Genomic DNA, 230,686 nt, shown 5'->3' with positions numbered 1-230,686 from the left:
CGCTAACACCACGGAAGTCACGTACACGTGGTAGAGCGATGTTAATCAAACGCTCTAAGAAATCCCACATACGTTCGCCACGCAAGGTTACTTTACAACCGATTGGGTAGCCTTCGCGGATTTTAAAACCAGCAACAGATTTACGCGCTTTAGTGATAAGTGGCTTTTGACCAGAGATCGTTGCCATATCAGAAGCTGCGTTTTCTAGAAGCTTTTTATCGTTGATTGCTTCACCCACACCCATATTAAGGGTGATCTTTTCGATTCTAGGGACTTGCATGACGCTTGTGTAGCTGAACTCTTTGGTAAGTTCAGCGACTACAGACGACTTGTAGTAATCATGCAGTTTCGCCATAGTTCACTCCAAATTACTCTATTCTTAGTTAGAAACGGTTTCGCCGTTAGACTTGAAGAAGCGAACCTTCTTGCCATCTTCGAAACGGAAACCGATACGGTCTGCTTTACCTGTAGCTGCGTTGTAGACTGCAATGTTTGAAGCATCAATTGCTGCTTCTTGCTCTACGATACCACCTTGAACATTCATAGCCGGTACAGGCTTCTGATGTTTCTTAACAAGGTTGATACCTTCAACGATAACTTTACCAGTTGTCAGAACCTTAGTTACTTTACCTTTCTTGCCTTTATCTTTACCAGCAAGAACGATTACTTCGTCATCACGACGGATTTTAGCTGCCATTTTACTGCTCCTTATAGTACTTCTGGAGCCAGTGAAACAATTTTCATGAATTTCGCATTACGAAGTTCACGAGTCACTGGGCCAAAGATACGAGTGCCGACTGGTTGCTCAGTAGTGTCGTTCAACAATACACAAGCATTACGGTCGAAGCGAATGACAGAACCGTCTGGACGACGTACGCCTTTACGAGTGCGCACAACAACCGCCTTCAGTACATCACCTTTTTTAACTTTACCGCGAGGAATTGCTTCCTTCACTGTAACTTTAATGATGTCACCGATATGTGCATAACGACGGTGTGAGCCACCCAGAACCTTAATACACATTACCTTGCGCGCGCCAGAGTTATCTGCAGCGTCAAGTGTACTTTGCATTTGGATCATTGTTAGTGCTCCGCTAAATATTAAAAACTAGACCCTCTCGGGTCGGGCTGCCTCTTTAAAGGGATGCGAATTGTAACACCCTTTTACCCAATTGGGTAGGCAAAAAATAAGCGGCTCCCAAAAAATCCTGGAAGCCGCTTTAAGTTGTTAAAAACTAACGAAAATTAAACTTTCGCTTTTTTTACAACTTTTACCAAAGTCCAAGATTTAGTCTTAGACAGTGGACGACACTCTTGAATTTCAACGGTATCGCCTAGGCTACACTCGTTGTTTTCATCATGTGCGTGGATCTTAGTCGTGCGCTTTACGAACTTGCCGTAAATAGGGTGTTTAACCATGCGCTCGATAGCAACAACAATAGACTTATCGCCTTTGTCACTTACGATACGACCAAGTGAAGTACGGATTTTGTCGCTCATTATGCGCCTGCCTTCTCAGTCAATATGGTTTTAACACGTGCGATATCACGACGTACAGCTTTAAGAGTATGTGTTTGCTGTAGTTGACCAGTCGCAGCTTGCATGCGCAAGTTGAACTGTTCACGTAGCAAATTCAATAGCTCAGCGTTAAGTTCTTCAACGCTCTTTTCACGTAGCTCTTGTGCTTTCATTACATCACCTGCTTAGTTACAAATGTTGTTTTGATAGGCAGTTTACGTGCCGCTAGGCGGAACGCTTCACGTGCCAACTCTTCAGGTACGCCATTCATTTCGTACATAACCTTGCCAGGTTGGATTTGAGCAACCCAGTACTCAACGTTACCTTTACCTTTACCTTGACGAACTTCAAGAGGTTTTTCAGTAATCGGTTTGTCTGGGAAGATACGAATCCAAATTTGACCTTGACGTTTAACATGACGTGTCATAGCACGACGTGCCGCTTCGATTTGACGAGCAGTAATACGTCCACGACCAACAGCTTTAAGACCGAATTCGCCGAAGCTTACTTCAGTACCTTTAGCTAGGCCACGGTTACGACCAGTCTGAACCTTACGGAACTTAGTACGTTTAGGTTGTAGCATCTGTCGACTCCTTACTTACGGCCTTTACGCTGCTTCTTAGGCTTGTCAGCCTTTGGCTCTACTGCGTTAGCAGCTGGCATTCCGCCTAGGATTTCACCTTTGAAGATCCAGACTTTAATGCCGATCACACCGTATTGGGTGTGAGCCGAAGAAGTTGCGTAATCGATGTCAGCACGAAGGGTATGTAGTGGCACACGGCCTTCACGGTACCATTCAGTACGCGCGATTTCAGCACCGCCAAGACGGCCGCTTACTTCTACTTTGATACCTTTAGCGCCAAGACGCATTGCGTTTTGTACCGCGCGCTTCATAGCACGACGGAACATAACACGACGCTCTAGCTGAGACGCGATGCTATCAGCCACTAATTGACCATCTAGCTCAGGCTTACGTACTTCAGCGATGTTAATTTGCGCTGGTACACCTGCGATTTTAGCTACAGCTGTGCGTAGCTTCTCAACGTCTTCACCTTTCTTACCGATAACAACGCCAGGACGAGCAGTGTGAATAGTCACACGGATGCTCTTAGCTGGACGTTCGATAACGATACGTGAAAGAGACGCTTTTGAAAGTTCCTTAGTAAGGAACTGACGTACCTTGAAGTCGCCGTCTAGGTTGTCAGCGAAATCTTTGGTATTAGCAAACCATGTAGCATTCCAAGGCTTAACGATGCCAAGACGAATACCATTAGGATGTACTTTCTGACCCATTGCTTATCTCCTAGTCTTAAGCGTCTGCAACAACAATTGTGATGTGGCAAGAACGCTTCAAGATACGGTCGGCACGGCCTTTAGCACGAGGCATAATACGCTTCATGATAGGACCTTCATCTACGAAGATTTTAGCGACATTTAGATCGTCGATATCTGCACCTTCGTTATGCTCAGCGTTCGCGATTGCTGATTCAAGAACTTTCTTAACTAGTACAGCAGCTTTTTTGTTGCTGAAAGTTAGGATTTCTAGTGCTTGATCAACATTCTTGCCGCGGATTTGGTCCGCTACAAGGCGCGCTTTCTGTGGAGAAATACGAGCAAAGTTATGTTTAGCTAAAGCTTCCATCATCTACTCCTTATTTCTTCTTAGCTTTCTTATCTGCAGCATGGCCGCGATAAGTACGAGTTGGCGCAAATTCGCCCAGTTTGTGACCGATCATTTCTTCGGTTACGAATACTGGTACGTGCTGACGACCATTATGGACAGCGATGGTCAAACCAATCATTGTTGGGATGATCATTGAACGACGGGACCAAGTCTTAATAGGCTTTTTGTCTCCGCTTTCCACCGCTTTCTCTACCTTCTTCAGCAAGTGCAGGTCAATAAAAGGACCTTTCTTGAGAGAACGTGGCATGGCGATTCCTCTTTATAGATTACTTGTTACGACGACGTACGATGTACTTGTCAGTGCGCTTGTTCTTACGAGTCTTAAAGCCTTTAGTAGGCTGACCCCAAGGTGATACTGGGTGACGACCACCAGAAGTACGACCTTCACCACCACCGTGTGGGTGATCTACCGGGTTCATTACAACACCACGTACGGTTGGACGTACGCCGCGCCAGCGTGAAGCACCAGCTTTACCTAGTTCACGTAGCATGTGCTCAGAGTTACCAACTTCACCGATCGTTGCACGACCTTCAGAAAGAACTTTGCGCATTTCACCTGAACGTAGGCGTAGAGTTACATATGCACCATCGCGAGCGATGATTTGTGCGTATGCACCTGCAGAACGAGCAATTTGTGCACCTTTACCAGGCTTAAGTTCAACACAGTGTACAGTTGAACCTACTGGGATGTTGCGCATCGGCAGAGTGTTACCTGCTTTGATTGGCGCATCAACACCAGACTGGATTGAATCTCCAGCTGAAATACCTTTTGGTGCGATAATGTAGCGACGCTCACCGTCTGCGTACAGAACTAGAGCAATGTTTGCGCTACGGTTTGGATCGTATTCTAGACGCTCAACTTTCGCTGGAACACCATCTTTAGTACGTTTGAAGTCAACTACACGGTAATGATGTTTGTGACCACCACCGATGTGACGTACTGTGATACGACCGTTGTTGTTACGACCACCATTCTTAGAGTTTTTCTCTAGAAGTGGAGCGTATGGCTTACCCTTGTGTAGGTCAGCGTTAACAACTTTAACTACGTGACGACGACCAGGGGAAGTCGGCTTACATTTAACAATAGCCATTCTTAACTACTCCTGTTATTCCGCACCGCCAACGAAGTCAAGATCTTGACCTTCTTTCAAGGTAACGTAAGCTTTTTTCACGTCTGAACGACGGCCTTCACGCATACCTTGACGTTTGGTCTTACCCTTAAGAACAAGAGTATTTACAGACTTAACTTCAACTTCAAATAGCTTTTCTACAGCTGCTTTGATCTCTTTTTTAGTTGCATCTTTTGCTACTTTGAAAACGATAGTGTTCGCTTTCTCTGCAGCCATAGTTGCTTTTTCAGAGATATGTGGAGCACGTAGAACTTTTAGTAGACGCTCTTCAGTGATCATGCCAGCATCTCCTCAACTTGCTTCACTGCATCAGCAGTAATTAGAACCTTGTCGAACGCGATTAGACTTACTGGGTCAATACCAGCAACGTCACGTGCGTCAACTTTATAAAGGTTACGAGCAGCTAAGAATAGATTCTCATCTACTTCACTAGTCACGATTAGAACGTCGTTAAGCTCAAGATCTTTAAGCTTAGCTACTAGCTCTTTTGTTTTTGGTGCTTCTACTGAGAAGTTATCAACAACGATTAAACGTTCTTGACGTACAAGCTCAGAAAGAATGCTTTTCATAGCACCGCGATACATTTTTTTGTTTACTTTTTGGCTGTGATCCTGTGGTTTCGCAGCAAAAGTAACACCACCTGATCGCCAGATTGGGCTACGAATTGTACCAGCACGTGCACGGCCAGTACCTTTTTGACGCCATGGCTTAGCGCCACCGCCAGATACTTCAGAACGAGTCTTTTGAGCACGAGTACCTTGACGAGCACCTGCTGCATAAGCAACAACTACTTGGTGTACAAGAGCTTCGTTGAAGTCACGTCCGAAAGTAGTCTCGGAAACAGTTAGTGCATCAGCACCTTTAACCATCAATTCCATTACTTACTCCTAGACGTTATGCTTTAATAGCTGGTTTTACGATAACGTTGCCGCCGATTGAGCCTGGTACTGCACCTTTAATAAGAAGCAGATTGCGCTCAGCGTCAACACGTACGATCTCTAGGTTTTGAGTCGTTACACGCTCAGCACCCATGTGACCAGCCATTTTCTTGCCTTTAAATACGCGACCTGGAGTTTGACATTGGCCAATTGAACCTGGTGCGCGGTGAGACAAGGAGTTACCGTGAGTCATATCTTGAGTAGAGAAATTCCAACGCTTAACAGCGCCTTGGAAGCCTTTACCTTTAGAAGTACCAGTAACGTCTACTTTTTTTACTTCATTGAAAAGTTCTACGTTTAGCTCAGCGCCAACTTCAAACTCTTCACCGTTTTCTAAACGGAATTCCCAAAGACCGCGACCTGCTTCAACACCTGCTTTCGCAAAGTGACCAGCTTCGGCTTTATTAACGCGGTTAGCTTTCTTAGCACCAGCTGTAATCTGGATTGCAGAATAACCATCAGTATCAAGAGTACGAACTTGTGATACACGGTTGTTTTCTACTTCCACTACAGTTACTGGGATAGAAACGCCTTCTTCGGTAAATACGCGGGTCATACCCACTTTACGTCCGACTAGACCAATCATTCTTCTAATCTCCCTTAACCTAGGCTGATTTGAACATCAACACCAGCAGCAAGGTCTAGACGCATAAGAGCATCTACAGTCTTGTCAGTTGGTTCTACGATGTCGATCAAACGCTTGTGTGTACGAATTTCATACTGGTCACGCGCGTCTTTGTTAACGTGTGGAGAGATAAGAACAGTGAAACGTTCTTTACGAGTAGGTAGTGGAATAGGACCACGAACCTGCGCGCCGGTACGTTTTGCTGTTTCAACGATTTCCGCAGTTGAAGCATCGATTAGTTTATAATCGAAAGCTTTAAGGCGGATACGAATACGTTGGTTCTGCATGAGACAGAGCTCCAATTAATAATTAAATACACAAACAATATCGCCACTCACTCTTAAATTAATAAGGGAATGCCGATTGATTTATGTGAAACCGTAGCTTCCAAAATCAGGAAGCATTGTCAGCTAATTTTCGATTAACTTATAGCATAAAGCTAGTTTATTAATTGTATTAACCGCGAACATAAGCTGAGTATACGTTACCTAGGTTTCCCTAGCTCCTCAGTGCTCATTGGTTCACAACCGACTTAAGTCAGTGCGAAGGATTATACAGATCGTAGAGGGGGATGCAAGAGGTGCGCGAAAATTAATCGTAATTTACACAAAGCCACTAAAAACTGGCATTAAAAAGCGCCCTTCCCTGTACTGTTTTCTCTATTTCTTGTTTCTCTATTTTTCGCATAAAAAAAAGGGAAGCCTAAGCTTCCCTTTTAAATGCAGTTTCTTCTGACGAAGAAGTGTGCAAGATTTTAACTAAATATTAGTCAAAGATCTTAGCAACAACACCAGCACCAACAGTACGGCCACCTTCACGGATTGCGAAGCGTAGACCTTCGTCCATTGCGATTGGAGCGATTAGCTCAACAGTCATTTGAACGTTGTCACCTGGCATTACCATTTCTACGCCTTCAGGTAGAGTGATATCGCCTGTTACGTCAGTTGTACGGAAGTAGAACTGTGGACGGTAACCTTTGAAGAAAGGAGTATGACGGCCGCCTTCATCTTTTGAAAGAACGTATACTTCTGACTCAAATTTAGTGTGTGGGTTGATTGAACCTTTAGCAGCAAGTACTTGGCCACGTTCAACGTCATCACGCTTAGTACCACGTAGTAGTGCACCAACGTTCTCACCAGCACGACCTTCGTCAAGCAGTTTACGGAACATTTCAACACCAGTACAAGTAGTAAGAGTTGTTTCTTTAATACCAACGATTTCTACTTCGTCACCTACGCGTAGGATACCACGCTCGATACGACCAGTAACAACAGTACCACGACCTTGAATTGAGAATACATCTTCAATTGGTAGTAGGAACGGTTGGTCAACAGCACGCTCTGGAAGTGGAATGTAAGAATCTAGTGCTTCTGCAAGCTCAACGATCTTGTCTTCCCACTGCTTCTCGCCGTTTAGTGCGCCAAGTGCAGAACCTTGGATTACTGGAAGATCATCTCCTGGGTATTCGTACTCAGAAAGAAGTTCACGAACTTCCATTTCTACTAGTTCAAGTAGTTCTTCGTCATCAACCATGTCACATTTGTTCATGAATACGATGATGTAAGGAATACCAACCTGACGGCCAAGTAGGATGTGCTCACGAGTTTGAGGCATTGGACCATCAGTTGCAGCAACAACTAGGATACCACCGTCCATTTGAGCAGCACCAGTGATCATGTTTTTAACATAATCGGCGTGTCCTGGACAGTCTACGTGTGCGTAGTGACGTTCTGGAGTATCGTACTCTACGTGAGAAGTAGCGATTGTGATACCGCGCTCACGCTCTTCTGGAGCATTATCGATAGATGCGAAGTCTTTAGCTTCACCACCGTATACTTTTGAAAGAGTAGTACAGATAGCTGCAGTTAGAGTTGTTTTACCGTGGTCAACGTGGCCGATAGTACCAACGTTTACGTGCGGTTTCGTACGTTCAAATTTTTCTTTAGACACGATCGTGTTCCTTCCTAGTTATGATTCGCCGCGACCGAACATAGTCGAGGCGCGCCAGAATTTGCTATTTTAAGCATCAAACGCCTTTAGCGCAATATTTAGGCGCACTGATTTTAAAAAATTCATCAGCTCTATTTAGCGCCTAAATGATTAACCACGCTCGGCAATAATAGCATCAGCCACATTCTTCGGCACTTCAGCGTACTCACTAAACTCCATAGAGTAAGAAGCACGGCCTTGTGTCGCTGAACGTAAGTCAGTTGAATAGCCAAACATGACAGACAATGGCACCTGCGCACGGACAACTTTAAGTCCTGCAGTTCCGTCTTCCATGCCTTCAATAATGCCGCGGCGACGGTTTAAGTCACCTACTACACTACCCATCCAGTCTTCTGGCGTGGTTATTTCAACTTTCATCATTGGTTCAAGGAGAACTGGTTGTGCATCAAGTGCACCTTCCCTGAACGCCATTGAGGCAGCGATTCTAAACGCTATCTCACTTGAGTCGACATCATGGTAAGAACCATCAACTAAGGTCGCTTTGACATCCTGCATAGGATAGCCAGCAAGCACACCATTAATCATTTGCTCTTCGATACCTTTCGATACCGAACTGATGTATTCGCTAGGAACTACACCGTCCACAATATCGTTCACAAAAACAAAACCTTCGCCCGGTTCTGATGGCTCAAGCTCAAGCCATACGTGACCATACTGGTTACGTTCACCTTGACGAATAAATTTACCTTCAACTTTGGTCTTGCCACGAATTGCTTCGCGGTAAGCAACCTGAGGGTTACCTACGTTACAACCAACGTTAAATTCACGCTTCATACGGTCAACGATGATATCTAAGTGAAGCTCACCCATACCAGAGATCAAGGTTTGACCTGTTTCGTTATCCATTTCCACGTGGAAAGAAGGATCTTCGGCAGCTAGCTTCTCTAAAGCGATGGCCATTTTATCTTGGTCTGCTTGAGATCTAGGTTCTACCACAATTTGAATTACAGGGTCAGGGAATTCCATACGTTCTAGAATCACCTTGTGATTCTGATCGCACAATGTATCACCTGTTGTCACATCTTTTAGGCCGATAACGGCCGCGATGTCACCTGCGTAAACTTCTTTCACTTCTTCACGCTTGTTCGAGTGCATTTGTACAATTCGACCAAGACGTTCTTTTTTCTCTTTAACTGAGTTGTAGACTGTTCCAGCCGATTTGACAACACCAGAGTAAACGCGCATGAAGGTTAAGGTACCTACAAACGGGTCTGTTGCTATCTTAAATGCTAATGCAGAAAACGGTTCTTTGTCGTCGGCATGACGCTCAACAACATTTTCGTTTTCATCAACACCTTGAATTGCCGGCACATCAACAGGTGATGGTAAGAAATCAACAACTGCATCAAGTACTGCTTGTACACCTTTGTTTTTAAAGGCACTACCACAAGTTGCAAGTACAATTTCGTTGTTAAGAGTACGGATACGTAGACCTTGTTTGATCTCAGCTTCCGTTAACTCACCTTCTTCAAGGTACTTATCCATCAGCTCTTCGTTAGCTTCAGCAGCAGCTTCTACTAAGTTAGTACGCCATTCTTCAGCAGTTTCAAGCATATCAGCAGGGACATCTTCATAAGAGAAAGACATACCTTGATCAGCTTCATTCCAGCTGATGCGCTTCATCTTGATCAGGTCTACAACACCTGCAAATTCGTCTTCAGCACCAATGTTTAATTGGATAGGCACTGGAGTTGCGCCAAGACGCTCTTCAATTTGATCGACAACGCGTAGGAAGTCAGCGCCTGTACGGTCCATTTTGTTTACGAACACTAAACGAGGAACATGGTACTTATCCGCTTGACGCCACACTGTCTCAGATTGAGGCTCAACACCCGATGCGCCACAGAAAACGACAACGGCACCATCAAGTACACGCAATGAGCGTTCTACTTCGATAGTAAAGTCAACGTGTCCAGGGGTATCGATAATGTTGATGCGATGATCTTGGAATTGAGCTTCCATACCGCGCCAAAAGGTGGTGGTCGCCGCAGAAGTGATAGTAATACCACGTTCTTGCTCTTGCTCCATCCAGTCCATGATAGCTGCGCCGTCATGAACCTCACCAATTTTATGAGAGAGACCGGTATAGAATAGAATACGCTCACTTGTGGTTGTTTTACCTGCATCTACGTGAGCTACGATACCGATATTACGGTAGCGCTCAATAGGAGTTTTACGAGCCACGATTCTATCCTCTTATTAGGGACTATTAATGTTTTAAAAATATGGGCTTTTAAAATATGAATAGACCCTATTTTTCCTTTCTGAAAAATAGAGAAATGCAGCGAGCAAGGCTCGCTGCATTAAAGGTCTTACCGAGGGATTACCAGCGGTAGTGAGCAAACGCTTTGTTAGCGTCAGCCATGCGGTGAACGTCTTCACGTTTCTTAACCGCAGTACCTTTGTTCTCAGACGCGTCTAGCATTTCAGCAGCTAGGCGTTGAGCCATAGATTTTTCACCACGCTTGCGCGCAGCTTCAACCAACCAACGCATAGCAAGTGCGTTACGGCGAACCGGACGTACTTCTACAGGTACTTGGTAAGTTGAACCACCTACACGGCGAGATTTAACTTCTACCGCTGGGCGAACATTTTCAAGAGCTTCTTCAAATACAGCTAAGTGGTCTTTACCAGACTTCTCAGCCATAACTTCTAGTGCAGTGTAAACAATTTTTTCTGCAGTAGATTTTTTTCCGTCAACCATAAGGATGTTAACGAATTTTGCCAGCAATTCAGATTTGAACTTAGGATCTGGAAGGATCTTACGCTGACCAATAACGCGACGACGTGGCATAGGAATTTCTCCGTTGTCTTCTTCAGGTTATCCAAAACTTTACAGTTTCTTCAAAATTAATATGTAATTTTAATGTTTGGCCTTACTTAACGCTTCTTTATGACAAGAAGGGCATTAAGACTTAGGACGCTTCACACCGTACTTAGAACGACCTTGTTTACGGTCATTTACGCCTGCACAGTCAAGTGCACCACGAACAGTGTGGTAACGTACACCAGGAAGGTCTTTAACACGACCGCCACGGATAAGAACAACACTGTGCTCTTGAAGGTTGTGACCTTCACCGCCGATGTACGAAGTCACTTCAAAGCCGTTCGTTAGACGAACACGGCAAACCTTACGAAGTGCTGAGTTAGGTTTTTTTGGTGTAGTTGTGTAAACACGAGTACATACACCACGTTTTTGTGGGCACGCTTCTAGTGCAGGCACGTTGCTTTTAACAACTTGCTTTGCACGTGGCTTGCGTACCAACTGGTTAATAGTTGCCATTAACTAGCTCCTGATTACTTAAAATAAGCTTTGTGAAAAATCTAAGCCCTATCACACTAGTGCAATTAGGGACGCGAAATTCTATTCGGGGACGGGAGGGGTGTCAAGAAATATACAGATCTTTTTTAACATCTGAGCCGATCCGCGACAGATCGATACTATATTCGCTATCTAGAATAGTTTTTAGGGGGTATTTACCAAGTTAAGGATTTACTGTGCTCTGCTGTAAGGTCAACAAAACCGGCAAAATCGACACATTCAATATGCACCGCGCACACTGCTTCTAATCCTCTTGCGCTCACATCAGGCTGCAACGCCTTAATGGTCACTTGTGCAGGCAAACAAGCATGCAATTTATGCTTAGGATTGATGGCATACACCGCCTCTTCAACCAGCAATATACTGTCTTTATCTAACACATACGAAGATAGAGTCTCTACAAAGTGCAGACGAGTTACTATGTGCAACATAATTTAAAACCTTAATACCACATCGCAAGCGGCCAGTTTTTGGGCGATTTCAGTACCGCTGAGTAACCGCGCATCCAAAAATAGGTCATCCGCAGAAAAGCCAAATTCTTGAAGGCTAGTCTCACAGACAAACAGATCTTCTACCTCATATAAATCCAGCAGTCGAAATGCTGAGATATAGTCACGGCTCAGTATTGATTGCGGTTGTTGATGCTTCAATAACTGACTAATGCCATCACCAATAAAAAACAGCGACAGGTTTTCACTGTAAGCTGAGGTAGCTAATACGGCATCCAGTGCTTCACGCCCACTGGCTGTCGTGTGTGGTGAGGTAGTAAATACAAAGGCAATACTTTTCAAAACTGCACTACCCTATCTTGACTCAATAGTGACTCAGCTAAACTGCCTAATCCAGACTGCTCAAAACCGTCAGCAAGATTAGACTGTGCTAACTGGTGTTGCTCGGCTTCTTGTTGCCCGACCATACCTCGGCGCAAGGCAGCCGCTACACATGTTTGCAATAACACCCCATGCTCTGCTGCCAACTGCTGCCACGCTGAAACCAAATCAAATTCGTCATTGGCAGGCACAGTTAAACCGTTACCGTTAGTCACGCCTTGTTGGTAAAAGAAAACATTCACTAAACGGTGCCCTTTTCCGATCAAGGCTTTGGCAAACTGATAAGCATTCAAACTTGACTGCTCACCATATACCTCACCATTCACCACTAAGGTGTACGTTAAGCTCAAATTACTCGTCCTCAGTCTTACGCTGACGAATATACAAATATACGGTATGTTTTGAGATGTTTAAGCGATCGGCCACACTACTGATAGCATCTTTAATATCAAAGATGCCTTTGTCGTACAGCTCCATGACGATTTGACGGTTTTTAGTGTTATTCGACACCATTTTATCCGCGTTCACTTCATCAATGGTACGTTCAACCGTTTGATCCACCAGCTCTTCAACATCACTGGCAAAGTTCACCGATGAAGCCGCTGCTTGCGCTTCTTCGGTTGGCATAAAGGAAGTCAGCACTTGCGAGAAAGGAGCATCTAGATTGACATTGATACAAAGAAGCCCAATCACTCGATTATCACCATTGCGAATAGCCACAGTGATCGATTTCATTAATACCCCACCCTTAGCGCGAGTAAAGTATGAGCGAGAGAAGTTTCTTTCTGAACCCTCAATGTCTTTTAACATTTTAAGAGCAAGGACGGTAATCGGAGAACCGACCTGACGACCGGTGTTTTCGCCATTGGCTATGCGAATAGCCGAAGTGTTGAGATCTTCTAATGAGTGCAGAACAATTTCACAAAACTGTCCTATCAAACTGGCAATACCATCAACCACAGCTTCATACGAGCGTAGGATGATTTTGTCGTGCTCTGTAAAAGGCTTGATATCAACAGAATCCAACTCTAATAGCGATTCAGCATCAATAATTTCAGTGTTCACGTGTCTATCCAGTTAACATTTCAAATAATAAGTTAAAGTTTATCAGATTATTTGAAAAAAGAGAGGGCTAGCTGAATTAACACTTTAATATTCTGATCTAAATCATAAACAAAATGCAAAAAACCGAGGCAAGCCTCGGTTTTATATAGCCTATTTACTATTACTTAGTAGCAGGCTGTGCAGCTGGAGCTTCAATACCTAGTAGCTCAACTTCAAACACTAAAGTAGAGTTTGCAGGGATAGCAGGAGACTCTTGGTCGCCGTATGCTAGCTCTGGTGGGATAACAAATTTGTATTTAGAACCCACTTTCATAAGTTGCAGACCTTCAGTCCAACCAGGAATCACACGGTTAAGTGGGAATGTTGCTGGTTCGCCACGGTCGATAGAGCTATCGAACTTAGTGCCGTCAGTTAAAGTACCTGTGTAGTGAACTTTAACTACGTCAGTTGCTTTAGGAGTCGCGCCGTCACCTTGTTTTTCAACTTGGTAAAGGATGCCAGAATCAGTTTTGGTTACGCCATCTTGCTTAGCAAAATCAGCACGGAAATCTTCGCCAGCTTTCAATGCTGCTGCTGATTTAGCCGCGGCTTTTTCAGCCATTTTCTTGCTAACGCGAGCGTCTAGACCTTCAAGAACAGTACGGATTTCATCTTCTTTAAGACCAGCGTTACCGGCAAATGAATCTGTAATACCTTTCAGTACCATTTCGTCGCTAAGCTCAATACCAATCTCTTTTGGTTTCTCTACACTTGCTTTTAGGTAAGTTGCAAATGAAACGCCGATTGCGTATGCCGCTTTATCGTCGTCAGATTTAAATTGCATTGCGCTAGCTTCTGCTGGAGCGGCTGCTTCAGTTGCAGCTGGGGCTGCGTCTGTCTTTGGTGCTTCTTCTTTTTGACAACCAACTGCTAGGGCAACTGTTGCTGCAAGCAGAGAAAGTTTTAGCATTGATTTCATTTATTTCTCCAAATCATGGCGTAGCCATTGCTATAAGCACTATTAGGTGCAAATTGTTTCCGTTAATATTTTATTAAAATTAACAAATTACAGGTCAGTGTGCGAATTATAATTACGCCTACACAACCTTTAATTGTCATTTCTAAGTAAAAATGTGTGAGATAGGGACTTAGACCCTACTCTTTAGATTAGTTCCCTAGTAAACAAGTTAAATCACTTGATTGGCTTCTATAACTGTTTATTTCCTGCCAACCCTACGGGTATTTGTGGCTATTTCTCTGTCAGTATTCAGCTATAGGATTGGGATATAGAGATGAAGGCACAGGTAATCTAAGGTAAACTGCACGCCGTTATCGATTTTATAGGCTCAATGCAATGTCAGATGCAACAGAGGTTTCAATACTAATTCAACAACTTAACCAGAAAATTGATGATCTTGAGTGTAAAGCGGCATTCCAAGAACAAACCATCGATGAACTCAATGATGCGTTAAGCCAGCAACAGTTACTGATTTCAAGAATGCAAACGCAAATGAAATACGTAGTAGGTAAAGTGAAAAACATGGATACCTCTAACCTTGCTGATCCATCAGAAGAAACCCCACCGCCACACTATTAATACCTATTTTGTGATAAAGCCTGTAAAACGAAAAAAGCCTCCGATTAGGGAGGCTTTCTAAATTACGTCTAAGTGATTTAACTTTTAGTAGTTAAAGCAGCAGTCTAGTGGTTAGAGCAGCAGTCGTCGCCTTTACCACACTCACCTTTACCACCACAGCATTCATGATCGTCATGGTCATGAGCACCTTCTCTGTGGATATGGCCGTGGGCGATTTCTTCTTCTGTTGCTTCACGAATAGCCACTACTTCTACGTCAAACGTTAGAGTTTGACCTGCTAGCATGTGGTTACCATCAACAACAACTTCGTCGCCGTCAACTTCTGTAATTTCTACAGGGATTTGACCTTGGTCTGTATCCGCTAAAAAGCGCATGCCGACTTCTAGTTCATCTACACCTTGGAATACATTAGCAGGAACACGTTGCACCATAGCGTCGCTATGCTCACCGTATGCTTCTTCAGGGCTTACAGTCACGCTGAACTTGTCGCCAACTGCGCGGCCAGCAAGTGCTTTTTCTAAACCAACTACTAGGTTGTTGTGTCCGTGTAGATAATCCAATGGTGCATCCACACCGGCTTGATCAACAACTACGCCTTCTTCAAGCTTAACTTGATATGCAAGACTTACTACTGAGTTATTGTCGATTTTCATAGTCACTCCAAAAAGTTGGTTATTCAACTGTTCAAAAAAGAGGCGCAATAATACAGACTAACCTTTGCCATGGCTAGCGCTTAATTCTATTCTGGTTTAAAGATCCCAATCATATCCTGATCTTTTGCTTTTTGTTGCTTTTCTGCCGGCAAGCGAGGCTGTTTATAATCACAACTCACACATTCTACCCATTCGATATTATTCACTTCCCACCAGCGCAAGCTATCCATATCGTGACATTCTGGGCATTCGGCGCCGGCAATAAATCGTTTTCTAGTTTTCATCATTTCTATTCCAGTAATTGCTCGACTGACGTTCGTTTTCTATTTCTCGACCGAAGATCTCTTCTAGCTCTTTACGCGCTTCTTTAGCTCGCAATGCCAAATCACTTTCATCACTATGCTGAGGCAACAACTCTTTCAGCATGGTGTTATCTAACTTATTAAAATGCTTGGCGGCGCGAGTGGCTTGGTGAGGGTGCATACCTAAAGCGACCAACAATTGTCGTCCTAAATCTAGTGCGCCCAGAAAGGTCTCTCGCGAATAACCTGGTACGCCATGATTGAGTAATTGATAGGCTTCTACGCGACTGCGTGCTCGAGCAAAAACTTTTAAATTAGGAAAGTGTTGCTGGCACAATTCAACGGTGCGAATGATCTCATCAGGGGCATCGGTACACAGCACTATCGCTTCTGCATTTTCAGCGCCCGCCGAACGCAATAAGTCAATATTGGTCACATCTCCAAAATAGACTTTATAGCCAAATTTACGTAATAGTTTTATCTGGCTTGGGTCGCTTTCTAAGATAGTCAGCTTTACTTTATTGGCGTACATCAAACGGCCGATCACTTGTCCAAAACGACCAAAGCCTGCCACGATAACTCGCGGCTCTCGATCGCGTACCTGTTCGTGAGATTCAGCTTCATCACTGCTATTAATGCTGCGAGAGTAAATCCACGACTGTACTTTTAATATTAGCGGCGTGGTCACCATAGACAGGCTGACCACCACCAATAAAAAGCTAGCCACAGAATTAGATAACAAACCCAGTGCTAGGGATGCAGTAAAGATAACAAAAGCAAACTCGCCTCCTTGACTTAAAATTGCCGCCATTCGACTGCGCGATTTAGACTTGATGCCAAATAGGCGCGCCAGTACATATAAAATCAGCCCTTTGGCGGTGACTAACCCAACCACAGTTGCCAGAATCAATGCTGGATTTTCAAACAATAAGCCTAGATTGACCGACATCCCCACCGAGATAAAAAACAGCCCTAGCAATAGACCTTTAAAAGGCTCAATAGTGATTTCTAGCTCATGTCGGTATTCACTTTCAGCCAACAACACTCCGGCTAAAAATGTACCTAACGCCATTGATAAACCAAGATGTTGCATGGTTACCGCAATGCCAAAGACCACCAGCAATGCCGCGGCGGTAAATAACTCACGCGTTCCAGTGGACAGTACGAATCGAAACAAGGGTCTAAGTAAGAAATGACCAGCAACTAACAAGCCAACCACAGCTAACAATGTCATCCCTACATCAGCCCAATTACCGGCTACCCCTCCTGCCAATAAAGGCAATAAAGCCAACATAGGAATCACCGCGATATCTTGGAACAGTAATACCGCAAATCCTGACTGGCCGGTTTCACTTCCCGCTAACCCTTGCTCATCAATCACTCGCAGTGCAATGGCGGTTGATGACAACGCCAAGCCCATACCAATGGCAATACTGCTCATCCATGATTGGCCCAATAGAAATGCCACCATAGAGATAAACAGTGTCGATATAAGCACTTGAGCTCCGCCTAAGCCTAAAATAGGGATGCGCATCGCCCACAGTTTTTTAGGATTCAGCTCCAAGCCAATTAGAAACAGTAGCAGCACCACCCCAAGCTCAGAGAAGTGCAAAATGGCGTCGACATCATTAATTAAAGACAGTCCCCACGGGCCAATCACCACTCCCGCCAGCAGATAACCCAATACCGAGCCAAGCCCCAATCGTTGCGCCAAAGGCACAGCGATAACGGCGGCGCCTAAAAACAACACACTGCTTTCTATGAGTTCATTATTTAGCGCCATTACTGCCCCCTTCTACATCTGCTTGCTCAGCCAGAGGATTTGCCAACCATTGTCGATATTGCAAAGCATGTTGCGCACGCTCGGTGTCAGGAATCGTACGTGACCAGTATAAAACCATAGGTTCAATCCAATGCATCTGACACAGTAAAGCGGTCAACTCAAACGGTTGTAATATCTGCTCTAGAGGGTATTTATTATAGCCTTGGGGAGAGAAGGCTGACTTTTGCCCTCCGGTCGTAATCACACTGCGCCAATGCTTTCCTTGCAGCGCACAGTGAGAGCCAAAAGCAAATCCTTTATCCAATACACGATCCATCCACTCTTTAAGCAAGGCAGGGCACGAATACAAAAACATAGGGTGTTGAAACACGATGACATCGTGCTGTAGCAGGCGTTGCTGCTCTAACGCGATATCAATAAAAAAGTCGGGATATTCAGCGTATAAATCGTGAACAGTGACATTGGGCAATTCTTTGATTTGATCAATCATGCACCGATTAGCCACCGAGCTATCCGGTTCAGGGTGAGCGTATATCACCAACACTCGAGGGACACTTGAGGGGTAAGCAGACAGCTTTGTCATTCCTTGACACTTTCCTTAACTGTTACATTGCCCTCATCCTATCATGTCAAGGGATCGACTTTTACCCCTATTCCCCCTAATATGCGAGCAACATATTCGATTAACGCTTAGCATTTTCATGATTACGATTTCAGACATTCAATTATTGCGCGGCGGTAAAGCACTTTTGCAAGATGCTTCTGCCACTATTCATCCGGGAGACAAGGTGGGCCTTGTCGGCAAGAATGGATGTGGTAAATCCACCTTATTCGCTTTAATGAAAGGTGAATTAAGCATTGATGCCGGCGACTTCAAACAGCCCAAACACTGGGAACTGGCTTGGGTTGCCCAAGAAACCCCTGCTTTAGAGCGTACTTCAATCGAATATGTCATTGATGGCGATAGAGAATACCGCCAACTTGAAGCCGATTTAGCCAAAGCTGAACTGGCTGACGACGGCAACAAGGTGGCTGAACTGCATGGCAAAATTGAAACCATTGGTGGTTATTCAATTCGCGCTCGCGCGGCGGAGTTACTGGATGGTTTAGGTTTTTCTCAAGCGCAAATGCAATGGAATCTCACCCAGTTTTCGGGGGGTTGGCGCATGCGCTTAAACCTTGCCCAAGCACTGCTGTGCCGCTCTGATCTATTGCTACTTGATGAACCAACCAACCACTTGGATTTAGACGCGGTAATGTGGCTGGAACGTTGGCTGCAAAACTATCGAGGCACTCTAGTGCTCATTTCCCATGATAGGGATTTTCTCGATCCTGTCGTGGGTCGTATCATTCATGTTGAAAACGAACAATTGAATGAGTACACAGGTAACTACTCATCATTTGAAAGCCAGCGTGCGCAAAAACTGGTGTTGCAACAAGCCATGTATCAAAAGCAACAAAAGCAAGTTGCTCACATGCAAAGCTATATTGACCGCTTCCGTTATAAAGCCTCAAAAGCGCGCCAAGCACAAAGCCGTATTAAAGCCTTAGAGAAAATGGAGCAAGTACTGCCTGCGCAGTTTGATAATCCATTTAGCTTCCAGTTTCGTGAACCTGCGGCGCTGCCAAATCCAATCGTCATGATGGATCACGTATCAGCGGGTTATGACGACATGCTGATCTTAGAAAAGATTCGCTTAAACTTAGTCCCAGGTAGTCGCATTGGCCTACTTGGTCGTAACGGCGCAGGTAAATCAACACTAATCAAATTACTGTCTGGCGAACTGGCTTCTAAGAGCGGTGACTTTACCTACTCGCAAGGGGTGAAAATTGGTTACTTTGCTCAGCATCAGTTAGAAACACTGCATCCTGATGAAACTCCGCTTCAGCATTTAATGCAAATTGCGCCCAAACATACAGAGCAGCAGTTGCGTGACTACCTAGGTAGCTTTGGTTTCCAAGGCGATAAAGCGCTCGATAAAGTTGCGCCTTTCTCTGGCGGTGAAAAAGCCCGTTTGGTACTGGCGTTACTGGTGTGGCAAAAACCTAACTTGCTGCTACTGGATGAGCCAACCAACCACCTTGATTTAGACATGCGCCAAGCTTTGACTATGGCTCTGCAAACCTTTGAAGGCGCCATGGTTATCGTCAGTCACGATAGATATCTACTGCGCGCGACCACCGATGATCTTTACCTAGTTCACGACAAACAAGTTGAACCTTTTGATGGTGACTTAACCGACTACTACAAGTGGCTAACCGACCAACAAAAAGAGATCAAAAAAGCGCAATCGAGTGATGAGCCTAAATCTTCCGTGCATTCAGCGGCAGCAAAAAAAGATCAAAAACGCAAAGAAGCCGAGTTTCGTAAACTCACCGCACCTATTCGTAAAAATATCACCGCTTTAGAAAAGAAAATGGATAAGCTCAACAAGGTGTTAGAGCAATGCGAAGAGCAACTTAGCGACACCGACCTGTATCAGGCGGAAAACAAAGCTAAACTTACTCAAGTGCTCAGCCAGCAAGCCAGTGCAAAATCGGAACTTGAGGAAGTAGAAATGGAATGGATGACAGATCAAGAAACTCTAGAAGAAATGCAACAAGAGCTGGATAACGAATAACAACGGATGAACAGCACGCCGAACCATCTTTTGACCCTAGATAGTTTGTGGCAATTTAGTTTGCGCTACTACTGTGTGCAGGAGATCAAAGAGGCGTGCTTACACCTACAAAACCATTTTCACGGCAATGTAAATCTGTTACTCACGGTCAAATGGCTTGATGAACAGCACCTCTCTTTTGCCGATTCACAGTGGCCAAAGGTGCTACAAAGCCTAGCTCGCACAGAGCCTTTATTGCTGCATTTCAGAGAATTAAGACGAAAATCCAAAGCGCATTTACCCGACTCTTTATATCGAGATTCTCTACAATTTGAGTTGCAGCTCGAACGCCAACAACAAGCCGATATTGTCGCGGTACTTCATCAATTGCCACTGACAGCAGTGACTCAGCCTCACTTAATCAACGACTATTGCCACCAGCTAGGTGCGCAGCAACTCGCCGAGATATTTAATAAGCAAATTCATGATTAATCGCTTTTCTCCGCACTGGAGCATTCAAAACCCACACATCCAAACGCTCATGCCTAGATTTATTCGTCGGCAACCTCTGTTTACTCCGGTTTGGGAAACATTAACCACCGCCGATGATGATTTCCTTGATTTGGCATGGAGTGAACACTGGCAAGCACCATCTGCGCAGAATAAGCCCATATTTATTCTCTTTCATGGTTTGGAAGGAAGCTTTAACAGCCCTTACGCCCACGGACTGATGCATGCCTTTGCCCAAAAAGGTTGGCTATCAGTAATGATGCATTTTAGAGGTTGCAGCGGTAAACCGAACAAACAAGCGCGAGCCTATCATTCAGGGGAAACCGAGGACGCACGCTTTTTTCTCCAGCAAATCCATCAGCGTTTTCCCAATAACCCTAAAGTCGCGGTTGGAATTTCGCTTGGCGGAAACATGCTAGTGAATTATCTCGCACGTTATAACGAGCAACCTTTGGTTGATGAAGCGACCGTGATCTGTGCGCCACTGGATTTAGCGGTATGTTCGCAACGCATTGAACAAGGCTTTAGTAAGCTCTATCAAAACTACTTACTAAACTCGTTAAAAAAGCATTCATTACAAAAGATTGAGTTGCTAAAAGAAGCCATCGGCATCGATATTGACACCATCAACAACATGCAACTGCTGCATCAGTTTGATAACGCGATTACCGCCCCCTTGCACGGTTATATTGATGCTCAAGATTACTATACTCGATGCTCAGGACTGCCAAGGCTAAATGAGATTCAAATTCCAACTCATATAATTCATGCCAAAGACGATCCCTTTATGACCGATGAAGTGATCCCAACCTTCAAGCTAAACCCTAATCTCAACTACCATTTAGTCAATAATGGCGGGCATGTGGGCTTTGTTGGGGGCTCGCTACGCTCCCCTCATTTTTGGTTAGAGATGGCGGTACCTAGCTTTTATGATAAATTTACGCCTCAACAATAACTTAAATAAGTATCCAGCATGATTGTACCGTGGAAAGAGATTGCCCCAGAAACACTAGAAAGCCTGATTAAAGAGTATATTCTGCGAGAAGGCACCGACTACGGAGAAGTTGAAATCTCTCTTGCAGATAAAGTGGATCAAATCAAGCAACAGCTTCAACAAGGAACAGCCGTTATTGTTTACTCTGAATTACATGAAAGTATCGATATAAAAGTAAGTCATAACTCGAAACCTTTATAACACTGAAATAAGCAGATGTTATTTGTATACTATTCATTCGCACTTAAACACAGACAAGGAAAGTCATGTCAGCTAAACATCCGATCATAGCGGTAACTGGCTCCTCTGGAGCAGGCACCACCACCACCTCTGAAGCCTTCCGTAAAATGTTCAATATGATGAACACTAAGGCGGCTTGGGTTGAAGGAGATAGCTTTCACCGCTTTACTCGCCCTGAAATGGATGTTGCTATCCGTAAAGCCAAAGAGCAAGGGCGACACATTAGCTACTTTGGCCCCGAAGCCAATGACTTTCCTGCCCTAGAAAACTTCTTTAAAGAATATGGCGAAAAGGGAGAAGGCAAAGTACGTCGCTACCTGCATACGTTTGACGAAGCCGTACCCTACAACCAAATGCCCGGCACATTTACCCCATGGCAAGAACTTCCCGAAAACAGCGATGTGTTGTTTTATGAAGGCTTACACGGTGGTGTGGTGGATAGCACTTGCAACGTCGCCAAGCATGTTGATTTGCTAATTGGCATGGTGCCAATTGTAAACTTAGAATGGATTCAGAAGTTTGTCCGCGATACTCGCGACCGAGGTCACTCACGAGAAGCGGTGATGGACTCGATCGTGCGTTCTATGGATGACTATCTAAATTTCATCACTCCACAGTTTTCGCGCACCCACATTAACTTTCAGCGTGTGCCTACCGTAGACACCTCAAACCCACTTAACGCCAAAGGCATTCCAAGCTTAGATGAAAGCTTTGTAGTGATTCGTATGCGCGGCTTTAAAAACGTCGACTTCCCTTACCTTCTCGCCATGATTGATGGCTCATTTATGTCACGACATAACACCTTAGTTGTGCCCGGCGGTAAGATGAGTTTCGCCATGGAACTCATTATTCGCCCTATATTGCAACAACTGCTAGAGACAGGAAAGATAGGCTAAGGTCCGACCTTAATCACACTCTTTAATAAGAGTGTGATTAAGGGCACGCTTTTGTGTGAAAATTCAACAGGTCATGACGATCAAAATCAAGAAATTTCGCTAAAAAAAAGTTACTATTCGTACTGCAAAAAATTAAACGTAGTAGCAGCAACTACACCCCTCGCCCCTTAGATGGCGATGTCTGGGGACATAATTATACTCGCTGAGAGAGGAAGATAAGAATATGGTTTTAGGTAAACCTCAAACAGATCCAACTTTAGAGTGGTTTTTGTCACATTGCCACATCCACAAATACCCTTCAAAAAGCACATTGATCCACGCTGGCGAAAAAGCGGAAACTCTTTACTACATCGTAAAAGGTTCTGTAGCAGTACTGATTAAAGATGAAGAAGGGAAAGAAATGATTCTTTCTTACCTTAACCAAGGTGATTTCATCGGTGAGCTAGGTCTTTTTGAAGATGATCAAGAGCGTACCGCATGGGTTCGTGCTAAATCTCCATGTGAGGTTGCTGAAATCTCATTCAAGAAATTCCGTCAGCTAATCCAAGTTAATCCAGACATCCTAATGCGTCTTTCTTCGCAAATGGCTAACCGTCTGCAAGTGACAAGTCAAAAAGTAGGTGACCTTGCGTTCCTAGACGTGACTGGTCGTATTGCTCAGACTCTGCTTAACCTTGCAAAACAACCTGACGCAATGACTCACCCAGACGGCATGCAAATTAAGATCACTCGTCAAGAAATTGGCCAGATCGTAGGTTGTTCTCGTGAGACTGTAGGTCGTATCTTGAAGATGCTTGAAGAGCAAAACCTGATTTCTGCACACGGTAAAACTATTGTGGTTTACGGTACTCGTTAATCAACTTTAGCTTCAAATACTAAAACCGCTGTTATTCAACAGCGGTTTTTTATTGCCTGCACTTCTAATATTCCATTTAATAACGTGTTATTTACCACTATTGGTGCTTTCAAAAATCTTATCGGCTGACGCCTCGACAAAGCCTTGATAAAGCTGACCTTGTCTATCTTTATAACGCTTGGCAAACTCATAAAACCCACCCGGTACGGTTTGTATACCATCGGTAAACGTAACCTCTACCTTATCTGCCATGGTTGAAGATTGTTCTAACAACACCTCAGGTGTCCCTTTCACTTCACCGCCAGAAGCATTGATGGCGAACTGCTTTTCTTGCAAAAAGGCATTCACCTCACTCACCTCAGCAAACTGCGCCAGTTGGTTAACACTAACGGTAAAGTGATTTGCCCCATAACCATGTGCGGCAACCCATGCGGCGTATTCACTCTCTTGTGCTAATTGCTGATATTGCTCAAAGCTTAAATCCCACAAGCGTCCGCCATGCAAAAAGTTAGAACCCACAAGTTGTTGTGACTCTATTTGCTCAATCAATTGCCTGACAATGGCCTGCAATTCATCTGAGCACTGCTCTAGTTGTAATTGACTAATAAAGACTTTGGGAAAGTCAGGCTGTGGGTGCTGATAGTGCTTCGCCACCAATTTTTTGGCTTTGAACACATAGTCTCCGCCTTCTTGATAACCAAGATCGAGAAAGGGCTGTGCTAAAGCATCTAAGCCAACGGGCGAACAAGCAAAAGTTCGCAATGCAATATGATCATTAATCAAAGCTTTATCTTGCTTTAATAATTCGTGGATCACCTGCGACGATGGGCAGAGCCTGCCATTAAAGTCATCCCACAATAGGTCAAATAGCTTTTGTACACCCATAACCCCTCCTTGTAGCCAAACGCAATTACTAGTCAAACAAATGGTTAGTTGAGCAGATGGTTAGTCGAACTCAATTCCCGGAGATAATGTTTCCGGGAGAATTGGCGCATCACCTTGGATAGACGCCATTGGATAAGCACAATAGTCTGCAGCATAGAACGCACTCGGTCTTAAATTACCCGATGCTCCCGGCCCGCCAAATGGTGCATCGCCACTGGCTCCTGTAATGGGGCGATTGCGATTCACAATGCCGGCACGGATTTCATCTGAGAAAAATTGCCACTCATCATCACGAGTCGAGATAAGCCCAGCAGAAAGCCCATATTGGGTGTTATTGGCCTGCGCAACTGCATCCTCAAACCGAGTAAAGCGCGCCACCTGCAACAGTGGGCCAAAGTATTCTTCGTCTGGTAAGTCAGCAATAGCACTCACCTCTAGAATCGTTGGCGAAATAAACGCATCATTGAGCAACTGCCCATCAAGTAATGGTTTAGCGCCAAGCTCAATTAAAGATTGTTTAGCCGCAATAATTTGCTCGGCGGCAGTTCGAGAGATCAATGTCCCCATAAAAGGTTGAGACTGAGCAAACGGCTGATCCATTTTCAGCTTCTTAGTCACCTCAACAAGGCGAGCAATAAGAGCGTCTCCAGCCTCGCCTACGGGTATATACAAACGCCTTGCACAAGTACAGCGCTGACCGGCACTGATAAACGCAGATTGGATTATGGTATGTACAGCGGCATCTAATTCACCAAACTGCTCACTGACAATAAGAGGGTTATTACCTCCCATTTCTAGCGCTAACATTTTGTCTGGTTGCCCCGCAAATTGACGATGCAGAATATGCCCAGTATTGGCACTGCCAGTAAACAGTAGACCATCTATTTGCGTCGACTCCGCCAGCGCTATTCCCGTTTCTTTAGCGCCCTGCACCAAATTGATAACGCCAGCAGGCAATCCCGCTTGATGCCAAAGTTTGATGGCTAATTCGCCACATAATGGCGTGAGATCGGACGGTTTAAATACAACGCTATTCCCTGCCAATAAAGCTGGAACAATATGTCCATTTGGCAGATGAACAGGGAAGTTATAAGGCCCAAAGACCGCCAACACACCAAGCGGGCGATGCTGTAGCGTGACATCATTTCCCGCAACTTGTTTGTGTTGAGTACCCGTTCTTTGATGATAGGACTTAATCGACAGGGCAATTTTTCCCGCCATCGCCGCCGCCTCAGTGCGCGTTTCCCACAAAGGCTTGCCCGTCTCTTTCGCCACAGTTTCAGCAATAAGCTCGGCGTTTTCTTTCACTAGCTCAGCAAATCGCACTATGATTTGTTCTCGCTCAGCATAGGGACGCTTCTTCCAACTAATAAAAGCATGTCGCGCACTGGAAACCGCCAATTCAACCTGCCCTTTACTGGCGGCATGCCCTTGCCAAATCACTTCGCTGTTATAGGGAGATAAAGAGCAAATTTCATCACCTTGTCCTGAAATCCTCTCACCGGCTATAAAATGCGTTTGCATACAATTCATCCTTGTTATTCGAGTTATACAGCGGCCATGCGAACCCAGTCACCCACTTCAACTTGAAGGGCTTTGGCAACTTTAGGGCTAATGATGACGGTTTGGCTTGCTGCATCAAATGCAGCTTGTTGAGCGACGGCTCGGAAATGTTCAAACGAGGTATTACAAATCAAATAGTTGGTCGAACTGCCGTGTTCGGCAATAGATACCTTAGCTCGAAAAGAGTGACGCACAGTATCAATATTACGCAGGTCACACTCTACCGTTGGTCCAGCATCAAAAATATCGACATAGTCTCGACAAGTAAACCCTTCATTTTCCAGTAGCTTCAAGGCAGGGCGAGTATTGTCGTGTACCTGACCGATAACCGCTTGCGCCTCTTTACTCAACAGATTGATATAAATGGGTAGTTTAGGCATCAAATCGGCAATAAAGCCCTTTTTACCTATCCCTGTCAGGTAATCGGCCATCGTAAAGTCGATGGAAAAGAAGTGTTCTTGCAACCAATCCCAAAATGGCGAGTTGCCCTTATCATCAGAGACTCCGCGCATTTCAGCAAAGATGGTTTTAGAGAAGCGATGTGGATGCTCTGCTAACATAAGAAAGCGAGATTTAGACATTAGGCGGCCGTTGAGGCCACCTCGGAATTTAGGGCGTAAAAACAGGCTACAGATTTCACTACAACCTGTGTAGTTGTTGCCAAACGTTAAGAGTTTGACCACATTATTGACCCCTAGCTTTGGCGAGGAATGCACCACCTTACTGATATGGTAAGAGTAAAAAGGCACATCCCAACCAACAGACGCTTCAATGGCGGTAGTACCTGCCACTTCACCGGTATCGCAATCTACCCCAACCATCAAATAGCCTTCGTTACCCGGTTGGGTAACGTCTGGCTTTAAAAAGCTATTGACCGAATGTTCGATTCGATTTTGCAACAACTCTTCATTGACGGGCAAAGAAGTAAAACCGTGACCAGACTCTTCTGCACATAAATACAGAGCCTCATTATCATCCTTGAAAATTGGGCGTACTACCAACATCTGACTATCCTCCCTGATAGAAAGCTAGGCGTTATATAATTTTGCTACCGCTGCTTCGAAGCGTTTCAGTCCTTGTGTAATTTCTTCTGTCGTGATCACGAGTGAAGGCGTAAAGCGAACCACATTCGCTCCTGCAACCAACACCAATAGACCCTCTTCACCTGCCGCAACTAATACGTCACGAGCACGACCTTTCCAGTTGTCGTTAAGCTCAGCACCTAGCAGTAATCCTTTACCTCTAAACTCAGCAAACATTGGATATTTCGCATTGATGCGCTCAAGCTCAGCACGGAAAATGGCTTCACGATCTTTCACACCTTGCAGAACTTCAGGCTGTGAAATGTGATTGACTACCGCTTCTGCGACAGCACACGCCAATGGGTTACCGCCATAGGTTGAGCCATGAGTGCCCACTTTGAAATGCTGCGCTAGCTTATCGGTGGTTAGCATAGCACCGATAGGGAACCCGCCGCCTAACGATTTGGCTGTACTCAAGATATCAGGCGTCACACCTAATCCTTGGTAAGCATAGAAATCACCGGTACGACCATTACCTGTTTGTACTTCATCAAAAATCAGCAGTGCATTGTGTTTATCACACAGTTCACGCACTGTTTGTGCAAACTCTGGTAATGGCGAAATAATGCCGCCCTCACCTTGTAGAGGCTCCATCATCACCGCACAAGTCTCATCGGAAATTGCCGCTTTGAAGGCTTCGATATCATTGTAAGGAATATGCTCAACATCACCCGGTTTAGGACCAAAACCATCAGAGTAAGCAGCTTGCCCACCCACGGTCACAGTAAAGAAAGTTCGGCCATGAAAACCTTGATTAAAAGCGATGATTTTTGATTTTTGACTACCAAACTCATCGGCAGCGTAACGGCGTGCCAATTTCAAAGCGGCTTCGTTCGCTTCTGCGCCTGAGTTAGCAAAAAAGACTTTATCAGCAAAGCTCAATTCAACCAGCTTCTTACCTAATCGAAGTGCCGGCTCATTGGTCATGACATTACTTAGATGCCATAACTTATTGGCTTGCTCAGACAAGGCTTCAACCATGATTGGATGACAGTGCCCTAAACAGCTCACCGCAATCCCACCCGCAAAATCAATGTATTCGTTGTCCTGCTGATCCCAGACTCGCGCACCTTGCCCTCGAACAGGAATAACCGCCATTGGGTTATAGCAAGGAATCATTACTTCATCGAAGTCTTTACGCGTTACATCTGTCATATCCATCACTCCTTTATGCATTTTCCCTGCAACGGTAAAATTCGTTATTTATGCATTGCAGAAGACTTTTCGTCTATATAGGCATTGTATTAACAATTTATTAACCATTTCAAGCTAATTATCTGTTTTATTGACCTAGTATACCGAACAAATCGCGCACAGTGTGACTCTATCGGGATAATAAAGAGAAAAAGATATCATTGAACATAACAAACACCCGTACAGCACTAAGATGAACAGATAAATATTATGCAAGTAATCTCAATAGATATGCGTTTTTACTTGTGAGTTATGAGTTGTGAGTTGTGAGTTGTGAACTATAGACAAGCAGTATGCTTTAAGAAGTTAGCTAAGATCTCTAGTCCCTGCTCTGTCTTAATCGACTCTGGATGAAACTGCACCCCTTCGATAGGTAGGGTCTTATGACGATAGCCCATGATCTCTTTGGCTTGTCCATTTTCATCAACCGTCCATGAAGTCATTTCAAGGCAATCAGGTAAAGAAGTTTTTTCTACGATCAGAGAATGATAACGAGTGACCGTGAGTGGATTGTTTAAATCAGTAAATACGCCTTGGTTGGTGTGGCGAATTGGAGAGGTTTTTCCGTGCATGACTTTATCCGCACGAATGACTTTCCCACCCAGCACTTGAGCAATCGCTTGATGCCCAAGACAAACACCAAGTAAGGGCACTTTCCCCATAAACTCTTGAATAACCTGTAGCGAAATACCCGCTTCGTTAGGTGTACAAGGCCCAGGAGATATCACAATGGCTTGTGGTTGTAAGGCATGGATTTGGGCAAGGGTAATAGCATCATTGCGTACAACTTTAGTCTCGCAACCTAACTTACAAAAGTATTGATAGAGGTTGTAAGTAAAAGAGTCATAGTTATCAATGATTAACAGCATACAAAAATCCAAACAAATAAAAAATGCCACCACCTTTGAGGCGATGGCATTCTATCACAACTGATTTGAGCCCGCGTTTAAAAGCGGACTTAAGTAAGGCGTTTAAAACGGACGCTTAACAAAGCCAACCGCTTGGTAAACTTTATCCAGTGTTACCGCAGCTCGGGCTGATGCTTTTTCAGCGCCCGCTTTCATGACTTCGTTAAGATAAGGCATGTCCTGACGAACACGACGATATTCAGCTTGAATTGGCTCTAGCATTTCAACTAAAGCTTCGCCCACATCTTTCTTGAATGGGCCGTACATCTCAACACCTTGGTATTGAGCTTCAATTTCAGCAAAGGTTTTATTGGTTGCTGCAGAGTAAAGGCCCATAAGGTTTGCGATACCCGCTTTGTTTTCTACATCATAAGCAATGCGCGGTGGGTTTTCTGGATCCGTTTGCGCTTTGTTGATTTTCTTGATGATCGATTTAGGGTCTTCAAGAAGCGTAATCACGTTCTTACGGTTATCATCCGACTTCGACATCTTCTTATTCGCATCTTGTAAGCTCATAACACGAGCATTCACAGTTGGAATGTGCGGTTCTGGGATTTGGAAGATTGGCGATTCAGGCGTTGCGTAGATGTTGTTAAAGCGGTTTGCGATATCACGAGCTAACTCAAGGTGTTGCTTCTGATCGTTGCCCACCGGCACTTGGTGCGCACCGTATAGTAAGATATCAGCTGCCATCAATACTGGGTAATCGTATAAGCCCACATTTACGTCATTTGCGTAGCGTTGCGACTTATCCTTAAACTGAGTCATACGATTTAACTCACCCATTTGAGTGTAGCAGTTTAGAATCCAACCTAGCTGAGCGTGTTCTGGCACGTGAGATTGAACAAACAAAGTGCTCTTCTCTGGAGTTACGCCTACTGCAAGACAAATAGCCAGAGCGTCTAGCGTTGCCTCGTGCAGAGCTTTAGCATCTTGACGTACCGTGATGGCATGTAGGTCAACAACACAGTATTGGCAGTCGTAATCATCTTGCATCTGATTCCATTGACGCAGAGCACCAAGATAGTTGCCAATGCTTAATTCACCAGACGGCTGAACACCGCTTAACACTATTGGTTTAGTGGTCATGATAATTACTTCCTCAATACTTCTAAAATTAATTTTTTATACGATAAAACAGTGTACTCATCGACAAATATATTGGAAGAAAAAAAACAGTAAAACGAGCCTAAGTTGACAATTCAGGCTCATTCATTGTGCATCAATGACAAGATGGCAGCAGTTCAACCAACTGGGATAAGTCGTCAATCAGATAATCGGGTTGAGAAGACTCGATAGGCTCACCGTGATTATAACCATACGGTAAAGCGACGGATGTCACTCCGGCATTTTTCGCGGCCAGAATGTCGTTTTTAGAATCGCCAATCATGATCATCTCATCCGTTGAAAGCTGATGCTTTTCAAGCAAGTGATTCAATGGCATTGGATCGGGCTTTTTCTTTTCCAGTGCATCGCCACCTAATACGTCAATGAAAAGGTCGCTAAGACCATGCTGAGACAAGATCTCTGGTACAAACTGATAAGGTTTATTGGTCACAATCGCCAATAAATAACCGGCTTGATGAAGCTTATTTAGCGATTCTGCAACGCTAGGGTATAAGTTGCTTTGCGTGTGTCCACATTCGGCATAAAAGCGATCAAAATACTGGCGTGCTTGTTGCTTAGTTTCATCACTCAATGCTGGGTCAATGTGCATACTTCGACTTAAAGCACGCGCCACTAATACATCTGCGCCATTGCCTACCCACTCACGCACTTGCGCTTCAGAGACACTTGGATGCCCCATGGCTTGTACCGCTTGATCCGTTGCAATGGCAAGATCTGGAACACTGTCGAGAAGCGTTCCATCGAGATCAAAAGCCAATAACTTAGTTAGATTTAGAGCCACAGTTATTTCACCTTAATTATTTTACGTTCGCTAATTCGGCGCGCATTTCATTAATCACCTGTTGATAATCAGGTTGATTAAAAATCGCCGAACCTGCCACAAACATATCCGCACCCGCTTCTGCAATTTCACGAATGTTGTCGACCTTAACTCCACCATCGATCTCTAAACGAATATCACGACCGCTTGCGTCAATACGTTCACGCACAGCGCGCAGCTTATCTAAAGTGTTAGGGATAAATGACTGACCACCGAAACCAGGGTTTACAGACATCAATAAGATCATATCAACCTTATCCATGATGTAGTCTAAGTGAGTCAAAGGAGTGGCTGGGTTTAATACAACACCCGCTTTACAGCCGTGTTGCTTGATGAGTTGCAAAGTGCGGTCAACATGCTCAGACGCTTCGATATGGAAGGTAATCATGCTGGCACCCGCTTTAGCAAATTCTGGAACAATAGAATCAACAGGCTTCACCATCAGGTGAACATCGATAGGGGCGGTAATGCCGTAATCACGCAGTGCTTTACAGATAGGTGCGCCAAAAGTCAGATTTGGCACATAGTGATTATCCATTACATCAAAATGCACTACATCGGCACCGGCGGCTAATACACGCTCAACATCTTCGCCTAAACGAGCAAAATCTGCAGATAAAATAGATGGTGCAATAAGAAAGTCGTTCATAGCTGTTCCCTAGAATAATGCGTTCAATTTGCGCGCAATTCTACAAAAGCAAACCATAAACTAAAAGGACAATTTACAAATGAATGTCAATGTTGCGACTGATGTTAAGCATCACGATTAAACAAGGCTAACAATTCGTCCACCTTATTACGTCCTGCGCCATTTCGGCTAATGGTGCGCTTCACTTTCACCACATTCAGTTGCGCGCCATGATATAAGCGACGCGTTAATACTGTGTCATGGTTCGAGATCAGTACCGGGATGCCACGCTTATTGGCAGTGCGCTCGGCAACATCCGCTAACGCGGCTTGGTCATCCAGAGAAAAGCCATTGCCTGAATAAGTAGTAAAGTTTGAAGTGGTCGATAACGGCGCATAAGGTGGATCGCAGTAGATAACACTGCCTTTTCTGGCGCGCTTAAAGGTATCTAAATATCCTTCACAAACAAACGTCGCTTTACTGGCTTTTTCAGCAAAAAACTCCAGTTCTTGTTCTGGGAAGTAAGGCTTTTTATACGAACCAAACGGCACGTTAAAACCGCCTTTTTTGTTATAGCGACACAAGCCATTAAAACCGAAGCGGTTCATATACAAAAAGGCCACCGAGCGAAACTGAATATCATCGCTGGCATTAAACTGTTTGCGAACGTCTAAATACACCTCTTTTTGATTGTATTCAGCGGTGAACATGCGTTTTGCCTCATTGATATAAGGCTGCGGATCATGCTTTAACAGATTGTACAGATTGATAAGATCTGGATTGATATCAGCAAGCAGGTAGTGTTCATAGTCGGTATTTAAAAATACCGAGCCTGCCCCAACAAAAGGTTCAACTAGCTTTTTTGCTTGTGGTAGATGACGCTGAATATCATCAACGAGTCCATATTTACCACCTGCCCACTTTAAAAAGGCTCGTTGTTTTTTCATTGCTGGTCTTCACTACCCATAGTTTCTAGGACGCGGAATGTATCACAAAATGACATATGTCTCAGTGTTATTTTCCTGCCACAACCTCTTTGTGCACTTGTGACATCGACTTAACCCAAGGGCCGACACTTTGTACCGCATCGGGTAGCTGTTCAATTGCTTCACTGGCTTGCTTTACAAAGCGGAAGTCTTGATAGGTAATAATGTACCAAGTTTTACCTGAACGAGGCGTCGGATAAATGCGTACTTGGTTTTGCAATTGGTGTTCATCAATAAACGCCTGCACCTCTCCCATACTGCGCAATGCGCCAAGTTGTACCGTATAGCGCTTACTACTGATAGCCAGCAATTCATCTCGCGCAAAGGAGAAATGAACTCTTGGCTGAGTGTTATTGTCTTGTTCTGCAGATGCTACCGATGGAGTCGCAGCGACTGAAGTTGACGACTTCACTGTCGGCTTCACTACCTGCGTTTCGGTATCAATTAAAGAATCAACCACCTGATCTGGAACCACGACTCGCTCTTGACCACGACTATTGTCATCTAAAGTGATGGTTTTCTTGGTCACCGGTGGCGGCAATTGATGAGCATCGTCAGTCAGAGTTTGCTCTTCTTTTGCCGAAAAATCCGCAACCTGCTGGCTTTGCCCACTGAGAGATTCAGTGTTGGCTTTCTCAACATTGCTCGTTAATGCCTGATCGGGTGCATCGGGCTGCGAAGTGGAGTTGGAGCCAGATAATACCCACCAAGCAATTAACGCAATCACAATAATAAGAATGATCACAACAACGCCAGATTTGGCTGAGCCATTGTGAGAAGATAATGCAGTTTTCATTGGTTTCACTTTACTTCCTAATGCCATTAGCTCGCCCGGATACTGAGGGCAACGATTTGCTTTTTTACGAATACTGTCGCGCTTGTTCAAGCTTTCAAATTTTCTAAGCACCATCAACTCTAAGAAAAATTCCACTTCTGTTTTTGGCAGAGGCTCAATATTGAGTTGTACAGGTTGAGTATTAAATTGATGACATAGGGGCAGGATTTTCTTTGACAATAAGTCAGGGCCACATGCCATGATTACATTGATAGTCCATGTAGGGTGAGCTTGAATGCGCTCAACCAAATTCCACAAGGACAAAAGAATTTCTTCGGAGAATAAGCCAGCATCATCCACCAAAATAGTGAACTCAGCCGCCTGTAAGCCAAATGCTTGATCTAAATTTTCAAAAAGGGAGTGCTGCGCAGAATACGCCTGTTCAGTGGTCAGTTGTGCGAACAAGGATTCAGCCATGTCTTGTTCTGACATTGCGGAATCACCAAGCAACTTGGCTTTGTAACCAACAACACATTGTGAGAAATGACGCTCAAGAAGCCAGGATTTCCCTGCCCCTCTTGAGCCAATTAAAGTAACGAGATTCGAGCCAAAACGAGTCATTAGACGCAATTTATCTAACAATAACGCCTGTGATTGCAACTCCAATGTTCTGGCCTTATGAGATTGACTCATCCACTATCCCTGTATGTTACTTTTATTTACGTCCGTCCTCGATAGCTTGATAAACATGCGTAAGGTCGAGATCGCTAATCACTTTGGCACTACCAATTGCATCTGGTAACACTAAGCGTAAATGTCCCGCCAATACTTTTTTATCGCGCATCATATGCTTCATGAAGTCCTCACCAGACATGCTCTCTGGTGTGTGCACAGGTAAATCACAGGCAATAAGCAATGATTCAATTCTGTCGACATCAATGCTATCAAGCATTCCAGCATAAGCGGCTGTTCTTGCTGCCATTACGGTACCTGATGACACAGCTTCTCCATGTAGCCAGTTACCATAGCCCAATTCAGCTTCAATAGCATGACCAAAAGTATGACCAAGATTCAATAACGCTCGAATACCTGACTCTTTTTCATCTTGAGCAACAACATCAGCTTTAATTTGACAACAGGTAGCCACTGCTTTGATAACAGCACTACTTTCTAGCTCTGTCAGTGATTCGATATGTTGTTCTATCCATTCAAAAAATGGCTTATCTACAATCACACCGTATTTCACTACCTCAGCCATACCCGCCGAAAACTCTTTATCAGGCAAAGTGGCTAATGTATTGATATCAATAATCACGGCTTTAGGTTGATAGAACGCGCCTATCATATTTTTACCTAAAGGATGGTTAACCGCAGTCTTGCCACCAACAGAAGAATCTACTTGAGACAGTAAAGTTGTCGGAATTTGTACAAAGTCCACACCGCGCTGGTAACACGCAGCCACAAATCCCACCAGATCACCAATGACACCACCACCTAATGCAACTAAAAGTACGTCGCGGCTGTAGTTATGCTCAAGCAAAAAGCTCATCACATCATTAAAGGTTTCTAGGGATTTATATTGTTCACCGTCAGGCAGTTCTAAGACTTTTGTATTGCACCCTAACTCAACAAATTGTTGTTTCACTCTATCTGCATAGAGAGGACCAACGGTTGTGTTAGTGATAATAACCACTTGTTGCTGTGATAAATCTTTTGACGACGGGAATAGACTTGAAAAGAGGGCCGGGTTACCCAATAACCCAGCACCAATTGAAATTGGGTAGCTTCGCTCCCCTAAACTTACCGTGATCCGTTCCATGGGATGCTCTCCTCAGTAAGATTAACGTTGGAAGATTAACGCTCTTCCAACATTTTAACGATTTGATTTGCAACTATTTTTGCACTTTGATCGTCAGTTTTAACCGTATAGTCTGAAACTTCTTCATACTGTGGGTTACGCTCTGCAGCTAAAGCCTCAAGAACCTCACGAGGTTCATCAGTTTGCAAAAGCGGACGCTTTTTATCGCGATTAGTGCGAGCAAGTTGTTTTTCGATAGTGGTCTCTAGATACACTACCACGCCACGAGCAGATAGACGGTTGCGGTTTTCTTTACTCATTACTGAGCCACCACCGGTCGCAAGAACGATACCCTGTTCTTGGGTAAGGTCATTGATCACACCTTCTTCACGCTTGCGGAAGCCTTCTTCGCCTTCCACATCGAATACCCAAGCGATATCAGCGCCAGTGCGCTCTTCGATTACCGTATCAGAATCAACAAACTCCATATGAAGTTGCTGTGCTAGGTGTCTACCTATTGTGCTTTTGCCGGCGCCCATTGGGCCAACAAGGAAAATATTACGTTTTTCAGCCATGTTAAGCAGTATTTTACAACGTTAAAGTCAAATTACACCGCCACCTTCATTTTACCGCTAAATAGTCGGTATAGAGAAATGACGCCAAGTTCCTCACATATGAATCGTGATAAGACCCGAAATTATCTGGATTTGATCACTACATTGCAAATTATATTTTATCTTTTTTTGGAAAGAGGATGGATGGAGTAACAAATATCAACAACTCACTGCGTCCAAACTTGTCTGAAGTTCGCTTAAAAAAGCGACCAAACCAAGGAATATCAGAAAGATACGGCACTTTCTCTACATTTCGCGTAATGCTTTTCTGATAAATTCCACCCAGTACGATAGTTTCACCATTTTCAACCAAAACTTGCGTTTGCACACGTTGAGTGTCGATAGCTACCGATTCACCGATGCCAGTTTTGACCACTTGCCCAGGTCTGTCTTGGGTCACTATCAAGTCTAAAACCAGATGATTATCTGGCGTTATCTGCGGAACTACCTTCAAACTCAGCACCGCTTTACGAAATGAAATAGATGTCGCGCCACTAGACGCCGCTTCTAAATAGGGGATTTCAGAGCCCTGCTCAATATAGGCTGCCTGTTTATTGGTGGTGACTAACCTTGGACTGGAAATAATTTCGGCTCTTGATTCAGCCTGCAGAGCAGAAAGCTCTAAATCCAGTAAGGTATCTGAACCTAGTTTTGCCAATTGAAAAGCAACTGTGGAGGCATTCGGGTTGGCTAGTCCCAAGTTCACATTTAAATGGTCTGCCAAATCCGTACTGCCCTTTGATGCTTCAATACTAGGGGTGATTTTGCTATCCGTATTGATATTGCTAAAGCCCCAACGCACGCCAAGCTCATCCAATTCCCCCTCATTAATAGTGACGATTCTGGCCTCAATTTGTACTTGTTTAACTGGGATATCTAAAGATTCAATAATCTCAACGATGCGCACTAAATTGTCGGGATGGTCATAAATAAGTAGTGAGTTAGTTCTCTCATCGACCGCGATAGAGCCAAATTCTGAAACTGTCCCTACTCGGCGATGATGATCCAAAATATCGGCAATGTCTGACGCTTTAGCGTATTTAATTGCGAACAGTTGTGAGGATAGCGGTGGATGAACAGCTAAAGTATTTAATGTCTCTAGTGGATTAGTAGGCTGTGGTTTACTTGGTGTTAGGGTCACCACTTTAGCTGAGCTGTCGCTCGTCTTAACCACAGGTACCGAGAACCACTGCTGTTCCTCGGCCTGCTGTTCCTCAGACAGAACTGGGCTAAAAAAACCACACAAAATAAGGATGAAAGAAATACGTTGCATGTGATTACTCCCCTATTTCATCCCCAATAAAAAAGGCAAACACAAACCGCCCATCAACTCTATCGCTATGCACCGAATCCCGCGTTAGTGCCAGACTCTCTAGAGCAACAAAGTCTGAATATCCCATCACCTTTTGCACTAGGCTTCGCAGGGCAGAAAACTCTCCTTGCAACTCAATGGTAAGGTGATGGCTATGAGGTGCTTTATGCCACTGCCACACACTAAGTAGCGCCGCAGAATGTTGTAAATCGGCGGAGACATAATTAAACAGGTGCACTTTTGACAGTGTTAAGGGGCGGCTCATCATCAGCTGTTGATACTGAGCTTGATAATCTTGTTGTGGCTGAGCCAGTAATTCTAATTTCTTTAAAAAGATAAGATGCTCATGTTGCTTGGATAACAACTGCTGTTTAAGTTGTTGCTGTGTTGGCTGCATAAACCCAACCCAAACTCCCCACGCACCCAGCGCGCAGCAACTTGCAATCAATACACTTACCCCGTAAACCCAAGCTTTAGGGAAATAAAGCCAACGACTCCAGTCGTAAAACAGTAACCAACTCACAGTGCTTCATTGACCAATTGAAATGAGATCAAAAATAGAGTGCTACTTTGCCTATCATCGCGGGTCTTTGGCTGCAGTTGTTCAATCTGTAGATACTTTAAGAAAGGGGACGAGGCTAACTCATCCATAAAAGGGCTGAGTTGATGGATATGCTGAACCATTCCTTCAATTGCGCATTCTGAGTGTTGGCAAACAAAGCTCAATAAACTGATGCCTTGCATGGTTGGCTTATGCGGCAAAATATCGATAGGTAAAGGACGTTCACCTTGAGCATGATAACTCTGCGCTAACAGCAAGCGTTCGCGCCAGTTATTCTGCTGCTCAGCGATACTAGTCGCCTCAAGATGAATACGCTTCGCAGAAGTGACTTCCGAGGTTAATGCTTGTAGATCAGTGCGTAGCTGTTGTTGGTATTGCGCAGCAAACCCAAACCCTATCAGCGCGCCAACTAACACTAACAAGGGCAACAAAGTAAGACGTAAGATAAAAGCCCACTTTTTACGGCGCGCTATTTGCTCTCGCCAAGGAAGAAAATTAATCATTAGAGCATCTCACACCACGACATTGCCCCAAGCGCACAGGCAAGTGCAGGATAATACGAGCTAAATGCCATCAGTTCCGTCTGTTCAACTTTATCCTGCAACAATTTAGAGGCATCAATACAATCAAGGTTTGAATCGTTCGCGGTTTCATCTTGGAAGTGAGTTACTTGTGCTTGAGTCCCAAATAACAATAAACACAAATTAGAACTTTCTGGATGCAAGTTCAGCGCAGATTCATGTTGACGTAAGCTCTGGGTCAGCTCAGAAAAACTATACGGATTGGCATCAAGTGTGTGAGTGGCGAGTCGCCCATCAAGAGATAAGGCGGTGATTTTGTCATCGCTGATTTGTACGGCGTAATCAGCCTTTAACCGCTTATTTGCTAACAAGTGCTGACTCAAGATAACTAAATCCGTCAGTGCCCACCCCACCACATTAATGGTTAAGCTAGTTTCATTTAGTAAGGTATCCAATGTCTCCTTTTTACAGATAAATAAGTCGAGATCCTCTGCTTCGCTTTGATCGACACTGCGCTTATAGTCATAGGCAAGTGGGTCTTGCCCTAACACTTGAGATAGCTGTTCACGCACATAAGATGACTCTTCATCGGCGGATAAAGGTGAATTTATAACAGAACTCTTACGTAACACCTCTTCAAATTGTAAGCTTATTGCGACACAATTCCGCCATTTTGGTAAATGCTTATTTAGCTCTGCGCTAACGGATTTCCAATCATTTTTACTTTTAATCGGATAAGTCAGGCAATCCTGTATTTTCCATCCCGATTTACCGTTCTTCAGCACAACACAAATCAGTTTGTTTTGACGTATGGAAATACCGGAAAATATGGAATAAAGCATACAAATCCCTGTTAAATACAGTAAATATCAAAAATTTAGGTAGCCAACTAAAAAAGCGGTTACACTAAGTTAGTGTTTATGCTCGTTGTTAATATGAGCAAATTTAAATCTTTCAAAAACAAGGAAACTTGGGTGAAGTTCATAAAGATTACATTAGTCCTTGCACTGATTTGCATCGTTCTTGGGCTAGGTACAATTTTTGGTTTTTACTATTATCTGAAGCCCCAATTGCCGGATGTGGCAACGCTGAAAGATGTTGAACTGCAAACACCAATGCAGGTGTACACACACGACGGTAAACTGATCGCCCAGTTTGGTGAGAAGCGTCGTATCCCTTTAAAACTTGATCAAATCCCTCAAGAACTGATTGATGCTGTTATCTCTACCGAAGATAGCCGCTTCTATGAGCACTATGGTTTTGACCCTATTGGTATTACTCGCGCCGCTGTCGCTGTAATCTCAACAGGTTCAGCCAGCCAAGGGGCAAGTACCATTACTCAGCAGTTAGCTCGAAACTTCTTCTTATCCAATGAGAAGAAAGTAATGCGTAAAATTAAAGAGATATTTATCGCCGTTCACATTGAGCAGTTATTAAGTAAACAAGAGATCCTCGAGTTATACCTTAATAAAATCTACCTAGGACATCGCTCCTATGGTGTAGGTGCCGCTGCCCAAGTTTACTTTGGTAAAAGTCTACAAGACCTTACGCTAGGTGAATTGGCAGTTATTGCCGGCCTACCAAAAGCGCCGTCAACCATGAACCCTATCTATTCTATCGATCGCGCCACCACGCGACGTAATGTGGTACTGGGCCGAATGCTTGCTGAGCAAAAAATCACTCAACAGCAATTTGATGATGCGACAGCAGAAGATCTGTTAGGTGAGACTCATGGCGCACAGCCACAAGTAAGAGCGCCATACGTGGCAGAAATCGCTCGTGCTTGGATGGTGAAAAAATTTGGTGAAGGAGCGGCTTATACCTCAGGTATGCGCATCTACACCACGGTAGATTCAAAACTGCAAAATGCAGCTAATATTGCGGCTGTCACTAACCTTGTGAACTACGACGAACGTCATGGTTACCGTGGTGAAGAGAAAGTCGTTTGGGCTGCCAATGCAACCGCTATGGATCAACCCGCTCTAGAGAAATACCTACGTACCCAACCAAGCTATGGTGCTATGCGCCCGGCAGTGATCACTAACATTGAGGGTAAAACGGCTCAAGTCTTCATTAAAAGTTATGGTTACCAAACTATAGAATGGGATGGCATGAGCTGGGCTCGTCGTTATAAAACCGATAAGAGCCAAGGTCCTGCACCGAAAAGCGCATCTGACATTCTAGAAGTTGGCCAGCAAGTTTGGGTTCGTCCAACGGACATAGCTCGCGCACTGACTCCTGTAGAAACGCCTGTCGTTGATACAAAAGCAGATACTGAGCAACAACCAGCAGAAGAACCAGCGCCGATTGTTTGGCGACTAAGCCAAATCCCAAGCGCGAATACGGCAATGGTTTCTATTGAACCAACCTCAGGACGTATTACCTCATTGGTTGGCGGGTTTAACTTTGTACACAACAAGTTCAACCGTGCTACTCAATCGTTACGTCAGGTAGGCTCAAGTATTAAACCATTTATCTATTCGGCTGCGATTGATGATGGCATGACTTTGGCAACCTTGATCAACGATGCCCCTATCAACCAATGGGATGAGAGTGCTGGCACTGCGTGGCGTCCTAAAAACTCACCACCGACTTATCTTGGTCCAACACGTCTTCGTATCGGGCTTGCTCAATCGAAAAACGTAATGGCGGTGCGTGTATTGCGTGCTGTGGGTCTGGATAAGACTCGTGATTATCTGACTCGCTTTGGCTTTGCTAAAGAGAACACGCCTCGCTCAGAAACCATCGCACTAGGTGCCGGTAGCTTGACGCCGGTGCAAATGGCGCAAGGTTATTCCGTGTTTGCCAACGGCGGTTACTATGTAGAACCTTTCTACATTGAACGTGTAGAAAACCCATATGGTGAAGTTCGTTTCCAAGCTAACCCAACGGTTATCTGTAAAACTCACTGTGACAACACCTTAGTAACTGACGTGACTAAACACGCTCAAGATCATGAAATGAAGCTAACAGAGCTAACCAATGACAAAGGTGAAACTATTCAGGCTGAGCATACTCAACCAAGATACGCACCAAGAGTGATTACCCCACAAACCGCTTTCTTAGTCAGAGAGTTGATGTACAGCAACATCTGGGGTGGTGGTAACTGGTCTAAAGGTACAGGCTGGAATGGCACAGGTTTCCGTGCGCAAACCCTAAAACGTCGTGATATTGGCGGTAAAACAGGTACCACTAACTCATCGAAAGATGCTTGGTACAGTGGCTTTGGTCCAAATGTTGTTGCCGTTACTTGGGTTGGTTTTGATAATCACAACCGCAACCTAGGACGTACTAGCAAAAACGCTAACCTAGGCTCTAAACAAGCCTCTGGCGGTGAAGCGGGGGCGAAAACAGCACAACCTGCGTGGATTGACTTTATGCGTGTGGCATTGGCTGATAAGCCAATTAAACGTAAGCATGTGCCTAGACACATCATTCAAGCACGTATTGATCGTAGTTCTAGCCTACTGACACAAAAAGCCGACGAAACATCTCGCTTTGAGTATTTCCTAGAAGGCACAGCGCCGACAGAATACGAACCTGAAAACACTAGCAATGGATTCTACGGCGAAGATATTTTCTCCAGTGACTCCTCTGATAGTGAGGATGGCGAAGATAGCGGAAGCTTATTCTAAGCATTAGAAACACAAAATCCCCAGACAATGTCTGGGGATTTTTTTATCTCGCTTAATCAAGACTCTTGCAAGCTAGTGGCGATATACTTTGCTAATGCCTCAAACCTTGGTTTGAATGGTGAGCCCGGTCGATAAGCCAAAACCAATTTTCTACAGGGTTGAGGGTTGACCGCTTCAATATAGCTTACGCCATCTTTGGATTTTTCCTGTGGCACAGCTAATTCTGGTAACAGAGTAATACCCGAGCCCGCAGAAACCATATTTCTCAGTGTTTCCAAGCTGGTTGCTTTAAAGCGTTGATCTTCCACTGCGCCAGAAGCAAAGCAAAACCCTAGTGCTTGATCTCGCAAACAGTGCCCATCCCCTAAAGAAAGTACGGTACTGCCTTGCAACTCCTGCATATCCAGTTGTTGTAACCCGCCCCATCGATGATTTTCAGGAACCGCCAGAACTAATGGTTCTTCATAAATATCTAACTCATTAAAAGGTTCGGTTTCTTTTACTGCGGCCAGAATAAGACAATCCAGTTTTCCCTCTTCCAATTGTGAAACCAGCTGATGCGTTTGCGCTTCATACAGGAACATTTCCAAATCAGGAAAATCATGTTTTATCTTAGGTACAATCAGCGGCATCAGGTATGGGCCTACCGTAGGGATAAAGCCTATATGTATCGGCCCATGCATTGAATCACCCTGTGCGCTGGCCATTTCAGTAAACTGCTTAATTTCAGCAAGTACCTTCTTGGCTTGTTCGACAAGTAACAGTCCAGCATCGGTAAACAACACTTTACGACTGCTTCTTTCAAGTAAAGCGGTACCTAATTCATCTTCAAGTTTACGAATTTGACCACTTAACGTCGGCTGACTCACAAAACAGGCTTCAGCGGCCTTACGAAAATGTTTGTGCTCGGCCAAAGACACTAAATATTCAAAATCTCTAATATTCAAAAGTTGTTCTCAATAATATTTACCTATCAATAAGGTAACACCAAACGTTAATACCTATCAAAATAGTTTTTAATAACGTGGGGAACCCTTCAAAAATAAGATTAGATTGAGTTATTTTTCTGCAGCAATCACTGAGATTTCAACTAACAGAGCTTCACGAGCCATATCAGCAGTGACACACGCTCGTGCCGGTGCATGACCTTCTGGTACCCAAGCATCCCAAACGGCATTCATTTCTTGGAAATCTTGCATGTCTTTGATGTAGATGGTGGCAGACAGCATATGCTCTTTATCACTGCCCGCTTCGAGTAGCAATTCTTCTACTTTATCCAGCATAGTTTGGGTTTGCTCAGTAATGCCTTTAGTGGCATCGGCACACACCTGACCACATAGGTAAATCGTTCCGTTGTGCTTAACAATACGGCTCATTCGTTGTTTGGTTTGTTGACGTTCAATCATGGTATTTTTATCCCCTTAAAATAGAGACGGCATTGTAAATAAGTTCATGTTTATGGGGCTAGATGAATGATTAGAAAGTGTCTATGAGATCGAATAGCAAATGACAGAAAATCGCTACCGCGCATAAAAACAAAGGGCCCCTGAACAGATTTGCTCAAGGGCCGTCTTAGAAATGGTCTAAGAAAAGCAGTGGTATTGTTATAGACACTGCTTTTTTAAACTAGTTCCTGATATTTAGCATAGTGCTGTTATTTAGCATAGTGCTGTGCAACATTAAGCGACGTTGACCGTAGCTATTATTTGCTCATTAAGGTTCAGCTCCAATGCCACTTCATCACATGCGTGTTGACGTGGACATTGTTCACAGTCTTTTAGCACTTTCTCTGGTAGTAGCATTTTTGAGGTCGGAATGAAGTGATGCTTCATAAAGAACTCTGGCGTTCTAGTCAGTACAAAGACTTTCTTAATCGCCATTTGACGAGCTCGTTCTACCAAGTGCTGTACAACCGCTGTGCCTTGACCTTGTCCCTGCCAACCCGCCTCTACACCTAGAGAGCGAATTTCAGCTAAGCCTGAGTCATACACATACAGAGAAGCACAACCTGTCACTTCACCAAGATGCTCTGCGACCGCAAAAGAGCCAATATCACGGATCAGTTCACTGCGGCTACGCGGCAAGTTTTCACCTAAGCCAGCCCAGTAAGCCACCATACCTTCTAAGGTATCGATATCAGTGAGGCGAGCAGCGCGAACTTTAACGCCAGAGGTGTCTCTTTGCTCTAAACGTTGCTGTGCTTGTTCAACCGCATGCGCCACCTGTTGCGGGCTTACACCGCCCAGTGCTGAACGCTTCTCAAGACAAGAATCTATGGTCAGAATCTCATACACGTCATGCTCAATAACATCAGAGAACTGTTTCAGCTCTTCAATGCTCAACTCTTCCAGTGCGCAACCTTTAGCAATGGCCGCCACGACCGCAACCCCAACAATATGGTGCGCTTCACGGAATGGAATGCCTTTCGCTACTAGGTAATCAGCAAGCTCAGTAGAGTTCGCATAGCCTTGTTTCGCCGCTTCAAGTGTACGTTCACCGTTCACTTTAATGCCTTCAAAACACAGACCCGCCATTTCCATACAATCATTCCAAGTGTCTAAGGCGTCAAATAGACCTTCCTTATCTTCTTGCATGTCTTTGTTGTACGCTAGTGGCAATGCTTTAACTGTCATCATCATGCCCGCCAGTGAACCGTACACACGGCCACACTTACCACGAATCAACTCTAGTGCATCTGGGTTTTTCTTCTGTGGCATCAATGAAGAACCTGAAGTCACAGTGTCAGCCAATTCAATGAAGTTAGACTCACCTGAGTTGTAGAAGATCATATCTTCTGCCAGACGAGACAGATGCAACATTGACAGTGATGCAATCGACATCAGCTCCATAACATGGTCACGATCAGAAACAGAATCTAGACTGTTACGGGTTGCACGACGAAAGCCCAATGAATGCGCGAGTTGCTCTCTATCCATTGGATAAGCCGTACCCGCCAATGCGCCAGAACCTAGCGGACAAGTATCCAAACGCTTGATTGCGTCACTCAGTCTTGAGTAGTCACGCTCTAGCATTTCAACGTAGGCAAGACACCAGTGTGCAAAAGTTACCGGCTGAGCACGCTGTAAGTGCGTGTAGCCTGGCAATACAGTGCCTTGATGTTGCTCAGCAACAGAAACCATTTTGGTTTGCAGTTTATCTAGAGCAATCAACAGTTGATTACCTTGCTGACGACACCAGAGTTTAAGATCCGTTGCTACCTGATCGTTACGTGAACGACCGGTGTGTAGCTTCTTACCCAGATCCCCGACTTTGCCGATTAACTGTTGCTCTACCCATGAGTGGATATCTTCAGCATCAGATTGAAGGATCTGTTCAGGATCCTCCATCACTTCCAGTTTTAGCTCGTTAAGTGCTAACTCAAGTTTCTGTTGCTCTTCTTCTGTTAGAACATTGACCGAATGCAGAGCCTTAGACCAAGCGATCGAGCCAACAATGTCTTGCTCAGCCAATCGGTAATCAAAGCGAAGTGAATCGTTGAACTGTTTAAACCGAGTGTCTGCTGCTTGGGTAAATCTACCGCCCCATAATGCCATTGTGTTCTCCTGAAATTCCTTAGTCTAATGCTGCTTACTTTATTCTATTTTTAACGCTATTTCTTTAATTCATTAAGAGCGCGGATTCTGCTTGAAAGCGAGTACAGACGGATAAAGCCTTCAGCATGGCTTTGGTCGTATACTTCGTCTTCGCCGAATGTAGCAAACTCTTCAGAGTAAAGGCTGTTGTCAGAACGTTTCTGAACAACGGTTGCTTGACCTTTATACAGTTTAATCACTACTTCACCATTCACATCTTGAGCCAGTTCATCTGAAGCAGCAAGGATTGAACGACATAGTGGAGTAAACCAACGGCCATCATAGACAAGGTGAGACGCTTTTACGCCCAACTCTTCACGGAATTCAAAAGCGGCTTTATCAAGCACAAGTTGCTCAACAGCACGTAGCGCTTCCATGATGATAGTGCCCCCTGGAGTTTCGTAACAACCACGAGATTTCATACCAACAAGACGGTTTTCTACGATATCAATACGACCAACACCGTGTTTAACGCCTTTTTCATTTAAGAATACTAGCGCGTTGTATGGCGTCATTTTCTCGCCATTGATCTCAGTCACTTCGCCTTTTTCAACTTTAACAGTCACTGTTTCTGATTCGTTTGGCGCTTGCTCTGGATCGACTGTCCATGCCCAGCAATCATCGTTTGGCGCATTCCATGTATCTTCTAGAACGCCACCTTCTGTTGAGATGTGCCATGCGTTTGCATCACGAGAGTAGATTTTAGTCAGTGATGCAGAACAAGGGATGTTACGCTCAGCTAGGTAATCTAGACACTCTTCACGGCTTACTAGATCCCACTCACGCCAAGGCGCAATCACATGTAGGTCTGGTGCTAGTGCTGCAAATGCGCCTTCAAAACGAACTTGGTCGTTACCTTTACCTGTACAGCCGTGACACAGTGCGTCTGCACCTACTTTACGTGCCACTTCAACTTGAGCCTTAGCAATAATAGGACGTGCCATAGAAGTACCTAGTAGGTACTTACCTTCGTAGCATGCGCCTGTTTTTAGTGTTGGGAAGATGTAATCTGCTACCATTTCTTCTTTTAGGTCAGCAATGTAACAAGCCGATGCACCTGATGCTTTCGCTTTTTCTTCGATGCCTTGTAGCTCTTCTTCGCCCTGACCTACATCAGCCACAAATGCCACAACTTCACAGCCGTAGTTTTCTTTTAGCCAAGGGATAATAACTGATGTATCTAGGCCACCAGAGTAGGCTACAACAACCTTGTTTACTTTAACTTTGCTCATACTAAATTCTCCGATAAATAGGAACGTTGCTTGTGGAACATTCCTAATAATTGTTATTTACTAAATGTAATTGCCTACTATTCAGGCTGAAAAAGGGTGCCAACATTTTGTCCGGCAAACAGTTGTTCTAATTTTTCTGGGTAGCGCCAAGAAGCGACTTGGATAGGTCGACCTAAATCGCTAGCCGCTTGCAGTGCAGCTTGAACCTTGACGATCATTCCATCAGTGATCACTTGCCCATGAATTAATTCATCCGCATGAGATTTATCTAAACTCTCAAGTAGATGTCCTTTGCCATCCAGTACACCACTCACATCAGATAGCAATGCCAATTCCGCATCCAAAGCACCCGCAACGGCTACGGCGGCTTGGTCGGCATTAACATTCATCATTTGCCCAGCTGTTGTTAAACCAATTGAGCTAATGATCGGTAATGTGTTGGTTGCCAAAATGGCTTGTAATAAACTTGCGTCACCAGGCGTTGCTTTACCAACTGCGCCCAATTCTGGATCAAGTTGTTCGATATGACACAATCCGCCATCGGCAAGACATAAGCCTGCGGTTTTTAAACCCGCTTTAATCGCTTCGCCTTGTAGCATTTTGTTGGCTGTGCCCGCTAGTGCGCCTGTAATTAGAGGGATCTGCTCTTGTGGAGTCACACGCAGTCCATCTTTTTTAGTGGAAGTAAGCTGTAAGCTATTTAGCAATTCATCCACTAAATAACCGCCCCCATGTACCACAACAATTGAGCGTTGAGATTGTTGAGATGTTTGCTCAATCGCCTTAAATAACTTAGACAAGGTTTCGCTGCATTCAAGTGCTGCTCCACCTAATTTAATCACTAACGGTAATGTGCTCATAAATGACTTCCTTTGCGACGACTTAAAACAACGCTGTTGTTTCAGGGAATTGATTACGAATATTCAAACATTGCATTGCTTGCGCAGATGCCCCTTTCAATAGGTTATCAATCGCAGAAACGACGATAAGATGTTGACCTTGTACTTTCCAACCAATATCGCAGAATGGTGTGTATTCCACGTCTTGTATTTTAGGCATATCTTGATGCTTTAGCCTTACTAACTCAGCGTCGTTGTAGGCTGCAATAAAGGTTTGCTCTACTTGTTCTGCGCTCACGTTGTCAGCTAGCTTGAGGGTAATTGTTGCTAAAATACCGCGTTTAAAATTACCTAGGTGAGGAGTAAAGATCACCTCTTGTCCTAAATGATTAGCAATTTCAGGTTGATGACGGTGAGTAAATACACCATACGCCTGTAAGCTCACTTCGCAAAAGCTATTGGTTTTGCTGGCTTTGATACCTGCGCCAGAAACGCCACTCACTGCATTGATAACCGGCCATTGCTTGCTATCTAATAAACCCGCTTCAATAATTGGCTTAATCGCCAATTGCGACGCAGTTGGGTAACATCCTGCTACAGCCACTAGGTCAGTTTGTGCAATCTGCTCTTTATTCCATTCTGCTAGGCCATACACGGCTTGTTCAAGTTCTGCTAAATGTTCGTGCTCAAAACCGTAGTATTGAGTGTAGAAATCATCGCCTTGCACTCGGTATGCACCAGACAAGTCAAACACCTGACAATGATGGCTTAGAAATACTGGCGCTAAGTCGTGACTCACTTGGTGAGCAGTAGCAAGGAAAACAATATCAGCCTGCTGAGCGACCGCATCCACATCGTTAAGTGGTAGCAGTGGCATATCAATTTTACCAAGTAACTTGCCATGTAACTGACTAATAGGCTTATTTGCGTCTAGACTGTTGGCTGAAACATACAAACCTGATAGCGTGAGACTAGGATGTTTAAGTACCATATTGGCAAGTTCAGCGCCGGTATAACCGCTAGCTCCAATAATCGCTACTTTAAGTTGTTTTTCGTTAATCATCAGCCGACTCTATAAAATTGATTATTAATGTAACTAAAAAGGCTTATTTTGCTTTTTTATTCATTCTTTGTGACTTAGTATGTGTTTTAACCTTTCATTAGTTATCTGTCAATAGTGGATGCAAAGATAATATGCCTATACCTAAATTTGTTGATATTTATCAAGGCTTGATAAGTACTTCTTCCATCAGCTCTACCGACCCAAAATGGGACCAGGGAAACGCGCAAGTTATTGCCAAACTTGCCACTTGGTTTGAAGACCTTGGTTTTACCGTAACTACAGAAGAAGTTGAGCCCGGAAAATTAAACCTAATGGCGCAATTGGGCAATGGTGAAGGTGGACTGTTACTTGCGGGACACACGGATACTGTTCCCTTTGATCAAGGTCGTTGGAATTTTGACCCTCATCAGTTAACTCTGTCAGATAATCGCTATTACGGTTTAGGCACTGCGGATATGAAAGGCTTCTTTGCTTTTATCTTAGATGCAGTAAAACAAATGCAAAAAAACGGCACTGATTGGAGCACGCAAAACAAGCCTTTGTATGTTCTTGCCACTTGTGATGAAGAAACCACCATGCTCGGTGCTAAGCATTTTGCCAAAGAAGCTCCCTTTAAGCCTGACTACTGCATTATTGGTGAGCCCACCAATTTAGTGCCGATACGTGGCCACAAAGGACACATGGCAAACGCTATTCGTATTACCGGCAAATCAGGGCACTCATCAGATCCTGCGCTAGGGATAAATGCTATAGAAATCATGCATGAAGTGATGTATTCGTTGATGCACCTAAAACAACAGCTGATCAAAGACTACCACCATCCTGGGTTTGCCATCCCTAGCCCAACTATGAATTTGGGGCACATTCACGGTGGTGACAGTGCCAACCGTATTTGTGGCTGTTGTGAATTGCATTATGATCTTAGACCGCTTCCAGGGTTAAGCCTTGAGAGCCTAGATCAGTTGCTGCACGAGCATCTACAGACCGTGATGCAAAAGTGGCCCGGACGAATTGAAGTCAAACCACTGCATCCGCCAATTCCAGGTTATGAATGTCATGCCGATCACCACTTTGTGCAAGAGATGCAACTCATCTGCGATACGGAATCACAAACGGTCAACTACTGTACAGAAGCGCCTTATTTACAAGAGTTATGCCCGACTTTGGTGATGGGACCGGGCTCTATTGACCAAGCGCATCAGCCGGATGAATTTTTAAGTCTAGATTTTATTAATCCAACAATTAATATTTTACAAAAATCGATTAACCAATACTGTTTTGCGAGCTAATTTCAACGATTAGTGAAATTAAGTTTCAACATCCAAATTGTTAGAGTCAGCTATTATGATTCAAATCAATTCAAACGTTGGTTTTTCAATCAAATTTGTTCAAAGTTTGACTCTTACCCCTTTTCTTGGATAGATTGGATCTTAACTCAAGGAAAGGTGTGTAATTTAATTACGAGGCTCAATGAAATGAATAAGAAATATTCTGCACTTACCAGTAACGTGAAGATGCTTGGTAATCTACTTGGCAGAACCATTAAAGACGCCCATGGAGAGGAGATTTTTAATAAAGTTGAAACTCTTCGTAAGTTGTCTAAGTCGGCTCGTAGCGGTCATCAAGAAGATAGAGAGGCTCTCATCCATGAGATTGAGAACCTGCCGGACGAGCAATTTATCCCAGTCGCTCGCGCATTCAATCAATTTTTGAATCTGACTAATATAGCCGATCAATACCATACAATTTCTCGTCATTGCGAAGAGCATGTTTGCGAACCTGATGTACTTCAGACTCTCTTTAGTAAACTTCATTCTAAAGAGATTTCTAAAAAAGAAGCATCGGACGCAATCAAGAACCTCAATATTGAATTAGTGCTAACTGCGCACCCTACCGAAATCTCTCGTCGTACCATGATCAACAAGCTACTTAAGATAAACGATTGTTTATCTAAACTAGAGCTTAGCGATATTGGTCACTCAGAACGAATTAAAACAGAGCGCCGTCTAGAGCAACTTATCGCTCAAAGCTGGCACTCAGATGTTATCCGTCAGCAACGCCCTACTCCTCTTGATGAGGCTAAATGGGGTTTTGCCGTTGTTGAAAACTCGCTTTGGGAAGCAGTACCTGATTTCTTGCGTGAGTTAGACGAACGAGTATCGACTCACCTAGATGAGCCTCTACCTATCGATGCTCGCCCAGTGCATTTCTCTTCTTGGATGGGTGGTGACCGCGACGGTAACCCGTTTGTCACTCATAACATTACTCAAGAAGTATTGTGGTTATCTCGCTGGAAAGCCGCTGACCTATATTACACCGATATCGAAGAGCTAATCACTGAGCTATCAATGATCGAGTGTAATGCAGCCGTACGTGAACTTGCGGGTGATAGTCACGAACCGTATCGTGGCATCCTAAAAGAAATGCGCACTCTGCTTAACAATACGCGCAAATCGATTTCAGCAAGACTGGCTGGCGATATTATTCCAAATGTCAGCATCTTAGAAACGGCTGAGCAACTATGGCACCCACTACATACCATCTACACCTCTCTACATGAGTGCGGTATGGGTGTGATTGCTGAAGGCTCACTGCTTGATACGCTTCGCCGCATTAAATGTTTTGGTGTGCACCTTGTTCGACTAGACATTCGCCAAGAGAGCACCGAGCACTCGAAAGCTTTGTCTGAAGTAACACGTTTCTTAGGTCTAGGTGATTACGACCAGTGGAGTGAACAAGATAAAGTTGCATTCCTAGTTAAAGAGCTTAGCGATAATCGACCTCTTATCCCACACAACTGGGAACCATCACCAATGGTTAAAGAGGTGATTGAAACCTGTAAGACTGTTGCTGCTCACCCTAAAGAAGCTTTTGGTTCTTATGTTATTTCAATGGCACGTACAGCGTCTGATGTACTTGCTGTTCACTTATTGCTACGTGAAGCGGGCTGTAAATTCCGTTTAGGCGTTTGTCCATTATTTGAAACTCTAGAAGATTTAAATAACTCAGAAGCCGTCATGCAACAGCTGTATAGCATTGATTGGTATCGCGGATTTATCCAAGGCGAACAGATGGTCATGATTGGCTACTCTGACTCAGCAAAAGATGCTGGCGTAATGTCTGCAGGCTGGGCGCAATACGACGCAATGGATAAGCTAGTTAAAGTCTCTGAAGCAGAAAATATCGACCTGACCTTGTTCCATGGTCGTGGCGGTACTATCGGCCGTGGTGGCGCTCCTGCACACGCAGCATTGTTGTCTCAACCACCAAAAAGCTTGAAAGGTGGCCTACGTGTTACTGAGCAAGGTGAGATGATTCGCTTTAAACTTGGTCTACCACAAGTGGCAGTCAACAGCCTGAACTTGTACGCTAGCGCCATTTTAGAAGCTAACCTGCTTCCGCCTCCAGAGCCAAAACAAGATTGGCGTGACCTTATGGAAGTGCTATCACAGGTTTCTTGTGAGTCTTACCGTAATGTCGTACGCGGTGAAGCGGACTTTGTTCCTTACTTCCGCGCGGCTACACCTGAGCTTGAGCTAGGCAAACTGCCGCTAGGCTCTCGTCCTTCGAAGCGTAACCCGAAAGGTGGCGTAGAAAGCCTACGTGCTATCCCATGGATCTTCTCATGGAGCCAAAACCGTCTGGTGCTTCCTGCTTGGCTTGGCGCGGGTGAAGCGATTCAATACTCAATTGACCAAGGTCATCTAGAATTACTAGAAGAGATGTGTCGTGAATGGCCGTTCTTCTCTACCCGCTTAGGTATGTTAGAAATGGTGTACTACAAGTGCAGCATGGATATCTCTAAACTGTACGACGAGAAGCTTACAGACCCATCACTATGGCGTTTAGGTGAGAACCTTCGTGGACAACTACAAAAAGATATCCAAACGGTTCTAAAAGTAGAGAACAACGAGAACCTAATGCAAAGTGACCCATGGGGTCTAGAGTCCATACGTCTACGCAACATCTATGTTGATCCATTGAACATGTTGCAAGTAGAGCTTCTAAAGCGTACTAGACAAAAAGAAGAGAATAACCCTGAACTGGAAGAAGCTCTGATGATTACCATTGCTGGTATTGCAGCAGGAATGCGTAACACAGGTTAAGCTCGACAAGCGTCTATCATGCTTAGCATTCAAGCCCTAGCTCATTGAGCTGGGGCTTTTTTGTATCCTTAGCTTATCTCACGGTATCCTTGGCTTATCTCACGCAAAAATATAAAACAGTGATAGATCCGGCATTTTACCCAACCGATAACAGCACTTGTTAGGCTTTTTGAGCAAGTTGGCAATATGAGACAAAAAGCAGTAAACATGTTTTTGTAATACTTATTTTTCGTTAATCTAACGCCAAAAAATGATAGTAAACTGTTAGCTTATAGGTAGGGGATCTTGGGTTTCACAATAAAAATAACGAGACACAATATTCCCTATTTATTGGACATAATAAAATAAATTATGGTCGGGTGAGAATGGCTTAAAAGGTAATACATGCACTCATGAACTTCTTGAGTGGCTCGCACTCTTCAATGATGACCAACTAGAGTCTGAACTGTGCGTTGTTTTTTATATGCAGTAATTTGGAAGAACAACATGTCATTACCACACGTTATATTGACCGTACTAAGCACAAAAGATGCTACCGGTTACGACATTACAAAAGAGTTTTCTTATAGCATTGGCTACTTTTGGAAAGCAAGCCACCAACAGGTTTACCGTGAGTTAAATAAACTGGCAGAAAACGAGCTCGTTACTTGTCAGCTATTCCCTCAATCAGGCAAGCCTGATAAAAAGATTTACTCAATCACAGAGCGCGGCCGTGAGGCACTGGCTAAATGGTTTGAACAACCTATTTCGCACCCAACAGTGAGAGATGAGTTTGCAGCTAAACTTTATGCATGTGAAGTTCAGCCTGCTGAAGGTTTTTCTGACCAACTGCAACTTGCACTAAGCGATTCACGTAAACTGGTTCAGTTTTACAAAGAAATCGAAGATACGCATTACGCTGATACACGCATTTTGAGCCACAAAGAAAAAATTGAGCGACTAACCTTACGTCGTAATCTTTTGACTCGCGAAGCTTGGAATGAGTGGGCGGAAGAAGTGTTACGCGAGATTGCTTAACAGAAAAACAAAAGGACCTAGCTTTTTATGCACTGGGTCCTTTGTTTTATTTGGCTTAGAGAACAATATCAACGCTGGTTAAATTCTTATTAACCGTATCCCTATCTAGCAATACTTTTCCGTAAATTCACTCTCTCTACCAATGTATTCTCAGATGAGAACTATGGGCGAACACCTAATGTGTGGCACAAAGCGTACGTCATTTCTGCACGGTTCAAAGTATAGAAGTGGAAATCCTTTACCCCTTCACGACTTAAAATACGCACCATATCAATAGCCTGACTGGCACCGACTAGTTGGCGTGTCAAAGGATCATCATCCAACCCTTCAAACTGTTTTGCCATCCATCCCGGTACTTTCACGTTATTCATCGCTGCAAAGCGAGACGCTTGCTTGAAATTAGACACTGGCAAAATACCCGGAATAATTTCGACATCGATACCCGTTGCCGCACAGCGGTCACGGAAGCGAAGGTAGCTTTCAACATCAAAGAAAAACTGCGTGATAGCGCGGTTTGCGCCCGCATCAACTTTACGTTTTAGGTTTAATAAATCAGATTGCGCACTTTTCGCTTCTGGGTGTACTTCAGGAAAAGCGGCTACCGAGATATCAAAGTCATGGCGAGATTTTAGTAACTCAACTAAATCAGAAGCGTACATATCTGGCGTACCACCGTTTGGCGGAATGTCACCACGCAGTGCCACAATGCTCTCGATGCCATTCTTCCAATAATCATCGGCAATGGTGATCAGTTCATCACGAGAAGCATCGATACAAGTTAAATGCGGCGCCGCAATTAGGTTGGTTTGGCTTTTGATTTCTTTGATGATTGAGTGAGTACGATCTCGCTCACCTGAGTTAGCACCGTAGGTCACAGAGACGAATTTAGGCTTTAACGTTTTTAAGCGATGTACAGAGTTCCAAAGGGTCTCCTCCATTTTTTCACTGCTAGGAGGGAAGAACTCGAAAGAGACATTGATATTATCAGAAAGCTCAGCGACGTTTTGATTGAGTGCATCAATGTGGCTTGCGTGTGTGTAACCCATATTTCTTCTCCCTGTGCATCAGCACAATCACATAGTTTTGAACGTTTAGACGTCTATATGTCTAGATAATGTAAATTTATGAGAGGGATGTCAACAAAAATTCGTACAAAAGTTGAGTCTTTTTAGATAAGAAGCATCCAACGCGGACACGTTGGATGCTTTAGATAAGAATTATAATAGACTAGATAAGCGATTAAGATCAGACTGCAAGGCGCCTGCCGTGACTTCTCGACCCGCACCAGGGCCACGTATAACCAATGGGTTATCTTTGTACCACTTACTCTCAATAGCAAAAATATTGTCACAAGGCAGTAAGTTAGCCAAAGAGTGGTGCGCTTCAAGCGCCTCTACGCCCACTGTCGCCTCTCCTTCTTTTGAAAGACGTGCAATGTATCGTAAAACCTTTCCTTCGCTTTGTGCTTTATCTAAGCGCTCTGCTAGCGCTTCGTTCAACACGTTAGCCTGCTGGAAGAATTCATCCACAGATAAAGCCAATAAACCCTCGGGAACTAAAGATTCAACCTTCACCCCTTCAGGTTCCAGTTCTAAACCTGATTCACGTGCCAAAATCACTAATTTACGCATCACATCGGTGCCGTCTAAATCGGCTCTAGGATCAGGCTCTGTTAGCCCTTGTTGCCAAGCTAGGTCAACCAACTCACTAAATGGAATAGAGCCATCATACTGTTGGAACAGCCATGACAAGGTGCCTGAGAAGATTCCAGAGAGTGCTACGATTTCATCACCGCTTTCTCGCAGGTCTCTCACTGTGTGGTTTACCGGCAAGCCAGCACCCACAGTGGCGTTATACAGCCAGTGACGCCCTGTTTTAGCAAATACATCCTGCACCTGATGGTAAAACTCACTTGGCGCAGAACCTGCCAGCTTATTTGCTGAGATTAAGTGCATGCCATGTTCAGCAAACTCTAGGTAGCGATCAGACACCTGCTGACTAGCCGTTACATCCAATACGATGATTTCATCAAAGCTTGATTGACGCTTGATTAGCGGTAGCCAATCTTCTTCGTTACTAACCGCATTATCAGCGAACTGGCTGTTTACCTTGCTGGCATCTATGCCATTTTCATCAAACCAATAACTCTGGCTCGCAATTACCCCGATAAGGTCAAAGCTCATGCCGCGACGCTTTTCTAGCTGGTCTTTTTGCGTAGCAAATAGCTCCAACCAATTCGAACCAATATTACCTTTACCACACAACACAATGCCGACACGCTTTTGCGCTTGGAACAGCTGGTTATGCAGCACTTTAAGCAGTGACGGAATTGCGCTGGTTCTTACTATGGCAACAATGCTCAACTCAGATTCGGTTTCAAACATGAACTCAACATTGACGCTTTTCAGTGTTTGGTAAAAACCAAAACAATGATTAGCATTGTTAGTCACACCAGCTCCTACCGCAGCCAGCATGGATAAATCGTTTTTCACGGCCACGGATACATCAAAGTTTGCCGCTTCAATGCAGGCTAAGGCACCAGCCAATAGTTCACTGGTATAAGCCAAACGTAAGCAGTGTTTATCTGATTGTGACTCATAGGCCAGTGGCGCAAGCTGTGCTTTATTCAGCAGAGCTAACACTTGTGGCTCTAAACTTTCAAAATCATGTGCAGAGCTTAAAGTCAGCTCAATCAAGTTCACATCATCTAATGAGGTCACTATTTTAGCGCCTCGACCAGAAGCTAATACACGTTCGATACGCGTTGAACCTGACTCTGGTTGATGACTGCAACGCAACTCTAAGTCCATAGCACTTTGGGCGACGGGCTGTAGTGTACGGCTGTGCAGTACAGGAGCGGCAAGACGCGCCAATTCACTGGCTTCATCAAGACGAAGCAGTGGCAGTAAGCAAGCATCTTCAACAATGCGCGGGTCTGCGCTATATACGCCTGCAACATCACTCCAAATGGTAACTTTAGCCACTTCGGCCAGAGCACCGACTATGGTCGCCGAATAATCCGAACCATTACGTCCAAGAAGTACTGTCTCTCCTTGTTGGTTATGTGCCATAAAACCAGTAATCACTAAGCGTTTTTGAGGATGCTGAGCTAACACTGATTTCAATAGTGGCCAAGAAAGGTTGCGATCGATTTCTGGCTGAGTGCCTGCTTCTGCACGTAAGAAGTCGCGAGAATCAAGAGCTGCACTTGGCATATCTCTATCACAAAGCACCGCACTAAGGAGGCGAGATGACCACACTTCACCATGACCTAATACCGCTGATTTTTGTGGCTCGCTTAACGGAGCATTTAAGGCACTTAATGCGGTAAACTCTCGGTTAAGTTGCTCTTGCAAAGCCGTCGCCGTTTGTTGAGGAAGCAAGTCGCTAATCAATTGATTCTGATAGCTTCTTAGCTCAAGTAAAATCTCATGCGCAATACGTCCATCTTTTTCTAAAGCCGCTAACCAGCGCAACAAATTGTTGGTCGTTGAACCGGCAGCAGAAACAATCACTAAATCACTCGCGTTGGAGTACTCCGCCAAAATATTGGCTACGCGATCAAAGCATTCTGCATTTGCCAGACTACTACCACCAAACTTATGCAGTTGCGTTGCGTTGTTCATAATTAACCCTCGACCGAATCAAATGCTTGGGCAAGATCATCAATAAGATCGTCACTATCTTCTAGCCCAACAGACAGACGTAATAAGAAATTAGACACACCAGCCTCAGCCAATGCTTTTTCACCCATAGCTCTATGAGTCATAGTCGCAGGGTGACAAATCAAGCTCTCAACCCCACCCAATGATTCTGCCAAAGAGAATAGTTTTAAACTGTTAATAAAGGTTTTTAGCTGCTCTAAATCGCCATCAAACTCAAAGCTAAGCATGCTGCCAAAACCTGACTGCTGACGCTTAGCAATGTCATGGCCTGGATGATCTGGCAAGCTTGGGTGATAAATAGTTTTCACACGCTTTTGAGATTGTAGGAAGTTTAAAATAACTTGTGAGCTTTCTTCATGCACGCGCATACGTGCACCTAAAGTGCGAATGCCGCGCAGTGTCATGTAGCTATCAAAAGGTGTACCCGTCGCACCAATACAGTTGCCCCACCAGCCAAGTTCTTCAGCATGCTGTTCGGTTTTAGTGATCACTACTCCGCCAATCACATCTGAATGACCATTAATGTATTTAGTGGTGGAGTGGATAACAAAATCAGCACCCAGCTCTAGTGGTCTTTGGTAAATTGGGGTTAGAAATGTATTGTCGACGCCCACTAACGCACCCACAGCCGCCGCTTGCTGACACACTTTCTCTATATCCACTACTCGCACCAATGGGTTCGATGGCGTTTCAATAAGAATCAGTTTTGGCTTTTTGGCAATCGCTGCAGCAAGGGCTTGATCATCTGATTGATCGACAAACTCGACTTTAAAGTCACCTTTTTGCGCACGAGTGTTAAATAAACGGTAAGTACCGCCATAACAATCGTGAGGCGCAATAATTAAATCGTCTGGGCTTAAAAATGCCGAAACCCATAAATTAAGTGCTGATGTACCACAGTTGGTAACAACAGCGCCTTTACCTGACTCCAACTCAAACAGTGCCGTCTCTAAAAGCCCACGATTGGGGTTTCCAGAGCGGGTGTAATCATACTTTGGTACATCTCCAAATGAAGGAAAACCATAGTTTGTGGACAGGTAAATAGGGGGAACAACAGCATGGTGCTGGGTATCAGACTCTATACCGGTGCGTACGGCAATGGTCGATGACTTATGTTTACTGCTCATTTTCTTGTCCTTCCTTTGGCAGTGACTGGTGGAGTTTGTAACCAATCAAATTAATCTGAATCTAATACTAGATTACCGTGATCAGTATTAGACTTCAACACATCTAGACGTCTAAATGCCTTTACATATAGCAGTAAATATCGCTAGAATTGGAAATTAACTTCTTAAAACTAAGTAATAAAGGTTTCCAATGGCAGACTGGAATGGCGAATACATCAGCCCATATGCTGAACACGGTAAAAAAAGCACTCAAGTCAAAAAGATCACTGTGTCTATTCCACTTAAGGTTCTCAAAATTCTAACTGATGAGCGAACACGTCGTCAGGTAAACAACCTCCGCCATGCAACCAACAGTGAGCTTTTATGTGAAGCTTTCTTACACGCTTATACTGGCCAACCACTCCCTACCGACGAAGATCTGCGAAAAGATTGCCCAGATGAAATTCCAACTGAAGCAAAAAAAATTATGTCTGATCTCGGTATTGAATTAGAAGTCTTCGACGACTAACACTAGTACTAAATTAGCACAACGCTCAGATTTAACTCATAAAAAAAGGGGCTAGAGTGATCACACTCTAGCCCCTTTTTCACTTTCGGTTATTAACCCTGCATTCTGCTATTAGCTCTGCATATAGTTTTCTGGAAGCTCTATGCGAGCAACGCCAGAAGCAACCGCAGCTTCTGCTACCGCTCTTGCTACGCGAGGCAACAAGCGTGGGTCCATTGGTTTAGGGATAATATAGCCATTACCAAACTCTAATGATGTTACTCCAGCCGCCTTCATCACTTCTTCTGGCACTGGCTCTTTTGCTAACTGGCGAATCGCTTCCACCGCCGCTAATTTCATTTCAATATTAATCTCGCTGGCTCTCACATCTAAAGCGCCACGGAAGATAAATGGGAAACAAATAACGTTGTTCACTTGGTTTGGATAATCAGAACGTCCCGTGCCCATAATCAAATCACTACGCACTTCATGAGCACGCTCTGGTTTAATTTCAGGATCAGGGTTAGAACAGGCAAACACCACGGGTTTGTCCGCCATCAAGGCCAATGCCTCTGGTGACAGCAAGTTAGGGCCAGACACACCAAGGAACAGATCCGCGCCTTCAATCACATCTTCTAGGGTACGTTTGTCGGTATTGTTGGCAAACAGCTGTTTGTATTCGTTAAGATCGTCACGGCGAGTATGAATAACGCCTTTACGATCTAGCATGTAGATTTTTTCACGCTGTGCGCCACATTTAATGAGTAGCTCCATACACGCAACTGCTGCAGCACCAGCGCCTAAACATACGATAGTAGAGTCACACAGTTGTTTTCCTTGTAGCTCTATCGCGTTAAGCATGCCGGCAGCGGTCACAATCGCGGTGCCGTGCTGATCATCGTGAAATACCGGCACATCACATCGTTCGATAAGACGACTTTCAATCTCAAAACAATCTGGCGCTTTAATATCTTCTAGGTTAATTCCGCCAAAAGTATCGGCAATCGCCGCCACGGTATCGATGAACTCATCAATAGTGCGGTGCTTTACTTCAATATCAATAGAGTCCAAACCGGCAAAGCGTTTAAACAATAACGCTTTACCTTCCATAACCGGCTTAGAAGCCATTGGCCCTAAGTTACCTAACCCCAAGATAGCCGTGCCGTTTGAAATAACCGCAACCATATTCCCTTTGGCTGTGTACTTGTAAACATTATCAGCATTTTGGGCGATTTCACGTACTGGCTCTGCAACACCTGGGCTATACGCTAGCGCAAGATCATGAACTGAATCAGCAGGGGTCGTTAATTCAACAGCTATTTTTCCTGGTTTAGGAAACTCGTGGTAATCGAGAGCTTGTTGGCGGAAATCATTTATTGGTTGGTCATCTGACATCAAAGAGCATCCCTTCGTGGATATTAGGAGAAAGTAAATAATTTTTGATTGTAAATAAAAAACAGGCAATGTACTACAAAGTAACCAGTGTAAAAAAGACAATAGCTTAGATTGCAGGATAAAAATGAAGGTAAATAGGCAGGAAAGTCACTTTGTTATGGGATCAAAAAAGGCCGCCTAGGCGACCTTTTTTCTGTATCTTTACGACTAAGATTATTTCTTAGAAGAAAGAGCACCGAAACGCTTGTTAAAGCGATCAACACGGCCGCCAGTATCAACGATACGTTGCTTACCAGTGTAGAACGGGTGACATTTGTCACATACGTCTAGGTGGATAGATTCTTTAGCTAGAGTTGAGTTGAACTCAAAAGTATTTCCGCAAGAGCAGTTAGCTGTTACAGATTTGTATTCAGGATGGATACCTGGTTTCATGGGAAAACCTCATTTATAGGCCGCGTCGCTATCCAAATCTAAGGTTGGACACCACACGTAGTTTCTAACAGTGACACCGCGTAATACAGCATCTTCAAGGCGCAGTATAGTAATGAATTAGTCTTTAAGGATCAACTGATTTGTCCCTTTTTTCGCCACATTCACCATAATATTCCTATATATAGCCATATGCGAGACAACACTTGGCTAGGAGGTCAATATTTTTCATCATCTCCTTGCCCTTTTTCTAGTATCATCATCTGTGTAATTATCTGATTGCAGAAACATCAAAGAGATCCCATGCGCCCAACAATTGCTAGAGTTGCCCTGCCCGTACCTCTAGATAAAGAATTTGAATACCTCATCCCGTCACACTTATTTCCTGTTGTGGGTGTGCGTGTATGGGTGCCGTTTGGGCCAAATAAGCGACTTGGCGTTATCACTGCCCTCACCCATCAATCAGAATACGATATCAATAAGCTCAAGCCTTTAATGACAGTGCTTGATGTTGAGCCTATATGGCCAGATAAACTTTATAAACTGATTCATTGGGCTAGCCGATTTTACCAATATCCACTCGGTGAAACATTAAATGGGGCTATGCCTGGCGCTCTGCGCAAAGGTAAACCAGCACATAAGCAGCCACAGAAAATATGGCAACTCACCGATGCTGGTCGTAACCAGTTAATGCAGGGCTTTGGACGAGCAGTTCAGCAAGCTAAAGTGATGCATGCTTTGCAATATGGGGCACTGGCTCAACATGAACTTGCCACTTTAGATATCTCTAGCTCTGTTTTAAAAACTTTAGAGCAGAAACAATGGGTAGTTTGCTCAGAAAGTATTGAAATCAATGACCAGTGGCCAGCTGAGCTCATTAATGAAGACGACAAGCGTCAACTCAACCATGAACAAATGCTGGCCGTAGTCACAGTCAACCACATTGAAGGTTATGAATGTGCGCTTCTTGATGGAGTTACAGGTTCAGGTAAAACCGAGGTTTATCTTCAACTTATAGAGTCGGTCATCCAGCAGGGTAAGCAAGCGTTAGTCTTAGTTCCCGAAATAGGCTTAACGCCACAAACCATCAACCGATTTAAACGACGCTTTAACGTGCCTATTGAGACCATTCACTCAGGTCTTAATGACAGTGAACGCCTAAATGCATGGCTGGCCGCCAAAAATAAAGAATGCGGCATCCTGATTGGTACTCGCTCGGCATTACTGACCCCCTTTGCCAACCTTGGCATTGTCATTGTCGATGAAGAGCATGACTCTTCTTATAAACAGCAAGATAGCCTACGCTATCACGCTAGAGACATCGCAATAATGCGCGCCCACTCAGAAAGCGTGCCGGTTGTTTTAGGCTCGGCCACACCATCTCTAGAAACCTTAAATAATGCCCTTTCAGGAAAATACCTGCATCTTAAACTGACTGAACGTGCTGGCGGCGCTAGCCCGACCAAAAACAGCGTGATTGATGTAAAAGGCTTATATCTAGAAAGTGGTTTGAGCGCGCCGCTGATTGCGCAAATGCGTAAACACCTGCAACAAGGCAATCAGGTGATGCTGTTTCTAAATCGCCGCGGTTTCTCTCCCGCATTAATGTGCCACGAGTGTGGCTGGATTGCCGAATGTGCTCGATGTGACGCTTACTATACCTTCCACCAAGGAAGCAGTGAGATGCGCTGCCATCACTGTGGCTCACAAAAACCCGTTGTTCATCAATGCCATAGCTGCGGTTCAACTCATTTAGTGACCGTCGGGGTTGGTACAGAACAGCTTGAAGCGCACTTAGAAACCTTATTTCCAGAGTTTAAAACCATTCGTATTGACCGAGACAATACGCGCCGTAAAGGCAGTCTAGAGAGTGCATTAGAATCCATTCGTAATGGTGAGTATCAAATTCTGATTGGTACACAAATGCTTGCTAAAGGGCATCACTTTCCAGACGTGACGTTAGTGGCTTTACTTGATGTGGATTCATCATTATATAGCAGTGATTTTCGGGCTTCAGAAAAGCTAGCGCAATTGTTTATTCAGGTGGCAGGACGTGCGGGACGCGCCAGTAAGCCTGGACACGTGGTGCTACAAACTCATCACCCAGAGCATTCACTGCTACAAGCTTTATTACACAAAGGCTATCCAGAGTTTGCCCAAAGCGCCTTAATGGAACGTAGAGTGGCACAATTGCCTCCCTATGCCAGCCTGTCTTTGTTTCGAGCTGAATCGAATAATTCGCAACTCGCGGAAGATTTTTTAAGGCAAGTAAGGCAAACCTTAGAAGCTCACCCTTTGTTTGATGAACAATGTTGGGTACTTGGCCCAACACCAGCGCCGATGGCAAAACGAGCTGGAAAATCTCGTTGGCAACTTATTTTGCAGTGCCAACTACGTTCAACCATGCAAAAGCTACTTTTGAGCGCAAAACCGGCGTTAGATATGTTGCCAAACGCAAAAAAAGTCCGTTGGAACATAGATGTAGAGCCAATCGACTTAAGTTAAACCACACGCATATGACAAAATGCGAGTCACTTCACAGTAAGTTGTGCAATTTTGCTACATGTCCCTTAAACTGTTTAACGAAAACTCGTTAAACTTATTTTTCACTCGCAATTAAGCTTAGGCAGTTGAAATAAGTTTGCGTCATGGATTGAATCAAACACTCGCTAAATTTCATAGAGGACGACGTACTATGGCGACGATGAAGGATGTTGCTGGACTTGCAGGAGTATCAACAGCAACAGTATCAAGGGCATTAATGAACCCGGAAAAAGTCTCCTCTTCCACTCGCAAACGAGTAGAAGATGCGGTCATTGAATCTGGCTATTGCCCTAGCACTATCATGCGCAGCATGAAGCGTAATGAATCGAAAACTCTCGTCGTTATCGTCCCTGATCTTTGTGACCCTTACTTTTCTGAAATTATTCGTGGCATAGAAGAAGCGGCCTCAAAGCAAGGCTACCTTGTATTGCATGGTGACAGTTCACAACAAAAATGCCGTGATAATTCATTAGTTAACTTGGTGTATTCAAAACAGGCTGATGGGTTGATTCTGCTCGGTACCGACTTACCTATCGATGCCAGTATCGCTGAGCAAAAAAATCTGCCGCCAATGGTGATGGCGTGTGAATACGCCCCTGAATTAGAACTGCCGACTGTTCATATCGACAACCTTACAGCCTCGTTTCAGGCGGTGAACTATCTTGCTAAGTTAGGACACAAACGCATTGGTGAGATCTGTGGCCCTGGCAATGCACCACTGTCTAGCTTCCGTAGCCAAGGTTTCCAACAAGCATTACGTCGCGCTGGATTAAGTATTGATCTAAGCAACACTGCTAGCGGTGATTTTAGCTTTGAATCTGGCGCAGCCGCACTGCGTAAACTTATGAACGCCGGTTCTCCACCGAGCGCTATCTTTTGCCACAATGACATGATGGCCATTGGTGCAATCAAAGAAGCCAAAAATATGGGGCTTAGAGTCCCACAAGATATTTCATTTATCGGCTTTGATAATATAGAGTTCTCAGAATACTGCGATCCTCCACTTACAACCGTCTCTCAACCTCGTTATGATATAGGCTATCAAGCCACTCAAATGTTGTTTGAGATACTAAGTGGCAACGAGATCAGTTCTGACTCACGACTATTAGAAACAGAGCTGATCATTCGACAAAGTACCCTACCACCAAGTTATTAGGGTCTGTTATCTGAACGTTTTCTGCATTACCATAGAAAACGTGAGCAATGGAATAGATTAATTCGAGTGGCAAGAAAAGACTATGTAAAGGGTGGCCGTACGCAACCGAAAAAAACGCGTAAGCCAGCCCCATCAAAACAATCCAAAAAACCTTGGAAGATGATCGTCTTTGCTGGCGCATTGATTGGTGCATTTAGCTATGGGTTATATTCCCTAAGTAAAACCCCTGAACCTCAACAACAGCCCGTAGACGTTGACCTAACAGCAAAAGAGGCATCAACGACGAATAAGAGCGCAGAAAACCTGCCTCCTCCTCCAGAAGAGCAGTGGGAATATGTGAAAACATTGCCTGAGCGTGAAATTAAAGTCGTCGCCAAAGAAGAGAAGCTACCTAAAGTACCTTATATAATGCAATGTGGCGCTTACCGCACGCTTGCGCAAGCAAAGTCGCGCAAAGTAGATATTGCTTTTCAAGGTATCAAAAGCGGAATACGACAAAAGCCGGGAAGTCATTATCATCGTGTCATTCTCGGGCCTTACCCTCGTAAACGTGATGCCGTGCGAGATATGCACAAACTGCAACGTGCCAAAATTGAACCTTGTATGATCCAAAAAGATCCCGGTTACTAATCTAACAGCCTTGGTTAACATTTTAACCAAGGCTGTTTTTTTGATTTGCTTTGATTAGATTTTCTATAAGCCAACACTCCTCTCTACCATCACCTTGAATTTCCCCACGTCCGTCCCCACTTCATTTTAATCTCACTGGTGAAATTAAAATTAGAAGGAAACCTCGTGACTACCATAGTATCCGTACGCCGAAACAATAAAGTCGTCATCGCTGGTGATGGACAAGTTTCTCTAGGCAACACTGTAATGAAAGGCAACGCACAGAAAGTTCGCCGACTCTACAACGACAAAGTACTTGCTGGTTTTGCTGGCGGTACCGCTGACGCATTCACCCTATTTGAGCGACTAGAAAGCAAGCTGCAAATGCACCAAGGCCACCTGACTCGCGCCGCTGTAGAGCTGGCTAAAGATTGGCGTAGCGACCGCGCCCTGCGTCGCCTAGAAGCACTGCTTGTGGTAGCCGATGACACCGCCTCTTTCATCATTACCGGTAATGGCGATGTTGTTCAACCAGAACACGACCTTGTTGCTATTGGCTCTGGTGGTAACTTTGCTCAAGCAGCCGCAACCGCATTACTGGAAAATACAGATCTAGACGCAAGAGAGATTGCAGAAAAAGCTCTCAAGATCGCAGGCGACATCTGTGTATTTACTAACCATCATCACACTATTGATGAACTTGAGTACTAAGGAATTAATATGTCTGAGATGACTCCTCGTGAAATCGTACATGAACTTAACCGACACATCATCGGTCAAGACAATGCCAAGCGTTCTGTAGCTATTGCCCTGCGTAACCGCTGGCGCCGCATGCAATTAGACGAAGATTTGCGCGCTGAAGTAACACCCAAAAATATCCTAATGATCGGCCCAACTGGTGTCGGTAAAACAGAGATTGCTCGCCGTCTGGCAAAACTGGCCAACGCACCTTTCATGAAAGTGGAAGCGACTAAGTTCACTGAAGTGGGCTATGTAGGTAAAGAAGTCGAAACCATCATTCGCGACTTGACCGAAGTTGCAGTGAAGATGACTCACCAACAAGCGACAGAAAAAGTGAAGTTCCGCGCTGAAGAACAAGCCGAAGAACGCATTCTCGATGCCTTATTGCCACCGGCGCGTGATGCATGGGGTGAAAACGAAAAGCCACAAGATAACAGCTCAAATACTCGTCAAATCTTCCGTAAAAAACTGCGTGAAGGCAAACTGGACGACAAAGAAATTGATATCGAAGTTGCTGCGCCACAAATGGGCGTAGAAATCATGTCTCCTCCTGGCATGGAAGAGATGACGAACCAGTTACAAGGTATGTTCCAAAACCTTGCCGGTAATACTAAGAAAAGCCGTAAGCTGAAAATTAAAGAAGCATTCAAAGCGCTAGTTGAAGAAGAAGCGGCTAAGTTAGTCAACCAAGAAGAGCTTAAAGAAGACGCTATCTTCAACGTTGAAAACAACGGCATCGTTTTCATCGATGAGTTTGATAAAATCTGTAAACGCGGTGAAAGCTCAGGCCCTGACGTATCTCGTGAAGGTGTGCAACGTGACTTGTTGCCACTGATTGAAGGAAGCACAGTATCGACCAAACACGGCATGGTGAAAACTGACCATATCTTGTTTATCGCCTCGGGCGCATTCCAAGTAGCTAAGCCTTCTGACCTTATCCCAGAATTACAAGGTCGCCTGCCAATCCGTGTAGAGCTAGAAGCACTTTCAAGCCACGACTTTGAACGCATTCTAACCGAGCCTAGAGCCTCTTTGACTGAGCAATACGTTGCCCTTCTAAAAACCGAAGATGTAAACGTAGAATTTACCGAAGATGGTATCAAGCATATCGCGGAAGCCGCATGGCAAGTCAATGAAACCACAGAAAATATCGGTGCACGTCGCTTATATACAGTGATGGAACGTCTAATGGATGAAATCTCTTATGACGCCACTGAAAAGTCAGGCTCTGAACTTAAAATTGATGCTAGCTATGTTGAAAGTAAACTAGGTAAGCTGGTTGAAGATGAAGATTTGAGTCGCTTTATTCTGTAGCTCAAAATCCTTCAAGTTGGCTACCAAAAATAGAAAAGGCGCCCAAAATGAGCGCCTTTTCTTGTATTTAATATCGAAAGCAATTAATCGCTGCCAAATAAATCACGAGTGTAAACTTTATCAGCTACGTCCTTGATCTCTTCAACCATACGGTTAGACACAATCACATCAGACACCGCTTTAAACTCTTCTAGATCGCGAATATTACGTGAGTTAAAGAAGTGCTCTTCTTGCAACACAGGTTCATACACAACCACTTCAATACCTTTGGCTTTCAAGCGTTTCATGATGCCTTGAATGGAAGAAGCACGGAAGTTATCGGAACCCGCTTTCATGATCAAACGGTAAATCCCAACAATTTTAGGGCTACGCTTAATAATGGAATCGGCAATAAAATCTTTACGAGTACGGTTAGCATCAACGATCGCGCCAATAATATTGTTTGGCACTTCCTGATAGTTTGCTAGTAACTGCTTAGTATCTTTAGGTAAGCAATAACCACCGTAACCAAAAGAAGGGTTATTGTAGTGATTACCAATGCGTGGGTCTAAGCCTACACCTTCAATGATTTGACGAGAATCTAGGCCAATAGCTTCAGCGTAAGAATCCAACTCATTAAAGTAAGCTACGCGCAATGCTAAATACGTATTAGAAAATAGCTTAACAGCTTCGGCTTCTGTTGAATCAGTAAACAAAACATCGATATTCTCTTTTTGCGCACCTTCAACCAATAGGCCCGCAAAGGTTTCAGCACGTTCACTGCGCTCACCAACGATAATACGAGATGGGTACAAGTTATCGTACAAAGCTCGGCCTTCACGCAGAAATTCTGGTGAGAAGATAATATTGTCACAGCCAAACTCTTGCTTAATGCGAGCAGTATAGCCCACAGGGACTGTTGACTTAATCACCATGACCGCTTGCGGATTAATCGCCATGACATCTTTAATGACAGCTTCGACTGACGAAGTATTGAAATAATTCGTTTGTGGGTCGTAGTCAGTTGGCGTCGCAATTACGACAAACTTAGCGTCTTTGTATGCCAGTTCTTTATCCAACGTCGCTACAAAGTTCAGCTCTTTTTCAGCAAGAAACTGCTCTATCTCTACATCAGCAATTGGGGATTTTTTCTTGTTTAGCAACTCAACCTTCTCAGGGATGATATCCACTGCAACCACTTCATTGTGCTGCGCTAGCAACACTGAGTTTGACAAGCCTACGTAGCCTGTTCCTGCGATAGCTATTTTCATGCTTTTTTCTCTTAAATTAATTATCTTCTTTGCGGCCAAAGGCAAAACGGACTAGAACAATACCCACCCCAAACATGCCGCCAAACAGAACACCTAATACCGCAATCAGAGCTCGTTTCGGTGCATCACGATTAATCGGTTGTTCTACATCTTCAATAAAACGATATGATTTAAAGTCGATGTTTTCATCAATAGACAACTTACTCAATAAATCTAATTTGGCATCAATCTGTTGCAGTCTTGGCTCAATAACAGCTAAGTTTTTAACGCTCTCAAGAGCCGTTATTTTCGCTTTAATCGCTTTTGCCCCTAAGTTTATGGCAAATAGTTCTTGGTCACCTAGATTCTGAAGCGGTGAGTTCACTGATGCAGCTTTTGCAATATCATAGGCATATTTAGCTCTTTGCAACTCAACACTCAAAACCTGCTTTGCTTGAGACTCTAAAATGGTTTTTTGTTGCTGCAACTGCACTTGCTTAGCATCTAATGTCGCTTGTAAGTTTCTAAATGCATCGGCTTTTACTTTCTTTTCGATCATTGCGACATAATCATTCAGCAGCTTATAGCTGTCTAATTGAGTCGTAGCTTGCAATGATAATCTGTATTCATCACGATGCCCTTTCTCCGTAGGTGATGCGGAGATTTTCTGATACCACTCACTATATAGACGTCTTTGTTGCACATCTGTATCGGCATCAGCATCTTGCTCAAGTTGCTCTTTAAACGCTAAAAACGTTTCATTGTTATCAAAGAAAGTTTTCTTATTTGCAGTGGCATTAAATGAACGAACGAACTGCGCAAAAATCTGACTTGGATTAACCAAGTTATCCAACTCCTTACTAATGCGCACAGTGCCGTCATCTTGATAAGTATCAAAAATTGGCTGGAAGGATTTTACTTGTTGGCGATAAATCGCAAAATCATTGACTTGAGGCTCGACAATTCTCGCTTTAGAACTCCACCACTCTTGCGCATTCAGTGCATACACAACAGCTACGCAAGCAAAGATAAAGGTAGAAATAATAATTAGAAACTTGCCCTTCCAGAGCGCTACAAACAAATCACGAAGATCGATTTCATCATCTTGGTAATAAGCATCCATTGCAGGCTGCTGATTGGATGATGTCGGGTGGTTAGATTGATTCAAGTTCATTCCTCTATAACTTTATCTTATCGTTTCTACGGGAGTAATAATCAACATCAATAATCTAGGCTATTGATCATCTGCATTGAATTTAAGTTTCTCATAAATCGAGCTTTAATTCCCTAGATTTTAGTTCCTTGTTATACTCAGGAATAGTTGAATTTGAAGGAAAATACAAAATGATCATAGTAACCGGTGGTGCTGGAATGATTGGCAGCAATATTGTGAAGGCCCTAAACGATAGAGGCATAAACGATATTTTGGTTGTTGATAACCTTAAAAATGGCAAAAAGTTTGTCAATCTGGTTGATCTTGATATCACAGACTATATGGATCGTGATGATTTCCTGACTCAGATTATGGCCGGTGACGATTTTGGCCCTATCGATGCAGTCTTCCATGAAGGTGCTTGCTCAGCAACTACCGAGTGGGACGGCAAATATATGATGCTGAATAACTATGAGTATTCGAAAGAATTGCTTCACTACTGCCTAGAGCGACAAATTCCATTTTTGTACGCTTCATCAGCGGCTACCTATGGCGAAACTGACACCTTTATTGAAGAAAAACAATATGAAGGTGCGTTAAATGTATACGGTTACTCAAAACAACAGTTTGATAACTATGTACGCAGACTCGTTGCAGACGCCAAAGCACATAATGAAACCCTGTCGCAAATCACCGGCTTTCGATACTTCAATGTCTACGGTCCTAGAGAGCAACATAAAGGCTCAATGGCATCTGTTACCTTTCATTTGAACAATCAATTAAATGCTGGCGAAAATCCAAAACTGTTTGCAGGTAGCGAACACTTTAAACGCGATTTTGTTTATGTTTGCGATGTGGCTGCGGTAAACCTTTGGTTCTTAGAAAATGAAGTATCCGGTATCTTTAACTTAGGTACAGGCAATGCAGAATCTTTTGATGAAGTGGCAAAAGCTGTCATTAAACACCATCAAAAAGGACAAATTGAAACAATTCCTTTTCCAGAACACTTAAAAGGTGCATATCAGGAATATACCCAAGCCGATCTTACTAAGCTAAGAGCGACAGGTTGCAACCACACCTTTAAATCAGTAGCCCAAGGCGTTGCTGAGTATCTAGATATCATTAATAAGTAGTTGCGAAGAACAATGAAAGAAACTCGTAATGATTTTGATCCTAAAGCCTATAACCCAGAATTTAAATGGTCTTTTCTTGCCCCTAAATTCTGGACGACTTGGCTAGGGATTCTGTTTTCTATTCCATTTAGCTTTTTACCTATTGCACTGCATCGCAAGTTAGCTTCGTATGCAGCTAAAAAAATCAGCTCGAAAACTCGCGGACAAGCACAAAGAGCAAGAGTCAATCTTAGCTATTGTTATCCTGACATGCCTAGCAGAAAAAGAGAGCAGATTATCTCTAAGATGCTGACTACTGCAGGAACCTATTTAATGCGCTTTCCATTACTAACATTGCGTAGCCGAAGCTGGTTAGACCGTAATACAGTAGTTAATGGTATAGAGCATTTCACCAAGCTAAAAGAAGCTAAGCAAAATGTCATTTTTTTGGTTCCTCACACTTGGTCTGTTGACGTATTCGCAATGCTACTTGCATCAAAAGGATACCCAATGTGTACCATGGTCAAGAGTCAAAAAAATCAGCTGAGCGAATGGGCAATGTCTAAGCAGCGCAAGCATTATGGCGGTCGCCTTTATGAACGCTCTGGAGGCATAAAACCTTTCATCAAAGCAATTAATGATGGCTATACCGGATATTTTTTACCAGACCAAGATCATGGCCCAGATAAAAGTGTTTTTGTTGATTTTTGTGCCACAACTAAAGCGACACTGCCAGTTATGGGATTCTTGGCTAAAGCCACAAACTCTCAAGTTATCCCGCTATGGACTGAATTTAATGCTGAAACTGGGAAATTTGAAATTGATGTATACCCTGCCCTAGAAAACTTTCCCACAACTTCACCGGAAGGGGATGCTTTAGCGATGAATAAATTTATAGAGCAATGTTGTGAAGATAAGCCAGAGCAGTATATGTGGAACTTGAAGTTGTTACTTTCGCAGAAGGATGGCAGTTATATATATGCTAATAAGAAGCCTGAAGTAAAATGAGGCTTTTAAAAAAGAGAATATCAGAGAACCTAATTTATATTCCATTACTCTGGATTGCTACGGGGATGTTTGCTTTTAGTAAAGGGGATAAAATTTTACTTATTATACTAGGCCTTTGTATTTGTATATCTTTGATAACTGATGGATTATCAACAATAAAGCATAATTGGAGTAACAATCCATGGCTAAAATGGCTTCTAGTTTTGGCATTATTTGGGGTTATTTCAGATAAAGTACATGGTTTTGGTAGTCGTGAAATAAGAGCGTTGTTAACCGCTTTACTTTTATTTACCTTTTTAAATTTAAAAAACTTACGTCTTATTAATATTGTAATTCTACTTTTAGTAGCATCTAGCAGTGCTACTTTTATTAGTTATTTTTATCAAAATATTCATATTATAGACCGTAGATATTGGCCCGTAAATGCCATTCCTTTTGCATCTTATATTACACTGTTAATTAGTATTTCTTTGCTACTCAGTCGTTATGTTAGTAACAATATGGCGAAAGCTATTCTCATTCTATCGTCATTCCTTGGGTTTATTGCACTCTTGATAACGGAAAGTCGAGGACCTCTAATAGCCTTAGTCTGCACATTTTTTTCTTGTGCCCTATATTTAATATGGTATAAAAAAATTAATTGGAAATTCATTATCTATTGTTCAATAGTCGTTGCTATAGCGATTATTTCTACTCTACCTTACTTACAGTCAAGATATAATGAAACTGTCACCGAAGTGAATCAAATCCAAAAGGGAAACTATAATACCTCTGCAGGTTTGAGGCTATCAGTCTATGCCATTGGCCTCAATATGATGAAAGAGAAACCTATTTTTGGTCACGGAAAAGATAATCTACACGCTCGCTGGGACTTAATGCTGAAGAATAAAGAAATAAATTCGTACGTACATCAAGTTTTAAGCTGGAATTTCCATAATAATTTCATAGAAAAAGGGGTTACTTCTGGGCTTATTGGTATCGCAACTATGTTTTTATGGCTCGGTATGCCCATAATTTATGGTTGGAGATTATACAAAGAATATTTTCTTTTATTTTCAGCCCCACCCATGCTTTATTTCTTTGCTAGTTTAATGGATACTCCGGCGACAAACGGTAGTAGCTACGTCACGTATTTGATTTTTGTGGGCTTAATATTAACCACAGTTAAGAACCACACAGATAGAAAAAATAAAACGGTTGAGGAGTCCCATCTTGCCTAATTCACCTATGAAGATATTAATCATTGGACCATCATGGGTTGGTGATATGGTTATGTCTCAAAGCCTATATAAAAAACTCAAAGAACAACATCAAGACGCAGAAATTCATGTTCTAGCGCCTGCTTGGTGCAAACCTATCCTAGACCGAATGCCCGAAGTGCATAGCTCAATAGAAATGCCGTTGGGACACGGAGCCTTGGATATTGCAACTCGTTATAAATTAGGCAAAGCCCTAAGAAAACATAACTTTACTCATAGTTATATTCTGCCAAATTCAGCTAAATCCGCACTGATCCCATTCTTTGCAAAAATACCTAACCGGATTGGTTGGAAGGGAGAAATGAGATTTGGACTCCTTACTGATATAAGAACTAACCGTAAAGACTTTCAATACATGATTGAGCGTTATTGTGCTTTATCACAACCAAAAGTCGCCATGCTCTCGAGCGAATCTTTAGGGGGATTAAGCTCTCTTCCATATCCAGAGCTTAATGTTTCTGATGCACAAAGAGATGAGGTTCTAACTAAGTTTAAGTTAAACCTAGAGCGACCAATTGTTGGACTTTGCCCCGGTGCTGAATTTGGACCGGCTAAACAGTGGCCTCCAGAATATTATGCAGAGCTCACTAATTATTTAATCCCGTTAGGTTATAGTGTTTGGATATTCGGTTCTAAAAATGATGAGCTAACCTCATCTCAAATACTAAATAATGTCGACTCCAATTTACAAAAAGAGGTGGTGAACCTTGCAGGAAAATCCAGTCTTGTCGAAGCTACAGATCTATTAAGCTGTTGTGATACTGTGGTCAGCAACGACTCTGGAGCTATGCATATTGCTGCGGCTGTAGGCTGTTCAGTCATAGGTATCTATGGTTCAACCTCTCCTGACTATACTCCTCCACTATCTGACAAAGTGGCGATTTTACACACTGATATCTCTTGTCGACCATGCTTTAAAAGAGAGTGTCCTTATGGGCATCTTAAATGCTTAAAAGAACTGGCACCTAAACGAGCAATTGAAGCATTTAATACGCTACACGCATAATTGAGGCTACTTTTTAACTATTATGAAAACTTCTCTTATAATAACGACTTACAATTGGAAAGAAGCACTCGAAGCTGTGCTGAATAGTGTTTTATTGCAAACACGCTTACCTGATGAGGTTGTTATTGCTGATGATGGATCTCGTGCTGACACGGCGAAGTTAATCAGTAAATTTCAAAGTAGCTTCCCTATTCCACTAATACACTCTTGGCAAGAAGACGATGGCTTTCGAGCCTCCATGAGCAGGAATAGAGCAATCGCTAAATCAAGCGGTGATTATATTATTATTATCGATGGTGATATTGTTCTAAATAAACACTTCATCCAAGATCACATGCTTAATGCAAAGGTAGGATGGTTTATTCAAGCTGGGCGAGTATCCTTAGGCAAAGAAATCACAGCCACTCACTTTGCGTCAGGTCAGCTTCCCACACTATTTTCTAGCGATATAAAAAATAGAAAAAACCTCATTTGGAACCCTGTGTTCTCTAAAATCTTTTCTCGAAAATGGAATAGCTCAAAATCGACAAGAAGCTGTAACATGTCATTCTGGAGGAACGATGTATTCTCTATCAATGGGTTTAATGAAGATTTTGTTGGCTGGGGACGAGAAGATAGCGAGTTTGTTCATCGACTGCTTAATAGCAACTTGAACCGTTTATATCTAAAGTTTGCCGGTATCGGTTACCATCTTTACCACAATGAAAACTCTAGAGAACAACTGACACAAAATGATAAGATCCTAGAGAATACAATAAGTAATAGCCTCAAACGCTGTGAAAATGGTCTAGATAAACATAAAGAAAATATCTCATGAAAATATTGGTTCTCAGCTCTTATATTGGCCCAATGAACACAGTTAGACCCGAAGCCGAAATGTTTATCTCTATGGCTAAAAAGGGGCATGACGTGACAATCATGACCCAAGAACATGCTGGATATGCTGAGGTTTGTAAGCAAAATGGGGTGAAAATCATTGATAACTACCCAACTAAGAAAATTTGCTTAAAAACCATTAAGCTTGTCAAACAAGAACTTATCTCAGGTAATTATGATATCTGTTATGCCTTTGATTCAAAGACTATTCCTAACGCAGCATTTGGGTGTATCGGTACAAAAGCAAAAATGGTGACATACCGAGGGACTACTGGTGGCTTATATCGCCATGATCCTACGGCATATTTAACTCACCTGCACCCTAGAGTAAACGCTATTATTTGCAACGCCGATGCCGTGGCAAAAGATGTGCAATCTAGAGTTTGGAGCTCAAAAGTCGCAGTAAAACGAATTTATAAAGGACATAAATCGGCTTGGTATCAAACAACTGCAACTCAACGTGCCGATTTTAATCTTACTGACGAGCATATTATTGGACTATGTGCATGTAACGTTCGTCCAAGTAAAGGGATCTCGGTACTACTGAAATCTTTAGAGAAAGTCACAAACCCCAATTTTCATCTATTTCTCGCTGGCAATGGATTTGAACAACACGCTGAAGAAATAAAGCGAAGCCACATGTCAGAACGTATTCACCTACTAGGTAGCAGAAGTGACGTTCCTTCACTATTAAAAATGGTGGATATTCAATTACAACCATCTATTAGCGGTGAAGGTTTCTCAAGGGCAGTAATAGAGGCGATGGCCGTTGGAACCCCTTCTATTGTTACCACCACAGGTGGTGGACCAGAGCAAGTTGAAGATGGTGTGTCAGGCTATGTTGTAAATACAGGTAACTCTAATGAACTGGCTGATGCTATCAACAAATTAATTGATAACCCAGATCTTATCCTTGCTATGGGACAGAATGCTCAACAAAGAGTTGATAGCCTATTCAGTAATGACACCACAGTGAAAGAGCACCTTCAATTTTTTAACACTATTACAAAGAAATAGTAAGATGCAATTATATATATGTTCAACATTACGTCACTTGCTATTTAGCTTATCGAGAGCTTGTGTTGAGAATACAAAATCGCATGTTGTCTTTTTAGTCGATCATCAAAATATTGATGAGTCAAATTTAGATTTCGAAAACTTACCTGAGCATATTACTGTATCTAAGGTCTCTAGAAGACACCTAGCAAATGAAGTGAAGTATACTCTATTAGGCAAACTCACTTATTTTTTGTCTATGAGAGAACTAACTGCCCCTACGTATATCAAAAACTCACTTATTGATCTTATTGAAAAAGAGGTTGATACACTAAAGTTACATGACGTCACTGCCCTTTTTGTTTTTAATGAAAGAAACAAAACGGCTAGGCTATTTAGGCTGATATTTGAAAAGTACAGCATCATTGAAGATGGGTTATTGAACTATGCAAGAAGAACTCTACCGCTTGCAAAGACAATTGCTAATTATCTTAATGGTAATTTTTCTAATAAAAGGATTGCTGGTGAAGACCCCAATTGCATCGCGATTTATGCAATTAATCCTGTAGGTTTACCGAGTGAAATATCAGATAAGGGGATTAAAGTTGACTTCTTAAGTCACGAAAAATCTCTTAAAGTAATTCATGATACGTTTAAATTAGAGTCACTGCCAAAGCAATATGTGATCTTAGCAACCCAACCTGTTATTGGTTACTTTGAAAGACTCTCTTTACCAACAAATCTGCATATTGAAATATATAAAAAAATAATTTCTTTTTATAATAAAAAAGGATTAGAAGTAATCGTTAAGCCACATCCTCAAGAAAGCAAAGATGACTACATTGAACTTTCCCAGCAGGCGAGAATTATATCTGAACAAACACCGCTTGAAGCCTATGTGATTGGTCAAAAAGAGAAAACAGATATTATTTCTCTTTTCTCTTCTGCGGGTATGGGGTTTGAGGAATACTGTGCTAGGAAAACATTAATTGGTGATGATGAGGCAAAGTATATCAATGAAAGGTTAAAACTCTGGTACGCTTCAAGTGATGCTTTAGATAGCGTTATCATAGATAAGCTATCCTAACTAAGATTATTACTGGCTCAGAATAAAGCTTGCAAAATCAAAGTCCAGTTGATTATCAATATCAATAGAACTTTCGTTATTCATAATATAAGCGTACGAATTATCAGTATAAGCTAGTTTTTCCAGTATCTTTAACTCAGAAACATCAAATATATAAATAGCACCATTTAATCGGTAATAATCACCTAGTTCCTGAGATCTTTTATTTGCATTGTCAGAGATAAAACTACCTAAACAGTGATCTTCAGGAAGCGTATTGGACCATAAAGGCGAATGTTCACATGGTGTTACAGACACAATTGAAAACGCCTCTTTCTCTATAAATAGATCGAGTGCTTGCTCTATATGCTTAGCCTGTCTTAGTGGTGATGTTGGCTGCAATAGAATCAATATATCCGCATCCTGAGCGAATTTCTCTAGTGTATAAAATACGACATCTTCTGTTTTAGCTTCATCGCTTGATAATGCCTTAGGTCTTAACTCTGGAACCACAGCTCCGCAATCAACCGCAACATCCATAATATCTTGATCATCGGTACTAACAATAATCTCATCAATATATGAACATTTACGAGCAGCTTCAATTGTCCAGTTAATTAAGGGCTTTCCCGCTAATGAGAGTATATTTTTTCTTGGTAATCGCTTACTTCCGCCCCTAGCAGGAATAAGAGCTATAACCTTTTTACCATCTATCACTATAAGACTCCTAAGCCTAAAATATCTGACTGTGCCCTATTAAAATCATCCATTCGGCCAATATCTAACCAATACTCATGTATAGGGAACATTAGTACGTCACTATCTAGTGCCATATGCTGTTCTAGTAATGTAGGCATATCTATTTTATGATTTTTAGGTACTGATTTGAAAATCTTAGGTGATACTACATATATCCCTGCATTAATAAAGAAACGTTGCACAGGCTTTTCAACCATACTGGTTATTTTATTACCTTCACCGTTTATGACTCCATAAGGGATTTGGTAGTCATACTCCCTGACACACATGGTAGCATCTGCATTATTATCAATATGAAAATCTAATAAGCGTTGAAAGTTAACTTTAGTCAGCACATCACCGTTTATCATGATTAACGGTAAATCATCTGGTAAATCATGAGGTAACAAACCTAATGCACCACCAGTACCAAGTGGGTTCTCTTCGTAAACATATTCAATATTTACTCCTAAATCACTACCATCCCCAAAATAGCTCTCTATTTGTTCTGGCATATAGTGAGTAGAAATATAGAAATTCACAAATCCGGCTTTTATAAAACTATTAATTACCGTTTCTAAAATTGGTTTTCCACCAATTTTCAGCATTGGTTTAGGACAAGTATCTGTTAATGGCTTTAATCGCGTGCCAAATCCCCCCGCCATAATAAAGATAGGGTTTTGATGGCACTCTTTACGCATTGCACTATGCAGAGTTTCTAAGCCTAGAATCACACCATCTTCATCGATTAATGGAACTGATAAGATCTGATGATTATCCATTAAAGCAACTAATTGCTCTTTTGAGGTTCCGACTACTGCAGTTACTGGGTTAGAGTTCATTATTTTCGCAACAGGATCTGTCAATGTTAAATTATTGAGCAGACCTCGTCTAATATCGCCATCAGTCACCATTCCTTGTAGTCTCTTATTTTCATCAACTACGACAGCAACACGCAAAGCTTCACTATTAATAATTTCCAATGCTTGTTTAATTGTACTTAATTCGGTAATTAGCGTTTTTTGCCAGGAATGACTCATTCTGTACCTTTCACTTTAATGAATGTTATTTAGTCGTTATCTTTGCTGGGTAAGCTATCATATCAGAAGCAAGGTCTCTTGTTAGGCAAGCCCCAGCACCAACTACAGCTCCATTACCTACAGAAATCCCCTGAATCACAGTTGCATTAGCTCCAATATATACATTCGTTTCTGTTTCAACATCACCACAGAGTGTTGCTCTTGGTGCAATATGATTATATGAGCCAACGCTACAGTCATGCTCAACGATAGCACCAGTATTAATTATGCTATGACTGCCGATAGTTGCTCCTGCCTGAATAACTGACATAGGGAGAATCTGAGCTCCAACTTCGAGCCTACAAAAAGGAGAAACTATAGCACTATCAGATATTACTGTTTCAAAACGATAGCCAAGAGAAAGAAAAGTTTCATTTAGTTTTCGCCTGAAACTAGACTTAGGCATCAAACCTATCCCATTAACTAAGCTCACGCTATCTGCTGAGAAACGAGAGATATCGGCATCTCTTTTAAGGTGTGTTATTCCGGAGAATATCGCTCTTTGGTTAATATCATCAGGGCATACTATCGCAACAATTTCTCGTTGTTGCTGCAATAGAATATCCGCTAAAACTGATGCGTGACCTCCGCCACCAATAATAACAATTGGTAACTTGGCATTATCACAATCACTCAATGATCAGCTCTCCAGCTTTATAATTTTTAGCCGCCTTACAACCCAGAAGATCCCAATATTTATAAGGTGACAAACCTGTACCAGGTCGTTTTATAGTGAGATTTAAATCAGAAAACACGTCACCAGACTTTATATCTACAGCTGCCACTAAACTCTTCCGTGCCACTACTTTATTTTTTATTTCAGATTTAGTTGGCGTTTTTACACTACTTCCTAAAGCCAGTTCAATTTGCCTAATAGCCTTAACCATTACGGACAACTCACTTGGCTCTAAAGAGGCTTTATGATCTGGACCTTCCATGTTTTTATCTAATGTAAAATGCTTTTCAATCAATACTGCGCCACGTGCAACAGCGGCAATAGGAATAGTGATACCTTCGCTATGATCTGAATAACCAGCCGCTAAATCAAATGCTCTGCCAAGGGTATCCATAGCCTTCAGGTTAATCTCTTCCATTGGGGCAGGATATTCAGTTGTACAATGAAGTATCGTCACTTTCTCTTTTAATGCTTTTTGTCCTGCTTCTGACGCATAAGCTTCTTGAAAACCTAGTATTGAAGGCTCTGCATTTATATCCGCGGTATAACCGAAGGCAATGACACCCAATGCCGTTTCAATATCAGAAAGTGTAGCCATGCCTGTAGAAACAATAAGATCGCACCCCGTACGAGCATGCCTTAATACCAGAGGCGCATTAGTGAGTTCGCCTGAAGGTAATTTCAATCGAGTTAATCCTAAATCATTTACTAGAAAATCTAAGCTCTCAAGGTCAAATGCTGTTGATAAAAACTCAATACCTAAAGAGTTGCAATATTTAACAAGTTCGTGATGCACTTCATATGAAAGCTCTAAACGGCTCAACATGGCTAACTGCGATTCTTGTTTCTGCGTATTTGCTACTTGATATTCAGCTTGCTTGGCTTCTTCTGTAACTAAATTTTTAGCTTTAAATGTTTGAAATTTAACAATATCTGCACCTGCTTTATGAGCGGCATCAACTAACGAAAAAGCTAATTTTTCTTGGCCATTATGATTTACACCCGCTTCTGCGATAATTAAAGTCATAGTTATCTCACTCAATTTCTACATTCAAATCAAAAAATGATTTACAAGGTTCAAACTGCAATGTCTTAATCATATCAATCACTTGAGCACTAGTATCACCTTGTCCGTATGGATTAACGATCAATTCACCATCACTCTTATACTCACGACTTACCGCCATTTTTATTGCACGAATGATAGATTCTTTCGTTGCATCAACATTAAGAACACTTTTAGCCGCCAAACGTCCTTTTTGTCTCAAACCGATATTCACGGTCGGGACATCAAATGCAGGTACCTCAATAATCCCACTAGACGAATTACCAATGACTGCTGCAGCATGCTTTATCGCACTTAAATAGCGAACCTGCCCTAAAGATGGAATAGCTAATACCCGATTAGGCCGCTTAGCAGCATAGTTTTCTAATAATGGAATAATACGGCGCCCACCATCATCAGCATTCGGATAGGTCAATATCACTTGGTGTTCTGGATACTCATCTAAAGCATCAAGCAAAGACTGAAAACTCTCTTCCGGTGATTCATCACCGAGAGTCACCGGATGATACGTCACAACAAAATAAGGATTAACTAATTGAAATTTTAAGGATTCACTTAGCTCCAATATACTCATAAAAGAAGCTCGGTTTAGATGATCCAATCCAATAGCGCCTACATTTCGTACTCTATCTGGAGATTCCCCTAGTTGAATAACTCGCTGCCGATATTCATCGGTAGACGTGCCATGAAGATAGCTTAATTTAGTAATTGCATGGCGAATCGCATCGTCATAAGCACCTTCCGTTATTTCACCACCATGAAGGTGTATAATTGGAATACGTAATATCATCGCGGTTTGCGCAGCCGCTAGAGCTTCAAAGCGATCGCCCAAAACAATCAATACATCGGGCTGCATTCGAGCTAATGCATCGGCAAAACCTAAAACACCAAGCCCCATGCTTTTTGCCGTTCCAACAGCAGAGTCTGATGATAATAATATCTCTATTTTTTCATCAATCTTAAAGCCATCACTCTCAATCTGCTGGTAGGTGTCACCAAAGTCGGGCGACAAATGCATCCCAGAAACCAATAGCTGGAGTGTTAACTCTGAATCACTTTCTATATCTTTAAGTAACCAAAAAAGCAGACCGTATTCTGCTCGTGTACCAGTAAAAACCGCTACATTTTTATGAGTCTGCATCATAAATATCTCACTTAGATACGAAAGAAACTGGCGTGCTTGGAATATTAATTAAGTGCGCTTCAATAAATTCTGAATAGCTTAAGTCTCCACGCATGGCATTTTTAAACATAGGTAAACGATGCATTAATTGCCAAATTGGACGAGTCATCACACCAGCAGCATTGGTAACGCTTAACATGCCCTCTCTACTTTGCTTATCTGGACAAATTATGGCATTCAACCAATAGTTAGACTGTGCATACTCAGGTTCAACGACAAACTTAAACTCTGACTTCTCGAAAAATGCTTTATATGCGTCAGCAAGTCGTCTTTTTTTCTCTAAATAATTTTCAAGTACTTCCATCTGAGCACAACCTAAGGCCGCATTCAGGTTAGGCATTCGGTAGTTAAAACCGGCTTCATCATGAAAAAACTCATAAGGATGAGGGACTTTCGCTGTTGTAGTGATGTGTTTCGTTCTTTGGCCTAGCTCCAGGGTCTTACAAAGCACCATGCCGCCACCACCAGTGGTAATCACTTTATTACCATTAAAACTGACAGCGCCAAAGTCACCAATCGTACCTGTGTGCCTACCTTTATAAAAAGAACCAAGGCTTTCCGCTGCATCTTCAACCAAAGTAATATTCCACTTCAAGCAAACCGCAAGCAATTCATCAAGCTCAACAGGGTGCCCAAAGGTATGCATAGGTACAACCGCTTGGATACGTTGACCTGTCGTCTTATGAACGCAGCCTGCTTCTGTTTGCTCAGCATACTCATTAAGATACTCATCCACCGCTTTCGGACAAAGTCCTAAACTTACAGGGGAAACATCCACAAATATCGGCTCTGCTCCCATGTGGTGAAGCGCATTACAAGTGGCCACAAATGTCAGAGCTTGAGTAATAACAAGATCACCCTGTTTAACACCTGCCATATATAACGCTGCGTGCAAAGCAGCAGTGCCATTAACTGTCGCTACTGCTTTTGCTGAGCCTGTATATTCTTCAATCTTTTTTTCAAAATCATCGACAAATTTGCCTACGCTAGAAACAAAAGTACTGTCTAACGTTTCCATTACATAGGCTTTCTCATTCCCGTTAAAAGTAGGGGCATGCAATGGAATAAAGTCATTGGTTTGGTATATATCTCGTACAAACTCAACAATTGATGTTTCTTTCATGACGCGCTCCACTTACATCTTACTATCTAAATATTTTCCCGTTTCTTTATGCCCAAAATCAGGGATCATGGTAAAGAAGAGATCAACTATTTGCTCTTTACTCCAAGCTTTATTCTTTTTCATTGTCGCGATGCTGTTTTCAAATAAAGTTAGTAGTTCTTGCTCATAGAGCGGATCATTTTTAATGATTCCTAGATTTTCAAATCGAGACATATCTAGGGTTTCTTGATCGGTAAAGAATTCCTCAAAATCCTTCTCACCAGTAGTATCACTCTCAGTAAACAAACATGGCCATTTGCCTTGTTGAGGCAAAGTTTTAGCAAGTTCACGAGCTTCTTCTTCGGAGCTACAAAGGTGAGGTTCATACCCCAGCTTCTCAAGATATTTAATAGCGATATTAGCAAAAGAAATTAGATGCAGAGCTTCACTCAATTTCGGAAAGAAAATATCTCTATTTTCACCAAAGATACAAGACATCAAACAGAGCTCACCAGATTCTTGAGGAGTCACAAAGTAGCGCTTGATATCATTTGGGGCAACAATAGGCTGATGCTTTTGTATGCGTTGGTTAAAGCCATGTAGTAGTGAGCCATCAGAAAACGCTACATTAGCAAAGCGAGCGGTTGAAATAGCAATATTCTCACTCTTACGCATCAAAAACATTTCCATAATGCGCTTAGATGCCCCCATCATATTTACTGGGTTGGCGGCTTTATCTGTAGAAACACAGAAATACTTTTTAACCCCAGCATCTATTGACTGCTGGATAGTTTTATCTGTATTAAATACGTTTACATCTATCATTCGCATCAAGGTAAAAGGATCTTTTTCACTTCGAACGTGCTTCAAAGCTGATAGGTTCAACACATAATCAAATTTACCGTCGGCTTTTATAAATGCGTCATACTCTAATGAGCCAATATCTAATGCGAAGGTTTGAAAATCTCCATCGATATAACCAAATGAACTGCGAATATCTCGAACGAGTTCAACCATGTTGTTTTCACTAATATCAACAACATGCAACTTTTTCGGGTTACGTTTGAAAATCTCTTTCGTTACCGCTTGGCCGATTGAGCCCGCACCGCCGAGAACTAAGAATCGAGATTCAGAAACAATCTGACTCAACTCTTTAGCTTTTGATTCGATATCACCAGAAAATAACTCTTTTTTTCTGCCTATTAAGTCCAAAACACTGTTCATTTAGTTACTCATTAATATTCAAGTTGGGATGTGTCATAAGCAGCACATCAAATTTTGAAATGTCTTATCTATGTTACACTGCATAAAGTCAGCTTTAGTCAAACAAGTGACAATTGCACTAGCAAATATCCAAGTTATTGATATCACCAGTGTACTCTTACAGTATACGGATGTATGCAATTTGAAAAAGCTGTCTTAATACATATAAATAGTATAGATTTTTACTCATCACTTACCTGATCTCACTTATGTATTGTAACTTAAGATGTTGCGTAAATGCGCCTATCTTAACCTCACTGCATAGATACTAAGCTGCAAATGACCATGAAATATTTTATCAGAGCGTTCTATACCACTCTTCTTACACTTTTAAGCCCTTTGCTTTTCATGTCGCTGTTAAGAAAGAAAGAAGGTAAGCCAAGTGTAGGAAAACGTTGGATAGAATATTTTGGGATTACCCCAAAATTATCAGGCTCGCAGCCCATTTGGATTCATACCGTTTCGGTCGGGGAAACCATCGCCGCTATTCCCTTGATTCAAGCCATCAAAAATAAATATCCTGAACGAAGCATTCTGATCACCACCACCACAACTACGGGTGCGGAACAGGCAAAAAAACTGTCCGATATTGCTGAGCATAGATATATGCCCGTAGACTTTAGCTGGTGCATTAGAGGCTTTATAAAAAGAGTAAAACCAAGCTGTATGTTAATCATGGAAACTGAGCTTTGGCCTAACACGCTGAATACTGCTTCCAATTCAGGTATTCCAATAGCACTGATAAATGCTCGTTTATCGGAGCGCTCAAGTAAACGCTACAAAAAATTTCAGTCCGTATTTAATCTTATGTCACAGAGCCTCAATCAAGTGCTTTGCCAACACTCAGATGATGCCGATAGATTCAATCAACTCGGAATTACTGCAAATAAACTTACGGTAACCGGTTCATTAAAATTTGATATTTCAATACATTCAAATATTACCCATAAAGGCAAAGAACTGCGTAAACAACTAGGAACTAAAAGACCTATCTGGATAGCAGCAAGTACCCATGAAGGTGAAGACGAAATTATCTACAAAGCACATCAAGACCTGCTTAAGGAAATCCCTGATGCTTTGCTCATATTGGTACCTCGCCACCCAGAAAGATTCGCCTCTGTCGCTAAGCAAGCGTTAGAGTACGACTTCAAAGTGGTTTCCAGAACAGAGAGGGCCGCGGTTTCTGCCGATACTCAAGTTTATCTTGGCGATACTATGGGAGAAATGCTGACTCTGATCAGTGCTGCTGATGTATGTTTTATGGCAGGTAGCCTTATTGGTGATAAGGTGGGTGGACATAATATGCTAGAACCTGCGGCTCTAGAAAAACCAATCCTTAATGGCCCCAGTTTCTTTAACTTTAAAGATATAACCCATCAGTTGATTCAAGAGCAGGCATTAATCATTTGCCAATCTGAAAACGAAATCACTGATAATCTTGTGCAATTATTTAAAGATTCAACCTCTCGCATTCAGATGGGTAAAAATGCTTATCAAGTCGTCGCGCAAAACCAAGGCGCGGTAGCCAAAACCTTAGACGCTCTCTCTAGCGTGATAACCAAGCAATAACTGCTCCCAATCACTCCCTTGCCAGTGAATCGAAAAGCGCTGTACTTCCTTTAGGAATGAGCGCTTTAATCTTTCTAAATTCGCCTGCTTCCAATCATCACCAGCCTGTTGATAGCATTTATCAAAATCTATGATCCATACCTGATCACTGCTATCAAGCAAGATATTGTGAATATTAAGATCGGTGTGATTAACTTGTGCTTGATGAAGCTTGTGTATTTGCCTGCCAATAGACTGATATATATCAGAACTTAACGGTGAGTGTTGTAGTTGTGCCACTAAGTCTTGAGCATTTGGTATTCTTTCACTCAATAAATCCGCGGTATAAAAAGGGCCAAATTTATCGGCCTTAGCGGCAATAGGTCTGGGGACGTTAACTCCTTGCTCACGCAGATGCTGTAGCAACTTATACTCTTGATAACTACGGGTGTTCTGCCAACCAGAAAACCAGTACTGATCTTTAACTAATTTGCCAAATAACCCGCCACGACGATAATGGCGCAGTGCAGCTTGTAAACCATCAAGTTGTACAAACCAAGTGGTGCCTCGTCCTTTTGCACTACCGGTTATTTTGTCCTGCACAAACCAATATGGGGCTTCAAAACACATTTCTGGTGGGACATTGAGTAAGCTAGGCTCATACCAAATGAATTCTGACCCATTGTTTAATGTTTCCAATCTGCAACCCCAATAAATTCAATTCTTTCCTGATTTTACAATTAACTCTAGCACCTGCATAATTTATCTATCTCCTTTATGAGCCAATTGCATGACACTGTTTAAATCACCACCAAAATCACTCTGTATTCTTCGCCTTTCTGCCATCGGTGATGTTTGCCATGCTATCGCTGTTGTACAGGCAATCCAAAACTATTGGCCAAGCACTAAGATCACTTGGATTTGCGGTAAAATTGAAGCTCAGCTTATCGGTGATTTACCCAATATTGAAATTGTGGTGTTCGATAAAAAACTCGGATTTAAAGGCATGAAAGCGGTGTGGAAACAGCTGTCATCGACTCGCTTTGATGCTTTGCTGCATATGCAAGCCGCACTTCGAGCAAGCGCCCTCTCCTTTGGCATTAAAGCGGATTATAAAATCGGCTTTGGTAAGAATAGAACCAAAGAAGGTCAGTGGTTGTTTACTAACAAACACATTCCAAACTCACAAAGCTTTCATGTTTTAGATAATTTTGCTGATTTTGCACGATACATTGGGGTTCCATTTCAGGCTCCGCAATGGCACATTCCCGTTAGCCATGACGATACTGAATTTGCTAAGAACGTTATCAATAACCAGCCAACATTAGTCATTTCAGCCGCAGCGAGTAAAGATAGCCGCAATTGGCTAACAGAGCGCTACGCTGCCGTCGCTGATTATGCGATAAACAAAGGCATGCAAGTCATACTGTGTGGCTCGCCTACTGACAGGGAAATCAAATTAGCCGAAAACATTGCCCAATTGATGCAAGGTGATGTGAATAACATGGTGGGGAAAACCTCATTAAAACAACTGACTGCAGTACTTAATGAAGCGAGCGTAGTACTCGCACCCGATTCAGGGCCCGCTCATTTAGCCACTACGCAAGGTACGCCTGTGATAGGGCTTTATGCTCACAGCGATCCGCGACGCACTGGTCCTTATAATAGTCTGGAACTGGTAGCGAATGCCTATGATGAGCATATTCAACAGCAAACTAATAAGTCACTGTCAGACATTCCTTGGGGAACTCGCGCGAAAGGCGATGATCTAATGTCTGCAATTAGTACCGAACAAGTCTGCCACCTACTCGATAAAGCATTAGAGAAGAATTAATTTATGAAAAACCATGTCCTCTACCCTGGCACTTTTGATCCATTAACCTATGGTCATTTAGACATTATTACCCGCGCGGCTAATCTTTATGAGCAAGTCACTGTATGTGTTGCTGCCAGTCCAAGTAAAAATACAATGTTCACCCTAGAAGAACGGGTAGCCATGCTTCAAGAGTCTGTCGTGCATCTAAACAATGTCAAAGTGGAAGGCTTTTCTGGGTTACTTATTGAGTTTGCCAAGCAAAAGCAAGCGAACCTGCTTATTCGAGGTTTGCGTACTACGATGGATTTTGAGTATGAGTTTGGTCTTACTAGCATGTACCGAAAACTGATGCCGACATTAGAAAGTATCTTCTTAACGCCGTCTGAAGAGTTTGCTTTTCTTTCGTCAACCATTGTCAGGGAAGTTGCGATTCACGGTGGGGATGTGGAAGGTTTTGTGCCGTCTTCGGTATTTAAACGAATTAAAGAAAAGGTTTAGCTCTTCTGCTTTTTTATTCTAACTAAAAGAACCAAGAACTAAACCTAATACCAGACTATAGGGTGTAGTAAGCTTTGTACCAATCAACAAAGGCCTGTACGCCCTCTTTTACCTTCACTTCTGGCTTGTAACCGGTCGATTTAAACAAGTCTGCTGTATCAGCGTAAGTCGCATACACATCACCTGGCTGCATTGGCATGAAGTTTTTCTTCGCTTCAATGCCCAGAGCCTCTTCTAGCGCTTCGATATATTCCATTAGCTTCACCGGACTGCCGTGACCAATGTTATACACTCGGTATGGCGCAGAGCTGGTTGCAGGAGAACCTTGTTCAACATTCCAATCAGCATTCGCCTCGGGGATTACGTCTTGGATTCGCAGGATACCTTCAACGATATCATCAATATAAGTGAAATCACGCTGCATATCGCCGTTGTTGTACACGTCAATTGCTTCACAATTTACGATCGCTTTGGTGAACTTAAATAGCGCCATATCAGGACGTCCCCATGGGCCATAAACAGTGAAGAATCTTAATCCTGTTGTAGGTACGCCATAGAGATGCGAGTAAGTATGAGCCATCAGCTCATTGGATTTTTTAGTTGCTGCATAAAGAGAAATTGGGTGATCAACCGAATCTGCAGTGTTGAACGGCATTTTTTTATTTAAGCCATATATTGAGCTCGAAGAAGCGTAAATAAGGTGTTTGATCTTATGGTGACGACAACCTTCCAAGATAGTCAAATGACCGATAAGGTTACTGTCGGCATATGCTAGCGGATTATCAATGGAATAACGCACGCCTGCTTGCGCGGCCAAGTGAATCACTTTATCAAATTGCTCTTCAACAAATAGCGCGGCAATGCCTTCACGGTCAGCTAAATCAAGCAGCTTAAAGGTAAATTTGTCATGCTCAATACGTTTTAAGCGATCTTCCTTTAGAGAGACTTGGTAATAGTCATTCATATTATCGATACCGACAACATCATGTCCTGCCTGCGTTAAGCGCTCTACGACTGCACTACCGATGAAGCCAGCAGCCCCAGTGACTAAATATTTCATGTTGTTACCTTCTGTTGGCATGTTTCACACCAAAATGTATTTCTTTGCCCAACCATCTTTTGGCTAATGTTCGTTGCGCAGACCGGGCATTCTTGTCCAGCTCTGCCATAAACTTGTAGCTCTTGAGCAAAATAACCAGGCTTACCATCTGGCTGAGCAAAATCATTAAGCGTGGTTCCGCCTTGTTTTATGGCGTTGCTAAGCACTTGTTTTATTTCTTTAACCAGCTCATCCCACTCTTTATGTGTCAATGAGTTAGCGGGTCTTAATGGGTGAATTTTAGCATTAAACAAAGATTCGTTAGCGTAAATATTACCTACGCCCACCACAACCTTATTATCCATAATGAATTGCTTTACGGCGATGCGCCTTTTCGCCGCCAGAGCAATGATATATTCAGAGCCAAAGTCATCACTAAGAGGCTCCGGCCCAAGGTTATCTAAAATAGACAGTGATTCACCGGCTTCGATCCACAACCAAGATCCAAAACGCCTCGGATCGTTATAACGCAATAACTTGCCATTTTGCAAAATAAGATCAACGTGATCATGTTTGCTAGCCTGCACACTGTCATCTTGAATTCTTAATGAGCCCGACATACCTAAATGCACCACAATACAACCATTGGCGGTATGCAGTAGAAGATATTTAGCACGGCGAGTGACCGCTTCAATCACCACACCACTGAGTTGTTGCAGTTGCTCTGGCACAGGCCAACGTAGTTTTGGCTGACGCACTACAATTTTTTTGATCGTTTGACCTGTAATGTGCGGACTGATCCCCATGCGGGAAACTTCAACTTCTGGTAACTCTGGCATGCATCGCTCAATTCATTCTATGGAATCATTATTCTAACGTTTTCTAGGCATAAAAAAACCCAGCAACAAGTGCTGGGTTTTTATGTTCTGCGTAAAGAAGTGTTAAATCAATTACTTGATTTTAGCTTCTTTGTACATAACGTGTTGACGAACAACTGGATCAAATTTCTTGATCTCAAATTTGCCCGGCATGTTACGTTTGTTTTTATCTGTAGTATAGAAGTGACCTGTACCAGCAGAAGAAACAAGTTTAATTTTTTCGCGAATGCCTTTAGCCATTGCTCAATTCCTCTTAAACGTTTTCGCCACGTGCACGGATATCAACAAGAACAGCATCGATGCCTTTCTTATCAATAATACGCATGCCTTTAGCAGTTAGACGTAGTTTAACAAAACGTTTTTCGCTCTCTACCCAGAAACGATGAGTTTGTAGGTTCGGCAGAAAACGGCGCTTAGTAGCGTTGCGTGCGTGAGAACGGTTGTTACCCGTTACAGGACGCTTACCAGTTACTTGGCATACTCGGGACATGAATGTCTTCTCCAAATCGTTTCAGCTCGATATCAACCTTGGTGGCCGAACCTCTCTAGTGAGGCCGAAAACCATTATGGAAAATCCATACAAGGCTATCAAAGGTCGCGTATTATACTAACTTGACGAGAATTGCTCAAGACCCGAACAGATCCTTTTTACAGAATTTGGTGATCTTTTTTGAGCAGAGCTGATTTTTGTTCAAAAATAGTGCGCGTATGTTACCAGAAATCCTACACCCTACAACCACTAATTAGCTATCAGACCTATATTTAATTTAGCTTGACGACTATTTGTGTTTGGCTAGCGTAAATTGTTAGCCTAATATAGCTTGGAATTCATCATCATACTGATATAAATCATTCACTTACCGAGGTCAGAATGTCGCAACTCTTATCTGCAATCCCACTGACTTCCTTAAATGGCGTTGGGGCAAAGGTCGCTGAAAAGCTAGCTAAGGTCGGCCTTATCTCTATTCAAGACCTTTTATTTCACCTTCCGCACCGTTATGAAGACCGAACTCGCGTTTATCCGATGATAAGTTTGCACGCTGGGCTATGGGCGGGAGTGCAAGGCAAAGTCATGACGGTGGATACCGTTTTTGCTCGAAGAAAAATGCTCACCGTAAAAATCAGCGATGGAAATGGCACTATCACATTGCGATTTTTTAACTTTACCGCCGGAATGAAAAATAATTTCAGTGAAGGCAAATGGGTACATGCTTATGGCGAGATCAAACGCGGTAATCAAGGTTTAGAGATCGTTCACCCTGATTTTTCATTTTTTAATGAAGGTAAAGCGGTGACGACCGAATCCAGTTTGACCCCAGTTTACCCAACAACCGAAGGGCTGCGCCAACTCACTTTACGCAACCTCACCGATCAAGCGTTAGAGCTGTTAGATAAATCAGCGGTGAACGAGTTACTGCCCGACGGATTGTATGATGCACAATTATCCCTAAATCAAGCTCTGCACATTGTGCATCGCCCCTCTCCAGAGATAGACATGGAACAGTTTGATTTAGGCCGTCACCCCTCACAGCTACGCTTGATCATCGAAGAGTTGTTAGCCCAAAACCTATCGATGCTAGCGCTCAGAAGTAAAGGACAGCTTGATGATGCAATTGCACTGCCCGCATCAAATCGCTTAAAAGCGCAACTACTGGATTTACTGCCCTTCTCTCCAACCAAGGCGCAAGCTAGAGTTGTTAACGAGATCGAAGGCGATCTTCTCAAACCCCATCCGATGATGCGTTTAGTACAAGGCGATGTGGGATCAGGCAAAACACTGGTAGCTGCACTTGCCGCCGTCACCGCCATCGAACAAGGCTATCAAGTGGCAATGATGGCACCAACCGAGCTATTGGCTGAGCAACACGCCATCAACTTTACCGCTTGGTTTGAACAACTGGGTATCAAAGTTGGTTGGCTGGCGGGGAAAGTCACCGGCAAAGCCAAACAAGCACAACTGGACGCCATCGCCAGTGGTGAAGCACAAATGGTGATCGGTACGCATGCTTTATTTCAAGAGCAGGTGAAATTCCATAACCTCTCTTTAGTGATCATTGATGAACAGCACCGTTTTGGCGTCCACCAGCGTCTAGAGCTTCGAGAAAAAGGCGCGGTTGCTGGATACTACCCTCATCAATTAATCATGACTGCCACGCCAATTCCAAGAACCTTAGCTATGACCGCTTATGCCGATCTTGAAACCTCGATTATTGATGAACTACCACCGGGAAGAACGCCCATTCAAACCGTTGCCATACCCGATACCAAGCGCGCCGATATTATTGAACGTATCCGAGTTGCTTGTGCGCATGAAGGTAAGCAAGCGTACTGGGTGTGTACGCTAATTGACGAGTCCGAAGTGTTAGAAGCTCAAGCCGCTGCTGAAATAGCTGAAGAGCTCACGGCTAAATTACCGGAGCTAAAAGTAGGACTGGTGCATGGACGAATGAAGCCCGCTGAAAAACAAGCCATCATGCAGCAGTTCAAAGCCAATGAATTACAACTTTTGGTCGCCACCACAGTGATTGAAGTGGGCGTAGATGTGCCAAATTCCAGCTTAATGATCATTGAAAACCCAGAACGCCTCGGGTTGGCACAATTACACCAATTACGCGGCCGCGTTGGGCGTGGAACCGTCGCCAGTCATTGTGTGCTTCTCTATCATGCGCCTTTATCTAAAACTGCTCAGAAGCGTTTAGGGGTACTACGAGAAAGTAATGATGGTTTTGTGATTGCGCAGAAAGACTTAGAAATTCGCGGTCCGGGTGAGCTACTTGGCACCAAGCAAACCGGTATCGCCGACTTTAAAATTGCCGATCTAATGCGCGACCAACATTTAGTGCCACAAGTGCAAAAAATGGCGCGCTATATTCACCAGCAATATCCAGAAAATGCCCAGCAGATCATTGAGCGCTGGATAGTAAATAGCGATGAGTATGCGAAAGCTTAGCGAACGTTAAACAAATCACTATCGAAATAATAAGAGCCTCAATTGAGGCTCTTATTAAGATCTAAAAGTAAACGATTTAGCGGCGCTTCTTATCTGCATTGGCAAATGCTGCCGCCATCGCGCCACCTAAACCGCCACCCAGACTAGAGCCTGCAGACGAACGGTTATCACGGCGCTCATTACGCTGTGGACGTTTATTGTCTTTATTAGCCTGCCCGCGACTGGTGCGATTATCTTGACCCGGCTGATCATTTAAGCGCATAGACAGTGCAATACGCTTACGCTGAATATCCACTTCCATTACCTTAACCTTCACAATATCACCCGCTTTTACCACCTCACGAGGATCAGAAACGTATTTATCGGTCAGTGCCGAAATATGCACCAATCCATCTTGGTGTACGCCAATATCCACAAAAGCACCAAAGTTAGCCACATTGGAAACCACACCTTCGAGCACCATTCCCACTTCTAAATCAGAAACCTTGTCGATTCCCTCAGCAAAAGTCGCGGTTTTAAATTCAGGTCTTGGATCGCGTCCCGGCTTATCCAACTCTTTAATAATGTCGGTAACCGTAGGCAAACCAAACTTATCATCAATAAAGTCGATGGCATTTAGCTTACCTAAAAAGCCACTATCGCCAATCAAGTTTGAGATTGGCTTACTGGTTTTCTCAGCAATATTTTTAACTACTGGGTAAGCTTCTGGGTGAACAGAAGATGCATCTAATGGATTACGACCATTCATAATGCGCAAGAAGCCTGCACTTTGTTCAAAGGCTTTTGGCCCCATACGCGCCACTTTCTTAAGGCTAGCACGGCTTTCAAAGCGACCGTTTTCATCACGATGAGCCACGATGTTTTGTGCCAATGTCGTCGATAAGCCCGCCACACGGTTAAGCAGAGCAGCAGAGGCTGTATTCACATCCACACCCACCGCATTCACACAGTCTTCAACAACAGCATCTAGACGTTTTGCCAGTGAGGATTGACCCACATCATGTTGATATTGGCCCACACCGATAGATTTAGGATCAATCTTAACCAGTTCCGCCAATGGGTCTTGCAAGCGTCTGGCGATAGAAACCGCACCACGTAAAGAAACATCCATATTCGGAAATTCTTTGGCGGCGAGCTCAGAAGCGGAATACACCGAAGCGCCCGCCTCACTCACCACTATTTTTTGCACCTTAGTGCCGTTTTTAATCAGCTCACCAATAAAGCTATCGGACTCACGAGAAGCGGTGCCATTACCGATTGCCACCAAATCAACATTATGTTGTTTGATTAATCGGTCGATGATTTGCAACGATTTATCGTATTGCTTTTGCGGTGCGTGCGGATAAATCACCTCTGTAGCTAATACCTTGCCTGTGCCATCGACCACGGCAATTTTACAGCCTGTTCTTAAACCAGGATCTAAACCTAAAGTTGCGCGAGGCCCTGCCGGTGCCGCCATCAACAAATCTTTTAAGTTAGTCGCAAACACTTCAATCGCATCAATTTCAGCGCGCTCTTTCATCGCCGACATCAGCTCTGTTTCCAAATGCATGGACACTTTTACGCGCCACGCAAAGCTAATCACCTGCTTACGCCAAGTATCAGCAGGAGCATCACTCAATGAAATGCGGTAGTGGTCGGCAATGATCGTTTCGCAATATGAACTGCGAATAGAAGGGTCTTGCGCAGGGTCGGCATTTAATGACAACTGTAAAAAGCCTTCATTACGACCACGAAGCATAGCTAACGCACGGTGCGATGGAACGCGACTAATGGCTTCATCATGCTCAAAGTAATCTTTAAATTTCTCACCTGCTGCTTCCTTTCCAGATACAACGCGAGATTGTAATTGAGCATGTTTATTAAGATACGCTCTTAGTTTTTCCAATAGATCGGCATCTTCAGCGATACGCTCCATCACTATGGCTCTTGCACCATCTAACGCCGCTTTAGTATCTGCAATACCTTGCTCTGGGTTTAAGTAATCCTGCGCCACGGTTTCTGGCACCAAAGAAGCGTCATTCCAGATAGCATCCGCTAGCGGCTCCAATCCAGCTTCAATCGCAATTTGACCTTTGGTGCGACGCTTTGGTTTGTACGGCAGGTAAAGATCTTCAAGACGAGTCTTATTGTCAGCCTGATTGATCTCTTTTTCTAATTCTGTCGTCAGTTTCCCCTGCTCAGAAATAGATTTAAGGATCGCTTGTCTGCGATCGGCAAGCTCACGAAGGTAAGTCAAACGGCTGTCTAGAGTACGCAATTGGGTATCATCAAGCCCACCGGTCACTTCTTTTCGATAACGAGCAATAAACGGTACGGTATTTCCCTCATCAATCAGGTTGGCCGTAGCCGTCACCTGTTGGGTGGAGACGTTTAGCTCAGTGGCAATAATCTGAAAAATCGTCTGACTCATCTTAATTCACTTATTTCCTTAATGTTTGCAACTAACTATGGGGGCAAATGTCAGAAAAACCAGATCTCAAAACAATGATTAGCCCCAATAAACTGTGGTCAACGAGTTAAATTAAAGATTTAACCTAACATTTGCCTGCAAGTTACTGATTGTTGGTTAGAATTAAACAAGGTTACTCTTCAAATACTCAGTTACTAGAAACTGGATTAGACATGGATGTTGATAATGAAAAATATAACCAAGCCGCTATCATTGCTCATTGCCTCTTTAGCGAGCCTACCTGTGCTGGCCGAAGGGGACGACACTTCAATCATGATGAATGAGAATAAGCAGGCTTATACCACCGCCAGCCCCGCCTTAAAATGGCAAGATAAGGTCGTATTAGGGCGTGTCGAAAACGTGTATTACCAAGATATTGATGCCCTTGAAGGACAAGCCTTTATTGGCAAAATCGATACCGGTGCCGATACCACCTCTATGCACGCTGAAAATATCCACGTATACAGCAACAACCCCAAATATAAAGGACTGCAAGATACCGAGTTGATGCAAGCCATCGTCGATGAGTTTGGCGGCCCCAAAAGTAACTGGTGGCTAGAAAGTTTTGATACCCCTGAAAGAAATATCCAAGGTATTGTGAAGTTTGATCTTCGCCACCCCACCACAGGGGAAGTGATTGCTCTTGAAAGACCACTGGCTCGCACTAGCGTTATCCGCAGTCGCACCAGTGAAATCCCTTTATATCGCCCCGTAATTACTATTCCTCTGCAAATTGCGGGGGTAACGGTAGATACCGACGTCAACTTAACCGACAGAAGTAACTTCTCTGCTCCTATTCTGATCGGTAAGACTTTCCTTAAACAAAATGCATGGGTATTTGCCGGTTATGACTATCTGCAGTCACAAAATGACGCGCACATTGTCGGGCGCAGCGAAACCTTTTTTGTCGATGATATCTCGTTAAAAACCAGCTTCTCACTGGTCAATAGCTATAGCCAAATACACGCGACTAATATCAAGGTCAATCAAGATAAACACACCGTCACCTTCGACACAGGCAATAAAGAAACCAGTACTACGCTGACTCTGCCATTAGAGCGCATGCTCAGAGTAGGTGGAGAAAAACGTCCTTTAGTATTTGTACCCGTAACAGCCGGTGATTTTAAAACGCCAATTTTGGCTTACCTTAAAGACCGCTCTAAATACAGCTCACAACTTCGTCTTGGCAAAAACACCCTGAGTAAATATTTTGTGATTAACACCGGCGACAAACATGTGCTCCACACTCAAAGCAAAAAACTGAGCTCGCTGCTGGATAGCAAAAATCCATTAATGGTAACCCCGCACGAAGTGATTTATATCGACAACACGCCTGTCGATGCGAAACCCTCTTTTGCCATCAATACTCCAGTATTATTTGTGGACAGCTTTGAGCTAAGCAAAGGAAAAAGTGGTGAGCAAGCCAGCTTCTACATTCCAAGTACTAACGGTAATGACAGGAAAGTCATCAAAAAAGTGGAGCGAAAAATACGCATTGGCGATAACGTCCGCCCGGTACTTAAAGAGGCTGTCACTATTGGTGGCAAAGAGGTGACATTAGAGTTTGCTTTAGAAGCCACTGATAAAGGCAGTGATCCGTACTTTGCCATGGGTCGTGCTTTCCATAAACAAGGGGTACTGATTAACACCCGAACCGAAGACTTGCTCACTCCACACCCTCTATTTCACGCCGGCTTTATCGAAACCGCGCAAGTGGAAAACCTAACCTTCCCCGTAAAACTGGATACCGGTGCCGACATTAGTTCAATCAATGCTCTTAACATCAAACGCTTTGAAGAAAATGGCAAACCTATGGTGAGCTTTGATTACCAAAATTCAGACGGGCTTACGCAAAACTTTACCAAACAAGTGGTTGATGTAATGCGTATTCGCGCCAAAGCGGGAGAAAAACCCAATGAGCGCCCAGTGGTACTCATGAATGTCAAACTTGGTGAGGTAAATCAAAGCGTGCGTGTTAACCTGCAAGATAGAAGCCGCTTTGAATACAGCATGATATTAGGTAAAAACTTCCTTAAATATGGGGTTGTAGTCAGCAGTGACCAGACCTATTTATTAGGTAAATAAGGCATTTATTACTAACGACACTATTAGATGAAAACGAACTTAATCACTCGAGAAGGCTTTAACAAGCTACAACAAGAACATGACTACCTTTGGCACGAACGTCGTCCAGAAGTCACCAAAATTGTCACCTGGGCGGCGAGCCTAGGTGACCGCTCCGAGAACGCTGATTATCAGTACAATAAGCGTTTATTACGCCAAATTGATCGTCGCGTTCGCTATCTACGCAAAAGACTGCCCGACCTTAAAGTGGTCGACTACGCTAGCGCTCAAGATGGTAAGGTTTTTTTTGGGGCTTGGGTGGAAATAGAAAACAAGCAAGGTGAGCTAAAACGCTTTCGCATTGTTGGGCCCGATGAGATTTATGGCGACGATGTAAAGCAGTATATCTCCATTGATTCTCCTATGGCGCGCGCTCTATTAAAAAAAGAAGTGGACGATGAAGTGCAGGTTAGAACCCCAGAAGGCACAAAAGAGTGGTTTGTGAACAAAATCAATTACCAAATACCTGATTGGTACAAAATCAAGTAAAAATAATGAGTTACATCAATAAATATATTTTTTATTAGATACTGTTAATATTATCTAACACTTTATCTCTCTATAATCGATTCAGCTTTGTTACATTTCCAAGAGTATTATCATTCAGGTGTGATAAGGAGCGAATTTGCAAAAGTGACGGACTACTTGCTCGCACTCGCCAACTCCCACTTTTAAATTTAAAAATTGGATTAAGTAGGTTCTATACAATGCAAGAAAACTTCAAAATTTTAGTTGTCGATGACGACGCTCGCCTTCGTTCATTACTTGAACGCTACCTTTCTGAGCAAGGGTTCCAAGTTCGCTCTGTCGCTAACGCCGATCAAATGGATCGCCTGTTAACTCGCGAAAACTTTAACTTAATGATTCTCGACCTCATGTTGCCGGGTGAAGATGGTCTATCCATCTGCCGCCGTCTGCGTAGCGCAAACAACACGTTGCCAATCCTAATGCTAACGGCAAAAGGTGATGAGATTGATAGAATTGTCGGGCTAGAAGTTGGTGCCGATGATTACTTACCAAAACCATTTAACCCAAGAGAACTGCTAGCACGTGCTAAAGCAGTACTGCGCCGTCAATCTGTAGAAGCTCCGGGGGCTCCAAGCTCAGAAGAAGCCATTGTAGAATTTGGCGAATTTGCACTCAACCTAGGTACTCGCGAAATGTATCGCGGTGAAGAGCTTATCCCTCTTACCTCTGGTGAATTTGCGGTATTAAAGATCCTAGTGACCAATGCTCGTGAACCTATGTCTCGTGACAAGCTCATGAACCTTGCTCGCGGACGCGAATATTCAGCAATGGAACGTTCGATTGATGTGCAAATCTCTCGTCTACGTCGTATCCTTGAAGAAGATCCTAGCCACCCTCGCTACATTCAAACCGTATGGGGCCTAGGTTATGTATTTGTTCCAGACGGTAACAAAGTATAATTTTTAGGATAATTTAATGCGATCGCGTAGTTCGATAACTCAATCAATCATCGGCTTTATTGCTCTTTTGATTGCTAGCCAAGCTTTTTCTTACTACGCGATTTTTAATTACGCATTACTTCCCAGCCTTAAACAGTTCAACCGTATACTCTCGTACGAAATCAACCTCGTCACCGAAGAGTACGCTCGAATTCGTCAAGAATCCGAACTTGGCATCCCTGAAAGTGAACGCACTAGCCCCCTAAGACAAGCCCTTTTGCTTAGGCTTGGGGTGAGTGTTCACCCTATGGCAGGCATGGCTGAAGAAGAGTTTCAAAAAGCCTTCTATCTTGATTTTATGAGTGATGAAATCACCGAAGAGATTGGCTCACCCGCAGAAGCGCGCTTAGCAAGAGACAGCAAAAGTTACCTGCTATGGATCAAACTTGATGTTATGCCTAACTGGATTTTAAGGATCCCGTTAACAGAGCTCACTCAAGATGAATTCAAACCTCTATTTATCAATAGCTTACTCATAACCATCTTCTTTATATTAGGTGGTTGGGGCTTTATTCGTTGGCAAAATAGACCTCTTAAAGATCTTGAATCGGCGGCAATTAGTGTTGGTAATGGCGTTATCCCCGACCCACTACCGGAAAATGGCACAACCGAAATTCGCGCGGTAACCAAGTCCTTTAACAAAATGGCGCGCGGCATTGAAGAGCTCGAAACCGATAGACGTTTAATGCTGGCCGGTGTCAGCCATGATATTCGTACGCCGTTAACACGCATTCGTCTCGCCACAGAAATGATGTCTGATCAAGACAGCTATTTAGCCGATGGCATGATTCAAGATATCGAAGAGTGTAATGACATCATTGCGCAGTTTATCGATTATTTAAAACCGGTTGATCGCAACGACTTTACTAACCTCAACCTCAATAACATGGTTGAAGAGCTTGAATGGGCGCTAAAAATCTACCAATCTGGTGGCTCTATTGAAGATGAGACGCTGGACAGCGAGCTGAATAAAGACATTGTTAATTACACCTTTGATGTTCAGCTTCAACCGGATTTGCCGGATATTTACGCCAGTTATATTCCGATAAGACGGACTTTGAGCAACTTAATCGTTAACTCTAAGCGCTATGGCAATAACTGGATTGGTATCAAGACTGGCTTTTTGCACAATAAAGTATGGGTAACCATCGAAGATAATGGCCCTGGCATTGATGATGAACAGATGCAGAAAGTGTTTGAACCCTTCACCCGCGGTGATACATCGCGTGGCAGTGAAGGCACAGGTTTGGGACTATCTATCGTTAAAAGAATTATCGCTGAGCACAATGGCACGATAGACATGAGCAACCGTAGCGAAGGCGGATTGATGGTAAGACTAACCTTTGATGTCTACAGCAAGAAACACAAAAATAATACCAATCGTACTAAATAACTGGTCATTCTAGCTTGTTGAAAAATAAGCATTAAAAAAGCGGAGTTCAACCATGTTGAACTCCGCTTTTTACTAATTCTATCTAGAACTACTCACTATTATTGATAGTAAGAGTGCTCACCTTGTTCATGTTCAGTCGCATCTTTAACCGCAACTAATTCACCAGAGAACTCTTCTAGTAGCTGCTTTTCAATGCCGTCTTTTAGCGTTACATCTACCATAGAACAGCCGTTACAACCGCCACCAAACTGAACCAGTGCAATGCCATCATCAGTGATTTTAACTAGGCTTAGGTGACCACCGTGGCTGGCAAGCTGCGGGTTCACTTGAGTTTGAATCACGTACTCGACACGTTCTAGCAAAGGGGCATCGTCAGATACTTTACGCATTTTTGCATTTGGTGCTTTCAACGTTAATTGAGAACCCATTTTATCCGTCACATAATCGATCTCAGCATCCTCTAAGAATGGTAAGCTCAATTCGTCTACGTATGCAGAGAAAGCCTCAAATGATAGCTCTGTATCAGTTGCTTCAATGGCTTCTGGTGGGCAGTAAGATACGCCACACTCTGCGCTTTGAGTTCCGGGATTGACCACGAATACTCGAATGTTTGTTCCCTCTGCTTGCTGCGACAACAAGTTAGCAAAGTGCGCTTGAGCAGATTCTGTAATAGTGATTTTATTAGACACGATAAATACCTGAGTAATTCTGTAGGTTATTATGGGCATTCTACTCTGTTCGATTTATTTTTCAAACATGTATTAGCTGTAGATCATTGTGACAATTTGAGTTGATAATCACCAACATCAAGCAAACTTGACTCGATACTGTCAAATAATCCTTTTATAAAATAGGTCGAGATGCCCTACAAATGCAATAAATATCAATCCGTTGTACGCCTTTCTCTTTAAGCAGCACACAGATTTCGGCCACGGTACTGCCCGTAGTGACTACGTCATCCAATAAAGCAACATGAGGTTGGTCTTGCAATTTAGCTAGATACTTAGGTGATAACAAAAATGCTTTTTTTAGATTAATCAGACGTTGTCGACGATTTAATCCCATCTGATTTTTCGTCATTTTACTGCGCGTAATAGCTTTAGGTAAGAAGCAAATTGGCACTTGAGTACGCTCTGTAAGGCACTGATATAAAGACTCCGCAAGATAGTCACTTTGGTTAAATCCGCGCCATAAATGTCTGCGCCAGTGCAATGGGATTGAGAGTAATATAGGAGCGGGTGACTCGATTTGCTTTGCCAGTAACGCGGCTAACTCTTTGGCGTGCCACACTTGTCGACGATACTTTAGTTTCTGAATAAATCCAGACAGCGGAGCTTGATACTCCCCTACACAAATCAGCTTATCCCAAGGTGGAGGGTCGGTAATGCATTGTCCACACCGCTCCATTGGCGTTGCCGTATTCACCCCGCACATCTGACAACGAGCCACCGGTTTAAGTCTCTCCAGACATTCATCGCACCATTTACTCGTCCCACCTTCCTTGAGTAGATTGTCACAAGCGTAGCAATAAGAACCCAAAAGCGTAAATGCAACTCTAGAGAGTCGCTGAACAAGCAAACTCAACCATTGAGTTAATGAAGGATTTCCAATAATCTTCCCCTTAATGTTAAGCAGTGTTTACTGTTATTTTTAGCTCATCGACAACAACTAAAGGGCTGAAAAGAGTATGACATGGCTACGGTATAACTTTCACTCGACAACTCAGCGGGCTATACCAATCACACTAAGTAAGTGTTCAGAACTAGCGCAGGAAAAATGCTCGAGAACAAGGCAGAATTTTTCGATAAGTAGTTATTCTACAATCAAAAATTCTAACGCCGTTATCGAGCATTTTAACAAGCTAGAATGACCAGTTATTTAGTACGATTGGTATAAGTAAAAGCACTCAATAAATAGGTACAATGGATGAGCTCAGAAACAAAACTGCATTGGGATGTATTTGGTAAAGGTGAAAACCTGATTCTGATCCATGGTTGGGGCATGAACGGTGCGGTTTGGCATCAAGTGGTTGAGCAATTAAGCCAACATTTTTGTGTACATGTGGTCGACCTACCGGGATATGGGCACAGCCATCAAGTTGCAAGTGCTTCCATTGCTGATATTGCACAAGCGGTATTAGAAGATGCGCCGCAACAAGCAATATGGCTAGGCTGGTCTTTAGGTGGATTAGTCGCAACCCACGTTGCTCTCCATCAGCCGCAACGTGTCTCTAAACTCATTACCCTTGCCAGTTCACCGCGCTTCTCCGCCGAAGGTCGAGTATGGCGAGGTATTGCCCCTAAAGTGCTAGACGACTTTACTAGCCAACTAACCGATGATTTTCAAGGCACTATCGAACGATTTATGGCGTTACAAGCAATGGGAAGCCCATCAGCAAGGCAAGATGTAAAACAGTTAAAGAGCGCTGTTTTATCGCGTCCTATGCCCAATCCTGATGCATTGCACCTTGGATTAGAATTATTAGCCAGTGTCGATTATCGCCAACAATTAAATGAGATTAGCGTGCCACTGCACCGTATATACGGTCGTCTAGATGGACTGGTACCGGTTAAGGTTGCGACAGTATTGGATAAACAATTACACACAGAATCACATATATTTAAGGCCTCGTCGCACGCTCCTTTTATGAGCGAAAGACAGGCCTTTTGTGATTTGATAACCCAGCTATAGAACAATTAATCTTGGGTTAGGATCTCATTCCAAGGAAGGTTGCGATCACCGATAACAATGAAGTTGGGGTTCTCCAAGGTTTCACGCAAATTATAAGAAAGAGGCACAAGTTGTGTATCAAGGATAGTACCGCCCGCCTCTTCCACAATGCATTGTGTGGCCGCAGTGTCCCACTCACCTGTTGGACCTAAACGCAGATAACAATCGGCGCTACCTTCGGCAACCAAACACGCTTTTAGCGCAGCCGAGCCCAACGGAATCAATTCATAGTTCCACTTGTTGCTCATTCGCTCAGTAATACGATTGATGTCTTGGCGGCGACTGATGGCAATCGCAATATTTTGCTTAGGTAATTCATGAGTATGGGTGTTGATACGAATGTTCTCATCCATATCGGGAATTTTCCACGCCCCTTTTCCCTGATAAGCATGATAAACCACGCCAGAAACCGGCGCATAGACCACTCCCATAATCGGCTTGTTGTTCTCAACTAACGCAATGATGGTGGCAAAATCACCGCTACGGGCAATAAACTCTTGAGTGCCATCTAAAGGATCGACTAGCCAGTAACGTTCCCACTGTTCACGCTCAGCTAAGCTAATATCAGAATCTTCTTCGGAGAGTACAGGGATATCAGGAGTAAGTTCAGACAAGCGTTCCATAACCAGTTTATGAGCGGCTAAGTCGGCGCTGGTAACAGGAGTATCGTCAGACTTAATAAACTCTTCGTAATCTCGCTTTAGATAAATATCAAGGATGAGCTGACCAGCGGAACGGGCGATTTCTATAACATTGGGCAATAAGTGGGAAAAGTCTTGTCTCATTACTGTTAATCCTTTAATTGAGCAAAGTATCGCTGTGCTAGCATCAGAGCGCTAATACTGCGTGCCTCACAAAAATCCATATGTGAGAGTAACTCATCGGCTTGAGCCAGAGGCCAACGAATCAATGTCAGAGGTTCAGGTTCATCACCGACTAAAGTTTCAGGGTAAAGATCTTGAGCAATAAACAGCGTCATTTTGCTAGAAAAGTATGACGGCGCCAGAATGACTTGTTTTAACGGTACAAAATCCTTCGCACCAAAGCCAATTTCTTCTTTTAACTCACGATTGGCCGCTTCTACTGGTGTTTCTCCAGCATCAATTAAGCCTTTCGGAAAGCCTAGCTCGTAGCTTTCTGTGCCTGCCGCGTATTCTCTAACCAGTAACAGGTCCCCATCAGCGGTCAGGGGAACCATCATTACGGCATCGCGACCAGAAGGACGCATTCGCTCGTAAGTACGTCGCTCACCGTTAGAAAACTCTAGATCCAAAGCCTCAATGCAAAACAAACGCGAACGCGCAACTTCTGCCTTGTGTAAAATCTGTGGCTTTTTATTACCTGCCATTCTAATTAGCCTCTTCGTTAATTCACGAAATTAACTTTACACCAACTCAAGCAAATGTCTGAATATTCTTACCCGTTAAATCATTTATGAAGCTAAACGTACTTATAAAACGGCCGACTATAACCGACCAGAATAAACAAACGGATAGTGCCCTTGTCCGTTCGGTTCGCCCAACCATTTTAGCTGTTGTCCCAATTTTTGCGGGAACTCAGCACCAGGCTTAAACCATGCATCGAGATCGTAGCTCATATCCGAATGCAGCGACGCGGTAAATTGGCTCGATACTTGAGCGGTTTCTTGATTGCCTTTGGCGGTTAATTGATTGTCAGTACAGGTCACATCAGAAACGATATTGCCAAGATCTAAATCGCCTAATGGAGAGCTAGCTTTGCTGTTATTCCACACCAGTTTTGCAGAGCCTGATTGACACCATGGGCTTGCATACTGGTAATCTTTCACCGCTAAGTCTAGTTGACCGTCAACAGATACCGGAGCAGGTACATTAACGTATTTAAGCACTTGCTTAGCTGGCATCGATAAAATCAAACTGCTGGCATAAGGGCCATCAAAGCTGTATCCCACCGTGCCTCTGCCGGTTAAATCAAGCGCACTGTTGCGACCCAATCGAACATTTAGCTCAGCCTTTCCTTGCAACAGCTTCCACCCTTGCAGATCCCAGTTTACTTCGCCAAGACCATATTGCTGCCAAGTCACATCTTTGGCCGTGCCTTTCCATAATGTTCCACTCACACCAGAGATGCTTAGACCATTAATACGCGGCGCTTGTTCTAAGGCGAACTTTGCCGGTAAATGCACGATAACACTGCACAAAAATACGATTAATAACAAAAAGCTGTAGCCAAACAGCTTTTTAAAACTGATACCAAACATTAACTACCTACTCTCTTAAACTGTAAGCGACTGACTTCAACAACACCGGGCTTTTCCGTCTCAGTGATGTCTAAAAAGGCCACATCAACGCCTCTTTCTTGACGCAAAAATAATAGCCAGTTCATCAGTTGATTAAAGGCAACCGGTTGTACCCAGACCTGAACCATATCGTCGCGAGGTTGCAGTCGAATCAACTCAATATTAAAGCGACGTGTCGAAGTTGATAGTACTTGGTTTAATGGCTGATTAGAGATGGTTGGCGCATTACTGGTTTTACGTAATTCCGTGATCTCATTGGCTTCTTTTTGCACCCAGCTTAACAGCTGCGTTTCACGAACCAAACGTGTTTGAGCAAGTTCACTTTTCTCTTTTAACGGGGCAAAACCGCCCCAGTAAAGCAAACCCGCTAAACCAAAACCAATGGCAATAATGAGCATGCGTTGCTCTCGCAAACTAATGCCGCTCCAATAACCAAGGATGGATTCTTGTAATTTTCGCATTATTTCACCTTCAGCACGTAGCTACTGCTGACCAAATCACCATCACGATTTATCTGGCCTTGCTGTACAGAGAATTTGTCAGATAAAGCCACGCGCAGTTTTTCAAACGTTTGGAAATCACTGGCTTGAGCTTGAATTCGTAACTCTTCACGGTTGCTATCAAATTTCACACTCTGGATTTTCACTTTATCAGAGCCTTTCAATGACTGCTGAACTTCAAGCATCCAAGTGATCAATGGCGCATCAACTGTGCCACCGCTCAATCGCGTTTTTTCATCCGTCATTTGACGTTTCAGATAACTAACCGTTGGAATGCGGCGCTTTTCAGGGAAAACGGCTCGGAAAATACGTTCGCTTTCCGCGCGGTAGGCAGTTGCTTTTGACTCAATTTGACTGACGTTCATGTAAGTATTAACACTGAACACAACCAATAAAATTAAAGCGGCAATTGCAGGCGCACGCCATAATTTAATGTTCTTTAGCCAAGATGCTTGTCGCTTAAACTCACCGCTCAGCAAGTTAACGGTGGAAAGCTGAGCATTTTTTGCCAGCAATGCCATTGGCAATTCAGCGGGCTGCTCATCAATGGTTGCCGTCACTTGCTGTTGCAGTGCTTCAGGAAGCGCGCCAAAAGATTGAATCGTCACTTGCTCAACAGGAGTCGCTTCTTGCTCTACGTCTTCATCAGATTCTGTCGCTGATGACATCTGCGTCACAGCAAAAGGCACCAGTTGCTCTGGTAAGGTCATACCTTGAAATTGATTCTGACGAATCAGGTAATGATCATCCCAAGGAAGTATGCTGATGGCATTTTCTTGCAAAGGCAGTGATAGTACATCGGGCAATACTTTGTGTAATTCGATGCCCGCTTCCGCAAAACGTGCAATACATTGCTTGAAGTAGCTCTTATCTACCGCCGCAATCCACGCTTTATCACCCGCTAACTTAAGAATAGAAAAATGAAGCTCATCAATATCTTGTGCTAGCTCTTCTTCAAGAAGAAAAGGCAACATGGTGGCAAACTGACGGGTTGCACCCGCAGGAACATTAACCTCTTTCAAGGCTATATCTTGCCCATCCAGTAGTAAGGCAACGTTGCGGTCGGTTACATAACTGGCTAGATCTTCTAGCTCATGTAAACCGTTGAGTTCTCCACTCGCGATAATTTCGTCTTCGGTTGAAGACCAAACCAGCCATGGGATTGTATTTAAATTCTGCCTACTGAGCCGAACTGTCAGGATTTCGCTCACTAATTCCTCCAAATCGACGGCGTATTACCCGCGATTCGTCTTTATTTTCACTATAAAGCAGGCTTCTCAAGCGAACTCGAGCTTCCTGCACAAATACTTCTGTATCCAGTTCAAAGTACTTACTGTCTACCGATAGATAAGCTTTAGCTTTGTTTTTGATGTCATCACTAACGCCAGCAATATCGGGTTCAGATAAAAATTCGTCCGTACTTTCCCAACCGTCATATGGACGGTCTTCGATAACTTTTTGTGCTTGTTCTTCACTGATTTCAGAGTTAAACAGAGCCACAATTAACTTAGCTTGCCAAGCTCTGATGGTATTCACATTAATACGCAAATCATCGGTTGGTAACGCGCACGCTAGCCAAGAAATTTGTTTCATTGCAGGGCCCGTCATTTGATAGACACTTCTTAGCTCACTAAGATCGGCAATTAAACCATTCGGTGCCATATACGCAGGAGAGAGCCCCTCATAGGTGGCATCTTCCACTCCAGATTGAGTGGTCACAACATCATTTTCGTCTAGATATTCCCACGTAGAATCAGCAACCACTTCAGCTTGATAATTATCTAGGCCTGCTTCTTCTAATAGTGTGCGCCATACTTCTAGCAAGTAAGGGCGAGCACTGGTGGTTGCGTCCAACTGAACAGCAGCCAGAGCGTTAACATTGAAACACGCCTGCATATCACGAATCACGCCGCGAGCTTCACCGTATTCCAATGGGTATGTTTGTTCGTCTAAAGCCCAAGGCTGGCTCAAGTTTACCGTTTCGCCGTCTTCCAGACTCTGCTGAATACCATATTTTGCTAATGCTTCAACACCAATTGCGTACCAGTAGGCTTGTTGGTTATTCACCTGATTACCCGCTCTGTCTACGCTGAGCATTAAACGCTCAGACATAGTGGCAGCAATAGCGGTCATAACCGCTAATAGTAACAATACAATGATCAAAGCAACGCCTTGTTGTTGCTTGTGACCTTTATATGTTCGACCAAAAAGCTGGGATGGATTATTCTGGCGTATCTTCATTGATCCTCTCAAACTTACCGTCTGCAGTAAGGTAGATACGCTCTAACTTGCCATAATCTTCCAGTGTTAAATCCACCGCGATAGCTTTTGGCAGCGCATCACTGTCGACCCACTCTTTTACCCAAGCTTCGCCATTGTAAAAACGCATATCGAACTTCTCGACCTTATCCAGAAGTGGCGTCACTATGCCTTCTTGTGCGGCTGGGGTATCTGGGTATCGCCACCAGACACGCTCTAATTTGTCACCCTGAATCCGATAACCCACTTTGGTAATTTCACCACGGGGAAATTGCTGTTGCGGGTTAATCCAGCCTAGACGAGTAAACAACACGCCTTTTGCATCAGAGTCGAGTAAATTGTCTTTCCAATACAACAGTGACTGTCCTGATTCTTCCTTGCCGGCTTCCTCTCCATCATTACGGAAACGGCGCACGGCAATTTGACGAAAATCACTGTCTAAATAAACTAATGTGGCTTGTAATTGCTGTAAGCGGCCCAATTTTTCTTGAGACTGGGTATTGCTCAACTGAACCTGAAATACCACTTGATACGCAGCAATACTTAAACTGGCAAAAACCGCAATTGCGACCAGCACCTCTATTAAGGTAAAGCCTTTCGCTTTATTGTAACGAGCCATACTATTGCAACGGAACATAACTTCTCACCGTTACTAGAGGGTTATCCCCGTTTTGATTTAATGACACGCTAATATCAATCGCACGCAAATAATCATTACCGGTTGCTACCGGAGTCTGCGTCCAAAACCATTCTTGCCCAGCCAACTCAGAAGTGCCTTTACGCGGGCTTTTCGGTGGCTCACCGAGCATCATCAATGTCATTTGATTATCTGCAACCATACCGGCAAAGGTTTTTTGCTCTAAATAGCCAATGCTATTAATGTGCTGAGTGACCGCTCGAACGACACTCATTGAAGCGGTAGCAAAAATAGCTAGAGCTATGAGAACTTCCAACAAAGTCATGCCTTTAGCGGACTTCATCTTTCAGCTCCTCACCCGGTTTAAGTAACTTAACACTGCCGTTCTCTAACGCCACAACTCGCCAATTATCATCCCCTTGCGCTTCTGAGCTTGGGTAGATGTACACCTCAAATGGGGTTAACTCACCACTTGAAAGAATAAAGGCTTGCGGAGGCGGTTCTTGTTTTTTCTTTTCTTCTTTGGCAAACATCTCTTCATCAAACAATGATTCTTGTTTAAATAAAGAGTCTTGCTTACCCCAAGTGCCGTCACCTAACTCCCAAGTGAGTGTTAGGCCGTCCTCAAGTTCCGTATCAGCGGGAATTCTGCGATGATCTAACGCTTGCCAACCGTCTTTGGTCAGTTTCAATAAGCGATACTTTTTCCCCGCTGGATCAAAACGAATACCAAGATCCCAACCATTAAGAATTGCATCTTGATGCAACATGGTCAGACGCTGAAAAAGCTGCTGTGAGCGCGTTTGCGCGGCATCAGAACCACTTTGAGGTAAGTTTATGACAACAGCAATGGCGCTTACCGAAACTAAAACCATGACTAACATGATTTCTAGCAGGGTAAAGCCACGCTGTTTTTTAGGCTGTTTCACCACGAGTTAAGGCTACTAGAAGTCTTGTAGGTTCCAGTTACCAATATCAGTTGATGAACCTTCGCCTCCATCTTGACCGTCAGCACCAAGTGTGAAGATATCGATATTGCCGTTATCACCAGGGCTTAGGTATTGGTAATCATAGCCCCATGGGTCTTTTGGAAGACGACGAATGTAACCGTCTGCACGGTAGTTACGAGGCTCTGGTGAACCTGTAGGACGGCTTACCAATGCATCTAAGCCTTGGTCTGTGGTTGGGTAAACACTGTTGTCTAGCTTGTACATGTCTAGCGCATTTTCTAGCGCTACAATGTCGGTAATCGCTTTTTGTTGGTCAGCTTTCTCTTTGTTGCCTAACAAGTTAGGAACAACAAAGCTGGCCAAAATACCTAGGATTACTACAACAACCATAACCTCTAGCAAGGTAAAGCCTTGTTGTTTCTTATTTCGTTTCATTTTTTTCTCCATACACTCGGGTCAATATGACTAAGCACCCGATACCAAGTTATTCAATTCAAGCAGTGGCATCATAGTTGCAACTACAATAAATAATACGATCCCTGCCATAAAGACAATCAGCAGCGGTTCAAAAACGCCCAGTGCCATGTTCACCTGAGACTCAAAATCTTGGTCTTGGTTATCGGCAGCGCGAGTCAACATTTGTTCAAGTTCACCCGATTGCTCACCACTGGCAATCATATGTAACATCATAGGTGGGAACAGTTTGCTCTGTTGCAAAGAGTGGCGCAAACTTCCGCCCTCTCGCACTTTATCTGAAGCTTCAAGGACTTGCTTCTTAAAGAACTTATTACCCATAACGTCTGCCGCCACAATCATCCCATCTAAAAGAGGAATGGCACTTGCCGAACATATGGCTAAGGTACGAGCAAAACGTGAAGTATTTAAGCCTCGAGCAACACGACCAATCACAGGAACATTTAATACACGACCGTCCCAACGCAGTCTCAACTCTGGCTTTTTCAATAACAACTTAATGCCAACAATCAGCACCACAACGCTAACGACGACTAGCACACCATAGTCTTGAACAAAGCTACTGGCATTGATCAAGATCTGAGTTGAGGTTGGCAGTTCTTGTCCCATTTGTACAAATTGATCGACAATTTTTGGCACAACGGTAGCCAACAAAAAGCCAATAACCGCGACCGCAATCAAGGTCAGCATAATTGGGTAGATCATAGCTTGTTGTAGTTTTGAACGTAATTTTTGACGTTTTTCGGCGTAATCGGCAAGACGCTCTAGAACCGCGTCTAAGTGTCCGGATTTTTCACCCGCCGCCACCATGGCACAGAATAGGTCATCGAAAACGGCAGGGTATTCACTCATACTGTCAGCCAAAGTGTAACCTTCAACAACCTTAGAGCGAACACTCACTAACATGCTGCGAATGTGCGCTTTTTCAGATTGTTCCGCAACCGCTCTTAAACACTCTTCTAAGGGCATGCCGGCTTGAACAAGGGTCGATAATTGACGCGTCAATAACGCAAGATCGGGCGTGCTGATACCGCGCTGAAAACCACGAGACTTTGATGACTTTTTCTTAGTCTGAGTTTCGTTGATCTCAACCGGCATTAAGCCTTGCTCTTTCAAGCGTTGCCTAACTTGTCTGGCGTTATCACCTTCGGTTACGCCTTTCTTTTGGCGACCTTTTGCATCTAGCGCTTTATATTCAAATGCAGCCATTATTCTTCCCTAGTTACTCGCATAACTTCTTCTAGGGTCGTTTTGCCAGCCCTTGCTTTGTTCAAACCGTCTTGGCGAATACTTGGCGTAGATTGACGCACGACGTGTTCAATCTCTTGCTCGCTTTGCTCACCATGAATCAATGACTGGACGCTTTCGTCAACCACCAGCAATTCATGGATACCAGTACGGCCTTTGTAACCTTTGTTATTACAATGCTCACACCCTTTTGGTCGATAAAGCACTAAGTCGTCATCGGCTGCAAGGTGGAACAGTTTTTTCTGCTCAGCATCGGCTTGATAAGGTTCGCGACACTCTTTACACAGCGTACGCACCAATCGTTGCGCCAAAATACCCAATAGAGAAGAAGAGATTAAGAAAGGCTCAATGCCCATATCTCTTAAACGTGTGATAGTACCGACAGCGGTGTTGGTGTGCAGTGTAGACATTACCAAGTGACCGGTTAAAGAGGCTTGTACCGCAATCTGAGCAGTCTCAAGGTCACGAATCTCACCAATCATTACTACGTCAGGGTCTTGACGCAGAATTGCTCTTAAACCACGCGCAAAGGTCATATCAACCTTAGGGTTTACTTGCGTTTGACCAATGCCATCAATATCAAATTCAATCGGGTCTTCAACCGTTAGGATATTACGCTCAGCACTGTTAAGTTCCTGCAAGCCTGCGTACAAGGTGGTGGATTTACCTGAACCTGTAGGGCCGGTTACTAAGATAATACCGTGCGGTTTTTGAATTAAGTTTTGTAGACGCACGTGGTTGTTCGAGGACATACCTAAGCTGTCGAGATCAAGCTGAGTGGCATTTTTATCCAATAGACGCATAACCACACGCTCACCATGAGAGGAAGGCATAGTAGAAACACGCACATCCACCGCTCGTCCACCAATCAATAGTGAAATACGACCATCTTGTGGTACACGCTTCTCGGCGATATCCAGTTTTGCCATAACCTTAACCCTAGACACCAACAAAGGTGCCAGTTTACGGCTAGGTGCTAAGACATCACGCAATACGCCATCCACACGGAAACGAATAGAAAGGTGCTTCTCAAAGGACTCGATATGAATATCCGAAGCCCCTTCTTTGATTGCTTCACCCAACATGGCGTTGATCAACTTGATAATTGGCGCGTCATCTTCGGCTTCTAATAAATCCTCATTGTGCGGAATTTCTTCCGCCAACGAGAAGAAGTCGTCGTTGTCTGCACCAATGTCTTCCATTAGCTGTCTAGCTTCTGAAGAATCGCGCTGATAAGAATCTGAAAGTTTCGATTCAAAATCATGCTTATCCATCTCAACCAATTGGATTGGCAGAGGTGATACTCGCATCACCTCTAACAGTGTCGACGTGTGCATTGGATCGACATAAAACAACTGGTATGCGTCGCCTTTATCGTTCGGCTCAAGCACTACACTAAAGCGCTTAGCAAAGCCAAACGGTAGACGTGTAGTACCTGCTTTATATGTTGAAAATGCTTCGTCCATTACTTATGGTCCACTTGCTCAATAAAGGCTTGTAGCTCTTTTGGACGGCTAGCTTCATCACCAAACTTAGGCATTACCGGAATCAAGTCATCCGGTAGCAGTTTCAAGCCTTCTTCGGCTTTGTACAATTGCTCAGCTCGGATGTAGTTGTATTTACGCTGAGTAATACCATCGGCTGTCATACCATCACGAATAATGGTTGGTTTGATGAATACCATTAGGTTTTTCTTTTCTACCTGAGTGCTGGTTGATCTGAACAATTGTCCCAACCAAGGAATATCACCCAGTAGCGGTACTTTAGATTCACTCTCCATTGCACGCTCATCAATCAAACCACCCAACACGAGCATTTGTCCGTCTTGGATCATAACGGATGTATTTAATTGACGTTTCGCAAAACGAACATCCACCGCACCGTTAGCGCCAAGTACGTTAGAAACTTCTTGTTCAATCTTCAACTGAACAGAGTCACCTTCGTTAATTTGTGGCACAACCTTAAGTTTGATACCCACTTCTTTACGATCAACAGTTTGGAATGGGTTTTCATTGTTTGAGCCAGAAGTAGAACCCGTTAGTACCGGTACCTCTTCACCCACAATGAACGACGCTTCGCCGTTATCCATAACCGTAATGCTAGGAGACGATAGAATGTTTGAGTTTGAATCTGTTGCAACCGCGCTAATCAACGCCGTCCAGTCACCCATAGCTAAACTCACTGCCGCGCCATTTACGCCGCTTAGTGCACTTGCAAGCGTTGAGTAGTCACCTGACTCATCAATGGTTTTAGTAGTAGTTAGACCGGTTGATGGGTCTGTGTATGTTTCAGTACGAGAAGTATCTTTCGCTTCTTCTCTACCAACCATAACCTGACCAATAGACGCACCACTGTTACCGTATTGAACGACAGCACCCGTTTCTAGGTTACCCCATTGCACGCCAAGGTTAACGCCATCACCTTCTGACATTTCAACGATCAAGGCTTCAATCAATACTTGAGCACGACGAATATCTAGCTGAGCGATCACATCACGCAATGCTTTCATGATGTCTGGCGGAGCAGTAATAACGAGGGAGTTGGTACCTTTATGCGCTGAAATCATCACTTCAGATTTAGAGTTTCGAGCCGCTGCGCCGCCCTGTGCTGTTTTCTTAGCCGCGGCTAAGTTATCTGAAACACCTTTAAGAACTTCAACTAAATCTTCTGCGTTAGCATTTTTTAAGTAAATAACTTGGTTGTTGCCTTTAACTTCCATCTCTTTATCAAGTTGCGATACCACGTTTTTCAAGCGCTTACGCACTTGTGGATCGCCAGAGATTAATACGGAGTTAGTACGTTCATCAGCAACCAGTTTTGGTTGTAAGAAAGCCGGAGTATTTTTCGCTTCTGTGGTTTTGTTTAGCGCTTCAACGATACGCACCATCTCAGCCGCAGAGGCAAATTTTAGTGGCACAACTTCAATTGATTTATCGCCCGCTTTATCCACACGTTCAATAATCTCAGCTAAACGGTTTACTACAGCAGCACGACCTGTAATCAAGATAATATTTGCAGGGTCATAGTGAACAACGTTACCGGCACCCGCATTGTCGTTCAATTGGCGAAGTAGTGGCGAGAGTTCACGTACCGATACATTACGCACCGCTACCACACGAGTTACTACCGCATCACCTTTGATTTTGTTGTCCCCGACTACAGGAACAGCAGAGGTTTTCGCATCCTTAGATTTAATAACCTTGATGACGCCGTTTTCCATTTCGACAACGGCAAACCCATACACCTCAAGGACACTAAGGAAAAACTGATAATACTGCTTCTCGTTCAAAACATCATAGCTACGCACATCAATCTTGCCCCTAACCGAAGGGTCAACAATAATGGTCTTTTCTAAGTTTCGTCCGACAATATTAATAAATTCGCCAATATCAGTGCCTTTGAAGCTGGCGCTAAATTCATCGGCACTAAATGCTGGTGTGCATACCAAGCTACCTAACAGTAGCCATGCACTCTTGCTAAACCAACCTTTCACGTGATACTCCCAAAAATCAATGGCACAAAGTGCCTAGCATGGCTCATATAATCAGACTCATGCTCTCGCAATGATAGCTAGACTGCTATCAAACTATAGTTGTAAATAAATATCGTAACGTTGACCGTTTCGCTCAACCGTGAGGTTAAGCTCACTTAAATCACCTAAAGACTTCCAAATGGCGCCCATTGATGCTGGATTTTTTAAATCTGCACCATTTAGTTCTACAGCAATATCGCCATCTTGCAGACCGATAGAATCAAACAAAGTGCGTTCTCGTCCCGGACGAACACGATAACCGATTAATTTTCCATCACGGTTTACCTGAGAGAGGCGAATATATTTAAGAAGCTGTTGAGGATTCTCAGAAATTTCTGCTTTGATTTTATCTAGGCTAGCAGTATCTACTTTAGGATTGTTACCTTGAACATTAGATTGCGGTTGTTTTTTAACCGACCCTGCGTTATTTGCTACACGCTTATATTCTATACCTTCTAGCATTAAGGTTTCGTTACGGCCCTGATTTTCAATAATCACTCGGTCGCTTAAAACATTGCTTAATTTCGCACGAGTACCATCAATTGTCTCACCAACGCCATAAGTATCTTGGCTGCCTTTGTTAGCAATAACCGCTAGACTGTTTTTCTGAACTGAACTTGCTACCACACCCACTAGCACAAGGTTTAATCTTGTCTTTGGTGCATCAACAACTTGCTGTGTTACTTTCGGTGTGCTTTCTTTCGATTCAACCCCAAATAAATTTGCGTTTACTAACGAAGAAATATCCATACCTTGATGCGGTGACGAAGCGACACCGCTGCCGGAGCCTGCAACAGGTCTCCAATGCTCAACATCTGATTCTGAACCCATTAGATGCCATAATAAATGACCACATAACCAAGCTGTGCTGACGAGCAAAATAAACGTCAACACTTTAGCTATGATCGCCTGTTGATTCACGACACTCGTCAATAATTGATTGGCTTTGTGCGAATATGTGGAAAACTTAGACAAGACAAGTCCCTATTGATATACCGATTTTTATACAATATGCCACGCAGGCATTGGTGTTACTGGGTTAAATGGATGAGCAAGACTACCATACATATTATTACCAATAATTAAACAGGGAATAATTTCGATTGTAAATAAAGACATTTACTTGAAAAATGCTATATACGTCACCATTACCCTCCTGCCAGACATCACTTAGAGAGCAAAGATCATTATGAGTTCCACGACTGAGTCTGTTCGGCTCGACAAATGGTTATGGGCTGCGCGCTTTTACAAAACCCGTTCAATCGCTCGAAATATGATCGATGGCGGTAAAGTTCATTATAATGGGCAGCGTAGCAAACCAAGTAAAATGATAGAACTAGGGGCTACAATTACCCTGCGACAAGGACTCGTTGAAAAAACCGTCACGATAGAAAAAATATCGGACCAAAGACGCGGAGCACCTGAAGCACAACTACTTTACACCGAAACTGTGGAAAGTATAGCGAAGCGAGAACGCACAGCACTAGAACGCAAGATGCACGCACACAATCCAAGTCCTGATCGCCGTCCAGACAAGAAGCAACGACGTGATCTGATTAAATTTAAGAACCAATAAGCTGGAGTTTCCTAATGGAAAGCAACGTATTAAATCGTTATTTATTTGAAGACCTATCTGTACGTGGTGAGTTAGTACAGCTAGATACCGCCTACCAAGCCATCCTAGATAGCAAACAATACCCAGTTGCGATTCAAAACTTACTTGGTGAACTGCTTGTTGCAACCTCATTGCTCACCGCTACCTTAAAATTTGAAGGCTCAATTACTTTACAGCTGCAAGGTGACGGTCCTGTGACTCTTGCGGTAATAAATGGTGACAATAACCAAAAAGTCCGTGGTGTTGCTCGCTTTGAAGGCGAAATTGCCGACACAGCCTCTTTGCACGATATGCTAGGCAAAGGTCACCTAGTAATCACTATCTCTCCAAATAAAGGAGAGCGTTACCAAGGCGTAGTTGGTTTAGAAGGCAATACACTTTCAGAAGTACTAGAAACTTACTTCGAACGCTCAGAGCAGCTAAAAACTCGTTTATGGTTCCGTATTGGTGAATTCGATGGCAAAGCACATGCCGCTGGTATGTTGCTACAAGTCGTTCCTGATGGTACAGGTTCTGCGGATGACTTTGAGCATTTAGAGCAGCTTACTGATACGGTCAAAAATGAAGAATTATTTGGCTTAGAAGCGAATGAATTGCTGTATCGCTTATACAACCAAGAAACCGTTAAAGTTTTTGAGCCACAGCCTGTTGAATTTTTCTGTGGTTGTTCAAGAGAACGTAGTGGCGCCGCTATTATTACCATTGCAAAAGAAGAAGTTAACGACATCTTAGCCAGCGAAGGTCGCATAGGTTTACATTGTGATTATTGCGGAACAACTTACGACTTTAATGCCGCCGAAGTTGAAGAATTATTCGCTCAAGTAGACAAGCCAACACTGCACTAAGCTCACAAATTTATAATTAAAAAACCGGCTCTAAATAGCCGGTTTTTTATATTCATTAGACTTCATAGCATAAAAAACTCAAAAACCTGCATTATCCCTATTTTTTAACAACAAAAAGCGGTGAAAAACCGTTTTTACAAATCACTTCAATCCCCATCCAACCTAGCATTCTGAACTACAAAAACGTGATCCTTGTTTATAAAACATTCAATAAAGCCATATATAGTCAATAATGTTACAACTACTGATTAAATCAAATACTTATAAATTCGGTAGCTTCACAAATTTTTAACTAAAAACACCCTACACAAGGAGCACCTATGACTGTTATAGAACATACTAAGGTTGCAAACATCGATCTGACTCAATATGGAATCAGCGACGCTACTGAAATTATTCGTAATCCAAGTTATGAAATGCTTTTCGCTGAGGAAACTAGCGACACATTAGAAGGTTATGAGAAAGGAATTATAACTGAACTAGGTGCAGTTGCCGTTGATACAGGCATATTTACAGGTCGTTCCCCCAAAGATAAATTCATTGTGAAAGATGACACTACGCGTGAAAACATGTGGTGGACGACAGATACAGTGAAAAATGACAATAAACCTATTAATCAAGAAGTATGGACAGACTTGAAACAGCTAGTCACTACTCAGCTGTCGAATAAACGTCTTTTTGTTGTGGACGGTTATTGCGGTGCTAACCCCGATTCTCGCTTAGCGGTGCGAATCATTACCGAAGTAGCTTGGCAAGCGCACTTTGTAAAAAACATGTTCTTGCGTCCCTCAGCGGAAGAACTGGCCACTTTCGAGCCCGATTTTGTGGTAATGAATGGCGCTAAGTGCACTAACAGCAAGTGGAAAGAGCACGGCCTGAACTCCGAGAACTTTACCGTTTTCAACCTCACTGAAAAAATGCAGTTGATTGGCGGTACTTGGTACGGCGGTGAAATGAAGAAAGGTATGTTCGCTATGATGAACTACTTCCTTCCACTGCAAGGAATGGCATCCATGCACTGCTCGGCCAATATGGGTGAAGAAGGCGATGTTGCAATCTTCTTTGGCCTCTCTGGCACAGGTAAAACAACTCTTTCGACTGATCCTAAACGCGCCTTAATTGGTGACGATGAGCACGGCTGGGACGATGACGGTATCTTCAACTTTGAAGGTGGTTGCTACGCCAAAACCATTAAACTGTCTAAAGAAGCTGAGCCTGATATCTATAATGCTATCCGTCGTGATGCCCTACTAGAAAACGTCACCGTACGTAATGATGGTTCAATCGATTTTGATGATAATTCAAAAACGGAAAACACCCGAGTTTCGTACCCGATTGAGCATATCGAAAATATCGTTAAGCCAGTCTCCAAAGGCGGTCATGCAAACAAGGTGATTTTCTTGTCAGCGGATGCGTTTGGCGTTCTACCTCCAGTATCTAAGCTCACACCAGAACAAACCAAGTACCACTTCCTTTCTGGATTTACCGCTAAGTTAGCGGGTACTGAGCGCGGTATTACCGAGCCAACTCCGACTTTCTCGGCTTGTTTTGGCGCGGCATTCTTAACCCTTCACCCAACCAAGTATGCAGAAGTGTTGGTGAAACGAATGGAAGCGGCTGGCGCAGAAGCTTATCTTGTCAATACCGGTTGGAATGGCTCTGGTAAGCGAATTTCCATTCAAGATACTCGCGCCATCATTGACGCTATCTTAGATGGCTCTATTGAAAACGCACAAACCAAAACTATCCCAGTATTTAACTTAGAAGTGCCAACTTCGTTGCCAGAAGTACACCCTGAGATTTTGGATCCTCGCGATACTTACGTTGATCCTCTGCAATGGGAAAGCAAAGCCAAAGATTTAGCCGAGCGCTTTATCAATAACTTTGAGAAATACACTGACAACGATGATGGCAAAGCTCTCGTAAAAGCAGGGCCTTTGTTAGATTAATTGCATCAATAACCAACCAAGCCCCTGCTTTTAGGGGCTTTTTATTGATAAACAAATAGATATAAGTCATCTTTACCCCTACGCGAAAAACCTTTTGGGACACAAGATGAAAGCAGTACTTAAAATCTGTGGCTGGCTCCTACTGCTATTAATTGCGGGAGGCTTGGCTCTATTTTTATTCTTACAAACCTCTCATACCGCTTGGTTAACCCAACAGGTATTATCACGCGTCACCAGTGAAGACATTCATATTGGTCACTCTCATTATCAATACCCAAATACTCTGGTTTTATCGGATATCACCATCAAGCAACCCAACGATACCGTTGCTAGGGTAAACAATTTACAAATCACTCTAGATTCCCACCTAGATTGGGCAAAACCTGTTTCGGTCACCAATGTCACTCTTTCTGGCGTAAATCTGCCGCACGGCATTCCAGATTCGCAAGAGGTTAATTCTTGGGTTAAACAATGGCAACCTCAACACATTGAAGTTCGCGGTATAGATTTTGCCGACCACGACTTAATCGCTCGCGATCTACAACTGAGCTATTCACCGAGTAATGCCTTTCCCGAAGGGTACCTCAATATCAATGGTGAGCAGGTGTATTGGAAAGGTGAAGCCTTTAACCACTTCAAAGCCAACCTAAACTACCGTAAAGAGCATATTCAGCTCGATCTACTGAGCTTTGAATGGCGTAAAGGGAAAGTACAACTTATTGCCGAGCAAGATGGTGATAGCTGGACTCTCAACGATGCCTTAGTGCGAGACCTGCATTTATCGGCACCTTTAACTACCCAGTCTGGCCCTTCACCTGTGTTAAGTCTGATCGATAAAATCCATCATATTGAGCATTTGACTGTCGAACAATCTAGCTGGCAACAAGCTCAATTTGCCGTCAACCAAATGCGTTTACAACTGAGCAATTGGGATGTAAATAAAAGCATCTGGGCGCAAGAGAGTGAACTTAGCTTCTCTGCTGAAAGTGTTGATTGGCACAAACAACTGTTCCTAGAGCCGCAACTTTCCGCTCAACTGCAAGCAGGGCATATTCAATTAGAACAACTGGATTTTCTATTTGAAGAAGGACAGATTTCGACTCAAGGACAAGTATCCCCTGAGAAAATCGCACTGGATAACCTCAGTATTAAAAACCTTAAGTGGAGCATCAAAGACGCACAGGTGCATGCTCTTATCGAGCAACCTCTCAAGCAACTGCAACAGCTGCAAATCAACAAGCTCAAAATTGAACGTAGCCAAGTCATCGACCTTGCCACTGATAAGCATTGGCAAATTTCTAACTTGAACGCCGAAGGCGATAACTTGAGCCTGAAAAAAGATCATCAGTGGGCACTTTGGAATGGCAGTTTAGCCGCCAGTGCCAACAGCCTTACCCTACTGGGTGTGACTTCGATTAACCCTTATATCGAAGCCTCTAGCAAAGATGAGCAGTGGAACATTAAACAGCTATTCTTGCCAATTGATGACGGCTTGATCAAGGTACACTCAAATGTGAACCTAGCTCTACCAAGCATGCCGTGGGATCTCTCTGTACAAGCCTATGGCATCCCATTACAAACGGTCACTGCACCGCTGAATATGGCAATACATTGGAATGGCGTAACTGACTTAACGGCGGATCTGAACGGCTTAGGTGGTGATGATTTAATGTTTAGACATAGCTTAGACGGCACCATGAAGATTGCGCCGCATGATGTACAAGTACAACTACCTTTTGCCACGCAAGGGTCGCAATCTCTTATCATTCCAGAAATTAAGCTCACAGCACAACGAGGCGTGTTAAGTGTCGAGAATACTCAATTTGTCAGTGACCACCTTGCGGGCAATATTCAAGGCCGCGTCGACTTAGTAAAACCCAACGATGGCAATATTATGTTTAACTTGACCACCGACTGCGTCTCTTTTTCTTCAGCGCAACCTAAAGGCCGCAGTCATATTGCCGTTACTTGTACCAAACCGGATAACGAAGATGAGAGTAACGAGCTAACCACTACACACTCAGAGTCTCATTAGCCTGAGAGCTAGGTAATAGTACGTAAGTTCCAGTAAACTCAACCGCCTCTTGAGTACCGCTGTAAATAAACACTTTAATGATGATTCGGGCACGGCGACCACCCTCTAATCGGTCCAAGTCGCCGCTAATACCATCTAAAGAAGTACTGGCTTTAGGGCTTTCTTTGACGGGGTGACGATAGCGTATGTTACTGTCCGCTAGCACAATATCAGCATGCAAATTGCGCTCTTTCATCAGTAGCCATGCCATGCCCCACCCGGTCAGAGTGGCTAAAGTAAAAGCAGAGCCGGCAAACATAGTGTTATGAGGATTAAGGTTGGGGTTTAACTGCGCCACACATTCAAACTTATATCCTGTGTACTGATTGATCTTAATACCCATTTTATCGCTAATCGGGATTTGTTCTTCCCAGCGACGTTGCAACTCATTACACCAATCGGGGCGACGCAGAACATTCGCCATAGGGTCAATGGTTTTAACCATTTGTTGATGACGCATTGGGCCGCGCTCATCACTCAATTCGCCCTGACTTTCAAAGCCATTATTTCGATAAAACTCAATAGCGTCTTCACGCGCATTACACACCAGTCGCTTTACCCCTTCCTCGCGCGCGAGCGATTCAAGAGCGACCATAATCAAAGAACCAACCCCTTTGCCTTGGCGGTTTTTCTTCACCGCCATATAGCGGATCTGGCCATCATCATCGGCCGTCACATATAAACGACCAATCGCCACAGGGCGACCTCGACCGTCTACAATCATGCGGTGGTGACTCAACTCATCGTATTCATCTCTTTCGGAGCCTTTTGGTCTTTGCCAAGGTTCACGTAGCATCTGCCAACGAAAGTGATAATACTTCTGTAATTGATTTTCGGTACTGGGAGTAATTAGTTTAAACATAGTGTTTCAGGTCCATTGAATCCATTAGTTATGGGGCGCAACCCTAGACTTGCAGCCAAAAAGTCACCGGTCCATCATTGACCAAAGAAACTTTCATATCGGCGGCAAATCGACCGCGCTCAGTGGGCAACACTTCTTCGCATCTGTCCGAGAAATATTCATAAAGTCGCTTCGCTTCATCGGGCGCAGCGCCACGCGAGAAACCCGCTCGAGTGCCTTTTTTAGTATCCGCTGGCAAAGTAAATTGAGAAACCACTAGCACGCTACCATCAACCTGCTTCACATTCAGGTTCATTTTATCGTCCTCATCACCAAATACACGATATGTGGTGACGCGCTCCATTAAGCGCTTAGCTTTGGCTTCGTCATCGTCTTTTTCAACTCCGAGCAATACCAGCAAGCCTTTGCCAATCTCACCCACCACTTCACCATCGACCTTTACGGCCGCTTCACTCACTCTCTGTATCAGAGCTATCACGTCGAATCCTTTTTCTCATTAATATATTTTGGTAATGCAAAAATGAGCTCATATCAAATGGCTTATCCACTCGCCAAACTTCATCTTCACCAAGACTTGCGGTAATTTCCGCACCGATTAATACGATCATCCAACACAGATAGATCCACATAAAGAGCAAAGGTACAGCGGCTAAAGCGCCATAAATTAACTGATACGATGGAAACTGCGACACATAATAAGCAAACAGCTTTTTACTGACTTCAAACAAGCAGCCTGCCACTAATGCGCCCGCCAGCGCATGATTAAAGCGAACCTTAATATTAGGCACTAATAGATAAAGCCCAAAGAATGCGATGAAAGAAAAAATAATCGGTAGCAAACCGTACACCAGATGGACGGTATCTTCACTCCACACTTTGAGTGAGGCGATGTAAGAAGAAAACACTAAGCTAGTGCCCATTAAGATTGGGCCTAAGGTCAATACCATCCAATAAATCGACAATGAATACACGGTGCGGCGCTTCTTGCGCACTCGCCAAATGTAATTCAGATTCTTATCAATTGCTGAAATCAACAATACCGCTGCCACAAACAGAAAGATCAATCCAATCGACGTCATCTTACCTGTATTGGCAATAAACTCATTTAAGGTGTGCTGAATTGCCTCACCCGCTGTAGGAACAAAATTGCTAAACACAAATTGCTGAACGGTATCACCAACCCCGTCAAACATCGGTACTCGAGACAGTGCCGTTAACGTTACAGTGGTCAGTGGCACTAAAGATAACAAAGTAATATAGGCCATATAGCCGGCATTGACGGGCAACCTATCGTGCTTTGCTCTTTGGTAAAGGTAGCTGAAATAGTGCAGTAACACATGCACCCAATTTGGAAAGTTTGGAAGATTTGGAATTTTCTGCATCCTGCTGTAACACCGAACTTAGTTTCTAGCCTACTCGATCTGAGGCTGAGAAAGTTAAAAGACTTAGGGTGAATTATACCAATCCCTTGTAGTGACCCTTATATCAATCCTGATACACATTTCACTATGTGAACGTTTCCTCGAGTCATTTTTGACACACTCAGATATTAGATTGATATCAAAAAGTCGTCTCAGTTTAGCAAAACTAATTCGCCGATAAAAGAAAGCCCCACTGAGGTAAGTCAAATGACAACTTCAGTGGGGCTTAAATAAGTTAGATAACTAGCGAAACGCTAATTGTCTCTTATTTTGCTGGGCGACTCGCACGTTTACGTTCGTTTTCAGTAAGAAGTTTCTTACGGATACGAATGCTTTCTGGAGTTACTTCTACTAGTTCATCTTCATCGATAAACTCTAGAGCTTGCTCTAGTGTGTGTTTGATCGGTGGTGAAAGAACCTGAGCTTCATCCGTACCAGAAGCACGTACGTTAGTTAGCTGCTTACCTTTAAGACAGTTAACTGTTAGGTCGTTAGAACGGTTATGAATACCGATAATCTGACCTTCGTATACTTCATCAGCGTGCTGAGCAAATAGACGACCACGCTCTTGTAGGTTAAACAATGCGTAAGTCAGTGCTTTACCTGTTGCGTTAGAAATTAGAACGCCGTTGTTACGTTGACCGATTACGCCACCTTTGTGCGGGCCGTAGTGATCAAATGTGTGGTACATCAAACCAGAACCAGAAGTCAGAGTCAGGAACTCAGTTTGGAAACCGATAAGACCACGAGAAGGCATCATAAAGTCCATACGTACACGGCCTTTACCATCTGGAGACATATCTGTTAGCTCACCTTTACGTAGGCCGATATTTTCCATGATGCCACCTTGGTGCTCTTCAAGCACATCGATGGTTACTGTTTCGTATGGTTCTAGAAGTTGACCGTCTTCTTCCTTCAGGATTACTTCAGGACGAGAAACTGCTAGCTCGAAGCCTTCACGACGCATGTTTTCAATCAGGATAGAAAGGTGAAGCTCACCACGACCTGAAACGCGGAATTTATCTGGATCGTCAGTTTGTTCAACACGTAGTGCTACGTTGTGAACCAATTCTTTTTCTAGACGCTCTAGGATATTACGTGAAGTAACGAATTTACCTTCTTTACCAGCAAACGGAGAAGTGTTTACTTGGAAAGTCATGGTTACTGTTGGCTCATCTACAGATAGAGGAGTCATAGCTTCAACGTTGTTTTGGTCACAGATAGTGTCTGAAATTTTCAGCTCGCCTAAACCTGTGATTGCGATGATATCGCCAGCGTTTGCTTGATCAACTTCATGACGCTCAAGGCCAAGGTAACCAAGAACCGTACCCACTTTACCGTTACGTTTCTTGCCATCAGCACCAACGATAGTCACTTGTTGGTTTGGTTTGATGCTACCGCGAGTAACACGACATACACCAATAACACCAACGTAAGAGCTGTAATCAAGTTGCGATACTTGCATTTGTAGATCGCCATTAATGTCAACATTAGGCTTTTCTACGTTATCAACGATAGCTTGGAACAATGGTTCCATATCTTCGCCAACTTCACCTTCTTCAAGTGTTGCCCAACCGTTTAGAGCTGATGCGTAAACAACTTGGAAGTCTAGTTGATCATCAGTTGCACCTAGGTTATCAAACAAATCAAATACTTGATCCATTACCCAATCAGGACGAGAACCAGGACGGTCAATCTTGTTGATTACAACAATTGGTTTAAGACCGTGTGCAAATGCTTTTTGTGTTACGAAGCGAGTTTGAGGCATAGGACCATCAACTGCATCAACAATAAGTAGCACTGAGTCAACCATAGACATAATACGCTCTACTTCACCACCGAAGTCTGCGTGTCCAGGAGTATCAACGATATTAATACGGTAATCGTGCCAGTTGATGGCGGTGTTCTTCGCCAAAATGGTGATACCACGTTCCTTTTCGATATCGTTTGAGTCCATCACGCGCTCTTCAACTTCGCCGCGGGATTCAAGCGTACCTGATTGTTGAAGCAGCTTATCAACCAAAGTTGTTTTACCGTGGTCAACGTGCGCAATGATGGCGATGTTTCTTAACTTATCAATCTGTGGAGTAGACATGAATAGAGTTCACTCAGTAGAGTCTCGGCAGTGTGCCGATGACAGGGAATAAAAATTTCGCGCTAATGTATCAGATTTTAGCCAAAATCCCAACTAGATGTGATCTATCCCCCAACTTATTTCCTAATTTATTTGTTATATATTAAGAAATCCCGCCAAATCAGCCACTGCTAAACAGCAAAAACACCTCAGCGAAAGCCGAGTTTGGGAGCGCAATAAAGTCTCATACTGAGTATTAAGGTGTCATACTAAAAAGGCGGCAATCACATCGGTACGCTACCTTTTCTAAAACATTTATGTCCCAATATCATTTTCAGGTTGCCAGATAGAAAGGTCGCCAAGATCTGACCAGCCAATAGCTATCCGTCCTCTTTGGATTATTTGATCTAATGCTGTTTCTGATTCTTCGTGATGTGTAACTAACCGCCAAATGTCCATCAATGCCCATTCCGTTAATGATTTTGCAAGCTCAGAAATAAAACAAACGTATTATAGTTGAACCGTGGCTTCACAGAAATAGAGTCTCAAAGGGGAAGTTGCTCATTATGTCCTGCGACGAGTTTGACTGGGCTTCTCGGTCGAGGTAGGGACAAAAGCAAATTAGTGCTACACATTGCTTGAAGATCCAAAATGAAGCTCTCGGTGGCAATTAGGGCAAAGTGCTTGTGCGTTATCAATACTATCAGTGCCACCATCAGCCAATCTTATAATATGATGCACTTCTAATAAGTAGGGAGTATTGCCTTTACGTTTTAGAAAAGGAGCTTGTTGCTTGCAACGCTCACATACACCATTTGCCCTCAGCAATACTTCAACTATGACATCTGGGTTTCTCTTAAATGTTGTAGTGACGGTTTGAATTTTTTCAGGGTATTTAGGGGAGGATTCTAGCCTTTTCTTGCGATTTTTAAGGGTGTCCTTCATAGACTCAGCTATGGCTTTATCCAGATCAAATCTTACTTTATCAGCAGAATAGATATCCTCCACATCTTGCTCATGTTGTAAATACTCTGGAAGTTCATGAAGTTTGTTCGCAAGCATCCGGATACTATCAGCTAGAGGAATGACATTTTGCTTATGAGCAAAAAAATTGGCGGTCGTATTCTCGCTTTTGATGAGCTCTTGAAATGTTTGATTTGACATTGGGCCTTTTGCTAAGCGGTCTAAAAACACTTCGAAATTAACCCGTTCTCCATGAATGAAATCACTCTCTGGAAAGGCCTTGCCTCGGTCCCTGTAGGGTATACTGTGATGAATCGCATTCAGATAGTGCATTATAGGCTGATAGTGTGACAGTTCGTGCCGACGGACATTCTCGCTTGAGTTTGTCATAATAAAACGAAATTCGTCCTTCGACATCGGCCCAAAATTAAAGAGCGTTAAAAAAGGCTTGTTAACATCTCCACCCTTAAAATGACGCCAACTCAAGATATCTGAACGCATTTGCACCCCTAACGTAAAAATCGACAGTTTAACTACATATTACCGTAAACAAAGTAGTTTAAGTCGCAAATGATGCGCAAAGGGATAAGAGCGACTTAGAGCTACTGCTCTAAAATACTTTTGATGGCAATAGTGTTACCGCAAATGGCTTACTGCTTCGTTGATCTGAGTGTGTAGTTTGACGGCAGATAGTAAAGATCCGCAGTCTAGTGCTCAAGCCATTACACTTTTCTAGAGTTTAGCTTTCGCGTTTGCACAATCTTTTGTCAAATGGATAGTTTCGGCTAACTCATTTGCGTCCACAGACGTGTTGACGGGGTTTGTGTTAACACGTCTTTGACCCAAAGTTTGTTGGTGTGAGTTTTTATCTCAATAGAGAAGAGGCGGAGGGATTACGTAAAGCAGCGCTGAGGCGAAGGGAGTCAGTCTGCAGTTATATCCGATTGATTTTAAACGTGTGATTGAGATGGTTTTGAATGGCAAAACTTGATCGAGTCGTATGCAATTAATGCTTAATATGGCTAATATGTTCATCGTAGTTACATAGTATCTTTATAGGGAATGATTAAGTTGTGGAGTTTCTGATTTTTATAGGTGTCTGTTGGTTAGTTTCTGCATTATTCGGTGGGAGTAAATCAAACTCATCTTCTACAAATAACACGAGAAATACTTATAATCAAAATACACATTCCTCACCGCCACAAAAAAAACCTAATACACCTCCTCAATCGTTTAGACCATCGACTAGAACTCAAACGCCTACTAGCGCAAGACCGACGATTAAGTTTTCTACAGAGACTTCCAGTTCTAATTCCTTTAGCAGTGAAAATCGTAGTGGACTTTCAGGCATAGACCTGTCTGGTTTACATGATGCGTTTACAGGGGCTCCTTTAGATAAGAGGTTAGGGTTACATCAATGCCACAATTGTAAAGTATTTTATCACTCTGAGAGTGTTACCGTCCTTTTAGAGGCAAACGCAGGTCAATGTGTTGCCTGCCAGTCAACGCAAATCCAATCAGTTAATGTTGATCAGGGGCAAAAGTCAGGACGAGACTACACTCCAGATGTAATTACTTTGAGTAATTACAAGGATCATGTAGGTTCAGTTGTAACGTTCGAAGCTAAGGTTGTAGAGGTAAAAGAGAGTCGTCGCGGTAATGACTTTGCAGTTATGTTTGAACGTAAGTCATGGACTCGTGGGTTTAAGCTTGTGTTCTTCCGTAGTGCAGTGAGAAAGGTTGGTGGTAAACCATATATCTCTGGCTTGAGTGGTAAAACTGTTAAGGTTCGTGGTCTAGTCGTTAATCATCCACAGTTCGGCTATGAGATCATCGTTTCAGAAAAATCAATGATATTGAGTGCTCGTTAATGAAATGGACAGATTTAGATACATCACAAAGTGGTTATAAGAGTGAACTAGAGCTGCTCGAAAGCCAAACTCCACATGAGCGTTTAGGTATCCCGACAGGTGCCACCCTGGCTCAGGCGAAAAAGGCATATAAAGAGAAAGTTAGGCTTTACCACCCTGATCGCACTGATGGCTTTATGTCGCAATACAGTTCTGAGGTTGTGAAAATGTTGAATGATGCGATAAAAAGGATAAAAAAGCTCCATGGGAAATAGTACCGAGAGATACCAGCGACATGAGTTAATTGATTGGTTTCCACAACAAGCGGTCCACAATGCCAAAGTTGCTGTTATTGGCTGTGGGGCTGTCGGGAATGAGGTCGCAAAAAATTTAGCTTTGCTTGGGGTGGGTTATATCGACCTCTATGATTTCGATACGATTGAAATACATAACTTAACTAAAAGTGTTCTCTTTAGAGAGTGTGATGTTGGTGAGCGAAAAGTTGAAGTTGCTAAACGGCGACTTATTGAACTAGAGCCCAATATTACAGTAAATGCTTTTCATGGTGATGCTTGGGAGCTTATAAACTTCCAGAAACTTGGAAGTTACTCTTGCGTCTTGTGCTGCGTAGATAATTTTGAAGCTAGAATAAAACTCAATAAGCTATGTCTTTTAGCCGGCATTCCTCTTATTAATACGGGAATAGATAGTAAGTATTGTCAAATTGAGGCTTATCCTTTTGGTGAGCATGGCTCTAATGCCTGCTATGAGTGCGCTTTACCTTTATCCGTGTATGACAAAGTTCAAGAACGATACTCGTGTGGTTGGCTAAAAAAAGTAGCATTCAAAGAGAAAAAAATACCGACCACGATTATCACGTCAGGTATTACAGGTAGCTTGGCTACCTCTTTTGCTATGAGTTTTATCAAAGGAGACTTTGAACACGATGCTGTTCGCATCCTCCAAAACTCGATGACAGGTCAAACTTCTATATCGAAGTTAGTTAAAAGTGAACAGTGTCCCTGCTGCTCAGAGATATCTGAAGAACCAGTAATAATTTCTGGAACACGTAACATTGTCCAGTTGAGTGATAACTTTGATGGAGTGCAGGATTCGCTGATCACAAGTAGTGAACCGATTATTGTCTCGGCCGTTTGTTCTATCTGTGGTGCTAGTAATGAGTCAGTCGAATTTACAAAGGCTTCTAATTCGGATTCAAGCCTTATGTGGTGTAACAACTGCAAAACTGAATCTGTACTGGTAGACATCAAGGACTACTTTACATTGAGAGAGATCAAAGAACACTATTTAAAAGAAACCTTCCCTGGGAAGTTTGTACAGATGCAAACTCGGGGGAAAACTGTAATTATTGAATTGAGGGATAGTTAATGTCTGAAATAAAGGTAATCATTAGAACAGCTGACCAGACACGTAAAGCTGAAGTTGTATTGGATTCGTCAAATACTGGTGCTGATGTTATCCAAGCTTCTGTAGATAACTGGTCTCTTCCAGTGGATACAGATTACAGTTTGGTAAGTACAAATTCAGGTAAAACACTAACACCCGCATCTACGCTCCAGAGTGCTGAAGTTAAAGATGGTGATATTTTAGAAGTTCAACCCGTTTTAGTCGCAGGTTAAAGTAATGAGTGCATTCGCTACAAGAGTTCAAGAAGATCTACGTAAGATTGAGGTTTTGAGTCGAGAAACTAACGGGCTCGTTAAGGTTGTATCGACGGTTGGTAATCCTGTTAGAGAACTAGTGATTGAGTTGGGTTACCCCACTGCTGGTTCAAGTGATTTTCCTACAGTTATTCAAAACAAAACAACAGTCAAAATTGAGTTATTGAGTCGATACCCGTTTCAAGAACCGAGTGCTAAAATTACGACGCCGATATACCACCCTAACGTGTACTCTTCAGGTCAAATTTGTTTCGGTACAAAGTGGCTTCCGTCTCAAAGTCTAGATTTGTTGGTACGTCGGATTATCAAAATTATTACTTTTGATGAAAGCCTACTTAATGAAGCATCTCCAGCCAACGGAGCTGCATTAAGGTGGTATCGAATGGCTGTGGCAACTAACCCTAATAGTTTCCCGACGACAAAACTGAGCCAGGATGTACAACCGAAAAAAACGATGTCGTGGAGTAATGTTGAAAGTAAGGTTTTAGTTAATTGTATTCATTGCCATACTTCTTTGCGCTTACCTAGCGGTAAGCGAGGCAACGTTAATTGTCCAAGTTGTAAAAAAGGATTTTATGTTGAAACATGAAATGGATAGATAGAAAACCGGATATTTCCGCCAAATCTGTCACTGAGTTTCTTTCTGGGTTATCAGTTTTACCTGTATTAGATTTGTTGTCTAGTAGTGTCGAAAGCCCTCATGTACTCATTTCTGATAGTGTTAGAAAGACCGTGATGGAACACATCTCTAGTAATCGTACAGAGTCAGGAGGTTTGCTCATAGGTGAAGTATTTAGTTTGGATGACTTAAACTCGGGTGTAGTTGCTGTGAGTATTACGAAAGCTGTTCCCAGTCAAGATTTTGATGCTACAAGTGTTTCATTAAGTATGGGGCCCGCTGTATGGGATATAGCTCGTTCTTACGTTACTAAACATCGTTTCGTGGTGGGGTGGTATCATAGTCATCCAGATTTAGGGGCATTTTTTAGCGGCACAGATCGTAAGACTCAAGCGGAATTTTTCAACCAAGAATATCATCTAGGCTTGGTTATTGATCCTGTAAGGGATGAAGAGTTATGGTTTGTCGGTAAAGATTCCTTAACTATCCCTTTTAGCCACGTATGGGGAGGCTTGAGTGAGTTGGCAATGGTTTAAGTCGTTTAAGCTTCCTGCAGGGTTGAGGGCAAACGTCTCGCAGAGAGGTATAGCGTACTCTATTGGCTTTGGGATCATTAGAGTTGGAACTTCACCCTCAGGAAAGCGATGGTTTTCAATTAGGGTTCCCATTATTGGATTAAGATTTTTCCGATATATAGATCAAAAACCGCGCCAACGACAGCAAACTGAAAGTGGGCATGGCAGTTATTCTGGTGGGCAACATCGAAATAAAGAGACTAAGAACATTCGTTGGAATGATTTAAAGTAACATCATCTGCTCTGTTTGGTGTGATTGGTGTGTGTTTGCAACTCATAGTAATTGAAATAAGGAAGTTATTGACTCTAAATAGGTCGGTATAGATCTTATTCCCTCATAGTTAAAGCGACACTTTATAAATCAGTGTACTGTAGCGGTACGCTGAATTTGGCCACCTTTATATCTGCCGATTGCATGGTTTGAAATACCTGAGGTAATCCCAATAGTCATAGTATGTTTTGGCTCGTAACTCGGTTTTGCCCAGAAATATGTTTCAACGAATGATGAAGACAACCAGTATGATACTTTAATACTCAGCGGTAGCCCGATTCAGACTTGGTTGTAGAAATTAGTATGAAACTTCATTCCTCTCCCACACCAAGAATTCGCATCTATATAGTAAGAAAACGTTATTTTCGTATCCGTCCTCTGTTTGCTGTTTGTCGAAAACCACAAATTTTTAAGCAAAAAACCCCACCAGTGCCATCCAAGCCTGTCTCTCTGTATTTGTAATCACGCACCAACATTGGGCGAATCGGTTCTACATGCTGATGAATCTCTCAAAATCAACTTGCAACGATACATAAATCACTAAAACCAGCCTTAAATTTGCACCAAAATAAAGCAAATGCGGATCATTTTGGTGCAGTCAGTGCTAGAGAATGCTATTAAAACATCGTCAACCCATTGAACAATAAGGGAATATAAAAGTTGGCACAGCTTTCGCATAAGAGAGTGTATTAGAGAGAACAATCGAAAAATATTCATTGTTCGATGACTAAAAAAGAGTGTAGATTGTGTTCTAGGACTTTACGCTCACCATTATCGAGCAATCACGTTTACCAACACTGGAGGTTATCCAACATGTCAGTAGAAAATGTATTATCGCTGATTCAAGAAAACGAAGTTAAGTTTGTAGACTTACGCTTCACAGATACTAAAGGTAAAGAGCAACATATCTCTATTCCTTCACATCAAGTTGATGCTGACTTCTTCGAAGAAGGCAAAATGTTTGACGGTTCATCTGTAGCTGGTTGGAAAGGTATTAACGAATCTGACATGGTTATGATGCCAGATGCAGCAAGTGCTGTCCTTGACCCATTCACTGAAGATTCAACGCTAAACATCCGTTGTGACATTCTTGAGCCTGCGACTCTGCAAGGATACGACCGTGACCCACGTTCTATCGCTAAACGCTCTGAAGAATACATGCGTTCTACAGGTATTGCTGACACCGTATTAATCGGTCCAGAACCAGAATTCTTCCTATTTGATGACGTGAAGTTTAACACTGACATGTCTGGTTCTTTCTACAAGATTGATGACATCGAAGCTTCTTGGAACTCAGGTACTGATTACGAAGAAGGCAACAAAGGTCACCGTCCTGGCGTTAAAGGTGGTTACTTCCCAGTAGCTCCTGTTGATTCTTCTCAAGACATCCGTTCTGCAATGTGTCTGATCATGGAAGAAATGGGTCTAGTTGTTGAAGCGCATCACCACGAAGTTGCTACTGCGGGTCAAAACGAGATTGCTACTCGTTTCAACACGCTAACAACTAAAGCGGATGAAACTCAAATCTATAAGTATGTTGTTCATAACGTAGCTCACGCTTACGGTAAAACAGCAACTTTCATGCCTAAACCACTAGTTGGCGACAACGGTTCTGGTATGCACGTTCACCAATCTCTAGCAAAAGACGGTGTAAACCTGTTTGCTGGTGACAAATACGGCGGCCTTTCTGACCTAGCGATCTACTACATCGGTGGTATCATTAAGCACGCTCGCGCAATCAACGCATTTGCTAACCCTGCAACTAACTCGTACAAGCGTCTAGTTCCAGGATTCGAAGCTCCAGTTATGCTTGCATACTCTGCACGTAACCGTTCTGCTTCTATCCGTATCCCAGTGGTACCAAGCCCTAAAGCACGTCGTATCGAACTTCGCTTCGGTGATCCAGCGGCTAACCCATACCTAGCATACTCTGCAATGCTAATGGCTGGCCTTGACGGAATTAAGAACAAGATTCACCCAGGGGAAGCTATGGATAAAGATCTATACGACCTACCTGCAGAAGAAGCAGCTGAAATCCCAACAGTTGCAGCTTCTCTACAAGAAGCTCTAGAAGCTCTTGATGGTGACCGTGAGTTCTTGACTGCTGGCGGCGTATTCTCTGACGACTTCATCGACTCTTACATCACTCTAAAATCTAGCGATGTAGAGAAACTGAACATGACAACTCACCCAGTTGAGTTTGAACTTTACTACTCAGTTTAATCTGTAAATAGTCAGTTTAATTAAGTAAGGGCCTGCCAATTTGGTAGGCCCTTTTTCTTGCTCTGCTATTATACCAATCGTACTAAATAACTGGTCAGAACTAGCTTAGTGTGATTGGTATTAATCAAAAAGCATTTTGTCTGCACTATTTCTGAACACAGGCTTGTAACAAATTAAGCCTCAATAAAACCAAAAACGGCAAGGTTTTTGCATCATTTAGATTATGGGCGAATAACTACATTCACAAGCTCTCATTGCACCAAATTTGTGCAATAATTTAACTGAATTGACCCTACGCACTAAAAAGGACTTTCTGTGAGTAAACCATTAGCTGAAACTGTCTTAGAGCAACTTGTTACAGCCACCTTGTTGCTCGATGAATCGTTGACCGTTTGCTACTTGAACCCATCAGCCGAACAGCTATTTGGGCAAAGCAAAAATCGGTGTATTCATCAGCATCTACCTGAGATGGTTGAACACTCCTCGATAGACTTTTCAGTCTTTGAACAGCCCCTTATTTCTGGGCAAGGAATAACGGACAGCGGCGTAACCTTTGTTATCGATGGCAAACCACTGCTGCTTGAACTCACTATTAGCCCTATTTCTTGGGACAAGAAAGTCATGCTGTTGGTAGAGCTTCGTCAAGTGGAGCAACAAAGAAGGCTCAATCAAGAACTCAATCAACACGCTCAGCAACAAGCGGCCAAATTACTGGTACGCAGTCTTGCACATGAAATTAAAAATCCGTTGGGCGGATTACGTGGTGCGGCACAATTGCTTGAAAAAATGTTGCCTTCAGAATCACTGCGTGAATACACACAAATCATCATTGAGCAGGCCGATAGGCTAAGAAACTTAGTGGACCGACTGCTTGGCCCGCAAAAACTGGGCACTAAAGAACCCGAAAATGTTCACGTTATCTTAGAAAAAGTGCGTCAATTGGTCAGTTTAGATTTGGGAGAGAATGTTCGCATCGAGCGAGATTACGACCCTAGCCTTCCTGATATCGCCATAGATAGTGAACAAATAGAACAAGCACTGTTAAATATCGTCAGCAATGCCGCGCAGATTTTACAAGGTAATGAGGATGCCCGAATTACCTTAACCACTCGCACCGAGCATCAAGTAAACATTCACGGTAAACGCATCAAACTGGCAGCCAGAATTGAAGTGACTGATAACGGACCGGGCATTCCACCCGAGCTGATAGATACCTTGTTCTACCCCATGGTCAGTGGACGAGAAGGAGGAACAGGACTTGGATTGTCTATTTCTCAAAATCTCATAGACCAGCACCAAGGCAAAATTGATGTGGACAGTTGGCCCGGAAAAACCACCTTCACCATTTATCTACCCATTTTAGATTATTAGAAAACAGCGCTAGGAGACAGAATTATGAGTAAAGGCTATGTATGGGTCGTCGATGACGACAGTTCTATACGCTGGGTTCTAGAAAAAACCTTATCTAACGCTAATATCAAATGTGAAACCTTCGCTGACGCGGAGAGTGTGCTTTTAGCACTAGAGCGTGAAGTGCCTGATGTCATCATTTCCGATATCCGCATGCCCGGCATGGATGGCTTAGAACTGCTTAAACAAATCCACAAAGCCGACCCTATGCTACCTGTCATCATAATGACGGCGCACTCTGACCTTGATGCGGCAGTAAATGCTTATCAAGAAGGGGCTTTTGAATACCTACCTAAGCCTTTTGATATTGACGAAGCGCTGGCATTGGCAACTCGCGCCATTACTCACAGCCACGATCAAAAGCAAACTAACAATGCCGCTAACACCCTGCATACGGATACCCCTGAAATTATTGGTGAAGCACCTGCCATGCAGGAAGTGTTTCGCGCTATAGGACGTCTGTCTCGCTCATCAATCTCGGTGCTTATCAATGGCGAATCGGGGACAGGTAAAGAATTGGTTGCGCACGCTTTGCACAAGCACAGCCCTCGCAGTAAAAATCCATTTATTGCCCTAAACATGGCGGCCATTCCAAAAGACTTAATAGAATCAGAGCTTTTTGGACATGAAAAAGGCGCGTTTACCGGTGCGAATAGCGTACGCCAAGGACGCTTTGAACAAGCCAATGGCGGTACTCTGTTTCTTGATGAAATAGGCGATATGCCGCTAGAGATCCAAACTCGCTTACTGCGCGTACTGGCCGATGGACAGTTTTACCGCGTGGGCGGACATTCCGCGATAAAAGTGGATGTACGAATCATTGCAGCTACTCACCAAAACCTTGAGTCACTGGTAAAAGATGGTGATTTTCGCGAAGACCTTTTCCACCGCTTAAACGTGATTCGAGTGCACATTCCAGCCCTTAGAGAGCGCAAGCAAGATATCGCTAAATTGGCTCAACACTTTTTAAACTTAGCCGCCGAAGAATTAGCGGTGGAAGTGAAAACCCTCTCCAAAGAAGCGACCGAAATATTAACTCGACTTAGCTGGCCGGGAAATGTACGTCAGTTAGAAAATACCAGTCGTTGGCTAACCGTCATGGCAAGTGGTAGCGAAATATTGCCAGCCGATTTACCACAAGAATTAGTCGAAGAGCGCAGCCTCGCCTCCACTAATGAAGGCTCTGATTGGCAAGAACTATTAGAGATGTGGGCGCGTTCGGCGCTTGCTTCGGGGGAAACCGAAATCCTCGCACACGCACTGCCAGAGTTTGAGCGTATCTTATTAAAAGTGGCTCTTAACCACACCAATGGGCACAAACAAGATGCGGCTAAAGTTTTGGGTTGGGGAAGAAACACCCTCACTCGCAAGCTAAAAGAGTTGAGCATGACTTAACCCTCTACATTGTTCATCCTCTAAAGAAAAGTGGTCACCTTCTGGTGACCACTTTCACTCTCCAAAACCCAAACACAGCCGTTATTTCATCTATCCCAGCCACGCTAGCTAGCCTTTCGTTTATTCTCTCTATCTAGTATTTTTTTGCTTAAACCATACTGCATACGCAAAAATATTAACACTACCGCAACCAATCGGTAAACATACAGATCGTTAAGCTGTTGCCTGTTTACATTTGACTGCTTATTTAATAGCTAATGATTAGATGTAAGATTGTACTAATCCATAATTGTGCATTTTTTTATAGAATCGTTTTTGATTATATGAACCGCTGAGCTTAATACGGCTATGAGTATGTTAATAACTCACCGTTAATAAGTAACAGCGGAGACCTGCGTGATAAAGTTTGGGTGAATTATGAATAAAACGGTTTCGATAGTTATACCTTGTTATAACGAGAGTGAAGTCATTGATACGACAGTGCAAGAATTGCTTTCTGTCACCAGCAATATTGCCAATTATCAATTTGAGCTGATCTTTGTGAATGATGGCAGTGCTGACGATACGGAAGCAAAATTGCTGGAACACAATAAGGCTCATGACAATATCCGTGTAATTTCTTTTTCGCGTAACTTTGGTCATCAGCAAGCGGTCAGTGCCGGTTTAGATGTCAGCACAGGTGATGCTGTCGTCTTGATTGATGCTGATTTACAAGATCCACCTAAACTCATTGAAGACATGATTGCCAAATGGGAAGAAGGTTTTGATGTGGTGTATGGCACCCGCGCAAGCCGCGATGGTGAATCTAAATTTAAGCTCATCACCGCAAAATGGTTTTACCGTTTATTAAATTACTTATCAGAAGTAAAAATCCCTCTCGATACTGGCGACTTTCGCTTGATGGATCGCCAAGTGGTTGATCACTTAATTGCAATGCCGGAAAAATCACGCTTTATTCGCGGCATGGTCAGTTGGATTGGCTTTAATCAAACCTCAATTAGCTATGAGCGTAATGCTCGTTTTGCTGGTGAATCCAAGTACCCACTTACTAAGATGTTGAAGTTTGGCATTGATGGCATTTTATCCTTCTCCGTCAAACCACTAAAGCTCTCCATTATGATGGGCTTTATGTGCTCGGGTGTGGCTATGTTGATGATGCTTTACTCTGTTTACATTCGCTTAATGACCGACCATTGGGAATCTGGCTGGGCATCGTTACTGGTTGCGATCTTGTTTATCGGCGGAGTGCAATTGATCTCTATTGGCATTTTGGGTGAATACATCGCACGTATTTACAACGAATCGAAAGATCGCCCACTGTATATCATCAAGAAAAACCGAGAACACGATGTTGACCAAAACCACTCGACTGCTGAGTAATCTGCTGTATTCAGATTTACGCCAAAAAATTCGTTTTGCTTTGGTTGGCGGAGTCAATACCGTCGCCGCTTATCTGGCCTTTATGGCTTTGTATGAGCTGTCTGGACGTTACTTAGTGTGTTCGGTTTTATCGTATCTTATTGGCATGCTGATCAGCTATGTCTTAAATCGCACCTTTGTATTCAACAGTGAGAAAAAAGGCGGTCAATTCATCCCTTTTTGTGTGGTGAATTTAGCCTCCTTATCCTGCTCAACCGGCGCTTTATTTGTATTGGTGCATTATGTTGGATTGCACGTTTACGTCGGACAGGCGCTCGCCGTGTGCGTTTCAATGGCAATTAACTACCTTGGCTACAAGAAAATATTTACTGAAGGGGTCTCAATGCCAACTTTGCTACAAGGCTTATATGATGACGATGGTCATTTAGACCTGTTATCTGTACTGCAGTGGCTACTGATTGCTATTTTTGCCTGTGTGACTGTATTCAATTTGCACTTAGCTATGTCGTCCAATATCGCACATGATGCCTTACCGTATATGGACGGTTACAGCGGAAAATTTGTCACCGAAGGACGCTGGATTAACTTTGCTTTATATCCTGTGCTAAAGGAACTGCCTGCTGTAGTGGCGGCTTCTTTAGCTAATCTATTTATCTTTATCTTTGCTTATAAAGTTGTGATGGGTGTTAAAAAAGAGCGCTGGTTAGCCATTGCGATTGCCTTACTCATCGTCAATGTCCCATCCTTTACTATGCTACTCAAATGGCCAATGACGCTTGTTACTGGCTGTTTTATGTTGGCATTGTTTGCATGCTACAAAGATAAGTTTAATCGTCATGCCCTGCTTGTTGTGGCAGGCATTTTACTCTTTGCCACCTACCCGGCCTTTTACTTTTTAATTCCGCTGTTGTTTGTAGCCGAGTTAGGTAAGTCTAGCTATGCCGATATCTGCAAATTTCTGTGCTTTTGGGTTTTAGGTTATGTATTGGGGTACGCAGTTGCCAATGGTTTGGTGTATCTATACACCTCAATATTTACCGACCACGCCACTCTGATTCATTTTGTCAGTTGGCGACATGAAACGCCGTCCAATAGCTTATCTGCGTTGCTGGCAAATATTGGCAAAAGTGCTGGCAACCTTAACTATGAAGTGCAGTACTTAGCCAAGTTAAGCCCGTTATTTTATGTTCCCATTGCACTGACCTTTATCTGGGCGCTGGTAAAGCACTTCAAATACACAGCGATAGTGTTGATTGTGGTGGTGTCATTGTATGCCAGCGTTGTGCCACTAGGGGTTGATGTGCCATTGCGCTCAGGAGTCACATTGCCGATTGGGATGGCAATGCTGCTGTTATTGATTACCAATAAACACTGGCGACTGCTGACTTTAATCTGTTTGTTTATACCGTTTTCATACCAAATGCATAGCTACAATTACCACTATGCGTTTAACCGCAGTGTGATTACCCATATTTTAGAAGAGCACGATCCACACCATTATCTTCGTCAGTCACAAGCGTTTGATAAGGTCACAGTCAACGTGGATGAAGAGAAAATGACCCAATATATGCTCGATAAAACTGGCTCAAGATCGTTTACTAATTCATCCAATTTACGCTACCACTATATTCGGCCTTATCTGTATCAATATGGATGGCGCGGAGAAAGGATTGTAGTAAATAACGTCTCTAGAAGTGCGGTGATCGGTGAAGCTAGAGTGGAGAAGAAAGGTCGAGAGCTATTTGTCTCAATGGAATAACATGCAATCAATCAGGGTAAGAAGGCTTCTTACCCTGATTTTTTTGTAATGAATAGATTAGAATTAACGAATTAGATTACGCGTGAGAACTGTTGCTGACGCGCCTTCGCTCTGAAGTATTTATCAAAACACATACAGATATTTCGAATCAGCAAACGACCGCGTAAATTCACATGAATTTCAGAGTCAGACACTTCCACCAAACCGTCAGTCACGAAGGTTTGTAGCAAGCCTAAGTCTTCATCAAAATACTTATCGAAAGTAAGCCCAAACTGTTGTTCAATCTCGCTCTTGTTCAAAGTGAAATTACAGATCAATTGCTTGATAACTTCACGGCGGATCAGATCATCGCTGTCTAAAGAAACCCCTTTCCATAAGGCATGACGCTTCTCTTCCATTTGTGCGTAATACAGCTTCAACTCTTTTTGGTTCTGCGCATAAGTATCGCCCACCATAGAGATGGCCGACACCCCAAAACCAATTAAGTCACAATCACCTTGGGTGGTATAACCTTGGAAGTTTCGGTGTAGCTCACCATTGCGCTGGGCAATCGCTAGTTCGTCTTCTGGAAGGGCAAAGTGATCCATACCAATGAATTGGTAGCCTTCAGAAGTCAGTGTCTCAATGGTTTGTTGCAAAATCGACATACGCTCAGAAGCCACCGGAAGATCTTCTTCTTTGATTTTGCGTTGCGCCGCAAACAGTTGTGGCATGTGCGCATAATTAAAGACTGACAAACGACCCGGACGCATAGTTAATACTTGGCGCATTGTTTCCGCAAAAGATGTAGCGGTCTGTAGCGGCAAGCCATAGATAAGATCTAAGTTAGTTGAGCGGAAACCTAGCTCTTTTGCTCGCGCCACCATAGCAAAAATGAACTCTTCATCTTGCTCACGGTTAACCACTTTTTGCACTTCTTTATTGAAGTCCTGCACACCAATACTTAAACGGTTAAAGCCACTGTCACGCAAATGATCCAGCATATCTAGCTCTATCTCACGCGGGTCAACTTCAATACTAATTTCGGCGTCAGCATTAAAGTTAAATTCTTCATAAATCACCGCCATTAGACGAGTAATTTGCGGCTTAGTTAAGAAGGTTGGAGTGCCTCCGCCAAAGTGCAATTGGTTTACTTTACGTTGCGACAGCAAAGCGGCACGTTGGCGAATTTCAAACTCAAGTACATCCAAATAATCATCGGCTTTTTCTTGATGGCGAGTAATCACTTTATTACAGCCACAGTAGTAGCAAAGCTTGTGACAAAATGGGATATGAATATACAGAGATAAAGGTCGTTCTGGATATTGCATATAAGCAATGTCTAGCTCAGCAACAGTAAATGCTTCGTGAAATTCCACGGCCGTTGGGTAAGAGGTGTAACGAGGTCCAGAGTAATTGTATTTATCCAATACACTCTGATCCCAGATAATTTGTCGGCTAGACATATTAATATCCTAAGAACAACTAAGAAAGGGGGGGTTATTGTGCCACAGCTATAAAGAGGCATTTTTTATAACCAAAAAATATCATAGAGAGCGATCAATATTTGATAGCTAGATCACGCCAATAATAGATGCTATTTCATTTGAACTGAAATCTGTTGATTGAGTGGAGCCACTCGGCCTTGCAAATCTTTCAACTCTGCAATAATGGCATCGTTCAAACGAGTTTCCGCTTTATGACGAGCTAAGTTTTGTTGCATGCGCTCTTGCTTAGCCAGTTGTTGGCGATCATCACCGCGAGCCATATCTTTCACTACCTGAAACAGCTCACTCAGCGCGGGATAACGCGTTGCCACATCGATGCGCTGCTCACCCTGAACATAGTCCAAAATGTTGCACAAACGAATACTCAGCTCAGAGAGATCGCATTGACCCTGTATGCCTGCGAGGCACAAGGTATCAACACTCTCAAAAATCTTCGCATTACGCTTGGCAATAGCCAAAGCTTGGTGCTGCTGAATCAGTTGCTTCTGCTTATTTAGTTTTATCAGTAAATAAGCAGCGTAAGCAGCTAATCCAAGGATGATGATAGCTCCGATAGAAGCCAACACAGCCATATCCATTGATTGTTAGTCCTTGAAATCGCCTAAATCTAGCTCTTCAAATGATGCCAGTAGCTCATCTTCTGTGCGCGGTTTCTTGCTCTTAGTCGGTTCAACTGGTACTTCGATTTCGTCTTCTGGTTCTAATAAGCCCAATTGGTTCATTAGCACTTCGATACGATCCAGCTTCTGATCAACATAAGCTTGTAAACCACCACCTAGAGATTCACCGCTCTCGATACGCTCAAGTAATACATTCAATTGTGCATCATTTTCTAGCGCATCCAACTCTTGCTCAGCTGAGTATTTACGCTGTTGCTTAGTTGGTTTAACTGTAGGCTCTACAATTAGTGGGATCTTTTTCTTAGAACCAAGGCGCGGATCGCGTTTAGCGCGGCCCAAGCTGTCTTTTGATTCATTTTCTACCGAGTGGCGGTTACCGGCTTTTTGGCCTTTGCGCTTTTTCAGCTTCTTGCGTAAACGTCCTTCAACATCTGATGCTGATCGGTTGCGAGTTACCGCTTGTTCTACTTCACCGGCTGAACCTGGCTTTCTCGATTTCTTATGTCGACTCATTGCTCGACTTCCTCAATAAAATTACGTCGTTTTCAATAAACTCTAGCTCTAGCTTGTCGCGGACAGCTAAAAACTCAAAAGTACTTCTGCTAAAAAACACAACATGTGTGTGGTCATTCTTGTAATGCCAAGTGGCGAAGGCTTCAACTCCGCGCACCATTTTGGTCATCAAACCCAGCCAAGCGCCCGGTTTTAACATGTCTATCCACTGCGCCCAAACCTCGTCGGGCTTATATAAGTGCTCAATCACCTCAGTCGCGGTGATAAAGTCATAGCGCTTATTCAGTACACTGCTATCTGGATAGTAGTAGAGATCATACAAGTCTACATGATGACCTGCCTCTTCCATCATCAAAGATAATGTTGGGCCTGGGCCACAGCCAAAGTCTAACCCTTGCTTATGGGAGCCTATTCGCTCAACAAGTGGTTTCTGAACTCTAGACAAAAATCTGCGATAACCTGCATCAGAAGGGTCGTTTTTATGTAGATCATAATGCGCCTTTTCTTGGCTTGAATCTAATCTCTGATTGGGGTCAACAAATACTAGCTCACAGCGCTGGCATTGCAGATATTGCCTGCGCTTATCTTCCCAATAAAATTGGATGTCATCATGATGACAAAGTGGACAATCTAACATTCAAGATGCCTATTTAGCGTAAGAGGCGCAACTTACCAAAATATGAAGAAAGAGTGTAGAAAAAATCTGCAATTTCGTGGATTTTTTCTATTTGCAAAGGAAATAGACGCCAACATCAAAACAGTACGAGGTTACTCTCAGCCAGTCTTTATACTCATAGTAGAGGTTGGCTGTTAACAATGCTTAGAAAATAAAAAAGCGATAGGTTGCCCTATCGCTCGCAAAATTCCATTTGTTATTAATGCTTTCCGTGCCAAAATTTTGTTATTCATCGTCCTGATGATTTTTAAAATCCGTAGCAAATATCCATTTGCTGGGCTAATCCTAAGCCATTCCTATCAGGGTCCTCAACATGAGAAAAAAAACCATCCGTTGTTTACCCAAAGTCGCCCAAGGCGGTGCTTTCCTTTACTCTTCCTGAGTAAGATTGAAAATTTCAATCATCACATCCTTCGACTGACACTACTCTACTACTGATATAAAAATGTGCAATTACTAAACAATACGAATGGATCACACTTTCAACAAATTAGATTGATAATGTTTATTTTTCAATAGGTTAAATATAGTTATAACCGTCATGACATAAAGTTAACTGTTGCTTGAATTCTGTGAGCTAGCTATCGGAAATGGCCGGATTATAGGGGTTGTGAGACATAGAGACTCTGTGCGAGCCTCTATGTGATTGGGGAAAAATGCTGTTAGTAAAAAGTGCTATTAATAAGCAATATTAGTGAAGGCCACCCACATATTTAGACAATACGTCAATTTCTTCTTCAGTCAGCTTTTTAGAGACATCGTGCATCATTTCATTAAGGTCGTTATTACGATCCATCGACGCAAACTTTTGTAACTGCAACTTAATATAGTCAGCATGCTGTCCAGATATCTTCGGGAAACCCGATAAGCTAGTACCATTACCTCTTGGGCCGTGACACGCCACACAAGCAGTAATTCCGCGCTCAGCATTGCCCGCTAAGTATAATTCTTGCCCTTGCTCCACAACATCTTCCGGAGTGCTATTCTCAGATATTGGTAAAGAAGCATAGTAAGCTGATATATCAGCCATATCTTGTTCTGATAGAGGGATTGCCATGGCACTCATCGCGGGATCGTAACGACCTTGCTTACCGCCACTGGTTGCACCCAACTTAAAATCTTTAAGCTGCTTGGTAAGGTAGCCTTCATGTTGGCCAGCCAATTTAGGATAAAGAGCAACAGGACTGTTTCCATCAGCACCGTGACACGCCGCACATGTTGCTGATTTTTGCTTACCTGCTTCTATGCTACCTGCAGCCCATACTGAGCAGCTAGCAAAAAGAGTTACTATTAGCGCTAATTTCTTCATGACATTCCATTATAATAATTTGAGCTTCCGTGGCTAAGGTATGCTCAGTTTTTATGTTCTAGATTGAATAAAAGTACCCGAAAAGATGAACAAGCCATAGGTGTCGCCTTTTGTCGTGCTAGAATAGGCGAACTAATGCCGAACACGGTTATTTTACACAAATTCACAAAAAAGTAATCAGTCGACTACACAAAGTCGCGATGGAGTTAACAGTGAGCGCAAAAATTCATTACCAAAATACCCATTTTATAACGAGTGCCCCAGATATTCGTCACCTTCCTGAAGATGAAGGCATCGAAATCGCATTTGCAGGTCGTTCTAATGCGGGAAAATCTAGTGCGCTCAATCGCCTAACTAATCAACGCGCACTTGCAAAAACCAGTAAAACCCCGGGTCGTACGCAGCTAATCAACTTATTTAAAGTGGATGAAAACTGCCACATTGTTGATTTACCTGGATATGGTTTTGCCCAAGTTCCTCTAGAACTGAAAAAGAAATGGCAAAAAAGCTTGGGTGAATACCTACAAAAGCGCCAATGTTTAAAGGGCCTAGTAGTATTGATGGATATTCGTCATCCAATGAAAGATCTTGATCAACAAATGATCTTTTGGGCCGTTGATTCAGGTATTCCAGTACAAGTGCTGTTAACTAAAGCTGACAAGCTAAAAAGTGGCGCTCGCAAAGCAACATTACTTAAAATCCGCCAAGATGCGATTGGTTTCGGTGGTGATGTTAACGTTGAAGTATTCTCATCTCTGAAAGGTCTTGGTGTCGAACAATTACGAGCTCGATTAGATAGCTGGTTTGCACCTGCTTTTGCAGAGCTTGAACAAGATGATGAGCAAAGCGCCCCAGAACAAGAATAACGCCATCACGCAATAGCTTTAGAAAGACAACAACGCGACCCACAGTTTGGGTCGCGTTTTTTTGTTTCTAAATTACAGAATACTTATTGAGTAATTTGCGCTGTTTGTAACATAAAAATGCTGATTTTATTATTTTTCAACACTTTGTAAGATCAATACAAACAGAAAGAGACTTAATACCAGCCGAAGTAAGGCAACAGAAAGATTAACAGGATTTAATACAAGAAGAGAGGCTTAAACCCTTATCAGACAAGGGTTATTGGTTTCTTTTGGGCAATAAAAAACGCCTCAGTCAAATACCGACTGAGGCGTATGAATTTATATAAATTCTAATAACGTGAAACAAAAGGTCTGAAAGATGGAACATCTTACCTCTGTACCCTACACAGATAAATCTACCCGATCTGAGAACAAATGCCAACACTTTTTGTAGTTTTTTTTCAAAAAAAACCTTTCCTTTGAAAAATTCTACCTAACCTATTGTTGTTTAAATTACAGACGATTATAGGCTGTATAAGTGATACACCTCTCACTAACAACCTATTCGTTTTCAATAATTGTCTAGTGTGCCTCATCCCAGTTATCACCATGACCTGCATCAGCCACTAGTGGAACATCCAATTTAGCCGCAGATTCCATTAAATTCTGTATGTTACTTTCAATCTCTTGTAATGCATCTTCACGAACCTCGAAAACCAATTCATCGTGTACTTGCATTAACATACGAACCTTAGGTTCACCTTGTTGTTTTTCAATCCACTCATCAACTAACAGCATCGCTTTCTTGATGATATCTGCTGCCGTGCCTTGCATCGGTGCGTTGATTGCCGCACGTTCGGCCGCTTTACGACGCATACCGTTACGAGAGTTAATCTCTGGCAGGTATAGATGACGTCCAAACAAGGTTTCAACATAGCCCTGCTCCGTTGCTTGGCTACGAGTTTCTTCCATGTACTGCATTACGCCAGGGTAACGCTCAAAATAGGTATCCATGTAGTGTTGAGCTTCACCACGAGCAATGCCTAGTTGCTTGGCTAAGCCGAAGGCACTCATGCCATAGATAAGGCCAAAGTTAACCGCTTTAGCACGGCGACGTTGCTCGCTAGTCACTTGCTCAATATCGACACCCAAGATCTCGGCGGCGGTCGCTGCGTGGATGTCTTTACCTGTTCTAAAGGCTTCCAATAACGCTTTATCACCGGAAAGGTGAGCCATGATACGCAGCTCAATTTGCGAGTAATCGACCGCCAGAATTTTCCAGCCGTGTGGAGCCACAAATGCCTGACGAATACGACGTCCTTCTTCATTACGAATAGGGATATTCTGCAAGTTTGGATCGGTCGATGACAAACGTCCGGTTGCAGTCACGCCTTGATGATAAGAAGTATGCACACGTCCAGTACTTGGGTTGATCATCTTCGGCAACTTATCGGTGTAAGTAGACTTCAATTTCGCTAAACCACGATGCTCAAGAATCAGTTTCGGCAGTGGGTAATCCAAGGCAAGCTCTTGCAACACTTCTTCATTGGTTGACGGTGCGCCAGAAGGTGTTTTCTTGATAACCGGTAATCCCATCTCTTCAAATAGAATTCCTTGCAACTGTTTTGGTGAGCTTAAGTTAAATTCTTTACCTGCCAACTCAAATGCTTTGGCTTGTAACTCATCCAGACGCTGGGCAATCTCTTGTGATTGAGTTCCTAGCAGCATGTCATCAATCAATACCCCGCGACGCTCAATGCGCGAAAGTACCGGTATGAGTGGAATTTCAATGTCTTGATAAACAGAGTTAAGTTTTTCATTCTGTTCTAAAAATGCATTCAGATGATTGTGCAGTCGTAACGTCACATCGGCATCTTCTGCCGCATACGGTGAAGCTTCAGCTAAGTCAATTTGGTTGAAGGTGAGCTGCTTTTTGCCTTTACCGGCAATTTGTTCAAAAGAGATGCATGGATGCTGTAAAAATCGCAGTGCCAAGCTATCCATGTCATGCTTGCCGCCCACACTGTTGTACACGTAAGACGCCAGCATGGTATCAAAGGCAATACCCTGCATGTCGATATCGTATCGAGCGAGTACCGAAGCATCGTATTTTAGGTTCTGTCCCACTTTTGCCTGTTTAGGATCTTCAAGTAGAGGCTTAAGTTGCTCTAGTACCCAACTGCGCTCAAGTTGCGCGGGTGCATCTAAATAATCATGAGCAACAGGAACATAAGCGGCTTCACCCTCTTCAGTGGCAAAGGACAAGCCTACAAGGTTAGCCACCATGTAATCTAGGCTGTCCGTTTCCGTATCAAAGGCAAACACATCGGCTTGTTTTAGTTTCTCTAGCCAAGTGTTAAAGGTCTCTTCATCCAATATAGTTTGGTACTTACTACGATCAATCGTAATGGCTTTCTCAGAAATGGTCGGCGTAATCTCTTTTTTCGCCCCAGCACCGCTAACGGCTCGACCTGATTTTTCATCAGCCTCAACCACACCAGTGCCACCCTCTAACAGTTCATTTAACCAAGATTTAAACGCCATTTTTCCATATAGAGAAATCAATAAATCTTTATCAGGCGTCGCTTTAACTAAATCATCTAAAGTCACTTCTAACTCTACATCTAGCTTAATTGTTGCTAAGCGATAAGAAAGATAAGCCGACTCTTTATGTTCGAGTAATTTCTTAGCCATGGTTTTTGAACCGCGAAAGCCCAGCGCGGCAATGCTATCAAGGTTTGCGTAAATATCATCAAGCCCACCAATGCCTTGCAAAAGAGCAGTCGCGGTTTTATCACCCACACCCGGCACGCCTGGAATGTTATCGACCTTATCTCCCATCAACGCGAGGTAGTCGATAATCAGTTCAGGCGGAATACCAAACTTTTCAATCACCCCTTCTCTATCGGATACCACATTGGTCATGGTGTTGATTAAGGTAACGTTCTCATCCACCAACTGCGCCATATCTTTATCGCCAGTACTGATCAGCACAGGCATGCCTTTTTTCGATGCTGCGGCAGATAAAGTGCCGATCACGTCATCAGCCTCAACCCCAGTGATAGAGATCAAAGGTAAGCCCATGGCTTTAATCATGTTGTGCAAAGGTTCGATTTGAGATCGCAGATCGTCTGGCATTGGTGGACGATTCGCTTTGTATTCTGGATACATGTCATCTCTGAATGTCTTACCTTTGGCATCAAAGATCACCGCAATACGCTCACTAGAGAATTGACGCATCATGCTTCTGAGCATATTCATTACGCCATAAACGGCATTGGTTGGATGCTCACCATTGCTCATGGTGCCAGGGTATGCATGGAATGCTCGATATAAGTATGAAGAGCCATCAATGAGTATCAGCGAATTTTCGGGGATAGTTGCCATGTATTGGTGTCCAGCTTAGGTAGAAGGAGGGATAATACCAATCACTTGCTTACGACAATTGGTATAACTTTGCTATAGGATGCCACGAGTCACTCCGCTTATCTAGATACCCTTGAATCACACTAACAAATATTGCGAATCTGAACAGAATTGCCTGTGGATAAGTGTGTGAGCAAATTATTTGCGAACTTCAAAAGCCTGTAGATAAAGTTGCTTTTATTGATTTTTAATCGTTAAAAATCAATAACTTAAATCAGATCTAGCGATCATTTAAAAGATCCTCACCTGATCGGCGTGTGTGGACAAAGATTTTAAAGGAGAAATATTAAACAGCGCGCTTGCGCAACAAACAACCTCAATAGAGTAGCTCATTTTTCACGCTATAGGGATTTTTTAAAATAGAGTCGATTATGTAGAGGGTTTGGATAAGGTTCGCATTCTTCAATCCAATAACCATTTCTCAGTAGTAGCCTCAACATGGCCGCAAACTGATTTTGTGACTTAACGGTTAACCAGCAATATCCCGCCTCTTTAACCCAACGTTGCTGCTCGTTTAATAGCAATTGTGCAACACCTTTACCGCGAGCCTCAGCATTGACCCCGCCTAGCCAACTATAAAAAGTGTCATCGTCTTGCGCATAACCTATTTTAAAGCCGAGCAATACCCCACACTCTTCTGCGATAAGAATTAGTGATTTTTTGTTGTTTAGACGCAAGCGAAGAGTTTCAATACTCTCTGGTTTATTAAATTCAGAAATAGAGCTCATTACCTGCAAAGCTTCGACCAATGAACCTTCGCGAATGACAATAGACATGTTGCCTCCTCTACAAATACAAAAGGCCCTAAAAAGGGCCCCAGTCATCATGTCGCAATAGGGTTATTTGTCTTCAGACAACCACTGCGCCACGTCTTTGGCGAAGTAAGTTAAAATACCATCTGCGCCAGCACGCTTAAAGCATAGCAAGGATTCTAAAACTGTTTCTCTTTCCTTTAACCAACCATTTTGAATGGCCGCTTTGTGCATCGCATATTCACCAGACACTTGGTAAGCAAACGTCGGAACTTGCAACTCTGTCTTCACTCGGCGAACCACATCTAGATACGGCATGCCAGGTTTCACCATGACCATATCAGCACCTTCAGCAATATCCAGCGCCACTTCATGTAACGCTTCATCACTGTTTGCCGGGTCCATTTGGTAGTTCTTTTTGTCTGCGCCTTTCAAGTTGCTCGCAGAGCCGACCGCATCTCTAAATGGGCCGTAGTAGTTAGACGCATATTTAGCAGAGTAAGCCATGATCTGAGTATGAATGTGTCCGGCTTTTTCTAATGCTTCACGAATCTTACCAATGCGGCCATCCATCATATCTGAAGGAGCGATAACATCCGCGCCTGCCTCAGCATGCGAGAGTGCCTGCTTAATCAAGACTGCTGTAGTTTCGTCATTTTGCACATAGCCTTCATCATCAATGATGCCGTCTTGTCCGTGTGTGGTATAAGGATCAAGGGCGACATCGGTAATAACACCAATTTGCGGTACATGCTCTTTAAGCAAACGCACCGCGCGCTGCACTAAACCTTCTGAGTTATAAGCCTCAATAGCACACAGGCTTTTTGCATCTTGGTTTACTACAGGGAATAACGCGATGGCAGGAACCCCTAAGTTTGCTAGTTTTTCTGCCTCTTCCAACATGAGATCGATAGAAAGACGCTCAACGCCCGGCATAGATTCAACTGACTCACGACGATCTTTACCCATCAATATAAACATTGGGTAAATCAAATCATCAACGGTAATTTTGTTTTCTGCCATCAGACGACGGCTAAAGTCATGTTTACGCATGCGGCGCATTCTACGCGCAGGAAATGGGCTCTGAATAAGTGCGGACATGGTTCGATCCTTGTATGAAACAACTGTGCTAAATCATAACATTAACCATTCCACTAGGAACGCACAGAACATGAAAAATAGAACGAATGCACATATACTGGAGCACAAATAGCCAACAAATGATGTTTATCCATGATCGACACCCACGCCCATATTTATGCCAGTGAATTTGACCAAGATCGAGACCAAGTGGTAGAGCGCGCTCTGCAAGCCGGAATTAATCAAATATTACTGCCCAATATCGACCTAGAATCTATTCAGCCTATGCTAGCGACCGAAGCGGCTTATCCTGATATTTGCCGTTCGATGATGGGATTACACCCATGTTATGTAAACCAAGACATCAAGCAAACCTTAACTGAAATAGAAAGTTGGTTTGATAAACACAACTTCATCGCGGTTGGTGAAATTGGCATTGATCTCTACTGGGACAAAACATTTCGTAAAGAACAAGAATATGCGTTCTCCACCCAACTAAACTGGGCTAAAGAACGCAACCTTCCGGTCGTCATCCATACCAGAGATTCTATCGAGGAAACACTTAGCCTACTGAAGAAGGAACAAGACGGTTCTTTGCGTGGCGTATTCCATTGCTTTGGTGGCAGCGTTGAAGAAGCGAAAGCCATCAATGATCTTGGCTTTCATTTAGGGCTTGGCGGCGTATCGACCTTTAAAAATGGCGGTATGGATAAAGTCATTCCGCACTTGGACTTACAATACCTGATACTAGAAACCGACTGCCCTTATCTTGCTCCTGTTCCTCACCGAGGTAAGCGCAATGAACCCGCCTACACTCAGTTAGTCGCACAGCGAGTTGCCGACCTGAGAGAGCTGAGCTTGACTGAGGTAGATGCACTCACCACTCAAAACGCAGTGCAGTTATTCAACCTATAAAAAAAATCCCCAACGGGGATTTTTTGTCATTGATTAAGCGATAGAGAAAGCAGTATCTATTTTGCTTATACCAATCACACTAAGTAAGTGATCAGAACTAGCGCAGGAAAAATGCTCGAGAACAAGGCAGAATTTTTCGATAAGTAGTTATTCTACAATCAAAAATTCTAACGCCGTTATCGAGCATTTTAACGAGCTAGAATGACCAGTTATTTAGTACGATTGGTATTACTCTTCGTCCTCATCTTTTCGAGTATAGAAGCGCGCAAAGAACAAGCCCACCTCAAATAACAGCAGCATTGGCACAGCCAACAGAGTCTGAGAAATAATATCAGGCGGAGTTAGCATCATGCCAATCACAAAAGCGGCCACAACCACAAAAGGTCGCTTGGCTTTTAATGTTTGCACGTCTGTTGCTCCCGTCCAACACAGCAAGATGATGGCAACCGGTACTTCAAATGCGATGCCGAACGCTAAAAATAACGCTAAAACAAAATCGAGATAACTGGAGATATCCGTCGCAAACTCAACCCCACCTAGCGATATGGCAGTAAAAAAGCCAAACACCAGCGGGAATACCACAAAGTAGGCAAACGCAACACCGCAGTAAAACAATAGCGAACTAGAGAACAGCAGTGGCATCACCAAGCGTTTCTCATGCTTATACAACCCTGGCGCAACAAAGGCCCACACTTGATACAAGATAAACGGAACGGCGAGAAATACTGAAGCGATTAAAGTCAGTTTAAGTGGCGTAAAAAACGGTGACGCGACATCCGTTGCAATCATCGTTGCCCCTTCGGGTAAACGATCAATTAAAGGAGCCGATACGAACTCATAGATATGACCTGAAAAATAAATCAGGCATAGAAACACCACCATCACTGCGCTAATTGCACGCAATAAACGAGTGCGTAACTCAATCAGATGGCTCATCAATGGTTGGTTGGAATCAACCGAAGACATAGAAACCTCTATAAATAACAAAAGGGGCAGCAGTGCCCCTATTGATTAATCTTGCGACTTAGGAGAAGACGACTCTTTGGTGCTTGTTGAAGACTTGTAGGGTTGCTGAACACTTTGTGCAGCTTCTTTTAGCTCTTCTACAGATTGACGCAGTTCTGGAGACATATCTTTCATCCCCAACTGCTCTGCTTTTTTCAGGTTTTCCTGAAGTTCATGAATTTTGAGCTCATGATCCAACTCATCTTTGACATTATTTGCCATAGATTTTGCTGAATTAACAAAGCGAGCCACGCTACGAATAGCAACAGGGAGGCGCTCAGGCCCCAAGACAATCAACCCCAAAACGGAGATGAGTATCAGCTCCCAAAAACCAATATCGAACACAGATTAAACCTGCTCTTTGTCTTTTTGCTTCTCAGTGCTCTGTTCTGCAGTTTTTTGCTCAGAAATGTTTTTCTTCTCAAAGTCTGCATCATTTGACTCTTTAGCTTCTTTAGTGACAGCTTCTTCCTCAGACATCGCTTTTTTAAAGCCTTTCACTGCCGAGCCAAGATCGCCACCAATACCACGCAATTTCTTAGTTCCAAATAATAGAACTACGATCACTGCAATGATTAAAAGTTGCCAAATACTAATTCCACCCATGTGTAATAACCCTTGTATCTATTTTTATATAAATAATTATTTACGGTAGGTAAACCAACTTAACATCCAAGCTAGCAATCCTAAACCACCAACCCCTGAAGAAATCAAAGGGTTATCATTAACGTAAAGTATGGACGAGCATACGATAAATGTAGCCCCTATTCCAAACATAAATTGGCCTGTAGCATGTTGTCTCTTCGTTTGTCGATATCCCTCATATAAATTCTCGACTTTTTGAGATAAATGCTTGCTATTCTTTAAGTTGTCATAAAGTAGCTCAGGCAATTCGGGTAACTTTTCTGCCCAAAATGGCGCGCGTTCTTTAATGGAATTCACCACAGCTTGTGGCCCCACTTGCTGACCCATCCATTTTTCCAAAAATGGCTTCGCTGTCGCCCACAAATCAAGTTGCGGATAAAGCTGTCGTCCCAAACCTTCAACATACAATAAGGTCTTTTGTAGTAACACTAATTGTGGTTGAACTTCCATATTATAGCGACGGGCTGTGTTAAATAGATTAAGCAACACATGACCAAACGATATTTCACACAGCGGTTTAGCAAAAATCGGCTCACACACCATGCGAATCGCAAACTCAAATTCTTGGACATTAGTATTGGCAGGTACCCAACCAGAATCGACATGCAATTGGGCTACTTTTTGATAATCCCGATTAAAGAATGCCAGCAGGTTTTCGGCCAAGTAACGCTTATCATCGGCGTTAAGTGTGCCAACAATACCGCAATCTAAACCAATCCATTGTGGATTCTCTGGATGGGAATATTGCACAAAAACATTACCAGGGTGCATATCAGCATGAAAAAAGCTGTCGCGGAAAACTTGAGTGAAAAATACGGTCACGCCACGCTCGGCGAGCAACTTCATATTGGTGCCGTTGTTTTTTAGCCCTTCAATATCTGACACTTGGATGCCGTAGATACGTTCAGACACCATTAAGTTTTTACTGCTCAGATCTGGAATGATCTCAGGAACATACAGCTCTTCGCTATTTTCAAAATTGCGACGCAGCTGCATTGCATTGGCGGCTTCTCGGCGCAGATCTAGCTCATCAATTAAGGTTTTTTCATACTCGGCAACCACCTCGACAGGTTTTAGCCTGCGCGCTTCAGGAACCGCTTTTGCCAATAACTTCGCCATGCGATACATCAGCTTAATGTCGGCATCAATAACAGGGCGGATATCAGGACGAATAATTTTTAGAACAATTTCTCGACCAGAATCTTTTAACTTAGCGGTATGCACTTGCGCAATCGAAGCCGATGCTAAGCACTCGATATTAAAATCATCAAACCATTGCTCTACTGGCCCACCTAAAGCAAGCTCAATGTGCTTCTTTGCTAGGTGTCCTTCAAACGGGCCTACGCGATCTTGCAGCAATGCCAGTTGGTCGGCGATATGCGGAGGAAATAGATCGCGACGGGTAGACATCATTTGCCCAAACTTAATCCAAACAGGACCTAGCTCTTGCAATGCCAAACGCATGCGATGACCTAACTCTTTATCTGGATGTTTGTTCTTTATCCAAAACAGTGCCTTGCGAGCTAAGCGTGGAAACTTAGCCAGATCATGCTCAGGTATCAGCTCATCGAGCCCATATTCAAGTTTAACGCGAGTAATCTGGTATAAACGCTTTAGCTCTGAAGGGGTCATTGGCTCTCCGTTAAACGCGATAGGCGTTGCTCAAGAGAAGCTAACTTTGCTTGCACATCATCCACTTGATCGCAGAAGTTGGCGACCGCCAGCGGTGAAGGGGCTAATTGCCACTCTTCAGTAATAACGTGCTTTAGGTGAGTAGTGTGCTTTTGCGCACCGCTTTGCAGAAATGACAGTCCACTTTTTGCGCCTGAAACCAGCGTATGAGCTGCCACATCACCCACCACCTTAGATAAGATCTCGGCAATATCAGGCTTACTCAACTGCATCAAAGTAGCAAATTGCTGCCCTACCTGCATATCTCCAGCAACAGACAGTTTGTCTTGTTTAAAGAGCTCGTTAATGTTGGCCTGTTGCTGTAAATCACGAAGCGCAGTTAGGCTTAAGGTCAACTCGCAATCCGGAGTCCCCTCAAACGCTGCCAACACATCGATTTGTTGGCTACAGACAAAAATCAGGCTTTTATTCAGCTCTTTTAAATTCAAGCGAATGGTCGAGCCTTTCATACGAGCTAATTGTTTTTGACTTTCAGGTTGCTGTTTTATCAGCGAATTAAAAGAAAACTCAACAGCTGCTGTTACTAAAGAATCAATGGGCATTAAAGTGTTCCACTAAAATTTGTAACCACGGTGCAAAGCAACAATGCCACCGGTTAGGTTGTAATAGGTGGTTTGCTCAAATCCTGCGTTTTGCATCATACCTTCTAATGTATCTTGGTCTGGATGCATACGGATCGATTCAGCAAGGTAACGATAGCTTTCTTTATCGTTGGCGATGATGCCCCCTACTTTCGGTAGGATATGAAACGAATAGGCATCGTAAATCTTAGAAAGTGGCGAGAAGATTGGTTTAGAAAACTCAAGTACCAATAAACGACCACCCGGCTTAAGCACTCGGTACATAGAGCGCAAAGCTTTATCTTTGTCTGTTACATTACGTAGACAGAAGCTAATGGTAATGCAGTCAAAGTAATCATCTGGGAAAGGCAATTCCTCAGCATTGGCTTGCACGTAATGAACATTACCTACCACGCCAGTATTTCTTAATTTGTCACGACCGACATTCAGCATTGAGTTGTTGATATCAGCAAGAACAACATGCCCCGTATCACCTACTATACGTGAAAACTTAGCGGTGAGATCTCCGGTGCCACCACCGAGATCAAGTATCTTCTGCCCTGAACGTGCACCACTACAATCAATAGTGAAACGTTTCCATAAGCGATGAATACCACCAGACATCAAATCGTTCATCAGGTCGTATTTACTGGCAACCGAATGAAAAACCTCGGCCACTTTAGTTACCTTTTCATTTTTAGCAACGGTCTTAAAACCAAAATGAGTAGTGTCTTGTGAGGTTTGTTCTAGGGGTTCTTTAACGCTCATATCTATGTTCTATCTCTGAATTCATATTCCAGCGAGATATGACAAAAAGCCATAAACTTCAAGCACACCTCCCTACCACGTTGGCAAATATTGATGCAAACGAACCAACAAGTCTACTTTATACATCAACACTTGTCTTTGTTGAAATACGCTCAATTTTATTGAAGTTGCATAACTGTGAATAAATACATCACCCGCAACTCGTCTCATCACTTTGCCTATCCAGCATCCTTAATTGAATATTGGCGCATAACCACAAAATCTATAGACTAAGCTCAGTTTGATTCCCTTAACTTGCCGGAGCTTTAAAGCCATCAATGAACGAACGTAAAGCTCTTATTTTAGGACTCAGCGCCGTATTACTTTGGTCAACGGTCGCAACCGCATTTAAGCTGACGTTAGCCGAATTCACGCCAATTCAAATGCTAACTTGTGCCAGCATTGTTTCGGTCATCACACTGCTAATCGTGTGCAGACTACAAAACAAAACCCACCTTATTGGCCGCACTTTTGTGGCGAATCCTTTTTATTATCTGATGCTCGGGCTGATTAACCCTCTGGCTTATTATCTTATTTTATTTAAAGCCTATGACCTTTTACCTGCCTCACAAGCCCAGCCCATAAACTACAGTTGGGCTATTACACTGACATTAATGGCCGCCCTCTTTTTAGGGCAAAAAATACGCCCTCAAGATTGGCTAGCTTGTCTGTTTGGTTACTTTGGAGTGGTGGTTATTGCCACCCAAGGGGATATTTTAGGGATGCAGTTTTCCAGTCCTACCGGTGTTGCATTAGCGCTGTTATCCACTTTGTTGTGGGCTGGATATTGGATTTTAAACGCTAAAAACAAAGCCGACCCAGTAGTGGCAGTATTGCTTGGGTTTTTAGTGGCAATACCGCTGGCTATCGCTTTATCAATTTGGGAGGGTGTAGCTTGGCAAATGAGCAGCAAAGGATGGTTAGCCGTCACTTATGTGGGTCTATTTGAAATGGGCATCACTTTTGTGTTGTGGTTGGGCGCACTCAAAGCGACTCAAAACACCGCAAAAATTAGTAACCTAATTTTTATCTCGCCATTTATCTCATTGTTGTTACTGGCCAATATTTTAGGCGAGGAAATCCATCCTTCGACCTTATTTGGCTTAGTGTTAATCGTTGCTGGACTGATTATCCAGCAACTAAAACGAGCAAAACGTCCGTCTAAACAACGGCAGACTTAATCTTTTATCGATTATTTACGCGCTAATTTATGATGGGCACGCGAAAAGTGCCCGGCACAAAAAGCACCCACAATAGACAGCTCACCGGCTAAACAAAGAGCAGCAGCTACCTCAGCCAATGCTTGCGACTTACCATTGCCATGTAACCCCATTAAATCTAAACAGGCTTTCTGACTTGGTAGGCCTGTACCACCACCGACCGTACCCACCATCAAGTTAGGTAAGGTAACACTGGCATACAGATCGCCATTTTTATCCACTTCGAGTCTTGTCATACCCACCGCAGATTCAGCCACACATGCGGCATCTTGACCACAAGCAATGTATAGAGCCGCCAATGCATTCGCATAATGAGCATTGATACCAATCGTACCACTGAGCGCACCACCCACAGTGGTAATTTGGGCAAATTGCATCATTTTTTCAGGCGTCGTATGCAGGTATTTTTCAATAAGAGCGGCTGGAATATGCGCTTCCGCAGTCACTTTTTTGCCTCGCACACTACGCAAGGTTTGCGCATTGGCTTTTTTGTCACCAGAAAGGTTACCGTCAAGGAATGCATGCTCTGGTTCAACCGGCGTGTGCTGTAAAATATACTCAAGCACCGCATTGGTGGCGATAGTCACCATGTTCTGCCCCGATGCATCACCCGTTAGGAATTCAAACACCAAGTACACATGGTTGCCTTCAATGCTGACGCTAATGTCGGTCAATTTACCGTGAGAGGTTGTCTGCTCAGCAATAGATTTGAAGGTAGCATACTGAGTCACAACCCAAGCCACAAATTGCCCTGCTTGGCTAAGATCAAAGAAAGCAAAAGCCGGTGTACGAGTAACGCCTTCATTAAGCAGCATCGCACTGACGCCACCAGCGGCGGTTAGTAGTTGTGAGCCTCGGTTGTATGATGCCACTAATGCTGCTTCAGTGGTTGCTAAAGGCACTAGAAAATCTTGTTTGGCAAATAGCCCATTCACACGCAAAGGACCTGCCATACCCACTGGCATTTTTACCGTACCGATAAAGTGCTCAATATTCTTCGCATACGTCAACATGTGCTGCTGGGTATGTTCATCCAACAGGTGTTGCTGTGCATCAGCATTATCAAGAGTCGCCCAACGTCGCTGAACATTTTTTTCTGTTAAATAAGGACTCTTGGTCAGTTTTGTCGTTGGAGGCTCAAAGTGAGGTTGTAGAGCCTCATTACGCAGTGAGGAGTCGAGATCTGAACTGAGTGATGAAGTGTGATCAGGTCGGTGTAGATTTAATTTAGGCATATTTCTCACTTTAGGGTTGTCGCAAATTGCGCAGATTCCTTCCCTAGTGCAATCCATTTTTATCGTACAAACAGCGTAACTGAGCAGGGTACGAACATTCCTCTCTAATTACAACGCCGCAGAAACAATTGTTAATAAACTAAAAGTACACTAAATATAACAAGTTAAAATGAACATTAGCTGCTGAGCCTCATACGAATTCAATATAAATCCAAATTCATTGCATATCTTTATGCTCAACGCGCATAAAAATGGGAAATAACATTACTCGACAACTCACTTGATTAAAGTTTAATCAATGGCAGAATGCCCACCCGCGCAAAGTTGTAGTTTGAGGTATTTCGCGATGATGGTTTTGATGTACTCAGTATTGGCTGTTTCAAGTGTAAGTTTAGGTGCTATACGTGTCCTAAAAAAGAAAACACAAAATACCAGCAACAAAGCTGCAGAAGAAATCACTCAATACCTCGAAGAAACTCATTACTGGGCAGAAGAGTATCGACTCGCCCAAATCAGCTATCAAAGATTGCACACTGAATTCATGCACAAAATTGCCGACATGAACCGCCAAAACCCAGCCCAACAACAAGCCAATAATCTTGCACTTAACGAATTAAAAATGCACGTTGAGCAAAGAAAGATGAGAATGCAACGCGCAGAAAAACGTTATCAAGAATTAACCCACTAAGTTGCTATATATAACTGCGGGTTAATTCATTGCATTGACGTTAAAAATGATTACACATGCTGTCCAGCCACATAACCTGAGCTCCAGCACCAACAAAAATTGAACCCTCCTAACCAGCCCGTTACATCCATCACTTCACCGATAAAGTACAAACCAGGAATGGTTTTACACTCCATAGTTTTAGAGGACAGATGATCGGTATTGACGCCACCTAAAGTGACTTCCGCGGTTCGATAACCTTCAGTGCCATTGGGTACTATTTGCCAGCCTTCTAGGGCTTCAATGATTTGATCGTATTCTTTGTGGTTTAGCTGTTTTAGTGGCTTATCGGTAAATAGCTTACGCTCCATCAATACTTCAATCAGGCGTTTAGGCAGCACTTTGGCTAAAACATTTTTCAGCGATTGGTTGGGATGGCTTTCTCGGCTTTGAGCCAGCAACTCTGCGATGTCAGCTTCTGGCACAAGGTTGACGGTCACTTTTTGTCCTGCGCGCCAATAAGAGGAGATTTGCAGGACTGCTGGGCCTGAGAGACCACGATGAGTAAACAGCAGTGCTTCTTTGAAAACGGTGCCATTTTCGGCGGTGATTTCTGCAGGGATAGCAATGCCAGAGAGCTCACTAAAATCCAGCTTGTCTTGTTTGTGCAAGGTAAATGGCACTAAGCCTGCGGTGGTCGGTATTACATCTAGGCCAAACTGCTCAGCAATTTGGTAGCCAAATGGGGTGGCTCCGAGTTTAGGCATAGATAAGCCGCCCGTTGCCACTACTAAAGAGTCGCAGCGGATTGGCTCACCATTAGCCAAAAGGGTAAAGCCTTGTTCTGCTTTTTCAATCTCTGTCACTGCCACTTGGTAGCGGAATTGAACCCATGCAGAAGGACATTCTGCTAATAACATTTTGACGATATCTTTAGCAGTATCCACACAGAACAGTTGTCCATGATCACGCTCTTCAAACTCAATACCGTGCTTGCTTACCATAGAGATAAAATCCCAATTGGTGTATTGCGACAATGCCGATTTTACGAAGTGAGGGTTGCTACAAATGAAGTTAGCCGCAGAGACATCGTAGTTACTGAAATTACAACGTCCGCCACCAGAGATAAGGATTTTACGGCCCGGTTTCTTGGCATGATCGACCACCAGCACGCGTTTATTCCGTTTTCCGGCTTCTGCTGCACACATTAAACCTGCGGCACCGGCACCAATAATCACGACATCAAAGTGTTCACTCATTTTTTATATCTCGGGCTGTTAGAACAACAAAAGGGCATGCGAACGATCGCATACCCTTCTTAATTGGCACATTCTACCCAGATGCAAGGCAGACTTTCAAACAAGATTTACGTTATTAGTGATTGGAAACCTTGTTTGAACAATGCTCAATATGGCGATTACACACTAAAAGCTGCCAATAATGTCACCCCAAGCAAAGCACAACTTAATATAAAGAGTTCTCGCACCTTATCGCATTTTCCGACAAACACAGGATCATGGTGCTGAGAGTATTCTTTACTTTTTAAGTAGTTAAACAGCCTAAACTGCTTCACTACATTACCTTGAGTAGTAAAAAACCCACGTCCATCTACCTGCTGATAAAGTAACGGGTGTGCTTCACGCATAACAAAAATAAGAGCTCTTAAAGTACTAATGTAGCGCATGAAATTAACTGCAGTGACGCTCATAAGCGCAAAAATAATCAAATCCCCACTGATCATCTTTATTCCTCCCTATTTCCTCTGGGAGACGACAAGACAACCAATGAGAACCGGTTGTTTTAAGTGAGTAACAACAAATTACTCAGCTGCCGCATCCATGATAGAGGATGAACCTTCTTTAGCCATTGTTGCTAGGTCTTTGTCGATAAAGAACAACGCCTGACCGTTCTCACCAACCAACTCTAGCTTGTCTAAAATCCCTTTAAACAATTTCTCTTCTTCGTGTTGCTCTGCCACATACCACTGTAAGAAATTGAACGTTGAGTAGTCTTGGCTTGTGAAGGCCACATGAGCAAGTTTGTTGATCCTTTCAGTGATCATGCACTCATGCTCATAAGTTTCGCGGAAAACTTCTCCTAAGCTCGCAAATTCGTGTTTTGGCGCCTCAATAGCCCCAAGAATAGGTAGTGCACCCGTTTCACTTACATAGGTAAATAAACGCTGCATATGTTCCATTTCTTCAACGGCATGTTTGCGCATAAATTCTGCTGCACCATCGAAACCTTTGTCTTCACACCAAGCACTCATTTGTAAGTATAGATTGGATGAGAAAAATTCTAGGTTTATTTGCTCGTTTAAATTTTCGACCATCTGCTGTGACAGCATAAGACATTCCTCTTCTTATTAGCTTTATGTGTTGTTTAAGCGAATATGCTACCGATTTGGTATGAATATACGTTACCAGACTTTGCCCTAAATCAACATTCTCTTTATTTTGTTCGCTTAAAAGCTCAACTTAAGATCACTGAGACAAAAATAGTGCTACTCCCTGCTAAAATAAAGTTACAAACACATTATTTATCGTTTTAACAAGGAGCCGATTATGAGTTACAAACATATTGTTGTTGCCCTCGACCTAGGAGAGCAAAGTGAGTACTTAGCCAACCGAGCGGCAAACCTTGCAAGAGCACTTGATGCTAAGCTTTCTTTCATCCATATCGACATCAACTACTCCGAGATCTACACAGGTTTAATTGAAGTCAACTTAATGGATAGCCAAGTTGCTTCTACCCAAAATTCAACTAAACAGTTGCAAGAACTGGGTGAAAAAATTGATTATCCGATAGACGGTATATTGGTTGGTCGCGGAGATTTAGTCGATGAACTCTCTGAAGCGATTGAAGATAAAGGATTTGATTTAGTGGTGTGTGGACACAACCAAGATTTCTGGGGCAAATTGCTTTCTAACACTCGCCATATGATTCATGAAGTGCCAGTTGACCTATTGGTTGTACCGCTAAAAAACTAACAGTATCTAACGGCGATATACACAAATATCGCCTTTAATGACAGCAATAGCATTCCTAAGTGTGGATATGCTACTGCTGTTTATTTCATTGACGAAATGACATAAACATCAAAACGATTTTTCTTGGTCTCAATGGCCATACTCGGTTTGACTCCATCTAACCACTGCGCATAATCTGGCCTTTTCACCACAACTCGCTTAGTCGCCAATTGCAATGCTGGAGCAAGCAAACCGTCCGCATCTTGATCCGCCCCAACTAATGTTTGAAATACACGCATCTCTTTTTTAACCAGAGCGCTCTTTTTCTTGTTCTCGGGATGCGGATACATAGGGTCTAGGTAGATAACATCAGGACGCTGAAATTCATTATCTTGCGCCAATTGCGATAACGCATCTAAGCTAGAGGCGTGCAGTAAGGACATTCGCTCACTCATCCACCCGCCAATATCAGGGTCTTGCTGAGCTCGAGCTAAACCATCATCAAGCAATGCCGCAACAACTGGATTACGCTCAATCATCTGCACTTTACAACCTAAAGACGCCAGCACAAACGCATCACGACCTAAGCCCGCAGTACCATCTAATACCGTTGGCATTACCCCTTTATTCAGCCCCGCCGCTTTTGCTATCGCTTGACCTTTACCGCCACCAAACTTACGGCGATGCGCTACTGCTCCAGTAACAAAATCGACGCAGATAGCACCCAACTTTGCTTCATCAAGCTTCTTTAGCTCTAGACGTTCACCCAACTGCAGTGCAAACTGACTATCAGGATCGTGTTGTAAATTCCAACGCTCAGCTAAGGTTTGAATTTGTCGTTGTTTGTCTTCGGACTGCGCTAGAAGTTGAATCTGCAACATCATCTCTCTAAAGTTTAGGGGCCTATAGACCTTGATTATACCAATCATCGTCATTGGCATTAATGATGCCCCTAGTTTACCGCATTCTACTTATCTCTGTCTCTTAAGGAACGTTAATGAACAATAGCCCGATGCTAGATCAGCTCGATAAAGACATTTTGAAAACATTAATGGAAGATGCGCGTACTCCATACGCGGAAATGGGAAAGCGATTTAATGTAAGCCCTGCCACCATACATGTTCGTATCGAAAAGATGAGAGCTGCCGAGGTTATTGAAGGGACAGAGGTTATAGTCAATACCAAAAAGCTCGGCTACGACGTGTGCTGTTTTATCGGTATCAACCTGAATGCGGCCAAAGATTATCACTCTGCATTAGAAAAATTGAATGCTTTGGATGAGGTAGTAGAAGCGTATTACACCACTGGCGCTTACAGTATTTTTGTCAAACTCATGTGTAAATCCATTGAAGAATTACAGCATGTACTGATTAATAAATTACAAGCTATCGATGAAGTGCAATCTACCGAAACCCTTATCTCCTTACAAAATCCCATCAACAGAAACGTAAACCCATAAAAAAGCCACCTCAATGGAGGTGGCTATATAATCACAAGAATACTACGCGATTAAGCGTCGATACCCGCGTGGCGCAGTAGCGCATCAATTTTTGGTTCACGACCACGGAAGCGTTTGAATAGCTCCATTGGTTCTTCACTTCCGCCCATCTCAAGGATGTTGTTTAGGAAGCTTTGACCCGTTTCAGTATTGAAAATACCTTCTTCTTCAAAACGAGAGTACGCATCTGAAGACAGCACTTCAGCCCATAGGTAGCTGTAGTACCCTGCGCTGTAGCCACCAGCAAAGATATGGCTAAATGCATGTGAGAAACGGTTCCATTCTACACTTGGGAATACTGAGACTTTGCTCTTAACTTCTGCAAGAGTTTCCAATACGCGAGCTCCAATTTCAGGATCGTAATCAGTGTGCAAAGTGAAGTCGAACAAACCAAGCTCAAGCTGACGCAAAATAAAGATAGCGGATTGGAAGTTCTTCGCCGCTAGCATTTTTTCGAGCATTTCTTTTGGTAATGGCTCGCCTGTTTCGTAGTGACCAGAAATGAAGGCAAGAGCATCTTCTTCCCAACACCAGTTCTCAAGGAACTGACTTGGTAGTTCAACGGCATCCCAAGCAACGCCATTGATGCCAGAAACCGCAGCAACATCTACTTTAGTCAGCATATGGTGAATACCATGGCCAAACTCATGGAATAAAGTCACGACTTCATTGTGAGTAAATAGAGCAGGTTTATCACCAACAGGTTTGTTGAAGTTACAGGTTAGGTAAGCCACTGGCGTTTCAAGTTCACCCGCTTCAGTAATGCGGCGAGGACGACAGTCATCCATCCATGCACCACCTTGCTTGTGTTCGCGAGCATAAAGATCAAGGTAGAAGCTACCTCTTAGTTCACCTTGCTTAGTTTTGATATCGAAGAAGCGAACAGACTCATGCCAAACATCCACACCCTGACGCTCTTCCACGACAAGACCAAATACGCGATCTAGCACTTCAAACAGACCAGCAACTACTTTGGTCTCAGGGAAGTAAGGACGTAGATCTTCATCAGAAATACTAAACAGTTTCTGTTTTTGTTTTTCGCTGTAGTAAGCGTTATCCCACACGTTTAACTTAGTCACGCCAAATTCTTTTTCTGCAAATTGACGCAACTCTTCCGCTTCACGCTCACCTTGAGGTTTCGCTTTAGTTGCTAAGTCATTTAAGAAGCCAAGAACTTGCTCTGGAGATTCAGCCATCTTAGTCGCTAGTGAGCGCTCACTATAAGTAGAGAAGCCTAACATACGAGCAAGTTCATGACGCAGTTTTAGCTCTTCGGCAATAATTTCAGTGTTGTCCCATTTGCCTGCATTTGGACCGCGATCTGAGGCACGAGTACAATATGCTTCGTACATTTCTTTACGCAGTTCTTGGCTATCACAGTACGTTAATACTGGAACATAAGACGGAACCTCTAACGTTAGCAAGTAGCCATCAAGACCTTTTGCTTGCGCCGCAGCTTGGGCTGCTTCTAGTGCTGATTCAGGCATACCTGCTAGCTCAGCAACGTCTTCAATGTGCTTACTCCAACCCATAGTGGCATCAAGTACATTGTTTGAGAATTTAGAGCCTAGCTCTGATAGACGCTTGCTGATTTCGCCATAGCGACCTTGCTCAACAGCAGGAAGACCAATGCCAGACAGTTCAAAATCACGCAATGCATTGGTGATGGTTTTCTTCTGAGCTTGGCTTAATTGTTCAAAGCTTGCATCCGCTTTAATCGCTTTATAAGCCTCATACAAACCTTTGTGTTGACCAACCCAAGTGCCGTATTCAGAAAGTATCGGTAGACAACTCTCGTAAGCCTCACGAAGCTCATCACTGTTCGCAACTGAGTTTAAATGACTTACTGGTGACCATAAACGTGAAAGAACGTTGTCTACCTCATCGATAGGCACACATACGTTTTCCCAAGTCGGGTGAGTGTTGTCTTTCAATACTTCCTCTGTTTTCTGACGGCAGTCAGCAATAACCTTTTCAACCGCAGGTTTAATGTGCTCAGGCTTTATCTCTGAGAAATGTGGCAGATCCACAATATTGAGAAGTGGGTTCGACATAGGTGTTCCTTTTAATTTTCCGACTTATTGCTCTTTAGATAGTGGCGACTTATGCAAAATTCAATAGTTGAGTATAATATGAATTGATCATTACCTACTCATTTGGGAGTCACCTTGCTCAGCTACCGTCACAGCTTTCATGCTGGAAATCATGCAGACGTGGTAAAACACATTGTTCAAAGCCTTATACTTGACGCCTTAAAACAGAAAGACAAGCCTTTTGTCTATCACGACACTCATTCCGGTGTAGGTCGTTACGATTTGACCCATGAGTGGTCAGAAAAGACTGGTGAATACAAACAAGGTATCGCCAAATTATGGCAACAAAGTGATTTGCCTGCAGAACTCACTAGCTATCTTGACTCCATTCGCACCCTAAACGACGGTGACGAGCTTAGATACTACCCCGGCTCTCCTCGTGTGGCTCGCGCACAAATCCGTAGTGGCGACCGTATGGTTCTCACTGAGCTACACCCAAGCGACTTCCCGTTATTGCTACAAGAATTTCATCGTGACCGCCAAGTTCGCATGTTCAAAGACGATGGTTTTGCTCGCCTAAAAGCCAGCTTACCACCCAAAGAACGTCGCGGACTGGTACTTATCGACCCTCCTTACGAACTCGCAAAAGAATATCGCGATGTAGTACAAGCTATCGCGCAAAGTTATAAGCGTTGGGCAACAGGTATTTATGCAATCTGGTATCCTGTAGTTAATCGCTACGATATCGACGACATGCTTAAAGGTTTGAAAGGCCTAGGTATTCGTAACATATTGCAGATAGAGCTTGGAGTATCTCCTGATACTAACGAGCGCGGCATGACAGCATCAGGCATGATTGTGATTAATCCGCCATGGAAACTAGAAAGCCAAATGCAAGCTCTGTTACCAGTATTGAAGCAAGCGATCGCCCCTGCGACAGGGCATTTTAAGGTTGAATGGGTTGTACCCGAGTAAATTCACCCAATATAACGATAAAGATTACAAGAATTCTGGAGAACTTAATGACAACTCACTTTGACTATATCTGTATTGGTGGTGGTAGCGGTGGCATTGCATCAGCAAACCGTGCATCTATGTATGGAGCCAAAGTTGCTCTAATCGAAGCAAAAGACCTTGGTGGCACCTGTGTCAACGTAGGTTGTGTGCCTAAAAAAGTAATGTGGCACGGCGCACAAGTCGCCGAAGCTATCAATCTTTACGCTGAAGATTACGGCTTTGACGTTGAGCTAAAAAGCTTCAACTGGTCAAAACTTATCGAAAGCCGTCAAGCATACATAGGTCGCATTCATCAATCTTATGACCGTGTATTGGGCAACAACAAAGTAAATGTCATCAAAGGTTTTGCTAAATTCGTTGATGCAAAAACTGTTGAAGTAGACGGTACACAATACACCGCTGATCATATCCTGATTGCCGTAGGTGGTCGCCCAACGATTCCTAACATTCCAGGCGCAGAGTACGGCATCGACTCAAACGGTTTCTTTGAATTAAACGAACAACCAAAACGTGTTGCGGTTGTTGGCGCAGGCTACATTGCTGTAGAAATCGCAGGCGTATTAAGTGCTCTAGGCACTCAAACTGATCTGTTTATACGTAAAGAGTCTCCTCTACGTAGCTTTGACCCAATGATCATCGATACCCTAACAGAAGTAATGGCCGCAGAAGGTCCAACACTGCATACACACTCTGTTCCTAAAGAAGTAGTAAAAGAAGCAGACGGCAGTTTAACTCTGCACCTAGAAAACGGCAGCAGCCACAATGTAGACCAACTTATCTGGGCGATTGGTCGTCATCCAGCAACCGATGCTATCAACCTAAGCAACACTGGCGTAGCAACCAACGAGCGTGGCTACATCAAAGTTGACGAATACCAAAAAACCAATGTTAAAGGCGTGTACTGCGTTGGCGACATCATGGAAGGCGGTATTGAACTAACACCAGTAGCAGTAAAAGCGGGCCGTCAACTTTCTGAGCGTTTGTTTAACAACAAACCAGAAGCAAAAATGGACTACAACTTAGTCCCTACCGTGGTATTTAGCCACCCACCAATCGGTACTATCGGTCTTACTGAGCAACAAGCTATCGAGCAATACGGCGAAGACAACATTAAGGTATACACCTCTGGCTTTACCGCTATGTACTCTGCTGTCACTAAGCACCGTCAACCATGCAAAATGAAGCTGGTCTGTGCTGGCGACAACGAACAAGTTGTTGGTCTACACGGCATTGGTTTCACTGTTGATGAAATGATTCAAGGCTTTGCAGTCGCAATGAAGATGGGCGCAACTAAGGCTGACTTCGATGCCGTAGTCGCAATCCATCCAACGGGCTCGGAAGAGTTTGTTACGATGAGGGGTTAGTGTAGAAACCTAACCTTCACACGTTTAAAAATCTGGAAAGATAATCAACACTGTTTACACTGAATGTATAGACAGTGTTCTTTCTAGGTGGATAAGTGACTCAACTTATACAATCAAGTGACGTTTACAAGAAAATAGAATTAACACCTAGAGATGATAGTACTTACCATTGTCAGCCAACAAAGGGCAACATAGGCTCCCTTCCTACACTGTTCTCTCATGACGGTACTTTTCTACAAGAACCCAATAGCTACCTCTTAGCGAAAGACCTCAACCCATGCAGTCGTGTTCTACTCAAATACTATCAGTTCCTAGAAGATGAGCAGTTAGATTAGGAATGCTTCCCCCATAAAAAGGCTCAAACCAACCTATCAGTTCCGCTCTTTCTTACTTAAGTTAATCAAGCGTGGCGAGTTAGCAGAGCTAAAAAGAAACAGGGTTGTATCGATTAAGTAACCGCATACCCTCTTGTGAGGGGGGAACTAATGCGTACTCCGGTGAAGTTAAACCAGAATGCGGGTTCAGCATGGGCAGAAATACGCATGCAACTAAATCACTTTTGGACAAATGCATGCCACGTCGCTTAGCTGTATGTCTCGGATTGATGGTACAGATCTAGTCAGCTATTTAGGAAAAATCCTTGATTAAACATATTTAATTTCCAGAGACTAGGTGAATATCACACTACATTGACGTAATATTTGCTAAAAATAACTTGTGCAAAAACGTGTGCAAAATATAATACGTACTCAAAATTTTTGTGCGAAACTTAAACAAGAGTGTGCTTAAAGGTGCAAATGGGGACGAGATGGTAAATAAGATAGTTGCGAAAAAAGCGTCTATTAGGTTTGAAAAGCTAGGAGTATCGGGACTCAAGTCGAAGCTTGAAGCTCTACAAGAAGCTCTTCGTGACCGATTTCCTAAGTCACATATGCCTCGTGTTCAAGCTCTAAACATAGATCTTACCAATCCTAATGCGGTACAGGTTGACCAAGATGGTGCTTATGAGTTGCACATGGTGAGTGCTGATAATGTTCATGCATTAAAGATTGGCAACCAAGGTTTTGACTATTCAGTACGTAACTATGTACCGTTTGAAGAACAAAAAGAAATGTTCTTACATGTTGTCAGTATGGTTATGCATGCAATGGATGTGAAGTATGTTGGGTATATATCCATGCAAAATATTAATATGCTTGCATTTGATGCTGAAGGTGTGACAGCTAACATCCGTGAAAATTCTCCTTTTGCTGTTACAGATAAAGGAATCGATGAGGTATGGCAACGTGTCGGCGCAGCGACTAGACATGACTATGAGCGAGACGATGGCCTAATCGGATTAGTTGTACACAGTACAATTGCACATGAAGGCCAAAGCTTCATACCTCAGCCTGAATGGGAGCTATGGCAATTTATGGGCGGAATTCCTGTCGTAGCGGAGAGAAGCCTTTTGCTGACGATTTCTGTTGCGCATAATCAACAAGGAAAAAAACAAAGAGCTCCTCAAGGAATGAGTCTTGTGAATCTAGAGCTACAGGATGTTAAAAATAAATTTGATCAGATTCATGAGCATTTAAATCGCACTTACGGTTCAATAACTAAGGAGAGCTAACGTATGGAAACTACGCTAACTAGGCAGATAGCACCTCAGGTACTATCAGTTTGTTTGCTGGCAGCCACTCCTGGTGCTTACGCTATTCAACAACCAGAGTCAGTTGTTTTTATTCAAGATTATGACTTACCTCAGTTTGTGTTGGAAGTAACAAATGATCAGAGTGCGAATACAGGAAGACATGCTTCTGTTGCTCTGTATCAAGAGTTGAAAGATAAATTTCAGCTTTCTCATGCACAATTTGCCTCTTGGTTAGGCTTGAAAAGACGTTCTCTGTACAACTGGATTAATGATCCAAGTAGTTCTCGAAGTGAAGCAACTGTTGAGGCTAGACTTGTAAACTTGAATGCTTTAATGATGGATATGGACAAGGAACATAGACCGTTATTGCACAAAGTTGCATTTAGCCCTATCGATGGTAATCCTGCTTTCGGTGAAGCTTTACTTAATGGAGCAAGTAAAGAAGAACTTTTTTCTTGGTATGATGAACTCTATGAGAAATTTGATCTACTAGCTTGATTCTATAAGGAAAAAACGTGACAAAAGGCGTTCGAGAGGAACTCTTAGCAAAAGGCTGGGGCCGACATAGTTGTATTCTAATTGATGATTCAATCATCGAATGGCTTACTCCTATACTGCCAGAGAGTATCCAAGAACTTTGTGTCGACGGTAATCTCCTGATCATATCTTTGTACGACTGTGCTGTAATTAACCCATGCTTCGTTTCGGAGCCATGGGTTAATGTGCTTATAGCTAAGAAAATCGATGGGCTAAATAAACAATTTCAAAATGGTCGCAATGAGCGAAGATTGCACTTTTCTGTAACTAAAGATGGGCAGGATGAAGCATTTGAAGTCAACGCTTCGAGTATTATCCAGTTTGAACGTAACAAGCTGCTTGAGCTCGATAGGCACGTTGATTATCAGGTAGGAGATAATTCCTCATTTAGCTTAAAACACTGGCTAGCTGAGCGCTTTCGACGTGATGTTTGGCCGGATGCTTTCAATCGTTCAATAAAAAGTGCAGAGAGACGTTTAAAAAAGTTCTATGAGCGTCGAAATGAACACCTTTCAGGTATTTACCTCAAGCTTGATTCGTGGGAAGAAAAGCCAGAGGGTCAAAAATATGAAGTCTGTGGGATAGTTGTCATTGAAGATAAGATGCTTCGCCCACTAAGACGAGCTGTTAAGCAGGCCCAGTCGGATCTTGTTGATGCAAGTAATGATGATATCGATAATGTCATACGTAATGAGTTCAAGGTTGCTCTAGGTGATACAGTTAACTGGACTGAAGATAGAACCTTGTCTATTGGCATTGCTTTAGATCTGAAAACGGAAAATCAAGTGACATTAAGCCACCAGAGAGAGTTCCGACGATTAAATCCATATACTTTGTCGGATCAAAGCCCAGATGCTCCAATGCCCGCAGAAATGGAAAGCAACTCGTAATCAATTTAGGAAAAAGGTGCAAGTATAGGCTGCACCTTTATTGTATCTGCTTCTTTTACTGTTATACCAATTCCGTTAATTAACTTATCAAGTTTAACCAATCTCTAAAGCAGAGGGAGATGACTCTGCTTTTATCTTCACAAAACCGATTCCACGCTCTACATATTGTCTCTACAATATCGTCATAATTTTCGAAGCACCTATTTGCTACTTCATTTTGACGCAGCCAACTCCATACCTGTTCTATAGGGTTAAGTTCGGGAGAATAAGGTGGGATATGAATGATGGTAAGGTTCTCAAATTCATCTGCAAGATAGCTCTGGTGCCAACTCGCTTGATCCATGATCACAACAGCATGCTTGCCAGCTGGTGTGGCTTGAGAAATTAATCTGAGTTGCTCTTTCATTGCTTCCATATTGCTCAGGGGAACCACTATCGCTTCAGCTTCTCCTGTCGTGACACATACTGCTCCGAAAAGGTATGCATACTCAAACTGCTGTTGTTGTACTACTCTAGGACGCGTACCTTTCTCTGCCCATATTCGCGTTGTTGTATTGCGTTGACCAAATCTAGCCTCATCTTGAAACCATATTTGAACATCTTTTAAGGCGACATGGCCAGGGATCTTAAGGATCGTTTCGATTGGGAATTTTTTTAAAAGCTTCTTGAGCTTCAACTGACTGCTTAGGATGTTTGGAACGAGTAGTAATCCAACTCAAGCCTATGTCATGTAATAACTGATAGAGCGCCGACTTTTTATATGATGTACTGAAATTGCTTTCTATATAGAGCCCAATGTCTTTTGCTTGAAGGCGACCGCCACTCTCATTTACGGCATATTCGATAACATACTCTTTGAGTTGTGATTTTTGCTCGTCTGTTAGGCGATGAGGTCTACCAGTGTGTGGTTTCTCTTGAAGTCCTTCAAGACCATTGTCGAGATATGCTTTGACCCATTTATTGACGCTTACTCTGCTAACTTTAAGGTACTTAGCTATTTGAGTGCGACTTTTACCGTCAACAAAATGAGAAACGGCTAAATAACGCATTCTAAGTCGAGCGTTGGATGTGGAATTAATCAGACTCGGAAAATCATGCTTCATAAGGACTCCTTTAAGAGTCCATTATTAGATCATAAAATTAACGGAATTGGTATTATCTCTAGTAACTACAAAAAGATCCCGACCATCTCTTTCATCTCGAAACACGGTCTTGCAGCCGTAGACTTACATGTTGAGCTGGCACCTACAAGAGCTTCAAAATGAAGATAACGAATGATTGAAGCTCATGAACTTCAGAAAAATGGCTTGATAAAGTGTTTTTTCTGGAAAACCCTCTTAGACCTTATAAATAAAGGCCTTACAGAAATCTTCCAGATTCTACGTGTGACAGTATTTCGTGACGATGAGATAATTGCGCTTTGCGCATAACGATAAAGGATGGCCTATGCCATCCTTTTTTATTACCTACCTCTTAGCTTTCTCTACTTCTCCACTTCCCGAATAAACGACTTCTCAAAACCACTAACGGTTCTTAATTGCGTTACTTCAAGACTGGCTTGAGCAAAATCATCGTATGGGCCGATTAAGCAGCGTTTGCCTTTCTTTTCGGCTTTGTTCCAAATGGAAGATGAGACGTTGGGGTAGATTTGATTGACTTGTTGTAAGGTGAGTTCTTCGGGGAAAAATCCACATTGGATCCAGAATGTGGATTTGGCATAAATGGGTTTGCTTTTGCCCCATAGAGACACCCCTATCGGGCACTCTTCTCCTAGCAATGCGGGCTTATCAAAGGACTCTTGAGTTGCCGAACATAAGAAGTTGCTCGCTTGGACACTGCTGCAGGTAAGTAACAACACAATGCTGTAAAACAGAGGTAATGTTATTGGCTTCACTTTGCTTACAACCCTCTCGCCCGTTAAATCAATCACTTCCGAAAGATTAGTCGAGTGTTGAGTTATTCGCCAATACCTCTCTAATGCTCTGTTACACAGATCGATAATTGGCTGAAAAAAGAAGCACCCAATACATAGCATTGAGTGCTTCTTTTAAATCAAACTGGGATTCAAGTTAGGTATTAACCTTTATACAATTTCGGATTAAATACATCACGTAGCCAGTCACCAAGCAGGTTAATCACCAACACTAAGGTCACTAGTACAATACCTGGGAAGGCGGTAATCCACCATGCGCCCGAGAAGATGTAGTTAAAGCCGGTGCTGATCAGTGCCCCTAATGATGGCTGATCAACCGGAAGCCCTAAACCTAAGAAGGACAGCGCCGCTTCTGACATTATGGCGTTGGCAATCTGTACCGTTGAGATAACCAAAATCGGTGACAAACAGTTCGGAAGAATATGGCGGAACATAATGCGGGGGGCTTTAAAGCCCATCACGCGAGCCGCTTCTACATACTCTTTCTTCTTCTCAGCCAATACTGAAGCGCGAATAGTACGAGCATATTGAGGCCATTCCGCCACACCAATAATCACCACCAGCATGATCACTGCATACTCACTGTAAAACGCACTACCAAAACTGGCTTTGAAAATGGCGGAGACAATAATTGCCACCATCATAGTCGAAAACGACAACTGCACATCGGCAAAGCGCATTAGGAAGCTGTCGATACGACCACCGAAATAGCCCGCAGACAAACCAATTACTATGCCTAAGATCAGCTGTAGACCAACTGCCAAAAAGCCAATGGTGAGAGACAATCTTGAGCCATATAAAATGGTCGAGAAAATATCACGTCCCTGCTCATCGGTGCCCAATATGAAGTTTTCTTCACCACCGTCCATCCAAGATGGCGGTAATTCTGAATCCATAATATCGATGGACGTTAAATCATAAGGGTCTGTCGGTGAAATTAGCGGTGCGGCAATAGCGGCAACTAAAAAGCAGGCAAAAACAAACGCCGAGAACATGGCGACCTTGTCGCGCACGAAATAGTAAACAATATCTGAGTTTTTAAAACGCTGCCAACGAGTGGGAGCTTGTGCTGTCTGTTCCATGATTATGCTCCTTTACCTGTAATGTTGACGGTTGGGTTAATTAATCCGTACAGCAAATCCACTATGGTGTTGGTTACAACAAAGATAAGCCCAACAAAAATAACGTAAGCGGTAATCAATGGAGTATCTACGCGGTTGATCGCTTCTAAGAATAAGAAGCCTGTACCTGGCCACTGGAATACCGTCTCAGTTAGGATGGTATACGCCACCATAGTACCAATCTGTACACCACCGACCGTCAGTACAGGTAACAGGGTGTTTTTTAAAGCGTGTTGGTAATGAATTTTCTTAAGTGGCAGGCCTTTCGCCTTACCAAACTTGATGTATTCCGAGCTGAGCACCTCTAGCATTTCTGAGCGTACAAGACGAATAAACAGAGGCAGCATGATAGAGGCCAAAGACACACACGGCAGAATCAAATGCTGCAGACCATCTTTGGTAAAGAAGCCTGACTCCCAGCCAAGAACATTGGCTGTCTCCCCCCGCCCATAAGACGGTAGCCACCCCAAGGTGATTGAGAAGATATACATCAACATGATTGCGGTCAGGAATACGGGTATCGAAATACCCACCGAGCTCATCGCCATGACAAACTTGGTAAATAAACTTTTGGGATTTATTGCCGAATAAACGCCAAGTGGGATCGACAATACAATGATGATTAACGTCGCGCCGAACACCAGTTCTAGCGTCGCAATCAATTTATCTAAAATAACGTCCACGGCTGGGCGTTTGAAGAAATATGAAGTCCCTAAATCACCTTGCACTGCGGCGGTGATAAAGCGGGTGTATTTAGTCACAAATGGGTCATTCAAACCCAGATCATCACGTAATGCTTGACGCTCCGACTCTGAAACAGACTGACCAACTAACTCACGTAAGGGATCACCAAGGTTATCTTGGATAGCAAACGCCACCAAACTGATCACAAACATCACTACCAGTGCCTGATATAGGCGCTTGACTAGAAACGAAAACATTCCTTTGCCCCTTTTTTCCAATCGAACAAATTTTCAGTCTTAAAAATGGTACCTGATCCGACTGAAACAAGATCAGGCACCGAAAACCGCATTACTGCGCTTTTAAAAGCGTTACTTAATTAGCAACAAGGCACGTACGGGATTAAAAGTGCGTGCCTTTTTCGTTGTGCAATTTCTTATTTAACAACTAGGTCGCCAAAGTAAGGGAAGTTCATTGCATTCACGATTGGTTTAATCTCAACGTTAGACTTTGCGCCCCACGCTAGGTTTTGCCAATGTAGAGGAACGTATGCTGCGTCATCGTATAAAGTCTTCTCAACTTTCTGTAGCATTTGCGAGCGCTTCGCAGGGTCCGTTTCTACGTTTGCCGCTTCAACTAGCTTATCGACTTCAGGGTTAGAGTAGTGACCACAGTTGTACTGACCTTTACCTGTCTCTTTGTTACGAGTCATGGTTAGGAATTCAGAGAAGTTCGCTGAATCTTCAGTATCCGCGTGCCAACCAATCATCAGCATGTCTGCTGCACACTTATCAAACTCAGGCCAGTATTGCGCTTTAGGCATAGTTTTCAGATCAACACGAATGCCAATCTTAGCCAGCATTGCTGCCGCCGCTTGAGCGATTTTTGCATCGTTCACGTAACGGTTGTTTGGCGCAATCATAGAAAGAGAGAAGCCATCTTCGTAGCCCGCTTCTTTCATTAGTGCTTTCGCTTTTTTCAGATCGTAGCGAGGCTTAAGCTCAGCATCGTAACCTGCGTAACCTTCAGGGCCTTGCTGACCTGCTGTGGTAGCAAAGCCTTTCATGATCTTCTTCGCGATACCGTCGTTGTTGATGGCATACACGATAGCTTGACGTACGCGCACGTCTTTCAGTGCTGGGTTGCTTTCTTGGTTCATCTGGAATGAAATCAGACGAGTACCCGGCAGAGTTACTAGTTCAACACCTTTTGCTGACTCAACACGTTGGTGGTCATTTGGTGAAACAGGGGCAATCATATCTACGCCACCAGAAAGAAGCGCTGCTACACGCGTTGCGTCTTCTTTGATTGGCACTAGCGTTAGGTTATCTACGTTGCCTTTTGACTCTGTATCCCAGTAGCCATCAAAGCGTTTAAATTCAACTTTTACGCCTTGCTCACGAGAGGTAACGATGAAAGGTCCAGTACCTGATACGTTGGTAGAAGCAAAAGAGTTACCATGCTTCACGATCTCAGACTTATCTTTACCGTCTGCTGTTTTACCAGAGTAGAACTTGCTATCCATTGGGAAAATGTAAGCTGCTGTTTGCAGAACTAGAGGGAAAGCGCCTTTAGAAACAAGATCAAATGTGTAATCGTCAACTTTTACGATTTTTTCAAACGGGGCAAAAATAGCCTTAAAGTCTGGCGAATCTTGTAAACGGTCAAAAGTCCAAACCACATCATCAGCACTCAACGTATTACCAGAGTGGAATTTAACACCCTGACGTAAAGTAAAGCGCATAGTGGTCTCATTGACGCGCTCCCACTTAGTAGCTAAGCGAGGTTCAAACGATAAATCTTGCTTATAACGTACTAGTGGATCAAAGATCATATGAGAAAGTTGTAATGTGCCACCAGACAGTTGCTCTTGTGGATCTAGAGATACTGGGTCAGCATCGTAGGCAACTTTGATATCTGCAGCGGCAGCGCCAAATGCAAGGCCAGCGACTGCAAGTGCTACAGCCAGTTTGGTCTTAATGGTTTTCATTGCATATCTCCTTCATGCGGGATGGAATCCCTGTTATGTTTGCTATATGTTGTGTTTGCTTATTGTTGCTTGTGTTTTGCTCAGTGAGCTTATTAATTAGAACGTTTTTTATGCAGAATTTTTAAGCTAATTCTGTTGTTGCACTGTTATCTTCGCGCATCCCTTTAAACTCAGGCATTAACGAAATTAGGTGTTGGCTATATTCATGCTGTGGCGACTTAAACAGTTGCTCTGTCGGTGCAACTTCCAGTAACTCACCTCTTTGCATGACCCCGATGCGATCGCACATTTGGCGAATCACCGGTAAATCATGGCTGATAAACAGCATGGTTAGATTCAACTCATCCTGTAGGTCTTTTAGCAGGTTCAAGATTTGCGCCTGAACTGAAACATCTAATGCCGAGGTTGGCTCATCACAAATCAAGAGACGTGGACGTGTCGCTAAAGCTCGGGCGATAGAAATACGCTGACGCTGACCACCAGAGAACTCATGCGGATACTTAACGGCAGCCATACGCCCTAAACCTACATGATCAAGTAGATCGTTGACGATCTGACGGGTTTCAGTCTCATTAGCGGTTAATTTATGGAAGCGGATAGGTTCGGCGATGATGTCGAAAATTTTCATACGAGGGTTCATCGAGGTATAAGGGTTTTGGAACACCATCTGCATTTGACGACGCATTGGGCGGCGTTCTTTTTCACTCTTCAAACCGGTTAAATCAATACCTTCAAAGGTCACTTTACCCGCATCTGGGGCATATAAACCCGCGATCACACGTGCAATGGTGGATTTACCTGAACCCGATTCCCCCACCAATCCAAAAGTCTCACCTTCAAATACTTCAAAGCTGACATTGTTAGATGCTTGTACGTACTCTCTGCGACTTTCAAATAGCGAATCTTTGGTGATAAAGCGAAGGTCAACGTTTTCTACATTCAGTAACGGTCCTGTGTAGTCTCGCTGATCTTGGCTTTGACCTAACCAGTGATTTTTTACATCCAATGGCTGATGCTCTGCCGCTTCTTCGATATAGCTCACTAGTGGAAAGCGCTCTAATTTAATATCTGAGCGTGGAACCGCTGAAATTAAGCTTCGCGTATAGGGATGATCAGGGTTACCTAAAACTTTACTTGTTGGCCCAAATTCGACCAAATCACCTCGGTACATCACCGCCACACGGTCAGTGACGTTCGATACCACTCCCATATCGTGAGTCACCAACATACAACCCACGTTTTGCTGAATACATAAATCACGTATCAGGGTTAAAATTTGGTCTTGAATGGATACATCCAAAGCCGTGGTCGGTTCATCCGCAATAATCAGGTCTGGTTCACCAGCCAAAGCAATTGCAATCACGACACGCTGACGCATACCACCAGAGAATTGGTGAGGATATTGTTTTAAGCGGTTTTCTGGTTGTGGGATACCCACCTTGTTCATCAACTCTAAAGAGCGCTTATACGCCTCTTCATCCGACACCTTCATATTGGCATGAATGGTTTCTTTAAGTTGCTGTTCTACGGTAAACAAAGGGTTGAGAGATGTCATAGGATCTTGAAAGATAAATCCTATTTTTGAGCCGCGCACTTTGCGCATTTGCTCAGGAGATAAACCCGATATTTTCTCTCCATCTAAAAAGACTTCACCATTAGCGATAACACCAGGAGGGCTCAATAGATCAATCACACCGTTACCCACAGTGGACTTACCTGCTCCCGATTCACCCACTACGCCGACGATTTCGCCACGCTCTATATTGAAAGAAAGTGATTTGACTGCTGCGTGAACACCGTGCCTTGACGGGTACTCAATGCGAAGATTTTTTACTTCTAATAATGACATTACCAGACCTCTACTGCTGGACAGTTTTCTGCCTTGTCTGCAAATTGAATCCATTCGAAATGAACGTGATCGATTTGATATTCGATCGGCACCTTTTCAGTGGCGTCTTCGTTCAGAATACAATGATAAATATTGTGTTCGACGCACAATTTGGCAAAAAAGACACAGAAAAGCAACATTTAAAGGATAAAAGTTGGCTTTATCCCTAAATAAAAGACATATCAGTGCATACAAATATTGATAGCATGAATAAAAAGTCAAAGAACTGAATGAACACCAAAAAAGAGAAAGGCGCAAACCTAGTAAATCACTAGGGTTACTTATAAAAGACTAATTAAAAGAACAAGATACGAAATCTAACAGCGAATTTTTATGCTCAAAAACGCCAGAACCCTCAACAGCAAAAACATCCAAAAAGCCGCTTAAAAACCACTCACAACACCATGCAGATCACACATAAAACAAGATTAAACACCAACAATATGCATATCGACGATATTTTTCACAGTTCAAAAATAGTAAAAATGATACATAATTGTAAATAAAAAAGGCTCCTTAAAAAGGAGCCTTACAATGCATCAAAAAAGATGGCAATTTAGTGGTGAGAGCAAACATTTGGCTCGTTAATACTAAATTTATCGTTAGCAAATATTACTTTTTCTCTTAATTGGAAAAATTCCAAAATAGATTCAAAGTCGAAACCTTCTTGGCTACAAGTTCTGAATTGAGCGTTTTCACCAAACTCGGCAGTAACCCAGTCCTTCAATTCTGCTTTTGACATTGGTTGCTGGCGAAGTTGGTTTAATATTTTGTGTGCATGTACCGACATGAAAGACTCCTAAATTTTGAACCTCAGCACTCTAACAGTGCTTTTGCATAAAGGCTATGTCATAAATCAAATGCAATCTGAGCATTTAAAAATGCACACTAAACTCAGCCCAATTTACATAGTAAAAAAGACCAGCAGCAGCAGTTAATAAAATCACCAGCGCAACAGCAAAGCCCCAAATGAAGCGTCCACTGCGAGGGGTTAACTCTTTTTCACACACATTGCATGCTTGTACAAATTGCTTTTTATCATCGAGCTTAAAGCCCTCTTCATGCACGATTTTATTACGAATGGTCGCGATATAACGCAGCTTGCCAATAATTTCACGAGGTAACCGTTCTTCACTATCTGAAATCAACTGATGCAACCCACGACCACGAGCGCGAAAACGAGTACGCAATATGCCCTCTAAACGCCTTGTTCGCGTTACAACTTGATCAATATCGGACATATCCTTACCTCCGCAAAAAGTCCATTCCTGTAAAGATCCCATCAAATGGTTCTTCTTGTGTATTATACCAATCGTACTAAATAACTGATCATTCTAGCTTGTTAAAATACTCGATAACGGCATTCGAATTTTTGATTGTAGAATAACTACTTATCAAAAAATTCTGCCTTGTTCTCGAACATTTTTCCTGCGCTAGCTCTGATCACTTACTTAGTGTGATTGGTATTATCTTTTACTATTCTGTCAGTAAAATCGAGCAAGAGCGTTGATTATTGAACCTAAATCAAGCTTAGCAATAATCTCATTACTCTCACCTCACAAAATAAGACCTTTAGTTACAACTGTGGTTCAACTCACTTTGTGAGCTAATCACCATTTTTCATTGCAACTTCACGTTCAGATCACGCTATTTCGTAAATAGTTCTATCGCCGAAAAAGGGCAAGCTACACTCTATAGCTAAAAATTCTATAGCAATAGATAACAAGGAGACATATATGCCGATATCTCTATTTGTTTTGGTCGCGATTCTTGTTGTTACAGCAGCCTTCGCATTCAAATACATTTATAGTAAACACGTGCATGGCGTTGACGCACCAGAGCAGAAAGCGAGCGTGACCGTTATCGATAAACAAGCCATCGATATACCTGATGCACAGCCTGGAGAAGAACAAGAGTACTGGATTTACGTACAAAAAGGGCGTTTTGGACCAAAGCGGGAATTTAAAGTCGGCGTTCATTACTACCACGCTTTATCACCGGGCACTCAAGGTGAGTTGACCTATCAAGGTGATAAGTTTATGCATTTTGCCTTAAAGAGATAAAAAATAAGAGCGTGCCTCTATCATTGAGACCGCTCTTATTTCTATATTCCTGTTATTTCTAGCGTACGCTTATTTCCGTCCTAGGTATTACGGCAGTAACCACGCGGTTTTTCTAGAACGAGAAACCAACCAGCTCAGCAGTAATGCACCACCGCCACTGATGATAATCCACAAAGGAATAGTCCAAGCTGGATGCCCTTGTCCCCAACCTAACTCTTTCATCGGCCACAAGAAAATAGGGTGTAGGATATAAATCCCAAGGCTGTGTGTGCTAATAAAACCAACAACCTTGTTGGCTTTCGCTGATAATCCTTCACCATAATAACGACACAACATAAAGATCATGCTAGCAGCACATACTGTATTTAATGTCTTATACGACAACCAACGTCCATAAGTGTATTCATTTGCTTCTAAACTCAGTGACACCACTTGGTAAATGGTAATGGCAAAAGAGGCGACCCCAATCAATACAAAAAAGCTCACCACAGGTTTAGTCAATGGCACTTTTTGATACAGGATATAGCCAAGGGGCAACAAACCTGAGTAAAGCCATATTTGATTGCTCCACAAACCATCAATGCGTAGTAAGAATAGGGTGCTGGTAATAAGCCACAACGCCGTGAGCGCATACAATGCTTGATCATCATAGCGACGTACAAATATCTGCATGAACGGGATAATGAAATACAGCGGAATGAAGTAATAGAAGAAACCTAGATGGTAGTAAGTGGCATGATCTAACCCTTCAATCAAAGTGTCTTTGGCGTTCGTCGCATCAAAGCCATAACTGCTCCAACCCGATAAATACGCATAGAAAATTGACCAAACAATAAAAGGAACTAGTACCTTTCCAAGGCGACGTTTAACGTAATACTTAAACTCAAAAGGCCGCCTATCACTAAGCATTAACGCACCTGAAATAAGAATAAATACAGGCACCGCCCAACGACTCACGCTGTTAATGCTAATTGCGGTAAACCATTCATCAAATGGAATGACACCAAATTGATAACGGTAAGGGGCCAAAACATGAATTGCGATAACAGCAATGGCAGCAACACACCTGGCAAGATCAAAAAACAAAACCCTTTGTCTCATTACTACACTTCCTTTTATTGTGCGACCAGTATCATAACAATAAAAAAGCTGATCAAGGATACCTTAATCAGCTTTTTTGTTTGTTTTTTCTAAAAATTTGCAGTTATAACAATTATATAGCTAAGGACAGCATGTAAAACCCACTCACTTAAACAGGCTGTTTCTCACTACTTTATCGTTAAACAGGAGACACTTGTGTTGTATGCCTAGGTAGCTTTATTGAGATCAAACTAGCCAACACAAGAAATGCAAATGATACCCAAAGACAGGCTGACAGACCTGCTATCTGGAAGACCCAGCCCGACAGCACCGTACCGATAAGACGTCCCATAGCATTCGCCATGTAATAAAAACCAACATCCATAGATACGCCATCACCTTTGGCATAGCTGACAATAAGGTAAGAGTGCAATGACGAATTTACCGCAAAGATTGCGCCAAAAATCAGCAATCCAACCACAATAACGAACTGAGGTTGCCAACCAATTTGTATTCCATACGCAATAGCACCTGTCACTACTGACAGCAACACAGCCCACAGCAAAGCGGCTTTACCATCAGGGACTCTGCCCTGCATTTTTCCGGTAATTCTTGGAGCAATACCTTGCACAAAGCCGTACGCAATAACCCACAATGCAAGAAAACCGCCAACCATAGAGTGGTTCCAGCCAAACACACTACCTAGATAAATAGGCAGAGCCACAACAAACCATACGTCACGTGCACCAAACAAGAATAAACGCGCGGCAGACAATACATTAATGCTTTCTGATTTAGAGAATAAGTGCTTAAATTTAGGCTTACTTTTCGCCTTGCCCATGTCACTCTCTAGCCAAACTAAGCTGCCGATCAAAACAAAGAACAGCACCATTGCCATTGCCAATACCGCTCCTTTGAAACCGAGTACCGACAATAAAACGCCACCTAAGAAGAAACCCGCACCTTTTAACGCATTTTTTGAGCCCGTTAAGATAGCGACCCACTTATATAAAGCCCCTTGCTTTTCATCTGGCACAAGAGTTTTGATGGCGCTTTTGGCGCTCATTTTATTTAAGTCTTTAGCAATTCCAGATAGAGCTTGCGCCGCCATCACCCAAGGTATGGTGAGCCATGCTTGCGGGACAGCCAACATGACTAATGAGAATATTTGTATCGCTAAGCCTACATTCATGGTTCGGTTTAAACCAAGCCTTGCACCTAGCCAACCTCCCACAAGGTTCGTTACCACACCAAAGAACTCGTAAAATAAAAACAGAGAAGCAATGGCTAAACTGCTGTATCCCAAGTCGTAAAAATACAGCACCACCAGCATGCGTAAGGCGCCATCCGTCAGAGTGAAGTTCCAATAATTGAACGTCACCAACATGTATTGGCGAACACTTTTATCTAAAGTCGATAACATAGGAGTTGTCTCAACGAATCTTTTTAATAAAAAAGTGTGCCTTTTTCAGCAAGGCACACAGATACGATTTATAGGGAGGAAATTAATGAGTTTGTGCTAGAGCTTCAGCGTAGTTAACCTGAATTGGCTTGCTAAATGCGCCTGGGCGAAGAGTTTTTACTTCAGTAATAACTTTAGGCAATGACCAACCCAACTCTAACAGAAGATTCGCCGCTAATAGGCCAGTACGACCCGAGCCACCCATGCAGTGCATCGCGATTTTGCCACCATTATTCACAATCTGGTGCAGCTCAGGGCTTACACTCACCCACTGCTCAGCAAACTCATGATCAGGCGCACAATCATCTTCAATTGGAAGATGGAACCATTTTAAGCCTAGTGCTTTGGTTTTTTCACCTAGCTCAAGGACGTTTTTGTGAGTCATCTCTTCAACATTAATTGCCGTAACAATAGCTTCTACACCTTGCTCTTTAAGTTGCGCAAGAGATTCATCTAAACCCAGCTCTTTCGTCCCCGGACACGGAGTTAATACCAGCGCTGCGCCATTATCGATTAGCAATTCCCAAGTAGGATGTGTCATTTTATCTATTCCTCAATACAAGAGCACACTGAGGTATGCTCGTGAATTTAATTAATTTATTTGTCAGCCAAACCAACAGTACGTACAAGCTCTGCGGTACGTGTCGCATAACCCATTTCGTTGTCATACCATGCGTAAATCTTCAGCATGCGAGTACCCACTACCATGGTAGATAGCCCATCAACGATGGTTGAGCGTTGATCACCTTTGTAATCAATCGACACTAATGGGCGATCTTCAAAGCCTAAAATGCCTTTCAGTTCATTTTCTGAAGCTTCTTTTAGTAGAGCGTTAACTTCTTCGGCTGTCGTGTCGCGTTTCACGTCAAAAATGATGTCAGTAAGAGAAGCGTTCGCTAAAGGAACACGCACTGCATGGCCGTTAATTTTGTCTTTCAGCTCAGGGAAGATCTCAACGATTGCCGTAGCTGAACCGGTTGTCGTTGGAATTAAACTCATGCCACATGCGCGAGCACGACGTAAGTCTTTGTGTGGTGCATCCAAAATAGTTTGAGTATTGGTCAGATCATGAATGGTGGTAAATGCTGCTTGCTCAATACCTAATTTTTCATGAATCACTTTCACTACCGGTGCAATACAGTTAGTCGTACAAGAGGCTGCGGTGACGATTTTATGAATAGCAGGATCAAAAATTTCGTCGTTCACGCCGACTACGATATTGGCAATGCCTTCTTCTTTCACTGGTGCAGAAACCACGACTCGCTTCACGCCTTGCGCTAGGTATTTATTCAAGAACTGAGTCTTACGGTGCACACCTGTTGCTTCAATAACCACATCACAGCCAGACCAATCAACTGCATCGATATCGCGCTCTTGAGTGGTTTTTATTGCTTTACCATTGATCAGCATATTAGTGCCATCTAAGGTCACTTCATGCTGCCAGCGTCCTTGAATTGAATCGAACTCCAACAGATGAGCCAATGTTTTAGCATCACCTGCCACATCATTGATTTGTACAAATTCCACTTCAGGCCAATCAAATGAAGCTCTTAAAGCCAAACGACCGATGCGGCCAAAGCCGTTGATACCGATTTTAATAGTCATGTTCTATCCTTTACTCTCACGTTGTTAATGAGTATTTAAAATTGCAAATCACACACAGGACTTATCGTCTATGTGCACTAATCTTTGGGTATCTTCTTGATATTGTTCTTTCAGACAATTTGAATCACGTAAGCCATCAATCACCTTCCTAGCCCAGCCAGGAATATCTGTGGCGATATGGTAGTAAACCCATTGCCCTCGTCGTTCATCCACTAATACACCCGACTGTCGCATTTGCGCTAAGTGACGAGATACCTTCGGCTGACTCTCTTGCAATGCATGAGTTAACTCACACACGCACAAGCCACCTTCACGGGCAATCAACAATAAGCAACGTAAACGCGTTTCATCTGCAAGTAGTTTAAAAAATTGATGAGGCAACATTATGACAACCAATAACCATATACGAATATCCATATATACTAGCCAAAAAAAAGACACCGACAAGTCAAACTCGCCGATGTCATAAAAGATTCATGTTACAAAAGATGAATATCACTCACGATTATCGCGTGAAATTCGATAGCCTTTAGCCTTTAGCCTTTAGCCTTTAGCCTTTAGCCTTTAGCCTTTAGCCGCGGCAAGTAAAACACCACAACCAATAAACATGGAACCAAACACTTTATTCAGTTTACCAATCACTTTGTCCGAGCGGATAAAATTGCCCATTTGTGAGGCAAGGCCGGTATATCCCAACATCACAGTGCCATCGATAACAATGGTTGTGACACCAAGAATCAATAGTTGCGGAAGGTGCGGTAACTGAGGATTGATAAATTGCGGGAATAACGCTACTAGGAAAACAATCGACTTAGGGTTAGTCAGGTTGATAAAAATTCCTTGTTTTAACAACTGTCCCTTAGATACTTGCTCATGGTTTTCGACCAATTTAAAGCGTTTGCTGTCTCGCCATTTTTGAATGCCAAGCCAGATTAAATACGCGACACCAATCCACTTGATAACAGTAAAAGCAACCGCCGATTGAGCCACCAAAGCGCCAATCCCTGCTCCAACCAATACAATATGAAAAAGTAACCCAAGTTGCAGCCCTACAATTGCCGACAACGACTTACGCATCCCATAGTTAATCCCATTTGCAATTGAGTTTACCGTGCCAGACCCTGGTGCGAGGCTAAAAATAACTGCCGTGGCAACGTACGCCAACCAAATTTTCAACTCCATATTAGTCCCTATATTCACTATCATTTTAGGATGTTATGCTGTTTGTAACGTGAACAGGAAACAAATGCAATGTCAAAAAATGCGATAGATGTCTGCACTCAAGAAGCTGACTACGAATATCAAATGAAATACCCGATAGCGAGTTTTTGGGATAACCGACAGCAAGGTTACACGGAAGGCAAAAACAACAAGAAACTCTATTGGATCAGTCTCACATCACCGCTACACAGCAAAGCGATCTTGATGGTCAACGGACGAACTGAAAGTGCTTGTCGTTATCCAGAGTTGTTTTATGACCTGTTTAAGCAAGGCTTTGATATCTACTCTTACGACCATCGCGGTCAAGGTATGTCTGAGCGATTGCTAGATGATCCGCAAATGGGGCATGTCGAAGACTTTCAAGATTACGTTGAAGATCTTGAGACTATCGTGCAGCAATTTAATTTCAATCGCTACAGTCGCCGATTTATTCTTGGTCACTCTATGGGCGGAGCAATCTCAACGCGCTACATTCAAACTCAGCACTCGCATCCATTTCATGCTATTGCCCTAAGCGCCCCTATGTTTGGGATTAAAATGCCCTCGCCACTGAGAGCGGTCGTTAAGCCTTTGTGTAAGACCTTCATTCGCTGGAGCAAGCAGCCCCACTACGCATTAGGACAAACGGCTTATCAAAAGAAACCGTTTAAAGACAATAATCTGAGCACCTGCAAATTAAGGTATGAATGGTCGACGAATCTGTTTGAGCAAACCGAGCAAATTCAAATGGGCGGCCCAACCTCACACTGGGTCTGGCAAGGTGTTATAGGCGCAGAGCAATGCGTAAAAGAGGCTCAGCAGATTAATATTCCTTTGCTACTCATTCAGCCGAGTTTAGATACTGTGGTTGAAAACAACGCCCAAAATCAATTTATCGCGCAGTTAAGCAAAATCCGCCAAGATGCGGTGCTAGTTCCAATTGCCGATGCCAAGCATGAAGTACTCGTCGAACAAGATCATGCAAGAAACCAAGCTTTAGACGCTATTTTGGGCTTTTTTGAGCAATGAGCCGACTACATTAGCAAAGAGTAAAATCAGAAAAGAGGAAAGCATGGTTTACCCTCTTTCTTCCTCTATGAATAACGTATTATACAAATGATCCTGAAAATATAAGAAAGGGCATAACCTTGAATAACTCTGCATTTGAAAATATTACTATTGTTGCCTCTGATTTAGATGGCACACTTTTAGCTCCTGACCACCAGCTCTCTGACGTGACCAAACAGACTTTAAAGCAGCTGCATGAGCAAGGTTATACTTTTATTTTCGCTACCGGCCGTCACCATATTGACGTTGCCTATATCCGCGAAAACTCTGGTATTCCCGCTTATATGATCACCTCTAATGGTGCTCGTGTACACGATATCAACAACAACTTAATGTACAGCCAAAACGTTAATTCTGAGTTAGTACAACCCGTGATTGATATTATTCGTCAAGATCCAGACATCATCATTCACATCTACCAAGATGACCAATGGTGGGTTAACCAAACCGATGAACACTTATTGTCTTTTAGTAAATCCTCTGGGTTTGCATTCCGCCTGTTTGATGACAAAGACGCACCGAAAAACGATATAGCGAAGGTCTTCTTTACTCATGAGAGCCATGAGCATCTAAGTGCCTTTGAAGATAAGCTAAACCAAGAGTTTGGCAATGAGCTAAATGTGGCTTTCTCAACACCTTGGTGTCTTGAAGTAATGCAAGGTGATGTGTCTAAAGGGCTAGCCCTACAAGCGGTAGCGGAAAGTTTGGGGAAAGATCTCTCTAACTGTATTGCGTTTGGCGATGGTATGAATGACGCCGAAATGCTGGCGATGGCAGGCATGGGTAAAGTCATGCAAACCGCACACCCTAAGGTAAAAGCGGCGCTACCAAACAATGAAGTGATTGGCAGCAACGAAGATGACGCTGTGGCTCACTATCTTCTTGAACACCTGTTAAGATAAGCATTAAATTCATCGCCCATCACAGGCTAGATAATGAAAAAATGCACACTACTTTCTGTTATTAGTTCTATGGTTTTGCTCGGTTGTAGTAGCACCGAGCCACCACAATCCTCAGCGAGCACAACCGAAAGTAATGTGCTGTCCACACAACCTCTGATACCTGACACGGAAGCCCCAGCGCGCGTGCTTCTGCGTGGTGAGATTATGGTTGGACATGAATCACGCACCATACATCCCTGCAATAGCAACGCAACCTACTGGCTAGAACTGCCTACGCAGGTTCGCACTGCCGTAGAATCCATGACCACCAAACCAAATCAGGCGATGTATGCTGAGGTGTTCGGTTATTTTGAGCCTGCCACCAGCGGTTTTGCACAGCAGTTTGGTAGTAAGTTTGTGGTCACTGAATTTAACGTTATCAGCACCGAAAACAGCAATCGCTGCCAACAAGCCCCTAGAGAGGCAAGAGCTTTTGGTAATGAGCCATCATGGTCGGCCGATGTGTCAGAGGGCGCTATCGAGCTATCTCAGTTAGGTAAAGAGACTCTGCATTTACCTGTGGTGAATCTAGAACAAAGCCTCAGTGAATCACGCTACAGCCTTACCCAAGGACAACTCGTTATTCGCCCACAAATGTGCCGCGATACGATGAGCGATTCTATTTACGGATGGACAGCACAACTGCAAGTTGCCGATCGCAGCTTTAGTGGCTGTTATAACGACTCTAGCTACCCTAGCGATCAAGTTGCTGGCACTTATAGCCAGTCTATCGACAACAGCACTTTGCTCACCCTAACCCTATCCACTGATCATCGAGCTGAAAGCCGTTATTCTTATAACGATGGAAGCCAAGATGTGGTTGAACAAGGTCACTGGCAGACATTAAACAGCGATTTAATCCAAGTAACTTCTGTTACCTATCAAGGACAACAGATCATTGCCGTACGCGAATTTGAGCTCAAAGGGGATACCTTATCTACCCAATATGAAACCATCAATGGCGCAACTTACCCATTAACCAATGATGGTTTAAACCTGAAAAAGGCTCAGTAATGGCTTGTGCTGTTTGTGGCTTCAAGCACCACTGTTTGTGCGAGCAGTTTCCCTCATTTGAACACCCAATGCAGGTGGCATTGCTATGCCACCCAAATGAGCTAAAACGAGCAACGAATACCGGTAAGCTATTGTTAAATGCCCTGCCCAATGCCCAGCAATTTCTCTGGAGCCGAACCAATCCCGCTTCAGAGTTACTCGATCTCATTGCCAGTCACCCTAACCCTGTGCTGTTATTTCCTAGTGAGCATAGTCAGGCACTTGAAGCGTATAGCACTCAGCAAAACGCATCACCGTCATTAGCACCTCGCCTGTACATTGTGCTGGATGCAACTTGGCAAGAAGCGAAGAAGATGTGGCGACAAAGCCCTTGGTTACAAGCGTTGCCGCAATACCATTTACAACCATCTAGTCACTCAAACTACAGCCTGCGAAGAAACCAAAGTGACGGTAATCTGTGTACTTGTGAGGTGGGGATAGAGCTAATGCGTTTAGAAGGGCTAGAGAGTCAAGCCGAACAACTGACCGAGTTTTTAGACTATTATCTGCAAGTATTCCAAGCTGATCGCAGTGGTCATTCTCTTTAAGGCATGCACTTTAAGCCACGCACTGTAAAAGCGTATCATCTAAATAAAATGCAGTAATTGCTCGATGTGATTAATCTCAACATCGGGCATGACGGTTGCTTTTGATTGTAGCTTGATGCCCATAGCAGAATCATTAAACCAAGCCGCTTGAAAACCGGCAGCTTTTGCGCCCATAACATCTGTCTGCAGGTGATCCCCAATATGTAATATGGAGTGAGCAGGTGTATTTAACACCTTAGATGCTTTCACAAACATATCGGCGTTAGGTTTCGCCGCGCCATCAGGGCCGGCTTTAAAAGTGGCGCAGAAGTAATCCTGTAAACCAATACGCTGCACATCAACATTGCCGTTGGTAATCGCAACCAATGGTAATCTTTGTGCGAGCACTTCTAGCGTGCGGAAGGTTTGCTCTGGAATATCGACCCTATTTCGCAACAGAGTCACTTGTTGCATGGTCTGCTCAATGGCCTCTGCTTGGCTTGTGCCTGTGATTCCAATGGCAGCAAAAGCAAACCCTAGCTGAGTCTCTCTTGCCACGGTCACATCATGTCGACAGCGCTCACTACTGCGCAATGCTTGTTGCTTAAACCTTTTCCAATCTTGTTCATCAAAACCCGATAACAGTGGAAAAGAGTCCACCAGCCAAAGTCGTAAATCTCGCTCTAATCGCTTAATCACCGGATGATTGTCATACAAAGTATCATCAAGGTCGAAAGTCATTGCCCGCACTGTATTTAAGCTTCGATAAAAACGCATTACGACTCCGGTTTCTTCTTCGCTCTAGGGTGAGCTTTATCATAGGCTTGCGCTAAATGCTGAAAGTCTAAGTGTGTATAGACTTGCGTAGTTGATAGGCTTTCATGTCCTAACATCTCTTGTACCGCACGCAAGTTGCCGCTAGATTCCAAAATATGGGTAGCAAAGGAGTGTCTCAGTTTGTGCGGGGTAATATGGCTAGTCACACCCTGCTTAATGCCCCATTCAGACATACGCTTTTGCACATTTCGATGCGAGATCCGAGTGCCTCGTTTGGAAATAAATAGCGCCTCTTGCTCTTCTTTCAATAGCAGCGGACGCACTTTTAACCAGTGCAGTATCCAACGTTTCGCTTCACCACTAAAAGGGACGATTCGTTCTTTATCGCCCTTACCAATCACACGAATTTCTCCGCGATCACCCTGCACGCTTTTCACGTTCAGTTGGATCAGTTCAGAAAGACGCATCCCTGTGCCATACATAAGCTCCATAATCGCTCTATCACGAATGGCTAATGGATCATCCATGTTGATGTCTAGCAGTTGTCCTGCTTCATCAACATCAAGGTTTTTTGGCAGTCGCTTATGGTTTCTTGGTGTACTGACCCCTTTAGCGGGGTTTGCTGATAGTTCACCTTTTAGCACTAGATAATCTAAAAAGCTGCGCAAGCAGGACAATCGAGTGGCTAAGCTATTGGGTTTTAGGCCTTCTCTGGAGCCTTTGGCCGCAATTTGTCTCACCCAAGCAATATCCAGTTGTTGCCAACTTTGCACACCAAAGCTCACCAGTTGTGAGGCGATAATAGTCAGCTGATTTTGGTAGTTACTCTGGGTGTGTTCGCTCATTCCTTTTTCGCTATTAAGATAAGAAATGAACGCATCGATCCAAGTTTGATAGGTATTAGGAATGTGGTGGGACATGCAGCGTTTGAACCTTCTGCCATTGTAAATTTTTAAGTTGCTGAGCAACAACCATCGCTAGGTGGCTTAAATATAATGTATCTTGGCTTGGCTGATAGCGTCCGCCATCTTCGCTACAAAAACACAAAAAGCCTTCGAGATTTGGATGATCAAAAGAAAGAACCGCATACGACCCTAACTCTGAAACTGGTGTACCTTGAGTAAATATTAACTCACGGTCACTGCGCTTCAGGCGACCAAGATAAGCCCCTCGCTCCGCCAAATTCTGCGTTTTAAATTTTGCCCAGTCTTGTTGGTTTAATTGCAGTTGCGAACTGACGTGCCCGACCACACCTACCACCACGGTAAGCTCAAGCTGTTGTGCTTTTTTTTCTAAAGCACTGATCACTTGTTCGCCAGACTTGGCCAATAAAATGCGTTTTTCTAACTGCATAAAATGACGAAAGATACGGTCATTGCGACTGGCCAACGTCATTAGCTCATTTTTTTGTTTTTCTAATGCCTGAATTTGTTCACGCTGACGGCCAAGTTTCAACTCAAACAAAGAGACCGCACCCTCTCGATGATGCGGCACACTTAACGAATCAATAAGGTGCTCTCGACCCACAAAAAAGTCAGGGTTATCTAATAAGTACTGCTCTATATCTATAGCAGTAAACAGTTCTTTGGCTGTTGAATCCAAGGTAATTCCTTATATCACTATGAGTTAACAGCTAATCTGTCCATCAAAGACATGCGTAGCGCTACCAGTCATGAACAATGGCTGTCCTGGCCCTGCCCATTCAATTTTTAGTTTTCCGCCAGTTAAGCTCACTTCAACGTGCTCATTCAAAGCGCCTTGCAGGATACCAACCGCAACCGCAGCACAGGCACCGCTACCACAAGCTTGAGTTTCGCCTGCGCCACGTTCGTAAACTCGAAGAGCAATTTTGTTGCGATCGACAATTTGCATAAAGCCTACATTGACTCGCTCAGGAAAGCGCTCATGCGATTCCAGTAACGGGCCAATCTCTTCTACTTTGGCCGTTGCGACATCATCAACTACAGTCACAACATGCGGGTTGCCCATACTTACCGAGCCGCAGAACAAGGTATGCTGACCGACTCTTAATATGTACGTTTTCTCTTTTTGCTTAGCCTTAAAAGGAATCTTACTTGGCTCTAATTCAGGCACACCCATGTTGACTCGGACTTGCTCATCATCGGCCAATTTAAGCAGCATTTTCCCTTTTTTAGTACTGACGCGGATGCTGTACTTGTTGGTTAAGCCTTTCATGGAAACAAAGCGAGCAAAACAGCGCGCTCCATTGCCACACTGCTCTACTTCTGAACCATCAGCATTGAAGATTCGGTAGTGAAAGTCTGTTTCTGGATCATAAGGCGCTTCTACAACTAAGAGCTGGTCAAAACCAACTCCTGTATTGCGATCAGCAAGACGACGTATCAACTCAGGCGAGAAAAAAATATTCTGAGTGATACAGTCAACAACCATAAAGTCGTTGCCTAGTCCGTGCATTTTAGAAAAATGGAAATGCATGCTGTTCAATTACTCCGGTAGTGTGCTTTCTAGTTGCCATAAACTTTCAACGCTTTCACGTTGGCGAACAAGATGCATACTTTCTCCGTCGACCATAACTTCAGCCACGCGTGGGCGAGAGTTATAGTTAGAAGACATAGTAAAGCCGTAAGCACCTGCTGAACGCACAGCCAACAGATCATTTTGCTCAAGAACCAAGTTACGATCTTTACCTAAGAAGTCACCGGTTTCGCACACAGGACCCACTAAATCATAAGTAATCGCTTCACCTTGGCGTGGACGTAAAGGAACAATATCTTGCCATGCTTGGTATAACGCAGGGCGCATCAGATCGTTCATTGCCGCATCGATAATGGCAAAGTTTTTGTGTTCCGTATGTTTAAGGAACTCAACTTTGGTCAGCAATACACCAGCGTTAGCAGCAATAGCTCGACCCGGTTCAAATATCAATTCAATATCAGGATGGTTGTGCAAACGTGCCAGCAAAGCTTTCGCATAATCGGAAGGTTGTGGCGGCATTTCGTCACGATAAACCACCCCTAGACCGCCACCCACATCAAGGTGCTTAATATTAACGCCTTGCGCTTTTAGGTTATCAATTAGACCTAATAGCCGGTCAACGGCATCGATAAATGGGTCAATGTCGGTTAACTGAGAGCCAATGTGACAATCAATACCAACAACATTTAGGTTCGGCATTTTTTGCGCGACTTGATAGACGCGTGGCGCTTGCTCAAATGCAATACCAAACTTGTTGTCACGCAAGCCTGTTGAGATATATGGGTGAGTTTTAGCATCCACATTTGGGTTAATACGCAAAGAAACAGGGGCGATTGCGCCACACTCTCCTGCCACCTGATTGATTCGTTCTAATTCAGGTTCAGACTCAACATTAAAGCATTTAATTTTTAGCTCTAATGCTCGTTTAATCTCTTGCGCTGTTTTCCCTACCCCAGAAAAAACCACTTTTGATGGATCGCCGCCTGCGGCAACCACACGTTCTAACTCACCAAGAGAAACAATATCAAAACCAGAACCTAAGCGAGCCAACGCATTTAGCACACCCAGATTAGAGTTCGCTTTTACTGCGTAACACACTAAATGAGGGAATTCGCCCACTGATTGATCAAATGCTTTCCAGTGGCGTTCTAAAGTAGCGCGAGAATACACGTAGGTTGGAGTACCAAATTGCTCTGCGACTTGAGTGAGGGAGACACCTTCAGCCCATAGCTGACCATCTTCCTTGTAGTTAAAATAATCCAAGATTCTTTCCTTACTTCTGTTCTACTGTGCTGGCTGCTCAGGCGTATCCTGCCCAGCATCTTGCGGCATATATAGAGGGCCAGTTTGACCACAACCGGCTAAAAACAATGTCGAACCTAAACACAATAGCGAGATAATTTTTTTCATGATGATGTTAATGATATATTAATCTTACCTCTATAATCGCACCACAATTAATAAAAGCAATAGGAACTATGCATGAAGGACAGTGAGTTTCACCAATTAGCGGATGAACAACTACAAAATATTGAGCAAGCGATTGAAGAATCTGGGGCCGATATTGACTTTGAGACGTCTGGTAACGTCATGACTTTGGAATTTGAAGATAGAACGCAGATCATCATCAACAAGCAAGAACCCATGCGTGAGATCTGGCTTGCCTCTAAATCAGGGGGATATCATTTCTCTTTGCAAGACGGAGCTTGGGTATGCTCTAAGACAGGCGCAGAGCTATTAACAGTAGTAAAAGCGGAATGTGAGAAACAAGCAGACGAAGAGATAGAGTGGTAATACTCTACCTCTGATTAACAGGCACCGACCACAGCGGAAGGTGTTGAGCGGAACTCACTATCACTGCGATACGGCACGATAAAGCTCTCTTTATCGTGCTGATGGATAATTTGATAATACTGCGGAAGGTTAAAGTTAGCCTTTTCTCCCTCAACATTTAAATCGTTGGTATAGAAGTTATTGATTTCGCCAACCACTTCATTCTTATCCAAACCGTACCTATGATAGGCCTCAGAAGCATTGCTTTCATCCAGTACATAGATGTTAAAGCCACCTTCGGTATCTTCAAAGAAGAACTGAATTAGACCTTCACTGGCAAAACTATCAATAATATCTGGCAAAGAGAAATCATTCTCTTTATTCAGTTTTTCCAGCGGTGAACCCGTCAGTTTATTGGTGGAAATGCTCTGATAGAAATCTACAGAGTTTTCTAAAGTTTGTATTGATACGCCGCGACGCTCAAAGAACAAACCATACATTTTGCTTCCCACACCGATAGCTTTGAAACGACGACGTTTCTCTTGCTCAACGGGTTTTAAACGAAGCTCAATACACTCAGCTAATAGCTGATAAACGGTATTGCGCATCAATCCACGGAAGTTTTTGCTATAGCTGAATACATCTACAGATTCGGGATGCAACGCATCTTGGTGCATTTTGCCCAAAATGGTTTTTAACGCATCCAAAATACTGGTCTCTCCGCGGAAATGCAAAGTACGCACTTCATGCCAAGAGTTACGATAAACCAAATCAACACTGCCAATCATGCTAGTGCTGTCTTTACCACACGAAAACAAGTTGACGTTACGGCTGTCTTTTTTAGCTTGGCGTGAGCTAAGTTTGGCCGTGGGATCGTCTTCCAAGTTGATAAACATCACCAACTGGCTGATCTCACAAGGACTGGCCAAAGCTTCCATGGTTGGACGTCGTTTACGCAACGAGAAGGTATTTCTTAGGTCACTCACCATTTGATAAAGCTTGTCGATATCGATATCAGCACTACGCACTACAGAGTGCAAACGCGTCGACTCAGTGATTAGGCCGTTGAAAAACGCCCAAGCAACCAGCTTACTTAATGAGGTGTGATGCTCAATCGGTGATTGACCAATGATGCGTTCCGCTTTTAATGGCTGTTTGTATAAATACCAACCTTGCGGATTACTGCGCCCTTCTTCCACCTGAATAAAGCTCAGATCTGGTTCATGTAGATCAGGGGATATTTGTTGGCTTAATAGCGTCACCTTGCCAGGCAACACTTCAAAAGCGGCATACAGTTTACGCGCTAAAATAGAGATATCTTGCGGGCTAATCACCGAGGTGATGTCATTGCGACGCGCAAACTGGATTAAGTTGCGGTAGCTTTCCATCAAGGCATCAAGCAGGTTGTGATGCACAACCTTAACGCGTTCTACTTTCCAGTGTCTGCGAGTATCAAGCTCTTGGATATCATGCTTGCTCCAACCCCAATCAGAGGTCATCTGCTGCATAATTTCACGGCGCCAAGGCACTGAGCCCAATTTAGGTTCTTGTGATAGCTTCTCGTGTGTTTTCAAATAGAAACAGCGACGCACGAGATCTAGACGTGTTTGATCACCGATTTTCTTTAGATATCCAGTTACTTTTTCTAGCATACCGTAGTAGGTATCAGCGCTATAAAGGTCTGGATCTTCGTTAAAAAATCGACGTTTGGTTTCAATGCTCAATAGCTGTGTCTGTGGGTATTCCCACGAGTAAGCCTCAAGTAAAATCGCTTTTAATACGGACTTATAAGGTGAATCGATACTTTTGAATAGCTGCCAAAGACTAGAGCCAAAATACTCTTCCGCTGGGATCTTGTTCAGTTGACCAAAATCAAGCCACTGCGAACAATCAAGCTCACCACTTAGGCACAACTGCGCCACATACAGGTCGTAGTCTTCGTCTATTTCGGGAGGAACGATACTCCACAATAAACGTTGTCCCGCCATACGCATGGCCGAACGATAAAATTCATCAAGTAATAACATGTGCTGAGAAGAACCGCAGTTCTCGCCAGTCATGGCTTCACTTTTGTTTGACACTTTGAAGCGCTGATCATCCATTAGGAAGAAGTTAGCTTCAACGCCTTGCTGCTGCGCCCACTCAGTAACGCTTAAACATTTATTTGCTAATACGCTGCGTTTTTGAGCCGACATCTGCGGAGAAATACAAACCCAAATATCCAAGTCACTGGTTAAGCTCTGCCCAATGGAAGAGGTACTACCCATAGTATAAAGAGCAAGGATTTGTCTATCTTCTGGTTCAGACACTTCTTCGCCACAAGCGCGAATAGAAGTATCAAGGAACTCTTTTTGATCGGCATTCGGCGAGAAATCGAAAATGCCTTGAGGTACGTCGCCAGAAGTATAAGCAGGAAGTGCTGGGTTGTTATAATGCAGCAATAGTGGGATGAGAGAGAATACATGTTGGCCCTGAGCATCCATCATACCTAGAGCACGGTTTTTACGCTGTTCGTTCAGCGCATCGAGTCTAGTGATTAATGTACGAATGTCTGCCTGCAAGTCAACTTCCCAACTAAAGAAATGAAAATAGTGAGTGATGTAATTTCACACAAAAACCTCACAAAACGTGAGCAATCTAACACTTTTTGGGGTGTAGGTAAAGAAAATCACCTACTCCTAGCATTTAGTAACAATTAACAAGCAGGAAGAATAACTGAAAGTTATAAAAGGTCACATAACTGTATTCGTTAGGGCGTAAATAGCGTGACTGAACTCACATATGAACATAAAATTTGTTATTAAGTGCGATAGTAATATCAAGCCCAAATCTCACTGCTGAATATTTATATCAAGCAGTGATAGAATCAATTCATCTTTCATTTAGTTAGCCCATTATGTCAAAACAAACTCTGCGAATTGCAACACGAAAAAGCCCTCTTGCTCTTTGGCAAGCTCACTATGTGAAATCTCGCCTAGAAGAGATTCACCCTGATCTCGATATCGAACTGGTGACTATGGTGACCAAAGGCGACATCATTTTAGATACCCCACTGGCTAAAGTGGGCGGAAAAGGGCTGTTTGTAAAAGAGCTAGAAGTCGCCATGTTAGAAGAACGCGCCGATATCGCCGTTCACTCAATGAAAGACGTGCCTGTCGATTTTCCTGAGGGGCTTGGGTTAGCGGTCATTTGTGAGCGTGAAGACCCTAGAGATGCGTTTGTATCCAACACCTATAACTCTATTGATGAGCTTCCGCATGGCGCAACCGTAGGGACATGTAGCTTACGTCGCCAATGCCAAATTAGTGCAGCGCGTCCTGACATCATCATTAAAGAGCTTCGCGGTAACGTAGGCACTCGTCTAGGTAAATTGGATGATGGACAATACGATGCCATTATCTTGGCTGCTGCAGGTCTTAAACGACTCAAACTAGAACAGCGTATTCAAAGCTATATTGAACCAGAACAGTCACTACCTGCGGTAGGACAAGGCGCAGTGGGCATTGAATGTCGCATCAATGATCAGCGAGTGCTAGACCTAATTAAACCACTCAATGACGCTGACACCTCAGATCGCGTTCTTGCTGAACGCGCAATGAACCTTGCTTTAGAAGGTGGTTGTCAGGTACCTATTGGCAGCTACTGCGTCATCACCCCTGATAATAAACTGCACTTAAGAGGATTAGTGGGTAAACCCGATGGTACTGAAATCATCAGAGCAGAAAGCGTAAGTGAACGCTCACAAGCTGTCAAAATGGGTGAAGACCTTGCTCAACAGCTATTAAGCTTGGGCGCAAAAGAAATTCTAAGCGAAGTTTATAGTCAAGGTTAACTGACATGAAGGCGCTTATAGTTCGACCTCAACCTGCAGCAGAAGAACTGTATCGCGCCTTAAAAAATCTAGGGGTGGCCTCCGAGTGTTGCCCTATTGTCTCATTCCAACCCTCTCACCTAGCTATTTCATCCTTAGAATACCTGCTTAAATGCGACATCATTATTGCGGTTAGCCAGCCAGCGGTGCGCTTTACTCACCAAGCACTCACCCAACAAAATAAACCTTGGTCGCAAAGTGCTCGCTATTTAGCGGTGGGGTCAAAAACTGCCTCTTACTTACAACAGTTGACTCAACAGCCAACCCTATCGCCAACGTCAGAAGATAGCGAAGGGTTACTTGAGCTTTTGGCTAGCTATGATCTAAAAGGTAAAAAGGTGGCCATATTGCGCGGAGACAGTGGCCGAGAGTTACTTTTTGATCGCTTACAACAGCTAGGTGCAGAAACAGCTTATATAGAAAGCTACTCTCGACACTGGATAAACTTTGATGCTGAGGTTCAAGTTAAGCACTGGCAGTCAACAGGAATAGACCATCTAATTGTTACTAGTTTCGAACAATTAAAATTCTTTACACAACAAATACCTACCCACAGTAAAAATTGGTTACACTCTTTAGAGCTGATGGTTCCGAGTGAAAGAGTGACTCAATTAGCTTTACAACTCGGTTTTACGCAAGTACGCAATATTAACGGTGCTTCAAACCAAACCATCATTGACAGTATTCAGGGCGAATTACATAGGAAAATATAATGACTGACGACAAAAAACTCGATAACGACACTCAAGTTGACAAGAGTAACCCTGTTCCTGCTTCGCCTAAACCAAAGAAAGCAACCACACCCAATTCAAAAGAAGCCAAACCAAAGAGCGAACCGAATAAGCCGGCAAAAAGACTCGCTATTGCCGCCGTTATTATTTCAATACTCACAGCTGGCGCTGGCTTCTATTACATCAATCAACAAAATCAAACCCTGCAACAGCAGCTCTCTGCGGTTTCCAATCAGCTAAAAAACACTCAGCAAACGCTCAACAGCCAACTTCAAGAAACCAAGCAAGCCAGCGAACAAACGGCAAATGAAGCGGTTAACCGAGCGGAAGTATTAATTAGCCAACAGCAAAAAAGCATTGAAAGCCTGCAACTGGCCATTTCGGATGTAAAAGGACGTCGCCCTAATGACTGGCTACTCGCTGAAGCCGATTACCTAGTAAAACTGGCTGGCAGAAAGCTCTTCTTAGAGCATGACTTAGTAACGGCAACCAAGCTAATGGAAGCTGCCGACCAACGTATCGCGACGCTAAATGACCCTAGCCTAGTTCCACTGCGCAAAGCGATGGCAAACGACATTACTGAGCTTCGTAGCCTACCGTTAGTTGATAAAGACGGTCTTGCTCTTAAGCTCATCGCTCTGCAACAACAAGTAGACAAACTGCCACTAGCGAATGCCATTCTTCCAGAAGCGCCAGAGAAAACACAAAAACATGTGTCCACCGATATTCAAGATTGGAAATCTAACCTGAGTACTTCGCTAGAAAACTTTGCTGAACACTTCATTACCTTCCGCGTTAGAGATGGCAGTGCGGTACCTTTGCTTTCACCTCAGCAGCACTTCTACTTGAGAGAGAACATTAAAGCCAAGTTAGAAACCGCCATCAAAGCCACCTACTCAGAGCAAGAGGAAATCTATCAAAAAAGCCTGACTGTTGCGGTTGAGTGGAGCCAAACTTACCTAGATCAAGATGCAAAATCAGTACAAGAATTTGATCAATCACTGAGCGATCTAGCAAAAGTTAAAGTCGATCTAGAATACCCACACAAGCTAGAAACCAACCAGTTGATCGCCGATATTATTCGCGAGCGCTTACGCCGTGAAGTAACCACCATCGTTGCGGAGGAAAACAAATGATCCGTCTACTCTTTGTTTTTATCGCACTCGGTATTGGCCTAACTGTCGGCACGCAGTATGCCGGTCAACAAGGCTATGTTCTTATCTCTCTCGCCAACTATACGATTGAGATGAGCGTAACCACCCTAGTCATCTTTATCATTGGTGCTCTAGTGGCGCTGTTTCTTGGTGAGTACTTAATTAAACGTTCACTGAGAGCCTCAAGTGCCACTTGGAATTGGTTTAGCAATCGTAAGCTGAAAAAAGCACGTCGCTTAACTAACGAAGGCATCATTAAGCTCATCGAAGGTGACTGGCAAACCGCAGAAAAGAAAGTGACTCGTTGGTCTAACTCGCATGATATGCCATTGCTATGTTACTTAGTGGCGGCTGAAGCGGCACATGAGTTAGGCAATCACGATAAACGTGATAAGTACTTTGAACTGGCGGCTAAACAGGACAATTCTGATCTTGCTATCGGCCTAACCAAAGGCAAACAAGCTATGGCTGAGGCCGATTTTGCCACAGCTTTTGATGTGCTATCTAGCTTGAGACATGACTACCCAAGCAACCCACGTTTGCTGAATCTACTCAAAACCTGTTACATCCAGCTTAATTGTTGGCAGCCTCTACTAGAGTTACTACCCATCCTCAAACGAGCTAAGGGAGTCACAAAAACGGAGTACCACACCCTATTAGTACAAGCCCACGCAGGACGAATTACCGAACTGGCTAACCAGCAAGGTGTAAGTGGTATTGTGAAGTATTGGGATGGCTTATCGAAGAACATCAAGTCAGAAACAAAGATCATAGTGACTTTTACTTCTGAGCTTATAAATAGAGGCGCAGATTCAACAGCAATTACCGCCCTTAAAGAAGCGACGAAGAAGTCTCAGCACGCCGATATATTAAATGTCTACCCAACATTAAACATCACCGACTGGCACTCAGTACTGACGCACCTTAAAGGACTAGATAAAAAGTTCCCTGACAACGGCGATCTACACAGTGTAATAGGCCAGATCCTGATGCTAGAAGCAAAATGGGCTGATGCACAAAGCTATTTTGAAGCCGCCTTAAAACTGCGCCCAAGCGCCCACGACTACGGCCAACTTGCCAATGCATTGCACCAACAAAACTACACCAATGCTGCCAACGAAGTCTCACAGAAGGCACTGCTTCTGTTAGGGAAGTAAACGTGAGGTAGGAAATCTAAGCCGCTGTTAATCAGCGGCTTTTTTATATTGTATAAAATTTCGACTCTCATATATTATGAGTTGTACATGAATAATACGATTAGAAACATAATTATACTGTAAATAATGATAGCTTTCTTCGTATGATTCCAAAAAGCATGACCAGCAACACCAGATATACCTATCAAATCATCAAGTGATTTTTTTGCCAAATAACTTGCTTGTATCTTAGCGTTGTTCATCCATTTAGCTAAAACATCATCAGAATAAACATACTCTTCATTAGACTTACTGCTCAAATCCTTGAAGTTTTTATATTGCCTATATTCAATATCATATTTATTCCTAGATTCTTCATCACTAAGTATCAAATAAGCTTCATTAACTAAGAGCATCTTTTTTTTTGCTTCTATGGAAGAATTCCTATCAGGATGCCACTTTAGAGCTTTCTTTTTATAGGCTTGTTTTATATCTCGAGAATTAGCATCAATTGATATACCTAATATTTCATAATAATCATTCATTTTTATTTAATTTAAGCTCTGTTGACTTAGAGCTATTGCCATCATATTTATAGATAGCTCTTATAGCAGCACCCGCTCCACCAAAAATAATAATCATAAATAGAGGTCCAGCTTTTGCTTGTGTAAGACCTTCAACAATAGCTTTCAGTAGTCCTGCAACTATCAATATTGCGATAATAAGGAATGTTTTGATTATAGTTCTAATAAATTTTTCCATGAATAACTTTTAACCCTAATGTTTATATGTCTGAATGAATATTAATTTAATGCAATTTATTTTCTGTGTTAGAAGAAAAACAACAAACAATTCACTCTATTTATTCGGGCTGTATTTTACAATCATTGACCTATTATTAGTAAATGGAAAATAATATTACCATTTGTATCTAGCGTCGTAGTTCTTTTGGTGATTATACCGTTATAGATAAAATATAGTTTAATTGAGGCTATCTACTTCCACTAAGTCATTGCTATAGATCGACTTTAAGTTTCTTGCTAATACCATTCTAAGTAAAAATATGATCTAATTAGACTTGCTACTTTTACAAAAGAATGGATGCAATGGACAGCCTAAATGACATTGATTTTAAAAAGCTTGCTAGCAAACAAAAATCTATACAGATGAAAATGCGATTACTCGCACTGGCTCATTTTAAGGATGGTCTAATTCTCGTACCCAAATAGCTAAGTTCCTTAAAGTTAGTAGGACTAGTGTAAATAAGTGGGTACAAACATTCCTAGAGGAAGGCCTTGAAGGGCTACAAGAAAAACCAAGGACAGATCGCCCTGCATTTCTTAACGTTGAGCAGCGTGAACAGTTGAGCCAGTTTCTGAAAAGCACTAGTAGAGTTGCTCAAATATGCACAAGGGATTGGATTGACCTGACCAGTTAATTTTCCAGATTGGTATAATATCGATTGGATAGTCTTGTTGCACCAGATTTTTAGGGGTGCAAGCGCAGACAAAATAGCCGCTAATATAGATACATTGACTCACCTGAGTTTTTTGGGGTTCCAGAAACGGAAAAAAGCCCTGATAAATCAGGGCTTTAAATGTGGCGGAGAGATAGGGATTTGAACCCTAGAACCGCTATTAACGGTTGCCGGTTTTCAAGACCGGTGCTTTCGACCACTCAGCCATCTCTCCACAAATTGTTACTAGTTAAGGTCTTATAGATGCCTTATCTAGTTTTTGTCTCTAGATATAAAATCTAAAAACTTAATTAAAGCCTGGCGATGTCCTACTCTCACATGGGGAAACCCCACACTACCATCGGCGCTATTGTGTTTCACTTCTGAGTTCGGCATGGAATCAGGTGGGTCCACAATGCTATGGTCGCCAAGCAAAATTTTAAAATTTAGAAAGCTGTCTTAAAAGTTATGTCACACATTCAAAGTTCTTACTTTGAGTCCACAAAACCCCTTGGGTGTTGTATGGTTAAGCCTCACGGGCAATTAGTACAGGTTAGCTCAATGCCTCACAGCACTTACACACCCTGCCTATCAACGTTCTAGTCTTGAACAACCCTTTAGGACACTTAAAGTGCCAGGGAAGACTCATCTTAGGGCTCGCTTCGCGCTTAGATGCTTTCAGCGCTTATCGATTCCGAACTTAGCTACCGGGCAATGCCATTGGCATGACAACCCGAACACCAGAGGTTCGTCCACTCCGGTCCTCTCGTACTAGGAGCAGCCCCCTTCAATCTTCCAACGCCCACGGCAGATAGGGACCGAACTGTCTCACGACGTTCTAAACCCAGCTCGCGTACCACTTTAAATGGCGAACAGCCATACCCTTGGGACCGACTTCAGCCCCAGGATGTGATGAGCCGACATCGAGGTGCCAAACACCGCCGTCGATATGAACTCTTGGGCGGTATCAGCCTGTTATCCCCGGAGTACCTTTTATCCGTTGAGCGATGGCCCTTCCATTCAGAACCACCGGATCACTATGACCTGCTTTCGCACCTGCTCGAATTGTCATTCTCGCAGTCAAGCGGGCTTATGCCATTGCACTAACCACACGATGTCCAACCGTGTTTAGCCCACCTTCGTGCTCCTCCGTTACTCTTTGGGAGGAGACCGCCCCAGTCAAACTACCCACCAGGCACTGTCCGCAATCCCGATTAGGGACCTACGTTAGAACATCAAGCATACAAGGGTGGTATTTCAAGATTGCCTCCACAAACACTGGCGTGCTTGTTTCAAAGGCTCCCACCTATCCTACACATGTAGGGTCAATGTTCAGTGCCAAGCTGTAGTAAAGGTTCACGGGGTCTTTCCGTCTAGCCGCGGGTACACTGCATCTTCACAGCGATTTCAATTTCACTGAGTCTCGGGTGGAGACAGCGTGGCCATCATTACGCCATTCGTGCAGGTCGGAACTTACCCGACAAGGAATTTCGCTACCTTAGGACCGTTATAGTTACGGCCGCCGTTTACCGGGGCTTCGATCAAGAGCTTCGACCTAAGTCTAACCCCATCAATTAACCTTCCGGCACCGGGCAGGCGTCACACCGTATACGTCATCTTACGATTTTGCACAGTGCTGTGTTTTTAATAAACAGTTGCAGCCACCTGGTATCTGCGACTCCTAGTAGCTCCATCCGCAAGGGACTTCACCGCCAAGAGCGTACCTTCTCCCGAAGTTACGGTACCATTTTGCCTAGTTCCTTCACCCGAGTTCTCTCAAGCGCCTTGGTATTCTCTACCCGACCACCTGTGTCGGTTTGGAGTACGATTCCTTATAATCTGAAGCTTAGAGGCTTTTCCTGGAAGCATGGCATCAATGACTTCACTGCACGTAGCAGCTCGACATCGTATCTCAGCGTTAAGAAAGTCCGGATTTACCTAAACTTTCCGCCTACATACTTGAACCTGGACAACCATCGCCAGGCCCACCTAGCCTTCTCCGTCCCCCCATCGCAATTATAAGAAGTACGGGAATATTAACCCGTTTCCCATCGACTACGCCTTTCGGCCTCGCCTTAGGGGTCGACTTACCCTGCCCCGATTAACGTTGGACAGGAACCCTTGGTCTTCCGGCGTGGGGGTTTTTCACCCCCATTATCGTTACTCATGTCAGCATTCGCACTTCTGATACCTCCAGCAGCCCTTACAGACCACCTTCAACGGCTTACAGAACGCTCCCCTACCCCGCATGCATTGCATGCAGCCGCAGCTTCGGTGTATAGCTTAGCCCCGTTACATCTTCCGCGCAGGCCGACTCGACCAGTGAGCTATTACGCTTTCTTTAAATGATGGCTGCTTCTAAGCCAACATCCTGGCTGTCTAAGCCTTCCCACATCGTTTCCCACTTAGCTATACTTTGGGACCTTAGCTGGCGGTCTGGGTTGTTTCCCTCTCCACGACGGACGTTAGCACCCGCCGTGTGTCTCCCGGATAGTACTCAATGGTATTCGGAGTTTGCAAAGGGTTGGTAAGTCGGGATGACCCCCTAGCCTTAACAGTGCTCTACCCCCATTGGTATTCGTCCGAGGCGCTACCTAAATAGCTTTCGGGGAGAACCAGCTATCTCCAGGTTTGATTGGCCTTTCACCCCTAGCCACAAGTCATCCGCTAATTTTTCAACATTAGTCGGTTCGGTCCTCCAGTTGATGTTACTCAACCTTCAACCTGCCCATGGCTAGATCACCTGGTTTCGGGTCTAATTCTAGCAACTCGACGCCCAGTTAAGACTCGGTTTCCCTACGGCTCCCCTATTCGGTTAACCTTGCTACTAAAATTAAGTCGCTGACCCATTATACAAAAGGTACGCAGTCACGCTTCGAGGCGCTCCTACTGCTTGTACGTACACGGTTTCAGGTTCTATTTCACTCCCCTCACAGGGGTTCTTTTCGCCTTTCCCTCACGGTACTGGTTCACTATCGGTCAGTCAGTAGTATTTAGCCTTGGAGGATGGTCCCCCCATGTTCAAACAGGATATCACGTGTCCCGCCTTACTCGATTTCACTCAAAACGACATGTCGACTACGGGGCTATCACCCTTTATTGCGGCACTTTCCAGAGCCTTCGTCTGTGTCATTAAAAGCTTAAGGGCTAATCCAATTTCGCTCGCCGCTACTTTCGGAATCTCGGTTGATTTCTCTTCCTCCGGGTACTTAGATGTTTCAGTTCCCCGGGTTTGCCTCATTAACCTATGTATTCAGTTAATGATACGTGCTTATGCACGTGGGTTTCCCCATTCAGAAATCCCAGACTCAAATGGTTATTACTACCTAATCTGGGCTTATCGCAAGTTATTACGTCTTTCATCGCCTCTGACTGCCAAGGCATCCACCGTGTACGCTTAGTCACTTAACCATACAACCCCAAAGGGTCTTGCTTAACGCAATACGTTTGCTACAACGTAGTATGACGTTTCCAAGGTGCGTTATCTCTTTATTATGAGCGAGATAACATTCGATTTTGCCGGACTCAAATTTGAATGCATTCTGGCAAGAATACATTCCCAAGAACACTTGAATGTGTGTTGGTACCTAATGATAAATCATTAGGATTTGAGAACTTTTAAATTTGATAAGTAATGAAATCACATTACTTATCGTCAGCTTTCCAAATTGTTAAAGAACGAGATTCAAATAATTGAACCATTTTTAAACACACTCACCTCTCTATTTCTAAGAGAAGTATGCTTAAAGATGGTGGGCGATACTGGGCTCGAACCAGTGACCCCCTCCTTGTAAGGGAGGTGCTCTCCCAACTGAGCTAATCGCCCACATTATTTCGTTTCCTGTGGTAGGAAATGGTGGGTCGTGCAGGATTCGAACCTGCGACCAATTGATTAAAAGTCAACTGCTCTACCAGCTGAGCTAACGACCCAATGGTATCCCGTAGGGGAGTCGAACCCCTGTTACCGCCGTGAAAGGGCGGTGTCCTAGGCCTCTAGACGAACGGGACACTAAGTGAGATGTCTTGGGGGACATCTCGAATCTCTTTACTTTCTAAACCATATCAATCTGTGTGGACACTCATCGTGAATAATCATCGTATAAGGAGGTGATCCAGCCCCAGGTTCCCCTAGGGCTACCTTGTTACGACTTCACCCCAGTCATGAACCACAAAGTGGTGAGCGTCCTCCCGAAGGTTAAACTACCCACTTCTTTTGCAGCCCACTCCCATGGTGTGACGGGCGGTGTGTACAAGGCCCGGGAACGTATTCACCGTAGCATTCTGATCTACGATTACTAGCGATTCCGACTTCATGGAGTCGAGTTGCAGACTCCAATCCGGACTACGACGCACTTTTTGGGATTCGCTCACCATCGCTGGTTGGCCGCCCTCTGTATGCGCCATTGTAGCACGTGTGTAGCCCTACTCGTAAGGGCCATGATGACTTGACGTCGTCCCCACCTTCCTCCGGTTTATCACCGGCAGTCTCCCTGGAGTTCCCACCATTACGTGCTGGCAAACAAGGATAAGGGTTGCGCTCGTTGCGGGACTTAACCCAACATTTCACAACACGAGCTGACGACAGCCATGCAGCACCTGTCTCAGAGTTCCCGAAGGCACCAATTCATCTCTGAAAAGTTCTCTGGATGTCAAGAGTAGGTAAGGTTCTTCGCGTTGCATCGAATTAAACCACATGCTCCACCGCTTGTGCGGGCCCCCGTCAATTCATTTGAGTTTTAATCTTGCGACCGTACTCCCCAGGCGGTCTACTTAACGCGTTAGCTCCGAAAGCCACGGCTCAAGGCCACAACCTCCAAGTAGACATCGTTTACGGCGTGGACTACCAGGGTATCTAATCCTGTTTGCTCCCCACGCTTTCGCATCTGAGTGTCAGTATCTGTCCAGGGGGCCGCCTTCGCCACTGGTATTCCTTCAGATCTCTACGCATTTCACCGCTACACCTGAAATTCTACCCCCCTCTACAGTACTCTAGCCTGCCAGTTTCAAATGCGGTTCCGAGGTTGAGCCCCGGGCTTTCACATCTGACTTAACAAACCACCTGCATGCGCTTTACGCCCAGTAATTCCGATTAACGCTCGCACCCTCCGTATTACCGCGGCTGCTGGCACGGAGTTAGCCGGTGCTTCTTCTGTCGCTAACGTCAAACAACACAGCTATTAACTGTATTGCCTTCCTCACGACTGAAAGTACTTTACAACCCGAAGGCCTTCTTCATACACGCGGCATGGCTGCATCAGGCTTGCGCCCATTGTGCAATATTCCCCACTGCTGCCTCCCGTAGGAGTCTGGACCGTGTCTCAGTTCCAGTGTGGCTGATCATCCTCTCAGACCAGCTAGGGATCGTCGCCTTGGTGAGCCATTACCTCACCAACTAGCTAATCCCACCTGGGCATATCCTGAAGCGAGAGGCCCGAAGGTCCCCCTCTTTGGTCCGTAGACGTTATGCGGTATTAGCTATCGTTTCCAATAGTTATCCCCCACATCAGGGCAATTTCCCAGGCATTACTCACCCGTCCGCCGCTCGACGCCGTTATCGTTCCCCGAAGGTTCAGATAACTCGTTTCCGCTCGACTTGCATGTGTTAGGCCTGCCGCCAGCGTTCAATCTGAGCCATGATCAAACTCTTCAATTAAAGTTTTTTTTGGTCTTGCGACCGGCTCAATGAATACTGACTTCAAAACTCTTTCTTTATAAATAAAGAAGTAATTCTAAAGCTATTATCGTTCCAACAGAACGATAATGAATTGACTGTGCCAATGATTAAAAATCATTGTATTGGTCACTCAGTTCATTGATAAATCTTTTCGATTATCATCAACGAGTGCCCACACAGATTGATAGGTTTAAATTGTTAAAGAGCACACTATCGAGGCTTACCTCTCAAGTGGACGGCTATTCTAGCGTTTTGAACCGTAGTGTCAAACACTTTTTTGAATTTATTTTCTAAGAGAAGTTAAACTCAAATGGTTCAGCTAATTTGCCGACTGAATCACTGCGAAGCGTTGTCGCTGTTGCCGTGTCAGTGGGGCGCATTATAGAGACCTGCGTCACGTTGGCAAGCGTTTTTTAAGGTTTTTTTATAATTAAATTCTGTTCGGTTAATTTTGCGACAACAGCTTTTAAAAACGATTAATTTCCATCCATTTTTGCGACTTTTTGGCTAAATAAAGAGACCTTTTGCCAGTTGGTGTACTCGACCTCTTTAGTGGTATCCGTTTCTCCCCCAGTCATAGACATAATTAAACGAATCATAAATTTGTCTAAGAAGTTATATCTAGGATAAAGAAGCGCTCCGGCAAACACGCCAATCAGCTTTGGCTGCCAAGGTGATTTTTTAAGGAAGGTTTTGATATACGCACTTCCTTCTGGGGTGTCCTTGCCTTGCTCTTCTTTTCTTGCGGTTAAGTTGACACAAAAGAACGCTGCATTGCTCTGCTGCAATTGCACTAAGTGCTTTTCAATAAACTGGTAAAGCTTCTTATTTAAATGCCCATAACGAATAGATGCACCGATGACGACGCGATCAAAAGCTAACAGGTCGATAGTGTTCACTAAAGAGATATCAAATGATTCGCAGGTAAACCCTTCTAATTCACTTTCTATGTGGGCCAAAATCTTTTTTGTTTGACCGTCACTCGTGGAATACAGCAATGCCGCCTTTTTCAATGTTCTTTCCCTAATTTTTCCAAAACGCTGGAGTAAATAAAATTAATAAGGTGAATACTTCTAATCGACCAAACAACATAGAGATCACCAACACCCATTTTGCAGAATCGCTAATGTCACCGTAATGCAGAGATACCTCACCCAATCCAGGGCCGAGGTTATTTAAGGTTGAGGCGACAGCAGAAAATGCGGTGAGCTCATCCATACCTGTTGCTATTAATGCCAACATACATATGACGAAGACCAACGCATACGCCGAGAAGAAACCCCACACTGCATCAATAACCTTAGAAGGTAGAGCTTTGCTGCCCAATTTTATGGTGAACACCGCTCGCGGGTGAACCAATCGCTTTAACTCTCTAAAGCCCTGCAACGTAAGCAACAATATTCTGATGACTTTCATCCCACCACCGGTAGAGCCTGCACATCCCCCAATGAAAGATGAAAACAGTAATAACATAGGTAGAAATAGAGGCCACTGCGCAAAACCGGTGGTGGTAAAGCCTGCGGTTGTTGAAATAGAAACACTTTGGAACAGTGCTTGGTCAAACGCTTCGTAATAGGTGTCATAACTGTGATGGTTTAGTAACACCAAAAAGCAGATCAGGAATAGCATGACTTGAATAAAAATGAAGGCTCTAAATTCTGGGTCTTTTAAATAGTACTTAGGATGCACCCCACCAGAGGCAAATGCAGCAAAGTGCAAAGAGTAGTTACAAGCAGAGATTAATAAGAAGACGACGGTGATCATATTAATCGCGTAGCTATCAAAATACGCCATGCTGGCATCGTGAGTAGAGAAGCCACCGATAGCAATCGTAGAGAAGCTATGCCCTATTGCATCAAAGAAGGTCATTCCTGCTAGCCAGAAGGCAATCGCACAAGCAACCGTCAGACTAAGGTAGATGTACCAAAGTGCTTTAGCAGTCTCAGCTATCCTTGGGGTCATTTTACTGTCTTTTACTGGACCCGGGATTTCGGCTCTATATAGCTGCATACCACCAATGCCAAGCATAGGTAAAATAGCTACCGCTAATACAATGATCCCCATTCCGCCAAACCATTGTAGAAACTGTCTATAAAAGAGGATTGCTTTAGGTAAATCATCTAAGCCAACAAGAACCGTAGCCCCTGTTGTGGTCAAAGCAGAGAATGATTCAAAAAAGGCATCGGCGACACTAACAGAGGCACTATTTACCAGTAGAAAAGGCAATGAGCCTGCACTGCCGATAACCGTCCAGAATAATACAACAATCAAAAAGCCATCTCGGGCTTTTAAGTCTCGCTTTTGGCGACGGTTAGGAAACCAACAAGCAAAACCACAAATAAGTAAGATGATGAAGGTCACGACGAAGGGAACACCCGCACCATCTCTATAGATGAGAGCAACACCCGCAGGCGCTAACATAGAGACACTAAAGAGTGCGAGTAGCAGACCTACTATTCGAATAATGGAACGAAACTGCATACTAGGGTTAGCTCATCCTTGAAATTAAGGCTCTCGCCCCGGTTTTATTAGTCATAGTCAGAATAAAGTCGCTTTCATGCAGAACTTCAATCTCCACGGTCAGTTTAGCGCTAATATCATAAGTAGCATCTATTTCCACTGCACCATACTGCGCCATAATAGACTGAGTTAATGATATGAGAGAGTAGTCTACTTCTACGATTAACTGAGTAGTAATCTTCTTCTCGATGGTTTCGAGTAGCTTTAATGCCTGTTGCACTCCGCCACCATATGCCTTTACCAAGCCACCCGTACCTAAACGAATGCCTCCATAATAACGGGTTACAACGGCAGTGATCTCCCCTACGCCAGATCCGGTTAGTTGAGCAAGGATAGGTTTCCCTGCTGTGCCAGACGGCTCACCATCATCACTAAAGCCCCACTTCATTGAATCTTCAGGACGACCAGCAACAAACGCCCAGCAATTATGTCTCGCGTCATTATGTTTCGCCTTTATTTCATCTACAAATGCTTTGGCCGCTTCAATGGACGGAGTGTGAGCTAAGTAGGTAATAAACTGACTCTTCTTGATTTCTTCTTCAAAAACCATTGATTTAGCCGGTGTTAAATAAGGAGAGACGTTCATTAGATCTGCGCATTTTGAGGTAATTGAAACAGTTTATCACGAGAAGCACTTTCAATTAATAGTGGCACACACAACACATTGTTGACGAAATGTTAAATAAATGTATTGATATTTACGCATTTGATAGTCAAACTTAACTGGTCATACCACAATACTGTCTCGCCATTAGGCTGACTCGATTTATGGAGAACACGGATGATCTATCAAGCAGAGACCCTCACGGTCAAAGAACACCAAGATGGCATAGTAGAGATATGCTTTTGTGGGGATAACTCAGTTAATAAGCTCGATCTGAAAACCCTTTCCGCATTAGATGCAGGGATTAAAGCTACACAACAGGTTGAGAACCTAGCAGGTGTCATCGTCACAAGTGACAAAGATGCCTTTATTGTGGGAGCTGATATTACCGAGTTTCTTGGGTTGTTTGCTAAACCTAAACAAGAGCTTGATCAATGGCTACTATTTGCCAACTCCATCTTCAATAATCTTGAAGACCTTCCTGTTCCTACTATCTCTATTATCAAAGGTCATGCACTTGGCGGCGGTTGTGAGGCCATTCTAGCCACCGATTTTCGCTTGGCTGATAAAACCGCCAATATCGGTCTACCCGAAACAAAACTTGGCATCATGCCCGGCTTTGGTGGAACAGTGCGACTGCCCCGCTTAGTGGGCGCTGATAACGCAATGGAAATTATCACTGCCGGAAGCTCAAAGCGTGCCGATAAGCTACTCAAGATTGGTTTAATTGATGCCATAGTAGACACTGATGCATTGTTTAGCTCTGCGGTTGCACTGATCAAAGATGCCAATCAAGGCGTTATTGATTGGCAAGAGCGTCGCCATAATAAAACGGCACCGTTAAAGCTTGCCAAGCTAGAAGCCATAATGAGCTTTACTACCGCCAAAGGATTGGTCGCTCAAAAAGCAGGTCCACACTACCCTGCCCCTATGATGGCCGTTAAAACTATCGAACAGGCCGCAGGTTTTGCCCGAGATGAAGCTCTTGATATTGAGCGAGAAAACTTTATCACCCTAACCCAAACCGAAGTAGCAACGTCTTTAGTGGGATTATTCCTTAATGACCAATACATAAAAGGGCTAGCGAAAAAAGCCGCTAAAGCCTCCACCAAGCCCACGCTACGTGCCGGAGTGCTTGGCGCAGGTATTATGGGCGGAGGTATTGCTTATCAATCCGCGTTAAAAGATGTTCCAGTATTAATGAAGGATATTGCTCAACCTTCCCTTGATTTGGGGCTAGAGGAGGCGTCAAAATTGCTCAATGCACGATTGGAGCGCGGGCGCATCAAAGCACAAAAAGTGGCTAAGGTGCTTACCTCTATTACTCCAAGTTTGCACTACGCTGGTATTGAACAAGCCGATGTCATCATCGAAGCAGTAGTTGAAAACCCGAAGATTAAAGCTAGCGTGCTAGCTGAGGTGGAGCAATACACTAGCCCTGACGCCGTTATTACTTCCAACACCAGTACTATCCCTATCAACCTACTGGCGCAATCTTTACAAAGACCAGAAAACTTCTGTGGCATGCATTTCTTTAATCCTGTGCACCGTATGCCTTTAGTCGAAATTATTCGTGGAGAAAAAACCTCAGAAGATACCATCAATAGAGTTGTAGCTTACGCCGCGCAAATGGGTAAATCGCCGATAGTGGTCAATGATTGTCCCGGCTTCTTTGTAAACCGCGTTTTATTCCCCTACTTCAATGGATTTAGCCAGTTAGTTAATGATGGCGCTGATTTCCAACACATAGATAAAGTCATGGAGCGTCAATTTGGCTGGCCAATGGGACCGGCTTATCTGTTGGATGTGGTAGGGCTAGATACCGCGCATCATGCGCAAAAAGTAATGGCTGAGGGCTTCCCTAAACGTATGGCGAAGCAAGGCACCGACGCTATAGACCTGTTATTTGCAGAAAAACACTACGGACAAAAAAATGGCGCTGGCTTCTACGAATATCAGCCGGATAGAAAAGGAAAACCAAAGAAAACCTTTAACCCTGATGTTCTAAAGTGCTTACAAGCACTAAAAGCACCGCAGCAAACATTCAGTGATGAAGAATTAATTCAACGCATGATGATTCCAATGATCAATGAAGTGGTGCTCTGCCTTGAAGAAAACATTATCGCCTCACCACAAGAAGCGGATATGGCGCTAGTTTATGGCTTAGGCTTTCCGCCATTTAGGGGTGGTGTGTTCCGTTATCTAGATAGCTTAGGCATCAATAATTACCTTGCTCTGTGTGAAAAATATCAGTCACTCGGCGCTCTCTATAAAGCACCGCAATTGCTGTACAGCATGGCGAGCTCCGGCGATAGCTTTTACGCCAACCAACAATCCACCAGCTTGTAATCAATAAGAGGAATAAGAAATGAAAAATGTCGTAATTGTTGATTGCATCCGTACACCAATGGGACGCTCTAAAGGTGGTGCTTTTCGTCATACTCGCGCCGAAGATCTCTCGGCACACCTGATGAAAGGCTTGTTAAAAAGAAACCCAGCGGTAAATGCGAGCCAAATTGAAGATATTTACTGGGGCTGTGTACAACAAACCTTAGAGCAAGGATTTAATGTAGCTCGAAATGCCTCTTTATTGGCGGGCCTTCCCGTTGAAGTCGGCGCTGTAACAGTGAATAGATTGTGTGGCTCGTCAATGCAAGCTCTGCACGATGCGAGCCGCTCTATTATGGTGGGTGACGCTGATATTTGTATCGTGGGCGGTGTGGAACATATGGGACACGTACCCATGAATCACGGAGTCGACTTCCATGATGGGCTTGGAAAAAGTATCGCCAAAGCTTCCGGCATGATGGGACTAACCGCAGAAATGCTTGGCAAACTGCATGGCATTGCAAGAGAGCAACAAGATGAGTTTGCCGCTCGCTCCCACGCCAGAGCTCACAAAGCCACTTTAGACGGGGCGTTCAAATCAGAAATCTATGCCACCCAAGCTCATGCTGCCGATGGCTCTCTTATTTCACTGGACTACGATGAAGTGATTCGCCCTGAAACTACGGTTGCAGGTTTATCACAATTAAGACCGGTATTTGACCCAGCCAATGGTACCGTTACCGCCGGCTCTTCTTCTGCCCTCTCTGATGGCGCATCCGCTATGCTGATCATGAGCGAAGAAAAAGCACAACAACTTGGGTTAAGTGTACGAGCCAAAGTAAAATCCATGGCAATTGCCGGATGCGACCCTGCAACTATGGGGTATGGCCCAGTGCCCGCCACTAAAAAAGCGTTGCAACGCGCCGGACTCACTATCGAAGATATGGATGTGATTGAACTCAATGAAGCCTTTGCCGCTCAAGCACTGCCTGTGGCTAAAGATCTGGGGTTACTGGACGTTATTGATGACAAGGTAAACTTAAATGGTGGCGCGATTGCTCTAGGTCATCCTCTTGGTTGTTCTGGCACACGAATCTCCACCACTTTAATTAATTTGATGGAAAGCAAAGATGCCAAATATGGCCTAGCCACCATGTGCATTGGCTTAGGGCAAGGGATAGCAACTATTTTTGAAAGGCCATAACCCTACCTTTTATGAGCCACCTCTTACGCTTTATCTATAGCATCTAGAGGTGGCTTTCCAACTACAAAATCATATCTTTCCTGCAATTAATGCGTTTGATGCATAGTTAGAATGATGACAAATCATTTTTTTTATTCGAAATTGTTATCTAGACTTACTGGCAATCAAATACATAACCCCTTTGGAGTAACTGATGTTCAAAGCACTTGTTCTAAACCAAGAAGATAAAAAAACCTTTGCAGCAATTGAGCAAATTGATGAGTCACTATTACCAGAGGGTAATGTAGAGGTCGCTGTAGACTATACATCTCTAAACTATAAAGATGGCCTTGCTATTACAGGTAAAGGCAAAATCATTCGTAACTTCCCTATGGTTCCTGGTATCGACTTAGTCGGTACTGTAACTACATCTGAAGATGATCGTTATCAAGCAGGTGACAAAGTGGTTCTTACTGGCTGGGGTGTCGGTGAAAATCATTGGGGTGGTATGTCTGAGAAAGCACGTCTTAAAGGTGACTGGTTAGTTCCTTTAGTTGATGGTCTTTCTGGCCAACAAGCAATGAGTGTAGGTACAGCGGGCTTTACTGCAATGCTTTGTGTGCAAGCTATCGTTGATGGCGGCGTAAAACCTGAAGACGGCGAAGTGCTAGTAACAGGCGCAAGTGGTGGTGTAGGTAGCGTAGCTGTCACTCTACTAAGCCAACTGGGTTACTCAGTCGCGGCAGTAACAGGTCGTTCATCACAAAATGGCGAGCTTCTAAAAAGCTTAGGCGCATCACGCATCGTTGAGCGTGCTGAACTAGAAGAACCAGCAAAACCACTAGAGCGTCAACTTTGGGCTGCAGCAGTCGATACTGTTGGTAGTAAAGTATTGGCTAAAGTGCTGACTCAAACTAACTACAACGGTGTTGTAGCTGCATGTGGTCTAGCCGGCGGCTTCGATCTTCCTACTACCGTAATGCCGTTTATCCTACGTAACGTTCGCCTGCAAGGTGTTGACTCAGTTATGTGCCCAAGAGAAAAACGCATCCAAGCATGGCAACGTCTCGTTGAATTGCTACCTGCATCATTCTACGAACAAGCGACTAAGCTGATTAACCTAGAAGATGCGATTCAGGCAGCTAACGACATTACTAATGGTCAAATTACCGGTCGTGTCGTGATTAAAGTAAGTTAGTTTGCTGGGGGCAGCAATCTATGAGCCAGCGGAGTCATCTGCTGGCTTACTCTAGCCCCATATCCATTACCCGCTTTTCAATTAATCTTCCACACTCACTTTTTAATACCGCCCGTAGCCATTTTTGCGCAGGCGAAGTATCGCATCTTGAATGCCAAATCAGTGAATAATCAAACGCTATAAACTCAAACGGTAACGCTTTAACCACTAAATTATGTCTCTCTGCCACCAAATAAGCGATATCAGCTGGTACTGTAATTACCAGTGGCAAACGATCAACAATGGCAAGAGCCGCTTCCAAGTGATAAGCACGTAGCACTAAATTCATGTTGCCGTGCGCCAGCAAGCTCTCATCAATTAACGACTTCACGCCATCACTGATCGCAATCATTGCGTGTGGCAAAGTCAAAAAGTCCTGCAAAGATAACACTTCATCCGCCAAAGGATGATTTTTAGAAACAAGGCATGTAACCCCTACTTTACCTAACACTTCTCGACGTAAAGGCGCTATTTCCGAAACCGGACGGCAAATCGCCATATCCACTCTTTCGGCGGTCAACTGATGATAAATATTGTCATGCTGTAATGGCTGAAAATCTAATGAGATATTAGGCGCTAAATCGTAAATTTTGGATAAGGCAAACGGCAAGATGGTCTGCATAGCGTAATCAGTAGTAGCGACAACAAACCTTTGTGAGCACTGCGAGGGATCAAAATCCGTTGGTGTCAGCAATTCTCGAATGGCTTCTAGTGGGAACTGAATTTGCTCATTAATCTGTAAGGCTTTTTCTGTCGCAATGAGGTTTTGTCCATTGCGCGTAAATAGCGGATCATTGAGTAAATCTCGCAAACGACCTAATACACGACTCATTGCCGATTGGCTCAAATTAAGTCTAATTGCCGCCCGACTCACGCTGCCTTCTTCGACTAACACTCGCAAGGCAATTAGTAAGTTAAGATCGCGACGATAAATTTCTTCTAGTTCCATTTAACCTCAATACAGATAAAGCGTCATTGCGCATAGTATCAGTTTAGCGAAATCGTGTTTAGCCATAATAGAAATAGAAAGAACCGCTAAATAAGGCAAAATGCTATCGCGCTGTAAAGTACAAGTTAAAGTCGTGGTTTACTCTCTCAGCGACAGCCCAAGTAAATATTGAATATTTTTTATACTTAAGTATGATCGCTGTCTCATTTTTTGGGAGAGAAAACCATGTCTTTTAATCCAGAAGTTGCCAGCCAAGTTTTAGAGGCTGAAGGATTGCGCTGCCCAGAGCCTGTAATGATGGTAAGAAAAACCATCCGCACCATGCAAGAAGGTGAAGTTTTACTCGTAAAAGCCGATGACCCTTCAACAGTGCGTGATATTCCAAGCTTTTGCCGTTTTATGGATCATCAACTCATCGCAGAGAAAACAGATACCACCCCATTTCAATATTTGATTAAAAAAGGGCTGGCTTAAGCCTATCCAATCAATAGATCGCTGCGCTTACCGCCATCAGCATAAAAAGCGCAGCCGTGACTCTACGGATAAGCACCAAAGGCAATCGCTCAGCAGACAACTTGCCAATCATGACCACAGGCACATTCGCTAATAACATCCCTACGGTTGTTCCTAATATCACCATCCATAATGCATCGGGAAACTTTGCGCCTAGTATTGAGGTAGCAATTTGGGTTTTATCGCCTATTTCGGCGACAAAGAAAGCAATAAAGCTCGCCACAAAAGGGCCTTTATTAGAAATAGACTCATTGCTATCTAACTTATCTGGAATCAAAATCCACAATGCCATCAGCGTAAAGCTGACTACCAAAACCCATTTCAGAACGTCAGGATTTAATAAGTCGGAAACCAATACTCCCAACCAAGCTGCCACAGCATGATTAGCAACGGTCGCTAAAAATATAGCGGCTATGATAGGCAAAGGCTTACGGTATCGACTGGCTAATAGGAGGGCGAGAAGTTGGGTTTTATCCCCAATTTCAGCTAAAGAAACCGTCGTGATAGAAATGGCTAGAACGCTCAAAAGACTCTCTTTAGGTGGGAGATAACAAACGATAGATAAGGGTCACTCTCCCACCAAGGATAGCGATTCTTATCTAAGGTCTTGCTAAACAAAGAGTCTCGAACGCCATGATGATTTTGCATCAATTATGTTGACGGACGAACCGGACTTGCAGTCTCGGTAAGCTACTCCCCAAAGATGGTGTGGATTTTATACATCAATCAATTGCTATGCAACTAAGATGCTGACTTATTTTAGCTCTGCACTCTCTCTGTTTTACCATTAATCGTTGCCACAAAATGAGCGGTATAGATTTCACTATATTCTGCAAACCATGAAAGCTAGAGGGTCTATTTTGCATTTGTCTTGTTCTCGATACGTGAATTGACGGTTTTTTCACTACTCCCCATCTTAATATCTGGGTATAATTCAAAGTTATTTCATATTCAGACAAAAGAATCGCGCGAAACGACTATGCATAAATACGATATCAAAACCTTCCAGGGAATGATCCTCGCGCTGCAGGATTATTGGGCTCAAAACGGATGTACTATTGTTCAACCGCTAGATATGGAAGTAGGTGCCGGCACCTCTCACCCAATGACGTGTCTGCGTGCACTTGGCCCAGAGCCAATGTCAACGGCATACGTTCAACCTTCACGTCGTCCAACTGACGGACGTTACGGTGAGAACCCAAACCGCCTGCAGCATTACTATCAATTCCAAGTAGCTCTTAAACCTTCTCCGGATAACATCCAAGAGTTGTACCTTGGCTCTCTTGAAGTGCTTGGTATCGATCCACTGGTTCACGATATTCGTTTCGTAGAAGACAACTGGGAAAACCCAACTTTGGGTGCTTGGGGTCTTGGTTGGGAAGTTTGGCTAAACGGCATGGAAGTAACCCAGTTTACTTACTTCCAGCAAGTTGGCGGCCTAGAGTGTAAGCCTGTTACTGGCGAAATCACTTACGGTATCGAACGTCTAGCAATGTACATTCAAGAAGTAGACTCTGTTTACGACCTAACTTGGAACGTTGCACCCGATGGCTCTAAAGTCACTTACGGTGATATTTTCCACCAAAACGAAGTTGAGCAATCCACTTACAACTTTGAACACGCTGATGTGGACTTCCTATTTGGTTTCTTCGAGCAGTGTGAAAAAGAGTGTAAAGAGCTATTGGCACTAGACAAGCCATTACCACTTCCTGCTTATGAACGTATTCTTAAAGCTGGTCACGCATTCAACCTACTTGATGCACGTAAAGCTATCTCAGTAACAGAGCGTCAACGTTATATCCTTCGTATTCGCGATCTGACTAAAGCAGTTGCAGAGGCGTACTACGCGTCACGTGAAGCTCTTGGCTTCCCTATGTGTCGACCTGTAGCTAAGAACGAGGACAAATAATCATGGCGAAGAATTTTCTAATTGAACTGGGTACCGAAGAGCTACCACCAACAGCACTTCGTTCTCTAGCAGAAGCGTTTGCTTCTAACTTTGAAGCAGGTCTTAAAGCGGCTGAGCTTTCTCACGAAGGCGTAAAATGGTACGCAGCACCTCGTCGTTTAGCACTTAAAGTGACTAGCCTGGCTGAAGGCCAAGCAGACAAAGTGGTTGAGAAACGTGGCCCTGCAATTTCGGTGGCATTTGATGCTGACGGCAACCCAACTAAAGCTGCTCAAGGCTGGGCTCGCGGCAACGGTATTTCTGTTGAGCAAGCTGAGCGTCTTAAAACAGACAAAGGCGAATGGCTTCTTTTCAAACAAGAAGTAAAAGGCAAGCCAGTTCAAGAATTGGTTCTAGATATCGCGGCTAAAGCGCTAACTGGACTGCCTATCCCTAAAGTAATGCGTTGGGGCGACTCAGACATTCACTTTATCCGCCCAGTAAAAACACTGACGGTACTGCTTGGTGATGAGCTTATCGAAGGTAAGATCCTTGGCGTTGCATCCGGTCGTACTATTCGTGGTCACCGCTTCATGGGTGAGCAAGAGTTTACTATCGATTCAGCCGATCAATACCCTGCTATTTTAGAAGAGCGCGGTAAAGTAATGGCAGATTACGAAGCACGTAAAGCAATTATCCTAGCTGATTCTAAAAAAGCCGCGGCAGCGGTTGGCGGTGTTGCTGACCTAGAAGACGATCTAGTTGAAGAAGTCACCTCTTTGGTAGAATGGCCAGTGGTACTGACAGCGAAGTTTGAAGAAGAGTTCTTAAAAGTGCCTTCTGAAGCTTTGGTTTACACCATGAAAGGTGACCAAAAGTACTTCCCTGTTTATGACGAAAACAAAAAGCTACTGCCTAACTTTATCTTTGTTTCTAACATCGAATCTAAAGACCCTCGTCAAGTTATTGAAGGTAACGAAAAAGTGGTTCGTCCTCGTCTAGCGGATGCGGAGTTCTTCTTTAATACCGACCGTAAACGTCCTTTGATCGATCGTCTTCCTGAACTAGAACAAGCTGTTTTCCAAAAACAACTGGGTACTATCAAAGATAAAACCGATCGCATCACAGCTCTAGCCGGTTACATTGCTAAGCAAATCGACGCTGACGTAGAAAAAACCACGCGTGCTGGTCTACTGGCTAAATGTGACCTAATGACTTCTATGGTATTCGAATTTACCGATACTCAAGGTGTTATGGGCATGCACTACGCAACTCATGACGGCGAAGATAAAGAAGTGGCTCTAGCACTTTACGAGCAATACATGCCTCGTTTTGCTGGGGATGATTTGCCAAGCACTGGTATTTCTTCTGCTGTAGCTATGGCTGACAAGCTAGATACTATTGTTGGTATCTTCGGCATTGGTCAAGCACCAAAAGGTTCTGACCCATTTGCACTACGTCGTGCATCACTAGGTGTGCTACGTATCATCGTAGAAAATGGCTACAAGCTAGACCTTGTTGACCTGATCCACGAAGCAAAAGCACAGCTAGGCGATAAACTGACTAACCAAAACGTAGAAGCCGACGTACTTGATTTCATGCTAGGTCGTTTCCGTTCTTGGTATCAAGATGCTGGCTTCAGCATTGATATTATCCAAGCGGTATTGGCTCGTCGCCCAACTAAACCTGCTGATTTTGACCAACGTGTTAAAGCGGTATCTCACTTCCGTGGTCTAGAAGCGGCAACTGCATTGGCTGCCGCGAACAAACGTGTAGGTAATATCCTTGCTAAGTTTGATGGCGAATTAGCTGAAGAAATCGATCTTGCTCTTCTTCAAGAAGATGCAGAGAAAGCACTGGCTGAAAACGTTGAAGTCATGGCTGAAGCACTTGAACCTGCTTTCGCCACAGGTGACTACCAGCAAGCACTAAGCAAACTGGCTGATTTACGTGAGCCTGTTGATGCATTCTTTGACAACGTTATGGTTATGGCCGATGACGAAGCTCTGAAAAAGAACCGCTTAACGCTACTGAACAAGCTGCGCAATTTATTCCTACAAATTGCCGATATTTCTCTTCTGCAGAAATAATCTTATCAAGCCCAGCTCCGGCTGGGCTTTTTATTATAAATACTCATTAAACTATTGAGTATTCCCCGTCTACTAGGCTAATGTTGATCTCTTTCCTATACTGATTTAGAAAGAATTAGGGCCTTATATGTCTTCAGAAAATACTTATTCAGCATTCGGAGAAAAATTTAACCGAAACTCAGGGATTACTCAGCTAATGGGTGATTTAAATGATGGTTTACGCACGCCTGGAGCTCTAATGCTAGGTGGCGGAAACCCTGCAGCAATACCTGAAATGTTGGATTATTTCTCTGATATTACCCGCCAAATGCTTACCAGTGGTGAACTAGTCGCCGCCATGGCCAACTATGATGGACCACAAGGTAAAGATACATTTGTCAGCGGACTGGCCGCCTTACTAAAAGAAACCTACGATTGGGATATTAGTGAAAAAAATATCTCTTTAACCAACGGTAGCCAAAGCGCCTTTTTCTATCTATTTAATCTGTTGGCAGGAAAGCAACCTGACGGCTCGCATAAGAAAATTCTATTACCACTCGCGCCTGAATACATAGGGTATTGCGATTCAGGTATTCAGGACGATATCTTTGTGTCTTATAAACCTGAAATTGAGCTGCTAGAAAATCAGCAATTTAAATACCACGTAGATTTCTCACAAATAAAAATCGATGACTCTGTGGCCGCTATTTGTGCTTCTAGACCGACCAACCCAACCGGAAATTTACTCACTGATGAAGAAGTGTATAAGCTAGATAAACTGGCAAAACAGCATAATATTCCGTTAATTTTAGACAACGCCTACGGCACACCTTTTCCTAATATCGTCTTTGAACATGCTACCCCTTTTTGGAACGACAACACTATTCTTTGCATGAGCTTATCAAAACTAGGATTACCCGGCGTAAGATGTGGCATCGTCATAGCCAATGAGGAAATAACCCAAGCCCTCACCAATATCAACGGCATTATTGGTTTAGCACCGGGAAGTATTGGACCAACGGTTGCTCAGCACATGATTGAATCAAATGATCTATTAAGATTGAGCGATGAGGTAATCAAGCCTTTCTATCAGCACAAATCAGCGCAAGCTATTTCTCTACTGCAATCTGAAATCACCGATCCTAGATTCCGCATTCATAAACCCGAAGGCGCTATATTCCTATGGCTTTGGTTTGATGAATTGCCGATTACGACCATGGAATTGTATAAACGTCTAAAAGCTCGTGGGGTACTGATTGTTCCCGGAGAATATTTCTTTTTTGGACAAGAAGAAGAGTGGCCACATTCAAAACAGTGTTTAAGAATGAACTATGTGCAAAACGATCAAGATATGCAAAGTGGCATTAAAATTATTGCTGAAGAAGTAAAGAAAGCCTATCTCTAAACTAAAAAAGAGCGCCATTGGCGCTCTTTCACTGCTTTGTTCAATTACTCATTATTTGGCAGAGTCGGTGTTGCCCTCAATGAGTTTGCTACCATTAATCGCAATTTTACGAGGTTGCATTGCTTCAGGGATTTCTCGTTGTAAATCAATGTGCAATAAACCATTTTCCATAGTAGCACCTACTACTTTCACGTAATCAGCCAATTGGAATTTACGTTCAAAATCACGCTCAGCAATACCTTGGTAAATGTAGGTTTTGCCTTCTTCAGCTTGGCGTTCACCACGCACAATCAGTACGTTTTCTTTTTGCGTAATATCTAGCTGATCATCAGCAAATCCAGCAACAGCCATAGTAATACGGTAGTTGTTTTCATCTTGCTGTTCGATGTTGTATGGAGGGTATCCCGCTGAAGCATTTTTGGCAGAAGAAGACTCCATCATGTTTAATAGACGATCGAAGCCAATAGCGTTGCGGTACAAAGGAGTGAAATCTACAGTTCTCATAATACTATCCTATTCATTAGCAATAGCCTTAACCCAGAGTGGCGGATTAAGGGTGTTGTTTCCATTCCATCAAGGACATGGTTTCAACAAAGTTAAGTTGTGTGCTTTCTACTGTCCTTCCTCTAAAAGAGCGAAGCGAGTAAAGCGGTTCAGAAGACCCATCAGGCATCCTCTTCACATCTAGATATAAGGATGGACAACCTCTGTTTCAAGGTTTTTTCTAAAAAAATTTTAAAATCTTTTTTTCTCATCCAAAAAAAAGCACCACCTAAAAATAGGCAGTGCTTATTGATTCACTGGCTTAACTCACACTCTGTCTGGCTTTTTACCTAACAGAGTGACGCATATAAATTATACGTCTAGGTTAGCTACTTTCAGTGCATTGTCTTCGATGAAGCGACGACGAGGTTCTACATGATCACCCATCAAAGTGGTGAACAATAGATCAGAGCTTACAGCATCATCAATGGTAACTTGCATCATACGACGAGTATCTGGGTCCATTGTGGTTTCCCAAAGTTGATCAGGGTTCATTTCACCTAGACCTTTGTAACGTTGTAGTGATAGACCACGACGAGACTCTTTCGTTAGCCATTCAAGCACTTCTAGGAAAGTCGAAACTTGCGCAGTACGCTCGCCACGTTTCACAAAAGCACCTTCTTCTAATAGCCCATCTAGAGCATCAGAAAGCGTCGCTAACTTGTCGTACTCTTTAGTTGCAAGTAGCTCTAAGCTAATTAGATATTCGTAGTGAACACCGTGAGTACGCACAACAACTTTCGGAAGACAAACGTTCAGCTCTTGGTGTTTTTCAACTTCCAAGCTGTACTGGCTTGCGCCCACTTCTTTAGTATTTAGTTGAGCAATCAAACGCTCACCCCAAGCCGTTACAGCTGCTTCATCTTGACACTGCTCAGCCGTTAGGCGAGGAACGTAAATGAACTCTTCAACCAAGGCTTTTGGTAATTGACGAGCCATACGCTCTACCAATTTAGTCGCTTGGTTAAACTGAGTAACCAATGCTTCTAGAGGTGCACCAGAAAGCGCAGGCGCTTCAGGGTTTACAAATAATGCTGCATTATCTAACGCCAAAGCAGTTTGATACTGAGTCATTGCGTCTTCATCTTTAATGTATTGCTCTTGTTTACCTTTCTTCACTTTGTAAAGTGGTGGCTGAGCAATGTAGATGTAGCCACGCTCAATAAGCTCTGGCATTTGACGGTAGAAGAAGGTCAGTAGTAGCGTACGGATGTGAGAACCATCCACATCGGCATCGGTCATGATGATGATGTTGTGGTAACGCAGTTTTTCTGGGTTGTATTCGTCACGACCAATACCACAGCCAAGTGCCGTAATTAAGGTTGCCACTTCTTGAGAAGACAGCATTTTATCAAAACGTGCTTTCTCAACGTTTAGGATTTTACCTTTAAGAGGAAGAATCGCTTGGTTCTTACGGTTACGGCCTTGCTTCGCACTACCGCCCGCTGAGTCCCCTTCCACTATGTATAGTTCAGAGTGGGCTGGATCTTTTTCTTGGCAATCTGCAAGTTTACCCGGCAGACCGGCTAAATCTAATGCGCCTTTACGACGAGTCATTTCACGTGCTTTACGAGCCGCTTCACGAGCGCGCGCTGCATCAATGATTTTGCCACACACGATTTTTGCTTCGCCTGGGTTTTCTACAAGGAACTCAGACAGTTTCTCACCCATTGCAGACTCAACCGCTGATTTCACTTCAGATGAAACTAGCTTGTCTTTAGTTTGGCTTGAGAATTTAGGATCTGGAACTTTAACGGAAACAACCGCAGTCAAACCTTCGCGAGCATCATCACCAGAAGTTGCTGCTTTCGCTTTCTTAGAAAAACCTTCTTTATCCATAAAGGTATTCAAAGTACGCGTTAGTGCAGAACGGAAACCCGCTAAGTGAGTACCGCCATCGCGTTGTGGAATGTTGTTAGTAAAGCAGTAGATGTTTTCTTGGAAACCATCGTTCCACTGCATGGCTACTTCAACAGTAATGCCATCTTCACGCTCAATATCAAAATAGAAAATCTTCTGGATGATTGGTGTTTTATTGGTGTTTAGATGTTCAACGAACGCTTTGATACCACCTTCAAACATGAAGTGATCAGATTTATCTTCTACGCGCTCATCAACTAAGTTGATTGATACACCTGAGTTCAAGAACGACAGTTCACGCAGTCGTTTCGCTAAGATGTCATAGTAGAACTCAATATTTGAGAAAGTTTCTTCACTTGGCCAGAAACGAATTTCAGTACCCGTTTTATCTGTATCACCAACCGCTTTTAGTGGCGCTTGAGGCTCACCATGCTTATAGGTTTGAGTGTGAATTTTACCGCCACGATGAATGGTCAAGGTAACTTTCTTAGACAGTGCGTTTACAACTGAAACACCTACACCGTGAAGACCACCCGACACTTTATAAGAGTTGTCGTCAAATTTACCGCCAGCGTGCAGAACGGTCATGATAACCTCTGCTGCGGAAACTTGCTCTTCTTCGTGCAATTCAGTCGGAATACCGCGACCGTCATCTCGAACAGAAACTGAATCGTCGTCATGGATAGTTACTATGATATCGTTACAGTGACCTGCCAACGCTTCATCTATAGAGTTATCCACTACCTCGAATACCATGTGGTGAAGACCTGTTCCGTCGTCTGTATCACCTATGTACATACCTGGACGCTTACGAACCGCATCTAGACCTTTTAGTACTTTAATACTCGATGAATCGTAATTTTCTGCCATGAGTTACTCTCTATTTGGGCCTATTAATCATCCATATTGCTCTCAACCAAATGGTGAGCTAGCAAGTCGTGATAATAGCCATCTATATTGAATATGTTCTACTACGCTAAGGGGTTAAAAACACCCTAGCACTTGAGGTAGCGCTTTAGGACTTAAATTTATAATTTGAGGGGTTTATCGCCCTCATTTGTTCAAATCTCTATTTTTGGTCAAATTAGTATAATTTGCTCTGCTACATTGGGGGACAATACATACTGTCAGTCCCTTATTTTACTAACTCTATTTTGCCACGTTCCACATGAAACATCTTGCTATTTTCGCTGTTCATTTCAGCAATTTGGCTTTCTGTAATAGAGCTTACAAATACTTGTGCTCCAGTTTCCTTCAAACAGTCTGCTAAGCGTGCTCTGCGTTGACTATCAAGCTCTGATGCAAAGTCATCTATTAGATATATACACTGCTTTTCTGTGAGTTTTGTTAGGTGTTGACCTTGTGCAACTCTAAGCGCACATACTAATAATTTAAGTTGTCCACGAGATAAGATATCTTCTACTGGAGTACCGTTTACTCTGATTTTTAGGTCAGCTTTATTTGGGCCACTAAAAGTATAGCCAAGGTGCTGATCTCTCTCGAAATTTTTCTCTAATAATTGAGCATAATCAGCCCCTCTCTCCCAGCCTTGGTAGAAGGAGATCGAAACGTCAAATTCGGACAGAAAATCTCGGCACAAAGGCTCTGCCACTTCTTTAAGTTGTGCGACGTATTCAGCGCGCCAATTGGAAATCATTTCGGCAAGCTTAGCCAGTTCTTGATCCCAATAACTTAACTCTCGATAACTGGTCGCTGTTTTTAACAGAGCATTTCGCTGTTTATTCAGCCGTTTTACTCGCCCCCATGCCTCATAAAATTGAGGTTCACAGTGAAAAACACCCCAATCAATAAAGGCGCGGCGATGCTTAGGGCCATCTGTCAGCAGATCAAAGCCTTCTGGATGAATAAGCTGTAAAGGCAATACTTTAGCCAGTTCAGCTAATTTCTGACCAGACTCACCGGATATTTTAACCTCTGTTGTACCATCACGACGCTTATTAATACCAAGAGGAAGCTCAAATTGTTGAGAGTTTTGCAATCTTCCGTGTACGAATAGCTCATCACATTGATGCTGAATAATTCGCCCAGTGATGGAGCTTTTAAAAGAGCGTCCATGACCCAGAAGATATACAGCTTCAAGAAGACTGGTTTTTCCGCTTCCGTTAGCGCCAATCAGAAAATTGAAGCCTGACGACGGACTAATGTCGCAGGCTTCTATATTTCTAAACTGTTTTATTATGAGACGACTAAGAGGCATACCGTTATAGACGGATCGGCATTACCACGTATTGAGCGCTTGAATCTTCAGCATTCTCAATCAAGGCACTGGCATTTGCGTCTGACATAGAAATAGACACTTTTTCACAACGTACCGCATTTAGTACATCTAGCACGTAGCTTACGTTAAAGCCGATTTCTAAGTCATCACCTTGATAGTCAACATCAACCACCTCTTGTGCTTCTTCTTGCTCAGGGTTGTTGGCGGTAATTTGCATCGTCCCGCTAGAAAGGTTAACCCTTACCCCACGGAATTTTTCATTCGATAAAATAGCCGCTCGCGAGAATGCTTGACGTAAGTCATCACACTCAGCAATCACCGTTTTAGTGGTGTTTTGCGGCATTACGCGGCGATAATCGGGGAAACGACCATCAACGAGCTTCGAAGTGAAGACAAAATTCGCCACGCTCACTCGAATGTTTGAAGAACCAATCAACAAGCTTACCGCTTCTTCAGGTTGGTCTAAAATTTTCATCAGCTCAAGTACACCCTTACGTGGGATAATCACTTGTTGCTGAGAATAGCTGTCCGCTAATGTGGTCTCTGATACCGCCATACGGTGACCATCAGTGGCGACAGAGCGCAATGTATTACCATCAATATCAAACAACATACCATTTAGGTAATAACGCACATCCTGATTGGCCATAGAGAACTGAGTCTTCTCTATCAAAGAGCGCAGGTGGCCTTGCGTCAGAGTTAATTCGATATCTGATTGCCAATCTTCGATATTAGGGAAGTCGATAGCGGGCAAAGTTGCTAAAGAAAAACGACTACGACCAGAACGAACAATGACTCGCTCTGCATCTAATGACAACGAAATGTCGGCATTGTCAGGAAGACCACGACAAATATCAAAGAACTTACGCGAAGGAACGGTCACGCTCCCCGGTTCAAAATCGTTTTCCAGCTGTACTTGGCTGATCAGCTCAACTTCAAGGTCAGTTGCGGTCATCGATAAGATGCCATTATCCACTTTAAGTAGCACGTTACCTAAAATAGGCAGTGCAGGACGACCCGCTAACGCACCAGAAACTTGTTGTAGTGGCTTAATAAGATGCTGACGATTAATAGTGAATTTCATTTTCTATTAATAACCTATTACGATGAAAGTGTACGGATTAGATTCGAGTAGTCTTCTTTAATATCGTGACTCTCTTCTCGAAGCTGCTCTATCTTACGGCATGCATGTAACACCGTAGTATGATCACGCCCACCAAATGCATCACCGATTTCTGGCAAGCTATGGTTGGTCAGTTCTTTAGCCAGAGCCATCGCCAATTGACGTGGACGAGCAACAGAACGTGAGCGACGCTTAGACAATAGATCAGCGACTTTAATTTTGTAATATTCAGCGACAGTCTTTTGAATATTATCAATAGTAACCAGCTTCTCTTGCAGAGCTAACAAGTCACGTAGCGCTTCTCGAACAAAATCGATAGTAATTGGGCGACCAGTGAAATTGGCATTTGCAATAACACGGTTCAACGCACCCTCTAACTCACGAACATTAGAACGCAGACGCTTAGCAATAAAGAACGCCACTTCATCAGCAAGATGAATTTGATGATCTTCTGCTTTCTTCATTAAGATAGCGACGCGCGTTTCTAGTTCAGGTGGTTCGATAGCAACTGTCAGTCCCCAGCCAAAACGAGATTTTAAGCGATCTTCAACGCCGTTAATCTCTTTTGGATAACGATCTGAAGTAAGAATAATTTGCTGATTACCTTCTAATAATGCATTAAAGGTATGGAAAAACTCTTCTTGAGAACGCTCTTTATTAGCAAAGAACTGAATATCATCGATTAATAGCGCATCTACACTGCGGTAGTAACGTTTAAATTCTTCAATGGCATTGTTTTGTAATGCCTTAACCATATCCTGAACAAAACGCTCAGAGTGCATATACACCACTTTCGCGTTTGGCTTGTTATCAACAATGGCGTTACCTACTGCGTGCAATAAGTGCGTTTTACCTAAACCTGTTCCACCATATAAAAACAGTGGGTTGTATGCGGCTCCAGGATTATCCGACACTTGTCGAGCTGCCGCTAAACCAAGTTGGTTAGATTTACCTTCAACAAAGTTATTAAAGCGATGCTTAACATTGACGTTAGAACGGTAAGTGATATCAGAAACATCACTATCGTTATCCCAAGTCTTATGCACAGGTCTGCGTCTAGCAAGTTGCGCCGGTGCTGAAAACTCAGCAGCAACATCCGCTGCGGTTTTTTTCACAGGAGTTGGCGCAGAAACAGGTTTACTTCCCACCTCAAATCTAAGGCTAGGAATATCGTTATCACAGAATTCTTGCAGGTGACGATTGATGCTATTGATGTACTTATCGCGTACCCAATCCAACACAAATCGGTTTGGGGCGAATAAAGTAAGCGTATTACCGCTTAACTCAGCTTGCAGTGGTCGTACCCACATGCTGAATTCGGTTGCAGGAAGCTCTTCTTGAAGTTGCTGCAAACATTGAGTCCAAAGCGAAGATGACAC

At 43.3% G+C, this 230,686-nt stretch carries 222 protein-coding genes, 4 tRNA genes, 3 rRNA genes and 1 riboswitch (1 of these 230 cut by a window edge); of the genes, 79 read left to right on the top strand and 150 right to left on the bottom strand.

Translation table 11 applies throughout. The features are described 5' to 3' along the window. The 23 genes from rplE to fkpA form a co-directional block, all read right to left on the bottom strand. A protein-coding gene (gene rplE / locus OCU38_RS01135; RefSeq protein WP_021712515.1) for a 50S ribosomal protein L5 crosses the window boundary here: on the bottom strand, positions 1-355 show its 5' portion. The gene continues 185 nt to the left of window position 1, outside the view; the window shows 355 of its 540 coding nt (coding positions 1-355); its start codon is at positions 353-355; its stop codon lies beyond the left edge, outside the window. 24 nt (positions 356-379) lie between these two features. Next, positions 380-697 carry a 50S ribosomal protein L24 gene (gene rplX / locus OCU38_RS01130; RefSeq protein WP_023402471.1) on the bottom strand — a complete coding sequence of 106 codons (318 nt, stop codon included), beginning with the start codon at positions 695-697 and terminating at the stop codon, positions 380-382. A gap of 11 nt (positions 698-708) precedes the next feature. Continuing rightward, complete coding sequence (rplN, locus tag OCU38_RS01125; RefSeq protein ID WP_006075569.1) at positions 709-1,080, bottom strand: 50S ribosomal protein L14; 372 nt, start codon at positions 1,078-1,080, stop codon at positions 709-711. 164 nt (positions 1,081-1,244) lie between these two features. Beyond that, on the bottom strand, positions 1,245-1,499 hold the full coding sequence (gene rpsQ / locus OCU38_RS01120) for a 30S ribosomal protein S17 (RefSeq protein WP_023402470.1): 255 nt from the start codon (positions 1,497-1,499) through the stop codon (positions 1,245-1,247). Further along, a complete protein-coding gene (gene rpmC / locus OCU38_RS01115; RefSeq protein WP_021712518.1) occupies positions 1,499-1,690 on the bottom strand; it encodes a 50S ribosomal protein L29 in 192 nt (63 codons plus the stop codon). Before rpmC ends, rpsQ begins: the two co-directional genes overlap by 1 nt. Then, positions 1,690-2,100 carry a 50S ribosomal protein L16 gene (gene rplP / locus OCU38_RS01110; RefSeq protein ID WP_017029096.1) on the bottom strand — a complete coding sequence of 137 codons (411 nt, stop codon included), beginning with the start codon at positions 2,098-2,100 and terminating at the stop codon, positions 1,690-1,692. The genes rpmC and rplP overlap by 1 nt, the downstream gene beginning before the upstream one ends. Positions 2,101-2,111: 11 nt before the next feature. After that, complete coding sequence (rpsC, locus tag OCU38_RS01105; RefSeq protein ID WP_023402469.1) at positions 2,112-2,810, bottom strand: 30S ribosomal protein S3; 699 nt, start codon at positions 2,808-2,810, stop codon at positions 2,112-2,114. Positions 2,811-2,826: 16 nt separating this feature from the next. Further along, positions 2,827-3,159 (bottom strand): 50S ribosomal protein L22, encoded by a 333-nt coding sequence (rplV, locus tag OCU38_RS01100; protein ID WP_021712519.1) that lies wholly within the window; start codon positions 3,157-3,159, stop codon positions 2,827-2,829. 10 nt (positions 3,160-3,169) lie between these two features. Continuing rightward, positions 3,170-3,448, bottom strand: a complete 279-nt coding sequence (rpsS, locus tag OCU38_RS01095; protein WP_004736729.1) for a 30S ribosomal protein S19 — start codon at positions 3,446-3,448, stop codon at positions 3,170-3,172. Positions 3,449-3,467: 19 nt separating this feature from the next. Then, complete coding sequence (rplB, locus tag OCU38_RS01090) at positions 3,468-4,292, bottom strand: 50S ribosomal protein L2 (protein WP_261823466.1); 825 nt, start codon at positions 4,290-4,292, stop codon at positions 3,468-3,470. Between the two features lie 15 nt (positions 4,293-4,307). Next, entirely contained in the window at positions 4,308-4,610 is a 303-nt protein-coding gene (rplW, locus tag OCU38_RS01085; protein WP_017029101.1) for a 50S ribosomal protein L23, read from the bottom strand. Beyond that, positions 4,607-5,209: a 50S ribosomal protein L4 gene (gene rplD, locus OCU38_RS01080; protein WP_023402467.1), complete on the bottom strand. Its 603-nt coding sequence runs from the start codon at positions 5,207-5,209 to the stop codon at positions 4,607-4,609. Before rplD ends, rplW begins: the two co-directional genes overlap by 4 nt. A gap of 16 nt (positions 5,210-5,225) precedes the next feature. Then, on the bottom strand, positions 5,226-5,855 hold the full coding sequence (gene rplC / locus OCU38_RS01075) for a 50S ribosomal protein L3 (RefSeq protein ID WP_021712522.1): 630 nt from the start codon (positions 5,853-5,855) through the stop codon (positions 5,226-5,228). 14 nt (positions 5,856-5,869) lie between these two features. Then, positions 5,870-6,181, bottom strand: coding sequence for a 30S ribosomal protein S10 (gene rpsJ, locus OCU38_RS01070; RefSeq protein WP_001181007.1), 312 nt, complete (start codon positions 6,179-6,181; stop codon positions 5,870-5,872). A gap of 478 nt (positions 6,182-6,659) precedes the next feature. After that, the gene (gene tuf, locus OCU38_RS01065) at positions 6,660-7,844 is read right to left on the bottom strand and encodes an elongation factor Tu (protein ID WP_023404590.1); all 1,185 of its coding nucleotides are present in this window, start codon (positions 7,842-7,844) and stop codon (positions 6,660-6,662) included. Positions 7,845-7,994: 150 nt separating this feature from the next. Continuing rightward, positions 7,995-10,088 carry an elongation factor G gene (gene fusA, locus OCU38_RS01060; RefSeq protein WP_261823465.1) on the bottom strand — a complete coding sequence of 698 codons (2,094 nt, stop codon included), beginning with the start codon at positions 10,086-10,088 and terminating at the stop codon, positions 7,995-7,997. A gap of 139 nt (positions 10,089-10,227) precedes the next feature. Continuing rightward, complete coding sequence (gene rpsG, locus OCU38_RS01055; protein WP_023402463.1) at positions 10,228-10,698, bottom strand: 30S ribosomal protein S7; 471 nt, start codon at positions 10,696-10,698, stop codon at positions 10,228-10,230. A 114-nt stretch (positions 10,699-10,812) separates the two neighbouring features. Further along, complete coding sequence (gene rpsL / locus OCU38_RS01050) at positions 10,813-11,187, bottom strand: 30S ribosomal protein S12 (protein ID WP_004399892.1); 375 nt, start codon at positions 11,185-11,187, stop codon at positions 10,813-10,815. A 194-nt stretch (positions 11,188-11,381) separates the two neighbouring features. After that, complete coding sequence (gene tusB, locus OCU38_RS01045; RefSeq protein ID WP_261823464.1) at positions 11,382-11,657, bottom strand: sulfurtransferase complex subunit TusB; 276 nt, start codon at positions 11,655-11,657, stop codon at positions 11,382-11,384. A gap of 3 nt (positions 11,658-11,660) precedes the next feature. Next, a complete protein-coding gene (tusC, locus tag OCU38_RS01040) occupies positions 11,661-12,017 on the bottom strand; it encodes a sulfurtransferase complex subunit TusC (protein ID WP_261823463.1) in 357 nt (118 codons plus the stop codon). After that, positions 12,014-12,406, bottom strand: coding sequence for a sulfurtransferase complex subunit TusD (gene tusD / locus OCU38_RS01035; RefSeq protein WP_261823462.1), 393 nt, complete (start codon positions 12,404-12,406; stop codon positions 12,014-12,016). Before tusD ends, tusC begins: the two co-directional genes overlap by 4 nt. 1 nt (position 12,407) lies before the next feature. Further along, on the bottom strand, positions 12,408-13,121 hold the full coding sequence (locus OCU38_RS01030; protein WP_023402459.1) for a helix-turn-helix transcriptional regulator: 714 nt from the start codon (positions 13,119-13,121) through the stop codon (positions 12,408-12,410). Between the two features lie 160 nt (positions 13,122-13,281). Further along, positions 13,282-14,079 (bottom strand): FKBP-type peptidyl-prolyl cis-trans isomerase, encoded by a 798-nt coding sequence (gene fkpA / locus OCU38_RS01025; RefSeq protein WP_261823461.1) that lies wholly within the window; start codon positions 14,077-14,079, stop codon positions 13,282-13,284. A gap of 375 nt (positions 14,080-14,454) precedes the next feature. Here fkpA and OCU38_RS01020 point away from each other — a divergent pair, with 375 nt between their 5' ends. Next, a complete protein-coding gene (locus OCU38_RS01020; protein WP_261823460.1) occupies positions 14,455-14,697 on the top strand; it encodes a SlyX family protein in 243 nt (80 codons plus the stop codon). A 104-nt stretch (positions 14,698-14,801) separates the two neighbouring features. Here the strand turns inward: OCU38_RS01020 and slyD are convergent, their stop codons facing one another. The 4 genes from slyD to kefG all read right to left on the bottom strand — a co-directional run bounded on the left by slyD (position 14,802) and on the right by kefG (position 18,018). Beyond that, on the bottom strand, positions 14,802-15,350 hold the full coding sequence (gene slyD, locus OCU38_RS01015; RefSeq protein WP_261823459.1) for a peptidylprolyl isomerase: 549 nt from the start codon (positions 15,348-15,350) through the stop codon (positions 14,802-14,804). Positions 15,351-15,436: 86 nt separating this feature from the next. Continuing rightward, complete coding sequence (locus OCU38_RS01010) at positions 15,437-15,634, bottom strand: YheV family putative zinc ribbon protein (RefSeq protein ID WP_040890843.1); 198 nt, start codon at positions 15,632-15,634, stop codon at positions 15,437-15,439. Further along, a complete protein-coding gene (kefB, locus tag OCU38_RS01005; protein WP_261823458.1) occupies positions 15,624-17,435 on the bottom strand; it encodes a glutathione-regulated potassium-efflux system protein KefB in 1,812 nt (603 codons plus the stop codon). The genes OCU38_RS01010 and kefB overlap by 11 nt, the downstream gene beginning before the upstream one ends. Further along, on the bottom strand, positions 17,422-18,018 hold the full coding sequence (gene kefG, locus OCU38_RS01000) for a glutathione-regulated potassium-efflux system ancillary protein KefG (RefSeq protein ID WP_023402453.1): 597 nt from the start codon (positions 18,016-18,018) through the stop codon (positions 17,422-17,424). Before kefG ends, kefB begins: the two co-directional genes overlap by 14 nt. Before the next feature lie 118 nt (positions 18,019-18,136). On the opposite strand from kefG, the gene OCU38_RS00995 reads away from it, so the two are divergent. The 6 genes from OCU38_RS00995 to crp all read left to right on the top strand — a co-directional run bounded on the left by OCU38_RS00995 (position 18,137) and on the right by crp (position 23,531). Beyond that, positions 18,137-20,056, top strand: coding sequence for an ABC transporter ATP-binding protein (locus tag OCU38_RS00995; protein WP_261823457.1), 1,920 nt, complete (start codon positions 18,137-18,139; stop codon positions 20,054-20,056). Between the two features lie 6 nt (positions 20,057-20,062). Then, complete coding sequence (locus OCU38_RS00990; protein WP_261823456.1) at positions 20,063-20,527, top strand: TIGR02444 family protein; 465 nt, start codon at positions 20,063-20,065, stop codon at positions 20,525-20,527. Further along, on the top strand, positions 20,520-21,500 hold the full coding sequence (locus OCU38_RS00985; RefSeq protein ID WP_261823455.1) for a hydrolase: 981 nt from the start codon (positions 20,520-20,522) through the stop codon (positions 21,498-21,500). The genes OCU38_RS00990 and OCU38_RS00985 overlap by 8 nt, the downstream gene beginning before the upstream one ends. Before the next feature lie 18 nt (positions 21,501-21,518). Beyond that, positions 21,519-21,740, top strand: a complete 222-nt coding sequence (locus OCU38_RS00980; RefSeq protein ID WP_023402449.1) for a YheU family protein — start codon at positions 21,519-21,521, stop codon at positions 21,738-21,740. A gap of 65 nt (positions 21,741-21,805) precedes the next feature. Then, on the top strand, positions 21,806-22,675 hold the full coding sequence (locus tag OCU38_RS00975; RefSeq protein ID WP_023402448.1) for a phosphoribulokinase: 870 nt from the start codon (positions 21,806-21,808) through the stop codon (positions 22,673-22,675). Positions 22,676-22,898: 223 nt separating this feature from the next. Beyond that, positions 22,899-23,531 carry a cAMP-activated global transcriptional regulator CRP gene (gene crp, locus OCU38_RS00970; protein ID WP_017029447.1) on the top strand — a complete coding sequence of 211 codons (633 nt, stop codon included), beginning with the start codon at positions 22,899-22,901 and terminating at the stop codon, positions 23,529-23,531. Between the two features lie 87 nt (positions 23,532-23,618). On the opposite strand, the gene OCU38_RS00965 is transcribed toward crp, so the two are convergent. The 16 genes from OCU38_RS00965 to OCU38_RS00890 all read right to left on the bottom strand — a co-directional run bounded on the left by OCU38_RS00965 (position 23,619) and on the right by OCU38_RS00890 (position 39,149). Beyond that, positions 23,619-24,416: a DUF1338 domain-containing protein gene (locus OCU38_RS00965; protein WP_261823454.1), complete on the bottom strand. Its 798-nt coding sequence runs from the start codon at positions 24,414-24,416 to the stop codon at positions 23,619-23,621. Between the two features lie 60 nt (positions 24,417-24,476). Next, positions 24,477-25,940 (bottom strand): succinylglutamate-semialdehyde dehydrogenase, encoded by a 1,464-nt coding sequence (gene astD, locus OCU38_RS00960; RefSeq protein WP_261823453.1) that lies wholly within the window; start codon positions 25,938-25,940, stop codon positions 24,477-24,479. A 23-nt stretch (positions 25,941-25,963) separates the two neighbouring features. Then, on the bottom strand, positions 25,964-26,983 hold the full coding sequence (gene astA / locus OCU38_RS00955) for an arginine N-succinyltransferase (RefSeq protein WP_261823452.1): 1,020 nt from the start codon (positions 26,981-26,983) through the stop codon (positions 25,964-25,966). Between the two features lie 24 nt (positions 26,984-27,007). Further along, positions 27,008-28,216 carry an aspartate aminotransferase family protein gene (locus tag OCU38_RS00950; RefSeq protein ID WP_261823451.1) on the bottom strand — a complete coding sequence of 403 codons (1,209 nt, stop codon included), beginning with the start codon at positions 28,214-28,216 and terminating at the stop codon, positions 27,008-27,010. A gap of 317 nt (positions 28,217-28,533) precedes the next feature. Beyond that, positions 28,534-29,124 (bottom strand): aminodeoxychorismate/anthranilate synthase component II, encoded by a 591-nt coding sequence (locus OCU38_RS00945; protein WP_261823450.1) that lies wholly within the window; start codon positions 29,122-29,124, stop codon positions 28,534-28,536. Between the two features lie 102 nt (positions 29,125-29,226). Continuing rightward, the gene (gene trpS, locus OCU38_RS00940; RefSeq protein WP_261823449.1) at positions 29,227-30,252 is read right to left on the bottom strand and encodes a tryptophan--tRNA ligase; all 1,026 of its coding nucleotides are present in this window, start codon (positions 30,250-30,252) and stop codon (positions 29,227-29,229) included. A gap of 133 nt (positions 30,253-30,385) precedes the next feature. Next, positions 30,386-31,072 (bottom strand): phosphoglycolate phosphatase, encoded by a 687-nt coding sequence (locus OCU38_RS00935; protein ID WP_261823448.1) that lies wholly within the window; start codon positions 31,070-31,072, stop codon positions 30,386-30,388. A 16-nt stretch (positions 31,073-31,088) separates the two neighbouring features. After that, positions 31,089-31,760, bottom strand: coding sequence for a ribulose-phosphate 3-epimerase (gene rpe, locus OCU38_RS00930; RefSeq protein WP_261823447.1), 672 nt, complete (start codon positions 31,758-31,760; stop codon positions 31,089-31,091). Between the two features lie 104 nt (positions 31,761-31,864). Continuing rightward, entirely contained in the window at positions 31,865-32,686 is an 822-nt protein-coding gene (locus OCU38_RS00925; protein WP_261823446.1) for a Dam family site-specific DNA-(adenine-N6)-methyltransferase, read from the bottom strand. A gap of 67 nt (positions 32,687-32,753) precedes the next feature. Further along, on the bottom strand, positions 32,754-34,193 hold the full coding sequence (locus OCU38_RS00920; protein ID WP_261823445.1) for an SPOR domain-containing protein: 1,440 nt from the start codon (positions 34,191-34,193) through the stop codon (positions 32,754-32,756). A 22-nt stretch (positions 34,194-34,215) separates the two neighbouring features. Then, a complete protein-coding gene (gene aroB / locus OCU38_RS00915) occupies positions 34,216-35,319 on the bottom strand; it encodes a 3-dehydroquinate synthase (protein ID WP_261823444.1) in 1,104 nt (367 codons plus the stop codon). 35 nt (positions 35,320-35,354) lie between these two features. Then, positions 35,355-35,873 carry a shikimate kinase AroK gene (gene aroK, locus OCU38_RS00910; protein ID WP_023402436.1) on the bottom strand — a complete coding sequence of 173 codons (519 nt, stop codon included), beginning with the start codon at positions 35,871-35,873 and terminating at the stop codon, positions 35,355-35,357. A gap of 151 nt (positions 35,874-36,024) precedes the next feature. Further along, positions 36,025-37,185 carry a type IV pilus secretin PilQ gene (locus OCU38_RS00905; RefSeq protein WP_261823443.1) on the bottom strand — a complete coding sequence of 387 codons (1,161 nt, stop codon included), beginning with the start codon at positions 37,183-37,185 and terminating at the stop codon, positions 36,025-36,027. Positions 37,186-37,189: 4 nt separating this feature from the next. Continuing rightward, positions 37,190-37,747 carry a hypothetical protein gene (locus OCU38_RS00900; protein ID WP_261823442.1) on the bottom strand — a complete coding sequence of 186 codons (558 nt, stop codon included), beginning with the start codon at positions 37,745-37,747 and terminating at the stop codon, positions 37,190-37,192. Then, positions 37,744-38,289 carry a PilN domain-containing protein gene (locus OCU38_RS00895; RefSeq protein WP_261823441.1) on the bottom strand — a complete coding sequence of 182 codons (546 nt, stop codon included), beginning with the start codon at positions 38,287-38,289 and terminating at the stop codon, positions 37,744-37,746. Before OCU38_RS00895 ends, OCU38_RS00900 begins: the two co-directional genes overlap by 4 nt. Continuing rightward, a complete protein-coding gene (locus OCU38_RS00890) occupies positions 38,289-39,149 on the bottom strand; it encodes a hypothetical protein (RefSeq protein ID WP_261823440.1) in 861 nt (286 codons plus the stop codon). The genes OCU38_RS00895 and OCU38_RS00890 overlap by 1 nt, the downstream gene beginning before the upstream one ends. Before the next feature lie 132 nt (positions 39,150-39,281). On the opposite strand from OCU38_RS00890, the gene OCU38_RS00885 reads away from it, so the two are divergent. Then, entirely contained in the window at positions 39,282-41,942 is a 2,661-nt protein-coding gene (locus tag OCU38_RS00885; protein WP_261823439.1) for a penicillin-binding protein 1A, read from the top strand. Positions 41,943-41,998: 56 nt separating this feature from the next. Here OCU38_RS00885 and oxyR read toward each other — a convergent pair whose 3' ends face one another. From oxyR to argC, 6 genes are all read right to left on the bottom strand, one after another. Next, the gene (gene oxyR / locus OCU38_RS00880) at positions 41,999-42,889 is read right to left on the bottom strand and encodes a DNA-binding transcriptional regulator OxyR (RefSeq protein WP_261823438.1); all 891 of its coding nucleotides are present in this window, start codon (positions 42,887-42,889) and stop codon (positions 41,999-42,001) included. Positions 42,890-43,000: 111 nt separating this feature from the next. Further along, positions 43,001-43,348, bottom strand: coding sequence for a RidA family protein (locus OCU38_RS00875; RefSeq protein WP_023402429.1), 348 nt, complete (start codon positions 43,346-43,348; stop codon positions 43,001-43,003). A 273-nt stretch (positions 43,349-43,621) separates the two neighbouring features. After that, entirely contained in the window at positions 43,622-45,496 is a 1,875-nt protein-coding gene (gene argH, locus OCU38_RS00870; protein ID WP_021714278.1) for an argininosuccinate lyase, read from the bottom strand. A 56-nt stretch (positions 45,497-45,552) separates the two neighbouring features. Then, positions 45,553-46,767, bottom strand: coding sequence for an argininosuccinate synthase (locus OCU38_RS00865; protein WP_021714277.1), 1,215 nt, complete (start codon positions 46,765-46,767; stop codon positions 45,553-45,555). Positions 46,768-46,844: 77 nt separating this feature from the next. Further along, complete coding sequence (gene argB / locus OCU38_RS00860; RefSeq protein ID WP_261823437.1) at positions 46,845-47,627, bottom strand: acetylglutamate kinase; 783 nt, start codon at positions 47,625-47,627, stop codon at positions 46,845-46,847. Positions 47,628-47,649: 22 nt separating this feature from the next. Further along, positions 47,650-48,669, bottom strand: coding sequence for an N-acetyl-gamma-glutamyl-phosphate reductase (argC, locus tag OCU38_RS00855; RefSeq protein WP_261823436.1), 1,020 nt, complete (start codon positions 48,667-48,669; stop codon positions 47,650-47,652). Positions 48,670-48,800: 131 nt separating this feature from the next. Here argC and argE point away from each other — a divergent pair, with 131 nt between their 5' ends. The 3 genes from argE to OCU38_RS00840 all read left to right on the top strand — a co-directional run bounded on the left by argE (position 48,801) and on the right by OCU38_RS00840 (position 53,792). After that, the gene (argE, locus tag OCU38_RS00850) at positions 48,801-49,958 is read left to right on the top strand and encodes an acetylornithine deacetylase (RefSeq protein ID WP_261823435.1); all 1,158 of its coding nucleotides are present in this window, start codon (positions 48,801-48,803) and stop codon (positions 49,956-49,958) included. A gap of 186 nt (positions 49,959-50,144) precedes the next feature. Further along, positions 50,145-52,775 carry a phosphoenolpyruvate carboxylase gene (gene ppc, locus OCU38_RS00845; protein WP_261823434.1) on the top strand — a complete coding sequence of 877 codons (2,631 nt, stop codon included), beginning with the start codon at positions 50,145-50,147 and terminating at the stop codon, positions 52,773-52,775. Positions 52,776-53,261: 486 nt separating this feature from the next. Beyond that, positions 53,262-53,792 (top strand): PadR family transcriptional regulator, encoded by a 531-nt coding sequence (locus OCU38_RS00840; protein WP_261823433.1) that lies wholly within the window; start codon positions 53,262-53,264, stop codon positions 53,790-53,792. Between the two features lie 161 nt (positions 53,793-53,953). On the opposite strand, the gene metF is transcribed toward OCU38_RS00840, so the two are convergent. The 3 genes from metF to OCU38_RS00825 all read right to left on the bottom strand — a co-directional run bounded on the left by metF (position 53,954) and on the right by OCU38_RS00825 (position 58,584). Further along, positions 53,954-54,838 carry a methylenetetrahydrofolate reductase gene (gene metF, locus OCU38_RS00835; protein ID WP_261823432.1) on the bottom strand — a complete coding sequence of 295 codons (885 nt, stop codon included), beginning with the start codon at positions 54,836-54,838 and terminating at the stop codon, positions 53,954-53,956. A gap of 171 nt (positions 54,839-55,009) precedes the next feature. Next, complete coding sequence (locus OCU38_RS00830; RefSeq protein ID WP_261823431.1) at positions 55,010-57,418, bottom strand: bifunctional aspartate kinase/homoserine dehydrogenase II; 2,409 nt, start codon at positions 57,416-57,418, stop codon at positions 55,010-55,012. Between the two features lie 2 nt (positions 57,419-57,420). Next, positions 57,421-58,584, bottom strand: coding sequence for an O-succinylhomoserine (thiol)-lyase (locus OCU38_RS00825; protein ID WP_261823430.1), 1,164 nt, complete (start codon positions 58,582-58,584; stop codon positions 57,421-57,423). A gap of 190 nt (positions 58,585-58,774) precedes the next feature. Between OCU38_RS00825 and metJ the strand changes: the two genes are divergently transcribed. After that, the gene (gene metJ, locus OCU38_RS00820) at positions 58,775-59,092 is read left to right on the top strand and encodes a met regulon transcriptional regulator MetJ (RefSeq protein ID WP_021714268.1); all 318 of its coding nucleotides are present in this window, start codon (positions 58,775-58,777) and stop codon (positions 59,090-59,092) included. A 111-nt stretch (positions 59,093-59,203) separates the two neighbouring features. Here the strand turns inward: metJ and OCU38_RS00815 are convergent, their stop codons facing one another. Together OCU38_RS00815 and rpmE are read right to left on the bottom strand one after the other, a co-directional pair. After that, positions 59,204-60,466 (bottom strand): malic enzyme-like NAD(P)-binding protein, encoded by a 1,263-nt coding sequence (locus tag OCU38_RS00815; protein ID WP_023402420.1) that lies wholly within the window; start codon positions 60,464-60,466, stop codon positions 59,204-59,206. 213 nt (positions 60,467-60,679) lie between these two features. Continuing rightward, positions 60,680-60,898, bottom strand: a complete 219-nt coding sequence (gene rpmE, locus OCU38_RS00810) for a 50S ribosomal protein L31 (protein WP_021714266.1) — start codon at positions 60,896-60,898, stop codon at positions 60,680-60,682. A 300-nt stretch (positions 60,899-61,198) separates the two neighbouring features. On the opposite strand from rpmE, the gene priA reads away from it, so the two are divergent. The 5 genes from priA (at position 61,199) to hslU (ending at position 67,259) form a co-directional block, all read left to right on the top strand. Continuing rightward, positions 61,199-63,400, top strand: coding sequence for a primosomal protein N' (priA, locus tag OCU38_RS00805; protein WP_261823429.1), 2,202 nt, complete (start codon positions 61,199-61,201; stop codon positions 63,398-63,400). Between the two features lie 190 nt (positions 63,401-63,590). Continuing rightward, entirely contained in the window at positions 63,591-64,595 is a 1,005-nt protein-coding gene (cytR, locus tag OCU38_RS00800) for a DNA-binding transcriptional regulator CytR (protein WP_261823428.1), read from the top strand. A gap of 66 nt (positions 64,596-64,661) precedes the next feature. Beyond that, positions 64,662-65,225 (top strand): SPOR domain-containing protein, encoded by a 564-nt coding sequence (locus OCU38_RS00795; RefSeq protein ID WP_261823427.1) that lies wholly within the window; start codon positions 64,662-64,664, stop codon positions 65,223-65,225. Positions 65,226-65,390: 165 nt separating this feature from the next. Then, positions 65,391-65,915 carry an ATP-dependent protease subunit HslV gene (gene hslV / locus OCU38_RS00790; RefSeq protein ID WP_021714262.1) on the top strand — a complete coding sequence of 175 codons (525 nt, stop codon included), beginning with the start codon at positions 65,391-65,393 and terminating at the stop codon, positions 65,913-65,915. Between the two features lie 9 nt (positions 65,916-65,924). Then, on the top strand, positions 65,925-67,259 hold the full coding sequence (gene hslU, locus OCU38_RS00785) for an HslU--HslV peptidase ATPase subunit (RefSeq protein ID WP_261823426.1): 1,335 nt from the start codon (positions 65,925-65,927) through the stop codon (positions 67,257-67,259). An 83-nt stretch (positions 67,260-67,342) separates the two neighbouring features. On the opposite strand, the gene OCU38_RS00780 is transcribed toward hslU, so the two are convergent. Next, positions 67,343-68,509 carry a nucleotide sugar dehydrogenase gene (locus tag OCU38_RS00780; protein ID WP_261823425.1) on the bottom strand — a complete coding sequence of 389 codons (1,167 nt, stop codon included), beginning with the start codon at positions 68,507-68,509 and terminating at the stop codon, positions 67,343-67,345. Between the two features lie 16 nt (positions 68,510-68,525). Continuing rightward, entirely contained in the window at positions 68,526-69,662 is a 1,137-nt protein-coding gene (locus OCU38_RS00775; RefSeq protein WP_261823424.1) for an LPS O-antigen chain length determinant protein WzzB, read from the bottom strand. A gap of 170 nt (positions 69,663-69,832) precedes the next feature. Between OCU38_RS00775 and rfaD the strand changes: the two genes are divergently transcribed. Genes rfaD through OCU38_RS00740 form a run of 7 tightly spaced genes read left to right on the top strand, consistent with a single transcriptional unit; the run spans position 69,833 to position 76,985 of the window. After that, the gene (gene rfaD / locus OCU38_RS00770) at positions 69,833-70,774 is read left to right on the top strand and encodes an ADP-glyceromanno-heptose 6-epimerase (RefSeq protein ID WP_261823423.1); all 942 of its coding nucleotides are present in this window, start codon (positions 69,833-69,835) and stop codon (positions 70,772-70,774) included. 12 nt (positions 70,775-70,786) lie between these two features. Further along, positions 70,787-71,761 carry a lauroyl-Kdo(2)-lipid IV(A) myristoyltransferase gene (lpxM, locus tag OCU38_RS00765; RefSeq protein WP_261823422.1) on the top strand — a complete coding sequence of 325 codons (975 nt, stop codon included), beginning with the start codon at positions 70,787-70,789 and terminating at the stop codon, positions 71,759-71,761. Further along, positions 71,758-72,981, top strand: coding sequence for an O-antigen ligase family protein (locus OCU38_RS00760; RefSeq protein ID WP_261823421.1), 1,224 nt, complete (start codon positions 71,758-71,760; stop codon positions 72,979-72,981). The genes lpxM and OCU38_RS00760 overlap by 4 nt, the downstream gene beginning before the upstream one ends. A gap of 7 nt (positions 72,982-72,988) precedes the next feature. Beyond that, entirely contained in the window at positions 72,989-74,026 is a 1,038-nt protein-coding gene (gene waaF / locus OCU38_RS00755) for a lipopolysaccharide heptosyltransferase II (RefSeq protein WP_261824213.1), read from the top strand. A 22-nt stretch (positions 74,027-74,048) separates the two neighbouring features. Further along, entirely contained in the window at positions 74,049-74,843 is a 795-nt protein-coding gene (locus OCU38_RS00750; RefSeq protein ID WP_261823420.1) for a glycosyltransferase family 2 protein, read from the top strand. Next, entirely contained in the window at positions 74,840-75,919 is a 1,080-nt protein-coding gene (locus tag OCU38_RS00745; RefSeq protein WP_261823419.1) for a glycosyltransferase family 4 protein, read from the top strand. Before OCU38_RS00750 ends, OCU38_RS00745 begins: the two co-directional genes overlap by 4 nt. 4 nt (positions 75,920-75,923) lie before the next feature. Further along, complete coding sequence (locus OCU38_RS00740; protein WP_261823418.1) at positions 75,924-76,985, top strand: alpha-2,8-polysialyltransferase family protein; 1,062 nt, start codon at positions 75,924-75,926, stop codon at positions 76,983-76,985. Positions 76,986-76,994: 9 nt separating this feature from the next. On the opposite strand, the gene OCU38_RS00735 is transcribed toward OCU38_RS00740, so the two are convergent. From OCU38_RS00735 to OCU38_RS00705, 7 genes are read right to left on the bottom strand one after another with little or no spacing between them, the layout of a single operon-like run. After that, positions 76,995-77,681 (bottom strand): acylneuraminate cytidylyltransferase family protein, encoded by a 687-nt coding sequence (locus OCU38_RS00735; protein WP_261823417.1) that lies wholly within the window; start codon positions 77,679-77,681, stop codon positions 76,995-76,997. Next, the gene (locus OCU38_RS00730; RefSeq protein WP_261823416.1) at positions 77,681-78,742 is read right to left on the bottom strand and encodes a nucleotidyltransferase family protein; all 1,062 of its coding nucleotides are present in this window, start codon (positions 78,740-78,742) and stop codon (positions 77,681-77,683) included. Before OCU38_RS00730 ends, OCU38_RS00735 begins: the two co-directional genes overlap by 1 nt. Positions 78,743-78,767: 25 nt before the next feature. After that, a complete protein-coding gene (locus tag OCU38_RS00725) occupies positions 78,768-79,418 on the bottom strand; it encodes an acetyltransferase (protein WP_261823415.1) in 651 nt (216 codons plus the stop codon). Further along, positions 79,411-80,484, bottom strand: a complete 1,074-nt coding sequence (neuB, locus tag OCU38_RS00720; protein WP_261823414.1) for an N-acetylneuraminate synthase — start codon at positions 80,482-80,484, stop codon at positions 79,411-79,413. The genes OCU38_RS00725 and neuB overlap by 8 nt, the downstream gene beginning before the upstream one ends. A gap of 7 nt (positions 80,485-80,491) precedes the next feature. After that, positions 80,492-81,664: a UDP-N-acetylglucosamine 2-epimerase gene (neuC, locus tag OCU38_RS00715; protein ID WP_261824212.1), complete on the bottom strand. Its 1,173-nt coding sequence runs from the start codon at positions 81,662-81,664 to the stop codon at positions 80,492-80,494. Between the two features lie 10 nt (positions 81,665-81,674). After that, on the bottom strand, positions 81,675-82,829 hold the full coding sequence (locus OCU38_RS00710) for a LegC family aminotransferase (RefSeq protein ID WP_261823413.1): 1,155 nt from the start codon (positions 82,827-82,829) through the stop codon (positions 81,675-81,677). Positions 82,830-82,841: 12 nt separating this feature from the next. Beyond that, a complete protein-coding gene (locus OCU38_RS00705) occupies positions 82,842-84,032 on the bottom strand; it encodes a UDP-N-acetylglucosamine 4,6-dehydratase (RefSeq protein WP_261823412.1) in 1,191 nt (396 codons plus the stop codon). A gap of 324 nt (positions 84,033-84,356) precedes the next feature. On the opposite strand from OCU38_RS00705, the gene waaA reads away from it, so the two are divergent. Beyond that, positions 84,357-85,640 (top strand): lipid IV(A) 3-deoxy-D-manno-octulosonic acid transferase, encoded by a 1,284-nt coding sequence (waaA, locus tag OCU38_RS00700; protein ID WP_261823411.1) that lies wholly within the window; start codon positions 84,357-84,359, stop codon positions 85,638-85,640. On the opposite strand, the gene OCU38_RS00695 is transcribed toward waaA, so the two are convergent. After that, positions 85,605-86,318, bottom strand: coding sequence for a 3-deoxy-D-manno-octulosonic acid kinase (locus tag OCU38_RS00695; protein WP_261823410.1), 714 nt, complete (start codon positions 86,316-86,318; stop codon positions 85,605-85,607). The two genes, waaA and OCU38_RS00695, sit on opposite strands and share 36 nt — an antisense overlap. A 91-nt stretch (positions 86,319-86,409) precedes the next feature. Between OCU38_RS00695 and OCU38_RS00690 the strand changes: the two genes are divergently transcribed. After that, positions 86,410-87,453 (top strand): glycosyltransferase family 9 protein, encoded by a 1,044-nt coding sequence (locus OCU38_RS00690; RefSeq protein WP_261823409.1) that lies wholly within the window; start codon positions 86,410-86,412, stop codon positions 87,451-87,453. 3 nt (positions 87,454-87,456) lie between these two features. Beyond that, complete coding sequence (gene coaD / locus OCU38_RS00685) at positions 87,457-87,933, top strand: pantetheine-phosphate adenylyltransferase (RefSeq protein WP_261823408.1); 477 nt, start codon at positions 87,457-87,459, stop codon at positions 87,931-87,933. 55 nt (positions 87,934-87,988) lie between these two features. On the opposite strand, the gene OCU38_RS00680 is transcribed toward coaD, so the two are convergent. The 4 genes from OCU38_RS00680 to rpmB form a co-directional block, all read right to left on the bottom strand. After that, positions 87,989-88,993 carry an NAD-dependent epimerase gene (locus OCU38_RS00680; protein ID WP_261823407.1) on the bottom strand — a complete coding sequence of 335 codons (1,005 nt, stop codon included), beginning with the start codon at positions 88,991-88,993 and terminating at the stop codon, positions 87,989-87,991. Then, entirely contained in the window at positions 88,990-89,811 is an 822-nt protein-coding gene (gene mutM, locus OCU38_RS00675; protein WP_261823406.1) for a bifunctional DNA-formamidopyrimidine glycosylase/DNA-(apurinic or apyrimidinic site) lyase, read from the bottom strand. Before mutM ends, OCU38_RS00680 begins: the two co-directional genes overlap by 4 nt. A gap of 111 nt (positions 89,812-89,922) precedes the next feature. Next, positions 89,923-90,090 carry a 50S ribosomal protein L33 gene (gene rpmG, locus OCU38_RS00670; RefSeq protein WP_017029383.1) on the bottom strand — a complete coding sequence of 56 codons (168 nt, stop codon included), beginning with the start codon at positions 90,088-90,090 and terminating at the stop codon, positions 89,923-89,925. A 13-nt stretch (positions 90,091-90,103) separates the two neighbouring features. Continuing rightward, positions 90,104-90,340: a 50S ribosomal protein L28 gene (gene rpmB, locus OCU38_RS00665; RefSeq protein WP_004728407.1), complete on the bottom strand. Its 237-nt coding sequence runs from the start codon at positions 90,338-90,340 to the stop codon at positions 90,104-90,106. Between the two features lie 381 nt (positions 90,341-90,721). On the opposite strand from rpmB, the gene recG reads away from it, so the two are divergent. Continuing rightward, positions 90,722-92,800 (top strand): ATP-dependent DNA helicase RecG, encoded by a 2,079-nt coding sequence (gene recG, locus OCU38_RS00660; RefSeq protein WP_261823405.1) that lies wholly within the window; start codon positions 90,722-90,724, stop codon positions 92,798-92,800. A gap of 76 nt (positions 92,801-92,876) precedes the next feature. Here recG and OCU38_RS00655 read toward each other — a convergent pair whose 3' ends face one another. After that, a complete protein-coding gene (locus tag OCU38_RS00655; RefSeq protein WP_261823404.1) occupies positions 92,877-95,213 on the bottom strand; it encodes a Tex family protein in 2,337 nt (778 codons plus the stop codon). Positions 95,214-95,438: 225 nt separating this feature from the next. Here OCU38_RS00655 and OCU38_RS00650 point away from each other — a divergent pair, with 225 nt between their 5' ends. From OCU38_RS00650 to envZ, 4 genes are all read left to right on the top strand, one after another. After that, a complete protein-coding gene (locus OCU38_RS00650) occupies positions 95,439-97,337 on the top strand; it encodes an ATP-dependent zinc protease family protein (RefSeq protein ID WP_261823403.1) in 1,899 nt (632 codons plus the stop codon). A gap of 27 nt (positions 97,338-97,364) precedes the next feature. Next, positions 97,365-97,865 carry a transcription elongation factor GreB gene (gene greB / locus OCU38_RS00645; protein WP_261823402.1) on the top strand — a complete coding sequence of 167 codons (501 nt, stop codon included), beginning with the start codon at positions 97,365-97,367 and terminating at the stop codon, positions 97,863-97,865. A gap of 218 nt (positions 97,866-98,083) precedes the next feature. Next, positions 98,084-98,803 (top strand): osmolarity response regulator transcription factor OmpR, encoded by a 720-nt coding sequence (ompR, locus tag OCU38_RS00640; RefSeq protein WP_023402382.1) that lies wholly within the window; start codon positions 98,084-98,086, stop codon positions 98,801-98,803. Between the two features lie 16 nt (positions 98,804-98,819). Continuing rightward, positions 98,820-100,235 carry a two-component system sensor histidine kinase EnvZ gene (envZ, locus tag OCU38_RS00635; protein ID WP_261823401.1) on the top strand — a complete coding sequence of 472 codons (1,416 nt, stop codon included), beginning with the start codon at positions 98,820-98,822 and terminating at the stop codon, positions 100,233-100,235. A gap of 98 nt (positions 100,236-100,333) precedes the next feature. Here envZ and nfuA read toward each other — a convergent pair whose 3' ends face one another. Beyond that, positions 100,334-100,963 (bottom strand): Fe-S biogenesis protein NfuA, encoded by a 630-nt coding sequence (gene nfuA, locus OCU38_RS00630; RefSeq protein ID WP_023402380.1) that lies wholly within the window; start codon positions 100,961-100,963, stop codon positions 100,334-100,336. Positions 100,964-101,078: 115 nt separating this feature from the next. Next, entirely contained in the window at positions 101,079-101,684 is a 606-nt protein-coding gene (locus tag OCU38_RS00625; protein WP_261823400.1) for a ComF family protein, read from the bottom strand. 477 nt (positions 101,685-102,161) lie between these two features. Between OCU38_RS00625 and bioH the strand changes: the two genes are divergently transcribed. Beyond that, the gene (gene bioH, locus OCU38_RS00620; RefSeq protein ID WP_261823399.1) at positions 102,162-102,926 is read left to right on the top strand and encodes a pimeloyl-ACP methyl ester esterase BioH; all 765 of its coding nucleotides are present in this window, start codon (positions 102,162-102,164) and stop codon (positions 102,924-102,926) included. Between the two features lie 5 nt (positions 102,927-102,931). On the opposite strand, the gene cysQ is transcribed toward bioH, so the two are convergent. The 14 genes from cysQ to gspC form a co-directional block, all read right to left on the bottom strand. Next, positions 102,932-103,750 (bottom strand): 3'(2'),5'-bisphosphate nucleotidase CysQ, encoded by an 819-nt coding sequence (cysQ, locus tag OCU38_RS00615; protein WP_023402377.1) that lies wholly within the window; start codon positions 103,748-103,750, stop codon positions 102,932-102,934. A gap of 5 nt (positions 103,751-103,755) precedes the next feature. Further along, positions 103,756-104,313, bottom strand: coding sequence for an ADP compounds hydrolase NudE (gene nudE, locus OCU38_RS00610; protein ID WP_261823398.1), 558 nt, complete (start codon positions 104,311-104,313; stop codon positions 103,756-103,758). Positions 104,314-104,430: 117 nt separating this feature from the next. Then, a complete protein-coding gene (locus OCU38_RS00605; protein WP_261823397.1) occupies positions 104,431-105,204 on the bottom strand; it encodes a type II secretion system protein N in 774 nt (257 codons plus the stop codon). Then, positions 105,204-105,704 carry a type II secretion system protein GspM gene (gene gspM, locus OCU38_RS00600; protein WP_023402374.1) on the bottom strand — a complete coding sequence of 167 codons (501 nt, stop codon included), beginning with the start codon at positions 105,702-105,704 and terminating at the stop codon, positions 105,204-105,206. The genes OCU38_RS00605 and gspM overlap by 1 nt, the downstream gene beginning before the upstream one ends. Next, on the bottom strand, positions 105,704-106,954 hold the full coding sequence (gene gspL, locus OCU38_RS00595; RefSeq protein ID WP_261823396.1) for a type II secretion system protein GspL: 1,251 nt from the start codon (positions 106,952-106,954) through the stop codon (positions 105,704-105,706). The genes gspM and gspL overlap by 1 nt, the downstream gene beginning before the upstream one ends. After that, the gene (gene gspK / locus OCU38_RS00590; RefSeq protein WP_261823395.1) at positions 106,923-107,984 is read right to left on the bottom strand and encodes a type II secretion system minor pseudopilin GspK; all 1,062 of its coding nucleotides are present in this window, start codon (positions 107,982-107,984) and stop codon (positions 106,923-106,925) included. Before gspK ends, gspL begins: the two co-directional genes overlap by 32 nt. Then, positions 107,965-108,621 (bottom strand): type II secretion system minor pseudopilin GspJ, encoded by a 657-nt coding sequence (gene gspJ, locus OCU38_RS00585; protein WP_390625248.1) that lies wholly within the window; start codon positions 108,619-108,621, stop codon positions 107,965-107,967. Before gspJ ends, gspK begins: the two co-directional genes overlap by 20 nt. 1 nt (position 108,622) lies before the next feature. Further along, on the bottom strand, positions 108,623-108,982 hold the full coding sequence (gene gspI / locus OCU38_RS00580; RefSeq protein WP_261823393.1) for a type II secretion system minor pseudopilin GspI: 360 nt from the start codon (positions 108,980-108,982) through the stop codon (positions 108,623-108,625). Next, positions 108,969-109,568, bottom strand: coding sequence for a type II secretion system minor pseudopilin GspH (gspH, locus tag OCU38_RS00575; protein WP_261823392.1), 600 nt, complete (start codon positions 109,566-109,568; stop codon positions 108,969-108,971). Before gspH ends, gspI begins: the two co-directional genes overlap by 14 nt. A 15-nt stretch (positions 109,569-109,583) precedes the next feature. Next, positions 109,584-110,024: a type II secretion system major pseudopilin GspG gene (gspG, locus tag OCU38_RS00570; RefSeq protein ID WP_261823391.1), complete on the bottom strand. Its 441-nt coding sequence runs from the start codon at positions 110,022-110,024 to the stop codon at positions 109,584-109,586. Between the two features lie 30 nt (positions 110,025-110,054). After that, complete coding sequence (gene gspF / locus OCU38_RS00565; RefSeq protein ID WP_261823390.1) at positions 110,055-111,272, bottom strand: type II secretion system inner membrane protein GspF; 1,218 nt, start codon at positions 111,270-111,272, stop codon at positions 110,055-110,057. Further along, on the bottom strand, positions 111,272-112,777 hold the full coding sequence (gene gspE / locus OCU38_RS00560; RefSeq protein ID WP_261823389.1) for a type II secretion system ATPase GspE: 1,506 nt from the start codon (positions 112,775-112,777) through the stop codon (positions 111,272-111,274). Before gspE ends, gspF begins: the two co-directional genes overlap by 1 nt. Beyond that, positions 112,777-114,804 carry a type II secretion system secretin GspD gene (gene gspD, locus OCU38_RS00555; protein WP_261823388.1) on the bottom strand — a complete coding sequence of 676 codons (2,028 nt, stop codon included), beginning with the start codon at positions 114,802-114,804 and terminating at the stop codon, positions 112,777-112,779. The genes gspE and gspD overlap by 1 nt, the downstream gene beginning before the upstream one ends. Positions 114,805-114,897: 93 nt before the next feature. Then, positions 114,898-115,776 carry a type II secretion system protein GspC gene (gspC, locus tag OCU38_RS00550; RefSeq protein ID WP_390625247.1) on the bottom strand — a complete coding sequence of 293 codons (879 nt, stop codon included), beginning with the start codon at positions 115,774-115,776 and terminating at the stop codon, positions 114,898-114,900. 256 nt (positions 115,777-116,032) lie between these two features. Between gspC and hslR the strand changes: the two genes are divergently transcribed. The 4 genes from hslR (at position 116,033) to OCU38_RS00530 (ending at position 121,287) form a co-directional block, all read left to right on the top strand. Continuing rightward, positions 116,033-116,419 (top strand): ribosome-associated heat shock protein Hsp15, encoded by a 387-nt coding sequence (gene hslR / locus OCU38_RS00545; protein WP_261823386.1) that lies wholly within the window; start codon positions 116,033-116,035, stop codon positions 116,417-116,419. A gap of 14 nt (positions 116,420-116,433) precedes the next feature. Then, on the top strand, positions 116,434-117,303 hold the full coding sequence (gene hslO, locus OCU38_RS00540) for an Hsp33 family molecular chaperone HslO (RefSeq protein ID WP_261823385.1): 870 nt from the start codon (positions 116,434-116,436) through the stop codon (positions 117,301-117,303). Between the two features lie 320 nt (positions 117,304-117,623). Beyond that, on the top strand, positions 117,624-119,252 hold the full coding sequence (pckA, locus tag OCU38_RS00535; protein WP_261823384.1) for a phosphoenolpyruvate carboxykinase (ATP): 1,629 nt from the start codon (positions 117,624-117,626) through the stop codon (positions 119,250-119,252). 106 nt (positions 119,253-119,358) lie between these two features. Then, positions 119,359-121,287, top strand: a complete 1,929-nt coding sequence (locus tag OCU38_RS00530; RefSeq protein ID WP_261823383.1) for an AsmA family protein — start codon at positions 119,359-119,361, stop codon at positions 121,285-121,287. Here OCU38_RS00530 and OCU38_RS00525 read toward each other — a convergent pair. The 5 genes from OCU38_RS00525 to OCU38_RS00505 form a co-directional block, all read right to left on the bottom strand. Then, complete coding sequence (locus OCU38_RS00525) at positions 121,265-122,188, bottom strand: bifunctional GNAT family N-acetyltransferase/hotdog fold thioesterase (protein WP_152822143.1); 924 nt, start codon at positions 122,186-122,188, stop codon at positions 121,265-121,267. The genes OCU38_RS00530 and OCU38_RS00525 overlap by 23 nt on opposite strands. A gap of 43 nt (positions 122,189-122,231) precedes the next feature. Further along, positions 122,232-122,666: a D-aminoacyl-tRNA deacylase gene (dtd, locus tag OCU38_RS00520; RefSeq protein ID WP_261823382.1), complete on the bottom strand. Its 435-nt coding sequence runs from the start codon at positions 122,664-122,666 to the stop codon at positions 122,232-122,234. Further along, the gene (locus OCU38_RS00515; protein WP_261823381.1) at positions 122,638-123,570 is read right to left on the bottom strand and encodes a virulence factor BrkB family protein; all 933 of its coding nucleotides are present in this window, start codon (positions 123,568-123,570) and stop codon (positions 122,638-122,640) included. The genes dtd and OCU38_RS00515 overlap by 29 nt, the downstream gene beginning before the upstream one ends. 304 nt (positions 123,571-123,874) lie before the next feature. Beyond that, entirely contained in the window at positions 123,875-125,704 is a 1,830-nt protein-coding gene (typA, locus tag OCU38_RS00510) for a translational GTPase TypA (RefSeq protein WP_261823380.1), read from the bottom strand. A gap of 606 nt (positions 125,705-126,310) precedes the next feature. Continuing rightward, a complete protein-coding gene (locus OCU38_RS00505) occupies positions 126,311-127,147 on the bottom strand; it encodes an HNH endonuclease (RefSeq protein WP_261823379.1) in 837 nt (278 codons plus the stop codon). Between the two features lie 572 nt (positions 127,148-127,719). On the opposite strand from OCU38_RS00505, the gene OCU38_RS00500 reads away from it, so the two are divergent. The 12 genes from OCU38_RS00500 (at position 127,720) to OCU38_RS00450 (ending at position 139,810) form a co-directional block, all read left to right on the top strand. Then, positions 127,720-128,517 (top strand): hypothetical protein, encoded by a 798-nt coding sequence (locus OCU38_RS00500; protein ID WP_261823378.1) that lies wholly within the window; start codon positions 127,720-127,722, stop codon positions 128,515-128,517. Further along, a complete protein-coding gene (locus OCU38_RS00495) occupies positions 128,517-128,771 on the top strand; it encodes a J domain-containing protein (RefSeq protein WP_261823377.1) in 255 nt (84 codons plus the stop codon). Before OCU38_RS00500 ends, OCU38_RS00495 begins: the two co-directional genes overlap by 1 nt. Further along, entirely contained in the window at positions 128,761-129,885 is a 1,125-nt protein-coding gene (locus tag OCU38_RS00490) for a HesA/MoeB/ThiF family protein (RefSeq protein WP_261823376.1), read from the top strand. The genes OCU38_RS00495 and OCU38_RS00490 overlap by 11 nt, the downstream gene beginning before the upstream one ends. Continuing rightward, positions 129,885-130,136 (top strand): ubiquitin family protein, encoded by a 252-nt coding sequence (locus OCU38_RS00485; protein WP_261823375.1) that lies wholly within the window; start codon positions 129,885-129,887, stop codon positions 130,134-130,136. Before OCU38_RS00490 ends, OCU38_RS00485 begins: the two co-directional genes overlap by 1 nt. Positions 130,137-130,140: 4 nt before the next feature. Next, on the top strand, positions 130,141-130,767 hold the full coding sequence (locus OCU38_RS00480) for a ubiquitin-conjugating enzyme E2 (RefSeq protein ID WP_261823374.1): 627 nt from the start codon (positions 130,141-130,143) through the stop codon (positions 130,765-130,767). Beyond that, a complete protein-coding gene (locus OCU38_RS00475) occupies positions 130,764-131,333 on the top strand; it encodes a Mov34/MPN/PAD-1 family protein (RefSeq protein ID WP_261823373.1) in 570 nt (189 codons plus the stop codon). Before OCU38_RS00480 ends, OCU38_RS00475 begins: the two co-directional genes overlap by 4 nt. After that, positions 131,314-131,604, top strand: coding sequence for a DUF4236 domain-containing protein (locus tag OCU38_RS17085; RefSeq protein ID WP_390625229.1), 291 nt, complete (start codon positions 131,314-131,316; stop codon positions 131,602-131,604). Before OCU38_RS00475 ends, OCU38_RS17085 begins: the two co-directional genes overlap by 20 nt. An 852-nt stretch (positions 131,605-132,456) precedes the next feature. Beyond that, positions 132,457-133,866, top strand: a complete 1,410-nt coding sequence (glnA, locus tag OCU38_RS00470; RefSeq protein WP_152822129.1) for a glutamate--ammonia ligase — start codon at positions 132,457-132,459, stop codon at positions 133,864-133,866. A gap of 315 nt (positions 133,867-134,181) precedes the next feature. Further along, positions 134,182-135,237, top strand: coding sequence for a nitrogen regulation protein NR(II) (glnL, locus tag OCU38_RS00465; protein ID WP_261823372.1), 1,056 nt, complete (start codon positions 134,182-134,184; stop codon positions 135,235-135,237). Positions 135,238-135,261: 24 nt separating this feature from the next. Next, complete coding sequence (gene glnG / locus OCU38_RS00460) at positions 135,262-136,671, top strand: nitrogen regulation protein NR(I) (protein ID WP_152822126.1); 1,410 nt, start codon at positions 135,262-135,264, stop codon at positions 136,669-136,671. Between the two features lie 417 nt (positions 136,672-137,088). Next, the gene (locus OCU38_RS00455; RefSeq protein WP_261823371.1) at positions 137,089-138,051 is read left to right on the top strand and encodes a glycosyltransferase family 2 protein; all 963 of its coding nucleotides are present in this window, start codon (positions 137,089-137,091) and stop codon (positions 138,049-138,051) included. Further along, positions 138,020-139,810, top strand: a complete 1,791-nt coding sequence (locus OCU38_RS00450; protein ID WP_261823370.1) for a GtrA family protein — start codon at positions 138,020-138,022, stop codon at positions 139,808-139,810. The genes OCU38_RS00455 and OCU38_RS00450 overlap by 32 nt, the downstream gene beginning before the upstream one ends. A gap of 71 nt (positions 139,811-139,881) precedes the next feature. Here OCU38_RS00450 and hemN read toward each other — a convergent pair whose 3' ends face one another. From hemN to OCU38_RS00425, 5 genes are all read right to left on the bottom strand, one after another. Continuing rightward, the gene (gene hemN, locus OCU38_RS00445) at positions 139,882-141,255 is read right to left on the bottom strand and encodes an oxygen-independent coproporphyrinogen III oxidase (protein ID WP_152822120.1); all 1,374 of its coding nucleotides are present in this window, start codon (positions 141,253-141,255) and stop codon (positions 139,882-139,884) included. A 131-nt stretch (positions 141,256-141,386) separates the two neighbouring features. Continuing rightward, positions 141,387-141,875 carry a DUF2489 domain-containing protein gene (locus OCU38_RS00440; RefSeq protein WP_152822118.1) on the bottom strand — a complete coding sequence of 163 codons (489 nt, stop codon included), beginning with the start codon at positions 141,873-141,875 and terminating at the stop codon, positions 141,387-141,389. A 6-nt stretch (positions 141,876-141,881) separates the two neighbouring features. Further along, complete coding sequence (gene yihI / locus OCU38_RS00435) at positions 141,882-142,430, bottom strand: Der GTPase-activating protein YihI (protein ID WP_261823369.1); 549 nt, start codon at positions 142,428-142,430, stop codon at positions 141,882-141,884. Beyond that, positions 142,417-143,067 carry a class I SAM-dependent methyltransferase gene (locus OCU38_RS00430; RefSeq protein ID WP_261823368.1) on the bottom strand — a complete coding sequence of 217 codons (651 nt, stop codon included), beginning with the start codon at positions 143,065-143,067 and terminating at the stop codon, positions 142,417-142,419. Before OCU38_RS00430 ends, yihI begins: the two co-directional genes overlap by 14 nt. A gap of 730 nt (positions 143,068-143,797) precedes the next feature. Further along, on the bottom strand, positions 143,798-144,415 hold the full coding sequence (locus tag OCU38_RS00425; protein WP_152822112.1) for a c-type cytochrome: 618 nt from the start codon (positions 144,413-144,415) through the stop codon (positions 143,798-143,800). A gap of 212 nt (positions 144,416-144,627) precedes the next feature. Between OCU38_RS00425 and yihA the strand changes: the two genes are divergently transcribed. Further along, positions 144,628-145,281 (top strand): ribosome biogenesis GTP-binding protein YihA/YsxC, encoded by a 654-nt coding sequence (gene yihA / locus OCU38_RS00420; protein ID WP_261823367.1) that lies wholly within the window; start codon positions 144,628-144,630, stop codon positions 145,279-145,281. 561 nt (positions 145,282-145,842) lie between these two features. Here yihA and polA read toward each other — a convergent pair. The 3 genes from polA to hemB form a co-directional block, all read right to left on the bottom strand. After that, complete coding sequence (polA, locus tag OCU38_RS00415) at positions 145,843-148,647, bottom strand: DNA polymerase I (protein ID WP_261823366.1); 2,805 nt, start codon at positions 148,645-148,647, stop codon at positions 145,843-145,845. Positions 148,648-149,027: 380 nt separating this feature from the next. Next, positions 149,028-149,462 (bottom strand): GNAT family N-acetyltransferase, encoded by a 435-nt coding sequence (locus tag OCU38_RS00410; protein WP_261823365.1) that lies wholly within the window; start codon positions 149,460-149,462, stop codon positions 149,028-149,030. A 63-nt stretch (positions 149,463-149,525) separates the two neighbouring features. Beyond that, complete coding sequence (hemB, locus tag OCU38_RS00405; RefSeq protein WP_152822104.1) at positions 149,526-150,539, bottom strand: porphobilinogen synthase; 1,014 nt, start codon at positions 150,537-150,539, stop codon at positions 149,526-149,528. A gap of 132 nt (positions 150,540-150,671) precedes the next feature. Here hemB and OCU38_RS00400 point away from each other — a divergent pair, with 132 nt between their 5' ends. Beyond that, positions 150,672-151,433, top strand: a complete 762-nt coding sequence (locus OCU38_RS00400) for a TatD family hydrolase (RefSeq protein WP_261823364.1) — start codon at positions 150,672-150,674, stop codon at positions 151,431-151,433. 228 nt (positions 151,434-151,661) lie between these two features. Here the strand turns inward: OCU38_RS00400 and tatC are convergent, their stop codons facing one another. From tatC to ubiE, 6 genes are read right to left on the bottom strand one after another with little or no spacing between them, the layout of a single operon-like run. Continuing rightward, positions 151,662-152,399 (bottom strand): twin-arginine translocase subunit TatC, encoded by a 738-nt coding sequence (gene tatC, locus OCU38_RS00395; protein WP_152822099.1) that lies wholly within the window; start codon positions 152,397-152,399, stop codon positions 151,662-151,664. Between the two features lie 45 nt (positions 152,400-152,444). After that, on the bottom strand, positions 152,445-152,783 hold the full coding sequence (gene tatB, locus OCU38_RS00390) for a Sec-independent protein translocase protein TatB (protein WP_261823363.1): 339 nt from the start codon (positions 152,781-152,783) through the stop codon (positions 152,445-152,447). A 3-nt stretch (positions 152,784-152,786) separates the two neighbouring features. Next, positions 152,787-153,044, bottom strand: coding sequence for a Sec-independent protein translocase subunit TatA (gene tatA, locus OCU38_RS00385; RefSeq protein WP_152822097.1), 258 nt, complete (start codon positions 153,042-153,044; stop codon positions 152,787-152,789). A 36-nt stretch (positions 153,045-153,080) separates the two neighbouring features. Continuing rightward, positions 153,081-154,715, bottom strand: a complete 1,635-nt coding sequence (gene ubiB / locus OCU38_RS00380) for a ubiquinone biosynthesis regulatory protein kinase UbiB (RefSeq protein WP_261823362.1) — start codon at positions 154,713-154,715, stop codon at positions 153,081-153,083. Beyond that, complete coding sequence (locus OCU38_RS00375) at positions 154,712-155,317, bottom strand: ubiquinone biosynthesis accessory factor UbiJ (RefSeq protein ID WP_261823361.1); 606 nt, start codon at positions 155,315-155,317, stop codon at positions 154,712-154,714. The genes ubiB and OCU38_RS00375 overlap by 4 nt, the downstream gene beginning before the upstream one ends. A 12-nt stretch (positions 155,318-155,329) precedes the next feature. After that, a complete protein-coding gene (gene ubiE, locus OCU38_RS00370; RefSeq protein ID WP_261823360.1) occupies positions 155,330-156,103 on the bottom strand; it encodes a bifunctional demethylmenaquinone methyltransferase/2-methoxy-6-polyprenyl-1,4-benzoquinol methylase UbiE in 774 nt (257 codons plus the stop codon). A 317-nt stretch (positions 156,104-156,420) separates the two neighbouring features. Here ubiE and OCU38_RS00365 point away from each other — a divergent pair, with 317 nt between their 5' ends. Next, the gene (locus OCU38_RS00365) at positions 156,421-157,323 is read left to right on the top strand and encodes a DMT family transporter (RefSeq protein ID WP_261823359.1); all 903 of its coding nucleotides are present in this window, start codon (positions 156,421-156,423) and stop codon (positions 157,321-157,323) included. A gap of 11 nt (positions 157,324-157,334) precedes the next feature. Here the strand turns inward: OCU38_RS00365 and OCU38_RS00360 are convergent, their stop codons facing one another. Further along, complete coding sequence (locus tag OCU38_RS00360; RefSeq protein ID WP_261823358.1) at positions 157,335-158,597, bottom strand: hydroxymethylglutaryl-CoA reductase; 1,263 nt, start codon at positions 158,595-158,597, stop codon at positions 157,335-157,337. 346 nt (positions 158,598-158,943) lie between these two features. Between OCU38_RS00360 and OCU38_RS00355 the strand changes: the two genes are divergently transcribed. After that, entirely contained in the window at positions 158,944-159,285 is a 342-nt protein-coding gene (locus tag OCU38_RS00355) for a hypothetical protein (RefSeq protein WP_261823357.1), read from the top strand. 50 nt (positions 159,286-159,335) lie between these two features. Here the strand turns inward: OCU38_RS00355 and OCU38_RS00350 are convergent, their stop codons facing one another. The 3 genes from OCU38_RS00350 to ftnA form a co-directional block, all read right to left on the bottom strand. Continuing rightward, a complete protein-coding gene (locus tag OCU38_RS00350; protein WP_261823356.1) occupies positions 159,336-160,523 on the bottom strand; it encodes a BaiN/RdsA family NAD(P)/FAD-dependent oxidoreductase in 1,188 nt (395 codons plus the stop codon). A gap of 158 nt (positions 160,524-160,681) precedes the next feature. After that, complete coding sequence (gene uspB / locus OCU38_RS00345) at positions 160,682-161,005, bottom strand: universal stress protein UspB (protein ID WP_261823355.1); 324 nt, start codon at positions 161,003-161,005, stop codon at positions 160,682-160,684. A gap of 78 nt (positions 161,006-161,083) precedes the next feature. Next, positions 161,084-161,611, bottom strand: a complete 528-nt coding sequence (gene ftnA, locus OCU38_RS00340) for a non-heme ferritin (RefSeq protein WP_261823354.1) — start codon at positions 161,609-161,611, stop codon at positions 161,084-161,086. Between the two features lie 217 nt (positions 161,612-161,828). Here ftnA and OCU38_RS00335 point away from each other — a divergent pair, with 217 nt between their 5' ends. Beyond that, positions 161,829-162,254: a universal stress protein gene (locus tag OCU38_RS00335; protein ID WP_261823353.1), complete on the top strand. Its 426-nt coding sequence runs from the start codon at positions 161,829-161,831 to the stop codon at positions 162,252-162,254. Between the two features lie 80 nt (positions 162,255-162,334). Here the strand turns inward: OCU38_RS00335 and OCU38_RS00330 are convergent, their stop codons facing one another. Next, positions 162,335-163,117, bottom strand: coding sequence for a class I SAM-dependent methyltransferase (locus OCU38_RS00330; RefSeq protein WP_390625227.1), 783 nt, complete (start codon positions 163,115-163,117; stop codon positions 162,335-162,337). A gap of 113 nt (positions 163,118-163,230) precedes the next feature. Here OCU38_RS00330 and asnC point away from each other — a divergent pair, with 113 nt between their 5' ends. Continuing rightward, positions 163,231-163,692: a transcriptional regulator AsnC gene (gene asnC, locus OCU38_RS00325; RefSeq protein WP_261823352.1), complete on the top strand. Its 462-nt coding sequence runs from the start codon at positions 163,231-163,233 to the stop codon at positions 163,690-163,692. Between the two features lie 50 nt (positions 163,693-163,742). Here asnC and prlC read toward each other — a convergent pair whose 3' ends face one another. Next, a complete protein-coding gene (gene prlC / locus OCU38_RS00320; RefSeq protein WP_261823351.1) occupies positions 163,743-165,785 on the bottom strand; it encodes an oligopeptidase A in 2,043 nt (680 codons plus the stop codon). A gap of 114 nt (positions 165,786-165,899) precedes the next feature. Between prlC and OCU38_RS00315 the strand changes: the two genes are divergently transcribed. The 6 genes from OCU38_RS00315 (at position 165,900) to OCU38_RS00290 (ending at position 171,205) form a co-directional block, all read left to right on the top strand. Further along, a complete protein-coding gene (locus OCU38_RS00315) occupies positions 165,900-166,739 on the top strand; it encodes a 23S rRNA (adenine(2030)-N(6))-methyltransferase RlmJ (RefSeq protein ID WP_261823350.1) in 840 nt (279 codons plus the stop codon). A 47-nt stretch (positions 166,740-166,786) separates the two neighbouring features. Further along, the gene (gorA, locus tag OCU38_RS00310; RefSeq protein WP_261823349.1) at positions 166,787-168,145 is read left to right on the top strand and encodes a glutathione-disulfide reductase; all 1,359 of its coding nucleotides are present in this window, start codon (positions 166,787-166,789) and stop codon (positions 168,143-168,145) included. 95 nt (positions 168,146-168,240) lie between these two features. Next, entirely contained in the window at positions 168,241-168,480 is a 240-nt protein-coding gene (locus OCU38_RS00305) for a hypothetical protein (protein ID WP_261823348.1), read from the top strand. 473 nt (positions 168,481-168,953) lie between these two features. Next, positions 168,954-169,757: a TIGR04255 family protein gene (locus tag OCU38_RS00300; protein ID WP_261823347.1), complete on the top strand. Its 804-nt coding sequence runs from the start codon at positions 168,954-168,956 to the stop codon at positions 169,755-169,757. Between the two features lie 3 nt (positions 169,758-169,760). Next, entirely contained in the window at positions 169,761-170,276 is a 516-nt protein-coding gene (locus tag OCU38_RS00295; protein WP_261823346.1) for a hypothetical protein, read from the top strand. Between the two features lie 17 nt (positions 170,277-170,293). After that, positions 170,294-171,205, top strand: coding sequence for a hypothetical protein (locus OCU38_RS00290; RefSeq protein WP_261823345.1), 912 nt, complete (start codon positions 170,294-170,296; stop codon positions 171,203-171,205). A gap of 79 nt (positions 171,206-171,284) precedes the next feature. Here the strand turns inward: OCU38_RS00290 and OCU38_RS00285 are convergent. The 8 genes from OCU38_RS00285 to OCU38_RS00250 form a co-directional block, all read right to left on the bottom strand. Next, positions 171,285-172,308, bottom strand: a protein-coding gene (locus OCU38_RS00285; protein ID WP_261823276.1) for an IS630 family transposase whose coding sequence is annotated in 2 segments (ribosomal slippage) — positions 171,285-171,855 and positions 171,854-172,308 — 1,026 coding nt in all. Because the reading frame shifts where the segments join, the coding sequence is not laid out codon by codon here. Positions 172,309-172,688: 380 nt separating this feature from the next. Next, on the bottom strand, positions 172,689-173,099 hold the full coding sequence (locus tag OCU38_RS00280; RefSeq protein ID WP_261823344.1) for an SPOR domain-containing protein: 411 nt from the start codon (positions 173,097-173,099) through the stop codon (positions 172,689-172,691). Positions 173,100-173,281: 182 nt separating this feature from the next. Continuing rightward, on the bottom strand, positions 173,282-174,220 hold the full coding sequence (locus tag OCU38_RS00275) for an ABC transporter permease (protein WP_261823343.1): 939 nt from the start codon (positions 174,218-174,220) through the stop codon (positions 173,282-173,284). Positions 174,221-174,222: 2 nt separating this feature from the next. Further along, on the bottom strand, positions 174,223-175,200 hold the full coding sequence (locus OCU38_RS00270; protein WP_152822067.1) for an ABC transporter permease: 978 nt from the start codon (positions 175,198-175,200) through the stop codon (positions 174,223-174,225). 176 nt (positions 175,201-175,376) lie between these two features. Further along, entirely contained in the window at positions 175,377-176,930 is a 1,554-nt protein-coding gene (locus OCU38_RS00265; RefSeq protein WP_261823342.1) for an ABC transporter substrate-binding protein, read from the bottom strand. 121 nt (positions 176,931-177,051) lie between these two features. After that, positions 177,052-178,779, bottom strand: a complete 1,728-nt coding sequence (locus tag OCU38_RS00260) for a dipeptide ABC transporter ATP-binding protein (protein WP_261823341.1) — start codon at positions 178,777-178,779, stop codon at positions 177,052-177,054. A 595-nt stretch (positions 178,780-179,374) separates the two neighbouring features. Continuing rightward, complete coding sequence (locus OCU38_RS00255; RefSeq protein WP_023405684.1) at positions 179,375-179,608, bottom strand: YecH family metal-binding protein; 234 nt, start codon at positions 179,606-179,608, stop codon at positions 179,375-179,377. A gap of 85 nt (positions 179,609-179,693) precedes the next feature. Further along, on the bottom strand, positions 179,694-180,059 hold the full coding sequence (locus OCU38_RS00250; RefSeq protein ID WP_152822065.1) for a DUF4145 domain-containing protein: 366 nt from the start codon (positions 180,057-180,059) through the stop codon (positions 179,694-179,696). A 495-nt stretch (positions 180,060-180,554) separates the two neighbouring features. Between OCU38_RS00250 and OCU38_RS00245 the strand changes: the two genes are divergently transcribed. After that, a complete protein-coding gene (locus OCU38_RS00245) occupies positions 180,555-180,881 on the top strand; it encodes a DUF2500 domain-containing protein (protein ID WP_261823340.1) in 327 nt (108 codons plus the stop codon). A gap of 87 nt (positions 180,882-180,968) precedes the next feature. Here OCU38_RS00245 and OCU38_RS00240 read toward each other — a convergent pair whose 3' ends face one another. The 6 genes from OCU38_RS00240 to rhtB all read right to left on the bottom strand — a co-directional run bounded on the left by OCU38_RS00240 (position 180,969) and on the right by rhtB (position 186,210). Continuing rightward, positions 180,969-181,982 carry an acyltransferase gene (locus OCU38_RS00240; protein WP_261823339.1) on the bottom strand — a complete coding sequence of 338 codons (1,014 nt, stop codon included), beginning with the start codon at positions 181,980-181,982 and terminating at the stop codon, positions 180,969-180,971. A 178-nt stretch (positions 181,983-182,160) separates the two neighbouring features. Further along, positions 182,161-183,384, bottom strand: coding sequence for an organoarsenical effux MFS transporter ArsJ (arsJ, locus tag OCU38_RS00235; protein ID WP_261823338.1), 1,224 nt, complete (start codon positions 183,382-183,384; stop codon positions 182,161-182,163). An 82-nt stretch (positions 183,385-183,466) separates the two neighbouring features. Next, positions 183,467-183,964, bottom strand: a complete 498-nt coding sequence (locus OCU38_RS00230; RefSeq protein ID WP_261823337.1) for a phosphatase domain-containing putative toxin — start codon at positions 183,962-183,964, stop codon at positions 183,467-183,469. Between the two features lie 56 nt (positions 183,965-184,020). Beyond that, positions 184,021-185,028, bottom strand: coding sequence for an ArsJ-associated glyceraldehyde-3-phosphate dehydrogenase (locus tag OCU38_RS00225; protein ID WP_023405056.1), 1,008 nt, complete (start codon positions 185,026-185,028; stop codon positions 184,021-184,023). 48 nt (positions 185,029-185,076) lie between these two features. Further along, positions 185,077-185,412: a metalloregulator ArsR/SmtB family transcription factor gene (locus OCU38_RS00220; RefSeq protein WP_039971041.1), complete on the bottom strand. Its 336-nt coding sequence runs from the start codon at positions 185,410-185,412 to the stop codon at positions 185,077-185,079. 180 nt (positions 185,413-185,592) lie between these two features. Then, positions 185,593-186,210, bottom strand: a complete 618-nt coding sequence (gene rhtB / locus OCU38_RS00215) for a homoserine/homoserine lactone efflux protein (RefSeq protein WP_261823336.1) — start codon at positions 186,208-186,210, stop codon at positions 185,593-185,595. A gap of 69 nt (positions 186,211-186,279) precedes the next feature. Between rhtB and OCU38_RS00210 the strand changes: the two genes are divergently transcribed. The 4 genes from OCU38_RS00210 to OCU38_RS00195 all read left to right on the top strand — a co-directional run bounded on the left by OCU38_RS00210 (position 186,280) and on the right by OCU38_RS00195 (position 189,838). Further along, positions 186,280-187,257 carry an alpha/beta fold hydrolase gene (locus tag OCU38_RS00210; protein ID WP_261823335.1) on the top strand — a complete coding sequence of 326 codons (978 nt, stop codon included), beginning with the start codon at positions 186,280-186,282 and terminating at the stop codon, positions 187,255-187,257. 113 nt (positions 187,258-187,370) lie between these two features. Beyond that, entirely contained in the window at positions 187,371-188,198 is an 828-nt protein-coding gene (locus OCU38_RS00205; protein ID WP_261824210.1) for a Cof-type HAD-IIB family hydrolase, read from the top strand. A gap of 33 nt (positions 188,199-188,231) precedes the next feature. Next, complete coding sequence (locus OCU38_RS00200; RefSeq protein ID WP_261823334.1) at positions 188,232-189,251, top strand: COG3650 family protein; 1,020 nt, start codon at positions 188,232-188,234, stop codon at positions 189,249-189,251. Continuing rightward, a complete protein-coding gene (locus OCU38_RS00195; protein ID WP_261823333.1) occupies positions 189,251-189,838 on the top strand; it encodes a tRNA-uridine aminocarboxypropyltransferase in 588 nt (195 codons plus the stop codon). Before OCU38_RS00200 ends, OCU38_RS00195 begins: the two co-directional genes overlap by 1 nt. A 39-nt stretch (positions 189,839-189,877) precedes the next feature. Here the strand turns inward: OCU38_RS00195 and OCU38_RS00190 are convergent, their stop codons facing one another. Genes OCU38_RS00190 through lptM form a run of 6 tightly spaced genes read right to left on the bottom strand, consistent with a single transcriptional unit; the run spans position 189,878 to position 194,461 of the window. Beyond that, positions 189,878-190,594 carry an HAD-IA family hydrolase gene (locus tag OCU38_RS00190; RefSeq protein WP_261823332.1) on the bottom strand — a complete coding sequence of 239 codons (717 nt, stop codon included), beginning with the start codon at positions 190,592-190,594 and terminating at the stop codon, positions 189,878-189,880. Beyond that, positions 190,594-191,514, bottom strand: a complete 921-nt coding sequence (gene xerC / locus OCU38_RS00185) for a tyrosine recombinase XerC (protein WP_261823331.1) — start codon at positions 191,512-191,514, stop codon at positions 190,594-190,596. Before xerC ends, OCU38_RS00190 begins: the two co-directional genes overlap by 1 nt. Further along, positions 191,495-192,196, bottom strand: a complete 702-nt coding sequence (locus OCU38_RS00180; RefSeq protein WP_261823330.1) for a DUF484 family protein — start codon at positions 192,194-192,196, stop codon at positions 191,495-191,497. The genes xerC and OCU38_RS00180 overlap by 20 nt, the downstream gene beginning before the upstream one ends. A 24-nt stretch (positions 192,197-192,220) precedes the next feature. Further along, positions 192,221-193,051 (bottom strand): diaminopimelate epimerase, encoded by an 831-nt coding sequence (gene dapF, locus OCU38_RS00175; RefSeq protein ID WP_261824209.1) that lies wholly within the window; start codon positions 193,049-193,051, stop codon positions 192,221-192,223. A gap of 9 nt (positions 193,052-193,060) precedes the next feature. Continuing rightward, entirely contained in the window at positions 193,061-194,314 is a 1,254-nt protein-coding gene (gene lysA, locus OCU38_RS00170; RefSeq protein ID WP_261823329.1) for a diaminopimelate decarboxylase, read from the bottom strand. 21 nt (positions 194,315-194,335) lie between these two features. Further along, the gene (gene lptM / locus OCU38_RS00165; RefSeq protein WP_084309180.1) at positions 194,336-194,461 is read right to left on the bottom strand and encodes an LPS translocon maturation chaperone LptM; all 126 of its coding nucleotides are present in this window, start codon (positions 194,459-194,461) and stop codon (positions 194,336-194,338) included. Positions 194,462-194,533: 72 nt separating this feature from the next. Here lptM and cyaY point away from each other — a divergent pair, with 72 nt between their 5' ends. Further along, entirely contained in the window at positions 194,534-194,845 is a 312-nt protein-coding gene (gene cyaY, locus OCU38_RS00160) for an iron donor protein CyaY (RefSeq protein ID WP_023405044.1), read from the top strand. A 14-nt stretch (positions 194,846-194,859) separates the two neighbouring features. On the opposite strand, the gene OCU38_RS00155 is transcribed toward cyaY, so the two are convergent. Next, a complete protein-coding gene (locus OCU38_RS00155) occupies positions 194,860-197,385 on the bottom strand; it encodes a class I adenylate cyclase (protein WP_261823328.1) in 2,526 nt (841 codons plus the stop codon). A 332-nt stretch (positions 197,386-197,717) separates the two neighbouring features. Between OCU38_RS00155 and hemC the strand changes: the two genes are divergently transcribed. Genes hemC through OCU38_RS00135 form a run of 4 tightly spaced genes read left to right on the top strand, consistent with a single transcriptional unit; the run spans position 197,718 to position 201,737 of the window. Then, the gene (gene hemC, locus OCU38_RS00150; protein WP_390625246.1) at positions 197,718-198,656 is read left to right on the top strand and encodes a hydroxymethylbilane synthase; all 939 of its coding nucleotides are present in this window, start codon (positions 197,718-197,720) and stop codon (positions 198,654-198,656) included. A gap of 5 nt (positions 198,657-198,661) precedes the next feature. Beyond that, entirely contained in the window at positions 198,662-199,408 is a 747-nt protein-coding gene (locus OCU38_RS00145) for a uroporphyrinogen-III synthase (protein ID WP_261823326.1), read from the top strand. Next, positions 199,408-200,562 carry a uroporphyrinogen-III C-methyltransferase gene (locus tag OCU38_RS00140; RefSeq protein WP_261823325.1) on the top strand — a complete coding sequence of 385 codons (1,155 nt, stop codon included), beginning with the start codon at positions 199,408-199,410 and terminating at the stop codon, positions 200,560-200,562. Before OCU38_RS00145 ends, OCU38_RS00140 begins: the two co-directional genes overlap by 1 nt. Next, complete coding sequence (locus OCU38_RS00135) at positions 200,559-201,737, top strand: heme biosynthesis HemY N-terminal domain-containing protein (protein WP_261823324.1); 1,179 nt, start codon at positions 200,559-200,561, stop codon at positions 201,735-201,737. Before OCU38_RS00140 ends, OCU38_RS00135 begins: the two co-directional genes overlap by 4 nt. 74 nt (positions 201,738-201,811) lie before the next feature. Here the strand turns inward: OCU38_RS00135 and OCU38_RS00130 are convergent, their stop codons facing one another. Further along, positions 201,812-202,261: a DnaJ domain-containing protein gene (locus tag OCU38_RS00130; RefSeq protein ID WP_261823323.1), complete on the bottom strand. Its 450-nt coding sequence runs from the start codon at positions 202,259-202,261 to the stop codon at positions 201,812-201,814. Continuing rightward, positions 202,254-202,478: a hypothetical protein gene (locus tag OCU38_RS00125; RefSeq protein ID WP_261823322.1), complete on the bottom strand. Its 225-nt coding sequence runs from the start codon at positions 202,476-202,478 to the stop codon at positions 202,254-202,256. Before OCU38_RS00125 ends, OCU38_RS00130 begins: the two co-directional genes overlap by 8 nt. A gap of 463 nt (positions 202,479-202,941) precedes the next feature. Between OCU38_RS00125 and OCU38_RS17080 the strand changes: the two genes are divergently transcribed. Next, complete coding sequence (locus OCU38_RS17080) at positions 202,942-203,154, top strand: helix-turn-helix domain-containing protein (protein WP_390625245.1); 213 nt, start codon at positions 202,942-202,944, stop codon at positions 203,152-203,154. A gap of 162 nt (positions 203,155-203,316) precedes the next feature. Here the strand turns inward: OCU38_RS17080 and OCU38_RS00120 are convergent. The 10 genes from OCU38_RS00120 to OCU38_RS00075 form a co-directional block, all read right to left on the bottom strand. Then, positions 203,317-203,407 (bottom strand) — tRNA-Ser (locus tag OCU38_RS00120). Between the two features lie 81 nt (positions 203,408-203,488). Next, positions 203,489-203,604 (bottom strand): 5S ribosomal RNA (gene rrf, locus OCU38_RS00115). 90 nt (positions 203,605-203,694) lie between these two features. Beyond that, a 23S ribosomal RNA gene (locus OCU38_RS00110) occupies positions 203,695-206,583 on the bottom strand. A gap of 339 nt (positions 206,584-206,922) precedes the next feature. Then, positions 206,923-206,998: transfer RNA gene (locus tag OCU38_RS00105), tRNA-Val, on the bottom strand. Positions 206,999-207,026: 28 nt separating this feature from the next. Continuing rightward, positions 207,027-207,102: transfer RNA gene (locus tag OCU38_RS00100), tRNA-Lys, on the bottom strand. A 2-nt stretch (positions 207,103-207,104) separates the two neighbouring features. Then, positions 207,105-207,180, bottom strand: a tRNA-Glu gene (locus OCU38_RS00095). A 92-nt stretch (positions 207,181-207,272) separates the two neighbouring features. After that, positions 207,273-208,825, bottom strand: a 16S ribosomal RNA gene (locus OCU38_RS00090). The 16S, 23S and 5S rRNA genes sit together here with 4 tRNA genes alongside, the layout of an rRNA operon. 497 nt (positions 208,826-209,322) lie before the next feature. Further along, the gene (gene hemG / locus OCU38_RS00085) at positions 209,323-209,859 is read right to left on the bottom strand and encodes a menaquinone-dependent protoporphyrinogen IX dehydrogenase (RefSeq protein WP_261823321.1); all 537 of its coding nucleotides are present in this window, start codon (positions 209,857-209,859) and stop codon (positions 209,323-209,325) included. A 10-nt stretch (positions 209,860-209,869) separates the two neighbouring features. Continuing rightward, entirely contained in the window at positions 209,870-211,327 is a 1,458-nt protein-coding gene (locus tag OCU38_RS00080; RefSeq protein WP_261823320.1) for a TrkH family potassium uptake protein, read from the bottom strand. 7 nt (positions 211,328-211,334) lie between these two features. After that, positions 211,335-211,952: a YigZ family protein gene (locus tag OCU38_RS00075; protein WP_261823319.1), complete on the bottom strand. Its 618-nt coding sequence runs from the start codon at positions 211,950-211,952 to the stop codon at positions 211,335-211,337. A 195-nt stretch (positions 211,953-212,147) separates the two neighbouring features. On the opposite strand from OCU38_RS00075, the gene fadB reads away from it, so the two are divergent. From fadB to acuI, 3 genes are all read left to right on the top strand, one after another. Continuing rightward, on the top strand, positions 212,148-214,319 hold the full coding sequence (gene fadB / locus OCU38_RS00070) for a fatty acid oxidation complex subunit alpha FadB (protein WP_261823318.1): 2,172 nt from the start codon (positions 212,148-212,150) through the stop codon (positions 214,317-214,319). A gap of 19 nt (positions 214,320-214,338) precedes the next feature. Then, positions 214,339-215,502 carry an acetyl-CoA C-acyltransferase FadA gene (gene fadA / locus OCU38_RS00065; protein WP_261823317.1) on the top strand — a complete coding sequence of 388 codons (1,164 nt, stop codon included), beginning with the start codon at positions 214,339-214,341 and terminating at the stop codon, positions 215,500-215,502. Positions 215,503-215,695: 193 nt separating this feature from the next. Beyond that, positions 215,696-216,679 (top strand): acrylyl-CoA reductase (NADPH), encoded by a 984-nt coding sequence (gene acuI / locus OCU38_RS00060; protein ID WP_261823316.1) that lies wholly within the window; start codon positions 215,696-215,698, stop codon positions 216,677-216,679. Between the two features lie 46 nt (positions 216,680-216,725). On the opposite strand, the gene OCU38_RS00055 is transcribed toward acuI, so the two are convergent. Further along, complete coding sequence (locus OCU38_RS00055) at positions 216,726-217,667, bottom strand: LysR family transcriptional regulator (RefSeq protein ID WP_261823315.1); 942 nt, start codon at positions 217,665-217,667, stop codon at positions 216,726-216,728. Between the two features lie 225 nt (positions 217,668-217,892). On the opposite strand from OCU38_RS00055, the gene tusA reads away from it, so the two are divergent. Beyond that, complete coding sequence (gene tusA / locus OCU38_RS00050) at positions 217,893-218,141, top strand: sulfurtransferase TusA (protein ID WP_261823314.1); 249 nt, start codon at positions 217,893-217,895, stop codon at positions 218,139-218,141. Between the two features lie 10 nt (positions 218,142-218,151). Here the strand turns inward: tusA and OCU38_RS00045 are convergent, their stop codons facing one another. Then, a complete protein-coding gene (locus OCU38_RS00045; RefSeq protein WP_261823313.1) occupies positions 218,152-218,706 on the bottom strand; it encodes a TMEM165/GDT1 family protein in 555 nt (184 codons plus the stop codon). Between the two features lie 2 nt (positions 218,707-218,708). After that, positions 218,709-218,891: riboswitch (yybP-ykoY riboswitch) on the bottom strand. 268 nt (positions 218,892-219,159) lie between these two features. Between OCU38_RS00045 and glyQ the strand changes: the two genes are divergently transcribed. The 3 genes from glyQ (at position 219,160) to OCU38_RS00030 (ending at position 223,542) form a co-directional block, all read left to right on the top strand. Next, positions 219,160-220,089, top strand: coding sequence for a glycine--tRNA ligase subunit alpha (glyQ, locus tag OCU38_RS00040; protein WP_021714783.1), 930 nt, complete (start codon positions 219,160-219,162; stop codon positions 220,087-220,089). Positions 220,090-220,091: 2 nt separating this feature from the next. Further along, the gene (gene glyS, locus OCU38_RS00035; protein ID WP_261823312.1) at positions 220,092-222,158 is read left to right on the top strand and encodes a glycine--tRNA ligase subunit beta; all 2,067 of its coding nucleotides are present in this window, start codon (positions 220,092-220,094) and stop codon (positions 222,156-222,158) included. 127 nt (positions 222,159-222,285) lie between these two features. Continuing rightward, complete coding sequence (locus OCU38_RS00030; RefSeq protein WP_261823311.1) at positions 222,286-223,542, top strand: valine--pyruvate transaminase; 1,257 nt, start codon at positions 222,286-222,288, stop codon at positions 223,540-223,542. A gap of 51 nt (positions 223,543-223,593) precedes the next feature. Here the strand turns inward: OCU38_RS00030 and OCU38_RS00025 are convergent, their stop codons facing one another. From OCU38_RS00025 to dnaA, 5 genes are all read right to left on the bottom strand, one after another. Beyond that, a complete protein-coding gene (locus OCU38_RS00025; RefSeq protein WP_261823310.1) occupies positions 223,594-224,046 on the bottom strand; it encodes an Hsp20 family protein in 453 nt (150 codons plus the stop codon). A 351-nt stretch (positions 224,047-224,397) separates the two neighbouring features. Continuing rightward, positions 224,398-226,815, bottom strand: a complete 2,418-nt coding sequence (gyrB, locus tag OCU38_RS00020; RefSeq protein WP_261823309.1) for a DNA topoisomerase (ATP-hydrolyzing) subunit B — start codon at positions 226,813-226,815, stop codon at positions 224,398-224,400. A 265-nt stretch (positions 226,816-227,080) separates the two neighbouring features. Further along, entirely contained in the window at positions 227,081-228,163 is a 1,083-nt protein-coding gene (gene recF, locus OCU38_RS00015; protein WP_152822778.1) for a DNA replication/repair protein RecF, read from the bottom strand. A 4-nt stretch (positions 228,164-228,167) separates the two neighbouring features. Next, on the bottom strand, positions 228,168-229,268 hold the full coding sequence (gene dnaN / locus OCU38_RS00010; RefSeq protein ID WP_261823308.1) for a DNA polymerase III subunit beta: 1,101 nt from the start codon (positions 229,266-229,268) through the stop codon (positions 228,168-228,170). A gap of 17 nt (positions 229,269-229,285) precedes the next feature. Continuing rightward, positions 229,286-230,686 carry a chromosomal replication initiator protein DnaA gene (dnaA, locus tag OCU38_RS00005; protein WP_040891091.1) on the bottom strand — a complete coding sequence of 467 codons (1,401 nt, stop codon included), beginning with the start codon at positions 230,684-230,686 and terminating at the stop codon, positions 229,286-229,288.

The sequence above is a fragment of the Vibrio neonatus genome (assembly GCF_024346975.1).
In the GTDB taxonomy this organism is placed as follows: Bacteria; Pseudomonadota; Gammaproteobacteria; order Enterobacterales; family Vibrionaceae; genus Vibrio; species Vibrio neonatus.
This window is presented reverse-complemented; position numbering and strand designations above follow the sequence as displayed.

Bases quoted from the DNA above. Each gene is read 5' to 3' on its own strand.
- OCU38_RS00135 (WP_261823324.1), top strand. From the start codon at position 200,559: ATGATCCGTCTACTCTTTGTTTTTATCGCACTCGGTATTGGCCTAACT.
- OCU38_RS00920 (WP_261823445.1), bottom strand. From the start codon at position 34,193: ATGAGTCAATCTCATAAGGCCAGAACATTGGAGTTGCAATCACAGGCG.
- tatA (WP_152822097.1), bottom strand. From the start codon at position 153,044: ATGGGTGGAATTAGTATTTGGCAACTTTTAATCATTGCAGTGATCGTA.
- dnaN (WP_261823308.1), bottom strand. From the start codon at position 229,268: ATGAAATTCACTATTAATCGTCAGCATCTTATTAAGCCACTACAACAA.
- tusB (WP_261823464.1), bottom strand. From the start codon at position 11,657: ATGTTGCACATAGTAACTCGTCTGCACTTTGTAGAGACTCTATCTTCG.
- OCU38_RS00830 (WP_261823431.1), bottom strand. From the start codon at position 57,418: ATGAACAACGCAACGCAACTGCATAAGTTTGGTGGTAGTAGTCTGGCA.
- hemB (WP_152822104.1), bottom strand. From the start codon at position 150,539: ATGTCCGCACTTATTCAGAGCCCATTTCCTGCGCGTAGAATGCGCCGC.
- trpS (WP_261823449.1), bottom strand. From the start codon at position 30,252: ATGACCACTAAACCAATAGTGTTAAGCGGTGTTCAGCCGTCTGGTGAA.
- OCU38_RS00515 (WP_261823381.1), bottom strand. From the start codon at position 123,570: ATGCAGAAAATTCCAAATCTTCCAAACTTTCCAAATTGGGTGCATGTG.
- OCU38_RS00295 (WP_261823346.1), top strand. From the start codon at position 169,761: ATGGAAACTACGCTAACTAGGCAGATAGCACCTCAGGTACTATCAGTT.
- OCU38_RS00895 (WP_261823441.1), bottom strand. From the start codon at position 38,289: ATGATTAATTTTCTTCCTTGGCGAGAGCAAATAGCGCGCCGTAAAAAG.
- polA (WP_261823366.1), bottom strand. From the start codon at position 148,647: ATGGCAACTATCCCCGAAAATTCGCTGATACTCATTGATGGCTCTTCA.
- OCU38_RS00495 (WP_261823377.1), top strand. From the start codon at position 128,517: ATGAAATGGACAGATTTAGATACATCACAAAGTGGTTATAAGAGTGAA.
- OCU38_RS00840 (WP_261823433.1), top strand. From the start codon at position 53,262: ATGTCATTACCACACGTTATATTGACCGTACTAAGCACAAAAGATGCT.
- OCU38_RS00485 (WP_261823375.1), top strand. From the start codon at position 129,885: ATGTCTGAAATAAAGGTAATCATTAGAACAGCTGACCAGACACGTAAA.
- OCU38_RS00260 (WP_261823341.1), bottom strand. From the start codon at position 178,779: ATGTCATTATTAGAAGTAAAAAATCTTCGCATTGAGTACCCGTCAAGG.
- metJ (WP_021714268.1), top strand. From the start codon at position 58,775: ATGGCAGACTGGAATGGCGAATACATCAGCCCATATGCTGAACACGGT.
- OCU38_RS00455 (WP_261823371.1), top strand. From the start codon at position 137,089: ATGAATAAAACGGTTTCGATAGTTATACCTTGTTATAACGAGAGTGAA.
- rplD (WP_023402467.1), bottom strand. From the start codon at position 5,209: ATGGAATTGATGGTTAAAGGTGCTGATGCACTAACTGTTTCCGAGACT.
- OCU38_RS00490 (WP_261823376.1), top strand. From the start codon at position 128,761: ATGGGAAATAGTACCGAGAGATACCAGCGACATGAGTTAATTGATTGG.
- OCU38_RS00710 (WP_261823413.1), bottom strand. From the start codon at position 82,829: ATGAAAGAAACATCAATTGTTGAGTTTGTACGAGATATATACCAAACC.
- rpsL (WP_004399892.1), bottom strand. From the start codon at position 11,187: ATGGCAACTATTAACCAGTTGGTACGCAAGCCACGTGCAAAGCAAGTT.
- OCU38_RS00890 (WP_261823440.1), bottom strand. From the start codon at position 39,149: ATGCTTTATTCCATATTTTCCGGTATTTCCATACGTCAAAACAAACTG.
- OCU38_RS01020 (WP_261823460.1), top strand. From the start codon at position 14,455: ATGTCAGATGCAACAGAGGTTTCAATACTAATTCAACAACTTAACCAG.
- OCU38_RS00530 (WP_261823383.1), top strand. From the start codon at position 119,359: ATGAAAGCAGTACTTAAAATCTGTGGCTGGCTCCTACTGCTATTAATT.
- OCU38_RS00255 (WP_023405684.1), bottom strand. From the start codon at position 179,608: ATGTCGGTACATGCACACAAAATATTAAACCAACTTCGCCAGCAACCA.
- OCU38_RS00270 (WP_152822067.1), bottom strand. From the start codon at position 175,200: ATGTTTTCGTTTCTAGTCAAGCGCCTATATCAGGCACTGGTAGTGATG.
- OCU38_RS00400 (WP_261823364.1), top strand. From the start codon at position 150,672: ATGATCGACACCCACGCCCATATTTATGCCAGTGAATTTGACCAAGAT.
- OCU38_RS00025 (WP_261823310.1), bottom strand. From the start codon at position 224,046: ATGAGAACTGTAGATTTCACTCCTTTGTACCGCAACGCTATTGGCTTC.
- OCU38_RS00030 (WP_261823311.1), top strand. From the start codon at position 222,286: ATGTCTTCAGAAAATACTTATTCAGCATTCGGAGAAAAATTTAACCGA.
- rplB (WP_261823466.1), bottom strand. From the start codon at position 4,292: ATGGCTATTGTTAAATGTAAGCCGACTTCCCCTGGTCGTCGTCACGTA.
- waaA (WP_261823411.1), top strand. From the start codon at position 84,357: ATGAAATATTTTATCAGAGCGTTCTATACCACTCTTCTTACACTTTTA.
- OCU38_RS00245 (WP_261823340.1), top strand. From the start codon at position 180,555: ATGCCGATATCTCTATTTGTTTTGGTCGCGATTCTTGTTGTTACAGCA.
- OCU38_RS00475 (WP_261823373.1), top strand. From the start codon at position 130,764: ATGAAATGGATAGATAGAAAACCGGATATTTCCGCCAAATCTGTCACT.
- gspK (WP_261823395.1), bottom strand. From the start codon at position 107,984: ATGAAGATACGCCAGAATAATCCATCCCAGCTTTTTGGTCGAACATAT.
- rpmC (WP_021712518.1), bottom strand. From the start codon at position 1,690: ATGAAAGCACAAGAGCTACGTGAAAAGAGCGTTGAAGAACTTAACGCT.
- mutM (WP_261823406.1), bottom strand. From the start codon at position 89,811: ATGCCAGAGTTACCAGAAGTTGAAGTTTCCCGCATGGGGATCAGTCCG.
- OCU38_RS00995 (WP_261823457.1), top strand. From the start codon at position 18,137: ATGATTACGATTTCAGACATTCAATTATTGCGCGGCGGTAAAGCACTT.
- hemN (WP_152822120.1), bottom strand. From the start codon at position 141,255: ATGTCTAGCCGACAAATTATCTGGGATCAGAGTGTATTGGATAAATAC.
- OCU38_RS00360 (WP_261823358.1), bottom strand. From the start codon at position 158,597: ATGCCTAAATTAAATCTACACCGACCTGATCACACTTCATCACTCAGT.
- OCU38_RS00190 (WP_261823332.1), bottom strand. From the start codon at position 190,594: ATGCGTTTTTATCGAAGCTTAAATACAGTGCGGGCAATGACTTTCGAC.
- rpsS (WP_004736729.1), bottom strand. From the start codon at position 3,448: ATGCCACGTTCTCTCAAGAAAGGTCCTTTTATTGACCTGCACTTGCTG.
- argB (WP_261823437.1), bottom strand. From the start codon at position 47,627: ATGAGCACATTACCGTTAGTGATTAAATTAGGTGGAGCAGCACTTGAA.
- OCU38_RS00200 (WP_261823334.1), top strand. From the start codon at position 188,232: ATGAAAAAATGCACACTACTTTCTGTTATTAGTTCTATGGTTTTGCTC.
- kefB (WP_261823458.1), bottom strand. From the start codon at position 17,435: ATGGCGCTAAATAATGAACTCATAGAAAGCAGTGTGTTGTTTTTAGGC.
- OCU38_RS00825 (WP_261823430.1), bottom strand. From the start codon at position 58,584: ATGAGCAGTAAACATAAGTCATCGACCATTGCCGTACGCACCGGTATA.
- recG (WP_261823405.1), top strand. From the start codon at position 90,722: ATGTCGCAACTCTTATCTGCAATCCCACTGACTTCCTTAAATGGCGTT.
- nudE (WP_261823398.1), bottom strand. From the start codon at position 104,313: ATGGCAGGTAATAAAAAGCCACAGATTTTACACAAGGCAGAAGTTGCG.
- glnG (WP_152822126.1), top strand. From the start codon at position 135,262: ATGAGTAAAGGCTATGTATGGGTCGTCGATGACGACAGTTCTATACGC.
- OCU38_RS00655 (WP_261823404.1), bottom strand. From the start codon at position 95,213: ATGAGTCAGACGATTTTTCAGATTATTGCCACTGAGCTAAACGTCTCC.
- pckA (WP_261823384.1), top strand. From the start codon at position 117,624: ATGACTGTTATAGAACATACTAAGGTTGCAAACATCGATCTGACTCAA.
- neuB (WP_261823414.1), bottom strand. From the start codon at position 80,484: ATGACTTTAATTATCGCAGAAGCGGGTGTAAATCATAATGGCCAAGAA.
- OCU38_RS01010 (WP_040890843.1), bottom strand. From the start codon at position 15,634: ATGAAAACTAGAAAACGATTTATTGCCGGCGCCGAATGCCCAGAATGT.
- rplV (WP_021712519.1), bottom strand. From the start codon at position 3,159: ATGGAAGCTTTAGCTAAACATAACTTTGCTCGTATTTCTCCACAGAAA.
- priA (WP_261823429.1), top strand. From the start codon at position 61,199: ATGCGCCCAACAATTGCTAGAGTTGCCCTGCCCGTACCTCTAGATAAA.
- tatC (WP_152822099.1), bottom strand. From the start codon at position 152,399: ATGTCTTCGGTTGATTCCAACCAACCATTGATGAGCCATCTGATTGAG.
- OCU38_RS00990 (WP_261823456.1), top strand. From the start codon at position 20,063: ATGAACAGCACGCCGAACCATCTTTTGACCCTAGATAGTTTGTGGCAA.
- OCU38_RS00815 (WP_023402420.1), bottom strand. From the start codon at position 60,466: ATGTCAGATGACCAACCAATAAATGATTTCCGCCAACAAGCTCTCGAT.
- hslU (WP_261823426.1), top strand. From the start codon at position 65,925: ATGTCTGAGATGACTCCTCGTGAAATCGTACATGAACTTAACCGACAC.
- cytR (WP_261823428.1), top strand. From the start codon at position 63,591: ATGGCGACGATGAAGGATGTTGCTGGACTTGCAGGAGTATCAACAGCA.
- OCU38_RS00365 (WP_261823359.1), top strand. From the start codon at position 156,421: ATGAACGAACGTAAAGCTCTTATTTTAGGACTCAGCGCCGTATTACTT.
- OCU38_RS00410 (WP_261823365.1), bottom strand. From the start codon at position 149,462: ATGTCTATTGTCATTCGCGAAGGTTCATTGGTCGAAGCTTTGCAGGTA.
- rplN (WP_006075569.1), bottom strand. From the start codon at position 1,080: ATGATCCAAATGCAAAGTACACTTGACGCTGCAGATAACTCTGGCGCG.
- OCU38_RS00195 (WP_261823333.1), top strand. From the start codon at position 189,251: ATGGCTTGTGCTGTTTGTGGCTTCAAGCACCACTGTTTGTGCGAGCAG.
- ompR (WP_023402382.1), top strand. From the start codon at position 98,084: ATGCAAGAAAACTTCAAAATTTTAGTTGTCGATGACGACGCTCGCCTT.
- OCU38_RS00450 (WP_261823370.1), top strand. From the start codon at position 138,020: ATGTTGACCAAAACCACTCGACTGCTGAGTAATCTGCTGTATTCAGAT.
- crp (WP_017029447.1), top strand. From the start codon at position 22,899: ATGGTTTTAGGTAAACCTCAAACAGATCCAACTTTAGAGTGGTTTTTG.
- OCU38_RS00945 (WP_261823450.1), bottom strand. From the start codon at position 29,124: ATGCTGTTAATCATTGATAACTATGACTCTTTTACTTACAACCTCTAT.
- rplX (WP_023402471.1), bottom strand. From the start codon at position 697: ATGGCAGCTAAAATCCGTCGTGATGACGAAGTAATCGTTCTTGCTGGT.
- glnA (WP_152822129.1), top strand. From the start codon at position 132,457: ATGTCAGTAGAAAATGTATTATCGCTGATTCAAGAAAACGAAGTTAAG.
- OCU38_RS00140 (WP_261823325.1), top strand. From the start codon at position 199,408: ATGACTGACGACAAAAAACTCGATAACGACACTCAAGTTGACAAGAGT.
- kefG (WP_023402453.1), bottom strand. From the start codon at position 18,018: ATGACAAAGCTGTCTGCTTACCCCTCAAGTGTCCCTCGAGTGTTGGTG.
- OCU38_RS00220 (WP_039971041.1), bottom strand. From the start codon at position 185,412: ATGTTGCCTCATCAATTTTTTAAACTACTTGCAGATGAAACGCGTTTA.
- rplP (WP_017029096.1), bottom strand. From the start codon at position 2,100: ATGCTACAACCTAAACGTACTAAGTTCCGTAAGGTTCAGACTGGTCGT.
- tusA (WP_261823314.1), top strand. From the start codon at position 217,893: ATGTCTTTTAATCCAGAAGTTGCCAGCCAAGTTTTAGAGGCTGAAGGA.
- OCU38_RS00680 (WP_261823407.1), bottom strand. From the start codon at position 88,993: ATGAAATATTTAGTCACTGGGGCTGCTGGCTTCATCGGTAGTGCAGTC.
- envZ (WP_261823401.1), top strand. From the start codon at position 98,820: ATGCGATCGCGTAGTTCGATAACTCAATCAATCATCGGCTTTATTGCT.
- rpmG (WP_017029383.1), bottom strand. From the start codon at position 90,090: ATGGCTAAAGGCATTCGCGAAAAAATTAAACTTGTTTCTTCTGCTGGT.
- OCU38_RS00750 (WP_261823420.1), top strand. From the start codon at position 74,049: ATGAAAACTTCTCTTATAATAACGACTTACAATTGGAAAGAAGCACTC.
- bioH (WP_261823399.1), top strand. From the start codon at position 102,162: ATGAGCTCAGAAACAAAACTGCATTGGGATGTATTTGGTAAAGGTGAA.
- OCU38_RS00705 (WP_261823412.1), bottom strand. From the start codon at position 84,032: ATGAACAGTGTTTTGGACTTAATAGGCAGAAAAAAAGAGTTATTTTCT.
- ftnA (WP_261823354.1), bottom strand. From the start codon at position 161,611: ATGCTGTCACAGCAGATGGTCGAAAATTTAAACGAGCAAATAAACCTA.
- fkpA (WP_261823461.1), bottom strand. From the start codon at position 14,079: ATGAAATCAATGCTAAAACTTTCTCTGCTTGCAGCAACAGTTGCCCTA.
- recF (WP_152822778.1), bottom strand. From the start codon at position 228,163: ATGCCTCTTAGTCGTCTCATAATAAAACAGTTTAGAAATATAGAAGCC.
- nfuA (WP_023402380.1), bottom strand. From the start codon at position 100,963: ATGCCCATAATAACCTACAGAATTACTCAGGTATTTATCGTGTCTAAT.
- OCU38_RS00225 (WP_023405056.1), bottom strand. From the start codon at position 185,028: ATGACTATTAAAATCGGTATCAACGGCTTTGGCCGCATCGGTCGTTTG.
- lptM (WP_084309180.1), bottom strand. From the start codon at position 194,461: ATGAAAAAAATTATCTCGCTATTGTGTTTAGGTTCGACATTGTTTTTA.
- OCU38_RS00875 (WP_023402429.1), bottom strand. From the start codon at position 43,348: ATGATTGAACGTCAACAAACCAAACAACGAATGAGCCGTATTGTTAAG.
- gspE (WP_261823389.1), bottom strand. From the start codon at position 112,777: ATGGACGAAGCATTTTCAACATATAAAGCAGGTACTACACGTCTACCG.
- OCU38_RS00745 (WP_261823419.1), top strand. From the start codon at position 74,840: ATGAAAATATTGGTTCTCAGCTCTTATATTGGCCCAATGAACACAGTT.
- astD (WP_261823453.1), bottom strand. From the start codon at position 25,940: ATGCAAACGCATTTTATAGCCGGTGAGAGGATTTCAGGACAAGGTGAT.
- OCU38_RS00230 (WP_261823337.1), bottom strand. From the start codon at position 183,964: ATGACACATCCTACTTGGGAATTGCTAATCGATAATGGCGCAGCGCTG.
- OCU38_RS00075 (WP_261823319.1), bottom strand. From the start codon at position 211,952: ATGAACGTCTCTCCTTATTTAACACCGGCTAAATCAATGGTTTTTGAA.
- rpmE (WP_021714266.1), bottom strand. From the start codon at position 60,898: ATGAAACCAGGTATCCATCCTGAATACAAATCTGTAACAGCTAACTGC.
- OCU38_RS00980 (WP_023402449.1), top strand. From the start codon at position 21,519: ATGATTGTACCGTGGAAAGAGATTGCCCCAGAAACACTAGAAAGCCTG.
- xerC (WP_261823331.1), bottom strand. From the start codon at position 191,514: ATGTCCCACCACATTCCTAATACCTATCAAACTTGGATCGATGCGTTC.
- aroK (WP_023402436.1), bottom strand. From the start codon at position 35,873: ATGGCTGAAAAACGTAATATTTTCCTTGTTGGCCCAATGGGCGCCGGC.
- gyrB (WP_261823309.1), bottom strand. From the start codon at position 226,815: ATGGCAGAAAATTACGATTCATCGAGTATTAAAGTACTAAAAGGTCTA.
- OCU38_RS00300 (WP_261823347.1), top strand. From the start codon at position 168,954: ATGGTAAATAAGATAGTTGCGAAAAAAGCGTCTATTAGGTTTGAAAAG.
- OCU38_RS00210 (WP_261823335.1), top strand. From the start codon at position 186,280: ATGTCAAAAAATGCGATAGATGTCTGCACTCAAGAAGCTGACTACGAA.
- OCU38_RS00925 (WP_261823446.1), bottom strand. From the start codon at position 32,686: ATGAAAAAACAACGAGCCTTTTTAAAGTGGGCAGGTGGTAAATATGGA.
- OCU38_RS00335 (WP_261823353.1), top strand. From the start codon at position 161,829: ATGAGTTACAAACATATTGTTGTTGCCCTCGACCTAGGAGAGCAAAGT.
- OCU38_RS00130 (WP_261823323.1), bottom strand. From the start codon at position 202,261: ATGAATGATTATTATGAAATATTAGGTATATCAATTGATGCTAATTCT.
- astA (WP_261823452.1), bottom strand. From the start codon at position 26,983: ATGTTGGTAGTACGCCCAATTTTCAAGGATGATAATGAGGCTCTGTAT.
- gorA (WP_261823349.1), top strand. From the start codon at position 166,787: ATGACAACTCACTTTGACTATATCTGTATTGGTGGTGGTAGCGGTGGC.
- OCU38_RS00265 (WP_261823342.1), bottom strand. From the start codon at position 176,930: ATGAAAACCATTAAGACCAAACTGGCTGTAGCACTTGCAGTCGCTGGC.
- gspJ (WP_390625248.1), bottom strand. From the start codon at position 108,621: ATGGCTCGTTACAATAAAGCGAAAGGCTTTACCTTAATAGAGGTGCTG.
- ubiB (WP_261823362.1), bottom strand. From the start codon at position 154,715: ATGACCCCTTCAGAGCTAAAGCGTTTATACCAGATTACTCGCGTTAAA.
- argH (WP_021714278.1), bottom strand. From the start codon at position 45,496: ATGGCATTATGGGGCGGTAGATTTACCCAAGCAGCAGACACTCGGTTT.
- OCU38_RS00425 (WP_152822112.1), bottom strand. From the start codon at position 144,415: ATGAAGAAATTAGCGCTAATAGTAACTCTTTTTGCTAGCTGCTCAGTA.
- OCU38_RS00080 (WP_261823320.1), bottom strand. From the start codon at position 211,327: ATGCAGTTTCGTTCCATTATTCGAATAGTAGGTCTGCTACTCGCACTC.
- ubiE (WP_261823360.1), bottom strand. From the start codon at position 156,103: ATGAGCGTTAAAGAACCCCTAGAACAAACCTCACAAGACACTACTCAT.
- OCU38_RS00650 (WP_261823403.1), top strand. From the start codon at position 95,439: ATGAAAAATATAACCAAGCCGCTATCATTGCTCATTGCCTCTTTAGCG.
- yihI (WP_261823369.1), bottom strand. From the start codon at position 142,430: ATGAGTCGACATAAGAAATCGAGAAAGCCAGGTTCAGCCGGTGAAGTA.
- OCU38_RS00375 (WP_261823361.1), bottom strand. From the start codon at position 155,317: ATGCCCATTGATTCTTTAGTAACAGCAGCTGTTGAGTTTTCTTTTAAT.
- dapF (WP_261824209.1), bottom strand. From the start codon at position 193,051: ATGCATTTCCATTTTTCTAAAATGCACGGACTAGGCAACGACTTTATG.
- gspM (WP_023402374.1), bottom strand. From the start codon at position 105,704: ATGCGAAAATTACAAGAATCCATCCTTGGTTATTGGAGCGGCATTAGT.
- OCU38_RS00740 (WP_261823418.1), top strand. From the start codon at position 75,924: ATGCAATTATATATATGTTCAACATTACGTCACTTGCTATTTAGCTTA.
- gspI (WP_261823393.1), bottom strand. From the start codon at position 108,982: ATGAAGTCCGCTAAAGGCATGACTTTGTTGGAAGTTCTCATAGCTCTA.
- rpsQ (WP_023402470.1), bottom strand. From the start codon at position 1,499: ATGAGCGACAAAATCCGTACTTCACTTGGTCGTATCGTAAGTGACAAA.
- OCU38_RS00605 (WP_261823397.1), bottom strand. From the start codon at position 105,204: ATGTTTGGTATCAGTTTTAAAAAGCTGTTTGGCTACAGCTTTTTGTTA.
- OCU38_RS00355 (WP_261823357.1), top strand. From the start codon at position 158,944: ATGATGGTTTTGATGTACTCAGTATTGGCTGTTTCAAGTGTAAGTTTA.
- OCU38_RS00440 (WP_152822118.1), bottom strand. From the start codon at position 141,875: ATGGATATGGCTGTGTTGGCTTCTATCGGAGCTATCATCATCCTTGGA.
- glyQ (WP_021714783.1), top strand. From the start codon at position 219,160: ATGCATAAATACGATATCAAAACCTTCCAGGGAATGATCCTCGCGCTG.
- gspF (WP_261823390.1), bottom strand. From the start codon at position 111,272: ATGGCTGCATTTGAATATAAAGCGCTAGATGCAAAAGGTCGCCAAAAG.
- greB (WP_261823402.1), top strand. From the start codon at position 97,365: ATGAAAACGAACTTAATCACTCGAGAAGGCTTTAACAAGCTACAACAA.
- waaF (WP_261824213.1), top strand. From the start codon at position 72,989: ATGAAGATATTAATCATTGGACCATCATGGGTTGGTGATATGGTTATG.
- OCU38_RS00780 (WP_261823425.1), bottom strand. From the start codon at position 68,509: ATGAAAATAGCTATCGCAGGAACAGGCTACGTAGGCTTGTCAAACTCA.
- rhtB (WP_261823336.1), bottom strand. From the start codon at position 186,210: ATGGAGTTGAAAATTTGGTTGGCGTACGTTGCCACGGCAGTTATTTTT.
- slyD (WP_261823459.1), bottom strand. From the start codon at position 15,350: ATGAAAATCGACAATAACTCAGTAGTAAGTCTTGCATATCAAGTTAAG.
- ppc (WP_261823434.1), top strand. From the start codon at position 50,145: ATGAATAAGAAATATTCTGCACTTACCAGTAACGTGAAGATGCTTGGT.
- OCU38_RS00145 (WP_261823326.1), top strand. From the start codon at position 198,662: ATGAAGGCGCTTATAGTTCGACCTCAACCTGCAGCAGAAGAACTGTAT.
- OCU38_RS00240 (WP_261823339.1), bottom strand. From the start codon at position 181,982: ATGAGACAAAGGGTTTTGTTTTTTGATCTTGCCAGGTGTGTTGCTGCC.
- rfaD (WP_261823423.1), top strand. From the start codon at position 69,833: ATGATCATAGTAACCGGTGGTGCTGGAATGATTGGCAGCAATATTGTG.
- hslR (WP_261823386.1), top strand. From the start codon at position 116,033: ATGAGTTCCACGACTGAGTCTGTTCGGCTCGACAAATGGTTATGGGCT.
- OCU38_RS00125 (WP_261823322.1), bottom strand. From the start codon at position 202,478: ATGGAAAAATTTATTAGAACTATAATCAAAACATTCCTTATTATCGCA.
- OCU38_RS00760 (WP_261823421.1), top strand. From the start codon at position 71,758: ATGAGGCTTTTAAAAAAGAGAATATCAGAGAACCTAATTTATATTCCA.
- OCU38_RS00975 (WP_023402448.1), top strand. From the start codon at position 21,806: ATGTCAGCTAAACATCCGATCATAGCGGTAACTGGCTCCTCTGGAGCA.
- OCU38_RS00730 (WP_261823416.1), bottom strand. From the start codon at position 78,742: ATGAGTCATTCCTGGCAAAAAACGCTAATTACCGAATTAAGTACAATT.
- metF (WP_261823432.1), bottom strand. From the start codon at position 54,838: ATGGGTTACACACACGCAAGCCACATTGATGCACTCAATCAAAACGTC.
- OCU38_RS00775 (WP_261823424.1), bottom strand. From the start codon at position 69,662: ATGAACTTGAATCAATCTAACCACCCGACATCATCCAATCAGCAGCCT.
- cyaY (WP_023405044.1), top strand. From the start codon at position 194,534: ATGAAGGACAGTGAGTTTCACCAATTAGCGGATGAACAACTACAAAAT.
- fadB (WP_261823318.1), top strand. From the start codon at position 212,148: ATGATCTATCAAGCAGAGACCCTCACGGTCAAAGAACACCAAGATGGC.
- uspB (WP_261823355.1), bottom strand. From the start codon at position 161,005: ATGATCAGTGGGGATTTGATTATTTTTGCGCTTATGAGCGTCACTGCA.
- OCU38_RS00330 (WP_390625227.1), bottom strand. From the start codon at position 163,117: ATGATGTTGCAGATTCAACTTCTAGCGCAGTCCGAAGACAAACAACGA.
- rplW (WP_017029101.1), bottom strand. From the start codon at position 4,610: ATGATCACTGAAGAGCGTCTACTAAAAGTTCTACGTGCTCCACATATC.
- OCU38_RS00480 (WP_261823374.1), top strand. From the start codon at position 130,141: ATGAGTGCATTCGCTACAAGAGTTCAAGAAGATCTACGTAAGATTGAG.
- rpmB (WP_004728407.1), bottom strand. From the start codon at position 90,340: ATGTCCCGAGTATGCCAAGTAACTGGTAAGCGTCCTGTAACGGGTAAC.
- rpsJ (WP_001181007.1), bottom strand. From the start codon at position 6,181: ATGCAGAACCAACGTATTCGTATCCGCCTTAAAGCTTTCGATTATAAA.
- rpsC (WP_023402469.1), bottom strand. From the start codon at position 2,810: ATGGGTCAGAAAGTACATCCTAATGGTATTCGTCTTGGCATCGTTAAG.
- OCU38_RS00690 (WP_261823409.1), top strand. From the start codon at position 86,410: ATGACACTGTTTAAATCACCACCAAAATCACTCTGTATTCTTCGCCTT.
- OCU38_RS00275 (WP_261823343.1), bottom strand. From the start codon at position 174,220: ATGGAACAGACAGCACAAGCTCCCACTCGTTGGCAGCGTTTTAAAAAC.
- prlC (WP_261823351.1), bottom strand. From the start codon at position 165,785: ATGTCGAACCCACTTCTCAATATTGTGGATCTGCCACATTTCTCAGAG.
- OCU38_RS00430 (WP_261823368.1), bottom strand. From the start codon at position 143,067: ATGTTAGATTGTCCACTTTGTCATCATGATGACATCCAATTTTATTGG.
- arsJ (WP_261823338.1), bottom strand. From the start codon at position 183,384: ATGTTATCGACTTTAGATAAAAGTGTTCGCCAATACATGTTGGTGACG.
- rpe (WP_261823447.1), bottom strand. From the start codon at position 31,760: ATGAACGACTTTCTTATTGCACCATCTATTTTATCTGCAGATTTTGCT.
- OCU38_RS00525 (WP_152822143.1), bottom strand. From the start codon at position 122,188: ATGTTTAAACTAATTACTCCCAGTACCGAAAATCAATTACAGAAGTAT.
- gspG (WP_261823391.1), bottom strand. From the start codon at position 110,024: ATGAAACGAAATAAGAAACAACAAGGCTTTACCTTGCTAGAGGTTATG.
- aroB (WP_261823444.1), bottom strand. From the start codon at position 35,319: ATGGAACGGATCACGGTAAGTTTAGGGGAGCGAAGCTACCCAATTTCA.
- OCU38_RS00350 (WP_261823356.1), bottom strand. From the start codon at position 160,523: ATGAGTGAACACTTTGATGTCGTGATTATTGGTGCCGGTGCCGCAGGT.
- OCU38_RS00055 (WP_261823315.1), bottom strand. From the start codon at position 217,667: ATGGAACTAGAAGAAATTTATCGTCGCGATCTTAACTTACTAATTGCC.
- cysQ (WP_023402377.1), bottom strand. From the start codon at position 103,750: ATGAGACAAGACTTTTCCCACTTATTGCCCAATGTTATAGAAATCGCC.
- OCU38_RS00865 (WP_021714277.1), bottom strand. From the start codon at position 46,767: ATGAGCAAAGTTAAAGTAAACAAGGTTGTTGTAGCCTACTCTGGTGGC.
- rplC (WP_021712522.1), bottom strand. From the start codon at position 5,855: ATGATTGGTCTAGTCGGACGTAAAGTGGGTATGACCCGCGTATTTACC.
- typA (WP_261823380.1), bottom strand. From the start codon at position 125,704: ATGTCTACTCCACAGATTGATAAGTTAAGAAACATCGCCATCATTGCG.
- OCU38_RS00985 (WP_261823455.1), top strand. From the start codon at position 20,520: ATGATTAATCGCTTTTCTCCGCACTGGAGCATTCAAAACCCACACATC.
- asnC (WP_261823352.1), top strand. From the start codon at position 163,231: ATGAACAATAGCCCGATGCTAGATCAGCTCGATAAAGACATTTTGAAA.
- OCU38_RS00505 (WP_261823379.1), bottom strand. From the start codon at position 127,147: ATGCGTTCAGATATCTTGAGTTGGCGTCATTTTAAGGGTGGAGATGTT.
- OCU38_RS00905 (WP_261823443.1), bottom strand. From the start codon at position 37,185: ATGCAACGTATTTCTTTCATCCTTATTTTGTGTGGTTTTTTTAGCCCA.
- OCU38_RS00950 (WP_261823451.1), bottom strand. From the start codon at position 28,216: ATGACAGATGTAACGCGTAAAGACTTCGATGAAGTAATGATTCCTTGC.
- fadA (WP_261823317.1), top strand. From the start codon at position 214,339: ATGAAAAATGTCGTAATTGTTGATTGCATCCGTACACCAATGGGACGC.
- rpsG (WP_023402463.1), bottom strand. From the start codon at position 10,698: ATGCCACGTCGTCGCGTTATTGGTCAGCGTAAGATCCTTCCAGATCCT.
- argC (WP_261823436.1), bottom strand. From the start codon at position 48,669: ATGATTAACGAAAAACAACTTAAAGTAGCGATTATTGGAGCTAGCGGT.
- coaD (WP_261823408.1), top strand. From the start codon at position 87,457: ATGAAAAACCATGTCCTCTACCCTGGCACTTTTGATCCATTAACCTAT.
- neuC (WP_261824212.1), bottom strand. From the start codon at position 81,664: ATGCAGACTCATAAAAATGTAGCGGTTTTTACTGGTACACGAGCAGAA.
- OCU38_RS00965 (WP_261823454.1), bottom strand. From the start codon at position 24,416: ATGGGTGTACAAAAGCTATTTGACCTATTGTGGGATGACTTTAATGGC.
- hslO (WP_261823385.1), top strand. From the start codon at position 116,434: ATGGAAAGCAACGTATTAAATCGTTATTTATTTGAAGACCTATCTGTA.
- glyS (WP_261823312.1), top strand. From the start codon at position 220,092: ATGGCGAAGAATTTTCTAATTGAACTGGGTACCGAAGAGCTACCACCA.
- OCU38_RS00250 (WP_152822065.1), bottom strand. From the start codon at position 180,059: ATGTCCGATATTGATCAAGTTGTAACGCGAACAAGGCGTTTAGAGGGC.
- argE (WP_261823435.1), top strand. From the start codon at position 48,801: ATGCCTATACCTAAATTTGTTGATATTTATCAAGGCTTGATAAGTACT.
- lpxM (WP_261823422.1), top strand. From the start codon at position 70,787: ATGAAAGAAACTCGTAATGATTTTGATCCTAAAGCCTATAACCCAGAA.
- acuI (WP_261823316.1), top strand. From the start codon at position 215,696: ATGTTCAAAGCACTTGTTCTAAACCAAGAAGATAAAAAAACCTTTGCA.